Annotated in this window: 217 protein-coding genes and 4 tRNA genes (2 of these 221 cut by a window edge); 104 read left to right on the top strand and 117 right to left on the bottom strand. The window is 68.9% G+C overall.

The features are described from left to right. The 6 genes from EPL03_RS08720 to EPL03_RS08740 form a co-directional block, all read right to left on the bottom strand. A protein-coding gene (locus tag EPL03_RS08720; protein WP_135828954.1) for a DUF7845 domain-containing protein crosses the window boundary here: on the bottom strand, positions 1–1,370 show its 5' portion. The gene continues 301 nt to the left of window position 1, outside the view; the window shows 1,370 of its 1,671 coding nt (coding positions 1–1,370); it begins with the start codon at positions 1,368–1,370; its stop codon lies off the left edge, out of view. Continuing rightward, positions 1,367–1,543 (bottom strand): hypothetical protein, encoded by a 177-nt coding sequence (locus EPL03_RS19925; protein ID WP_168216218.1) that lies wholly within the window; start codon positions 1,541–1,543, stop codon positions 1,367–1,369. The genes EPL03_RS08720 and EPL03_RS19925 overlap by 4 nt, the downstream gene beginning before the upstream one ends. Before the next feature lie 82 nt (positions 1,544–1,625). After that, the gene (locus EPL03_RS08725) at positions 1,626–2,357 is read right to left on the bottom strand and encodes a hypothetical protein (protein ID WP_135828955.1); all 732 of its coding nucleotides are present in this window, start codon (positions 2,355–2,357) and stop codon (positions 1,626–1,628) included. After that, the gene (locus tag EPL03_RS08730) at positions 2,354–2,590 is read right to left on the bottom strand and encodes a DUF7563 family protein (RefSeq protein ID WP_135828956.1); all 237 of its coding nucleotides are present in this window, start codon (positions 2,588–2,590) and stop codon (positions 2,354–2,356) included. The genes EPL03_RS08725 and EPL03_RS08730 overlap by 4 nt, the downstream gene beginning before the upstream one ends. 165 nt (positions 2,591–2,755) lie before the next feature. Continuing rightward, positions 2,756–2,829: transfer RNA gene (locus tag EPL03_RS08735), tRNA-Ile, on the bottom strand. A gap of 100 nt (positions 2,830–2,929) precedes the next feature. After that, on the bottom strand, positions 2,930–3,511 hold the full coding sequence (locus EPL03_RS08740; RefSeq protein ID WP_135828957.1) for an FxsA family protein: 582 nt from the start codon (positions 3,509–3,511) through the stop codon (positions 2,930–2,932). 609 nt (positions 3,512–4,120) lie between these two features. Between EPL03_RS08740 and EPL03_RS08745 the strand changes: the two genes are divergently transcribed. Together EPL03_RS08745 and EPL03_RS08750 are read left to right on the top strand one after the other, a co-directional pair. After that, on the top strand, positions 4,121–5,539 hold the full coding sequence (locus EPL03_RS08745) for an NAD(P)/FAD-dependent oxidoreductase (protein WP_135828958.1): 1,419 nt from the start codon (positions 4,121–4,123) through the stop codon (positions 5,537–5,539). A 129-nt stretch (positions 5,540–5,668) separates the two neighbouring features. Next, positions 5,669–6,355, top strand: coding sequence for a hypothetical protein (locus tag EPL03_RS08750; protein ID WP_135828959.1), 687 nt, complete (start codon positions 5,669–5,671; stop codon positions 6,353–6,355). A gap of 6 nt (positions 6,356–6,361) precedes the next feature. Here EPL03_RS08750 and EPL03_RS08755 read toward each other — a convergent pair whose 3' ends face one another. Beyond that, on the bottom strand, positions 6,362–6,955 hold the full coding sequence (locus EPL03_RS08755) for a DUF6149 family protein (protein WP_135828960.1): 594 nt from the start codon (positions 6,953–6,955) through the stop codon (positions 6,362–6,364). 154 nt (positions 6,956–7,109) lie between these two features. Here EPL03_RS08755 and EPL03_RS08760 point away from each other — a divergent pair, with 154 nt between their 5' ends. From EPL03_RS08760 to EPL03_RS08770, 3 genes are read left to right on the top strand one after another with little or no spacing between them, the layout of a single operon-like run. After that, a complete protein-coding gene (locus EPL03_RS08760) occupies positions 7,110–8,360 on the top strand; it encodes an NAD(P)/FAD-dependent oxidoreductase (RefSeq protein ID WP_135828961.1) in 1,251 nt (416 codons plus the stop codon). 45 nt (positions 8,361–8,405) lie between these two features. Next, complete coding sequence (locus EPL03_RS08765) at positions 8,406–8,834, top strand: DUF5796 family protein (protein ID WP_135828962.1); 429 nt, start codon at positions 8,406–8,408, stop codon at positions 8,832–8,834. 16 nt (positions 8,835–8,850) lie between these two features. Continuing rightward, the gene (locus EPL03_RS08770; RefSeq protein ID WP_135828963.1) at positions 8,851–9,099 is read left to right on the top strand and encodes a DUF7508 domain-containing protein; all 249 of its coding nucleotides are present in this window, start codon (positions 8,851–8,853) and stop codon (positions 9,097–9,099) included. Between the two features lie 360 nt (positions 9,100–9,459). Here the strand turns inward: EPL03_RS08770 and EPL03_RS20635 are convergent, their stop codons facing one another. Beyond that, positions 9,460–9,594: a DUF7128 family protein gene (locus EPL03_RS20635; RefSeq protein ID WP_280178842.1), complete on the bottom strand. Its 135-nt coding sequence runs from the start codon at positions 9,592–9,594 to the stop codon at positions 9,460–9,462. Between the two features lie 506 nt (positions 9,595–10,100). Between EPL03_RS20635 and EPL03_RS08775 the strand changes: the two genes are divergently transcribed. Next, on the top strand, positions 10,101–12,323 hold the full coding sequence (locus tag EPL03_RS08775) for an AAA family ATPase (protein ID WP_135828964.1): 2,223 nt from the start codon (positions 10,101–10,103) through the stop codon (positions 12,321–12,323). Between the two features lie 16 nt (positions 12,324–12,339). Here EPL03_RS08775 and EPL03_RS19930 read toward each other — a convergent pair whose 3' ends face one another. After that, positions 12,340–12,489 (bottom strand): hypothetical protein, encoded by a 150-nt coding sequence (locus EPL03_RS19930; RefSeq protein WP_168216219.1) that lies wholly within the window; start codon positions 12,487–12,489, stop codon positions 12,340–12,342. Between the two features lie 130 nt (positions 12,490–12,619). Here EPL03_RS19930 and EPL03_RS08780 point away from each other — a divergent pair, with 130 nt between their 5' ends. Further along, positions 12,620–13,201, top strand: coding sequence for a hypothetical protein (locus EPL03_RS08780; RefSeq protein WP_135828965.1), 582 nt, complete (start codon positions 12,620–12,622; stop codon positions 13,199–13,201). Positions 13,202–13,315: 114 nt separating this feature from the next. Next, entirely contained in the window at positions 13,316–14,392 is a 1,077-nt protein-coding gene (locus EPL03_RS08785; protein WP_135828966.1) for a phytoene/squalene synthase family protein, read from the top strand. A gap of 19 nt (positions 14,393–14,411) precedes the next feature. On the opposite strand, the gene EPL03_RS08790 is transcribed toward EPL03_RS08785, so the two are convergent. Then, entirely contained in the window at positions 14,412–15,173 is a 762-nt protein-coding gene (locus tag EPL03_RS08790; RefSeq protein WP_135828967.1) for a hypothetical protein, read from the bottom strand. A 111-nt stretch (positions 15,174–15,284) separates the two neighbouring features. Here EPL03_RS08790 and EPL03_RS08795 point away from each other — a divergent pair, with 111 nt between their 5' ends. Beyond that, the gene (locus EPL03_RS08795; RefSeq protein WP_135828968.1) at positions 15,285–15,809 is read left to right on the top strand and encodes a hypothetical protein; all 525 of its coding nucleotides are present in this window, start codon (positions 15,285–15,287) and stop codon (positions 15,807–15,809) included. Positions 15,810–15,831: 22 nt separating this feature from the next. Here the strand turns inward: EPL03_RS08795 and EPL03_RS08800 are convergent, their stop codons facing one another. Next, a complete protein-coding gene (locus EPL03_RS08800) occupies positions 15,832–16,692 on the bottom strand; it encodes a 3-hydroxyacyl-CoA dehydrogenase family protein (protein WP_135828969.1) in 861 nt (286 codons plus the stop codon). Positions 16,693–16,802: 110 nt separating this feature from the next. On the opposite strand from EPL03_RS08800, the gene EPL03_RS08805 reads away from it, so the two are divergent. The 4 genes from EPL03_RS08805 (at position 16,803) to EPL03_RS08820 (ending at position 20,085) form a co-directional block, all read left to right on the top strand. After that, entirely contained in the window at positions 16,803–17,471 is a 669-nt protein-coding gene (locus EPL03_RS08805) for a class I SAM-dependent methyltransferase (protein WP_135828970.1), read from the top strand. A 125-nt stretch (positions 17,472–17,596) separates the two neighbouring features. Beyond that, the gene (locus tag EPL03_RS08810; protein WP_135828971.1) at positions 17,597–18,220 is read left to right on the top strand and encodes a helix-hairpin-helix domain-containing protein; all 624 of its coding nucleotides are present in this window, start codon (positions 17,597–17,599) and stop codon (positions 18,218–18,220) included. Between the two features lie 159 nt (positions 18,221–18,379). Then, the gene (locus EPL03_RS08815; protein WP_135828972.1) at positions 18,380–19,174 is read left to right on the top strand and encodes a class I fructose-bisphosphate aldolase; all 795 of its coding nucleotides are present in this window, start codon (positions 18,380–18,382) and stop codon (positions 19,172–19,174) included. Then, positions 19,171–20,085, top strand: a complete 915-nt coding sequence (locus EPL03_RS08820) for a class 1 fructose-bisphosphatase (protein ID WP_135828973.1) — start codon at positions 19,171–19,173, stop codon at positions 20,083–20,085. The genes EPL03_RS08815 and EPL03_RS08820 overlap by 4 nt, the downstream gene beginning before the upstream one ends. A gap of 57 nt (positions 20,086–20,142) precedes the next feature. Here EPL03_RS08820 and EPL03_RS08825 read toward each other — a convergent pair whose 3' ends face one another. Then, entirely contained in the window at positions 20,143–21,660 is a 1,518-nt protein-coding gene (locus EPL03_RS08825) for a phytoene desaturase family protein (protein WP_368277073.1), read from the bottom strand. A gap of 202 nt (positions 21,661–21,862) precedes the next feature. Here EPL03_RS08825 and EPL03_RS08830 point away from each other — a divergent pair, with 202 nt between their 5' ends. Together EPL03_RS08830 and EPL03_RS08835 are read left to right on the top strand one after the other, a co-directional pair. Beyond that, positions 21,863–22,408, top strand: a complete 546-nt coding sequence (locus tag EPL03_RS08830; protein WP_135828974.1) for an NUDIX domain-containing protein — start codon at positions 21,863–21,865, stop codon at positions 22,406–22,408. A 150-nt stretch (positions 22,409–22,558) separates the two neighbouring features. Further along, positions 22,559–24,331 (top strand): acyl-CoA carboxylase subunit beta, encoded by a 1,773-nt coding sequence (locus EPL03_RS08835; protein ID WP_135828975.1) that lies wholly within the window; start codon positions 22,559–22,561, stop codon positions 24,329–24,331. A 21-nt stretch (positions 24,332–24,352) separates the two neighbouring features. Here EPL03_RS08835 and EPL03_RS08840 read toward each other — a convergent pair whose 3' ends face one another. Further along, positions 24,353–24,634, bottom strand: a complete 282-nt coding sequence (locus tag EPL03_RS08840) for a hypothetical protein (RefSeq protein WP_135828976.1) — start codon at positions 24,632–24,634, stop codon at positions 24,353–24,355. 151 nt (positions 24,635–24,785) lie between these two features. Here EPL03_RS08840 and EPL03_RS08845 point away from each other — a divergent pair, with 151 nt between their 5' ends. Beyond that, positions 24,786–25,157, top strand: a complete 372-nt coding sequence (locus EPL03_RS08845) for a DUF5658 family protein (protein ID WP_244605228.1) — start codon at positions 24,786–24,788, stop codon at positions 25,155–25,157. A 5-nt stretch (positions 25,158–25,162) separates the two neighbouring features. Here the strand turns inward: EPL03_RS08845 and EPL03_RS08850 are convergent, their stop codons facing one another. Continuing rightward, on the bottom strand, positions 25,163–25,636 hold the full coding sequence (locus EPL03_RS08850) for a MaoC family dehydratase (RefSeq protein WP_135828977.1): 474 nt from the start codon (positions 25,634–25,636) through the stop codon (positions 25,163–25,165). 160 nt (positions 25,637–25,796) lie between these two features. On the opposite strand from EPL03_RS08850, the gene EPL03_RS08855 reads away from it, so the two are divergent. The 4 genes from EPL03_RS08855 (at position 25,797) to EPL03_RS08870 (ending at position 29,943) form a co-directional block, all read left to right on the top strand. Next, positions 25,797–26,993: an outer membrane protein assembly factor BamB family protein gene (locus tag EPL03_RS08855; protein ID WP_135828978.1), complete on the top strand. Its 1,197-nt coding sequence runs from the start codon at positions 25,797–25,799 to the stop codon at positions 26,991–26,993. Between the two features lie 73 nt (positions 26,994–27,066). Then, positions 27,067–27,927, top strand: coding sequence for an HpcH/HpaI aldolase/citrate lyase family protein (locus tag EPL03_RS08860; protein WP_135828979.1), 861 nt, complete (start codon positions 27,067–27,069; stop codon positions 27,925–27,927). Between the two features lie 83 nt (positions 27,928–28,010). Beyond that, positions 28,011–29,267, top strand: a complete 1,257-nt coding sequence (locus EPL03_RS08865) for a Glu/Leu/Phe/Val family dehydrogenase (RefSeq protein WP_135828980.1) — start codon at positions 28,011–28,013, stop codon at positions 29,265–29,267. A 94-nt stretch (positions 29,268–29,361) separates the two neighbouring features. Then, on the top strand, positions 29,362–29,943 hold the full coding sequence (locus EPL03_RS08870) for an archaellin/type IV pilin N-terminal domain-containing protein (protein WP_135828981.1): 582 nt from the start codon (positions 29,362–29,364) through the stop codon (positions 29,941–29,943). 96 nt (positions 29,944–30,039) lie between these two features. Here the strand turns inward: EPL03_RS08870 and EPL03_RS08875 are convergent, their stop codons facing one another. Further along, positions 30,040–31,179: an acyl-CoA dehydrogenase family protein gene (locus tag EPL03_RS08875; RefSeq protein WP_135828982.1), complete on the bottom strand. Its 1,140-nt coding sequence runs from the start codon at positions 31,177–31,179 to the stop codon at positions 30,040–30,042. Positions 31,180–31,296: 117 nt separating this feature from the next. Between EPL03_RS08875 and EPL03_RS08880 the strand changes: the two genes are divergently transcribed. The 5 genes from EPL03_RS08880 to EPL03_RS08900 all read left to right on the top strand — a co-directional run bounded on the left by EPL03_RS08880 (position 31,297) and on the right by EPL03_RS08900 (position 36,910). After that, positions 31,297–32,760, top strand: coding sequence for an aryl-sulfate sulfotransferase (locus EPL03_RS08880; RefSeq protein ID WP_210424945.1), 1,464 nt, complete (start codon positions 31,297–31,299; stop codon positions 32,758–32,760). A gap of 71 nt (positions 32,761–32,831) precedes the next feature. Next, positions 32,832–33,629, top strand: a complete 798-nt coding sequence (locus EPL03_RS08885) for an RIO1 family regulatory kinase/ATPase domain-containing protein (RefSeq protein WP_135828983.1) — start codon at positions 32,832–32,834, stop codon at positions 33,627–33,629. A gap of 75 nt (positions 33,630–33,704) precedes the next feature. Beyond that, the gene (locus EPL03_RS08890) at positions 33,705–35,243 is read left to right on the top strand and encodes an aldehyde dehydrogenase family protein (protein ID WP_135828984.1); all 1,539 of its coding nucleotides are present in this window, start codon (positions 33,705–33,707) and stop codon (positions 35,241–35,243) included. 145 nt (positions 35,244–35,388) lie between these two features. Then, complete coding sequence (locus EPL03_RS08895; protein ID WP_135828985.1) at positions 35,389–35,952, top strand: (2Fe-2S)-binding protein; 564 nt, start codon at positions 35,389–35,391, stop codon at positions 35,950–35,952. 1 nt (position 35,953) lies between these two features. Then, positions 35,954–36,910 carry an FAD binding domain-containing protein gene (locus EPL03_RS08900; protein ID WP_135828986.1) on the top strand — a complete coding sequence of 319 codons (957 nt, stop codon included), beginning with the start codon at positions 35,954–35,956 and terminating at the stop codon, positions 36,908–36,910. Between the two features lie 12 nt (positions 36,911–36,922). Here the strand turns inward: EPL03_RS08900 and EPL03_RS08905 are convergent, their stop codons facing one another. Next, positions 36,923–37,600, bottom strand: a complete 678-nt coding sequence (locus tag EPL03_RS08905; protein ID WP_135828987.1) for a hypothetical protein — start codon at positions 37,598–37,600, stop codon at positions 36,923–36,925. Between the two features lie 88 nt (positions 37,601–37,688). On the opposite strand from EPL03_RS08905, the gene EPL03_RS08910 reads away from it, so the two are divergent. Both EPL03_RS08910 and EPL03_RS08915 read left to right on the top strand, forming a co-directional pair. Further along, positions 37,689–39,071 carry a hypothetical protein gene (locus EPL03_RS08910; protein WP_135828988.1) on the top strand — a complete coding sequence of 461 codons (1,383 nt, stop codon included), beginning with the start codon at positions 37,689–37,691 and terminating at the stop codon, positions 39,069–39,071. A 1,268-nt stretch (positions 39,072–40,339) separates the two neighbouring features. Beyond that, positions 40,340–40,738 carry a DUF7344 domain-containing protein gene (locus EPL03_RS08915; protein WP_135828989.1) on the top strand — a complete coding sequence of 133 codons (399 nt, stop codon included), beginning with the start codon at positions 40,340–40,342 and terminating at the stop codon, positions 40,736–40,738. Positions 40,739–40,856: 118 nt separating this feature from the next. Here the strand turns inward: EPL03_RS08915 and EPL03_RS08920 are convergent, their stop codons facing one another. Both EPL03_RS08920 and EPL03_RS08925 read right to left on the bottom strand, forming a co-directional pair. Further along, positions 40,857–41,456, bottom strand: a complete 600-nt coding sequence (locus tag EPL03_RS08920) for a DNA-3-methyladenine glycosylase family protein (RefSeq protein ID WP_135828990.1) — start codon at positions 41,454–41,456, stop codon at positions 40,857–40,859. 549 nt (positions 41,457–42,005) lie between these two features. Further along, a complete protein-coding gene (locus EPL03_RS08925; protein WP_135828991.1) occupies positions 42,006–43,340 on the bottom strand; it encodes an ATP-grasp domain-containing protein in 1,335 nt (444 codons plus the stop codon). A 107-nt stretch (positions 43,341–43,447) separates the two neighbouring features. Here EPL03_RS08925 and EPL03_RS08930 point away from each other — a divergent pair, with 107 nt between their 5' ends. From EPL03_RS08930 to EPL03_RS08950, 5 genes are read left to right on the top strand one after another with little or no spacing between them, the layout of a single operon-like run. Beyond that, positions 43,448–44,518: a succinylglutamate desuccinylase/aspartoacylase family protein gene (locus EPL03_RS08930; RefSeq protein ID WP_135828992.1), complete on the top strand. Its 1,071-nt coding sequence runs from the start codon at positions 43,448–43,450 to the stop codon at positions 44,516–44,518. Between the two features lie 50 nt (positions 44,519–44,568). Continuing rightward, entirely contained in the window at positions 44,569–44,997 is a 429-nt protein-coding gene (gene sdhC / locus EPL03_RS08935; RefSeq protein WP_135828993.1) for a succinate dehydrogenase, cytochrome b556 subunit, read from the top strand. Position 44,998: 1 nt separating this feature from the next. Next, a complete protein-coding gene (locus EPL03_RS08940; protein ID WP_135828994.1) occupies positions 44,999–45,364 on the top strand; it encodes a succinate dehydrogenase hydrophobic membrane anchor subunit in 366 nt (121 codons plus the stop codon). Positions 45,365–45,367: 3 nt separating this feature from the next. Continuing rightward, positions 45,368–46,243 carry a succinate dehydrogenase/fumarate reductase iron-sulfur subunit gene (locus EPL03_RS08945; protein WP_135828995.1) on the top strand — a complete coding sequence of 292 codons (876 nt, stop codon included), beginning with the start codon at positions 45,368–45,370 and terminating at the stop codon, positions 46,241–46,243. Positions 46,244–46,257: 14 nt separating this feature from the next. Next, positions 46,258–48,147 carry an FAD-binding protein gene (locus tag EPL03_RS08950; protein ID WP_135828996.1) on the top strand — a complete coding sequence of 630 codons (1,890 nt, stop codon included), beginning with the start codon at positions 46,258–46,260 and terminating at the stop codon, positions 48,145–48,147. A 53-nt stretch (positions 48,148–48,200) separates the two neighbouring features. Here the strand turns inward: EPL03_RS08950 and EPL03_RS08955 are convergent, their stop codons facing one another. The 3 genes from EPL03_RS08955 to EPL03_RS08965 form a co-directional block, all read right to left on the bottom strand. Next, on the bottom strand, positions 48,201–48,401 hold the full coding sequence (locus tag EPL03_RS08955) for a XapX domain-containing protein (protein WP_135828997.1): 201 nt from the start codon (positions 48,399–48,401) through the stop codon (positions 48,201–48,203). Positions 48,402–48,673: 272 nt separating this feature from the next. Further along, a complete protein-coding gene (locus EPL03_RS08960) occupies positions 48,674–48,871 on the bottom strand; it encodes a DUF7556 family protein (protein ID WP_135828998.1) in 198 nt (65 codons plus the stop codon). A gap of 151 nt (positions 48,872–49,022) precedes the next feature. Beyond that, the gene (locus EPL03_RS08965) at positions 49,023–51,320 is read right to left on the bottom strand and encodes a PKD domain-containing protein (protein WP_135828999.1); all 2,298 of its coding nucleotides are present in this window, start codon (positions 51,318–51,320) and stop codon (positions 49,023–49,025) included. A 404-nt stretch (positions 51,321–51,724) separates the two neighbouring features. Here EPL03_RS08965 and EPL03_RS08970 point away from each other — a divergent pair, with 404 nt between their 5' ends. From EPL03_RS08970 to EPL03_RS08980, 3 genes are all read left to right on the top strand, one after another. Next, a complete protein-coding gene (locus EPL03_RS08970; protein ID WP_210424946.1) occupies positions 51,725–52,789 on the top strand; it encodes a DUF1616 domain-containing protein in 1,065 nt (354 codons plus the stop codon). A gap of 69 nt (positions 52,790–52,858) precedes the next feature. After that, on the top strand, positions 52,859–53,452 hold the full coding sequence (locus EPL03_RS08975; RefSeq protein WP_135829000.1) for a metal-dependent hydrolase: 594 nt from the start codon (positions 52,859–52,861) through the stop codon (positions 53,450–53,452). A gap of 111 nt (positions 53,453–53,563) precedes the next feature. Beyond that, the gene (locus EPL03_RS08980; RefSeq protein ID WP_135829001.1) at positions 53,564–54,973 is read left to right on the top strand and encodes a hypothetical protein; all 1,410 of its coding nucleotides are present in this window, start codon (positions 53,564–53,566) and stop codon (positions 54,971–54,973) included. 592 nt (positions 54,974–55,565) lie between these two features. On the opposite strand, the gene EPL03_RS08985 is transcribed toward EPL03_RS08980, so the two are convergent. Next, the gene (locus tag EPL03_RS08985; RefSeq protein WP_135829002.1) at positions 55,566–56,588 is read right to left on the bottom strand and encodes a lipid II:glycine glycyltransferase FemX; all 1,023 of its coding nucleotides are present in this window, start codon (positions 56,586–56,588) and stop codon (positions 55,566–55,568) included. Between the two features lie 14 nt (positions 56,589–56,602). Then, positions 56,603–58,246, bottom strand: a complete 1,644-nt coding sequence (locus EPL03_RS08990; RefSeq protein ID WP_135829003.1) for an alkaline phosphatase family protein — start codon at positions 58,244–58,246, stop codon at positions 56,603–56,605. Between the two features lie 225 nt (positions 58,247–58,471). Between EPL03_RS08990 and EPL03_RS08995 the strand changes: the two genes are divergently transcribed. The 3 genes from EPL03_RS08995 (at position 58,472) to EPL03_RS09005 (ending at position 59,407) form a co-directional block, all read left to right on the top strand. Next, positions 58,472–58,702: a hypothetical protein gene (locus EPL03_RS08995; protein ID WP_135829004.1), complete on the top strand. Its 231-nt coding sequence runs from the start codon at positions 58,472–58,474 to the stop codon at positions 58,700–58,702. Between the two features lie 281 nt (positions 58,703–58,983). Further along, positions 58,984–59,193: a hypothetical protein gene (locus tag EPL03_RS09000; RefSeq protein WP_135829005.1), complete on the top strand. Its 210-nt coding sequence runs from the start codon at positions 58,984–58,986 to the stop codon at positions 59,191–59,193. After that, the gene (locus tag EPL03_RS09005) at positions 59,180–59,407 is read left to right on the top strand and encodes a hypothetical protein (RefSeq protein WP_135829006.1); all 228 of its coding nucleotides are present in this window, start codon (positions 59,180–59,182) and stop codon (positions 59,405–59,407) included. The genes EPL03_RS09000 and EPL03_RS09005 overlap by 14 nt, the downstream gene beginning before the upstream one ends. 192 nt (positions 59,408–59,599) lie before the next feature. Here the strand turns inward: EPL03_RS09005 and glmM are convergent, their stop codons facing one another. Continuing rightward, positions 59,600–60,910 carry a phosphoglucosamine mutase gene (glmM, locus tag EPL03_RS09010; RefSeq protein ID WP_135829007.1) on the bottom strand — a complete coding sequence of 437 codons (1,311 nt, stop codon included), beginning with the start codon at positions 60,908–60,910 and terminating at the stop codon, positions 59,600–59,602. 34 nt (positions 60,911–60,944) lie between these two features. Continuing rightward, positions 60,945–61,505: a DUF7344 domain-containing protein gene (locus tag EPL03_RS09015; RefSeq protein ID WP_135829008.1), complete on the bottom strand. Its 561-nt coding sequence runs from the start codon at positions 61,503–61,505 to the stop codon at positions 60,945–60,947. A 495-nt stretch (positions 61,506–62,000) separates the two neighbouring features. On the opposite strand from EPL03_RS09015, the gene EPL03_RS09020 reads away from it, so the two are divergent. Genes EPL03_RS09020 through EPL03_RS09045 form a run of 6 tightly spaced genes read left to right on the top strand, consistent with a single transcriptional unit; the run spans position 62,001 to position 68,366 of the window. After that, a complete protein-coding gene (locus tag EPL03_RS09020; RefSeq protein ID WP_135829009.1) occupies positions 62,001–62,639 on the top strand; it encodes an N-acetyltransferase in 639 nt (212 codons plus the stop codon). Positions 62,640–62,673: 34 nt separating this feature from the next. Further along, a complete protein-coding gene (locus EPL03_RS09025) occupies positions 62,674–63,762 on the top strand; it encodes a DegT/DnrJ/EryC1/StrS family aminotransferase (RefSeq protein WP_280178843.1) in 1,089 nt (362 codons plus the stop codon). After that, a complete protein-coding gene (locus tag EPL03_RS09030) occupies positions 63,752–64,822 on the top strand; it encodes a Gfo/Idh/MocA family protein (RefSeq protein WP_135829010.1) in 1,071 nt (356 codons plus the stop codon). The genes EPL03_RS09025 and EPL03_RS09030 overlap by 11 nt, the downstream gene beginning before the upstream one ends. Then, complete coding sequence (locus tag EPL03_RS09035; protein ID WP_135829011.1) at positions 64,819–66,243, top strand: nucleotide sugar dehydrogenase; 1,425 nt, start codon at positions 64,819–64,821, stop codon at positions 66,241–66,243. The genes EPL03_RS09030 and EPL03_RS09035 overlap by 4 nt, the downstream gene beginning before the upstream one ends. A gap of 3 nt (positions 66,244–66,246) precedes the next feature. Then, positions 66,247–67,287, top strand: coding sequence for a polysaccharide deacetylase family protein (locus EPL03_RS09040; RefSeq protein WP_135829012.1), 1,041 nt, complete (start codon positions 66,247–66,249; stop codon positions 67,285–67,287). After that, complete coding sequence (locus EPL03_RS09045) at positions 67,284–68,366, top strand: GNAT family N-acetyltransferase (protein WP_135829013.1); 1,083 nt, start codon at positions 67,284–67,286, stop codon at positions 68,364–68,366. The genes EPL03_RS09040 and EPL03_RS09045 overlap by 4 nt, the downstream gene beginning before the upstream one ends. A gap of 494 nt (positions 68,367–68,860) precedes the next feature. On the opposite strand, the gene EPL03_RS19935 is transcribed toward EPL03_RS09045, so the two are convergent. Further along, entirely contained in the window at positions 68,861–69,028 is a 168-nt protein-coding gene (locus EPL03_RS19935; protein ID WP_168216220.1) for a DUF7331 family protein, read from the bottom strand. Between the two features lie 243 nt (positions 69,029–69,271). Between EPL03_RS19935 and EPL03_RS09050 the strand changes: the two genes are divergently transcribed. From EPL03_RS09050 to EPL03_RS09070, 5 genes are all read left to right on the top strand, one after another. Further along, the gene (locus EPL03_RS09050; RefSeq protein ID WP_135829014.1) at positions 69,272–71,206 is read left to right on the top strand and encodes a hypothetical protein; all 1,935 of its coding nucleotides are present in this window, start codon (positions 69,272–69,274) and stop codon (positions 71,204–71,206) included. Positions 71,207–71,212: 6 nt separating this feature from the next. Beyond that, positions 71,213–72,679, top strand: a complete 1,467-nt coding sequence (locus EPL03_RS09055; RefSeq protein ID WP_135829015.1) for an oligosaccharide flippase family protein — start codon at positions 71,213–71,215, stop codon at positions 72,677–72,679. Between the two features lie 175 nt (positions 72,680–72,854). After that, entirely contained in the window at positions 72,855–74,438 is a 1,584-nt protein-coding gene (locus EPL03_RS09060; protein WP_135829016.1) for an alkaline phosphatase family protein, read from the top strand. A gap of 18 nt (positions 74,439–74,456) precedes the next feature. Further along, complete coding sequence (locus EPL03_RS09065; RefSeq protein WP_135829017.1) at positions 74,457–75,407, top strand: NAD-dependent epimerase/dehydratase family protein; 951 nt, start codon at positions 74,457–74,459, stop codon at positions 75,405–75,407. 257 nt (positions 75,408–75,664) lie between these two features. Then, the gene (locus EPL03_RS09070; RefSeq protein WP_244605229.1) at positions 75,665–77,047 is read left to right on the top strand and encodes a S8 family peptidase; all 1,383 of its coding nucleotides are present in this window, start codon (positions 75,665–75,667) and stop codon (positions 77,045–77,047) included. A gap of 24 nt (positions 77,048–77,071) precedes the next feature. On the opposite strand, the gene EPL03_RS09075 is transcribed toward EPL03_RS09070, so the two are convergent. The 6 genes from EPL03_RS09075 to EPL03_RS09100 form a co-directional block, all read right to left on the bottom strand. Further along, positions 77,072–77,941, bottom strand: a complete 870-nt coding sequence (locus tag EPL03_RS09075) for a CheF family chemotaxis protein (protein WP_135829019.1) — start codon at positions 77,939–77,941, stop codon at positions 77,072–77,074. Positions 77,942–78,094: 153 nt separating this feature from the next. Continuing rightward, the gene (locus tag EPL03_RS09080; RefSeq protein ID WP_135829020.1) at positions 78,095–80,044 is read right to left on the bottom strand and encodes a methyl-accepting chemotaxis protein; all 1,950 of its coding nucleotides are present in this window, start codon (positions 80,042–80,044) and stop codon (positions 78,095–78,097) included. Positions 80,045–80,156: 112 nt separating this feature from the next. Beyond that, positions 80,157–81,377 (bottom strand): HEAT repeat domain-containing protein, encoded by a 1,221-nt coding sequence (locus EPL03_RS09085; protein WP_135829021.1) that lies wholly within the window; start codon positions 81,375–81,377, stop codon positions 80,157–80,159. 149 nt (positions 81,378–81,526) lie between these two features. Further along, complete coding sequence (locus tag EPL03_RS09090; RefSeq protein ID WP_135829022.1) at positions 81,527–82,216, bottom strand: archaellin/type IV pilin N-terminal domain-containing protein; 690 nt, start codon at positions 82,214–82,216, stop codon at positions 81,527–81,529. A 202-nt stretch (positions 82,217–82,418) separates the two neighbouring features. Beyond that, on the bottom strand, positions 82,419–82,700 hold the full coding sequence (locus EPL03_RS09095) for a DUF7521 family protein (RefSeq protein WP_135829023.1): 282 nt from the start codon (positions 82,698–82,700) through the stop codon (positions 82,419–82,421). Positions 82,701–82,745: 45 nt separating this feature from the next. Further along, positions 82,746–83,084 carry a helix-turn-helix domain-containing protein gene (locus tag EPL03_RS09100; RefSeq protein WP_135829024.1) on the bottom strand — a complete coding sequence of 113 codons (339 nt, stop codon included), beginning with the start codon at positions 83,082–83,084 and terminating at the stop codon, positions 82,746–82,748. A 142-nt stretch (positions 83,085–83,226) separates the two neighbouring features. On the opposite strand from EPL03_RS09100, the gene EPL03_RS09105 reads away from it, so the two are divergent. Continuing rightward, positions 83,227–83,643, top strand: a complete 417-nt coding sequence (locus EPL03_RS09105; protein ID WP_135829025.1) for a chemotaxis protein CheW — start codon at positions 83,227–83,229, stop codon at positions 83,641–83,643. Positions 83,644–83,688: 45 nt separating this feature from the next. On the opposite strand, the gene glmU is transcribed toward EPL03_RS09105, so the two are convergent. After that, complete coding sequence (gene glmU, locus EPL03_RS09110; RefSeq protein WP_135829541.1) at positions 83,689–84,870, bottom strand: bifunctional sugar-1-phosphate nucleotidylyltransferase/acetyltransferase; 1,182 nt, start codon at positions 84,868–84,870, stop codon at positions 83,689–83,691. 447 nt (positions 84,871–85,317) lie between these two features. Here glmU and glmS point away from each other — a divergent pair, with 447 nt between their 5' ends. Then, positions 85,318–87,141, top strand: a complete 1,824-nt coding sequence (gene glmS / locus EPL03_RS09115; RefSeq protein ID WP_135829026.1) for a glutamine--fructose-6-phosphate transaminase (isomerizing) — start codon at positions 85,318–85,320, stop codon at positions 87,139–87,141. Positions 87,142–87,219: 78 nt separating this feature from the next. Further along, positions 87,220–88,167 (top strand): polysaccharide deacetylase family protein, encoded by a 948-nt coding sequence (locus EPL03_RS09120; RefSeq protein WP_135829027.1) that lies wholly within the window; start codon positions 87,220–87,222, stop codon positions 88,165–88,167. Positions 88,168–88,901: 734 nt separating this feature from the next. Here the strand turns inward: EPL03_RS09120 and EPL03_RS09125 are convergent. The 16 genes from EPL03_RS09125 to EPL03_RS09200 all read right to left on the bottom strand — a co-directional run bounded on the left by EPL03_RS09125 (position 88,902) and on the right by EPL03_RS09200 (position 106,774). Further along, entirely contained in the window at positions 88,902–91,226 is a 2,325-nt protein-coding gene (locus EPL03_RS09125; protein ID WP_135829028.1) for a PAS domain S-box protein, read from the bottom strand. A 171-nt stretch (positions 91,227–91,397) separates the two neighbouring features. Next, positions 91,398–92,252, bottom strand: coding sequence for a CheF family chemotaxis protein (locus EPL03_RS09130; RefSeq protein ID WP_135829029.1), 855 nt, complete (start codon positions 92,250–92,252; stop codon positions 91,398–91,400). A 90-nt stretch (positions 92,253–92,342) separates the two neighbouring features. Continuing rightward, positions 92,343–94,079 (bottom strand): archaellar assembly protein FlaJ, encoded by a 1,737-nt coding sequence (gene flaJ, locus EPL03_RS09135; protein ID WP_135829030.1) that lies wholly within the window; start codon positions 94,077–94,079, stop codon positions 92,343–92,345. 134 nt (positions 94,080–94,213) lie between these two features. Continuing rightward, on the bottom strand, positions 94,214–96,010 hold the full coding sequence (locus EPL03_RS09140) for a type II/IV secretion system ATPase subunit (protein WP_135829031.1): 1,797 nt from the start codon (positions 96,008–96,010) through the stop codon (positions 94,214–94,216). Positions 96,011–96,024: 14 nt separating this feature from the next. After that, complete coding sequence (locus EPL03_RS09145) at positions 96,025–96,789, bottom strand: archaellum protein ArlH (protein ID WP_135829032.1); 765 nt, start codon at positions 96,787–96,789, stop codon at positions 96,025–96,027. After that, positions 96,786–97,244: an archaellum stator protein ArlG gene (locus tag EPL03_RS09150; protein WP_135829033.1), complete on the bottom strand. Its 459-nt coding sequence runs from the start codon at positions 97,242–97,244 to the stop codon at positions 96,786–96,788. Before EPL03_RS09150 ends, EPL03_RS09145 begins: the two co-directional genes overlap by 4 nt. Continuing rightward, entirely contained in the window at positions 97,245–97,694 is a 450-nt protein-coding gene (locus EPL03_RS09155; protein WP_135829034.1) for an archaellum stator protein ArlF, read from the bottom strand. Beyond that, entirely contained in the window at positions 97,678–99,150 is a 1,473-nt protein-coding gene (locus EPL03_RS09160; protein WP_244605230.1) for a FlaD/FlaE family flagellar protein, read from the bottom strand. Before EPL03_RS09160 ends, EPL03_RS09155 begins: the two co-directional genes overlap by 17 nt. A gap of 118 nt (positions 99,151–99,268) precedes the next feature. Continuing rightward, positions 99,269–100,102 carry a CheR family methyltransferase gene (locus tag EPL03_RS09165; protein ID WP_135829035.1) on the bottom strand — a complete coding sequence of 278 codons (834 nt, stop codon included), beginning with the start codon at positions 100,100–100,102 and terminating at the stop codon, positions 99,269–99,271. Next, entirely contained in the window at positions 100,099–100,626 is a 528-nt protein-coding gene (locus EPL03_RS09170; RefSeq protein ID WP_210424947.1) for a chemotaxis protein CheD, read from the bottom strand. Before EPL03_RS09170 ends, EPL03_RS09165 begins: the two co-directional genes overlap by 4 nt. After that, on the bottom strand, positions 100,623–101,792 hold the full coding sequence (locus EPL03_RS09175) for a chemotaxis protein CheC (RefSeq protein WP_135829036.1): 1,170 nt from the start codon (positions 101,790–101,792) through the stop codon (positions 100,623–100,625). The genes EPL03_RS09170 and EPL03_RS09175 overlap by 4 nt, the downstream gene beginning before the upstream one ends. A 40-nt stretch (positions 101,793–101,832) precedes the next feature. Further along, positions 101,833–102,450, bottom strand: a complete 618-nt coding sequence (locus tag EPL03_RS09180) for a chemotaxis protein CheC (protein WP_135829037.1) — start codon at positions 102,448–102,450, stop codon at positions 101,833–101,835. Between the two features lie 29 nt (positions 102,451–102,479). Further along, on the bottom strand, positions 102,480–104,636 hold the full coding sequence (locus EPL03_RS09185; RefSeq protein WP_135829038.1) for a chemotaxis protein CheA: 2,157 nt from the start codon (positions 104,634–104,636) through the stop codon (positions 102,480–102,482). 3 nt (positions 104,637–104,639) lie between these two features. After that, the gene (gene cheB / locus EPL03_RS09190; RefSeq protein WP_135829039.1) at positions 104,640–105,677 is read right to left on the bottom strand and encodes a chemotaxis-specific protein-glutamate methyltransferase CheB; all 1,038 of its coding nucleotides are present in this window, start codon (positions 105,675–105,677) and stop codon (positions 104,640–104,642) included. Continuing rightward, a complete protein-coding gene (gene cheY / locus EPL03_RS09195; protein WP_135829040.1) occupies positions 105,674–106,036 on the bottom strand; it encodes a chemotaxis protein CheY in 363 nt (120 codons plus the stop codon). Before cheY ends, cheB begins: the two co-directional genes overlap by 4 nt. A 159-nt stretch (positions 106,037–106,195) precedes the next feature. Next, positions 106,196–106,774 carry a chemotaxis protein CheW gene (locus EPL03_RS09200; RefSeq protein ID WP_135829041.1) on the bottom strand — a complete coding sequence of 193 codons (579 nt, stop codon included), beginning with the start codon at positions 106,772–106,774 and terminating at the stop codon, positions 106,196–106,198. 232 nt (positions 106,775–107,006) lie between these two features. Between EPL03_RS09200 and EPL03_RS09205 the strand changes: the two genes are divergently transcribed. Continuing rightward, positions 107,007–107,078: transfer RNA gene (locus EPL03_RS09205), tRNA-Ala, on the top strand. 285 nt (positions 107,079–107,363) lie between these two features. On the opposite strand, the gene EPL03_RS09210 is transcribed toward EPL03_RS09205, so the two are convergent. After that, a complete protein-coding gene (locus tag EPL03_RS09210) occupies positions 107,364–107,771 on the bottom strand; it encodes a hypothetical protein (protein ID WP_168216221.1) in 408 nt (135 codons plus the stop codon). Between the two features lie 89 nt (positions 107,772–107,860). On the opposite strand from EPL03_RS09210, the gene EPL03_RS09215 reads away from it, so the two are divergent. After that, positions 107,861–108,247: a PIN domain-containing protein gene (locus EPL03_RS09215; RefSeq protein WP_244605262.1), complete on the top strand. Its 387-nt coding sequence runs from the start codon at positions 107,861–107,863 to the stop codon at positions 108,245–108,247. A 22-nt stretch (positions 108,248–108,269) separates the two neighbouring features. On the opposite strand, the gene eif1A is transcribed toward EPL03_RS09215, so the two are convergent. Further along, positions 108,270–108,557, bottom strand: a complete 288-nt coding sequence (gene eif1A, locus EPL03_RS09220) for a translation initiation factor eIF-1A (protein WP_135829043.1) — start codon at positions 108,555–108,557, stop codon at positions 108,270–108,272. A 125-nt stretch (positions 108,558–108,682) separates the two neighbouring features. Next, entirely contained in the window at positions 108,683–109,012 is a 330-nt protein-coding gene (locus EPL03_RS09225) for a HalOD1 output domain-containing protein (RefSeq protein ID WP_135829044.1), read from the bottom strand. 494 nt (positions 109,013–109,506) lie between these two features. On the opposite strand from EPL03_RS09225, the gene EPL03_RS09230 reads away from it, so the two are divergent. Continuing rightward, positions 109,507–111,072, top strand: a complete 1,566-nt coding sequence (locus EPL03_RS09230) for a DUF7289 family protein (protein WP_135829045.1) — start codon at positions 109,507–109,509, stop codon at positions 111,070–111,072. Between the two features lie 35 nt (positions 111,073–111,107). On the opposite strand, the gene EPL03_RS09235 is transcribed toward EPL03_RS09230, so the two are convergent. Genes EPL03_RS09235 through EPL03_RS20460 form a run of 7 tightly spaced genes read right to left on the bottom strand, consistent with a single transcriptional unit; the run spans position 111,108 to position 120,152 of the window. Beyond that, complete coding sequence (locus EPL03_RS09235) at positions 111,108–111,839, bottom strand: DUF7289 family protein (RefSeq protein ID WP_135829046.1); 732 nt, start codon at positions 111,837–111,839, stop codon at positions 111,108–111,110. Continuing rightward, positions 111,836–112,321: a DUF7266 family protein gene (locus EPL03_RS09240; RefSeq protein ID WP_135829047.1), complete on the bottom strand. Its 486-nt coding sequence runs from the start codon at positions 112,319–112,321 to the stop codon at positions 111,836–111,838. The genes EPL03_RS09235 and EPL03_RS09240 overlap by 4 nt, the downstream gene beginning before the upstream one ends. After that, a complete protein-coding gene (locus EPL03_RS09245) occupies positions 112,318–113,328 on the bottom strand; it encodes a DUF7261 family protein (RefSeq protein WP_135829048.1) in 1,011 nt (336 codons plus the stop codon). Before EPL03_RS09245 ends, EPL03_RS09240 begins: the two co-directional genes overlap by 4 nt. Then, positions 113,322–113,966: a DUF7288 family protein gene (locus EPL03_RS09250; RefSeq protein ID WP_135829049.1), complete on the bottom strand. Its 645-nt coding sequence runs from the start codon at positions 113,964–113,966 to the stop codon at positions 113,322–113,324. The genes EPL03_RS09245 and EPL03_RS09250 overlap by 7 nt, the downstream gene beginning before the upstream one ends. After that, positions 113,960–114,499: a DUF7287 family protein gene (locus EPL03_RS09255; RefSeq protein WP_244605231.1), complete on the bottom strand. Its 540-nt coding sequence runs from the start codon at positions 114,497–114,499 to the stop codon at positions 113,960–113,962. Before EPL03_RS09255 ends, EPL03_RS09250 begins: the two co-directional genes overlap by 7 nt. Positions 114,500–114,501: 2 nt before the next feature. Continuing rightward, a complete protein-coding gene (locus tag EPL03_RS09260; RefSeq protein ID WP_135829050.1) occupies positions 114,502–116,535 on the bottom strand; it encodes a type II secretion system F family protein in 2,034 nt (677 codons plus the stop codon). Next, positions 116,532–120,152, bottom strand: coding sequence for an ATPase, T2SS/T4P/T4SS family (locus EPL03_RS20460; RefSeq protein WP_244605232.1), 3,621 nt, complete (start codon positions 120,150–120,152; stop codon positions 116,532–116,534). The genes EPL03_RS09260 and EPL03_RS20460 overlap by 4 nt, the downstream gene beginning before the upstream one ends. 148 nt (positions 120,153–120,300) lie before the next feature. Here EPL03_RS20460 and EPL03_RS09275 point away from each other — a divergent pair, with 148 nt between their 5' ends. From EPL03_RS09275 to EPL03_RS09290, 4 genes are read left to right on the top strand one after another with little or no spacing between them, the layout of a single operon-like run. Further along, positions 120,301–120,663 carry a hypothetical protein gene (locus EPL03_RS09275; RefSeq protein ID WP_135829051.1) on the top strand — a complete coding sequence of 121 codons (363 nt, stop codon included), beginning with the start codon at positions 120,301–120,303 and terminating at the stop codon, positions 120,661–120,663. Between the two features lie 39 nt (positions 120,664–120,702). Then, positions 120,703–120,951 (top strand): hypothetical protein, encoded by a 249-nt coding sequence (locus EPL03_RS09280; protein WP_135829052.1) that lies wholly within the window; start codon positions 120,703–120,705, stop codon positions 120,949–120,951. Between the two features lie 3 nt (positions 120,952–120,954). After that, positions 120,955–121,494, top strand: coding sequence for a hypothetical protein (locus tag EPL03_RS09285; protein ID WP_244605233.1), 540 nt, complete (start codon positions 120,955–120,957; stop codon positions 121,492–121,494). Positions 121,495–121,499: 5 nt separating this feature from the next. Then, the gene (locus EPL03_RS09290; protein WP_135829053.1) at positions 121,500–121,712 is read left to right on the top strand and encodes a hypothetical protein; all 213 of its coding nucleotides are present in this window, start codon (positions 121,500–121,502) and stop codon (positions 121,710–121,712) included. A 1-nt stretch (position 121,713) separates the two neighbouring features. Here EPL03_RS09290 and EPL03_RS09295 read toward each other — a convergent pair whose 3' ends face one another. From EPL03_RS09295 to EPL03_RS09345, 11 genes are all read right to left on the bottom strand, one after another. Continuing rightward, positions 121,714–121,968, bottom strand: coding sequence for a hypothetical protein (locus EPL03_RS09295; RefSeq protein ID WP_135829054.1), 255 nt, complete (start codon positions 121,966–121,968; stop codon positions 121,714–121,716). Positions 121,969–122,010: 42 nt separating this feature from the next. Beyond that, entirely contained in the window at positions 122,011–122,463 is a 453-nt protein-coding gene (locus EPL03_RS09300) for a hypothetical protein (protein WP_135829055.1), read from the bottom strand. Next, complete coding sequence (locus EPL03_RS09305) at positions 122,460–122,936, bottom strand: LEA/WHy family protein (RefSeq protein WP_135829056.1); 477 nt, start codon at positions 122,934–122,936, stop codon at positions 122,460–122,462. Before EPL03_RS09305 ends, EPL03_RS09300 begins: the two co-directional genes overlap by 4 nt. A gap of 71 nt (positions 122,937–123,007) precedes the next feature. Further along, positions 123,008–124,369 (bottom strand): ABC transporter ATP-binding protein, encoded by a 1,362-nt coding sequence (locus EPL03_RS09310; RefSeq protein ID WP_135829057.1) that lies wholly within the window; start codon positions 124,367–124,369, stop codon positions 123,008–123,010. Continuing rightward, a complete protein-coding gene (locus EPL03_RS09315; RefSeq protein ID WP_135829058.1) occupies positions 124,345–125,490 on the bottom strand; it encodes an ABC transporter ATP-binding protein in 1,146 nt (381 codons plus the stop codon). Before EPL03_RS09315 ends, EPL03_RS09310 begins: the two co-directional genes overlap by 25 nt. Before the next feature lie 4 nt (positions 125,491–125,494). Beyond that, positions 125,495–126,451, bottom strand: a complete 957-nt coding sequence (locus tag EPL03_RS09320; protein WP_244605234.1) for an ABC transporter permease — start codon at positions 126,449–126,451, stop codon at positions 125,495–125,497. After that, complete coding sequence (locus EPL03_RS09325) at positions 126,452–127,441, bottom strand: ABC transporter permease (RefSeq protein WP_244605235.1); 990 nt, start codon at positions 127,439–127,441, stop codon at positions 126,452–126,454. A gap of 167 nt (positions 127,442–127,608) precedes the next feature. Further along, on the bottom strand, positions 127,609–129,636 hold the full coding sequence (locus EPL03_RS09330; protein WP_168216222.1) for an ABC transporter substrate-binding protein: 2,028 nt from the start codon (positions 129,634–129,636) through the stop codon (positions 127,609–127,611). Positions 129,637–129,765: 129 nt separating this feature from the next. Next, complete coding sequence (locus tag EPL03_RS09335; protein ID WP_135829060.1) at positions 129,766–130,044, bottom strand: hypothetical protein; 279 nt, start codon at positions 130,042–130,044, stop codon at positions 129,766–129,768. 54 nt (positions 130,045–130,098) lie between these two features. Continuing rightward, positions 130,099–130,794 carry a type 1 glutamine amidotransferase domain-containing protein gene (locus tag EPL03_RS09340; protein ID WP_135829061.1) on the bottom strand — a complete coding sequence of 232 codons (696 nt, stop codon included), beginning with the start codon at positions 130,792–130,794 and terminating at the stop codon, positions 130,099–130,101. A gap of 84 nt (positions 130,795–130,878) precedes the next feature. Beyond that, positions 130,879–130,953, bottom strand: a tRNA-Met gene (locus EPL03_RS09345). A gap of 179 nt (positions 130,954–131,132) precedes the next feature. Here EPL03_RS09345 and EPL03_RS09350 point away from each other — a divergent pair. After that, on the top strand, positions 131,133–133,529 hold the full coding sequence (locus EPL03_RS09350; RefSeq protein WP_135829062.1) for a DUF2298 domain-containing protein: 2,397 nt from the start codon (positions 131,133–131,135) through the stop codon (positions 133,527–133,529). A 44-nt stretch (positions 133,530–133,573) separates the two neighbouring features. Here the strand turns inward: EPL03_RS09350 and EPL03_RS19940 are convergent, their stop codons facing one another. The 6 genes from EPL03_RS19940 to EPL03_RS09375 form a co-directional block, all read right to left on the bottom strand. Next, the gene (locus tag EPL03_RS19940; protein WP_168216223.1) at positions 133,574–133,726 is read right to left on the bottom strand and encodes a DUF7576 family protein; all 153 of its coding nucleotides are present in this window, start codon (positions 133,724–133,726) and stop codon (positions 133,574–133,576) included. Positions 133,727–133,816: 90 nt separating this feature from the next. Next, positions 133,817–134,137 carry a HalOD1 output domain-containing protein gene (locus tag EPL03_RS09355; RefSeq protein WP_135829063.1) on the bottom strand — a complete coding sequence of 107 codons (321 nt, stop codon included), beginning with the start codon at positions 134,135–134,137 and terminating at the stop codon, positions 133,817–133,819. 117 nt (positions 134,138–134,254) lie between these two features. Further along, on the bottom strand, positions 134,255–137,059 hold the full coding sequence (locus EPL03_RS09360) for a bacterio-opsin activator domain-containing protein (RefSeq protein WP_135829064.1): 2,805 nt from the start codon (positions 137,057–137,059) through the stop codon (positions 134,255–134,257). 166 nt (positions 137,060–137,225) lie between these two features. Continuing rightward, positions 137,226–137,296 (bottom strand) — tRNA-Gly (locus tag EPL03_RS09365). A gap of 174 nt (positions 137,297–137,470) precedes the next feature. Then, on the bottom strand, positions 137,471–137,842 hold the full coding sequence (locus EPL03_RS09370) for a hypothetical protein (protein ID WP_135829065.1): 372 nt from the start codon (positions 137,840–137,842) through the stop codon (positions 137,471–137,473). Between the two features lie 49 nt (positions 137,843–137,891). Then, on the bottom strand, positions 137,892–138,560 hold the full coding sequence (locus EPL03_RS09375; protein WP_135829066.1) for a class I SAM-dependent methyltransferase: 669 nt from the start codon (positions 138,558–138,560) through the stop codon (positions 137,892–137,894). A gap of 151 nt (positions 138,561–138,711) precedes the next feature. Between EPL03_RS09375 and EPL03_RS09380 the strand changes: the two genes are divergently transcribed. After that, positions 138,712–139,644: a cell division protein CdpA domain-containing protein gene (locus EPL03_RS09380; protein WP_135829067.1), complete on the top strand. Its 933-nt coding sequence runs from the start codon at positions 138,712–138,714 to the stop codon at positions 139,642–139,644. Positions 139,645–139,759: 115 nt separating this feature from the next. Here EPL03_RS09380 and EPL03_RS09385 read toward each other — a convergent pair whose 3' ends face one another. Both EPL03_RS09385 and EPL03_RS09390 read right to left on the bottom strand, forming a co-directional pair. After that, entirely contained in the window at positions 139,760–141,499 is a 1,740-nt protein-coding gene (locus tag EPL03_RS09385; RefSeq protein ID WP_135829068.1) for a helix-hairpin-helix domain-containing protein, read from the bottom strand. 15 nt (positions 141,500–141,514) lie between these two features. Then, on the bottom strand, positions 141,515–141,952 hold the full coding sequence (locus EPL03_RS09390) for a DUF5788 family protein (protein WP_135829069.1): 438 nt from the start codon (positions 141,950–141,952) through the stop codon (positions 141,515–141,517). A gap of 169 nt (positions 141,953–142,121) precedes the next feature. Between EPL03_RS09390 and EPL03_RS09395 the strand changes: the two genes are divergently transcribed. The 4 genes from EPL03_RS09395 to EPL03_RS09410 all read left to right on the top strand — a co-directional run bounded on the left by EPL03_RS09395 (position 142,122) and on the right by EPL03_RS09410 (position 145,255). Further along, positions 142,122–142,811 carry a class I SAM-dependent methyltransferase gene (locus tag EPL03_RS09395; RefSeq protein ID WP_135829070.1) on the top strand — a complete coding sequence of 230 codons (690 nt, stop codon included), beginning with the start codon at positions 142,122–142,124 and terminating at the stop codon, positions 142,809–142,811. A gap of 93 nt (positions 142,812–142,904) precedes the next feature. Further along, positions 142,905–143,822: a rhomboid family intramembrane serine protease gene (locus EPL03_RS09400; RefSeq protein ID WP_135829071.1), complete on the top strand. Its 918-nt coding sequence runs from the start codon at positions 142,905–142,907 to the stop codon at positions 143,820–143,822. Positions 143,823–143,846: 24 nt separating this feature from the next. Then, the gene (locus EPL03_RS09405) at positions 143,847–144,674 is read left to right on the top strand and encodes an endonuclease V (RefSeq protein WP_135829072.1); all 828 of its coding nucleotides are present in this window, start codon (positions 143,847–143,849) and stop codon (positions 144,672–144,674) included. 98 nt (positions 144,675–144,772) lie between these two features. Then, on the top strand, positions 144,773–145,255 hold the full coding sequence (locus tag EPL03_RS09410; RefSeq protein WP_135829073.1) for a metal-dependent hydrolase: 483 nt from the start codon (positions 144,773–144,775) through the stop codon (positions 145,253–145,255). Positions 145,256–145,262: 7 nt separating this feature from the next. Here the strand turns inward: EPL03_RS09410 and EPL03_RS09415 are convergent, their stop codons facing one another. Further along, entirely contained in the window at positions 145,263–146,021 is a 759-nt protein-coding gene (locus tag EPL03_RS09415) for a PHP-associated domain-containing protein (RefSeq protein WP_244605236.1), read from the bottom strand. A 142-nt stretch (positions 146,022–146,163) separates the two neighbouring features. Between EPL03_RS09415 and EPL03_RS09420 the strand changes: the two genes are divergently transcribed. Then, positions 146,164–147,252, top strand: a complete 1,089-nt coding sequence (locus tag EPL03_RS09420) for an aldo/keto reductase (protein WP_135829074.1) — start codon at positions 146,164–146,166, stop codon at positions 147,250–147,252. 87 nt (positions 147,253–147,339) lie between these two features. Further along, positions 147,340–148,536, top strand: coding sequence for an MFS transporter (locus EPL03_RS09425; RefSeq protein WP_244605237.1), 1,197 nt, complete (start codon positions 147,340–147,342; stop codon positions 148,534–148,536). Here the strand turns inward: EPL03_RS09425 and EPL03_RS09430 are convergent. Continuing rightward, positions 148,533–148,904, bottom strand: coding sequence for a hypothetical protein (locus tag EPL03_RS09430; RefSeq protein WP_135829075.1), 372 nt, complete (start codon positions 148,902–148,904; stop codon positions 148,533–148,535). The two genes, EPL03_RS09425 and EPL03_RS09430, sit on opposite strands and share 4 nt — an antisense overlap. 365 nt (positions 148,905–149,269) lie before the next feature. Continuing rightward, a complete protein-coding gene (locus tag EPL03_RS09435; protein ID WP_135829076.1) occupies positions 149,270–149,674 on the bottom strand; it encodes a Fic family protein in 405 nt (134 codons plus the stop codon). Between the two features lie 154 nt (positions 149,675–149,828). Here EPL03_RS09435 and EPL03_RS09440 point away from each other — a divergent pair, with 154 nt between their 5' ends. Both EPL03_RS09440 and EPL03_RS09445 read left to right on the top strand, forming a co-directional pair. After that, a complete protein-coding gene (locus tag EPL03_RS09440) occupies positions 149,829–150,935 on the top strand; it encodes a glycosyltransferase family protein (protein WP_135829077.1) in 1,107 nt (368 codons plus the stop codon). 512 nt (positions 150,936–151,447) lie between these two features. Beyond that, positions 151,448–152,587 (top strand): ArsA family ATPase, encoded by a 1,140-nt coding sequence (locus tag EPL03_RS09445; RefSeq protein ID WP_135829078.1) that lies wholly within the window; start codon positions 151,448–151,450, stop codon positions 152,585–152,587. 114 nt (positions 152,588–152,701) lie between these two features. On the opposite strand, the gene EPL03_RS09450 is transcribed toward EPL03_RS09445, so the two are convergent. The 6 genes from EPL03_RS09450 to EPL03_RS09475 all read right to left on the bottom strand — a co-directional run bounded on the left by EPL03_RS09450 (position 152,702) and on the right by EPL03_RS09475 (position 158,669). After that, entirely contained in the window at positions 152,702–153,571 is an 870-nt protein-coding gene (locus EPL03_RS09450; protein WP_135829079.1) for an SDR family oxidoreductase, read from the bottom strand. 73 nt (positions 153,572–153,644) lie between these two features. Next, the gene (locus EPL03_RS09455) at positions 153,645–154,172 is read right to left on the bottom strand and encodes a CinA family protein (RefSeq protein ID WP_135829080.1); all 528 of its coding nucleotides are present in this window, start codon (positions 154,170–154,172) and stop codon (positions 153,645–153,647) included. A 644-nt stretch (positions 154,173–154,816) separates the two neighbouring features. Next, positions 154,817–155,122, bottom strand: coding sequence for a DUF7565 family protein (locus tag EPL03_RS09460; RefSeq protein WP_135829081.1), 306 nt, complete (start codon positions 155,120–155,122; stop codon positions 154,817–154,819). 280 nt (positions 155,123–155,402) lie between these two features. After that, complete coding sequence (locus EPL03_RS09465; RefSeq protein WP_135829082.1) at positions 155,403–156,053, bottom strand: HAD family hydrolase; 651 nt, start codon at positions 156,051–156,053, stop codon at positions 155,403–155,405. Positions 156,054–156,140: 87 nt separating this feature from the next. After that, complete coding sequence (locus EPL03_RS09470) at positions 156,141–157,295, bottom strand: acyl-CoA dehydrogenase family protein (RefSeq protein ID WP_135829083.1); 1,155 nt, start codon at positions 157,293–157,295, stop codon at positions 156,141–156,143. Between the two features lie 99 nt (positions 157,296–157,394). Beyond that, on the bottom strand, positions 157,395–158,669 hold the full coding sequence (locus EPL03_RS09475) for a M24 family metallopeptidase (RefSeq protein ID WP_135829084.1): 1,275 nt from the start codon (positions 158,667–158,669) through the stop codon (positions 157,395–157,397). 138 nt (positions 158,670–158,807) lie between these two features. Here EPL03_RS09475 and EPL03_RS09480 point away from each other — a divergent pair, with 138 nt between their 5' ends. Further along, entirely contained in the window at positions 158,808–159,857 is a 1,050-nt protein-coding gene (locus EPL03_RS09480; RefSeq protein ID WP_135829085.1) for a M50 family metallopeptidase, read from the top strand. Between the two features lie 340 nt (positions 159,858–160,197). On the opposite strand, the gene EPL03_RS09485 is transcribed toward EPL03_RS09480, so the two are convergent. Continuing rightward, the gene (locus EPL03_RS09485; protein WP_135829086.1) at positions 160,198–161,124 is read right to left on the bottom strand and encodes an ATP-grasp domain-containing protein; all 927 of its coding nucleotides are present in this window, start codon (positions 161,122–161,124) and stop codon (positions 160,198–160,200) included. 85 nt (positions 161,125–161,209) lie between these two features. Further along, positions 161,210–162,163: an ATP-grasp domain-containing protein gene (locus tag EPL03_RS09490; RefSeq protein ID WP_135829087.1), complete on the bottom strand. Its 954-nt coding sequence runs from the start codon at positions 162,161–162,163 to the stop codon at positions 161,210–161,212. A gap of 124 nt (positions 162,164–162,287) precedes the next feature. On the opposite strand from EPL03_RS09490, the gene EPL03_RS09495 reads away from it, so the two are divergent. Both EPL03_RS09495 and EPL03_RS09500 read left to right on the top strand, forming a co-directional pair. Next, complete coding sequence (locus tag EPL03_RS09495; RefSeq protein WP_135829088.1) at positions 162,288–162,890, top strand: HD domain-containing protein; 603 nt, start codon at positions 162,288–162,290, stop codon at positions 162,888–162,890. 125 nt (positions 162,891–163,015) lie between these two features. Then, entirely contained in the window at positions 163,016–163,453 is a 438-nt protein-coding gene (locus EPL03_RS09500; RefSeq protein WP_135829089.1) for a dCTP deaminase/dUTPase family protein, read from the top strand. Positions 163,454–163,571: 118 nt separating this feature from the next. On the opposite strand, the gene EPL03_RS09505 is transcribed toward EPL03_RS09500, so the two are convergent. Genes EPL03_RS09505 through EPL03_RS09515 form a run of 3 tightly spaced genes read right to left on the bottom strand, consistent with a single transcriptional unit; the run spans position 163,572 to position 166,932 of the window. Then, positions 163,572–164,792 carry an ABC transporter permease gene (locus EPL03_RS09505; protein WP_135829090.1) on the bottom strand — a complete coding sequence of 407 codons (1,221 nt, stop codon included), beginning with the start codon at positions 164,790–164,792 and terminating at the stop codon, positions 163,572–163,574. Between the two features lie 58 nt (positions 164,793–164,850). Beyond that, complete coding sequence (locus EPL03_RS09510) at positions 164,851–166,116, bottom strand: FtsX-like permease family protein (RefSeq protein ID WP_135829091.1); 1,266 nt, start codon at positions 166,114–166,116, stop codon at positions 164,851–164,853. Positions 166,117–166,155: 39 nt separating this feature from the next. Then, a complete protein-coding gene (locus EPL03_RS09515; RefSeq protein WP_135829092.1) occupies positions 166,156–166,932 on the bottom strand; it encodes an ABC transporter ATP-binding protein in 777 nt (258 codons plus the stop codon). A gap of 210 nt (positions 166,933–167,142) precedes the next feature. Here EPL03_RS09515 and EPL03_RS09520 point away from each other — a divergent pair, with 210 nt between their 5' ends. Together EPL03_RS09520 and EPL03_RS09525 are read left to right on the top strand one after the other, a co-directional pair. Then, positions 167,143–167,337, top strand: a complete 195-nt coding sequence (locus EPL03_RS09520; RefSeq protein WP_135829093.1) for a hypothetical protein — start codon at positions 167,143–167,145, stop codon at positions 167,335–167,337. An 85-nt stretch (positions 167,338–167,422) separates the two neighbouring features. Beyond that, positions 167,423–169,132: an alpha-amylase family protein gene (locus EPL03_RS09525; RefSeq protein ID WP_135829094.1), complete on the top strand. Its 1,710-nt coding sequence runs from the start codon at positions 167,423–167,425 to the stop codon at positions 169,130–169,132. Between the two features lie 17 nt (positions 169,133–169,149). Here EPL03_RS09525 and EPL03_RS09530 read toward each other — a convergent pair whose 3' ends face one another. Then, positions 169,150–169,533: a DUF4112 domain-containing protein gene (locus EPL03_RS09530; protein WP_135829095.1), complete on the bottom strand. Its 384-nt coding sequence runs from the start codon at positions 169,531–169,533 to the stop codon at positions 169,150–169,152. A 100-nt stretch (positions 169,534–169,633) separates the two neighbouring features. Between EPL03_RS09530 and EPL03_RS09535 the strand changes: the two genes are divergently transcribed. Then, the gene (locus tag EPL03_RS09535; protein ID WP_135829096.1) at positions 169,634–170,455 is read left to right on the top strand and encodes a nucleoside phosphorylase; all 822 of its coding nucleotides are present in this window, start codon (positions 169,634–169,636) and stop codon (positions 170,453–170,455) included. Positions 170,456–170,492: 37 nt separating this feature from the next. Here EPL03_RS09535 and EPL03_RS09540 read toward each other — a convergent pair whose 3' ends face one another. Further along, a complete protein-coding gene (locus tag EPL03_RS09540; RefSeq protein ID WP_135829097.1) occupies positions 170,493–172,106 on the bottom strand; it encodes an outer membrane protein assembly factor BamB family protein in 1,614 nt (537 codons plus the stop codon). Between the two features lie 337 nt (positions 172,107–172,443). On the opposite strand from EPL03_RS09540, the gene EPL03_RS09545 reads away from it, so the two are divergent. Beyond that, positions 172,444–173,040 carry a class I SAM-dependent DNA methyltransferase gene (locus EPL03_RS09545; RefSeq protein WP_135829098.1) on the top strand — a complete coding sequence of 199 codons (597 nt, stop codon included), beginning with the start codon at positions 172,444–172,446 and terminating at the stop codon, positions 173,038–173,040. A 60-nt stretch (positions 173,041–173,100) separates the two neighbouring features. Here the strand turns inward: EPL03_RS09545 and EPL03_RS09550 are convergent, their stop codons facing one another. Genes EPL03_RS09550 through ribH form a run of 3 tightly spaced genes read right to left on the bottom strand, consistent with a single transcriptional unit; the run spans position 173,101 to position 175,139 of the window. Continuing rightward, positions 173,101–173,553, bottom strand: coding sequence for a hypothetical protein (locus tag EPL03_RS09550; RefSeq protein WP_135829099.1), 453 nt, complete (start codon positions 173,551–173,553; stop codon positions 173,101–173,103). Positions 173,554–173,592: 39 nt separating this feature from the next. Next, on the bottom strand, positions 173,593–174,735 hold the full coding sequence (locus tag EPL03_RS09555) for a pyridoxal phosphate-dependent aminotransferase (RefSeq protein ID WP_135829100.1): 1,143 nt from the start codon (positions 174,733–174,735) through the stop codon (positions 173,593–173,595). 2 nt (positions 174,736–174,737) lie between these two features. Further along, positions 174,738–175,139 (bottom strand): 6,7-dimethyl-8-ribityllumazine synthase, encoded by a 402-nt coding sequence (ribH, locus tag EPL03_RS09560; protein ID WP_135829101.1) that lies wholly within the window; start codon positions 175,137–175,139, stop codon positions 174,738–174,740. Positions 175,140–175,219: 80 nt separating this feature from the next. Here ribH and EPL03_RS09565 point away from each other — a divergent pair, with 80 nt between their 5' ends. The 3 genes from EPL03_RS09565 (at position 175,220) to purE (ending at position 178,860) form a co-directional block, all read left to right on the top strand. Next, the gene (locus EPL03_RS09565) at positions 175,220–176,983 is read left to right on the top strand and encodes a flippase activity-associated protein Agl23 (protein ID WP_135829102.1); all 1,764 of its coding nucleotides are present in this window, start codon (positions 175,220–175,222) and stop codon (positions 176,981–176,983) included. Between the two features lie 69 nt (positions 176,984–177,052). Beyond that, the gene (locus EPL03_RS09570) at positions 177,053–178,228 is read left to right on the top strand and encodes a 5-(carboxyamino)imidazole ribonucleotide synthase (RefSeq protein ID WP_135829103.1); all 1,176 of its coding nucleotides are present in this window, start codon (positions 177,053–177,055) and stop codon (positions 178,226–178,228) included. After that, positions 178,225–178,860, top strand: a complete 636-nt coding sequence (gene purE, locus EPL03_RS09575; protein ID WP_135829104.1) for a 5-(carboxyamino)imidazole ribonucleotide mutase — start codon at positions 178,225–178,227, stop codon at positions 178,858–178,860. The genes EPL03_RS09570 and purE overlap by 4 nt, the downstream gene beginning before the upstream one ends. 222 nt (positions 178,861–179,082) lie before the next feature. Here the strand turns inward: purE and EPL03_RS09580 are convergent, their stop codons facing one another. Continuing rightward, a complete protein-coding gene (locus EPL03_RS09580) occupies positions 179,083–180,363 on the bottom strand; it encodes an outer membrane protein assembly factor BamB family protein (protein WP_135829105.1) in 1,281 nt (426 codons plus the stop codon). A 775-nt stretch (positions 180,364–181,138) separates the two neighbouring features. Between EPL03_RS09580 and EPL03_RS09585 the strand changes: the two genes are divergently transcribed. The 13 genes from EPL03_RS09585 (at position 181,139) to EPL03_RS09645 (ending at position 194,062) form a co-directional block, all read left to right on the top strand. Further along, positions 181,139–181,549 (top strand): NADH-quinone oxidoreductase subunit A, encoded by a 411-nt coding sequence (locus EPL03_RS09585; RefSeq protein WP_135829551.1) that lies wholly within the window; start codon positions 181,139–181,141, stop codon positions 181,547–181,549. Then, complete coding sequence (locus EPL03_RS09590) at positions 181,546–182,253, top strand: NADH-quinone oxidoreductase subunit B (RefSeq protein ID WP_135829106.1); 708 nt, start codon at positions 181,546–181,548, stop codon at positions 182,251–182,253. The genes EPL03_RS09585 and EPL03_RS09590 overlap by 4 nt, the downstream gene beginning before the upstream one ends. Next, positions 182,250–183,917: an NADH-quinone oxidoreductase subunit D gene (locus EPL03_RS09595; protein WP_135829107.1), complete on the top strand. Its 1,668-nt coding sequence runs from the start codon at positions 182,250–182,252 to the stop codon at positions 183,915–183,917. Before EPL03_RS09590 ends, EPL03_RS09595 begins: the two co-directional genes overlap by 4 nt. Continuing rightward, positions 183,917–184,999 carry a complex I subunit 1/NuoH family protein gene (locus tag EPL03_RS09600; protein ID WP_135829108.1) on the top strand — a complete coding sequence of 361 codons (1,083 nt, stop codon included), beginning with the start codon at positions 183,917–183,919 and terminating at the stop codon, positions 184,997–184,999. The genes EPL03_RS09595 and EPL03_RS09600 overlap by 1 nt, the downstream gene beginning before the upstream one ends. Next, on the top strand, positions 184,999–185,460 hold the full coding sequence (locus tag EPL03_RS09605) for a NuoI/complex I 23 kDa subunit family protein (protein WP_135829109.1): 462 nt from the start codon (positions 184,999–185,001) through the stop codon (positions 185,458–185,460). Before EPL03_RS09600 ends, EPL03_RS09605 begins: the two co-directional genes overlap by 1 nt. A gap of 52 nt (positions 185,461–185,512) precedes the next feature. Continuing rightward, positions 185,513–185,785, top strand: coding sequence for an NADH-quinone oxidoreductase subunit J (locus EPL03_RS09610; RefSeq protein WP_135829110.1), 273 nt, complete (start codon positions 185,513–185,515; stop codon positions 185,783–185,785). Then, positions 185,782–186,201, top strand: a complete 420-nt coding sequence (locus tag EPL03_RS09615) for an NADH-quinone oxidoreductase subunit J (RefSeq protein ID WP_244605238.1) — start codon at positions 185,782–185,784, stop codon at positions 186,199–186,201. The genes EPL03_RS09610 and EPL03_RS09615 overlap by 4 nt, the downstream gene beginning before the upstream one ends. Continuing rightward, entirely contained in the window at positions 186,201–186,503 is a 303-nt protein-coding gene (nuoK, locus tag EPL03_RS09620) for an NADH-quinone oxidoreductase subunit NuoK (RefSeq protein WP_135829111.1), read from the top strand. Before EPL03_RS09615 ends, nuoK begins: the two co-directional genes overlap by 1 nt. Positions 186,504–186,507: 4 nt before the next feature. Further along, a complete protein-coding gene (gene nuoL, locus EPL03_RS09625; protein ID WP_135829112.1) occupies positions 186,508–188,547 on the top strand; it encodes an NADH-quinone oxidoreductase subunit L in 2,040 nt (679 codons plus the stop codon). Beyond that, complete coding sequence (locus EPL03_RS09630) at positions 188,548–190,080, top strand: complex I subunit 4 family protein (RefSeq protein WP_135829113.1); 1,533 nt, start codon at positions 188,548–188,550, stop codon at positions 190,078–190,080. Continuing rightward, positions 190,081–191,577 (top strand): NADH-quinone oxidoreductase subunit N, encoded by a 1,497-nt coding sequence (locus EPL03_RS09635; protein ID WP_135829114.1) that lies wholly within the window; start codon positions 190,081–190,083, stop codon positions 191,575–191,577. It begins immediately after the preceding gene. Between the two features lie 647 nt (positions 191,578–192,224). Next, positions 192,225–193,709 (top strand): DHH family phosphoesterase, encoded by a 1,485-nt coding sequence (locus EPL03_RS09640; RefSeq protein WP_135829115.1) that lies wholly within the window; start codon positions 192,225–192,227, stop codon positions 193,707–193,709. A gap of 53 nt (positions 193,710–193,762) precedes the next feature. Next, a complete protein-coding gene (locus EPL03_RS09645) occupies positions 193,763–194,062 on the top strand; it encodes a hypothetical protein (RefSeq protein ID WP_135829116.1) in 300 nt (99 codons plus the stop codon). Between the two features lie 29 nt (positions 194,063–194,091). Here EPL03_RS09645 and EPL03_RS09650 read toward each other — a convergent pair whose 3' ends face one another. From EPL03_RS09650 to EPL03_RS09665, 4 genes are all read right to left on the bottom strand, one after another. After that, positions 194,092–194,310, bottom strand: coding sequence for a hypothetical protein (locus EPL03_RS09650; RefSeq protein WP_135829117.1), 219 nt, complete (start codon positions 194,308–194,310; stop codon positions 194,092–194,094). Between the two features lie 70 nt (positions 194,311–194,380). Then, a complete protein-coding gene (locus EPL03_RS09655; protein ID WP_135829118.1) occupies positions 194,381–196,081 on the bottom strand; it encodes an acyl-CoA mutase large subunit family protein in 1,701 nt (566 codons plus the stop codon). A gap of 43 nt (positions 196,082–196,124) precedes the next feature. Then, entirely contained in the window at positions 196,125–196,937 is an 813-nt protein-coding gene (locus EPL03_RS09660; RefSeq protein WP_244605239.1) for an ABC transporter permease, read from the bottom strand. Further along, a complete protein-coding gene (locus EPL03_RS09665) occupies positions 196,934–198,013 on the bottom strand; it encodes an ABC transporter ATP-binding protein (RefSeq protein ID WP_135829119.1) in 1,080 nt (359 codons plus the stop codon). Before EPL03_RS09665 ends, EPL03_RS09660 begins: the two co-directional genes overlap by 4 nt. 103 nt (positions 198,014–198,116) lie before the next feature. On the opposite strand from EPL03_RS09665, the gene EPL03_RS09670 reads away from it, so the two are divergent. After that, on the top strand, positions 198,117–198,974 hold the full coding sequence (locus tag EPL03_RS09670) for an ArsR/SmtB family transcription factor (protein WP_135829120.1): 858 nt from the start codon (positions 198,117–198,119) through the stop codon (positions 198,972–198,974). On the opposite strand, the gene EPL03_RS09675 is transcribed toward EPL03_RS09670, so the two are convergent. Continuing rightward, positions 198,975–199,805, bottom strand: coding sequence for a CBS pair associated ParBc domain-containing protein (locus EPL03_RS09675; protein ID WP_135829121.1), 831 nt, complete (start codon positions 199,803–199,805; stop codon positions 198,975–198,977). 149 nt (positions 199,806–199,954) lie between these two features. Here EPL03_RS09675 and EPL03_RS09680 point away from each other — a divergent pair, with 149 nt between their 5' ends. Next, the gene (locus EPL03_RS09680; protein WP_135829122.1) at positions 199,955–201,571 is read left to right on the top strand and encodes a long-chain-fatty-acid--CoA ligase; all 1,617 of its coding nucleotides are present in this window, start codon (positions 199,955–199,957) and stop codon (positions 201,569–201,571) included. Here EPL03_RS09680 and EPL03_RS09685 read toward each other — a convergent pair whose 3' ends face one another. From EPL03_RS09685 to EPL03_RS09710, 6 genes are all read right to left on the bottom strand, one after another. Continuing rightward, complete coding sequence (locus EPL03_RS09685; protein ID WP_135829123.1) at positions 201,572–201,838, bottom strand: DUF7520 family protein; 267 nt, start codon at positions 201,836–201,838, stop codon at positions 201,572–201,574. 252 nt (positions 201,839–202,090) lie between these two features. Next, the gene (locus EPL03_RS09690; protein WP_135829554.1) at positions 202,091–203,860 is read right to left on the bottom strand and encodes a cytochrome c oxidase subunit I; all 1,770 of its coding nucleotides are present in this window, start codon (positions 203,858–203,860) and stop codon (positions 202,091–202,093) included. A gap of 257 nt (positions 203,861–204,117) precedes the next feature. Continuing rightward, the gene (locus tag EPL03_RS09695; RefSeq protein ID WP_135829124.1) at positions 204,118–204,342 is read right to left on the bottom strand and encodes a DUF6684 family protein; all 225 of its coding nucleotides are present in this window, start codon (positions 204,340–204,342) and stop codon (positions 204,118–204,120) included. Positions 204,343–204,443: 101 nt separating this feature from the next. Next, entirely contained in the window at positions 204,444–204,806 is a 363-nt protein-coding gene (locus EPL03_RS09700; protein WP_135829125.1) for a DUF7541 family protein, read from the bottom strand. Positions 204,807–204,901: 95 nt separating this feature from the next. Then, the gene (locus tag EPL03_RS09705) at positions 204,902–205,273 is read right to left on the bottom strand and encodes a cyclophilin-like fold protein (protein WP_135829126.1); all 372 of its coding nucleotides are present in this window, start codon (positions 205,271–205,273) and stop codon (positions 204,902–204,904) included. A gap of 134 nt (positions 205,274–205,407) precedes the next feature. Continuing rightward, the gene (locus tag EPL03_RS09710) at positions 205,408–205,737 is read right to left on the bottom strand and encodes a BsuPI-related putative proteinase inhibitor (RefSeq protein WP_135829127.1); all 330 of its coding nucleotides are present in this window, start codon (positions 205,735–205,737) and stop codon (positions 205,408–205,410) included. A gap of 117 nt (positions 205,738–205,854) precedes the next feature. Here EPL03_RS09710 and EPL03_RS09715 point away from each other — a divergent pair, with 117 nt between their 5' ends. Beyond that, the gene (locus EPL03_RS09715) at positions 205,855–206,964 is read left to right on the top strand and encodes a M24 family metallopeptidase (RefSeq protein ID WP_244605240.1); all 1,110 of its coding nucleotides are present in this window, start codon (positions 205,855–205,857) and stop codon (positions 206,962–206,964) included. 128 nt (positions 206,965–207,092) lie between these two features. After that, the gene (locus tag EPL03_RS09720; RefSeq protein WP_135829129.1) at positions 207,093–208,259 is read left to right on the top strand and encodes a hypothetical protein; all 1,167 of its coding nucleotides are present in this window, start codon (positions 207,093–207,095) and stop codon (positions 208,257–208,259) included. Positions 208,260–208,286: 27 nt separating this feature from the next. On the opposite strand, the gene EPL03_RS09725 is transcribed toward EPL03_RS09720, so the two are convergent. The 6 genes from EPL03_RS09725 to EPL03_RS09750 form a co-directional block, all read right to left on the bottom strand. Beyond that, positions 208,287–208,865 (bottom strand): DUF7344 domain-containing protein, encoded by a 579-nt coding sequence (locus EPL03_RS09725; protein WP_135829130.1) that lies wholly within the window; start codon positions 208,863–208,865, stop codon positions 208,287–208,289. A 134-nt stretch (positions 208,866–208,999) separates the two neighbouring features. Further along, a complete protein-coding gene (locus EPL03_RS09730; RefSeq protein WP_135829131.1) occupies positions 209,000–209,803 on the bottom strand; it encodes a carbon-nitrogen family hydrolase in 804 nt (267 codons plus the stop codon). Next, positions 209,800–210,222: a CoxG family protein gene (locus EPL03_RS09735; protein WP_135829132.1), complete on the bottom strand. Its 423-nt coding sequence runs from the start codon at positions 210,220–210,222 to the stop codon at positions 209,800–209,802. Before EPL03_RS09735 ends, EPL03_RS09730 begins: the two co-directional genes overlap by 4 nt. Before the next feature lie 129 nt (positions 210,223–210,351). Next, positions 210,352–210,576, bottom strand: coding sequence for a DUF7123 family protein (locus EPL03_RS09740; RefSeq protein WP_135829133.1), 225 nt, complete (start codon positions 210,574–210,576; stop codon positions 210,352–210,354). Between the two features lie 113 nt (positions 210,577–210,689). Next, a complete protein-coding gene (locus EPL03_RS09745; RefSeq protein WP_135829134.1) occupies positions 210,690–210,872 on the bottom strand; it encodes a DUF7525 family protein in 183 nt (60 codons plus the stop codon). Positions 210,873–210,957: 85 nt separating this feature from the next. After that, the gene (locus EPL03_RS09750) at positions 210,958–211,737 is read right to left on the bottom strand and encodes a DUF2797 domain-containing protein (RefSeq protein WP_135829135.1); all 780 of its coding nucleotides are present in this window, start codon (positions 211,735–211,737) and stop codon (positions 210,958–210,960) included. A 751-nt stretch (positions 211,738–212,488) separates the two neighbouring features. On the opposite strand from EPL03_RS09750, the gene EPL03_RS09755 reads away from it, so the two are divergent. From EPL03_RS09755 to EPL03_RS09770, 4 genes are read left to right on the top strand one after another with little or no spacing between them, the layout of a single operon-like run. Beyond that, on the top strand, positions 212,489–212,953 hold the full coding sequence (locus EPL03_RS09755; RefSeq protein WP_135829136.1) for a DUF7283 family protein: 465 nt from the start codon (positions 212,489–212,491) through the stop codon (positions 212,951–212,953). Beyond that, positions 212,934–213,386: a DUF7285 family protein gene (locus EPL03_RS09760; protein WP_135829137.1), complete on the top strand. Its 453-nt coding sequence runs from the start codon at positions 212,934–212,936 to the stop codon at positions 213,384–213,386. Before EPL03_RS09755 ends, EPL03_RS09760 begins: the two co-directional genes overlap by 20 nt. Further along, entirely contained in the window at positions 213,383–213,886 is a 504-nt protein-coding gene (locus EPL03_RS09765; protein ID WP_168216204.1) for a DUF7284 family protein, read from the top strand. Before EPL03_RS09760 ends, EPL03_RS09765 begins: the two co-directional genes overlap by 4 nt. Then, positions 213,883–217,035: a DUF7286 family protein gene (locus EPL03_RS09770; RefSeq protein ID WP_135829139.1), complete on the top strand. Its 3,153-nt coding sequence runs from the start codon at positions 213,883–213,885 to the stop codon at positions 217,033–217,035. Before EPL03_RS09765 ends, EPL03_RS09770 begins: the two co-directional genes overlap by 4 nt. Positions 217,036–217,360: 325 nt before the next feature. Here EPL03_RS09770 and EPL03_RS09775 read toward each other — a convergent pair whose 3' ends face one another. After that, the gene (locus EPL03_RS09775) at positions 217,361–217,828 is read right to left on the bottom strand and encodes a DUF5791 family protein (protein ID WP_135829140.1); all 468 of its coding nucleotides are present in this window, start codon (positions 217,826–217,828) and stop codon (positions 217,361–217,363) included. Between the two features lie 298 nt (positions 217,829–218,126). On the opposite strand from EPL03_RS09775, the gene EPL03_RS09780 reads away from it, so the two are divergent. From EPL03_RS09780 to EPL03_RS09795, 4 genes are all read left to right on the top strand, one after another. Next, positions 218,127–219,026 (top strand): SDR family oxidoreductase, encoded by a 900-nt coding sequence (locus EPL03_RS09780; RefSeq protein WP_135829141.1) that lies wholly within the window; start codon positions 218,127–218,129, stop codon positions 219,024–219,026. 91 nt (positions 219,027–219,117) lie between these two features. Then, on the top strand, positions 219,118–220,317 hold the full coding sequence (locus tag EPL03_RS09785) for a DHH family phosphoesterase (RefSeq protein ID WP_135829142.1): 1,200 nt from the start codon (positions 219,118–219,120) through the stop codon (positions 220,315–220,317). A gap of 205 nt (positions 220,318–220,522) precedes the next feature. After that, the gene (locus tag EPL03_RS09790; protein WP_135829143.1) at positions 220,523–222,451 is read left to right on the top strand and encodes an ATPase, T2SS/T4P/T4SS family; all 1,929 of its coding nucleotides are present in this window, start codon (positions 220,523–220,525) and stop codon (positions 222,449–222,451) included. Beyond that, complete coding sequence (locus EPL03_RS09795) at positions 222,448–224,157, top strand: type II secretion system protein (RefSeq protein ID WP_135829144.1); 1,710 nt, start codon at positions 222,448–222,450, stop codon at positions 224,155–224,157. The genes EPL03_RS09790 and EPL03_RS09795 overlap by 4 nt, the downstream gene beginning before the upstream one ends. Before the next feature lie 18 nt (positions 224,158–224,175). On the opposite strand, the gene EPL03_RS09800 is transcribed toward EPL03_RS09795, so the two are convergent. Continuing rightward, on the bottom strand, positions 224,176–224,338 hold the 3' end of the coding sequence (locus EPL03_RS09800) for a nicotinamide-nucleotide adenylyltransferase (protein WP_135829145.1). Its footprint extends 356 nt past the window's final position; 163 of the gene's 519 nt are visible here — the last part of the coding sequence; its start codon lies beyond the right edge, outside the window; the stop codon is at positions 224,176–224,178.

Here is a 224,338-nt window from a genome sequence, read left to right on the forward strand (position 1 = left end):
GCGTCCTGCACGGCCTCGTAGACGTACTCGGCGATGTGGTCCGACCGTAGCTTAATCTCCCCGTAGTCGTGTTCGATGAGGTCAGGGAGTTGCTTGATGGCTCGCCGGACGCTTCCGGCGTGGCGGTCGTACTGCTCGGCCACGTCGTCGGGCGAGACCGTGCCACCGTCCGTAACCAGCGTCTCTAAGGTCTCCCACGCGACCGGAGAGAGACCGTCGGCGACGTGCTGGATGACGATGCTCTCTTGCTTCTGCTCCAACTCGGTCAGGTCAAGAGAGACGATAGACACCTCTCGGTCGCTCTCCGTCGGCTCGAAGTAGGCGTCCGGAACGAACTGGCGGTCAGGGTCGGGGTCAGCGTCGGGGTCTGCGCCCTCACTTGGTCGGACGTTCAGTCCGGCCTCGGCGAGGACCGACAAGACGGTCTCCTCAAGCTCGCGCGTCAACTGGGCGAGGTCGTCTTTCTCGACCCCGAGTTTCCGGTCCCAACGGTTCGCCTGATACGACGCGCCGAGTTTCGGGTGTGCGAGGGGGTCGCTGTCGGGCTTCTGGTACGCTTCTCTCGCGTAGTAGTGCTTCACCTCTTTCGGGAGAGCGTGGGACGGGAACGCCTCTCGGACGCGCTTCGGCCCAAGGGTGACGGTATGGTAGTATCCCGGCAGGTTGTTCCTGTGGCCGTCGTCGTCGTTCTGCACGACCTTCCGGTAGCCTTCGCGGTCGCTTTCGAGCAGGTGACCGAGTTGGGCTATCGGGCCGTCGCGGGCGTGGACCGGGCCGCTCCGGTCGGTGTGGAGCCGGACGTACCGCTCGGCATCCTGCACGTTGCTGTGGTCGTGGGGGTTCTGGAAATATCGAGAGTTGAGGTCTAAGGCGTCCGCCGCTCGTTGTAGGAGTGTCTCGTAGCGGTCGAACTCGATGTTCGCACCCTTCGCCTTGATGTTCACGCCCTCGCGGATTTGGTCGGGGATTGAGAACTCGGAGACCTCGCCTTCGTTGTTGACGGTCTTCATGCCCTGCCAGCGCGGGGCCATGTGATAGTTGACCTTCTGTTCTTCTACTGGGTCTTCGTCGGGGTGTCGGAAGACGTGGATACGATACTCCCGGCTAATCGTGTCTACCTTGCCGTCTGTGTGGGGATGTAGGCTCCACTCGGTCCCGGTTGTGGTGTAGCCTCCGGGATGAACGATACCCGAGGATTGGTAGTAGAGTTTCGCAACCCACTTTTCTCCGGCGTCTCGGAACTCGGTAGCGTGACTCCCGTCGTGGCGCTTCACGATTGAGTCCGCCGCGAAGTAGGGCGTGAGACCGCCGTGGGTGTAGAGGAAGTTCGCGGCGAACTCGTGGGGCGCAAGGTCGACGTAGACCGTCACGCGTCACCTCCGCTCTCGGCGACGGCGTACGGGTCGGAGGGCGTGAACTGTCGGTTGCGGGGAAACTTCGGCTGGCACTCCGGACAAATCACTTCTCCATCGGCCCCGAGCCGGTCGAGCAGAACCTTCGCGTCGTCGGCGTCGAACTCGCGGCCGCACTTCCTGCACTTCATCGGTTCTCACCTGCCACGTCGGTGTAGTGCCGTCGCTCGCCGGTCTCGACATCGTAGAGTTCGCTCGCCCGAACGAACCCGTTCACGCCTGACCGCCTCCCGGTTGCTCGATGTCCGTGCTGGACTGACCGCCATCCGTTGCTACCTCGGTCAGACCTATCTGCTGACTACTTGTCCCGTCCTCGCGGGCGGCCATCCAGTGGTAGAGTAGTCGCCGAAGGTACGGCGCGGGGACCGCGTGGCGCTTGAGGTCCCGAGCGGGCCAGTCGTGAGCGTATCCTTTCGCTAACCGCCAACCATCGTTTGTACCGACCCACGCTTGCCCTTCTTTGCCCTGTTCGGCGAGCGGTCCCGTTTCAGGGCTCCAACGAGGAGCCGTCTCGGGCCGTGAGGTCTGGAACGACGTTTCGAACGCTCGGGGGTAGTGAATCCCCATCCCGAACATCCCTCCTGTGAGCTTCACGGGGTCACGGAGTGGAGCCTGCTCAACGTTCTCGATGACGTAGTGGTCGGCCAAGCGACGGCACACTTCGCGCGCCTCGTCGATGTAGTCCGGGTGGTCCTCTCTTGCTCCGGTTCCTGCTGTCGCTCTGGAAAACCTCTGACAAGGTGGGTGTGCGACCGCTAAGTCGAACTTCCGCGAGACGGGAGGGTTGCGTGCGTCGCCCTGAACGACCGTACTGAACGGGTTCGGTTCCGGTTCGATGCCGACGCGAGTCACCTCGCCGAACGTGGCGAGAACTTCGTCCTCGATACCAACGTCGGCAAACAGATGGAGGATGGTCCGCTTAGCGTCCGTCGACTTCTCGATCACGCTGGCTCACCTCCGTGACGACCGGGCGAGGTCTCGGGGTCGGGTATCTCGACCTCGCACCCGGCGGCGCTCCCGCGAGAGAGACGCGCGTAGGTGTCGCACTCCGAGCAGCGGTGAGCGCGGTCGTGGTCGTCTCCGAAGACGCGCCGGAACTCGTCGGTGACGAACGCCCCGCAGTGGCGACACTCGCCCTGCTCGGCGGTGAACGCCAAAGCGGTCGTCACGCCGACCACCTCGGCTCGGCTACGAGAATCGACGGACTGCGTAGGGGGCCGGTTGGAAACCTACCGAGATTATCTGAAAGCCGTCGCTTCCAGTTTCGTGAAAACCCTGAAAACGAAACTCTGAGAAGTTGAAGCCCCGAAACTGCGTGGGCTGAAGAACGTCCGCAAAACCAGTGGGCCAACGCGGATTTGAACCGCGAACCTCCCGGTTATCAGCCGAGCGCTCAACCTGATTGAGCTATTGGCCCGCTCGGCGTACTCTGTGGTTGCCCCCTCGAACCTTTAAGCGTTTCCTTTCGGGAGGCGTTCGGAGCGCCCTCGCGTGGTTTCCGCCGGGGGAGCGCCCGACTACCGCTTCTCGTCGCCGTCCTCGAACTCGATGTCGTAGGAGTCGTCGTCGACCCGGTACGTGTCCCCGGACGCGTCCGACGCGTCGGTCCCGGTCGTGTCGGCCCCGCCGGTACGCGGGCCTGCGCCACCACCGCTCGACCCCGCACCGACGTCCTCGGCGTTCGGGAACCCGAACGTATAGACGTTGCCGGTGGCGAACCCGCCGGTCTTCTTCTCGACGTAGGGTTCGACGACCCAGCGCTGGGCCGCCTCGCGGGCGACGATGCGCGTCGGCGGGAACGCCAGCAGGAAGCCCACCGCGTCGGTCACCAGCCCGGGCGTGAGCAGGAACGCGCCCGCCGCGATGAGGAGCGCGCCGTCGGTGAGCTCGTCGGTCGGAATCTCGCCCTCCGCCAGCGTCTTCTGGAGCTTCCGGATGGTGTGGCGGCCCTCGGCCCGGACGAACAGCGTGCCGACCAGCGCGGTCAGCACCACGAGCGCGACCGTCAGCACCGCGCCGAGCCGGGTCGCCACGAAGACGAGAAACAGCGCGTCTAGAAGGGGGATGAGCAACAGTGCGAACAGGGCGCGTTTCAGCATTTTCCTGTGTCTGGGTAGTCGTTCGCACGGTAAAACCCTTTAGGTACGGGGAGTCGGCTCGCTTTAGGTACGGAGAGTCGGCTCGGGTCGCGGAGAGTCGACTGTCTGCGTTGGCGTGTCGAACGCGAACGAGGGCGTGACGTTGTCGAGTAGACGACGATTCGGGGTTGTCGAGTGAACGACAGCGTGAAGCTAGCTACTGCCTCGACCTATGAGAACCGCACCGCCACCGCCCAGCACCGCATCGCGACGGCGAGCCTCACGCCTCCCCAGCCTCGGCGGCCGCATAAAAGCGGCCGCCTCCCTCGCACGAGTTGGCGCGACCACTGACGGGTCGCGCCAGCGCGCGCCGACATGGAAGGAGTCTGCCAACGCGCACCGAGGTCGACGTGTAGTAGCACGCCGTTCCTCGGTTGCTGTCAGTCGTCGACTGTGGCGGGAAACCGAAACCCGCTACTCCGAGCGTTTCGCGGGGCTTGGACTTGGAGCGACTCTCGGCGACCGCGAAGTCGCCGAAGGGGGAAACGGTTGCCGATTCGGGGACGCACATCGACCCGAGGGTCGCGAAGAGTAACAAGGCATTTGCCGATTCCCGGCGAACCGCGAGGCATGATAGGCATCGTCGGCGGGGGAATCGCGGGGCTCGCGACCGCCTACCGGCTCCAGCAGCACGACCACGACGTGCAGGTGTTCGAGGCCAGCGACCAGGTCGGCGGGCTGGCGGCCGTCTACGAGACGGCGGGCGACCCGATCGAGAAGTTCTACCACCATCTCTCGGCCTCCGAGGAGACCATCGTGGAACTGATCGAGCAACTGGGCCTGGGCGAGCGCCTGACCTGGCCCATCGGGAAGAACGCCTACTACTGGGACGGGACGGTCCACCCGATGGACAAGCCGTGGGAGATTCTGGCCTACCCCCACATGAGCGTCTACGACAAGTTCCGGCTCGCGATGCTCACCCAGGAAATCGACGTGCGCGGCGGGATTCCGACGTTCGACACCTACGAGAACCTGGAGGACTTCGAGGACGTGCCCATCGAGGAGTTCCTGCTCGACCACACGTCGCGGGGCGTCTACGAGGGCTTTTTCGAGCCGCTGCTCGACGCGAAGTTCGGCGACCGCAAGGGCGACGTGAGCGCGGCCTGGCTGCTGGGCCGCATCAAGTTCCGGGGCGAGCGCGACCTGCTCCGGGGCGAACCGCTGGGCTACCTCGAAGGCGGGTTCGGCCAGTTGCTCGACGCCCTCGTGGCCGAGGTGGGCGAGGAGAACATCACGACCGGCGCGCGCGTGACCGACCTCGACCTCGCGGACGGCGCGGTGAACGGGATGACGGTCGCGGTCGACGACGACGCGGCTCCGGACTCGACGCAGGCAGCGGCCGAGGCCGACGGCGGCGTCGAGAGCCCCGACCCCGGCGTCACCACCGAGACCCACGACGTCGACGCCGCCGTCGTCGCGGCGATGCCCAACGTCCTCGAAGCGCTCTGTGGCTACGAGTGCGAGATAGATTTCCAGGGGGCGGTCTGCGCACTGGTGACGATGGACGAACCGCTGACCGACACCTACTGGCTCAACGTCGGCCACGACGCGCCGTTCGGCGCACTGATCGAGCACACCAACTACATGCCCCCGGAGAACTACGGCGGCGACCACCTGCTGTACGTCGCCAGTTACGTTCAGGACTACGAGGAGGACCTCTGGGGGATGGACGACGACGACATCGAGGAGCTGTGGCTCGACCACGTCGCGGAGATGTTCCCCGACTGGGACCGCTCGCACGTCGAGGAGTTCCGACTCGCGCGCAACCCCCGCGCCGCGCCCATCTACGAGCGGGGCTACCTCGACACGGTCATCCCGTACGACCTCTCGGAGGCGGTCGCCGACGGGCTCTACTACGCCGGGATGGCGAGTCGGGCCCAGTACCCCGAGCGCAGTCTGAACGGCGGCATCGTCGCGGGCTACGAGTGCGCCGACCGGATCGCCGGGCGCAAGCAGGTCGTTCGACCGGACGCCGCCCGGTCGGAGTGAGTCCGAGCGTCGGCGACCGACGCCGAGCGCGCCCGTCGTCACGCGACCCGACTACTCGGACCCCGCCAGCTCTCGCCGCCCGAACACTTTTCCGCGATTTCGATGTATCGCCCGGCGTGGGGAAACACAATGAGTAGCGTTCTGAGTTCGGAAGGGGGAGAGCAGGGACGGTCGACCGACGCCCGCGAGCGGGCGGCGACGGCGGTGACGACCGCGATGGAGCGGGCCGGGTCGGACGGCGAGCGCAGTCGCGCGTTCCTCGTGATCGACCTCGGCTCGGCGGTCGGCTCGCTGTTCGGGCGCGGGGACGGGTCGTCGGCGGTCGTCGAGGCGGCCGCCGAGCGCGGCCGCCGAGCGGCGACCGACGACCGCGAGCGGACGAGCCAGCGGGGCGGCCGCGGAACGCTCGCGACGCTGTTCGTCCTCGGGGCGGTCGCCGGACTGGGGTACGTGTTGCAGCGTCGGATGGGGTCGGTCGACGAGGTGGTCGACCAGGCGACCGAGCAAGTTCAGACGGTCGCCGACCGGACGGAGATGCGCTCGGGGGAGGCGGCCGAGCAGACCGAGGAGGTCGCCGGAGCGGCCGCCGACCGCATCGAGGAGACCGGGGGAACGGTCGCCGAGCAGGTCGAAAGCGGGAGCGAGGAGGTCGCCGAGCGCGTCCGTGAAGGCGGCGAGGAGGCCGCCGACACCGTCCAGGAGGGCGGCGAACGAGCCGCCGAGCAGATGGAGGAGGCCGGCGAGCGCGCCGAGGAGACGGCCGACGAAAGCGAAGTGACGGCCGACGAGGACGAAGCCGAAGAGAGCGAGGAGTAGCGTCGGTCAGGCCTCGGCGTCCTCGTCGCTCACGCCGGGGGCGCGCGAGACGTCCACGTCGCTGGGTTCGTCCCGTCCGCCGACGTGAACCTCGCCGTCCGGCCCTTCGACGTACACGTCGTCGGCGAAGCCGCCCTCGGCGTAGGGATGGACGGGCTCGTCGAGCTTCTCGGGGGTCGAGGGCGCGTCGGGGAGTCCACCAGAGGGCGCAAACTCCCCGAGCGGGTCGTCGATGCTGATGCCGTGTCGCCGGAAGAACGTCTCGTAGCGGTCGTAGTGGTCGCCCAGTTCCTCGACCGGGAACTCCATCATCTCGGTCCAGCCGTGGTTGTAGAACTCGAAGTTGGCCTGGACGTGGGTTATCTCGCGGGCCTCGGCCTCGGGCGCGCCCTGCTGGAGGGCCGCGAGGTACGTGTCCATCGTGGCGTCGAAGAAGGCGTCGAGTCGGTCGCGACGGGCTTCGCGGTGGTCGGCGTCGGCTCGTTCGAGGAAGACGTCGGTGTGGAGGTCCACCAGCTTCTCGGAGACGAGGTCCGAGACCACCGGAAGCTCCAGCGCTTTCCGGGACGCGAAGTGACGGACGTTCTGGCGTATCTTCATGGACGGTGGTTGGGGCCCGACCCCCAAAAGCGCGTCCGTTCGCCACCCGTCGTCCGACGGTCGGTCGCGAGCGCGTCCGCTCCAGTCGTTCGTGAATCCCTGTCACGATACGCAGATAGCAATCCACTTTAACCCCGAAGATGAACCGTCTCGTATGAGCGATTCGTTCGTGATAATCGGTGACGGTATCGCGGGGAGTTCCGCCGCGGAGACCATCCGCGAGGAGGCTCCGGACGCCGACGTGACCGTCATCACCGACGAGGGCGAAGCCCTCTACAATCGCATCCTCATCAAGGAGTTCGCCAAAGGAAAGCTACCGGAAGCGCCGATCTCCATCCACGAGCCCGAGTGGTACGCCGAGCGCGACATCGACCTCGAACTCGATACGTTCGTGACCGAAGTCGACGTCGACGCCCACGAGGTCCGCACCCACGACAGCGGCACCTTCGGATACGACAAGCTGCTGGTCGCCACGGGCGGGACGCCGGCCAACCTGTCGAGTTTCGGCATCGAGAACGCCGACGCCGAGGGCATCCACCACTTCTGGACGTTTCAGGACGCCCGCAAGATTCAGGAACACGCCAGCGAGGCCGACACCGGCGTCGTGGTCGGCGCGGGCCTGCTCGGCATCGACCTCGCGGCGGTCTGTGCCGCACAGGGCGTCGACGCCAAGTACATCATGCGGGGCAACCGCTGGTGGCGCTACGGCCTGAGCCTCGACGGCGCGGAGATAATCCACGACGCGCTCGAAGAGAAGGGCGTCGAGCCCGTGCTCGAAAGCGGCGTCGAGCGGTTCGAGACCGACGACGACGGCCACGTCGTCTCGACGGTCGACGCCAACGGCGAGGAGTACGACAGCGAGTTCGTCGGCGTCGCCATCGGGCTGGACTTCAACACCGAGTACCTCCAGGGGACCGGCATCGAGGAGGACGACGGCGTCGTCGTCGACCAGTACATGCAGACCAGCGTCGAGGACGTGTACGCCGCCGGCGACATCACCCGCTACTACGACGTCATCCTCGACGAGCACGCTCAGAACGGCTCGTGGGGCTCGGCCAAAGAGCAGGGCCAGATCGCCGCGAAGAACATGGTGACCGACGACGAGACCGAGTCGTTCCGCTGGGTCTCCTCGTACTCCATCACCCACTTCGACTTCCCGTTCCTCTCGTTTGGCTTCCCGACGCTGGGCGACGACGAGTGCGAGCGCAAGTACAGCGACACCGAGTGGCGGCGGCTCGCGTTCAAGGACGGCAAGCTGGTCGGGGGCGTCCTCATCGGCGACATCGCGCCGCAGGGCAAGTACAAGGACCTCATCCGCCGGGAGGTCGAGGTCGCCGACCAGAAGGAGGTCCTGCTGGAGAAGGACTTCGACCCCGAGAAGCTGGCGATTCCCCAGGAGCAGTAGCGCGGAAGCACACTCCTTTTCCCGGCTCCGGCCGAACGAGTCGCCATGAGCGCGCGAAACGACGTCGCCCCGGACACCATCGGCGTCGAACTCACCGCGGACGGCATCGTCGTGGAGTACACCGACGGCCGGGAGGTCTTCTACCACGGCGCGCCCGAGAAGGTCGCGGGCACGCTTCGGGCCCAACCGGGCAAACTGGTCCAGATTCTGGTGACCGACCCGACCGAGACCGAGGGCGTGCTGACCTACGTCAACGACCGCGACACCCACGACGACATCCTCGAAACCTCGGGCGTCGGCCGGGTGATGCTCGACCCCGGCGAGGAAGAAGAGCTGTTCCCCGGCGTCACGGTGCGGCTCGACGGCTACGCCACCGAAATCGAGGCCGACCCCGAGGTGGCTCGCGGCCGCGTGTTCGTCTTCGAGGAGGACGAACTCGGCGAGGCGTCCTACGAACTGGTCAACGAGGAGTGACCCGGAGGAATCGAGCGTGCCACTGCCAAAACGCTGGCGGGACCTGACTCGCGGGGCGGTCGGCTCGGCCCCCGAACGCTACGGCGTCTACGAACTCGGCGACGGGAACGGCGCGGTCGTCGCGGTCGACTGGGGCGTCCTGCGCGACGAACTCAAGGACGCGCTGGCGTACGGGTCGGGCGAGCAGGTGCGGTGGGAGGCGTGTGCGACGAAAGCCGAGGCCGAGGAACTGGCGGCCGAACATCGTGAGCGCACGGGGCTGTGACTTCGATTTCGTTCCTTTTGGCGTCGGCGCGCGCTGGCTTCTATTTTCCACGTCGGCGCGCGCTGGCGCGACCTTCGTGTCGCGCCAACTCGTGCGAGGGCTGAGTAGCGCAGCACCGCGAGCAACGCAAGCGGCTGGGGAGGACGAGGCTCTTGCGGCCGCGGTGCTGTGCGGGTGCGGTGCGGGGCGGGTGCGGTCACTCATTTGTCGAGGCAGAAGCTAGCACCATTCCCGTCCACTCCGAATCCAAGGCTACGCTCGACGGTCAGGGACACACGACAGTCAGGGACACACGACAGTCAGGAACACACGACGGTCAGGGATACACGACGGTCAGGACGCTGCGAACGGAACGACGACTCACTGGATGTACGAGGGGTCTTCCTCGTCGCAGTTCTGTTCGTGTTGCTCGGCGTCGGCCTCGTCGTCGAACATCATCCCGCACCCCTCACACCGGTACCACGTCGCGCCGTCGCGCTCGGTCGTCTCGACCATATTTGTCGGTACGCGTTCGCTCGACTAATCCCTTGCCCCGAGGAACCGGCGGGTGTGATATTCGAGTCGGGGCGAGGGTGGGCTGTGTGGAGTTTCGAGGGGCGGCGAGGATGGGCTATGTCGGGTTTCCAGGGGCGGCGAGGATGGGACGAATCGAGCTAGCTATCGCCTCGACAAATGAGTGACCGCACCCGCACCGCACAGCACCGCCCCGCAACAGCACAGCACAGCACCGCAACCGCCCAGCACCGCAGCCGCGAGAGCCTCGTCCTCCCCAGCCGCTTGCGTTGCTCGCGGTGCTGCGCTACTCAGCCCTCGCACGAGTTGGCGTGACCACGAGGGTCACGCCAGCGCGCGCCGACCGTAGAAAATCGAATCAGCGTGCGCCGACGTGGACCGGCCAGTACTCCCGAGACGAGCGTCCATCGATACGACCGACCCGAAAGTCGACTCGCCGACGCGACGGGAGGGGAACCCTCAAGGCCAAAGCGGACAGAGGAGTTGACATGACGACGAAGGGTTCCGCCGCGGTCGAGTTGACCGTCCAGGGCGCGGAGAAGCGAGACGCGGGCCGGGGAATCGCCCGCGTCCCCGAGTCGGCCCGGTCGACGCTCGGCGTGCTGAGCGGCGACACCGTGGTCGTGGAGGGCGAGCGCGAGACGGTCGTGAAGGTGTGGCCGGCCGGCCCCGACGTGGCAGGCGGGACCGTCCAGATCGACGGCGAGACGCGGGCCAACGCGGGCGTGAGCATCGGCGACGCCGTGACGGTCCGGCCCGTCTCCATCGAGGACGCGAACTCGGTCGCGCTCGCGCCGACCGCGACGTTCGAGGCCGACGACCGCGATACGCTGGTGACGGCGCTCAAGCGCACGCTCCGGGACAGGCCAGTCAAGGAGGGCGAGCGCGTCCGCATCGAGCGCCTCGGCGACTACGGCACCTTCCACGTCGCCGGGACCGACCCCGACGGCGTGGTCCGCGTGACCGACGATACGTCCGTGACGGTCTCGGGCGTCTCGACGCCGTCCTCCGGCTCCGGCACCCGCGCCGGCTCGGGAACCGGCGGCTCCGGGAGCGTCTCCATCCCGGTCGGCGGCGGGCCGGCCGGCGGAGAGGACGCCCCGCCGGACACCACGGGTGCGACCTACGAGGACATCGGCGGGCTCGACGACGAGATCGAGCGCGTCCGCGAGATGGTCGAGTTGCCGCTCTCGAACCCGCAGATATTCCAGCGGGTCGGCATCACGCCCCCGAAGGGCGTGTTGCTGTACGGCCCGCCCGGCACGGGCAAGACCCTCATCGCGAAAGCGGTGGCCAACGAGGTCGACGCCCACTTCATCACCGTCTCCGGCCCGGAGATAATGAGCAAGTACAAGGGCGAGAGCGAGGAGAAGCTCCGCGAGAAGTTCGAGGAGGCCCGCACGAACGCCCCGACCATAATCTTCTTCGACGAGATAGACGCCATCGCGGGCGAGCGCGACGAGGAGTCCGACGTGGAAAATCGCGTGGTGGCCCAACTCCTCTCGCTGCTCGACGGACTGGAGGGCCGCGGACAGGTCATCGTCATCGGCGCGACCAACCGCGTCGACGCCATCGACCCCGCGCTCCGCCGAGGCGGCCGGTTCGACCGCGAAATCGAGATCGGCGTGCCTGGCGAGTCCGGCCGGCGCGAGGTACTGGAGGTCCACACGCGCGGGATGCCCCTGGCCGACGACGTCGACCTGGACCACCTCGCGGCCACGACCCACGGCTTCGTCGGGGCGGACATGCAGGCGCTCTCGACCGAGGCCGCGATGGCCGCGCTCCGGCGAGCCCGGGACGCCGGGGCCGACGAGCGGGCGCTGCTGGACGTCGAGGTCACGCGCGCGGACTTCGAGACCGCGATGGCGTCGGTCGAGCCCTCCGCGATGCGGGAGTTCGTGGCCGAAGCGCCCGGCGTCGGCTTCGAGGACGTGGGCGGACTCGAAGAGGCCAAGCAGACGCTGACCGAGGCGGTCGAGTGGCCGCTGGCGTATCGGAACCTGTTCGCGACGACCAACACCGACCCGCCGTCGGGCATCCTCCTCTTTGGCCCGCCGGGCACGGGCAAGACCCTGCTCGCGCGGGCGCTGGCCGGCGAGACCGACGTCAACTTCATCCACGTCGACGGGCCGGAGCTGCTCGACCGCTACGTCGGCGAGAGCGAGAAGGCCGTCCGGGAGATTTTCGACCGGGCGCGACAGGCCAGCCCCGCAATCGTGTTCCTCGACGAGATCGACGCCGTCGCCGGCGAGCGCGGTGCCGGGATGGGCGGCGGGGCGGGGGTCTCCGAGCGCGTGGTCTCCCAACTCCTCACCGAGATGGACGGCCTCGCCGAGAACCCCAACCTCGTCGTGCTCGCGGCGACCAACCGCCGGGACGCGATCGACCCCGCGCTCCTCCGGCCCGGCCGACTCGAAGAACACGTCGAGGTGCCCGCGCCCGACGCCGAGGGGCGGAAGGCTATCCTCGCGGTCCACGCCGAGGACAAGCCCCTCGGCGACGACGTGGACCTCGACGAACTCGCCGAGGAACTGGAGGGGTACACGGGTGCCGACCTCGAAGCCGTGGTCCGGGACGCCTCGATGCGAGCCATCCGGGAGGCCGCCGACGCGTGGGGCGTCGAGCAGGCCGACGAGAACGCCGACGAGATTCGCGTCCAGGACAAGCACTTCGAGGCCGCCGTCGAGAAGGTCCGCCCGTCGCTGGAGTGAGCGACGGGCGTCGGCCTCAGAGGAAGACGCCGACGGTGCAGAGTGTGGCCCCGACCAAAACGAGCGCCATACTCTCGAAGACGAACCGGCCGAGTAGCGTCAGTTCGATGCCGAGGAGTATCGCCTTCACGCCGAGATTCGAGGGTACGTCGGGTCGTTCTGGCATCGAGTTCTCGTCGGAAGACTAACCGAATCTGTCTTACGGTTCGCCGACCGCTCGCGCTCGAACTGCCAGGGCTCGCCGGTTTCGAGACCGCCCACCCACCTTTAGGTCGCCGCCGCCCGACCGACCAAACATGGACCCGTTCGCTTCGCTCCGGCCCCGCCGAAGCCTCGCGCTCCCGCTCCTCGCATTCGCGGTCCCGACGCTGTACTTCGTCTACCGCGACGCGACCGGCGGCTGTCCCTCCGGTCGGCCGTGTCTCGGTGTCGCCCACGCCGGGTACGCGGTGGCCGCGCTCGCGGGGAGCTACCTCCTCGCGGTCGTCGTCACCTCGCTCGCGGACGTCCCGGCGCTGGCCGCCCGCCACCCGTACGCTCGGCTCGCGCTCCGGCCGACCGACCGGACGTTGACGGTGCTCGCGGTCCTCGTCGTCGCCATCGCGAGCTACGTGCTCGCCACGCTGGTCGCGACGATTCCGCCGTGGCTCGACCGCGCGCTCGCGCCGCTGGGACTGGTCGTCGGCCTCCCGCTCGTCGTCGCCTATGGCGGGCTGACCGTCGTCGGGAGCGCGGTGTCGGTCGAGCCGTCGCTGGCGGTCCAGACGGCCGTGGTCGCGGCGTCGCTGGCCGCCACCGGCGTCTGGCTGCTCGGACTGGCGACCGGCATCGCGGGGCTGCTCGCGTCGGGCGGCGCGCTCGCCGGGGCGTCGCGGTAGTCGCGGTACCCGCACGGTCGCGATTCCGCGTCGGACGGGCCGCCCGACTCGGCGGTAAACCGTAAACCATTTGCCCAAGCTTTTCACTCTCGGGCCCATAGCGTCGCCCAATCAATGGATACGACGCCGCCTACCGAGCGCCGTGTCGATGCCGACCTCGACTGGTGTTTCGAGGCCGTCCAGGGAGTCTCGCGGACGTTCGCCATCACCATCGACGTGCTGGAGGAGCCGATGGCCTCCTACATCTGCGTCGGCTATCTGCTGTGTCGCGTCGCCGATACCGTCGAGGACGCGGGCCACATCCCGCCCGAGGAGCAGGCCAGACTGCTCGAACTGTACGACCGCGCGCTCGACCCCGACGACGAGACGACCGTCGCGGAGTTCCGCGAGGCGGTCGACCCGTGGCTGCCGGCCGAGCGCGACGAGGTCGACGAGGCCGACGCCGAGGACTGGAACGTGGTGGCGCGCGCGCCCCGCGTCGTCGCCACCTTCGAGTCGCTGGGCGAGGACGCCCGCGCGGCCATCTATCCACCGGTGAGCGAACTGGTCGGCGGGATGGCCGAGTTCGTCGACCGCTACGCCGACGAGGGCGGGCTTCGCATCCGGACCATCGACGAACTCGAGGAGTACTGCTGGTACGCGGCCGGCACCGTGGGCGAACTCATCACCAACCTGCTGGCCCAGGACGTCGACGACCGGCGGGCCGAGGTGCTGCGGGCGAACGCCCGCGGGTTCGCGCTCTTGCTGCAACTGGTCAACGTCGCCAAGGACGTCTCCGACGACTTCCGCGAGGAGAACAACGTCTACCTGCCGGCCGCGTGGCTCCGCGAACACGGCGTCAGCCCGTCGAACGTCACCGACCCCGAGAACCACACGGCGGTCGCGGGCGTCATCCGCCGGGTCACCGACCACGCGCGGGGCTACATGGACGACGCCCAGCGCTACCTCGAAGCGTTGCCCGAGTCGCGTGGCAACACCCTCGAAGCGTGGGCGATTCCCTACCTGCTCGCGGTCGGAACCAGCCGCGAACTGCTCGACCGGCCCGAGGACGTGGTCGAGGAGGGCGGCGTGAAGGTCTCGCGCTCGGAGGTGATGGGCCTGATTCAGCTGTTCAAGTCCCAGGACGTCGAGCGCGAGCAGATCGACGAACTCCGGGCGCAACTCGAAGACGAGTCGTTCTCGCCGTCGTAGTCGCTCGGCGCGTTCGTCGTTACTCCGCGCGGTCGTCGAGCAGGTCCGCGAGCCGACTCAGGCACTCGTCGATGCCCTCGATTTCTCCCCGCTCGACCGCGTCACGTAGTCCGGCGGCCGCCTCGACCAGTTCGCCGAACGCGGCCAGCGGGTCGGTCGCGCCCGCGGGCAGATTCAGGGGCAGGCGCGCCACGCTGTCGCCGAGCGCGAGCGGCGGGTCGGAGTTAGCTTCCTGCAACTGCTTGTAGTAGGTGAACTCCTCCCGGAGTTCGCGGAACCGCTCGGACTCGTCGTCGCCGAGCGCGTCGGGGTCGGGCGTGCCCTCGCCCGACCCGAGGTCGCGAATCTCCTCGGCGATGGCTTCGAGTTCGGCCTCTATCTCCCGGTCGGTCTCGCCCGCTCGCTGCGCGTTCGCCTCGGAGACGAGGCGTTCGAGTTCGTCGGCGAGCGCGTCGGTCGCGACGTCCCAACGCTGGTCGGCTCGCGGTCGGTCGTCGGCCGGGTCGAAGAGTACGCCGACCGCGTCCCCCGTGCAGTCGACTACGCTCCCGGCGTCGAGGGACGCCAGCAGGGCCTCGGCCTGCTCGCGCGTGAGCGCGGCTATCGGCTCGGCCGACGAGTCGTCGGCGTCGGCGAGCGCGGCGACCGCGTTGGTCCGTGGCACGGTCGCGGCCGACTCCTCGACCGCGAGCGGGTCGGGGAGACAGGCGTCGAGAATCGCCCGGTAGGCTGCCTGCCAGTCGGCGTCGCTCGACTCGAATCCCTCGAACGAATCGTCCATACTCGGGGGCCGAACGCTCGAAACTTAGTCGTTCCGCGAGCGCTCGCCGACGCGTGGTGGACTGTCACAGTTCCCGCAAAACTGATGGTCGCCACGCGGCCCAGTTCACGCGTGCCCGACGAACGCCGACGAGCCGTCCTCGAAGCGGCCGTTACGAGCCTCGCTTCCGTCCTCCTCGCCGGCTGTACATCGACTGAAACTGAGCAATCCAGCACGGATTACACCAACGAGTCGGAAACCGACTCGACCAACACCGCATCGACCGCGGACACGTCGACACAATCCGCGGTCGACGACTACGGGCCGTGGGGCGTCGTGGTCGTCAACGACCTCGAAGCAGAGCGGACGGTGACAGTGCGCATCCTCACTTTCGACGGTGCTATCCACGACGAAACGGAGGTGACCGTCGCGGGCGGTGACGGGACGGAGGCCCTCTCCGTTTCCGAGCCCGGGACCTACACTCTCGAAGCGAGCACCGCCTCCGATGGTGCCACCATGGAGTTCGACGCGTGCAAGCTCAATTCGGACGCTGTGGTCGAACTCGGAAACGAGGACGAGCGACGAATCAGTCTCCACCAACGACACAGCGACCCTGGGGCCGGGACCACTATCGACGACCCGTACGCGTGCGAGTGAGCCGCCGAAGCCGGCGCGCGCCTCAGTACTCGTAGAAGCCCTGCCCGGTCTTCTTGCCCAAGTCCCCGGCGTCGACCTTGCGCTTGAGCAGGTAGGCGGGCTTGTACCGGTCGCCCAGTTCCTCGTGGAGGGTCTGGCTGGCGTCCAGACAGATGTCCAGCCCGATGTGGTCGGCGAGTTCGAGCGGCCCCATCGGGACGTTCGTGCCGAGTTTCATCCCCTTGTCGACGTCCTCCTTGGAGGCGACGCCCTCGTCGTACGCCCGGATGCCCTCGTTGAGCCACGGCATCAGGATGCGGTTGGTGACGAAGCCGGGCTTGTCGTCGGACTCCCACGTCTCCTTGCCGAGGTCCTCCGCCAGGGCGTGGGCGAACTCGGTCACCTCGCCGTCGGTCTTCTCGCCGACCACGACCTCGACGCCCTTCATCACCGGCACGGGGTTCATGAAGTGGAGGCCCACGACCCGTTCCTCGCGGTCGGTGGCGGCCGCGATGGTCGTAATCGAGAGCGTCGAGGTGTTGGTCGCCAGCACCACGTCCTCGGGCACCGCCTCGTCGAGGTCAGCGAAGATGTCCCGCTTTATCTCCATGTCCTCGACGGCGGCCTCGACGACGACGTCGCAGTCCGCGAGGTCCGCGAGGTCGGTGGTGCCCGCGATGCGGTCGCGGGTCGCCTCGGCCTCGGCCTCGCTCAGTTTCTCCTTGGAGACGAACCGGTCCAAACTCTCCTCGATGGTGTCGAACCCGTCCTCGACGAACGCCTCCTTTATGTCGCGCATCACCACGTCGTACCCCGCCTGGGCCGCGACCTGCGCGATGCCGCTGCCCATCGTTCCCGCGCCGACGACGCCGACCGTCTCGATGCTGTCGAGCGTGCGTACCATGGCCGGGGATTCTTCCGGCCGAGCCGTAAGCTTACCGAAGCGCGATTGGCGGGCGCGCCGGCCGGCCGCCTGCCGACGGGGTTTTCCGACGGGGCCCCCACTGCCTACGAGTGAATTCCGACGACGTCCTCCGGGAGTGGGCCGAGCGGTCGGGTGCGTACTCGCCGGACTACTACGCCTACTACGGCCCGAACGAGACCAGCGAACTGGTTCGCGCCCGCCTCGACTCGTCGGTCGGAACCGACGCCGCCGTCCTCGAACTCGGCTGTAGCGCGGGTCGCCACCTCGCGCACCTCCACGAACGGGGGTACGACGACCTCCACGGCGTCGACCTCAACGACGAGGCGTTCGACGTGATGGCCGATGCCTACCCCGACCTGTTCGACGCGGGGACCTTCTACGCCGAGACCATCGAGGACGCGGCCGAGGCGTTCGCGGACGACCGCTTCGACGCGGTGTACTCGGTCGAGACCCTCCAGCACGTCCATCCGGACCACGAGTGGGTGTTCGACGAACTCGCGCGAATCACCGGCGAACTGCTCGTGACCGTGGAAAACGAAGGCGGCCCGAACGGGACCACCGACCACCCGCCGGGCGAACGCGACGTCGAGGACGGCGGCGGCGGAGACGCCGACGCGCAGGACGTGAACTACGTCGAGGGCGACCTCCCGCTGTACTACCGGAACTGGAAGCGAGTGTTCGCCGAGCGGGGCTTCGAACAGGTCGAGTCGCGGACGACCGACCGCGACGTGTTCCGGGCGTTCCGTCCCGCGCAGTGAGTGCGGCCGGCGCGCACGCGACGGCGTCGTCGGACGCCCGTCGGACGGGCCGCCGGCTCCCGTTCGGCGCAGGCAAAAAATTCAAGCCCCGTCAGTGTGAGTCCGAACTAACCGGTGACCTCCCCGTGAGCCAACACGACGCCCCCGACGACGGAGACTCGAACGAGGTGGAGGAACTGACCGACATCCACTTCGTCGGCCCCGCGACCGCCGAGGTGCTCGCCGAGGCCGACTACGACGGCGCGGGCATCGCCGACAAGTCCGTCTCCTACGAGATGCTCGTCGACGCGGGCGTGAATCCCGGCGTCGCCGCGCGGCTCCGCAAGGAGCACTCGCTGGCGTGGTCGCTCGGGGCCGACGAGGGGTCGCTGGACGAGCGCTCCGAGAAGGTCCGGGGTCTCAAGGACGAAGAGCGGGCGTGGGTCGCCGCCAGCAGCGGCGACTGGGAGTCGCCCGACCCCGAGCCCCCCGGCCCGACCGAGGGCGACTGGACGCCGACCGGGGAGGCGACCACCGACGGAAGCGGGGCCGCCGAGGCCGCCGAGGCGGCGTGGCGCGAGCGCAGCAGGCCCGACCCCGTGACCGACGTGCCGGGCGTCGACGAGTCGGTCGCCGCGGTACTCGCCAACGGCGGCGTCACCTCCGTCCGGAGTCTCGCCACGGCCGACCCCGAACACGTCGCCGACTCGCTGGGACTCGACGCCGAGCGCGTCACCGAGTGGCGCGACCGGGCACGCGACCTCGCCTGAACGACCGACCGGGGGAGAGCTTCGATTTTTACTATTCGAGTAGTAAGTAACTGGCCAGTGGAAACGGCGTCAGTGGCACCCTCGACGCCTCTGAGACGGGTTCACAGTCGCGGGCGTCACCAGTAGACTCTTATGCGATGTTGTCCCAGATTACAACGAATGATTCCACTCGACGAGTCCCCGATAACCCGCGACGGAAACGCGCTCGTGCTCGCGTACGACCACGGACTCGAACACGGCCCCACGGCCGACTTCGGGTCGGTGCCCGAGACGCTCGACCCCGAGCGGATATTCGAGGCCGCGACCCACGACGCGGTCACCTCGCTCGCGGTCCAGAAGGGGGTCGCCGAAACCTACTACCCGTCCTACGACGACCAGGTGAACCTGCTGGCGAAGCTCAACGGCACCAGCAACCTCTGGATGGGCGAGCCCCACTCGCCCCGGAACTGGTCGGTCGAGTACGCCGCCGAACTCGGCGCTGACGCCGTGGGCTACACCGTCTACTCCGGGTCGAACCACGAGACCGAAATGTACGAGGACTTCCGGGAGGTCCAGGAGGAGGCCCACTCCGAGTACGACCTGCCGGTCGTCATGTGGTCGTATCCGCGCGGGCAAGGGCTCAAGAACGACACCAAAGAGAGCGTCATCGCCTACGCCACCCGCATCGCGCTCGAACTCGGCGCGGACATGGCGAAGGTCAAGTACCCCGGCAGCGTCGACTCGATGGAGTGGGCGGTCCGGTCGGGCGCACAGATGCCGGTCGTGATGTCGGGCGGCTCGAAGGTCAGCGACCACGAGTTCCTCTCGTCGGTCGAGGCCGTGATGGACGCGGGCGGCGCGGGGCTGGCGGTCGGCCGGAACGTCTGGCAGCGCGAGGACCCCGAGCGCATCCTCGACGCGCTCGAAGCGGTCATCTTCGAGGGCGCGACCGCCGACGAGGCGCTCGACGGATGACCGACGGCGACCGCGCGGACGCCGACGACTTCGCGGTCGCGGCCGACGACCCGGTCTCGGCCGCCGTCGAGGTCGTGGCGCGGTCGGCCCCCGAGATTCGGGCCGGACTCGCCGGGCGACGCCGGAAGGCCGACGAGCAAAACCCCAGCGGCGAGACCCAGCTGGCGGCCGACGTGTGGGCCGACGAACTCCTCGAACGCCGACTCGCCGCCGTCGACGGCATCCACCAGTTCGCCAGCGAGGAGCGGGAGGGCGTCGTGGACTGCGGCGGCGAGGGCGCGAGCGGCGGCTACGCGGTCACGGTCGACCCGCTCGACGGCTCCTCGAACCTCAAGCCCAACAACACGATGGGCACCATCCTCGGGGTGTACGACGCCGCCCTCCCCGCGAAGGGCGCACAGCTCGTGGCGGCGGCCTACGTCCTCTACGGTCCCATCACCACGATGGTAGTCGCACGCGACGGCGAGGTCACCGAGTACGTGCTGGAGAGCGAGGGCGACGAACTCGCCGAGCGCCGCGCGGTCCGCGAGGACGTGACCCTCCCGGACGACCCCGTCGTCTACGGCTTCGGTGGCCGGGTCCCCAACTGGACCGACCGGTTCGCCGACTACGCCGGCGAGATAGCGGACGAACTCAAGCTCCGGTACGGCGGCGCGATGATAGGCGACGTGAACCAGGTTCTGACCTACGGCGGGGTGTTCGCGTACCCCGAACTCGAATCCCGCCCCGAGGGCAAACTCCGACTCCAGTTCGAGGGCTACCCCATCGGCTACGTCGTGGAGACGGCGGGCGGGGCGTCCTCGGACGGGTCGGGGTCGCTACTCCACGTCGAACCCGACGACCTCCACCAGCGTACGCCGGTGTACGTCGGCAACGAGGCGCTGGTCGACCGGCTGGAAGCGCGGTTCTGAGCGGACGGCCCGCCGGTGCGTTCGGGTCGGGAACGCCCTTCGGGTCCCGGCAAACGCTCACCGCCGGCCCGTAACGTGTTCGGCGGCGATGCGACTTCCCACGAGACACGCGACCGTCCCGAGTCCCGGCCACGTCGTGTCCCCGGCGAGGTAGAACCCGTCGACGCCGACGTCCTGCGGAACGGCTCGCTGATTCGTGTTGGCCGGCGTTTGCCGATATCCGCCGATGGCACCCCGGGGCCGATTCGTGAACTGCTCGTAGGTCACGGGGGTTCCGACCTCGTACACCACCGGATTCGAGCCGAGGTCCGGATACACCGTCCGAGCGCCCGAGACCAGTCGCTCGCCCGCCGCCTCCCGCTTGCGCTCGTACGCTTCGTCGTCGAGGTCCTGCCACGGGTCGACGTCGCAGTGGGTCGACAGTATCACGGCGCGGTGGCCCTCGGGAGCGCTCACGGTGTCCCCCGGTGCCGAGACGGACACGAACATGTTGTTTCCGTTCCCCAGCGGCTCGTCGTAGTCCCGGAGTATCTGGTGGTGGGTGAACTCGCGGCCGGCGACCTCCTCCTCCGGCACGCCGAGGAACGCGACGACCGCGCCGCCTTCGTGTTCCCGCAACGTCTCGACGTGTTCGTCGAGTCGGTCCCCGACGACCGACGGCGCGATTCTCCTCGTCAGGTCGACCGGAAGCGCGCTCACCACCTGCTCGGCCCGGTACCGACCGGAGTCGGTGTCGATTCGGAACGCCCCGCGCCGACCGGTTACCTCCGTGACGGTCGCGCCGGTTTCGAGGGTGCCCCCGATGTCGGCGTAGTGGTCCACGAACGCCGTCCAGAAGCCGTACATGCCGCCTTCGGCCCGCCCGATGCCCGCCTTCCGGATGGAGATGCCGAGTATCGAGTTGAGCAGGGGTGCCTCCTCGAGGGTCGCGTGAACCGTGTCCTCGACCAGCGCGGCGACCGTCTTGCGGAGGGCGACGTCGTCGTACACGCCGAAGTGGTTCAGCGCGTCCGCCATCGTCCACCGGAGATACCGGAGCAGGGAGAGGTTCCCCAGTCCGAGGGTCCTGGCGTTCCGGACCACGTCGCCGACGCTCTGCATCGGCAGCTTCACGTCGCCCCTCGCTATCTCCCAGAGCGCGTCGGAGGTCCGCTCGAGGAACCGGTAGAACGCCCGGTGGGCCGCGTCGTCGCCGAACGTCTCCCGTAGCTCCCGGTTCCACCTCCGGCGGTCGCGGTAGAGCGTCACCGTCCGGTCGGGGAGCCGGACCTCGTAGGCGTCCTGCACGTCGATGTCGGGCGGGTCGAAGCCGATTTCGTCCAGCAGTTGGCCGCCGACGCCGCGCGGCTGGAAGTCGACGAGCGTGGTCGCGCCGACGTCGAACGCGAACCCGTCCCGCCGGTAGTAGCCCGCACACCCGCCGACGTGGTCGTGTCGTTCGAGGACGACCGTCCGGAGGCCCTCGGACTGGAGTCTGGCCGCAGTACTCATTCCGGCGACGCCGCCGCCGACGACGGCGACGTCGAAGTTTCGGTCGGTCAGTGGCGGGATGCGTTCGACACCTCCGGTTCGGATTCCGAGTTCGCCGAGATGGTCGTCTCGGTACGTTCGTCGGCGACGGTTAAAAACGATGAGGGGTCGAGCGACGGCACGACCCGCGCTCGTCCCGCCGCGTGAGGACCGCTCGTTCCGTAGCGTTCGATTCGGCGGGTCAGAGCGAGCGACTCGTGAGCGTCGACCGACAGGTTCGACGCTCCCGGCGCACGTACTGGGGACGATGACCGATGGCTCCGAGCCGTTCGTCGGGAAGATAACGCAGAAGGCCGTCCTGTTCGGTCCGGACGGCGACGTCCTCGTGACGCGAGTCGACGACCACTGGGAGCCGCCGGGCGGAACCTTCGAGTTCGGCGAGACGCTGGTCGGCGGCCTCCGGCGCGAACTCCGCGAGGAACTGGGCCTCGACGCCACGGTCGGCCCGCCGGTCGAGGCGGCGTACGGCGGCTGGCTCGACGGCGAGACGGCGAATCCGATGGTAGCCCTCGTCTACCGCTGTGAAACCGACCAGCGGGCGGTGACTCTCAATTACGAACACGACGACTACGAGTGGGTCGCTCCCGAGACGGCCGCCGACCGCCTGCGGGCGACTTTCGGCGAGCGGGTCGGCCGCGCGGTCGAACGGGCCGTCGCGCTCGACGGCGGTGAGCCGTTCGAGGCAGTGGCCGACCCCTACGCGGACGGCGACGTGACCCGCGAGGAGGTGCTGGCGGAGCTGGCCGCCGCTCGGGCCGCCGACGGCCCCGGAGACCTCGAATCGAACCCGTGAGGGCCCTTCGACGCTCGATTCTCCGACGCTCGACCGCCGGCCCGCTTCCCCGACTCGTAGACGGGTGACACGGTCCGGGGCCGTTCACCCCGAAAATTCCGCCGCGTCGAAAGGGAAAACGGTTTGAAATCGCTGGCCGCATTCCGACCCATGAAAGTCCGCATCAGCGCCGGCGCGACCGAGGAGGAGGCGTCCGCCATCGCGGAGGCGCTCGCCCAGCACGTCCGCGACGAGGTCGAAGTGTTCGTGGGCGAGGCCGACGCGCCGGCCGCCGTCCGGGACCCCGCAGTCGCGGCGACCGCCGGGAATCCGTCGGGTGGGTCGGCCGGGAGCGACGCCGGCGACGACCTCGGGCCGACCGAGCGCGAACAGCAGTTGTGGGCCGAGATAGAGGACATCGAGCTGGGCGGTCCCGAGAAGTACAAGGACCGCCTCGACGACCAGGGGAAGCTGTTCGTGCGCGACCGCCTCGACCTCTGGTTCGGCGACCTGCTGTTCGAGGACGGCAAGTTCGCCAACTTCGACGCGTGGCACGCCGACAGCCCCGAGGTCGAGGACGGGAACGACGACCGACTGCCGGGCGACGGCCTGCTCACGGGCGCGGCCGAGTTCGAGGGCCGGGAGGTCCACTTCATGGCCAACGACTTTACGGTCAAGGCCGGGTCGATGGCCGAGAAGGGCGTCGAGAAGTTCCTCCGGATGCAACAGCGCGCGCTCAAGTCGGGCAAGCCCGTCCTCTACCTGATGGACTCGTCGGGCGGGCGCATCGACCAGCAGACCGGCTTCTTCGCCAACCGCGAGGGCATCGGGAAGTACTACTACAACCACTCGATGCTCTCCGGGCGGGTCCCACAGATTTGCGTCCTCTACGGCCCCTGCATCGCCGGCGCGGCATACACGCCCGTCTTCGCCGATTTCACCGTCATGGTCCGGGACATGTCCGCGATGGCAATCGCCAGCCCCCGGATGGTCGAGATGGTGACCGGCGAGGAAATCGACCTCCAGGACCTCGGCGGTCCCGACGTCCACGCCCAGCACTCGGGCAGCGCCGACCTCGTGGCCGACGACGAGGAACACGCCCGCGAGCTGGTCGCGGACCTGCTATCCTATCTGCCCGACAGCGCCGACGACAAGCCCCCGAAGACCGAGGGGCAATCGCCCGCGAAGTCGCCCGAGGGCATCGACTCCATCGTCCCGAGCGAACCCAACAAGGGCTACGACATGACCGACGTAATCGACCGCGTGGTCGACGAGGGGTCGTACTTCGAACTCAAGCCCGAGTACGGCGAGGAGATTCTGACGGCGTTCGCGCGCATCGACGGCCGGCCGGTCGGCATCGTCGCCAACCAGCCCGCCCAGCGGGCCGGGGCCATCTTCCCCGACGCCGCCGAGAAGGCCGCCGAGTTCATCTGGACCTGCGACGCCTACGACGTGCCGCTGCTCTACCTGTGTGACACGCCGGGCTTCATGGCGGGCTCGCAGGTCGAGAAGGACGCCATCCTCGAGAAGGGCAAGAAGTTCATCTACGCAACCTCCTCGGCCACCGTGCCCAAGCAGACCGTCGTGGTCCGGAAGGCCTACGGCGCGGGCATCTACGCGATGGGCGGCCCGGCCTACGACCCCGAGAGCGTGCTGGGTCTCCCCTCGGGCGAAATCGCCATCATGGGTCCGGAAGCGGCCATCAACGCGGTGTACGCCCGGAAGCTCTCGCAAATCGACGACGAGGCCGAGCGCGCGAACAAAGAGCAGGAACTCCGCGAGGAGTACCGCGAGGACATCGACGTCCACCGGATGGCCAGCGAGGTCGTCATCGACGAGATCGTCCCGCCGAGTACGCTCCGGACCGAGTTGGAGAACCGGTTCGCGTTCTACGAGGGCGTCGAGAAGGACCTGCCGGACAAGAAGCACGGCACCGTGCTGTGAGGCCGGGGCCTCGTCGGCGGCTCAGCACCTCGGTAACACGATGCACGGAGTGCAGGGGACCCCGCCATCCACGCAGTAACAACACTCCTCGTCGGTCGATTCGTCGTCCCACGACAGGTCCTCGACGTCGGGGGTGTCCGACCGCCGGTCGAACTCCCCGATTGGAATCGCCTCCTCGCTGCCGTCCGGGAACTCCCACTTCACGTGGGTCGGCCCGTCGGTGCTGGCCGACGCGAGTCCCGCCCCGCCGGCCGCGAGCACGCTCGCCGTCGCGGTTCGCCGTAGCAAATCTCTCCGACGCATATATTATACCAGTATATTATTCTTAATAAAGTTTTCTCCAAATAAGTAATTATTTGTAATCCCGCGTGTCCCGCGCGAAAGAGCCGTATAACAATGGGCGGTCTCGCCGTTCGTCGGTCCGTGACAGCGGACGCCGCGACGGAGCCCGACCATGAGTTCTGATCGCCGCTACCCCATCGCCCTCGCCCGGACGCGGAATCGGACCGTCGACGCACTCGCGGGCGTCAGTCGCGTCGAGCGCGCGCTCTGGACGCTCGTCGGCGTCGCGCTCGTCGCCGACCTGGCCACGACCTACTACGGCCTCCGGCTCGGCCTCAGGGAGTCGAATCCGGTGGCTCGGACCGCCATGCAGCGGTTCGGGTTCGGGGCGATGGTGGGGCTGAAACTGCTGGCGGTCGGCGTCGGAGTCGGCTGTCGTCGGTTGCTCGCCGGCCGGCCGGGCCTGATCGTGCCCGCTGCGCTGGCCGTCCCGTGGCTCGCGGCCGCACTGGTCAACCTCACGCTGTACGCGATGGCGGCCTGACTCGGCTACTGGTCGGCCCGCTTCAGCGAGAGGACCGTCCGGTCGAACTCGCAGACCAGCAGGTCGTCGCCGGCCTCGCCCTCCCGGTTCACCGCGAACGCCTCGACGTGCATCGTCACGACGCCGCGCTCGCCGTCGCTGGTCTCGCGCTTGTCGGTGACCGTCGACTGGGCCCGGATGGTGTCGCCGTGGAACACGGGGTTGGGATGCTCGACGTCGTCGTAGCTCAGGTTGGCGACGATGGTGCCGTCGGTGGTGTCGGGAATCGACAGCCCCACCGCGAGGCTCATGGTGTAGAGGCCGTTGACCAGCCGGTCGCCGAACTGGGTGCCCTCGGCGAACTCGGCGTCGAGGTGGAGCGGCTGCTGGTTCATCGTCATGTCGCAGAACTGCTGGTTGTCGGACTCGCTGACGGTCCGGCGCTTGTCGTGCTGGTAGGTCGCGCCGACCTCGAACTCCTCGTAGTAGCGTCCCGCCATGGTCGGCCGGTCGGTCCAGCGGGGCAAAAACCCACGCGGTTTCGGCCGGTAAGCACCGTTTACCGGTCGGCAGCGGACCGCCGCTCGGTCGGTAGGGCCCCCATAACAATGGGTACGGCGGGGTTAGGTCGGCGTGCGGTCAGTTACGCCGAGGCACACGATGTCCGAGGACGCAACCCGATTCGAGTGGGCGCGACCGCGAACAGGGGACCGTGACCGCGTCGACCGCGCGCCAGGGCGCGACCCGACGCGACGAACGGCGCGGGACGACCGACCGCCGGCCGGGAAACTGGCTTCAGGGGAGCCACGGACCGCGGACGGTCGTCCCCGCGTTCGAACCGCGACGGTCGACGCCGCGACAGCGAACTCGCCGAGCGAATCGGACGGGTCAGCCGACCCGCGCGTCCAGTTCGCGTACCGGGGCGGCGGCCGGTTCGAGAGCCGTCCCGTGGTGTGCGAGGGGACGGTGTACCTCGGCTGCGCGAACGGCGGTACGCACGCGGTCGACGGCGACCACGGAACCGAACGCTGGTCGGCGTCGGCTCGCGACCGGTCCACTGGGCCCGCCGTGGCCGGAGACGTCGTCTGCACCGCGACCGAACAGGGGACGGTCGCGGCGCGCGACGCCGCGACGGGGCGACGACGGTGGGAGTTCGAGGCGGCCGGGAGGGTACAGACCGCCCCGACGGTCGCCGACGGGAGCGTGCTCGTCGCGACGACCGACGGGCACGTGACCGCACTCCACGCCCGGGACGGCTCCCGACTCGGGACGTTCCGGAACGCCGCCCGGGCGGTGTGCTCGCTCGCGGTGGCCGGCGAACGCGTCGTGCTCGCGAGCCTCGACGGCGGCGCGTACGCCCACGACCGGACCGACGGGCGCGAGCACTGGCGGTTCGACCCGTCGGTCGCGGTCCGAGACGCGCCGGCCGTCGCCGACGGAACGGCGTACCTCACGACCGTCGACGACGGCCGAGCGTGCGCTATCTCGGCGGTCACGGGTCGTCTGCAGTGGCGAGCCGACGTGAGCGAGAGCGCGTGGGCCGCCCCGACGGTCGCCGACGGGAGCGCGTTCGTCGCGACGACCGACGGAACCGTCCGGGCGCTCGACGCCGAGGACGGGGCGAGGAGGTGGCGGGCTCGCGTCGGCGGGCGGCTCTGGGCGTCGCCGACCGTCGCCGGGGAGTCAGTGCTTGTCGGCGACGACGCTGGCACCGTGACCGCGCTGGACCGGGACGACGGGACCACGCTGTGGCGCTACCGGACGGGTGCCCCCGTGGTCGCTCCGGTGACCGTCGCCGAGGGGACCGCCTACGTGGCCGACCGGAGCGGCACCCTCACAGCCCTTTCGCTCCCGTGAGCAGGACGGGCCGGGACTCGGAGCCGTCGTGGCTTCCACTGGGTTGAAGCCGTCCGCCCTCCAATTCGGCGCTATGCCACGCCGAAGCCTGCTGTTCACGCCGGGCGACCGCCCGGAGATGCTGCGGAAAGCGCCCCGGGCGGGGGCCGACGCGCTCGTGTTCGACCTCGAAGACGCGGTGGCTCCCGACCGCAAGGACGAGGCGCGCGCGGCCGTCCGGGACGTACTGGCCGACCCCGAGTTCGACCCCGACGTCGAGGTCTGCGTCCGCGTCAACCCCACCGGCATCGCGGCCGACGACGACCTCCAGGGCCTGCTGGCCGACGAGCGGGCGGCCCAGCGCCTCGACTCGGTGATGCTCCCGAAGGTCGAGGCGGCCGACGACGTCGAGACGCTCGCCGGCCTGCTCGACGAGCGCGGGGCGGCCGTCCCGGTGCTCGCGCTGGTCGAGACCGCCGCCGGGGTCCTCGCGGCCGAGGAGATTGCGGCGGTCCCGGCGGTCGACGCGCTGGCGTTCGGCGCGGAGGACCTCGCGGCCGACCTGGGTGCGACCCGGACCGACGAGGGGACCGAGATACTCCACGCCCGCGAACACGTCGTGCTCGCGGCCAGCGCGGCCGGCGTGGACGCTATCGACACCGTCTACACCGACTTCGAGGACGCCGACGGCCTGCGCGAGGCGACCGAGTTCGCCATCGAACTGGGGTTCGACGGCAAACTCGCCATCCACCCCTCGCAGGTCGACCCAATCAACGAGGCGTTCACGCCCGCCCCCGAGCGCGTCGAGTGGGCCGAGCGCGTGCTGGCGGCCAAGCGAGAGGCCGACGCCGAGGACCGGGGGGTCTTCGAAGTCGACGGGGAGATGGTCGACGCGCCCCTGATAGCGCAGGCCGAGCGCGTGCTGGCGTACGCCGAGGCCGCCGACGATATTTAAACACATCCTTATCTGTTAAAGGAGTCTATTCGATAATAATTTCGTCACGCTTATTCGCGGGTGTGTGGGAGTTGAAGGCGAAGATGTCCGAGCAAGCGAACCCCTTCGAGAGTCTGCAAGAGCAGATCGACGACGCGTCGGCGTACGTCGACGCCGACGCGGACGTGCTCGCCCGACTCAAACACCCCGAGCGCGTGCTGGAGACCAACCTCTCGGTCGAGATGGACGACGGCTCGGTCGAGGTGTTCGAGGCCTACCGGTCGCAGTTCAACGGCGACCGCGGCCCGTACAAGGGCGGCATCCGGTACCATCCGGGGGTCACTCGCGACGAGGTGAAGGCCCTCTCGGGCTGGATGGTGTACAAGTGTGCGGTCGTCGACATTCCGTACGGCGGCGGCAAGGGCGGCATCGTCGTCGACCCCGACGACTACAGCGAGAGCGAACTCGAACGACTCACGCGGTCGTTCGCCGAGGAACTCCGGCCGCTCATCGGCGAGGACAGGGACATCCCCGCGCCCGACGTCAACACCGGCCAGCGCGAGATGAACTGGATAAAGGACACCTACGAGACGCTGGAGAACACCACCGAACCCGGCGTCATCACGGGCAAGTCCCCCGACAGCGGCGGGAGCGCGGGCCGCGTGGCGGCCACTGGGCGGTCGACCATGCTCACCGCCCGCGAGGCGTTCGACTACCTCGACCGGGACATCGCGGGTGCCGACGTCGCCGTACAGGGGTACGGTAACGCCGGCTGGATCGCCGCGAAACTCATCCACGAACTCGACGCCAACGTGGTCGCGGTGTCGGACTCCAGCGGCGCTATCTACCGGGAGGACGGCTTCAATCCGGTCGACGTGAAACACCACAAGAACGAGACCGGAAGCGTGACTGGCTACCACAACGCCGACCAGGAGTTGTCCAACGAGGACCTGCTCACCCTCGACGTGGACCTGCTCGTACCCGCCGCGCTGGAAAACGCCATCGACGGCGACCTCGCCGAGGAGGTCTCGGCCGACGTCGTCGTCGAGGCCGCGAATGGCCCGCTCACGCCCGACGCCGACGACGTGCTCGCCGAGTCGGACGTCTACGTCTTCCCGGACATCCTCGCCAACGCCGGCGGCGTGACCGTCTCGTACTTCGAGTGGGTCCAGAACCGCCAGCGGTTCTACTGGACCGAGGACCGCGTCAACGAGGAGCTCGAACGCGTCATCACCGACGCCTTCGACAATCTGGTCGACACCTACGAGTCGACCGGCGCGCCCAACATGCGGACCGCCGCGTACGTGGTCGCCATCCAGCGCGTGCTCGAAGCCTACGAGGAAGGCGGGAACTGGCCGTAGCGACCGAACCGGACCGACCGCCGACCGGTTCTCAGGCGTGATAACGGCGTCGGGGTTTTATGTCCTCTGTGTGAGAAGGCCGAGCCACGTAACTATGTTCGACACGGAACTGACCGACCGTGGTCAGGTGGGTATCGGCACGCTCATCGTGTTCATCGCGATGGTGCTGGTGGCCGCTATCGCTGCGGGCGTGCTCATCAACACTGCGGGCTTTCTGCAGAACAAGGCCGAACAGACCGGACAGGAGTCGAGCGCGCAGGTGACCGACCGGGTCAGCGTGGTCAACACCATCGGCGACGTGGGCAACGACGAGTCGGTCCACTTCGTGAACATGACCGTGATGAAAGGCTCCGGGGCGGGCGACATCAACCTCTCGACGGCGACCGTCGAGTGGCTCGGTCCCGACGGCGGGACGATTCTCACGCACGGTGAGGAGGCAAACGACACGCGGTTCGCGACCAGTACCATCCAGGACATCGACGACACCGCGCCGGTTATCGTCCATCAGGAGGACCGATTCCGCATCACGCTCGACGCAGTCGAACTGACCGACGGCGACCACGGCCTCAAGGAGGCCGAGGACTTCACCGTCAAGATCATCACCTCCGCCGGTGCAGTGACCTACCACCATCAGGTGCCACCCACGCTGACCGACCAGACGGCGGTCTCCCTCTAGTCGCTCTTCTATCCGCGCGCGAACGTCTCGCAGCCCCCTTCGTCTCTATCACCCCATTCTCGCCGGTTCCGATTCGGGACGTGACCCTCCCGACGTTCAGAGGCCGAGCTCCCGCCCCACGACCAGGTGCTGAATCTCGCTGGTCCCCTCGCCGATCTCCATCAGCTTGGCGTCCCGGAAGAACCGCTGGGGCGCGAAGTCCTCGGTGTAGCCGTAGCCCCCGAGCGTCTGGACCGCGTCCTCGGCCACCTCGCGGGCGGCCTCGCTGGCGTCGAGCTTGGCGAGCGCGCTCTCGCGGGTGACCGACTCGCCCCGGTCGTACTTGCACGCCGCCTTGTGGGTCAACAGGCGGGCGCGCTCGACCTTACGGTCCATCGAGACCACCTTGTTCCGGATGGCGTCGAACTTCGAGATGGGCTTGCCGAACTGCTCGCGCTCGGTGCTGTACTCCCTGGCGGCCTCGTACGCGCCCTGCGCGAGCCCGGTCGACAGCGCCGCGATGGAGATGCGGCCGCCGTCCAGCGTCTTTTTGGTCTGCTCCCAGCCGTCGCCTTCCTCGCCGAGCAGGCGGTCGGCGGGCAGTCGAACGTCGTCGAGTTGTATCTCGCAGGTGGGCGAGGCGTTCAGTCCCATCTTGTCCCAGACGGTCGTGACCTCGAACCCGTCGTCTTCGGGGTCGACGATGAACGTCGAGATGCCGTCGTAGCCCGCCTCGGGGTCGGTGACCGCCTTCACGAGGACGCTCCCGGCCACGTTCGCGTTCGTGATGAACTGCTTGGTGCCGTTGAGCACCCACTCGTCGCCGTCCTTTTGAGCGGTGGTGTTCATGTCGCTGGCGTCCGACCCGCTGTCGGGTTCGGTCAGCGCCCACGAGCCGAGGTACTCGCCCTCGGCGAGCGGTCGGAGCCAGCGCTCTTTCTGCTCGTCGGTGCCGAACAGCTCGATGGGCTTGCTCGCCAGCGAGACGTGCGCGGCGTACGAGAGGCCGACCGACCCCGAGACGCGGCCGAGTTCCTCGGTCACGAGCGCGTACAGCAACTGGTCGCCCCCGAGGCCGCCGTACTCCTCGGCGACGGGGACGCCCATCATGTCGAGGTCCGCGAGCTGGTCGAACAGTTCCTCGGGGAACCGATGCTCGTCCTCGATGTCCTGAGCGACGGGCTCGATCTCCTCCTCGCAGAACTCCCGCACCGTGTCCCGTATCATCCGATGTTCGTCGGGGAGGCTGAAATCCATGCGCAAAAGTTGCGCGAGCCGCGATAAAAAGTCTCCGCACCCGCGTCGGGCTACCCTCCATCCCGCACCGAACGAATGTCGAAACCACTTAATACTGACACTCGAAATCCGCGAAGCGTGACCCGCCGCACGCAGATTCGAGCGGTCCTCGCGGTGGTCGTTCTCGGGATGGTGCTCGCGCTGGCGGCCGGGTTCGTCACCGCCGGCGAGTCGCCCAACGCCCGGTACGACCGAACGGCAGACCTCCACACCGGCGAGCAGCCACAGGTAGTCGAACCCCGGTCGGGCGTCACCGTCGTCGCGGTTCAGAACGGCGACGTCCGAGACGTCTCGGGGGAACTGGTCGCGTTCCGCTCCAACGGGACCGTCCTCTACCAGACCGAGCGGTACAGCACCTACTGGGACGTCGACCCGACGCCGGGGACCGACCGGACGGTCTCGTACGTCGCCACCGAGCGCCTCGACTCGTCGGTGTGCGAGGGCGAGCCCGTCCCGACCTCGGGCGGGGAGTGCCGGCGGAACGTGGTCGAGCGGCTCAACCTCTCGACCGGCGAGCGCACCCGGCTCTACAGCCATCGCTCGGTCGGCGGCCGGTGGCACGACGTGGACGTGATAAACGACACCCACGTTCTCGTGGCCGACATCGCCAACGAGGTGGCGTTCGTCGTCAACGGCTCCTCGGGCATCCGCGAGTGGACGTGGAGCGCCGAGAGCTACCTCTCGCCCGGCAGCGGCGGTCCGTACGACGGCGACTGGGTCCACCTCAACGACGTGGAGTACCTCGACGACGGCCGCATCATGGTCGACCTCCGCAACCAGGACCAGGTGGCGTTCGTCAATCGCTCGACCGGGGTCGTCGACGACTGGACCCTCGGGAGCGACGACGACCACGACGTCCTCCACGAACAGCACAACCCCGACTACATCCCCGAGTCGGCGGGCGGCCCGGCGGTCCTCGTGGCCGACTCGGAGAACGACCGGCTCGTGGAGTACCAGCGCGAGAACGGCTCGTGGAATCGGACGTGGCGCTGGACCGACGCCGACACCCAGTGGCCCCGCGACGCCGACCGCCTGCCAAACGACAACACCATGATAACCGACACCATCGGCGACCGGGTGTTCGAGGTGAACCCCGAGGGCGAAATCGTCTGGAGCCTGCCGGTCGACCGACCCTACGAGGCCGAGCGGCTCGGCTCCGGCGAGGAGAGCGCCGGCGGCACGAGCGCCGCGGCGGCCGACCTCGAATCGAACGCGGCCGCGCCGCCCGAGGGGCCGGCCGAGCGGTTCGAGGAGGCGGTCCGGTCGGTCGTCCCCATCAAGATGCAGAACGCGTTGCTGGGCTACATCTTCCCGTGGTGGATGGGCTTTTACGACGTGCTGACGACCGTCTCGTTGGGCGGGGTCCTCCTGGCGTGGGGCGGCGTCGAGCTGTGGTGGTCGCGGTTCCCCGACCGCGTCCGCGAGCGGACCGGCGTCGAGGTCGAGCCGACGCCCCGCCGGCTGGCCGTGCTGGCCGTGCTCGCGCTGACGGCGGTCGCCAGTCTCGGTTACCTCGGGACGACCGTGATGTCGCTGTTCTGACTCGCGGTCCCGACGAGCGGGGGCGGCGCGGGCAAGTGGGTTTTTATCGGGCGGTCGCCTACCCGGCAGTGATGAGCATCCGGCGGCTGGTCCGGGGGACCATCGAGTGGGAGCGGCTGGAAGCCGTGTTCGAGGAGTTGGCGCGTCGGTACGACGAGCCCGAGCTCCGGGTCGAGTTTCTGGACGCCGACAACTGGCTGTCGACGCCCTGCGTGGTGGACGACCGCTGGTTCGTGAAGCTAGTCACCGACCAGAACTCGCTGGTCCACGCGGTGTTCACCGGCGCGCGCAACCTCGGCGCGTTCTCGTCGGGCACGGAGGGCTTTTTCGAGCACTTCGAGGACCCGCTGGCGATGTGCGACCACGAAATCGACGCCACGCGCCGGATGCGCGACATCGGCGTCAACGCACCGGCACCCATCGAGACGTTCGAGGTCGACGGGATGGGCGTGCTGGTGATGGAGTACCTGCCCGAGTTCCGGACGTTCGAGGACCTGTCCCGGGAGACGGTCGCGGACCTCGCGCCCGAGGTGTTCGGCGCGTTGGCAGCGATGCACGACCACCGGCTCGCGCACGGCGACCTCCGGGGCGAGAACGTGCTCGTGAAGGACGGCGAGGTGTACTTCATCGACGCCACCAGCGTCCGCGAGGCGGGCGTCGACGAGGCCCGGTCGTACGACCTCGCGTGCGCGCTCGCGGCACTCGAACCTCGAATCGGCGCTCGCGCGGCCGTATCGGCCGCCGCCGACCACTACGCGCCCGACGAACTGCTCGCGGCCCGGGAGTTCCTGGACTTCGTGAACATCCGACCCGACCACGACTTCGACGCCGTGGAGGTCAAGGGCGAGATCGAGAAGCGGTGTCACTGACCGCTCGACGGGCGACCGACCACCCGACCGAGTAGCAGTCTTTTTTATGGTGCCCACAACAATTTTTACCTGAACATGAGCCAGCAAGCCAGCGAGCAGATTTACGGCCACTACATCGGCGGCGAGTGGACCGACGGGAGCGGCGACGAGACCTTCGAGAGCGTCGACCCCTCGAATCAGGAGGTACTCGGGGAGTTCCACCGGGCCACCGAGGGCGACGTCGACGAGGCGCTCGCGGCCGCCGAGGCCGCCGAGGAGGAGTGGCGCGACCTCTCGTACATCGACCGCGCGGAGTACCTCTGGGACGTCTACCACGAACTCAAGGACCGGACCGACGAACTCGGCGAGATAGTCACCAAGGAGTGTGGCAAGGAGATATCCGAGGGGAAAGCCGACGTGGTCGAGGCCGCACACATGGTCGAGTGGGCCGCCGGCAACGCCCGCCATCCCCACGGCGACGTGGTCCCCTCCGAGATTCCGAGCAAGGACGCCTACATGCGCCGCAAACCCCGGGGCGTCGTGGGCTGTATCACGCCGTGGAATTTCCCGGTCGCCATCCCGTTCTGGCACATGGCGCTCGCGCTGGTCGAGGGCAACACGGTCGTCTGGAAGCCCGCCGAGCAGACGCCGTGGTGCGGCCAGATAATCGCCGAGATGATGGTCGACGCCGGCATCCCCGACGGCGTGTTCAACATGGTCCAAGGGTTCGGCGACGCCGGCAACGCCATCGTCGAGGACGACCGGGTCGACACCGTGCTGTTCACCGGCTCCTCGGAGGTCGGCCAGCAGATAGCCAGCAAGGTCGGCGGCGAGCCGGGCAAGCTGGCGGCCTGCGAGATGGGCGGCAAGAACGGTATCGTCGTCACGGAGAACGCGGACCTCGACGTGGCGGTCCACTCGGCCGTGATGTCTTCGTTCAAGACCACGGGCCAGCGTTGTGTCTCCAGCGAGCGCCTCATCGTCCACGAGGACGTCTACGACGAGTTCAAGGAGCGCTACGTCGAACTCGCCCAGCAGGTGTCAGTCGGCGACCCCCTCGAAGAGGACACCTTCATGGGCCCGGTCGTCAACGAGCAGCAGGTCGAGAAGTTCCACCAGTACAACGAGCTCGCCCGCGAGGAGGGCGCGAACGTGCTGGTCGACCGCGCGGAACTCGACGACGACGAGATTCCCGACGGCCACGACGAGGGCTTCTGGGTCGGCCCGTTCGTCTACGAGGTCGACTACGACACCGACCTCCGGTGTCTCAAGGAGGAGGTCTTCGGCCCCCACGTCGCGCTCGTCGAGTACAGCGGCGACATGGACCGCGCGATGGAGATTCACAACGACACGCCCTACGGGCTGGCCGGTGCGGTCATCTCCGAGGACTACCGCCAGATAAACCAGTTCCGCGACGAAGCCGAGATCGGGCTGGCGTACGCCAACCTGCCCTGCATCGGCGCGGAGGTCCAGCTCCCGTTCGGCGGCGTCAAGAAGTCGGGCAACGGCTACCCGAGCGCCCGCGAAGCCATCGAGGCCGTCACCGAGCGCACCGCGTGGACGATGAACAACTCGAAGGACATCGAGATGGCCCAGGGGCTGTCGGCCGACATCAAGGTCGAAAGCGACGACTGAGACGCGAGCAGTGCCCGAGACACCGCTGACGGCACCGTCCCGTCCGACCGAGTGGACCGCGAGTCCCTCGGGGCCGAGCGAACTCGGGCCCGTTTCTTCCGCACCCAGCAAAGGTATTAGTGGCTCCCTCCGGGAGTTGGGTGCGATGAGCGAACACGACGTCACCCTGACCGTCGACGGCACCGAGGAGCGCCTCACCGTCGAGGCCCGGACCCTGCTGGTCCACGCGCTCCGGGACGACCTCGGCTACACCGCCCCGAACGTGGGCTGCGAGTCGGGCAAGTGCGGGGCCTGCACGGTCGGCCTCGACGGCGAGGCGGTCAAGTCGTGCATGGTGCTCGCGGTGCAGGCCGACGGCTCCGAGGTCACGACCGCCGGCGGGCTCGCGGACGGCGACGACCTCCACCCGGTCCAGCGAGCGTTCCACGAGGAACACGCCCTCCAGTGTGGCTACTGCACGCCCGGCATGGTGACGACCGCGACCGAACTCCTCGACGAGAATCCCGACCCGGACCGCGAGGAGATACGGACCGCGCTGAAGGGCAACGTCTGCCGATGCACCGGCTACCAGAACGTCGTGGACGCGGTCGAGTCGGCCGCCGCCGCGGTCGGCCCGGAAGCGACGACCGGCGACTGGACGCCCGAGCCCACCGGCGACTCGCCGACGGGCGAGCGCCCCGGCGAGACCCCGCCCGGAGGCGGGGACTGAGATGTTCCCCGAGGAGTTCGACTACCACCGGGCGACCAGCGTCGAGGAGGCGCTGGAGCTGCTGGCGACTCACGCCGACGAGGACGGCGACCCCGAGGGCGGTGACGCCGACGTCGCCGTCCTCGCGGGCGGACAGGGCTTGCTCCCCGCGATGAAGGCCCGCGAGTCGACTCCCGATGTCGTGGTGGACGTGAGCGACCTCGACTCGCTCCGGGGGGTCGAAGCGCCCGAACGCGGCGGGGACGACGACGCGGACGGCTCGCTCGCGGTCGGCGCGCTCGCGACCCACGCGACCCTCGCCGACTCGCCCGCCGCGGGCGAGCGCGCGACCGTGCTGGCCGCGACCGCCGGCGAGGTCGCCGACCGACAGATACGGAATCGCGGGACCGTCGGCGGGAACCTCGTGGAGGCCCATCCGGCCGCCGACCTCCCGGCCGCGACGGTCGCGGCCGACGCCACGCTCGCGCTCGCCGGCCCAGACGGCGAGCGCGCGATACCGGCCGAGGAGTTCTTCGAGGGCGACGGGGAAACCGCCATCGAGAACGGGGAACTGCTGACCGAGATTCGCGTCCCGAGCGCGCGGGCGGCCGGCGGCGCGTACGCCAAGAAGCCCCATCCGGCCTCGGGGTTCGCGCTCGTGGGCGTCGCGGCCTCGGTCGCGGTCCGCGACTGGACGGTGACCGACGCTCGCGTGGTCGCCAGCGGCGCGACCGACGCGCCCGCCCGCCTCCGAGGCGTCGAGGACGCGCTGGTCGGCGGTGGGGCCGACCGCGAGACGATTGCGGACGCGACCGAGCGAGCGGGCGAGGACGTCGACCCTAAGGAGGCGCGGGCCGACGCGACCGCCTCCGGCGAGTTCCGGGTCCACCTGCTGTCGTCGTACGCCGAGCGCGCGGTGACGAGCGCCGTCGAGCGCGCGACCGGTCGCGCCGCGTCGGCGGAGCCCCGCGAGGACTGACGAACGGGACGGTCAAAACGGGGCCTGCGACCCGCGACTCGGCCCGCGTTCGGGCGGGTCGGCGTTCGAGTTCCCGGACGCGGCCGGGTCGCTCGCGCCGCCCGCGCTCCGATTCGGATTCGCCGAGAGGTCGCCGGTTTCGAGGTACGTCGCTTCGAGGTCGGCGAGCTGCCGGTTTATGGTCCCGCTGTCGTGGTGCATCTCGGCGGCCCGGACCCGGACGAGGTCGTAGTCGTGTCGGTCGGCGAGCCCGTTCCACGCCCGGAACGACCCCACCGTGAGGGTGTGGGTCTGCGGGCAGAACGGCGTCGTGGGCGTGAACTCCGCCCGGAGGACGGAGGGGTCGTCGTCCTCGGTGAGGTCGTCGAACCCCGCCGCGAGGTCGCCGGTCGCCTCGGGGTCGTCGCCGTCCGCCTCGGCGTACCGGTAGCCGGCGCGCTCGTGGCGGGTGTCGAGGTTGAGTCGCGCGAGGTTGTAGTCGAAGGTCATGTCGTAGACCCCGCGCTCCTCGAACAGTTCGCGGGTCGTCTCGTGGAAGGCGACGTGGTCCTCACCGTCGAGCACGTCGTGGCCCTGGAGGAACGGCCCGGGAACCGGAAGGTGGTCGGGGACGAACTCGTCGTCGTCGTCGAAGAGCCCGTCGGCCTCGTCCGAATCGTCGTCGCCGAAGTGCGATCGGAAGGGGTTCATGTGCGTTCGTACGCCCCGTCGCGGCGTGTGCGTAGTCCCGAACACGTTCGGAATCAGACCGAGGTGCGCGTCGGTCCAACCCCGAGGCATGGGAGCGATTCCGGGCGACCTCAACACCGACAGCCAGCCCCCGATGACGGTCCCGCTGCGCCACTTCCTCGTGGCGCTGGGGTTTCTCGCCGTCGGGTGCGTCGTCGGACTCCTCGCGGCGCTCGACGCCGGCCCCGCCCGGGCGGGGCTCGCGCACGTCCACCTGCTGCTGGCGGGGTGGGTCTGCGTGACCATCATGGGCGCGATGACCCAGTTCGTGCCGGTGTGGTCGGGGACCGCCATCCACTCGCGTCGGCTCTCGGTCGCCCAGTTGTGGCTCGTGACGCTCGGGTTGGCGGGACTCGCGGGCGCGCTGCTCGCGGGCGCGCTGGCGTGGACGCCGGTCTTCGGCGGCCTCGCGCTCGCGGGGTTCTGGACGTTCGTCTACAACGTCGGGCGGACCCTGCTGGGCGTCCGCCCGTTCGACGTGACCGAGCGCCACTTCGCGCTCGCGCTCGGCTTCTTCCTCGTCGTGACCGCCTTCGGGTGGGTGCTCGCGCTGGGCTACGTCGTCCCGGTGTTCGAGGGCCTCGCGGTCCCGGTCGGCGACGGCTCGATTTCGCGGGGCGAGTTCCGGCTGGCCCACGCCACGCTGGCGGTGTTCGGCGCGATACTGTCGACCGTGCTGGGCGCGCTCTACCAGCTCGCCACGATGTTCACTCAGACCGAACTCCACGGCGTCGACGTCCCGCTCCGGCGATTCGAGGAGGTCGGCTATCCGGCGGGCGTCGTCGCGCTGGCGGCCGGCCGGCTGTTGGGCCTCGCCGACCTCGCGCGGGTCGGCGGCGTCCTCGTCGCGGCCGGTCTGCTCGGGTTCGCGGTCGTGCTGGCCCGCCGGCTGTACGAAACGCGCGTCGAGCGGACGCCGATGCTCTCGCGGTACGCCGTGGTCCCGGTCGCGGTCGGACTCTGGGTCGCGCTCGCGATTCCCGCGTGGCTCGCCGCCCCGCTCGCGCCGGCGGGGCTGTTCGGCGCGCCCGGAACGGCTCACCTGCTCGCGTTCGGCGTCGTCGGGTTCGTCGTCGTCGGCACCGTCTACCACGTCGTCCCGTTCGTCGTCTGGGTCCACCGGTACAGCGACCTGCTCGGGTTCGAGGACGTGCCGATGATAGACGACCTCTACGACGGCCGGCTCGCGGCGGTCGACTTCTGGCTGCTGGCGGCGGGCGTCGCGGGACTGGTGGCCGGCGACCTGCTCGGAACGCCGGGCGCGGTCGCGGTCGGGGGCGTCTGCACGCTGGCCGGGGTCGTCGTCTTCAGCGCGAACGTCCTGCTGGTCGTCCGCAGGCACGGTCCGCACTCGGTTCTCGGAGTGCTGTGGAGTCGGTTCGCGTCCGAGGAGGACACCGAGTCGTCGGAGTCCGTTGGAGGCGTTTCCTGAGCGAGTGACGCGCTGTCACGAGGCCGTGGAAGCGACTACCCCCGTGAAACGAAATTTCGGCGGACGACCGCGTTTCCCACCCGGAACCGAGATACAGTCGAGTTCGTCGACGTATCAACCAGTAATCTCTTGTAATCTAACGACGTTCGTATTGCATATGTTAGGGAAGTCGGCGTTGAAGAAAGTTCGACGGCTAGGCGTTATCGTTGCTGGCCTGAGTCTTCTCCTGACACTGATGATGGGCCATCAACTCTACGTCTTCTATCACTCCCCGCCCGCAATTCTTCGAGCGGAGGCACCACCCGGAACGCTGGACGCGGTGATAATCCTCACAGGTTGCATCACCGTCGTCCCGGGGCTGTACATTACTCGCCAGATATATCGCTGGTCTACGGCGGACCGCGAGTAAACCGAGAACTTACGAAACACCCCACGAGAATCCCTCGAACGACGTGCCAGTAGCGGCCGAAATTCGAAGTTCAACGTATAGACCATTGGCGAAGGCGATCTTCGACCCCGTAGTAACGGATCAGAACGACACAAATAGAGAGAATGACGACGAATGTAGCTATCACACTATTATAAACGATGGGGTCGACATCGCCGCTACTGTACCTAATAAACGCAGGTACGGTATGGAAGAGGACGATTATCCAAATTACTTGAGCTATCCCCGAGAGAGCGGCTTTCAATGACTTCTCCGGATGATGATTTGGAGTCATAATACCCAAAACATATATAAATATAACTGAAAAGATGGCGTCCAATTCCGATACCATTGGAGCAGTATATAATATTACTAGTTTGAAAAATCTATCGTAATTATAGTAGAATATGAACCCTATTCCGAGGTGAAGTCCGGTAGATTCCCCTGCTGGGCGACGTGGCGAAAGCAGACTGGTGGAAGAGACGTCGTCCGGAGTTCGGAGCTGTTCAAACTGGGCGAAGGCCGTAACACGTTAGAGACGTATCTTCGTTGACGGAACGTGTGCGCCCGGAACACTAACCTCCAGCGTCATCCCGTGGCGGCGTGCCGCGTCGGCTGGCAAACCCTCGTGCCGGGCGGACTAATTCGGGGTAGCCGACCCACTGGTCTGTCGCGTACCCGGGTTCTCCGCGCTGTCATCGTTCCCGCGTGGGACTGCTCGGGCGGGGACTTGAGGTACGCACTCGCCACTACGGTCCGGTTCCGATTAAGGGTTTCCGAAGAGGACACCTAATCCTTTAGGTCCCGTGCTTTTCCACCCGGAGCGTCCACGTAAGAGTGCATGATGAACACGGACACCCCGAACGCGGCCGGCGACTACGGCGGAGGGCGGGACGTCTCTCCCGCGCTGGACGCCACGCTCGACCTCCTGTCGAACCGCCGGCGTCGGTTCGTCCTCTACGCTCTTCGGGACCGAGAGGGCGCGATGGGCGTCGAGGAACTCGCCGAGCAGGTGGCGGCGTGGGAGCGCGACGCCGACGAGTCCGTGCCCGCGTCGGGGTCGAGCGACGGCGTCCGGACCCAGCGGGTGCTCGCGGACCTCCATCACTGCCAACTGCCCCGACTGACGGAGGCCGGAGCCGTCAGCTACGACGCCGAGGACGAGTTCGTGTCGCTCGCCGCCGCCGACCCGCTCGCGGAGTACCTCGACCTCGCCGCCCGCGAGGAAGACGTCCGCTGAGCGCCGCGCGTCGGCCCGCTGATTCGGCCCGCCGTCGAGTCCCCTGGCCAGTTCATCTGCCGCCCGTTCCGCTTCGGCCCTCCAGTTTCGCCCCCGAATCCGCGTTACGACCGCCCCGTCACTCCCCGTCCTCGACCCGCCAGAGGTAGCGACTGGCGTAACTCCGATAGGGTGCCCATCGCTGGGCGCGGTCGACCATCTCTGCGCGAGTCAACTCCTCGTCGAAGACCGTCTCCATCCCCTTGCGGATGCCGAGGTCGCCGACCGGGAACACGTCCGGCCGGCCGAGCGAGAACACGAGCTGCATGTTCGCGGTCCACTCGCCGACGCCCGTGATGGACGTCAGTTCGGCCACCACGTCGGCGTCCGGCATGTCGGCGAAGTACGACCGCGAGTAACCCTCCGTGCGGAACGCCTCGGCGACGTTCTTGACGTAGTCGGCCTTGGCCGCCGAGAGGCCGGCGTCCCGCAGCACCTCGGGGTCGGCGTCGAGGATGCCCTCGGGCGTGACCGTCACGGCGTCGAACAGTCGCTCGCGGGTCGCGGCCGCGGAGGCCATCGACACCTGCTGGCGCAGGATGGAGGTGACGAACCGGGCGAAGAAGTCGTCGGCCGGCTCGACGGTTACGGGGCCGTGGGCCTCGACCAGCGGGCCGAGATAGGCGTCCTCGCCGAGTGCGGCGTTCGGGTCCGGGGCGACGTTCGGGTCCTCGGTCATTCGAGCGCAAGTAGGGACGCGGGCGTAATGAGCCCACGGCTTCGGGTCGAGACGCCAACTGGATTCGGTTCGCGGTTCGTTGCTCGGACGTGTCCCCATCGGCGCTCGCTGATTCGGCGTTCACCATCGGTGCGTGCGGGCGCGGCCTCCGTGCCACGCCCAATCGCGCGAGGGATGAGGACCGCAACGAAGTGAGGACCGCAATCGGGTGGGGAGGACGAGGTGCGGTCGCGGTGCGGGGCGGTGCAGTCACTCAGTTGTCGAGGCTGAAGTTCGCTTCTTCGACTTTTCACCACGGAATTACGAGTCGGAGAAGCTAGCTACTGCCGAGGCAAATGAGTGACCGCACCGCCCCGCGACCGCACAGCGGGAGCCTCACCCCGCCCTAGCCTCGGGGCGCACGAGAGCGCCTCTCCCTCGCGCGCTTCGGCGCGGTCACGAGGACCGCGCCAGCGCGCGCCGACGCGAGACGAATCGGGAATAGCGCGTGCCGTGGAAAACCAGCCCGCAAGCGACGACAGAGAGAAACCGAATCGTCCAGCCGAACTCCTACTCCTCGGTCTCTTCCTCGCGGTCGACCCGGCGGCGCACGTCCACCTGGTAGTTCTTCAGGATGTCCCGACCCAGCAACACCGGGTAGTCCATGTGGCCCCGGTCCTCGACGCTGGCGGTCACGGTGTGGCGATTGCCCCCGACGCCGACCACCACGTCCACGACCGGCCGGGACCGACTGGACTTGCTGGAGCCGGACTTGACGCGGGCGATGCTCTTGATGGGTCCCGCGCCGATTTTGGCCGCGAGCTTGGTGTCGATGCTGGTCCGGGTCGCGCCCGTGTCGGACTTGGCGGTGACCGTCTCCGAGCCGGAAGTACCGCTGAGTACGACGTCTTCGGTGTAGCCGACGACCACGGGTTCGGTCGGACCGGTGTCCCTGGGCCGGGGCTTGCACGCGGGCACCGAGTCGTCGAGCGCGGCGGTCAGCTCCTCGACCCGGCGCTCGTCGACCGTGCCACCGCCGCGCTCGATGGCGAGTTGGGCGATGTACGGCGCGGCGCTGCGCTCGGTGGCCTCGAACAGCCCCTTGAACCCGGCGGTGGGGTTGACCTCGAGGACGTGCCAGCCGTCGTGGCCCTCGATGAGGTCGACGCCCGCGTAGTCGAGGCCGACCACGTCGGCGGCCTCGCGGGCGATGTCGGCCACCTCGCGGGGCATCGTGTCGGTGGCGTCCTCGACGGCCCCGCCGAGCGCGACGTTGGTCCGCCAGTCGTTGTCGGGCGCGTAGCGGTTCATCGCGCCCACGATGCGGTCGTCCACGACGTACACCCGGAGGTCGCGGTGCTTGCCCTCGTCGCGCTCGATGAGTTCCTGCAAGAAGGCCTGCCGGTCGCCCACGCGGGGGTTGACCAGTTCGTCCGGGCCGACCTTCCACGTCCCGCCGCCGTGGGTGCCGATGGCGGTCTTGTACACCGCCTCCTCGCCGAAGGTGGACCGACCGTCGTTGAGCCGGTCGTTCGACAGCGCGAGCAGGGCGTCGGGCACCGGGAGGCCAGCGTCGGCCAGCGCGGTCGCGGTCGCGAACTTGTGGATGGCCGTCATCACGGAACTGGGCCCGTTGAGCACCGGCACCAGCGAGTCGTATATCTTGGCGAGCCCGAGCGCCTCCGAGGGCTGTTCGGTGTTCGACAGCAGGAGCCTGTTGGCCACGACGTCGACCTCCGGTTCGAGGCGGGTCTCGTCGTTCTGGATGTCGACCGCCGTGTTCTCCTCGCGGAGCCACAGCGGCGTGTGACCGAGGTCCTCGACCGCGTTCAGGATGGCCTTGGTCTCTTTGCTGTTGTGGAGGCTCAGTACGCCGACCCGCACGTCCGACCCGTCAGTACCCATTTGTGCGTGGACAGTCGCCCGCGAGGCTTAAAAAACGAAGACATCGGCGTCCGACCGGCCGGTTCGACTGCCCCGTCTTTATATAGGGCGGGGTCCGAGTGGGTGATATGACCGGCTCGGACCCGGACCCCGACGCCTTCACGTACAACGGCGGCATCGTCGAACCGGGCGAGACCCAGAACATCCGGTACGGCATCAGCGAGACGTATCTGGGCGACCCGGTTCGCATCCCCGTTACCATCGTGAACGGGGCCGAGTCCGGGCCGACCGTGTTCCTGTCGGCGGCGGCCCACGGCGACGAACTCAACGGGATAGAGGTGGTCCGGGAGGTCGCCCAGGACTGGAACCACGACGACCTCCGGGGCACGCTGGTCTGTCTCCCCGTGCTGAACGTCCCCGGATTCATCGCCCAGGAGCGCTATCTCCCCATCTACGACCGGGACCTCAACCGGTCGTTCCCGGGCCGGGCAGGGTCGACCAGCGCCAAGCGGATGGCCGACCAGATATTCCGGAACTTCGTGGAGCCGTGCGACGTGGGACTGGACTTCCACACCTCCACGCGCGGACGGACGAACATGCTTCACGTCCGAGCGGACATGGCCGACCCCGAGGTGGCCAGACTCGCGAAGGCGTTCGGCTCGAACGTCGTCATCTCCTCGGAGGGGCCCTCCGGGACCCTCCGCCGGGAGGCCTCCGACGCCGACATCCCGACCATCACCATCGAGATGGGCGAGGCCCACCGCTTCCAGCGGGAGTTCATCGACCGGGGGCTGGAGGGCGTCGCCAGCGTCCTCGCGGAGTACGGTCTCGAAAGCACCGCCTCGGTCAAGTGGCCGGGGTGGCGAACCGTCATCGACGACGCCAAGGAGAAGACGTGGCTCCGGGCGGACGCGGGCGGACTGGTCGAGATGCACCACGACCGGGGGTCGCTGGTGTACGAGGGCGACACCATCTGCACCATCACCAACCCGTTCAAGACCGACCGCGAGCCGGTCGACGCGCCGTTCACCGGGCTGCTCGTCGGGATTCTGGAGAACCCCGTGGTCTACCCCGGCAACCCGTTGTGTCATATGGTCGAACTTTCGGCGAAGACCCGGCGAGCGCTCAAGCGCGAGCGCGCCCGGGGCGAGCCAGTCGAGAATCCGTCGCCGCCGCCAGCCGGGTCTGCGAGTCGGTAGCAGGTAGAAACTTCTATTTGCCCACAGTCCAACCTCCCGAACGGACAAGTATGAGTCAATCGTACAATCGAGGCCTCGTCGAGGACTTCGGCCGGTGGCGCGAGTTCACCGCCGGGATGTGGGCCTGGATACTTCACAAGTTCAGCGGGTGGGTTCTCATCGGCTATCTGTTCACCCACATCGCCGTGCTGAGCACCGCTATCCCGGGCGCGAACGGAGCGACCGCGATGCTGAACGGCGAGCAGGTCAACGTCTACACGGCCACGATTCAGGGGCTGGAGATGCTGACCGTCGTTCGCATCATGGAGGTCGGCCTGCTCGCGGTCGCGGTCTTCCACATTCTCAACGGGGTCCGGCTGCTGTTCGTCGACCTCGGCGTGGGACTCGAAGCACAGGACAAGAGCTTCTACGCCTCGCTGGTCGTGACCGGTGCCATCGTGCTGGCGAGCATCCCGACGTTCCTCGAGGGGGCGTTCTGAGATGGCCGAACGCTACTCCTCGTTCCGGAGCGGGAGCCTCCCGTGGCTGCTCCAGCGGGTGACCGCCGCGTTTCTCATCGTCGTGCTCGCGTTCCACTTCTTCCAGCTCCACTTCATCAGCCACGCCTCCGAGGTGACGTTCGGAGGGACGACCGCCCGGATGAGCGAGTGGGGCTACTTCGCCACGATGGTACTGTTCCTCGTGACCGCAACGTTCCACGGCGTCAACGGCGTATACGCCGCGCTGTTGAACCAGGGCCTGACCGGGACCGCCAAGCGCGCGGTCCAGGTCGTGCTCGGCGTTGCGGGGCTCGCGCTGGCCGCACAGGGTACCTACGTCGCGCTCGTCATGTCCGGAGTGATGTAATCCATGAGTACGCAAGTTCCGAAAGAAGACGACCGAACCGAGAGCGTCGAACACGAGGCCGAGGACGCGGCCGAACCGTCCCACGGCGACCGACGCCGACAGGAGCGGGACGCCCGCCGCCAGTCGGTGTCGGGCGCGCCCGCCGAACCCGACGAGGACACCTTCCAGTTGAAGGTGTTCCGGTACGACCCCGAAGTCGAGGCCAAGTCGGAGCCGCGCTTCGACGACTTCCCGGTCCCCCGCGAGAAGGGGATGACGGTGCTGGACGCGCTCATCTACGCCCGCGACACCTACGACACCACGCTGACGTTCCGCCATTCGTGCCGGCAGGCGGTGTGTGGCTCGGACGCGCTGTTCATCAACGGCCGTCAGCGACTCGGCTGTCAGACCCAGATAGCCGACCTCGACCAGCCGGTGCGGGTCGAGCCGCTGCCCCATCAGGACGTGGTCAAAGACCTCGTGGTCGACATGGAGCACTTCTACGACCAGATGCACGCGGTCGAGCCGTTCTTCCAGGGCGACGCGCCCGACGACGGCCTCGAAGAGCAACGCCAGAGTCGGGAGAACCGCGAGAAGATAAAGATGTCCACGCGCTGTATCTGGTGTGGCGCGTGTATGTCCTCGTGTAACATCGCGGCCGGGGACAACCAGTACCTCGGGCCGGCGGCCATCAACAAGGCCTACCGGTTTGCGATGGACGACCGCGAGGGCGAGGAGATGAAAGAACACCGCATGAACGTTCTGGACCAGGAACACGGCGTCTGGCGGTGCCAGACCCAGTTCTCCTGCACGAACGTCTGTCCGAAGGACATCCCGCTGACCGAGCACATCCAGGAACTCAAGCGGGAAGCGGTCAAGCAGAATCTGAAATTCTGGTAACCAGGTGAGACAATATGCACGAACACGACGTTCTGGTAATCGGCGGCGGCGGTGCCGGACTCCGGGCGGCCATCGCGGCCGACGAGGAAGGTGCCGACGTAGCCATCGTGACGAAGCTCCACCCGGTCCGGAGTCACACCGGCGCGGCCGAGGGCGGCATCAACGCGGCGCTCCGCGAGGGCGACGACTGGGAACTCCACGCCTACGACACGATGAAGGGGTCGGACTACCTCGGCGACGCCCCCGCCATCGAGACGCTGGCCCAAGACAGCCCCGAGGAGACCGTCCAGCTCGAACACTGGGGGATGCCCTTCTCCCGCGAGGACGACGGTCGGGTGTCCCAGCGCCCGTTCGGCGGCCTCTCGTTTGCCCGGACGACCTACGCCGGTGCGGAGACCGGCCACCACATGCTCCACACGATGTACGAGCAGGTGGTCAAGCGGGGCATCCAGGTGTACGACGAGTGGTACGTCTCGGACCTGGCGGTCACCGACCACGACGACCCCAGCGACCGGGAGTGTCACGGCGTGGTGGCCTACGACATCAAGACCGGCGAAATCGAGGGCTTCAAGGCTCGGAACGGGGTCGTCCTCGCCACGGGCGGCCTCGGGCAGGTGTACGACCACACCACCAACGCGGTCGCCAACACCGGCGACGGTGCCGCCATGGCCTACCGGGCGGGCGTCCCGCTCGAGGACATGGAGTTCGTCCAGTTCCACCCCACGACCCTGCCCTCGACGGGCGTTCTGATTTCGGAGGGCGTGCGGGGCGAGGGCGGCATCCTCTACAACGCCGAGGGCGAGCGGTTCATGTTCGAGTACGGCTACGCCAACAACGACGGCGAACTCGCCTCTCGGGACGTGGTCTCGCGGGCCGAACTCACCGAGGTCAACGCGGGACGCGGCGTCGAGGACGAGTACGTCTACCTCGACATGCGCCACCTCGGCGAGGAGCGCATCACCGACCGACTGGAGAACATCCTCCACCTCGCGCGGGACTTCGAGGGCGTCGACGGCCTCGAAGAACCGATGCCGGTCAAGCCCGGCCAGCACTACGAGATGGGCGGCATCGAGACCGACGAGAACGGCCACACCCGAATCGACGGCCTCTACGCGGCGGGCGAGTGTGCCTGCGTGTCGGTCCACGGCTCGAATCGCCTGGGCGGCAACGCCCTGCCCGAACTCATCGTGTTCGGCGCGCGCGCGGGCCGTCACGCCGCCGGCGCGGACATGGGCGAGCCCGAAATCACGACCGGGCGGACCGCCGACACCGAACCCGAAGACGACCTCGAAACCCCGGTCGAACCGGGTGCGGTCGAGGCCGGCGACGAGGACGCCGTGGCCGACGGCGGTGAGCCAACCGACGAGTCGCGCTCCTCGTCGGACCCCCGGTCCGACGGCGGGGCCGCCGTGGTCGACCCCGACGAGACGGTCCGGGGCGCGGTCGAGCGCGAGCGCGCTCGCATCGAGCGCCTGCTGGACAAAGACACCGGCGTCCAGCACGCCGAACTCCGGGCCGACCTCCAGGAGTCGATGACCGAGAACGTCAACGTGTTCCGCAACGAGGACGGCCTCGAACAGGCCCTCGAAGACATCCAGGCGGTCCGCGAGCGGTATCAGGACGTGTACGTCGACGACCCCTCGCGGACGTTCAACACCGACCTCATCCACACTATCGAGACCCGCAACCTCGTCGACCTCGCGGAGGCCATCACGCTCGGCGCGCTGGCCCGCGACGAGTTCCGGGGCGCACACTGGCGACAGGAACACCAGGAGCGCAAGGACGACGAGTGGCTCAAGCACACGATGCTGTCGTGGAACGACGGCTCGCCCGAACTCTGGTACAAGCCGGTCATCCTCGACGGCGAGAACAAGACCTACGAGCCGAAAGAGCGCAGTTACTGACTGGTTCGTCGCACCGTCGAATCAATCGGTAACCGATTTCTTCTGCCCGTCCGCTATCCCGCCAGTCCGAGCGTCGAGAGCAGGTCGACGCCGACCTCGAAGTACTCCACGACCCTGTAGCCGAGGTAGATGCCGACGATGCCCACCACGCCGGGCAGTTCGGGCGGCGCGGGCATCGGAATCCCGAGGAAGGTGAACAGCGCGCCCGTGAGGAATCCGGTCAGCAGCGCGAGCAGCGTGAGCGTGAGGTTCATTGCTCGCCGGATAGCCGCCCGACCCGGAAATGCGTTTCTGGTTCGGGCCACGTCCGGACGGACGCGAGCGCTCACGGACCGAGACACGGGTATCGACGGGTCGAGTTCGGTATCGACGGACGACGCCGCGAGCATCGGCGGACGACGCTACGAACGCCGGCTGACGAGCGCGGAACGCGCTGACTACTGTCTCGACCGGTGAGAGACCGCACGCTACGGCGACCGTACGATTGGACGTAGAACGTCGAATCGACCGAGAAGGGGTCGCGTCGCTACCGCCACTGCGAGAGGGTGTGCGACTCGTCGTACGGCATCGCGAGGTACGCCTCGTCGTTGGACACGTCCGCGATGACGGTCGTGCGGTCGTCGCCGCCGTCGTCGACCGCGAACATGACCTCTCCGTCCTCGAACGATTCCTCGACGTCGTCGGTGGGGATGCTCCAACTCAGGGGGATCACCTTGGTTCGCACGAGACCATAGCGTCGAGACCCCCTTTAGTATACGTCATCTTCCCGCTCGTAACGTAGCGTTACGCCCCGCGTACCGCGATGAAACGGTTCGTAACGGGAAGTTACGCCGGGCGCGAGGGCGTCGCTCGCCACCGGCCGCGACGGGGGCGCGTTACCGACGAGCGCGCACGAGGAGCGCGCTCACCAGCAGGGCACCGAGGGCGATCGCGACTCCGAAGCCGGGCATGGCGGTCTCGGCGTCCACGCCGGTCGTCGTCTCGACCGCGTCCGTCGTCTCGTCGGTCTCCGGCTCGCGGACCGCGACCGTCACCTCCTCGGTCGCGGTCGCGCCGTACTCGTCCTCGACGACCACCGTCACGTTCCGCGCGCCGGCCGACCCGAAGCCGTGTTCGACCGACTCGCCGGTCACCGCGCCGTCGCCGAACTGCCACGTCACGGTCGTCTCGCCCACTTCGTCGGCCACGTCGACCGAGAAGTCCCCGGCCGACCCGACCGTCAACTCGTCGGGCGCGTCGAGGTCGACTTCGGGTCGGTCGTTCACCACGACCGTCGCGGTCGCGTCGTCTTCGAGCCCGTTCTCGTCGGTGACGGTCAACTCGACCTCGCGCTCGCCCGGGCTGTCGAACGAGACGCTGGCGGTCGGCCCCGAGGCCGTCCGCTCGCCGACCGCCCACTCGTAGGCGGCCAGCGTGCCGTTCCCGGCGGTCGACCCGGCCGCCGACAGTTCGACCGGCTCGCCGACGGTCACGGCCTCGCTGGCGTCGATGGCGGCGGTCGGCGCGGGGACGACCGTCACCGCCAGCGTCGCGTCGGCCGAGGCGTTCGCCGAGAGCGCCACCGTGCCGTTCTCCTCGGCGACGACCTCGGTCGCCAGCACCGACCAGTTCCCGTCGGTCCGCTCGGCGACCCGCAGGTCCGAGACTTCGCCGTCGACCTCGTCGGTCTCGACCGTCGGCTCGACCGTGGCACCGTCCTCGACCGCGCCGTCGGGGTCGGTCACGGTCACCGCGTAGACGGGGTCGCCGGGCGGCGAGAGCGCCGAGAGGTTCGCCGGCTCGGACACCGCGAGCACGCCCGAGGCGTTCGATGCGTTCGTCGACTCCGACAGCGTGACCGACCGGACCCGCGAGTCCTCGAACGCGACCCGCGTGCCCGACTCGTTGGCGTCGGCGTCCTCGATGGCCGCGACTGCTGGGCCACCGAGCCGGACGACCCAGCCGTCGCGGTCGTCGCCGAAGCTGGTCGACTCGCCGACGGCGAGGTAGCCGCCGCCGTGGCCCTCGATCACCGGCCAGAACTTGTCCCAGTAGCTCTCGCCGCGGGTCGTCTGCCACTGGCCGTGACCCTCGTCGTCGGTCCGCACGACCCAGCCGTCCCCGCCGTCCTCGCCGCGCATGTGCTTGGCCCCCGAGACGACGTAGCCCCCGTCCGGGTCGGCGTGGACGCCGAAGAACGCGTCGTCCATCGACTGGCCGTACGTTCGGTCCCACTGGCGGTCGCCCTCCCCGTCTATCTTCACCAGCCAGCCGTCCTCGCCGCCCGAGCCCTGGCTGGCGGTCCGACCGGCGAGCACGTAGCCGCCGTCGTCGGCCGCCGCGGCGTCGTGGACGCGGTCGTACTTGCCGCCGCCGTATATCTCCCCCCACTGGCGGTCGCCGCCGTCGCCGACCTCGAACGCCCACGCGTCCGAGGGGTCGGCCGTGGTTCCCACGACCGACCCGGTCACGAGGAGGTCGCCGCCGGTCGCGAACACGGAATTGGCGTACTCGTCCGCGCCCGCGTACGACGTCTCGTAGGTCTCGGACCAGACCGGGTCGCCGTCGGCGTCGAGTTCCATCGCCCAGGCTTCGGTAGTCGAGCGGTCCTCCATCCAGCCGCCGACGTACACCTGCTCGCCGTCCCCGTCGAGCGACCAGAACGCGCCGGGGTCGTCGCCATAGGTCCGGTCCCACTGCTGGACGCCGTCCGGACCGATCTTCAGCAGCCAGCCGTTCCACGAGCCGGTGACGCCGTCGGTCGCCATCCCGGCAAGCAGGAAGCCGTCCTCCACCTGCTCGACGTCGTAGAGCCGGTCGGTGCCCGAGCCGCCGTACGTGCGCTCCCATTCGGTTTCGCCGGTCCGGTCGAGTTTGGCGACGTAGCCGTCGTGGGCGTCGCCGTCGGTGGAACTGTTCGACCAGCCCACGACGAGGTAGCCGCCGTCGACGCGAACGCCGGTCGCCAGCTTGTCGTCGTCGCCGCCGCCCACGGTGGTCGACCACCGGTCGGGCGGCGCGGTCTCGTCGTCGGTCGCGTTCCCGTCGGCGACGGAGTCCATCGCCGCGCTCGCGTTCACGGCCACCGGGCGCGCGTCGCCGTCGTCGGCTCCGTCCGCGAGCGCCACGCCGGTCGCGGCCGGAGCCGCGACGGCGAGCAGCGCCAGCAGGACGGCCATCGCAGTTCGTCTCACGCGTCGGTACCCCCGTCGGAAGTCGCGGTGCTGTCGTTCCGGAGCATGGTATCGGTCCGTTGTTCGAGGTTATTCGGCGGTTAGGCCCGTTTCACTCCGACTGCGGACGCCGGAGCGAACGTTACTCTACATGTGTTCGCGTTCGACCCTTTGTTATGTGCGCGCTGACGGCCTCGTAAGCCGGTCCTGACGGCACCGCGTCCGGTTCCGCGAGTCCGGAACGCGGAGTCGGCACGCCGGAGTGCGGGCGGAGCGCCCGCGGGGCCGACCGTCCGACGGGTCCGAGTAATCCCGGATTGAGGACCGACAGCCGGGAGATAACAAAGTACCAATCCCCCGATAGCGAGGGTAATGAGCCGTCCAACCGACCTGTGCGCGGGTCGAGTCGCCCGGGAGGCCGAGCCGTGAGCCTCGAAGCCGCCGACGAGACGCTTCGCGACCGCCTCGGTCGCCCGGGACTCCCGGTCGACCTGCTGGCGGTCACGGGCTACGCCGTGGTCGCGAGCGCGCTCCTGTTCCAGCCCAGCGTGTACGCCACCCCGCTGGCGGTCGCGCTCGGCCTGCCGCTTCTGTTCTTCGCGCCGGGGTACGCGCTCGTCTCGGCGCTGTTTCCCGGCGCGACCCCGGACGACGCCGACGCCCGAGCGTCCGACGCGCTCGCCGCCCCGGCCGGCCGGGGCGGTGTCGCTCCACGGACGCCGACCGCGGTCCACCAGCACGGGCTCTCTGTCGTCGAGCGCGCGGCCCTGGGGTTCGGCGTCAGCCTCGCGCTGCTGCCCGTCCTCGGCGTCGCGCTCGCGCTCTCGCCGTGGTCCATCGACCCGTGGCCGGTCCTGCTCTCGGTGAGCGCCATCGCGGTCGGGTGCTCGGCCGTCGGCGGGGTCCGCCGGCTCCGCCGCCCGCCGGACGGACGGTTCTCGCTCCCGGTCCGGGCGTGGGTGGGTCGACTCCGCCGGAGCCTCCGGCGCGGGTCCGCGCTCGACTCGGCGCTCACGGTGGGGCTGGCGGTCGCCGTCGTCCTCTCGGTCGCGGCGATGGGCTACGCGGTCGCCGCGCCCGCGCCCGGCGAGTCCCACACCGACGTCTCTCTGCTTACCCGCGACGCGACCGGCGAACTGGTCGCGGAGGACTATCCCCGAACGTTCGAGCGCGGGGCGAGCGAACCCCTCGTCGTGGAGGTGACGAACCACGAGGGCGAGCCCACCGACTACTCGGTGGTGGCCGAACTCCAGCGCGTCCGGCAGGCCGACGACGGGAGCCCGAGGGTCGTCGAGGACCAGCGGCTCGCGACGTTCACGCCGACCGTCGACGCTGGCGAGACCTGGCGGACGACCCACGAGGTGACCCCGACCATGACCGGCGAGGGGCTGCGGCTGACCTACCTGGTGTACGAGGGACGAGCGCCCGAGGACCCCGACGCGAGCGAGGCCTACCGACGCGTCCACGTCTGGGTGGACGTGGTGGAGTGACCGTGGAGGGCTCGAACCGATGACCGTCGCGGCGTCCGACCCCGCGACTGCGGAGGGTCGCGGCTGACCATGTGGCCGTGGGAACACCTCGCGGTGGGGTATCTGGGCTACTCGCTCGCGGTCCACCTCCTCGGGCGGCGCGCGCCGGGCGACGCCGCCGTGGTCGCGCTCGCGGTCGGCACCCAGTTTCCCGATCTGGTGGACAAGCCCCTGGCGTGGGGCCCGGGCGTGCTGCCGTCGGGCTACTCGCTCGGCCACTCCGCGTTCGCGGCGGTGCCGCTGACGCTGTTGGCCGTCGCGGTGGCGTACCGGCTCGGACGCGCGCAGGTCGGCGTGGCGTTCGGATTCGGCTACCTGAGCCACCTGCCCGGCGACGTCGTCTACCCGTGGCTGACGGGCGGCGACCTCGCGCCGACCATACTGCTGTGGCCGCTGGTCCCCGCGAGCGACGCCGCGACCGGGACGGGACTGCTCGAGGCGGTCCGGACGCTGGTCGGCCGCTACGGGGCCGAACTGGCCAGCGGCGACCTCGGCGCGTACCTCGCGATCGAGGTCGGCCTGCTGGCGTCGGTGCTGGTCGTGTGGCTGCTCGACGGGACGCCGCCGCTCCGTGCGGTGTGGTCGCGAATCGTCGGGCCCGGGGCCGGCGAGGAGACGTCGTAGCGCCCGAGACGCGTCGCCCTCGCGACGAGCGGGTCGTAGCGTCCGACTGAACGCGAACCGCCGCGACGCAGGCCGTTCATAACAATGTCCGGAAGCCCCCCACACACGCACATGACGAGCGACGACGGGCCGTCGAGCAGGCGCGCGTATCTCCGGGCGGCCGGTGTGGCCGCGGCCGCCGGACTGCTGGCGGGCTGTAACGAGCGCGAGCCCGGAACGAGGACCCGAGCGCCGGCGGGAACGACCGACGAGTCCACCGCGCGGCCGACTGCGGCGTCGACCGACGCCGGGCTCGAGACGACCGTCCCCGTCGACACCGAGGGCTACGACGAGGTCGTGAACGTCGCTGACGTGGGCGCGGACGCGTCGGGCGACGAACCCGTGAACCCCGTCCTCGACGAGCACGCTGGCGACGACACGCTGCTGTACTTCCCGCCGGGACGGTACCTGCTCGACGACTGGCGGCTCGCGGACCGCCGGAACGTCGGCGTGGTCGGAACGGACGCGACGTTCGTCCCGCCCGACGGCCACCGGAGCTACTGGCTCACGTTCGGCGAGCTCGAGGACTTCCGGTTCGAGGGCGTCACCATCGACAACCGCGCGGAGGGGGTCGCGCCCACGGTCCGGCTGGCGGTGTCGGGCGGGACGAACGTCGTCCGCGACGTGGCGGTCCGGGGCCACCGGCGCGCGCCCCGCATCGCGTTCGAGATCGAGGCGCTGACCGAGGACACCGACCTCGAATTCGAGAACGTCAGGCTGCCCGACGGCTCGACGGACGGCCACGCCATCTACGTGTTCCCCGCGAGCGTCGGCCGGTTGACGTTCCGGGACTGCCACGTCGAACACTGGTGGGAGGGGCTGTACGCCGCCTACCACTCCGGGCCGCTCCGGGTCATCGGCGGCTACTACGCCAACAACGGCATCGAGCAGGTCCGGGTCGGCGGGGGCAAGAGCGGCGCGCTGGTGCGGGGCGTGACCGTCCGCGTGGACGAGCCGCGCAACGGCGAGAACAAGCCCAACATGCGCGGCATCTGGGCCGAGGAGGGCGCGGCGGTCCGCATCGAGAACTGCGACGTCGCCATCACCGACCTCACGGGCACCTACAGCTCCGGGGGCATCGTGGTCGGCAAGCAGTTCGGCGCGGTCACGGTCGAGAACACCCGCGTCCGGACCGACGTGACCGCGCCGGCCATCAACGTCCGCGACCCGGTCGACAGCATGGAGGGCCAGACCATCCCGAGCATGGACAGCCTCCCCGAGAACTGGCAGGTCGACTGCCGGGGCCTCAGCATCGAGGGGTCGGCCGGCGACGGCGTCGCGGTGATGGCGACCCGGCGCGACGGCTGCCTGTTCGAGGACCTCTGCATCGACCACCAGGAGGGCTCGCGCGACGGCGTCGCGGTCACGGCGGCCGAGGGCGTGACCATCCGGAACGCCGCCATCGACGTGACCGGCGAGGCCATCACCAGCGAGGACGCGACCGTGGAGACCGAGGACGTGCGCACGGACGAGTCGTGCTGAACGCCGGGTTCGAGTCCACATCGGGCAGCTCCGAGAACTCGACGAATCGTTCCACCTCGGCGACACCTTCAGCGTGGCGCGCGCTGGCGTCTCGTCGAGCGAAGCGAGACGAGGCTCGTGGGAGCTTGTCTCCCACGGCGCGGCGCGCTCGTGCGCCGCGCCAAAGCGCGCGAGGGACGAGTAGCGCAGTGGAGCGAAGCGACCGAGCAACGCAGGCGGCTGGCGAGGTGTGAGGCTCTCGCTGTACGGATGCGGTCGCGGATGCGGATGCGGATGCGGATGCGGTCGCGGATGCGGATGCAGTCGCGGGTGCGGTCGCGGTCGTCTCATAGGTCTCGGCAGAAGCTAGCTTCTCGCTGCATCGTCGTTCGGTGCGGGTACTCCGTCCTGAAAAGTCCGTGGGGGAATCCCTCGCGAGGAGTTCGAGCGAGCTACTGCTTGAGCCGGGGAGAACCGCATCCGCGCTGCAACCGCACCCGCGCTGCACCGCATCCGCGCTGCAACCGATATCGCCGCTCCCGTCGCGACCGACGGTCCCATCGCACTCGCGAACGATTGGGCTGGCGCGAAAATTCCGACGACCGGCGGTGAGCTATCGGAGCCGCTTGTAGACGCTCGACAGCGCGTTCGTGACCCGAGTGCCCTTCTCCAGCGAGTAGTAAGTTTGCAGCTCCGGCCCGAACTTGGCCTTGTAGCCGCAGAGGCGCTCGGTGTTGGCCCCGACGAGGTCGTAGCGCTCGACGCCGCGCGCTTTGGCGTCGGTCATGACCGCCCAGTCCACGAGGTCGTTGACCGGGAGGTCGCGGTCGTGCTTCGCGCCGCCCTGCCAGCGGTAGACCGCGTCGCCGCGTTCCGCGACTATCATGCCGCCCGCGACCTCGCCGTCGATTTCGCAGGCGTAGGGCCGCAACGCCCCCTCGGGCAGTCGCTCGTGGAGGTCGACCACGAACTCGGGGGTCACGCCGTAGCGCTCGTCCTGCTCGTCGTGGCGGGCCCGCACCTGCGCGATGACCGTCTCGATCTCGTCGGGGCCGCCCTCGTACACCCGGTAGTCGCCGTCGGTCCGGACGTTGTTGCGGGCGTCGCTGGAGAACGAGCCCAGCAGGTCGTCCTCGTCGGGCGTCAGGTCGACGCTGTAGGTGTGGCGCACGTCGACGTCGAACTCGCGCCACTCGAACGGCCGGACGTCGCGGAACCGCGGGTCCGACCGGACGTGGACGTACTTGGGGTCGAGTTCGCGGTCGAGCCAGTCGAGACAGCCGTGGACGAACCGCTTGGTCCGGCGCTCGCGCTTGCGGCGCTTGAGTTTCCCGTGGTTGAGCAGCGCCGGCCCGAGGTAGGGGACGCCCAGCCCCGGCGCGGGCGAGAACGCCGTCGCCATCCCGCCGGCCCGCTTCTCGAAGATCGGAAGCAGGCCGACGGGTTCGTGGCCCTTGTAGCCGACCAGCGCGTGATACTCCGCGTCGGCGTGGTCGGCCTGCACCGCCAGCGATTCCCGGTAGTGGAAGGCGTTGGTGCCCGGCGACCGGTCGACGAGGTCGTTCCAGTCGTGGTGGTCGAAGTCGGACGCGCGTCCGACCGTGATGCCGTCGTTGTCCAAGATGGTGACGCTCATGCTGTGGAGGTCCGCTATTCGAGGTAGCCAAGGTCCGCGAGCCGGGCCTCGACGTCGCCGTCGTCGGTCGAGGCCCGTTCGCCCGCGTCGAACGCGGGGTACGATTCAGTGCCGGCCGGCTCGACCGGTGACAGGACCGAGCCGTCCATCCGGTCGCTGGCCGGGCAGCCGAGCGTCGCCAGCACCGTGGGCGCGACGTCGAACAGATGGGCTCCGGCGAGGCCGGCGTCGGGGTCGACGTCCGCGCCCGCAATCGCCACCACGCCGTCGCGCTTGTGGTTGTAGGGTTCGCTTGGCGGGCCGAACGTCCCGCCGCCGACCCGCGCCGAGAGGAACTCGTCGTACTCCCGTGGCACCGTGAGCACGTCCGGCGCGGCCTCGACGTGGGGCCCGGAGAAGACCGCCTCGCGTCTGACCACGCGCTCGAACACCGGCTCTCCGTCGGGCGTCTCGACCGCCGACAGCAGGTCGACGAGTTCGTCGCGGACCGCCTCGTACTCGTCGGGGTCGACGGTGCCCTCGGGCTCGCGGCCCGCGAGGTTCACCCGGACGCCGAGCTCGATGCGGTCGCGGACGTAGGCCCGCGAGGCCGGGAAGTCGACCTGCTCGGCGGCCGCGCGGGCGAGGTCGGCGGGGACGCGTTCGGCGACGAACTCGGCGAGCCCGACCGAGTCGAGCGCGGCCTCGATTCGCTGTGCGGTGAGTCCCACCGACGCCAGCGCGTCGAGCGCTCGCTCGGCCGGCGGGCGGTCGGTCCCGCCCCCGGCCGCGCGCTCGCCGTCCTCGCCCGCCCGAAGCCGGTCGTCGGCGATGGTCGTCCAGGTGGGCATCCCCTCGCCGTCGGTCGTCGTCTCGACCAGCCCGCGCCGCCGGAGGAGCTCGTTCGGGCGGAACTCGTAGCCCGTGTACTCGCCCATCCCGTGGTCGCTGGCGACGACGACGGTGTCGGGGTCGCAGGTCGACAGAATCTCGCCCACCTGCTCGTCGACCGCCTCGTAGACGGCCCGGACCGTGTCGTCGTCGCCCGGGAACTCGTGGAACACGGTGTCGGTCTGCTGGAACTGGACGAAGCCGAAGTCGGGGTCGAACCGCTCGACCAGATACCGGAACGCCTCGCCGCGCATTGCCACCAGCCGGCGGTACCACTCGACCGCTCGCTCCTCGTCGTCGACCTCGCGGGGCGCGTACACCCGGTAGTCGCCGACCGCCTCCCGGACGTCTTCGAGCAGTCCCTCGGGATGACAGGTGGGGTCCTCGGGCGCGGTGTAGCCCGGCACGACCGCGCCGTCGATCTCGGCGGGCGGGCTCGTCACGGGCGCGTTGACCACGACGCTCGACCGGCCGCGACCGTCGAGCAGCTCCCAGAGCGACGGTTCGCGGACGTGGGTCGCGTTCACCACGTCCCAGTCGTAGCCCTCGAACGTCAGGAAGCCGTACACGCCGTGCTTGCCCGGGTTCGTCCCGGTGTACAGCGAGGGCCACGCGCTCGGCGTCCACGGCGGAATCTGGGACTCCAGTCGTCCGACTGCGCCGGCCTCGAACACCGACGCGAGGTTCGGCACCGCGCCCGCCTCGACGAGCGGGTCGAGGACCGACCGGCATCCGGCGTCGATGCCGATCAGCAGCGTCTCCACGTTCGCTTGCGGGGAATCGGCCATCGTATCCCCAAAGCGTGGGTCGACCCTTTGTTATTCGTCGGCTGTCGGACCCCAAACGCGACCTACCCGGGAAACGGGCGATTACGGGGCCGATGTGCGGTGGAAAGGACTCCTTTCGGGGCGTCGTTCCGACCGTTGCGCCGGCGGCCATTACTTTTAAATTGAGGATTTGAATTGAATCCGAGTCGGAACCTTTAAGAATAGATAGTGTGGCATTGAAGTCGCATGGCACGCGACGAGACGGCGCGCGAACCCGACCCCGAACCGCTGCTCGACCGCCGGGCGTACCTCCGGCTGGCCGGCGCGACAGCGGTTGCGGTCGCAGTGGCAGGTGCGAGTGAGTCGGCGGACGCCGCCGACCACGATTCGACTCCCGCTGACGAGACACGGCCCTCACGGAGCAGTCGCGGCGACCGCTCCGAGACCGCCGCGAGCCCCGTCCGGTCCCGACGCTGACGCTGCCCTCCTCGCCCGTGGCCTCGAACGCCACCGGCGCTCGGCTCGCGTCGACCCCTCCACCACAACTATCGGTCCGAGAACCATTTCACACCGTTGCGCGCGAGCCGCCGGGAAGGAACCCGACGACGTCCGTCACCAAATCGTGCGCTTGGAGCCTTGATAGCGAACGGACGCGGTTTCCGCGCGAGAGCGCGACCGAGATTAGTACTTAAATTCTATAATCTACATTGAGTAGGAGTCGGAAGGTTTTTGAACCAGTAATGGACCGTTGAACACGCATGGCACGCGACGAGACGGCACGCGAGAGCGGTTCCGAACAGTCCCTCCTCGAACGTCGGTCGCACCTCCGGCTGGCGGGTGCGGCCGCGGCGACCGCGGCCGGGGCGAGGCCGCCGACTGGCCCGTCCGAGCGCGACCGACGCCGACGCGGAGCCGACGCCGAACTCGGGAACGAGTCGAGCCGGGAGGACGGCGATGGCGACGAATAACGTCGAGGCCGGCCGCGAGCGCTGGCGGGACGTCGCACGCGACCCCGACCCGACGGACCTGGGCTACGACATCGCCGACTGGGAGGTCGTCCGCGCCCGGAAGGACGACCGGGGCCACCTGATGTTCCTGCCCGAGGACGAGCAGCGGCTCCGCGAGGAGGCGTTCATCGTGGCCGAGGCCGACTCGGTCTGCGACGTGGTCGACCGACTCTAGGGGATTCGCGTGGGTCCGAGTCCTTCGTATCGCCTTTCGCGGTCGACGGTAGCTCGGACGGTTTCGAGACGAGCGCGACCGACACCGGGGCGGTAGCTACGTCCGCGCCGGAGTGAACGAACGCCGACGTACGCCAAAGCGACCGGTCGGCGACGCGCGTTCGGACACCGAGGAGCCGAAAGCCGAACCCCGCTACGCCTCGTCCTCGACCAGCCGCCTGGCGTTCTCGAACAGGTCGTCGACCCGGGTCCGGCTCCGGGCCTCCGCCGTGACCCGGACCAGCGGCTGGGTCCCGCTCGCGCGCACGAGGAACCAGCCGTCGTCGGTCTCGGCGCGGACGCCGTCGAGCGCGTCCACCTCGTCGTACGCCGCGCGGACGCGCTCGCGGACGCGGTCCATCACCGCCGCCTTCTCGTCGGTTCGGACGCTCCCGCGCCGGAGCGGGTACGTCTCGATCTCGTCGACGAGTCGGCCCAGCGGCCGCCGGTTGGCGACCAGCGAGGCCAGCCGACACGCCGCCAGCGGGCCGTCGGGACACAGCGTCTCCGCGGGCCATATCCACGCGCCGCTGGGCTCGCCGCCGAACGCCACGCCCGACTCGCCCGCCCGCTCGGCCACGTACACGTCGCCCACGCGAGTTCGCACGACCGAGACGCCCCGGGATTCGAGCGCGTCCGCGACCGCCAGGCTGGTGTCGACCGGCACCGCCACCTCGTCGCCCGGCGTGGCGGCCTCGCGGGCGAACAGCGCGAGCAGCACGTCGCCCGACACGAACTCGCCGTCGGCGGTCACCGCCCGCATCCGGTCGGCGTCGCCGTCGTGCGCGACGCCGAGGTCGGCGTCCGACGCCGCGGTGAACTCGACCAGCCCCGCGCAGTTCTCGGCGGTCGGCTCGCTCGGGCGCGCGGGGAACGCCCCGTCGGGCGTGGCGTTCAGCGTCACCACGTCGTGGCCGAGTCGCCGGAGCGCGGCCGCCGTGACCTGCCCGACGCCGTTGCCCACGTCGACGACTATCGAGCAGTCGCCGTCCGCGGCCGCGTCGGCGAGCGCGTCGACGTGGCGGGCCGGTGCGCCGTCCCACTGGGTTTGCTCGCCCAGCGCGTCCCAGTCGGCGAGCGCGTAGTCGTCGGCGCGCACGCGGGCCGCGACCGCCTCGCGCTGGGCCTCGTCGAAGGCCTGCCCCGAGGGGTTCCACAGCTTCAGTCCGTTGTCGCGGGGCGGGTTGTGGCTCGCGGTCACCACCAGCCCGGCGTCGGCGTCGCGCCAGCCGACGCTCCGGGCCACCGTGGGCGTGGCGGCCTCGCCGAGTCGGAGCGCGTCCGCGCCACACTCCCGGAGGCCCGCCGCCGCCGCGTCCGCGAGCGCGCGGCCGCTCTCGCGGGCGTCCCGGCCCACGACCACGCGGTCGTAGCCCTCGCTGGCGAGCGCCCGCCCGACCGCCAGCGCGAGGTCGCAGGTCACTTCCTCGCCGATGCGTCCCCTGATTCCACTGGTTCCGAACATCAGTTTACCCCTCCAGTACCGCCGATTCCGACCATCAGTTCTCCTGTCCGTTCGCCCGCGCCAGTTCGGGCGGCGTGCCGAGGTCGCCGCCGCGTCGATACGTCAGGAAGTGGACGACCGCCGAGACGCCGAACGCCGCCAGGATGACCGTCGCCAGCACCAGCCCGGGGACGAGCCCGAACACCGGGAGGTCGAGCCACACCGCCGCGACCAGCACCGAGCTGACCCCCACCAGTCCGAGGTAGTACCGGTCCCACGGGAACTCCGAGTTCGAGACGTCGCCGAGATACAGGTCGAGGTCGGCGGCCCGGTCGGCGAGCCGGACCACGCCCTCGTCGCGGTCGTAGGCCACGACGCCGGCCTCGTCGAGCTTCGGCAGGTGGGTCTGGTAGAGCGAGATGTACACGCGCTTGCGCTGCTCGGTGGTCAGCGCGGCGGTCGTGGTCTCGTTCTCCCACGCCGCGACCTGCTCGGTCAGGTCCGACAGCTCGGCCGCCCCGCCCTCGCGCCGGAGGTAGTAGAGCGCGTACCGACGCCGGGGGCTCTTCAGCACCTCGAACACCTCGTCCTGGGAGAGCGAGTCAGCCCGAGACATGGTCCCGTCGTGGACTGCCGGTCGTCCGCAACGGTGCGCGCTCGGGCCACCCCGACCGGGGGGACTTCCGAAGGTGAGACCGCCGCATACACACGGACTCGTCGCATCGGCACTTTGTTACCCAGTTGCTGCGCCCGGGTAATCCGCAGGTACGCCCGGTCGTACCCCGGATACGCGCCGACTGTCGGACCGCGACGGGCGGGGAGCGCGACCGTCTGGCTCGGCCGCCGCAGGGCGACCGGGGGCCCGAATCCGCAGGCTGGCGCGACGATAGGTCGGCTGTACTCCCGGCCAGGCTCCGTATAACAAAGGAGTGACACGGGGACTGGAACCACGACGCCCGGTTCGCCGCCCGGCGGCAGCCCGCGTCGGCCCGCGACCCCCGTTCGCCGGTCGACGGCCCGCCCTCGGGCGGTACGGTCGGGCAGACCGACTCACCATGAACCTGTTATCGATTCCAGCGGCCCGAGTAACTCCCCGCGGAGGTGACCCCGGATGACGAACGTCGACTCCCACCCCGGTCGCGACCGGTCCGACGACGACCGCGGCCGGCTCGACCCCCGGCTCGGCGACGACTGCGACGTCTCGCCCGACGCCACGGTGGGCCTTCGCCACAGCGAGGACGCCTCGCCGCCCGTGCTGGGCGACCGGGCCACCGTTCGGTCCGGAACCGTCGTGTACGCCGACGTGGAGGTCGGCGACGACTTCACAACCGGCCACGACGTCCTCGTGCGCGAGGACACCGTCATCGGTGACGGCGTGGTCGTCGGCACCGACACCGTCGTCGACGGAACGACCACCATCGGCTCGCACGTCAGCCTCCAGACCGGCGTGTACGTCCCGACCAACACCGAAATCGGCGACGAGGTGTTCGTCGGTCCCCACGCGGTGCTGACCAACGACCCCTACCCCGTCCGCGAGGAGGTCGACCTCGTCGGGCCCACGCTCGACGACCACGTCTCCGTCGGCGCGAACGCCACCCTGTTGCCCGACGTGACGGTCGGCGAGGGGTCGTTCGTGGCGGCCGGCGCGGTCGTGACCGAGGACGTGCCACCGGAGACGCTGGCGGTGGGCGCGCCCGCCGAACACCGGGCGCTCCCCGACGAACTCGACGGGGGGAACGACCTCGCATGACGGGCGCGTCCGTCACGACAGAGGTGACCCGCGCGTGACCGAGATACCCATCGCCGACCCCGAACTCGGCGAGCGCGAAATCGAGCGCGTCCGCCGGGTGATGGAGTCGGGCGCGCTCGCGGACGGCCCCGAAGTCAGGCAGTTCGAGGAGGAGTTCGCCGAGTTCTGCGGGACCGACCGCGGGGTCGCGACGTGCAACGGCACGGCCGCGCTCCACGCCGCGCTGGTCGCGCTCGGCGTCGGCCCGGGCGACGAGGTGGTGACCAGTCCCCTCTCGTTCGTGGCCAGCGCCAACGCGGTCCGGCTGGCGGGAGCCGAGCCCGTCTTCGCCGACGTGGACCCCGAGACCTACACGCTCGACCCGGACGCGGTCGAGGCACTCGTCCGCGAGCGCGACGACGTGGCCGCACTCCTCCCGGTCCACCTCTACGGGCTGCCGGCCGAGATGGACCACCTGCTCGACGTGGCCGACGACTACGACCTCGCCGTAATCGAGGACGCGGCCCAGGCCCACGGCGCGACCTACCGGGGCGAGCCGGTCGGCTCGCTCGGCGACGCCGCGTGCTTCTCGTTTTACCCGACCAAGAACATGACCACCGGCGAGGGCGGGATGATAACCACCGACCGCGGGGACGTGGCCGAGCGGGCCGCCAGCTTCGTCAACCACGGCCGGCCGCCCGACGGCGGCTACGACCACGTCCGGGTCGGTCACAACTTCCGGCTGACCTCGCTGGCGGCCGCCATCGGGCGGGTCCAGCTCGACCGACTGCCCGGCTACAACGCGGCCCGGCGGGCGAACGCGGCCTCCCTCACCGACGCCCTCGCGGACGCGCCGGTGGCGACGCCGACCGAACCCGACGACCGCCGGCACGTCTACCACCAGTACACCGTGCGGGCCGACGACCGCGACGGACTGGCGGCCCACCTCGAGGAGGTCGGCGTCGGCACGGGCGTCTACTACCCGACGCCGATCCACGCCCAGCCCTGCTACGAGGGCGCGAGTCCCGACGCGCCGGCCGCCGAGCGGGCGGCCGAGCGCGTCCTCTCGCTGCCGGTCCACCCGAACCTCTCGGAACAGGACCTCCGAACCATCGCCACAGCCATCACCGAGTATGACCACTGACTTCCCCGATTCGACCGACGAGGCGAGCGACCCCGACGAGAGCGATACGACCGCGCGAGCCGACGGCGGCGCGCCGGCCCACCCCGACGCGACCGACGCGGCGGTCGTCGGCGTCGGCAGCATGGGTCGCCACCACGCCAGAGTGTACAGCGAGCTTCCGGACGTGAACCTCGTGGGCGTCGCCGACGCCGACGTCGAGACGGCCCGCGAGGTGGCCGACGCCCACGGCACCGTCCCGATGGACCGCGAGGCCCTGCTCGACCGAGCCGACGTGGCCTCGGTCGCGGTGCCGACCCGGTTCCACGCCGACGTGGCCGCCGAGTGCGTCGACGCGGGCGTGGACGTGCTGGTCGAGAAGCCGTTCGTGGCCGACCCCGCGCGGGGCCGACAGCTAATCGAGCGCGCCGACCGCGAGGACGTGACGATACAGGTCGGCCACGTCGAGCGGTTCAACCCCGCCATCCGGGCGCTGTCGGACGTGGTGGCCGACCTCGACGTCATCGCGGTCGACGCCCGGCGGCTCGGGCCGCCGCCGGAGGGCCGCCAGCTCGACCGAAGCGCGGTGCTGGACCTGATGATACACGACATCGACGTGGTGCTGGCGATGCTGGGCGACGAGCCCGACGACGTCTCCGCGCGGGGCGCGAAGGACAACCAGTACGCCGCCGCGAACCTCTCCTTTCCGGACGGGACGGTCGCCACGCTCACCGCGAGCCGGGTGACCCAACAGCGGGTCCGGCGGCTCGCCATCACCGCAGAGGAGTGTCGGGTCGACGTCGACTACATCGACCGGTCGGTCGAGATACACCGCCACTCGCTGCCCGAGTACATCGAGGACAACGGGGACGTGCGCTACCGCCACGAGAGCATCGTCGAGCGCCCAACGGTCGAGACGGGCGAGCCGCTGAAGAACCAGCTCGAATCGTTCGTGACGGCCGCGACGACCGACGCCGACCCCGTGGTGTCGGCCGAGGACGGGCTCCGGGTGCTCGAAGTCGCCCGGCGCATCGACGAGGCGGCGGCCGACGCCAGGTCCGAACCGGAGGTGAGCGCGCGGTGACCGCGCGCGAGCCGGTTGGGCTCTACGGCGCGGACGATTCCGGCGACCGCTCCCCGGCCGCCCAGCGCGAGGCGCTGCTCTCGGGGCAGGTCCCGGTCGCGGTGTACGGCCTGGGCAAGATGGGCCTCCCGCTGGCCGCCGTCTACGCCGACGTGACCGGCAACGTCGTCGGCGCGGACGTCGACGAGGACGTGGTCGAGGCGGTGAACGCCGGGGAGTGTCACGTCGAACGCGAGCCCGGCCTGCCCGAACTGGTCGCGGCGACCGTCTCTCAGGGAGCCTTCGAGGCGACCGCCGACCCGGCCGAGGCGGCCGCGCGCGCCGCGGTCCACGTCGTCATCGTGCCCACGCCCATCACCGACGAGAAGACCGCCGACCTCTCGGCGCTAGAGTCGGTCGCCCGCGACGTGGGGGCGAATCTCGACCGCGGCGACGCCGTGTTCGTGGAGTGTACCGTGCCGCCCCGGACCTGTACCGACCTGCTCGAACCCCTGCTGGCCGAGCGGGCCGGCCACGACGAGTTCGGACTGGCGTTCTGCCCGGAGCGGACGTCCAGCGGGCGGGCGCTGACCGACGTCCGGGGCGCGTACCCGAAGGTCGTCGGCGGCGTCGACGACGAGAGCGCCCGGGTCGCCGAACTGGTGTACGGCCAACTCACCGACAACGACGTGCTGACGGTCTCGGACGCGACCACGGCCGAGTGCGTGAAGGTGTTCGAGGGGCTGTATCGGGACGTCAACATCGCGCTGGCCAACGAACTCGCCACGTTCGCCGACGAGTTCGGCGCGGACGTCCGCGAGGCCATCGGGGCCGCCAACACCCAGCCGTACTGCGACATCCACGACCCCGGCCCGGGCGTGGGCGGCCACTGCATCCCCTACTACCCGTACTTCGTCGTCAACGAGTTCGACCGCGAGGCCCGACTGCTCGAAACCGCCCGCGAGGTCAACGACTCGATGCCCGCGTTCACGGTGGAGACGCTGACCCGCGAGATGGACGCGGCGGGCCGGGACCTCGCGGACGCGACGGTCGCAATCCTCGGGCTGACCTACCGGCCGGGGGTCGCCGAAACCCGCGCCACGCCCGCCCGTCCGATAGCTGAGCGACTGTCCGACCGGGGCGCGGACGTGGTGGCGGTCGACCCGATGCTCGACGACGCCGAGGGGTTCGCGGCGGAAATGATATCGCAGGATGGGATTTACGACCGCGACCTCGACGCGGTCGTGCTGGTGACGCCCCACGAGGAGTTCGACGGCCTCGACTGGGAGCGGTTCGACCCGCTGGTCGTCGTGGACGGCCGCGACAGCCTCGACCTCGCGGAGACCCGACACCGGGTGTACGCCATCGGGCGCGGCGTGACCGCGACCCCCGAATCGGCGTCGGACCGCGACCCGGTGGAGGTCCCGGAGGCGGGCGAGTGAGGGATGTCCGACGCGACTGACCCCGGATTGTCCGACCCTCGGGTCGCCGGCCGGCCCTCGGCCGTCGCGGACGCCGAGTTCGCCCTGTTGCTGACCCACGACGTGGACCGACCGTACAAGGGCGTCCAGTCGCTCTACCACGCGGTGCGTCACGGCGACCCCCGGCAGTTGAAGGGCCTGCTGCCCGGCGTGAACCCGTGGTGGCAGTTCGACGACATACTCGACCTCGAAGCGTCGCTGGGCGTGCGGTCGGCGTTCTACTTCCTGCGGGAACCCCACCTCCTCGCGCGCGACCCGAGCGACTGGGTCGACCCGTTCTACTGGGTCGAACACGCCGGGCGGTACGACCCCGACGCGCCCGAGATGCGCGACCTGCTCGACCGGCTCCGGGCCGGCGGCTGGGAGGTCGGACTCCACGGCTCGTACGACTCGTACGACGACCCCGACCGGCTCCGGACCGAGAAGGAGACGCTCGAAGCCGCGCTCGGCGAGTCGGTGGTCGGCGGTCGCCAGCACCACCTGAACCGCTGCGCGTCGACGTGGGACCACCACCGCGAGGTCGGCCTGCGCTACGACGCCACGCCGGGGTCGGCGAGCGAGTGGGGCTTTCAGCACGGCTACCGGCCGTTCCGACCCTTCGGCGACGAGTTCGTGGTGTTCCCGCTGACGCTGATGGAGGTCGCGCTTCCGGACCCCGGCGAGGCGTTCGCGGCGGCGTGGCGGGTCTGTGCTGACCTGCTCGCGGAGGCCGCCGACAAGGACGCCGTGATGTCGGTGCTGTGGCATCCCCGGCTGTTCGCCGAGCGCGACTTCCCGGGGTACCGGCGGCTCTATCGCCGGCTGGTCGAGCGCGCTCAGGAGATGGGCGCGTGGGTCGGGCCGCCCGCCGACTACTACGACCTGCTGGCCCATCCCGCGCCCGACTCGGAGTCGAACGACGGGGAGTCGGTCGACGGCGTCGCGCGGCACAGGAACCGCCTACGCGGGCGACAGGTGAACGATAACAAAGTGTCGCCCGGCGCGAACGTAGACCCACCAGAATGAGAGTCGAACGACTCGACCTGTCCGAGTGGGAGTCGGCGCTGCCGAACGAGGGGTTCGAGGTCTTCCACCTGCCGGAGGCCCTCGACGCACTCGACCGCCACACCGACGCGGAGATGCAACTGTTCGGCGGGTTCAAGGGCCAGCAACCCATCGCGCTGTTGCCCGCGTTCGTCCAGCGCAAGTCGGTCGGCACGGCGGTCACCTCGCCGCCGCCGGGCGCGGGCGTCCCGCGCCTCGGGCCGATACTCATGCCGACCAGTCCGAAGCGTCGCAAGCGCGAGAAGGTCAACAACGAGTTCACCGCGTCGGTGCTGGAGCGCGTGGGGACCGACCTCGACCTCGACGAGCGACTCGCGGCGGCGGGCGTCGACTCGCCGGTCGCCGAGTCGGTCCTCGACCGGCTCGACGTCGACTCGCGGCTCACCCTGTTCCGGATGGCGTGCAACGCGGCGTACGGCGACCCCCGGCCGTACGCGTGGGGGAACCTCCGGGTCGAACCGAGCTTCACCTACGTCCTCGACCTGGCCGACCGAAGCGTCGAGGACGTGCGCAACTCCTTCTCCAAGAGCCTCCGGCGCGAGATACGCGACGCCGAGGAACTGGACGTGACCGTCGAGACCGAGGGGCTGTCGGGAGCCCGCGAGGTGTTCGAGGCCACCGAGCGTCGGTACGGCGAGCAAGACGAGTCGTTCGACCTGACCTGGTCGTACGTCCGGGACCTGTTCGAGGCGCTGGGCGAGCGCGCCCGCACCTACGTCGCCCGCAATGCCGCCGGCGAGTACCTCTCGGGCATCACGGCGCTGTACTCGAACGACGCCGCGTACTTCTGGCAGGGCGGCGCGAAGGCCATCTACGAGGGGACGGCGGTCAACAGCCTCATCCACTGGCGACTGATCGAGGACGTCGTGGCGGACCCGCCGGTCGAGTCGGTCACCCAGTACGACCTGATGGGCGCGAACACCGAGCGCCTCTGCCGGTACAAGGCCAAGTTCGGCGCGGACCTCGTGCCCTACTACGTGGTGGAGTCGCGGGGCGCGGCGATGAACGTCGCCAAGCAGGCGTACCAGCTCGTGAAGTAACACCGCGAAGCCCACAGCTCGCGATTTTTCGCTGACTCCCCGCCGAGCGACCGGCGTGTATCGCCGGTCGCTCGGCTGGTCGCGCTCGACTAACCAACCGCCGAAGATGCGCTCGACTGACCAACCGCCAAGGATGCGCTCGACTACACAGCGGCCCTCCTCGGCGGACTGAAAGGGCGAGGCGCGCTCGCGGGCCGCAGGCCCGTGGTCGTCTCAGCGACCTCTATTCGACGCAACTACGTCCGTCGAATATGTCGCTGAGCGACCGTCTCGTGAGCGAAGCGAACGAGACCTCGGAAGTCGCATGCCCGCGCAGCGAAGCGAGCAGGAACGTCTTCCGGTGGCGAGCGCGCCGAGAGCGTTCGGGGAGTCGTTTGCAGTTCCGGTGTTCGAGAGCGCACCGAGGGCGTTCGGGAAGTTGGTTGCAGTTCCAGCGTTTGTGGAGAGCGCGCCGAGGGCGTTCGAGAAGTTGGTCGCGGTCGGAAAAAAGCCGCCTACGCCAGGTCCTCGACCGCGACCGCCGCGTCCGACCGGAGCCACGCGTCGGGGTTCCGGGTGTCGAACACCACGGTCTCGCCGTCGCCGACCTCGTAGTCGACGTACCTGTCCGTCCTCGCGTCCGCCCTGTCGCGGTTGTTCTCGCTGTCGTACGTGTTGGTCATTGGGGGTCGTCCCACTTCGTCGGGTAAGTGGGTTTCTATCGGTAACTTACCGCCCGAGAGTGATAAGGGTTCGCACCCGACGCAGGTTTGCCGGGGTCGGGCCCGCGGGGCGGTCGCGGCGGCTCTCGAACCCCGGCGGTGCCCGTTCTCGGAGCCTACGGGGCGTCAGGCCCACCATAACAAAGCCCGAACGCGGGGTGGTGTCGAGGTAGTACGCGTCCGGTCGGGCGCGGGTATCTCACCATGGATTCGGACACTGTGGATTCGGACACGACTGCGTTCGGGAGACGGGAGAAAGGCGCGCTGCTGGTCGGGTTCGCGGCGTTCGCCGGGGCGGTACTGGTCGCTCACGGGTCGCCGCCCGACGGATACGAACTGTCCATCTACGCCGGGACGCCGACGACGTTCTGGGCCGGCGTCGGGGTCGCGTTGCTGGTGGCAGTCGGCGTCGGACTCGGCGGCACGGGGGCGGCGCGGCGGCTCGCGCTCGTCCTCGGCGGGGCGGCGACCCTCTCGGTCGCCGGCCTGCCCGTGTTCCGGTCGTACTACTTCTTCGGGGCTGGCGACTCGCTGACACACCTGGGATGGGTCAAGGACCTCACCGCCGGCGAGCTGTCGGTGCTGGAGTTCCTCTACCCGGGCACCCACACCGTCGCGGCGTTCCTCGCCGACGTGACCGGGATGGCTCCGAACCGCGCGCTGCTCGTGACCGTGGTGGCGTTCGTCGGCGTGTTCCTGACCTTCCTCCCGCTGGCGACGTGGACCGTCACCCGGGACCGGCTCGCGACCGCGCTGGCGGCGCTGTCGGGGCTGTTACTCTTGCCGGTCAACACCCTCAGCGTGTTCAACATGGCCCATCCGACCTCCCAGGCTATCATGTTCGCGCCGCTGGTGGTGTATCTGACGGCGCGGTACCTCGTCCGGGCCGACCGGGACACGCTGCCCGTCGGGACGCCCACGGGCGCGCTGTTGGCGGTGGCGGCGGTCGCGATAGTGCTGGTCCACCCACAGCAGGCCGGCAACGCGCTCGTGGTGTTCGTCGCGATACTCGGCGTCCAGTTTTTCGCGCGGTGGACCGACGGCTGGTCGGTCGAGCGGCTGTCCGACGCGGTGCCGGCGGCCGACCGCCTCCCCGGCTCGATTCCGGCGGTCGGCCGCCTCCGGGACGCGTTGCCGTCGCTCCGGGAATCCGTCTCGTTCCCCGCGGTCGGCCACCGCACCTTCGCGGTCCCGACGGTCGTGCTCGCGGGCGCGTTCCTCGCGTGGACGCCCCGCCACGAGCAGGCTGCCGGGGCCTCGGCGGCGCTGGTCGGAATGTTGCTGGAGGGACCGGAAGTGGGTGCCGACGTGGCCCAGCGCTCGGGGTCGCTCGCCGCGGTCGGCGGCTCGGTCGAACTCCTGTTCGTCAAGCTGTTGCTAGTGAGTCTGGTGTTCTGCGCGCTCGCCGGCCTGCTGGTCGCCGCGAGCGCCCTGGGCCGGGTCGACGACGCCCCGGACGCGAGCGCGTTCGCCCGGTATCTCGGGCTCGCGCTGGTGCCGCTGGTCGGACTCATGGTCGCGTACTTCGTCGTGAGCTACGAACAGCTCCACTTCCGACAGCTCGGGTTCGTGATGGTGCTGGCGACGATGCTGGGTGCCATCGCGCTCGCCCGCGGGACGGACCGGCTCGCGGCCCGGTTCTCGCCCGGACTCGCTCGGACGGTCGTGGGCGCGGCGGTCGTGGTGATGCTGGCGCTGTCGATACCGGCGCTGTTCCAGTCGCCGTACATGTACCAGAGCTCCAGCCACGTCACGGCCGCGCAGGTCGACGGCTACGAGTCGGCGCTCGACCACCAGGGGTCGGCCCCGATGATCGGCGTCCGGGGCTCGGGCGAGCGGTGGACCGACGCCATCCTGGGCTACGAGGAGAGCCGCGGGCGCTCGCCCACGACCGGGAGCCTCTACGAGAGCGAGAGCTACCCCGCGGTGGGGGAGAACTTCACCGGCGCGTACGTCGCCGACCACTACGACGAGAGCTACCTCACGTTCACCGACCGGCTCCGCCGCCAGGAGGTCGAGGTGTACGAGGGCCTGCGGTTCGACCGGGCCGGGTTCGAGTCGTTCGACGCCACGCCCGGGCTGAACCGAGTCCACGCGACCGGCGGCGCGCAGACCTACCACGTCAACGGGACGAGCTGACCATCCATGGACGTGAAAGAGGTCGCGCGGTCGTTCCGCGCTATGCTGACCGCGCGCGTGCTCCACATGGTCGCCAGCGGACTGCTGACGCTGGTGCTCGCCCGGTTCCTGCTGTCCCAGACCGAGTACGGACTGCTCGGCTCGGCGGTGGCGGTCCTCGGGGTCGTCCAGCTGGTGAGCGACCTCGGCATCGGCAAGGCCGCCGCGCGGTACGTCACCGAATACCGCGAGAACGACCCCTCGCAGGTCCCCCACGTCCTCCGCATCGCCACGACCTACCGCGTCGGGGCCATCGTGGCCGTCTGCGTCCCGTTCGCGCTGCTCGGACCCCGCGTCGCGGCCCTCATCGGCCAGCCCGAAATCGGCCACCTGCTCGCGCTCGGCGCGGGGTACATCGCGGTCCACTCGCTGTTCTCGTACTCGCAGGTGCTGTTCCAGGGGTACAACCGCATCACCTACAGCGCGGCGGTCCGGACGGTCGGGTCTGTCGCGCGGCTCGGGTTCGCGGTCGCGTTCGTCCTCGCGGTCGGGGGCGCGGCCGGTGCGCTCGCGGGCTACGTCGTCGGCTACGGCGTGGGTGGGCTGCTCGGACTCGGCCTGCTGTACGTCAAGTGCTATCGCGGCGTCGAGCGCGCCGACGAACCCGAGGAGGGCCTCGCCGAGCGGGTCGCCCGGTACAGCGTCCCGTTGACCGCCACGCGGGGCGCGAACGTACTCGACAAGCGCGTCGACACCATCCTCGTAGGGTCGCTGATGAACCCGGCCGCCGTCAGCTACTACTACCTCTCGAAGCAAATCGTGGGGTTCGTCCAGTCGCCCGCCGCTTCGCTGGGCTTTACGCTCTCGCCGACGTACGGCGAGCACAAGGCCGACGGGCGGACCGACCGGGCGGCCAGCGTGTACGAGACCACCTTGCAGTACGTCCTGTTGCTGTACGTCCCGGCGGCGGCGGGGATGGTGCTGGTGGCCGAGCCCGCCCTGCGGCTCGTGTTCGGCGCGGAGTACGCGCCGGCCGCCCCCGTGTTGCAGGTGTTCGCGGGCTACGTGGTCCTGCAAGCCATCTCGTTCGTCACGAGCGACGCGCTCGACTACCTCGGCCGGGCGCGCTCGCGGGCCTACGCCAAGGGGGCTGCCTCGATATCCAACTTCCTGCTCAACCTCGCGCTCATCCCGGCGTTCGGCGTCCCGGGCGCGGCGGCCGCGACGGTGGTCACCCACGCCGGCTACACGACCGTCAACGTCGCGGTCATCCACTCGGAGCTGTCGCTTTCGGTGGGTCGGCTCGCGCGCCACCTCGCGGTCGTGGTCGGCGTCACGGCCGCGATGTCGGCGGCGGTCTGGGCCGTGCTGACGACCGCGTCGGGAGCCCTCGCGGTCGTCTCGGCGGTCGCGCTGGGCGTCGCGGTGTGGGCCGGCCTGTCGGTCCTGTCGGGACTGCTCGAACCCAGCAGGGTCGTCACCGCGCTGTCCTGACCGGAGTCGCGGTCCCGCGGACCGGTGGGCGCTTCCGTCGGTCCGCGCCCCGACGGTCGACGCTACGCTCGCGTCGCCGGACACAGCCGCCCTGAAGCCCGACAGGCGGGCCATAACAAAGGCCGCGTCGGCCCTCCGGTCGACACCGACGGGCGAGCAGCCCGCCTTCGCCACTATGTCAACGGAACACTCAGACGCGGACCGGGCGTTCGTGCTCGGTCTCGACGGCGTACCGTGGAACCTCGTCGACCGGTGGGTGGACGCGGGGGAACTGCCCAACTTCCGCCGGCTGGTCGAGGACGGCGCGGCCGGCCCGCTGGAGAGCACGATGCCGCCGACGACCGCGCTGGCGTGGCCCACCATCGCCACCGGGACGTGGGCCGACAAGCACGGGGTGTACTCCTTCCGGGGAGTCGAGTCCGACTACACCCACGCGATGAACACGAGCGACGACGTCGCCCGCCCCGAACTCTGGGACCTCGTCTCGCCGGCGGTCGTGGCCAACGTGCCGATGACCTACCCCGCCGACGAGATAGACGGCAAGCTGGTCACGGGGATGATGACGCCCGAGCAGAACGACGGGTTCGCCCATCCGCCCGAGCTCCGCGAGGAGATAGCGGCCGGGATTCCCGACTACCGCATCGGGCTCCCGTGGGAGGAGTTCCGCGACGACCCCGACGGGTTCCGCGACGAGCTCGACGCGTTCCTCGACGCCCGGAAGCGACTCCTCCGGACGCTGATGGACACCGACGACTGGCGGCTGTTCTTCTTCGTGTTCACCGCGCCCGACCGGCTCCAGCACCTGCGCTGGGACGAGGACGTGCTGCTCGACCACTACCGGGACCTCGACGCGATACTCGGCGAGGTGCTCGACTACGCCGCCGAGCGCGAGGCCAACCTGTTCGTGGTCTCGGACCACGGCTTCGGCCCCATCGAGGGGTTCGTCCACACCAACACCTACCTCGAACGCGAGGGCTACCTCGCGCGCAAGGGCGGGTCGGGGCGCGGGCTGCTCGAATCGGTGGGCCTCACCAAGGACCGGATTCGCTCGGCGCTCGACGCGGCGGGCCTCGACGAGCGGGAGCTCCACGACCGACTGCCCGACCGGCTGGTCGAGTCGGTGGCCGCGCAGGTGCCGGGGAGCCACGAGCTGTTCGACGTCGACTTCTCGGAGACGGCGGCGTTCACCCACGGCGCGGGCCACGTCTACGTCAACGACGTCGAGCGCTTCGACCAGGGCGCGGTCGCGCCCGAGGCGGTCCCCCGGGTCAAGGCCGAGATTCGGGAGACGCTCGAAGCGTTGACCGACCCCGAGACCGGCGAGCAGGTGCTGAACGTCTACGACGGCGACGACCTGTTCGACGACGACGAGGACTCGCCCGACCTCGTGGTCCGGACCGGCGGGACGCACCTCGTCGCCAACGGGCTCTCGGACTCGGTGTTCGCGGAGAGCGACATGGACGCGGCCCACCGACCGGAGGGCGTCTTCTTCGCGCGGGGACCGTCCATCGGGGCGGGCACCGCACCGGATGACGCCACGGTGGCGGACGTCGCGCCCACGCTGCTCCACAGCATCGGCGAGCCGGTACCGGCCGACGCCGACGGGCGAGTCCTCTCGGAGGTGTTCGCGAGCGGTTCGGCGGCCGCGGACCGCCCCGTCAGCGAGCGGGCGTACGCCGAGTCGGGCGACGAGGGCGGGGTCGACGACGAGTTCGGCGACGTGGAAGCCCGGCTCCAAGGACTGGGATATATGGAGTAGCCCGGCGAGGATTGGCTCATGGACGGAACTCCATCGGGAGCGGCCGACGCGGACGTCTCCGGGCGGACGGTGCTGATAACCGGCGGTGCGGGCTTCGTCGGCAGCCACCTCGCGGACGCGCTGGTCGACGACAACGAGGTCCGCGTGTTCGACGACCTCTCGGGCGGGTCCCGCGAGAAGGTGCCCGAGGGCGCTGACCTCCTCGTGGGCGACATCCGCGACGGCGACGCGCTCGCCGAGGCGATGGACGGGGCGGACCTCGTGTTCCACGAGGCCGCGATGGTCAGCGTCGAGGCGTCGGTCGAGAACCCGCCGCGGTGCAACCGCGTCAACGCCGGCGCGACCGTCGACCTCCTGGAGCGGGCCCGCGAGGAGGACGCCCGCGTGGTGCTGGCCTCCTCGTCGGCCATCTACGGCCACCCCGAGTCGGTGCCGGTGTCCGAGGACGACCCGAAATCACCCACCTCGCCGTACGGCATCGACAAGCTCTCGCTCGACCACTACGCCCGGCGCTACCACGACCTCTACGGCCTCGAGACCGTGCCGCTGCGCTACTTCAACGTGTTCGGCCCCGGGCAGAATCCGGAGTACAGCGCGGTCGTGAACGTCTTCTTCCGGCAGGCCGCCTCGGGCGGCCCGCTGACCGTCGAGGGCGACGGCGAGCAGACCCGCGACTTCGTCCACGTCTCGGACGTGGTGCAGGCCAACCTGCTCGCGGCCACCACCGACCGCGTGGGCGAACCGTTCAACGTCGGCACCGGCCGGAGCGTGACCGTCAACGAACTCGCCGAGACGGTGCTGGACGTGACCGACTCGGACGCCGAGATAACCCACGTCGACCCGCGCCCGGGCGACATCCGCCACAGCGAGGCCGACGTCTCGAAGGCCGAGCGCGCGCTGGGGTACGACCCGTCGGTGTCGCTCGAAGCGGGCCTGACCGACCTCGCCGAGCGTCGGGGCCTCAGATAGGTCGTCGCCGGTCGCCCGCCGGGACGCGAGCGGGGCGGCGACTCCATTCGTCTCCCTTTCCTTCCTCCACCGAGCTTTCACGTCCGGGGAGAAGTATCCCCTGAAACTTGTATAAATACTATACTATATTCTTTTTGTTTATATCTATAGAAGCAAAGACCTATATCTCGTACATTGTATAAACGTCGTGTAATGTCAGACATAACAGACGAACGTTTCTCAAAGCGGTCGGGACTGCCGCCGGGAGCGCCGCGTTGGTGAGCGGTTCGGCGAGCGCAGACGACGGCGGCGACGGACGGACGCGGTTTCTGATCGACCTCGACGACGTGTCGCGCGACGAGATTCCGGACTCGGTGGACGTGGTCCACGACATCTCTCAAATCGGCGTCCTCGCCGCGCGGGGCAACCCCGACGCGGTCCCCAGCGCGTCCGCGGTCACGGCCGACGTGACCGCGTATCAGGACGGTCCGGTCGAAGAACACGACGAGGACAGCGAGGGTAGCGGCGGTCCGGCGTGGGACAGCGGCGCGCCGACCCGGACCGAACTCCAGTGGGACAAGCGCGACCAGCGGCTCGGCCACCTGACCGAGCGGCCCGACAACCGGCGGGTGGTCCACGACACGACGACGGGCGAGGCCACTCGCGTCGCGGTCGTCGACTCGGGGGTCTACGACGGCCATCCCGACCTCGCCGACGCGGTCAACGCCGACCTGTCGGCCAACTACACGCTCGACTCGTGGGACTTCCGACCCAACGGCGCGGGCGACCACGGCACCCACGTCGCGGGCATCATCGCCGGCACGAACGCCGACGGCGAGGGCGTCCTCGGCACCGCGCCCGACACCGAAATCGTCGCCCACCGCGTGTTCTCCGCGCTGCCGGGCGGCGGCGCGTCGACGGGTGACATCCTCGCGGCGCTCGCGGACGCGGCCGACAAGGGCTGTGACGTCGCCAACTTCAGCGTGGGCTACACCAACTACGACGTCGAGGAGAACCCGGACCTGCTCGACGTCAAGGCGATGTACGAGGACCTCGCGGAGTACGCCCACGAGCAGGACATGACCATCGTCAACTCGACGGGCAACGACGCGGTCGACATGACCCCCGAGGACACGCTCAGCCTGCCGACCGAGGCGGAGGGCATCTTCGGCGTCTCCGCGACCGGCCCCATCGGCTACCTCTGGGACGACGAGCAGTCGAGCCGCGAGGTCAAGAGCCTCAAGACCCTCGACGAGCCGACCGCCACGCCCGCGAGCTACACCAACTACGGTGCCGGCGTGGACGTGAGTGCGGCCGGGGGCAACTACGACACCGACCTTCCCGAGGGGTATTACTACGACCTGGTGTTCTCGACCATCGTCACCGACGACGGGACCGACGACCCCGTCGCGGGCTACGGCTGGAAGGCCGGCACCTCGATGGCGGCCCCGCAGGTCGCGGGCGCGTACGCCCTCGTCCGGTCGCTGCGGCCCGACGCCAGCGCCGAGGCGGTCGAGTCGTTGATAAAAGAGACCGCCCGGGACGGCCCCGGCGGCGAGACCTACCACGGGGCGGGCCACCTCGACCTGCGTCGACTGGTCAGGGAGGCGTCCAAGGGCCGGAAGGGGAACGGAAACAACGGCAAGGGGAACGGTAAGTGAGACGGCGAGGGTCTCACCGCGCCCTCACTTCTCGTTGATGGACTCGCTTGCGATGTTGCGCCCGCGGGTCTTCAGGCTGACCTCGCGGCGCTTGCGGACCTCCTCGAGGACGTCGAGTTCGATGAGTCGCTCGAATATCTCCTCGACCTCGTCGACCTCCATCCCGAGGAAGTCGGGTATCTCGAACGACGAGACGCCCGAGTACAGCGCCATCAGCACCTCCTTCTCGGTCTCGTCGAGTTCAACGCCGCCCTCGTTCTTGCGCTCGCCCTTCTGGAACAGCGTCTCGAGCAGTGCACATCGCCGGGTCTTGCCCGAGACGTAGGTCTGGACGCTGGTGTCGCCCTGCGTGTGCTCGACCTCCAGCACGGTGCGCTGTTCGCCCTGTACGGTCCGGGTCGCGCGCTCGACCGACCCGATGTCGTCGAGTTCGATGCCGACGAAGGTGCCCGACGCGATGGCGACGTTGACCACACCGTCGCCGATCTTGATCCGGGCTTTCTCCCAGTCGGTGTCCTGAATCACGCCCCCTTCGACCGCCGGGTGCTTGGTCAGGACCATCTTCTGGTTGAGCAACGCGCCGTACACGTCGGTCTCGAAGTCGTCGATGTCCTTGCTCGACGACAGCAGGACGACGTTGTTCGCGAACTCGACGCTCAAGTAGTCCGAGACCGACGCCACGGCCTGATTCACGTCGTAGCGACCACGGAGCCCCTTTATCTTCGAGAGCGGGATGGTCCGCTTGCCCTGATTGCCCGCCAGCACCAGTCGCTTGTTCGACAGCAGGATGCGGCCGCTGGTCCACTCGGGGTCGTTGAGCTTCCGGCCGTTCTTGACCACCTGCAGGAACCGCCCCTTCGTGTCGGTGATCTTGTGCTCGCCTTCCTCGCTCATGCGTCGTGTCCACGATCTCGGCGGGGTCGCTCGCCCGGAACGCGTCGGACGCGAGACGACGGCCGACGGTCGAGCCGGTGGTCGGTGGCTCCGCGACGGTGAGCCCCCGCGCCGGTTCCGGAGATTGATACCCTCATATCGGGACGGCGGCGGTCAGGACTCGCTCCGCATGTCGTTCACGCGGCTGGTCAGTTCCTCGATGGCGTCGGTCTGCTCGCGGGTCGCGTCCACGATGTCGTCGGTCGCGCTCTCGACCTCGCGGGTCCGGTCGCGAACCTCCTCGACCGTCGCCATCACCTGTTCGACGTTGGTGGCCTGCTCGTCGTTGGCCTCCGCGACCTCGGTCACGCCGGTCGCGGCCTCCTCGACCGCGTCGGCGATCTCCTCGAGCGCGACCAGCGCGTCCTCTATCTCCTGGCCGGCGTGCTTTATCTGGTCGTTCGAGGCCTCGACCGCGACCACCGTCTCGTTGGCCTGCGACTGGATGTCGTCGATGCGCGTGGCGATTTCCTCGGTGTGCTCGCGCGTCTCGTTGGCCAGTTGCTTGACCTCGTCGGCGACCACCTCGAATCCGCTCCCGGCCTCGCCCGCGCGGGCGGCCTCGATGTTGGCGTTCAACGCCAGCAGGTTGGTCTGGTCGGCCACCTCGGCGATGACCTCCACGACCTCCTCGATCTCGTTCATCTGGGATTCGAGTTCCGTGACCGTGTCGACGAGGTCGTCGCTCATCTCGATGACCTCGTCGGTCGCCGCCCGGGCCCCCTGACTGGATTCGAGGCCGCTGTCGGCCGAGGCCTTGGCCTGCTCGGCCGCCGAGGCCACCTCGTCGGAGCTGGCGGCGACCTCCTCCATGCTCGCGCTGAAGTTCTCCATCTGCGTGGCGACCTCCGAGAGCTGGTCGGTCTGCTCGTCGACGCGCTCGTCGATGACCCGGGCGGACTCGGTGGCCTGTTCGACCGACGTTTCGAGGTCCTCGGCCTTCCGGCCGACGCGCTCGGTCAGGGTCTCGAACCGACCGGCCATCGCGTTGACTCGGTCGACGACGTCGATGAGCGAGTCGTCGACCACGTCGTGTTCGTCCTCGAAGGAGGCCCGCGCCGAGAGGTCGCCCGCCTCCATCGCGGTCAGGGTGCCGATGAGCTCCTCGACCAGCGAGGTGATACCCTCCCGTCGACGGATGTCCTCGGTGCGGTCGTGGACGGTTTCGACTACCGCGACGAGTTCGCCGTCCTCGTACACCGGCAGGGCCGAGAACTCGACCTCGCGCTCGACGCCGTCGCGCGTGATGACGGTGGCACTGTCATGATACAGCGTCTCCTCGACGTCGACCCTCTCGGCGTCGAACCGCTCGTGGGCCGACTCCGGGGCCTCGGCGACCTTGTCGGCGAGCGTCCTGTCGCGCCGCCCGTCGGCGTAGAACGCCTCGCTGGCGTGTTCGAGGCCGATAGCCTCGTCCGCGTCCATCCCGGTGAGCCCCTCGATAGCTCGGTTCCACGCCGCGACCTCGTCGCGTTGCGTGTCGAGGATGAACACCGGGGTATCGATGCCGTCGAGGAGGTCGTCGTCGTCCAGGTCGAACTCGTCGTCTCCGTGTTCCTCGCCTGCGAGTTCTCCGGCCTCGTAGGCGTCGAGTCCGGCGCGCATGTCCGTCAGCGTCGCGGACAGCGCCGACTGGAGCTCGTCCTCGGCGCGACCGAGCTCCTCGGCGACCGCCTCGTTGCCCGCACCGAGGCGATGTTCGAGCCGCTCGAACGTCTCGTCGACCAGTTGCTCGACGCTCGCCTCGTACGTCGCCGCGAAGCCGCCGGGGGACACGCCGGCCGCGACGTGACGCTGGGCGAGGTCGGCGGCGTCGTCGGCCGCGGACTCGCCCTCGGTTACCACCCGTCCGAGGTGGGTCGCCTGTGCTCGTCGGAGGTCGTCGCCGACCTCGGCGTCCCGATAGGCCGCCTCCAGCTGCGAGCGCGCCACCGACTCGTCGGGCCGCACCGATACCTCGCCAGTCTGGGTCCCCCCGTCGAACGTCACGTTCCGACGGTGATTACCGCGGCGACCGCCGCGGCGCAACCGCCGGAGAATCCTCGCGAGCGTGTCCCTGACCATCTCGGCCGAAAAGAGACACTAGCCGGATATAAAGTTTTACGTGAATTTCAACCGCGATAACTACGTCCCCGCGCCGTCTCCCCGAGAGCGTCGACGACCCAGCGGAACTCGACTACTCACGACCGCCGAGCTTCGACAGCGCCGAGAACGCTCGCTTTCGGACCTCCTCGTCGTCGGTCCGGTCGACGAGGGTGTCGAGCCGGTCGCGGGCGCGCTCGCCCCCGACCTTCCCCAGCGCGAACGCCGCCTTGGCGCGCGCGTCGGCGCTCGCTCCGGGGTCGTCGAGGACGTCGAGCAGTGCCTGTTCGGCCGCCTCGCCGCCGAGGGTGGCGACGCTGGTCGCGGCGAACTGGGCCGTCAGTCCGTCGTCGTCGTCAAGCACGTCCGCGAGCGCCCCGATGGCCTCCTCGCGGTCGTCCTCGCCGGTCACCCGGCCGAGCAGCCACGTCGCGTTCCGGCGCTGGTGGGGCTGGGTTCCCTGTTCGAGGATGTCCACGAGCGAGTCGACGACGCTCCGGTGGTCGGTGGCGCTCAGCTTCTCGACCATCGTCTCCCGGAGCTCGTGGCTCCGCTGGCCCGGCGCGTTCGAGAGTATCTCGATGAGCGAGAACACCGCCGCCCGCCGGACCGCCTCGTTTTCGTCCGACAGCAGGCCGACCAGCGCGTCGAGGGGCTTGGCGCTCTCGAAGTTGCCCAGCGAGTCGGCCGCGATTCGCCGGACCGTCTCGCTGTCGTCGTCCAGCAGGTCCAACAGCGCCGACAGCGCCTCCCCGCCGCCGATGCGTCCGAGCGAGTCGGCCGCCTCTCGGCGGACCTCCACGCTCGCGTCGTCGAGGCGTCCCCGGAGCGCCGTCACCGCACGCGGGTCGCCGATGCGTCCGAGCGCCCGAGCCGCCCGTGCCCGGACCCGGGCGTCGGGGTCTTCGAGTCGTTGGACCAGCGCCTTCGTTCCGGCCTTGTTGCCGATGCGCCCGAGCGCGTTGGCCGACGCCATCCGGAGTTCGGGCCGGTCGGACGAGAGGCTCTCGACCAGCGCCTCCGCGCGCGCCCACTCCGCGCCGTCGGTCGGCACCTCCTCGTCGGTCAGCGCCGTGACGAGTTCCTCGACCGCGTGTCGCTGGTCGAGCGCGTCGATGGCGGCGGCTCGAACCGCGTCGCTGTCGTCCTCGCGCGCGGCGGTCACGAGCTGGTCGACCACCGGCTCGCCGTCGGCGTCGACGCCCCCCAGAATCTCGGCCGCGCGCCGGCGGACCGGCTCGCTGTTGCTGTTCCGCAACAGCGAGGTGAGCTGGGTCACGTCCTCGGTCTTCTCCAGTTCGAACAGCGACGTCACGACTACGCGAACGACTCGCGCCGAGAAAAAACGTGGGGTCCCGAATCGAGGGGACGCGCTCGCGTCGATCTCCGGGGGTGACGTCCGGGTACGCGACTCGCTATCGAGCGGAAACGAGAGGAAAGTCGATTAGTTGGTTGTGTACCGGGCTACACCGTGACTGCGCTCTCCTGGGAGAGCGACTGCGGGATGTTGGCGCGGTACTGAGTCACTGCACCGTACTGGGTGGTGAGCTTGAGCTGGACCTCCTGACCTTCGGCGAGCGCCTGACCGCTGATGGCGCTCGCGTTGAGCGTGATCTTGAAGCGGTCGTCCTGGCTGTTGAGCACGGGAACCGAGCCGTCAGGGTCCTTGATGTGAGACACGTTGAAGTGGTTGCTGTTACCAAGGCGGTCGTCCAGGCTCTTGTCACCGGACCCGTCGGAATCCTCAACTTCTTTCGTGACGGTGCCACCGCTATACTCCGCTGAATCCCAACCATTTGCCTCCGGTAGCGTCGCTTCCGTCAACGTCTTCGCGTCGTTGGGGCCGATCCACTCGATCGTGGCCGCCGAGAGGTTGATGTCGTCGGACCCCGAGCCGCGCATCACCGTCAGGTTGATGTTGTTAACCTGCTCGTTGGCGACGTTGGCGAATCCGCTCACGACCTCCACGCGGTTCGAGACCTGCGCGGTCGAGTCCTGACCGGTCTGTTCGGACTTGGTCTGGAGGAACCCGGCCGTGTTGATGAGCACGCCCGCCGCGATCGCGGCGACCAGCACCATCGCGATGAACACGATGAGCGTACCGATACCGACCTGACCTCTGTCATTTAACCGTTCTTCGATTTTCTCTTTCATGTTTCACGTCCCGTCCGAGCGCCAACGCGAGTTGGCTACGGACTCTATCCGGAACGAAACGTAGACACGTAATAAATCTACGGTCGCGATTATCAGACGTGATATCGGGCTGGGACCGCGTCACGTCGGAGATTCCGGACGGCCGACACGTCCGACGCTACCTCGCCGAGTCATCAGGGAACGGAGATACACCGGCAACGAATCAGTCGGTGCCGGAGATGCCGTAGATGACGAACAGGTATCCGGCTATCGTGATGAGGTAGTTGACCGACAGCAGCGTTTGGGTGTTCTCGAACTCGGTGAGGAACGCGCTGACGGTCGTCGCGATCGCGGCGGCGACGATGAGCGCGAAGCCGACCGAGAGGTGGAACATCACCCGCCGGGAGGTGCGACGGTACGCCCGGACTGCGAAGGCTATCATCGCCAGTCCCGCGATCGCTACGGTGGCGCTGAACACGACGTACAGCAGTTCTATCGTTTGCATGATTTCGGTCCCGAGAGGCCACGTCCCCTGCGTCCGGACGGGGACTCACTCCGCCTTGAGGTCGCGCCACACGTCGGCCAGCGAGTTCTCGACGTCGGGGCGCTCGTCGACGGCCACCTCGATGGACTCGTCGTCGAACGATATCTCCAGTCCGTCGACGTTCCGACGGTAGACCTTGGTGCGTCGTCCCTCGTCGGAGAACTCCCGGCCGGAGAGTTCGAGCAGGTCGGCCTCCTCGAGCTCCTCGATCCGTCGATAGCTGGTCGCTATCGGAATCTCGAGCTCGTCGCTGAGCTCCTGGGCCGACTTTGGTTCGCTCGTGACGCGGAGTATCTCGGCGTTGTACTTGTTGCCGAGCACCCGAAGGAGTTCCACGGCCTCCATCAATTATCGCGTTTGAAAACGGGAGTTAAAAAGATACCGTAGCGGAGCCGTCACAAGAAGAACGGGTCCCGTTCCCGTCCTGTCGTCGCTGGCGAGTGGTCCGCGTCGGAACAGTAAAGTGGCGACGGTTGGACCCACCTACATGGCCGAGAGTCGGACCGAGCGACAGGTCCTCGAATTCCGGTTGGAAGACAGGAACTACTGCATCGACATCGCTCACGTCGACGAGATCGTGGACAAGGAAGAACTCACGCCCCTTCCGAACGCCGACCCCCGAATCGAGGGCGTGATGGACCTCCGAGGAACCACCACGACCATCGTCAACCCGAAGATCGTGCTCGACCTCGACGAGACCGAGACCGGCGAGCGCGTGGTAGTCCTGGAGTCCGCCGACGGCGGGGACGCGAACGTCGGGTGGCTCATCGACGCGGTCGAGCAGGTCGTCAGCGTGGACGAGGAGACGGTCGACGAGAGCGTCGAGAGCGGATCGATTCGCGGCATCGTCCGGCAAGACGATGAGTTCGTCGTCTGGCTCAAGCCCGACGAGATAAACAACTAACTCGGACGGTGTCGGCCTCCTCACGGGTCCTGAGGGCGTCGACCGTCACCGGTCCCGCGTCACGGCTTCGCCGGGCGCGGTGGTCGCGTCCTCCGAGAGGGTGACGCCGGGGTTGAGGCTGGTGTTGATGCCGGTCTTCGCGCGGTCGCCGACCACGACGCCGAACTTCCGGCGGCCCGTCGACACCCGCTCGCCCTTCACGGTCATTTTTACGGGTTCGCCGTCGTGGCGCAAATTGGCGACGTTCGTGCCCGCCCCGAAGTTGACCTCCCGACCCAGCACGCTGTCGCCGACGTAACTCAAATGCGCGACGTGCGAGCCCCGGCCCACCACGCTGTTTTTGAGTTCGACGCTGTGACCGACGTGGGCATTCTCGCAGATGAGCGTGGAACCTCTAATGTACGCGTTCGGGCCGACGCTCGCGCCCGACCGAATCAGGGCCGGGCCTTCGACGACGACGCCCGCGTCCACAGTTGCGCCAGCCTCGACGACGACCTCGCCCCGGAGGTCGGCGTCGGCGTGGACGTCGCCGTCGATGCGTCGGTCGAGTTCCCCGAGTTTCCACTCGTTGGCTTCCAATAGCTCCCACGGGCGGCCCACGTCCAGCCAGTGGTCCAGCTCGGCGTAACTCACGTCGTATTCGTCGACGACGCGCGCGAGGACGTCCGTGATTTCGTGTTCGCCGCGCTCGCTCGCGGGCACGTCCAGCCATTCTCGCGCCTCGCCGGGAAACACGTACGCCCCCGTGTTCGCGAGGTTGGTCGGCGGCTCGGCCGGCTTCTCCACGATGTCCGTCACTATCCCGTCTGCCGTCGAGAGAACACCGTAGTTCGACGGGTCGGCTACGCGATACGCGCCCACGCTCGGCCCGTCCGCGAACAGGTCGGCGACCGCGTCGGCGTCGTAGAGATTGTCGCCGTTCAGCACTGCAAACGGCCCGTCGAGGTGCTCGCGGGCCGCCCGCACCGCGTCCGCCGTCCCCGCCTGCTCGGACTGCACCGCATAGCGCACCGGCACGCCCGCGTACTCCGCCCCGAAGTACTCCCGGACCGCCTCGGCCTCGTACCCCACCACGAATATCAGTTCGCTCGCGCCCGCCCGCACGGCCGCCTCGGCCGCGTGAGCCGCCAGCGGCCGCTCGCCCACCGGCACCATCGGCTTCGGCCGCGACCCCGACACCGGCCGCAACCGCGTCCCTTCCCCAGCCGCGAGGACGACCGCTTGCATCCGTTCTGTCGTCATGCTGGCGACCACTCGGGGGCGAGCCTTTGTTACCACCCGCTTGCGACCTGGTACGTGTGGAGTACCCGACCGGAAGCGGCGTCGTCGGGCGGCGCAGGTCCGGTCGGACCGTCGGGTCCGCGTCGGTACGCGGGGTCGAAGCTGGCGGTCGAAACGGGATAGGACGCCCTTACGCGGCGGTATTCCGCGTCACCGCCGGGTCAGCAAGCGTATAACAAAGGGGACGGCCGGCAACCGAACGAACATCACCCGCTCCCCGTACGTCGGGGCGGTCCGGACGGTCAACGCCTCGTGGACGGCGACGAGCCGACGCCTAGGCGACAGTTACGCGGGCGCTACCGGACTCGACCCCGAGCGAACCGGCGACGACGAGGGTCTCACCATGAACGAACCCACCACGAACCAGACCGACGCGACGGAGGTGTATCGCTGATGTGTGGCATCATCGCGCGCATCGGTGGCGACGACGACGGTGCCGTCGACGAACTGCTCACCGGCCTCGAGAACCTGGAGTATCGGGGGTACGACTCGGCCGGGCTCGCCATCAAGAACGGCGGCGGCCCCGAAGTGTTCAAGCGGGAGGGCAAGATATCCCGGCTCAAGGACGTGCTGGCCGACGAGACGCCCGACGGCGGGCTCGGCATCGGCCACACGCGATGGAGCACGCACGGGCCGCCGACAGACGCCAACGCCCATCCCCACACCGACTGCACCGGCGACGTCGCTGTCGTCCACAACGGCATCGTCGAGAACTACGACGAACTGAAAGCCGAGTTGCGAGCCGACGGCCACGAGTTCGAGAGCGACACCGACACCGAGGTCATCCCACACCTCGTCGAGGAGGAACTGGCCGAGGGCGCGGACCCCGAAACTGCCTTCCGGCGGACCATCGAGAGGCTCTCCGGGAGCTACGCCGTGGCGATGATAACCGACCGCGAGCACGTGGTGTACGCGACCCGCCGCGGGTCGCCGCTGGTGCTGGGCGTCGACGGCGGCGATTACTTCCTCGCCAGCGACGTGCCCGCGTTCCTCGATTTCACCGACGACGTCGTCTACCTCGACGACGGCGACGTGGTGGTGGTCGAGCCCGACGACTACCGCATCACCACCCCCGACGGCGAGGCGGTCGACCGGACGGTCCGGACCGTCGAGTGGGACCCCGAGGACGCCGGCAAGGGCGGCTACGACCACTACATGCTCAAGGAGATTCACGAACAGCCCGCCGCGCTCCGCCAGACGCTCCGGGGCCGGGCCGACCCCGCGACCGGCGACATCCGGCTCGAAGACTTCCCCGCGGGTAGCTTCGCCGACGTCGACCGGGTCCAGTTCGTCGCCTGCGGGACCTCCTACCACGCGGGGCTGGTCGGCGCGCAGTTCCTCTCGGACGGCGGCGTGCCGGCCCGGACGTTCCTGGCCAGCGAGTACGCCACCGCCCAGCCGCCCGTCGACGAGCGAACGCTGGTGGTCGGGGTGACCCAGAGCGGGGAGACCGCAGACACCCTCTCGGCGCTCCGGCGGGCCAACGCCTCCGGGGCGGCCACGCTCGCGGTCACGAACGTCGTAGGGTCGACTGCCGCCCGCGAGTGCGACGACGCGCTGTTCATCCGGGCCGGCCCCGAAATCGGCGTGGCCGCGACCAAGACGTTCTCCTCGCAGGTGGTGTCGCTGGCGCTGCTGGGCGAGCGGGTCGCCCGGGACGTGACCGGGGGCCGGTCCGAAGACGCCCGCGAGCGCCTCGAAGCCCTCTCGGAGCTACCCGGTCACGTCCAGCAGATACTCGACTACACCAGCGCCCGCCGGGTCGCCGAGAAGTACCGCGACGCCGAGGCGTACTTCTTCATCGGCCGGGGCGCGGTCCGTCCGGTCGCGCTGGAGGGCGCGCTCAAGTTCAAGGAGATATCCTACGAGCACGCCGAGGGGTTCGCGGCGGGCGAGCTCAAGCACGGTCCGCTGGCGCTGGTCACGCCCGAGACGCCGGTGTTCGCGGTGTTCACCGGTCGGAACGACGAGAAGACGCTGGGCAACGTCAAGGAGGCCCAGGCGAGGGGCGCGCCCGTGGTCGCGGTCGCCAGCCGCGAACAGGAGGCGGTCGCCCAGTACGCCGACGAGGTGTTGACTATCCCCGACACCCACCCGGACGTCGCCGGCGTGCTCGCGAACGTCCAGCTCCAGTTGCTGTCGTACCACGCCGCCGACCTGCTCGACCGGGCCATCGACAAGCCCCGAAACCTCGCCAAGAGCGTGACCGTCGAGTAGAAACCGACGATTACCGTGCAGAACGCACCTGAACGGTCGACCCGATTTACTCGGGAACCGCCGCAAGGCACAGACACGATGGGGTCAGTCGTACTCTCGATAGACGCCGAACTCGCATGGGGCTTCCACGACTTCGACCGGCTGCCACACGCCCGGGTCGCCGCCGCGCGCGAGTCGTGGCTCGACCTCCTCGACCTCCTCGACGAGTTCGACGTCCCGGCGACGTGGGCGGTCGTGGGCCACCTCCTGCTCGACTCCTGTGACGGGGTCCACGCCGACCACCCGACGCCCGAGGGCTGGTTCGACCGCGACCCCGGCACGGACGAGCGCCGCGACGGCGCGTGGTACGGCGCGAAGCTGGTCGACGCCATCGAGGACGCCGACGCCGACCACGAGGTCGGGAGCCACACCTTCTCGCACGTCGAGATGGGCCACACCTCGCGGGAGGTCGCGGCCGCCGAGATGCGCGAGGCCGTGGCGGTCGCCGAGCAGCGCGGCCTGTCGGTCGACTCGGTGGTGTTCCCGCGCAACTACGTCGGCCACCGCGACGTGCTGGCGGCCTACGGCGTCTCGTGTTACCGGGGGACGCGGCCCCGCCAGTGGTACGACCGGACGCCGCTCGGGGCGGCGGCCAAGCTCTTCGGCTGGCCCACCGAGACCGTCTCGCCCGTGCTGGTCACGCCCGAGACCGACGAGTACGGCCTGATAAACGTCCCGGCGTCGCTGTACCTGTTTTGCTTCGAGGGCCGGCCGCGCTCGGTCGTCGAGCGCGTGACCGAGGACCCGGTCGTCTCGATGGCCAAGCGCGGCGTCGACCGCGCGGCCAGCGAGGGCGGCGTGTTCCACATGTGGCTCCACCCGAACAACCTGACCGACGAGCGAGATTTCGACCGGCTGCGGGCCATCCTCGACCACGCCGCGACGGTCCGGGCGGAGACGGACCTCGAAATCGAGACGATGGGCCAGATCGCGGCCGCGATGACCGACGACGAGCCGCGTCCGCGAGAGCCCATCGGTCCGCGCTGACCGCCCGACCCATGTCGGGGGCGCTGGCCCCCGGACGCGCGCTGACCCGAGTTCCCCACGTCGGCGCGCGCTGGCGCGGCGCGTTCATGCGCCGCGCCTTTGCGTGCGAGGCCCTCGTGAGCGGATGCGAACGAGAGCTCGTCAGCACTCGCCTCCCACGGTGGCGGGGCGCGCTCGTGCGCCCCGAGGCTGGGGTGGCGTGAGGCTCCCACCGTGTGGTCGCGGTCCCGGATGCAGTCGCGGATGCGGTTACTCATTGGCTCAAGAATCGTAGCGGTCGTTGCGGATGCGGATGCGGTTTTCAGTGGCTCAAGCATAGTCGCGGTCGTGGTCGCGGATGCGGATATAGTCACAGTCGCGGGTGCGGTCGCAGTGGCAGTCGCGGATGCGGTTACTCATTGGCTCAAGAATCGTAGCGGTCGTTGCGGATGCGGTTTTCAGTGGCTCAAGCATAGTCGGGGTCGTGGTCTCGGATGCGGATATAGTCACAGTCGCGAATGCGGATGGGGATTGTGGTCGCGGATGCGGTTACTCGTCGACTCAAGCAGTAGCTAGTTTCGACCGGAAGACGCGCCCAGTCGTTCGACCTCGCTCGAAACGGCCTCACAGCGGGAAGCGACCACAGCACGACGCGAACTGTCGCTTGGCCAAGGAAACCGCGACCGCAACCGCCGACCGCGACCGCAACCGCCGACCGCGACCGCGACGCCACCGACGACCACGAAATCCCACCGCTACTCATCCCCGTCGCGGACCGTGACCCGCGAGAACTCGAACCGCGCGCCCCCGTCGTCGCTGTCGGTGATCGCGACCTCCCACCCGTGGGCGTCGGCGATGGTCGAGACGATGGCGAGCCCGAAGCCGGTGCCGTCCTCGTCGGTGGTGTGGCCGTGCTCGAACACGACCTCGCGCTCCTCGGGCGGGATGCCCGGGCCGTCGTCGGCGACGTAGAAGCCGCCCCCGCCCGCGAGCGCGCCGACCTCGACGGTCACGTCGGCGCGCTCGCGGGCGTCGTCGCCCGACCGGCGACTGCTCGTGGAACCGTGTTCCACGGCGTCCTCGTGAGTTCTCGAACGAGGATTCGTCGAGCCGTGCTCGACGGCATTCCGGAACAGGTTCTCCAGCAGTTCCCGAAACCGGGCGGGGTCGGCCTCGATCACCGGGTCGTCCACGAAGCGCAGGGACGCTTCCCTCGTCTCGGCGGTCTCCCAGGCGGCCCGCGCCGCCGCCGACAGCGACACCGGCTCGGTCTCGTCGACGACCTGCCCCTGTCGGGCCAGCGTGAGCAGGTCCTCGACCAGCGCGTCCATCCGGTCGAGCGACCGGCCCATCGGTTCGAGGTGGTCGCTGTCACACTCCCCGGTCAACGCCTCGAATCGGCCCTTCGCGACGTTCAACGGGTTGCGGAGGTCGTGAGAGACCACGCTGGCGAACTCCTCGAGGCGCTCGTTCTGGCGGGCGAGCTGGCGCTCGCGCTCCTTTTGCTCGGTGATGTCGACGTAGATGGCGAACGCCTCGTCGTCGCTGTCGCCGGCGGCCGCGGTGTGGAGCAGGAAGTCCCGGTCGCCGTCGCTGGTCTCGCGGTTGACCTCGGCCCCTTCGATTCGCTGGCCCCGGCCGACCTGTTCGTTGAGCACTTCGCCCTCGCTTTTGCGGTCGTCGGCCAGGATGTAGTCGTCGACCGGCTCGCCCACGATGGCGTCGGCCGGCCAGCCGAACACCTCCTCGAACGCGGGATTGACCGCGTGGGTGACGGCGTCGAGGTCGTCTATCTCGTAGCGAACGACCGGGTTCGGGACGTTCTCGAACAGCGCGGCGAACCGGTCGCGCTCGGTCCGGAGCTTGGTCTCGGTCCGGACTCGGGCCAGCGCCTCGGCGACGTGGGCGGCGAGGAGTTCGGCGAGTTCGCGGTCGTCCTCGTCGAACGCTCCGGGCTCGTTCGACACCGCTTGGAAGATGCCGTACTCGCCGATGGGGACGGTCAGCGCCGCGTGGTAGGCGCTCTCGGCGGGGTCGGCTCCCAGCTCGTGGAGGTCGTCGACGACCGAGGACACGCCCTCACGGTAAACCCGGGCAGCGAGCTTGTCGTCGGCGTCGACGGGCGTCTCCTCGTAGTAGCCGTCCGCCGCGACGACGTTCGAGACCGCTTTCGTGACCAGCCGGTCGTCCTCGACGGCGTCCACGGTACAGAGGTCGAACGCCAGTATCTCCTCGGCCGACTCGATGGCGAGGTCGTATATCTCCTGGCGGGTCTCACACGAGACCGCGCGGGCGGCCACCTCGTGGAGCGCCTCTATCTTCTGCTTGGTGTCCCGGAGCTCCTGCTGGGTGCGCTTGCGCTCGGTGACGTTCCGGAAGTACACCGAGAGCCCGTCCTCGGCGGGGTAGATGCGCAGCTCCAGCCAGTTGTCGGGCCGCAACACCGACTCGGCCTCGACCGTGACCGGTTCCTGGGTCTGGAAGGCCTCGCGGTAGGCGTCGTGAAACCGCTCGTCCATGTCGTCCGCGAACGTCTCGCGGATGTTCTCGCCGAGCAGGTCGTCGGCCTCCCGGTCGAAGAAGTCGGCCGCGCGCTCGTTGACGTACCGGAAACGCCAGTCGTCGTCGAGCCCGAAGAACGCGTCCGTGATGCGCTCGAAGATGCGGCGTCGCTGTTCGTCGGCCCGTTCGGCCTCTCGCTCGGCGCGATACTGGGACACCGCGTTCTCGATCCGGTTGGCCAGTACCTCGTACTGGTCGATGCCGGTGCCCTTCTGGAGGTAGTCGGTCACGCCGGCCGAGATGGCCTCCGACGCGATCTCCTCGCTACCTCTGTCGGTGAACAGCACGAACGGAACGTCCGGGTCGACCTCTCGTACAGCCGAGAGGAACTCCAGCCCGCCCATCTCGGGCGTCTCGTAGTCGCTCACGACGCAGTCGACGTCGTCGGGAACGAGCGCGAGCGCGTCGATGGGAGCGGGTTCGACGACCGGTTCGATACGGTCGCTGGCCCGTCGCAGGTACGTGGCGGTCAGGTCGGCGTCGTCGTCGACCAGCAGGACCCGGATGACGTTCCCCATAGCGTGTTATTTTGTACCAAGACGTCGTATAAAAAACCACATGCATGTTACAGAAATAGCGGCCATGGAATTATATCTTTCACCTCGTCGGCGGTGAAAATCAGTCATCGGGCGTGGACCCCGGTCCCGCTTCCGACTCGCGGAGTCGCTCGAACCAGTTCCGGCTCGGGGCTACGTGTTGACGGACTCGATGCGATCGCTGACGAGGAGTCGCCCGCGAGCGGTCAGCGAGACCCCCTTCTCGCCCTCGTCGACGAGGCTCTTCTCGCGGAGGTCGTTCAACAGCATCGTCACCCGGCTCGAGTCCAGCCCGAGCGTCCCGGCGAGGTCGCCGCTCCGAGCGCCGGAGTAGATGGCGACCAGCGCCTCCATCTCGGTCTCGGAGGTCGTGACGTCCTCGACCTCCTCGGCGAGTTCGGAGTACTCCAGCCTGAGGTACCGCCCGAGCAGATTGAGCCGTCGCTCGGAGCCGATGACGACCTCCGAGGTCACCGCCTGACCCTGCTCGGCGTGGCGGACCAGCACGACCGGCCCGATATCCCGGCGCTGTTTCCGGAAGTAGGTCACGCTCGCGAGTTCGACGACGACGGGGTCGTCACCGGAGAATCGAACCGTTCCGGGCTCGATTCCGAGCTTCGCCGGCCGGAACGACGCGTCGGTGACCCGGCCGCCGACGCGCGCGGGGTGTTTGACCCGGGCCTGGGTCCCGTTGAGCGTGGCCTTGAACAGGACGGTCTTGAACCGCGACACCTCCTCCGAGCCGGCTTCGATGACCGCGACCCGACGGGCCCCGTCGTCGCGGAACGCGAGTGTCATCGTGTCCTGGAAGAACGTCTCGTAATCGCTGGGGACGTGACCGACGTTGACGTCGAACAGCTTCGACAGCGGGACCGTCGTCTTCGACCCCCCGGTCGCCAGTACCAGCCGCTTGGGGCTCAGGACGATCCGTCCCTTGACCGGCTCGGGTGACTCGAACGTGTCGAGGCTGAAGCGCGCGACGAAGTCGGCGATGACCTTTTCGGACATGGTGTGACCGTGGCGTGGGCGGGGCCCACCGCGTTGGGCGGCAGTTGTCGTCGGAGGTAGATATTTTTTCCGTCCCGCGAACCCCGCGACTCAGACGTTCAGGAACGAACCCACGACGGCGCTGGTGAACACGGCGACGACGCTCGACATCCACGTCAACAGCACGAAGTGGAGGTAGGAGTTGACCTTGTGTCCCCCGTCGGCGATGCGGATCATCAGCGACGACAGCACCGAGTTTATCAGGATGATGACTATCAGGAGGTACTCGATGGTGTCGATGTCGTATACCTCCGTGTGGATAATCGAGCCGAAGTCGAACTGGTTGGTGTCGAGTCCGATGTCGAGGCCCGACAGCACCCCCACGACTTCGAGCCCGATGAAGAACGCGAACGTCGACGCGGCCGTGATGCCGTAGAGGACGCCGACGAGCGTGACCGTCGACTGGGCGCGACGTTCCCGGAGCTGGAGCACCTCGTTCATGTTGGCCGAGATGAGTTCGCCGAGCTGCTTGGGGTCGCCGCCCATCTGCCTGCCGATCAGGTACATCTCCGAGAACGTCTGGATGAGGTACGACCGCGAGTCGGCGGTGAAGTGTCGCCACGCCGCACGGGGTTCGATGCGCATGTTGAGCCGCTTGTAGAGGTCGTCGACGTTGTCGGTCAGCGCGCCGAAGTCCTTGCCCCGCAGGCTCTCGAGCACCTTGGTCGTCGTGCTCTGCTTGGCGGTCTCGGTCGCGCCCAGCGACCGGATGAAACTGGTGAACGCGTCGTCGCGGTCCTTGATGCGTTCTTCCTCCCGGCGCGCGACGAATCCGGGTATCAACAGCGGCGTCGTCGGAATCGCGGCGTAGAGGGGCAACGGGATGGCGTTCGGGTCCACGCTCGTCTGGCCGAGCAACACCAGCAGGCAGCCCGCTATCGCGAACAGCGTGAGAACGAACCCGACCGCGACCGAGATGCGGATTCGCCACTCGGCCGTCGTGGTCTGGTCGTCGGGATGGTACCACACCGGGTCGTACGGCGCGGTCGAGCGAATCAACAGCAGGAACCCGGACTGGATGAACGCGAACAGGACCACGACCGCGCTGACCGTCATGGTGGGGTTGGTGCCGGTCAGAATCGGCAGGACGATGGAGAACACCAGCGCGAAGGTCATCGACAGCACCATCGAGAGGTAGAGGTCCTGCATCACGTCGAGGTTCTCCAGCGACCCCTCGTAGATAGTGACGTAGTTCTGGATGACGACGTCCTGCTCGGACAGCAGGAAGTCCTCTATCTCCTGGCCCGCGTTGATGGTGTACGCGAACCGGTCGAGGAAGTCGGCGAACGGCTTGCTCGGGGACTTGTCGGCCCGGATGCGGAGCGCGTCGTCGAGGCTCTGGTTCCACGTGTCGACCAGTTGCGTTATCCGGCGCATCTCCTCGGCCAGCGCGCCGTACTCCTCCTCCTCGCCCAGCGTCCGGAACACCTCGACGCGGTCGATGTTCGCGGTCGACAGGATGGTCATGTGAGTGATGAACAGGTGGAGCCGGTCCTCGATCTCCTTGCGCTTCTGGTCCTGCAGTATCTTGGGGTAGACCAGCGCCACGCCGAGGCCCAACAGCCCGAGGAGCGGAATCGGCAACGCGACCAGCATCGGGAAGTCGGTGACGACGTACACGACCACCGTGAGCAGGAAAAACACCAACGAGGGGGCGACGACCACGCCGAGGTACCGTGAGACCGGCGTCTCCATCTGCCGGTAGGACTCGACGGTCGAGGACGCGAAGTCGGCGATGAGGTCCTTGGCGTCCCTCGGATTGTCGGCGGATTGTTCGTTGGTCGCCATGGTCGTCGGTGAGTTCGCGTTCGCGGGATTTTCGTCCCACCTTCATCCCTTTTTCCCTCGGTATTTGAAACCGATACTGGGAAGTTCAGGATACCCGAGCGAAAGCGGCGGCGACTCGCCGACGGTCGAGCGGGTCAGTCGAACGACCGGTGGATGTCGAACGGCAGCCCGTCCACGCCGTCGCGCTGGAACGCCTCGATGGTCTCGTTGACCTCGTGGTAGCCCAGAATGTTCTCCTCTATCATGCGCTCGAACAGTTCGGCGCGGAAGTCGAGTTCGTCGTAGATGTCGCGGGTGTTCTCGTAGCCCAGCAGGGTCGCGATCTGCTCTTCGAGCACGTAGGAGTTGTTCATCCCCTGGAACACGATTTCGTCCTCCACGGGGTCCCAGTAGAACGACTGACGGGTGACGACCCCACCCATGTCCTGGGAGTAGCCCTCTATCTCCTGGACGCTCGTCACGCGCCGCAACACGTCGTCGCCCTGCTTGACCCGGTTCTGGAACAGCGCCACGTCGGCGTTGTCCATGAACGTCTCGGGCACGTTGATGGGGTCGCCGGTGAACCGCTGAATCATCGAGACGATGTCGCTGGCGTGGAACGTCAGCATCACTGGGTGGCCGGTCTGGGCCGCCTGGAACGCCATCCGACCCTCCTCGCCACGCACCTCGCCGACGATGATGTAGTCGGGGCGCGAGCGGAGCGCGGCCGCCACGAGGTCGAACATGTCCACGTCCGAGGAGCCCTCGCCGCTGCCCTCACGGGTCAGCAGTTGCTGCCACGTGTCGTGGGGCGGCAGCACCTCGGCGGTGTCCTCGGCGGTGTATATCTTCGAGTCCCGGGGGATGAACGACATGATGCAGTTGAGCGTCGTGGTCTTCCCGGACGCGGTCTCCCCGACCACGAACACGGTCTGTTCGTTCTCCAGACACAGCCAGAGGTACGCCGCCAGTTTGGGCGACAGCGTCCCCCACTTGGTAATCTGGGCGACCGACAGCGGGGTGCCCTCGCCCTGACGGATGGTGAGGCTCGGCCCCTTGAGGCTCACGTCGTCGGAGTAGATGATGTTGATACGCGACCCGTCGGGCAGCGTGGAGTCGACGATGGGGTCGCTGTCGCTCACGGGGTCGCCGATGCGCTCGCCCATGTTGCGCAGCCAGTTGTCGAACCGCTGGGGCGAGCCGAAGTCGACGCTGGTGCCCAACATGCCGAACGTACCGTGGTCGACGTACGTCTCGTGGGGGCCGATGACGTGGATGTCCTCGTTGGCCGGGTCGCGCATGATGGGTTCGAGCGGGCCGAACCCCACGATGTCCCGGTTCAGCCGGTACCGGATGTTCTCGTAGGTCTGCTCGGACACCTCGTAGGTGCCGACGCTGGTGAAGTCCTTGACGGCCCGGACGATGTCGTCGGTCGAGAACGACCGGACGCCCCGCTTGAAGTCGTTGTACGAGACGTTTTTCACCCAGTCGAGAATCTGGCTCGCCGAGAGGTGCCGGAGGTCGATGCCGCCCGAGCCGCCACCGGCGTTGCCGCCGGCGTCGTTGACCAACACCGTGTCGTCGAGCAACTCCTCGATGCGGTCGTCGTACTCGCCCTCGTTCTGCGGGGCGGGCTTGTTGACGCTCTTCTCGAGAATCTGGCTCCGTACCTTGCCGAACAGTTCCTGCTCGGTCCCCGAGAGTTCGGGTTCGACCGCGTAGTACTCGGTGTCCTGGCCCACGTCGCCGTAGACGTGACAGTAGATGGGACCGCCGACCGGGTAGATGACGTTGGGCTTGTCGACCTCCCACTCGTCGCTGGGTTCGTCGATGAGCCGGGGAAACTCCCCGGTGAACTGCTTGAACCGCTTGAGGTAGTCCCGGAGGTGGGGACGCCGCATCGCGACTTCCCGGAGGTCGTCCTGTATCTGTGCAGTCCCGTGTTCAGTCATAGTGGGTGTGGTCGTTACGCGACGCTGCGGCTCTCGATGACGATTCCCGCGTCCGCGCGGACCGAGAACCCGATGGTGTCACCGACCTGTTCGCCCATCCCGGCGAACCGCTTGACGGAGATGTTCCGGCGCACGTCGTTACCGACCTCGACCATCTGGAGCTCCATGAACACGTCCGCGATGGCGCGGAAGGGGCCGATGGCCTCCTCGTCGACCGTCGAGGGGTCGACCGTGAGCACGATGACCTGGCCCTGCGAGACGAGGTCGCGGAAAAAGGAGATGATTTCGAGGGCGGCCTGTCGCTCCTCGTTCTGCCGGATGAGCGCCTCGAACTTGGGGTCGTTCCTGAGGATGGCGTCGAACGTGTCGATGACGATGACGTCGGCCTGCCACATCGCTTTGGCGTTCATCAGCCGGTTGAGCAGCTCCTTCCGGTTGCCCTCGTCGTCTTCGGCCGGGGCTGTGAGACGGCCGCCGCCCGTGTCGACGTCCGCGTGGAGGAACAGCATGCGTTCGTCCAGCAGGTGGTCCTCGACGTCGTACGACAGCGAGTGCATCTGGTCGATGAACCCGCTGACGGTGAGTTCGGTCGAGAGCAGGGTGACCGTGTGGCCCGTCTCGCAGAGCCCGTAGCTGAACCGCTGGCTCATCGCGGACTTCCCGGCCCCGTAGTCGCCCTCGACGAGGACGATAGAGCCCCTCGGGATGCCGCCGCCCAGTTCGTGATTCAGTCGGTCGTGGTCCTCCAGTCCGAGCGAGTAGAGATTGTCGCGTGTCATGTTCTGAACCTCAGCACTTCCTCGTCGCCCTCGACGATGACCTTCGCCTGATGGTCACCCTCGGCGAGCGTGGACGACAGGCCGACCTCGACCCTGAGGACGTTGCCCACTCCCCACGACGACCCGTCGACGACGACCGTCGAGACGCTCGTCTGGTACCGCCCGTCCACGAGCACGTCGATCCGGTCGGGCGACGAGTCGAGATCGCGCGAGCCAGTGTTTTTCACCAACAACGTCACCGTGGCCGCCGATTCCGACTCGTCGTACACTGCGCCGCTCGCGGGGTCGCTGATTATCTCGACGTCGGTCCGGACGTCGCTGCTCACGTCGACGCTCCTGTCCCCGAGCGCCGAGGAGAGTCGCTCGACGCCCTGCGTGAAGGTCCCGGCCACGCTGGCGGCGATGAGCAGGCTGGCGATGAACAGGATGAGGTGCGACGAGGAGACGCTCGCCACTCAGACCACCTCCGAGTCGGCGACCCCGGTTTCGGTCACGACCTTCACCTGCGAGGGCTCGGACGCGACCGGGACCTCGACGCGGAGGGTCTCGCCGGGGAGCCAGAGGTCGGTGCGGTCGTTGCCGTCGACCGCCGACGTCGTCATGCTCTCACCCGTGAAATTCGAGTACTGGCCGTCGATGAGAATGTCGGTGTCGTTCACGGAGAGCGCGGTCGTACCGGTGTTGTTGGCCGTCACGGTCAGGACCGGACCGTCGCCCTCGTTGGCGACGCTGACGTCGGCGATGCTGACGCCGGTGTTCTGGCGGGCCAGGTCGGCGTCGGTCTCGTCGTTGAGCGCGTCGTGGACCTGCTCGAACCCGTTGTTCGCCGCGGTGTACGCCATCCCGAAGCTGATGAAGACTCCGAGGAACAGGACCACCGCCGAGCCGCTAACGCTGAAGCCCATCTGACCCACCCCTGATCTGGGCGCAGTGTTCGACGATCTTCCGCTCGACCGCGTCGCCGGTCAGCTGGCTCAGGAAGGTGAGGCTCCGTACGTGGTCGTCTATCTCGAGCGTCGCCGGGCCGGTCTCGTCGGCGTCGACCGACTCGACCTCGGCGAAACCGCTCGCGAACGCCAGCAGTTCGTCCTCGACCGACTCGCTGATCCACCCGATGTCGCCGTAGTACTCGATGGTCCGGACCGCGTCGGCCGGCCCGAACTCGGTCACGAGGAACTCCAGCCACTCCATCACCACGAGGTCCGCGACGTATCCCTTCGGGAGCTCCGCGAGGTAGGGCTTGCCGCCGAGGCCCGACTCGGGGGCGGCGGCCGACTCGGCGTCGGTCCCGACGGTCCCGACCGGTTCGGTCTCCTCGACCGGACCGGCGTCGGCCGGCTCCTCGAACTCGAAGTCGCCGTCGTCGGGCTCTTCGGTCGAGTCGTCGGCGTCGACCTCCGCGGCGGGGTCGTCCTCGGAGGCCTCGGCGTCTTCCTCGGCCCAGTCGGCGTCGCCCGACTCGTACTCCTCCTTGAGTTCCTCGAACGTGGACCCGCCGGCCTGTCCGCCCTCGCCGTCGTCCGCGTCCGTCTCGGCCATCTCGTCGTCCGCCGAGTCGTCGGCCATCGCCTCGTCGGGTGCGTCGAATCCGAGCTCCTCCCCCGCGTCGTCCTCGAAGTCGTCTTCTTCCTCGAACTCGTCCTCTTCCGCGAAGTCGTCGTCGGTCCCGAAGTCGTCTTCGCCCTCGAACTCGTCTTCCTCCTCGAAGTCGTCGTCGAAGAAGCTCTCGGCCTCGGCTTCGGCGACGTCCTCGTCGAGGTCCTCCTCGACCTCCTCGTTCTCCTCGTCGCCCTCGAACAGGCCGAAGCCACCGTCCTCCTCGCCGAACGCGTCGCCCCCGACCGCGCCGCCGGTCTCCTGCACGTCGTCGACGAAGGGGTTGACGCCCCGGGTCACCATCTCGTAGATTTCGAGGAGCTTTCGGACGTTCTCCTCGGTCTCGTCGACCTTCTCGCTTATCTGCTCGTTCTCGCTCCGAACCGTGCCGACCGTCGAGGAGATGTCGGCCACCTCGTTTTCGAGCTCGTCGATGCGGTTTTCGAGCTCCTGAGTCGGACCGGTGCCCCCGCCCATCCCGAAGTCGTCGTCGCCTCCGTCGGCCCAGTCGTCCATCTCCCCGTCCATCCCCATCCCGTCGTCCATTCCCATCCCCTCGTCCATCCCGTCGTCCATTCCCATCCCGCCGAAGTCGTCGTCCATGCCGTCGGCGTCCTCGCCCATACCGTCGCCGAAGAGGTCGTCGTCACTACCGGCGTCGTCGGGCTCACCCTCCTCCTCGTCCATGAAGTCCATGATGCCCATTGCGACCAGCCCCGTCCCGAGGAGCCAGACGAACTGGTCGCTGAAGCCGATAAGTTTCATTACCGATAACAGCGAACTTCCAGCACATTAATCTTCCCCCTGAGTTATCAGCGCTGATATTGGACTGCTGAGCGGGTGAGCGGGGTATCGAGTGACCTCGCGGCGGCTTTTACCGGATTCACTCCTCCATCGATATCACGTCCGTCTTCTTATATATCCGGAGCCGGCGTTCCACCGGCTCGAAGGCGGGCTTGAGCGTCTCCGGGAGGGTCTCGGTCTTGCCGATGACGAGGTAGCCACCCCGCGAGAGCGACTTCGAGACGGTTTCGAGGATGGGGAGTTTGTGCTCGGTGTCGATGTAGATGAAGAGGTTCCGACACGTGACGAGGTCGAAGTCCGACTTCGGCTCGCCGTTGATGAGGTCGTGGCGCTCGAACGACACCAGCTCCTTGACCTCGTCGGTCACCGCGAAGCGGTCGCCCTCGCGCTCGACGTACCGCTCGTAGTCGTCGAGCGGCGCGAGCTGTTCGCCGACGTCGGTCGTGCGCGTGCTCTCGTAGACGCCCTCGCGGGCGGCCGCGAGTATCTCGCGGTCGATGTCGGTCGCGGTGATACCGAAGCGGTCGGCCTCGACTTCGGAGTCGTCGAGCGCGAGCATCGCCAGCGAGTACGGCTCCCGGCCGTCCGAACACGCCGCGCTCCACAGCGACGGCCGGTTGCGTTCGGCCGACAGCGACCGCAGCACGGACCGTATCTCCTCCCACACCTCCGGGTTCCGGAAGAAGCTGGTGACGTTGACCGAGAAGGCGTCGAGGAGCGCGGTCTGCTCGCGCTCGTCCTCCCGGAGCAGGTCGAGGTAGTCCGCGTAGTCGTCGGCTCCGGCACGGCGCATCCGCGAGGACACCCGCCGGTCGAGGTACGAGTCGTCGTAGTAGCTGGTGGCGAACGCCAGTTCGGACTCCACGTACTCGAGGAGCCGGCGGAACGACGCCGGCCGCGAGTCGGAGCTCACAGCACCACCTCCCCGTCGTGGGTGCTCGTCACCGTGAGCGTCCACGACGCGGGGTCGACGACCAGCGACCGGCCGTGACTCCCGCCCACGTCCTCGGCCACGACGGGCACGTCGCCGTCGGAAAGCGCCGCCCGCGTGGCGTCGACGTTCCGCCGGCCGACCGCCTCGCTCACGCCCGTAAAGTCGAACATGCGACTCCCGCCCGCGAGCTTGGCCTCGATAGCCTCGCGGTCGCCGCCGGCGTCCTCGACCGCCGCCAGCAGTCGCTCGACGCCGGTCGTCGCGAACTTGGCGGGGCTGGCAGGGTCGTCGTCGGTCCGGTTCTCGGGCGTCTCCGGCAGCATGACGTGGGCCAGCCCGGCGACGCCCCGACCGGGGTCCGCGAGCGCGACCCCGACGCACGACCCCAACCCACTGGTCGCGAGCAGCGTGTCGCCGGTCGCGACCGCGAACTCCGCGACCCCGACTCTCACGCGGTCGCGAGCGTCGCGGCCCGGCGGAGTGCGGTCGGCGTTCATGCTCATAGCGACCCTGCTTTGGTGGTGCGCTCGGCGGTGTCGTCGACGTCGATGTCGTCGAGTGCGTCCCGGAACTCGGTCTCGTCGGGCAGGACGTAGAGCTCGCAGTCGAACGTCCGGTCGTCGGCCCGGAGCGCGGCGTCGAACAGGACGGCGTTGGCCTGCCGCCGGCCGAGGCGCGCGACCACCGACTCGGCGATGGCCCCGCCCATGTCGTGGACGAACTGGGGCGTCGAGATGTCGATGGTGGCGTCCAGCACGTTGGCCCAGCCGTCGACGAAGCTGCTGGTCATCACGTTGCCCAGTTCGGTCATCGCCGACCGGGCCATCCCGTCGAACGAGTCGGTCGCCTCCTCGCCGGGCACGAGCGCGTCGACGACCTCGCGGGCCGACGCCTCGTCGAACAGGATCATCACGTAGCCGCCGAACGGGCCGTCGAGTTCGAGGACGACCCCGACGTATCGGGCGTCGGAGAGGTTTCCCGGGACGTCCTCGACCGGGACGAAGCTCAGCCGGGTGACGTCGACGCAGGCGTCGATGCCGGTCATCGCCGAGACGCTCTCGGAGGCGGTCCGAGCGCCGGCTCGACCCATCTCCCGGAGGGTGACGAGTTTCTCGACTGCCACCCCATCGTCGGCCCCCAGCACCTCCCGCATCGACTCCGGGTCCGGGAACATGTGGAACTCCACGTCGAGCGCCTCGCCGACCGCGACGACCTCGCTCCGGAACGCCAGCGCCCGGTCGGGGTCGACGCCCGCAGCCTCGAGCAGTTCCGCGCCGGTCCCCTCGACGTACGCGGGCGGCGAGACGTCCACGATCGTCCCGAGGTGGTCGGCCCACCCGTCGACGAAACCGCTCGTGACGACGTTGCCAACCTCCGCGATGGCGCTCTCGGTGGCGTCGGCCCCGGGGACCAGCGCGTCGAGCAGCGCGTCGGCTCCCGACGGCGAGAACGTCAGCAGGCTCGCGCCCTCGATGCCGCCCGAGAGGTCGACCTCGACCCCGACGCGTTCGTCGTCGTGGGCCAGGTCGTCGAAGGAGGCCAGCGTCACCGCGGTCACGTCCACGCGGGCGTCGATGCCGGTCATCCCCGCGAGGTTGTCGGCCGCCCGCTCGGCTCCCTCGCGGGCCGTCCTGCTGACCGACCCCAGCGACTCGACGTCGACGTTCACGCGACTCGCCTCCGGACGTCCGCGCCGGTTTTCGACGCCGTCATGTGATCTCTATCTGTTGCATCAGCGAGACCAGTTCCTCCAGTTCGGGGAACGTGTACACCTTCACCTCCACGTTGGCCTCGCGGGCGTGGACCCGCGAGTCGAACACGAGCGCCATCTCGTCGCGGCGCGAACCGACGAGTTCGTCGACCATCTTCGAGCCCGTGCCGTAGGTGAACTGGGGCGTCGAGATGTCGATGGTGGTGTTCAGGACGTTGGCCCAGCCGTCGATGAACCCGCTGGTCATGATGTTGCCGATCTCCTGGACCGCCGACCGCTCCATGTCGGAGAAGCCACTCTCGGCGGGTTCGCCCCGGTCGCCCAGCATTCCGGCCGCGAGCTTCTTGGCGCTCGGCGCGTCGAACAGGAACAGGATGTGCCCGTATGGCGGTTCGGTGAGTTCGATGAGGGTCCCGACCTGCTTGTCGTGACCCACGTGAGTCTTGATGTCCTCGATGTCCAGAAAGTTGGTCTTGGTGATCTCCATCTCGGTGTGCATCCCGGTCATCTGGTTGAGATGGTCGGCCACCGTGTTCGCGCCCTCCTTGGCCATCTGGTTGAACAGGTTCAGCTTTCGGATGTCGACCTTCAGGTTCCGTGTATCGTCCGTACTCATCGTTATTCTCCTCTTCATGTCTCGTCGTGTCACAGCGTCTCCACGTCGAGGATGGTCACCACGTCGCCCTCGCCGAGGACGGCGGCCCCGGACAGGCCGGGGATGCCGCTGAGGATGCCCTCGAAGGGCTTGACGACGACCTCCTCCTGGCGGCTCACCTCGTCGCAGTGGATGGCGACCTTGCGCTCGGACTCCTTGATTCGGATCAGCATGCCGTCGCCGTTCTTCGTCCGTCCGGGGACGTTCAGTGCCTCGCCCAGCCTGACGAGCGGGTAGACCGTGTCGTCGTGGGTGACGACCTCCTCGCCCTCGACGGTCTGGAGGTCGGCCATCCGGCGTATCTCGTCGACGTTCTTGATCGGGACGCCGTACTCCTCCTCGCCCGACTGGACGAACAGCACCTTGACGATGGCGACCGTCACCGGCAGCGACAGGCTGATGGTCGTCCCTTCGCCGGGCGTGCTGTCGATGGATATCTCGCCGTCGAGCCGCGAGACCGTCTCGTTGACAACGTCCATGCCGACGCCACGGCCGCTCACGTCTGTCACCTCGTCGGTGGTCGAGAAGCCGGCCCGGAAGATGAGCTTCTGGGCCTCCTCCTCGTCGAGTGCGTCGGCCTCCTCGCGGCTCATCATGCCCTTCTCGACCGCGCTGGCCCGGAGCGCGTCCGGGTCGAGGCCGGCCCCGTCGTCCTCGACCTCGATCGTCACGCGGTCGCGCTCCCGGGAGCCCCGAAGCCGGATGGTGCCTTCGCGGGGCTTGCCCGCCGCCTCGCGCTCTTCGGGCGGTTCGACGCCGTGGTCGGCCGCGTTCCGAAGCAGGTGCATCAGCGGGTCGCTGATCTCGTCGAGGATGGTCCGGTCGAGTTCGATGTCGGTGCCCTCCATCGCGAAGTCTATCTCCTTGTCCTGCTCGCGAGCGAGGTCCCGGACCAACCGGGGGAACTTGTCGACCACCTTCTTGAGCGGGACCAGCCGCATGTCCATCACGGTGTCCTGGAGGCTGCCGGTTATCTTGTCGAGCTCGTCGAGGTGGTCCTCGGCGCTGTCGAGTTCGCGCTGCTCGACGGACCGACGGAGCTTGATGCGGCTGGTCACCAGTTGCTCGACCTGCCCGTGGAGGTCGTCGAGCTGGTCGACGTCCACCCGCACGGACTGTATCTCCTCTATCTCCTCGGCCGTCGAACCGCCGGAGCGGGACGACCGGCCCGACGAGCCCCCCGACGAATCCGCCTCGTCCTCGCCCGAGGCGGTCGAGTCGTCGTCCGTCGACCCGTCGTCGGCCGCCGCGTCGCCGTCCGCGCTTCCGGCGTCGGCGGACGCCCCGTCGCCAGCGGCCGACTCCTCCTCGCCCGCACCTGCCGACTCCTCGCCCGCGCTGTCCGAGTCCGACGACGCGTCGCCGTCAGACTCGGCGACCGCGCCGAGGTCGTCGTCGGGGACCTCGGTCACCGTCCCGCCGGCGATTTTGCCGACCGACGCGACGACCGACTCGACCGCGCCCGGGTCGTCGGCCGCGACGAACGCGTCGAAGCCGCCGTCGTACTCGCCGTCGTTGATGGCCTCGACCCCGGGCACGGTTCCGAGCAGGTCGAGGTTCTCCTCCAGTCCGTCGAGCGCGAACATGGCGTCGACGCCCTTCATGTCGGGGTCGCCCATGTCGACCGCGACGTGGAACACGTCGCCGTCGGCGTCCGCCAGCCGCCCCGCGTCGTCGAGGTCGCCGAGCGGAATCGCGGGGTCGTCCTCGCTCGACTCCTCGGACGCGTCGCCGCCGGCATCGCCGTCGTCGCCGTCGCTACCGTCCGTCCCGCCCTGCTCGATGACGCCCCGGATGTCGTCGATGATGTCGTCGGCCTCGACCTCCGACTCGCCCGTCTCCTCGATGTGGTCGAGCGCGCGGTCGATTTCGTCGACGCCCGCGAACACGAGGTCCATCATCTCGGGGGTGACCGCCATCCGACCCTCCCGGACCTCGTCGAGCAGGTCCTCGATGGCGTGGGCGAGGTCGCTGGCGTCCTGGAACCCCATCGCGCCGAAGTTACCCTTCAGCGTGTGGGCCGTCCGGAAGATGGAGTCCATCGCGGCCTCGTCGCCCGGGTCGTCTTCGAGCTCGAGCAGCGAGTTGTTCAGCTCCGTGACGTTCTCTTCGCTCTCGCGTACGAAGTCCTGTAGGTAGTCGTCCATCTGTCATGCCTCCTCTCGGAACGTGTCGAGTATCGCCGTGCCCATCTCGTCGGCCGAGCACACCCGGTCGACGCGGCCGGTCTCGATGGCTCGCGCCGGAATGCCGAACACCGACGACGTCTCCTCGTCCTGGGCGAGCGTCGCGCCGCCGGCGTCCGCGATGGCCTCGATGCCGACCGCGCCGTCGCTTCCCATTCCTGTGAGGACGACGCCCGTCAGCGGGCCGTCGACCATCTCGGCGGCGGTCTCCATGGTCACGTCGATGGCCGGGCGGACGCCGTGTCTGGGCTCGTCCTGCTGGAGTCGGATGCGGAGCCGGCCGCCGCCGTAGCCGGCGACCTCCATGTGGTAGTCCCCCTTGGCGACGACCGCCTCGCCGCCGCCGATGCGCATCCCGTCCTCGGCCTCGCGGACGTCGTACTCGCTCCGGCGGTCGAGGCGGTCGGCGAACCGGGCGGTGAACCCGTCGGGCATGTGCTGGACCACGAGTACGCGGAGGTCGGCCTCGGGCGGGAGGCTCGCGACCACCGACTCGACCACGCGCGGACCGCCGGTCGAGGCACCGATCACCAGCGTTGGGTCGTCGACGAACCCGTGGTCGGTCTCCAGCGTCCCGACCGGGTCGTCGACCTCCTCGACAGACTCGGGGTCGGCCCGGGTCGCCGACCGGACCGTCTCGACCAGCGCGTCGCTGTGGGCCGATATCTCGGTCGATACCTCGCCGCCCGGCTTGGCGAGGAAGTCGACCGCGCCGTTCTCCAGCGCCTCGAACGTCGCGTCCGCGCCCTCGTCGGTGTGGGCCGACAGCATCACGACCGGCGTCGGGTTCGTCGCCATGATCTCCGCGACGGCCTCGATGCCGTTCATCTTGGGCATCTCGACGTCCATGGTCACCACGTCCGGGTCGTGGTCCGCGACCGCCTCGACGCCGGCCTCGCCGTCGCCGGCCTGGGCGACCACCTCGATACCGCCGTCCTCGAGGATGTCGGCGATGACGGTCCGCATGAAGTGCGAATCGTCGACGACGACTGCGTCGGTCATGCTGACACGACGTCCTCGATGGCGTCCATCACGCTGGGTTTCTGGAACGGTTTCGTGATGTAGCCGTCGGCTCCCGCCTTGATGGCGGCTTTCATCTTCTCTTCCTGCCCGATGCTGGTACACATGATGATGTTCGAGTCGGGGTCGGCCTCCTTTATCTCGGAGGTGGCCTCGATGCCGTCCCGGATGGGCATCACGATGTCCATCATCACGAGGTTGGGCCGGTGCTCCTCGTACAGTTCGACCGCCTCGACGCCGTTCTCGGCCTCCCCGACGATCTCGAACTCCTCTTCGAGTATCTCCCGGAGTAGATTCCGCATAAATTCCGAATCGTCCACGATGAGTACGTTCTTCGCCATGCGAGAGTCACCTGTCCGGCGCTTCTGAGCGGGGCGAAATAAATTCTCCCCTGTGATTATCAGTACTGATGTTCGCGCGATGGTCCGCGACGCGACCGCGGGCGTCGCTGGCATCGCCCGGCGAAGCGACGACGCGCTCGGGCGGTCGGGAGTGGCGGGTCATCGTAGCTGTTCGATGATGGCGTCGACGTCGATCCAGACCACGAGGTCGAGCCCGTCGCCGTTCTGTTTGCGGATGATGCCCCGCGAGACCTGCTCGGACACGCCCCGCGTTTCGAGGTCCGAGAGGTCGTCGTCGGTGTCGATCTGGTCGACGGGATAGGTCGAGACCTCCCGTACCTCGTCGACCCGGATGCCGAGCTTCTGCTTGTCGTCGGCCCGGTCGAGCACCAGTACGTTCTGCTCGGCGGCGTCGGGCGCGTCGCCCTCGACGCCGAGGAACGACCGGGGGTCGATGATGGCGGTGGTCTCGCCCCGCAGGTCCATCACGCCGTCGATGGCGTCGGGCGTCCGGGGGATTCGGGTCACCTTCTTTATCTCCACGATGCTGTCGACCGCGTCGATGTCCACGGCGCAGTAGTCCTCGCCGAGCCGGAACTCCACGACCTGCCGGGTCGGGACGTCCCGCGCTTCGGGCGGGTCGTCCGCGTCGCCCCGGTCGGCAGCGGCGGGCGAGTCGCCCGATTCGCCCGCGTCGGCGGGGACGCCGGGACCGGTGTTGGTGTCCTCTACCTCCATGTCGCTCTGTTCGGACCAACGAACGCCAACGTATAAAACCCGGCTTCGGCTCTCGCAGATGATAATCGGAAGCGTGGACTGGAGGGCGTTCTCGCTCCGGAAATGGTCCACCGCGGGTCGCGCTCGACGATGAGCTTCGGCGTCCGGCCCGGTGCCCCGTGAGGCCGTCGTCGGGGCCGTCCCATTCCGAGAAGTTTATCAGTACCCCCGGACAACGTCTGGGTGCGTTCGAGGGCTCGTAGATCAGCGGTAGATCATCCCCCTGGCACGGGGAAGGCCTCGGGTTCAAATCCCGACGAGTCCACTTCCTCTCGCTCACTTCGTTCGCTCCGGTCAGCGGACTCGTCGACCCTCGCAATCGAACCGCAATTGCTCGGTCCCGACGAGTCCACTCTTTCCGCCCTCGCTTCGCTCGGTCGACCAGTGGTGAGTTCGTCGATTCGTGCGAACGAGAGGCGTCGTCTACGCACGGAGAGTGTGCCTCGATTACAAAACGGAGGCTCTGTGAAACACTATTCTTCATATATATTTTTGTCTGAAACAGCCGGTCGGCGAGAACCGCGAATCGGCCGACAGAACACGTCTACAGTCAACACTCGATGTCCGCAGCCTGTGCCAACTGCGGGCGCTCGTCGGCGGGATGTGCATACCAGAAGTGGAACCGAAGGCAGTAGTCCTCGTCGAGTTCGCCAACGCCCAGAATATTGACACTCCCCGCGAAATCCCCGACAGCCCCGTGTAACGCGACTGGAGATACGTCTTCGTCCGGGGTTATCGTCACCTGCTCGTTGACGCTTGCGTCGGTGTGGTGTGATTTCCAGTCTAGCATCCCGGATTCGGTTTCGAGCGCGAGGTGGAACGTCCGTGCTTGTTCGTCTGTATTTCGGAGTTCGACGTTCACTTCTCCGAGTGAGCCGTCAGACCTGAACGGACTCATACAGCCGGCGAGGCCAGACAGCACAGCGGTCGTGCCGAGGAGGGCTTGGCGGCGTCGCACAACTCATGCGATGCTCAGTACCCGTAAGTAAGTTACCTGTATAGACCGCTCAGAGTGACCGGTCGAGATCATGCACGAGACAGGCGATGGTGAGTTCACGGAACTGCTTCCACCAGCGTCGTGACTATCTCGATGGCGACGACGACGCGGAGGCCTTCCTCGACGCACACGCCGACAGACCCTTCTTCGCACCGACGCTGGCGCTGTTCGAGGTCTATCGCGGTGCAGCACGCACCGGCGGCCGCGAACAGGTCGAGCGCGTCGCCGACGGCCTCGACTGGCTCGAACCGCTCCCGCTGACGGACGCGACCGTCCGCGAAGCGGCACTCGTCGAGGCCGAACTCCTCGACGCGGGAGACCGCATCAATCTCGGTGACGTGCTCGTCGCCGGAATCTGTCGCCACGACGGCGCGAACGTCGTCACTCGGGACCACCACTTCGACCGAGTCGAGAATCTCGACGCGCTCGCTTACTGAGCGGACGCCGAATCGAAAAGTATCAGACGTTGATGTGACCTTCGCGCCGGAGCTGGTCCTGCGCGGAGCCGTCGTAGCGCCACTCGATGTCGGCCTTCTCGTCCTGCCAGTCCCAGGGCTCGCAGAGCACGATGTCGTCCTTCCGAATCCAGATGCGCTTGCGCATCCGGCCCGGAATCCGGCCCATGCGCTCGACGCCGTCGTTACAGCGCAGCCGGACCCGGTTCTTGCCGAGCATCTCGGTCACGATGGCAAACTGCTCGTCGTCGTTGGGCATGCGGAGGTTCCGTCGCCCCGATTCTTCACTCACACCCTAACGACGGGCCGGACGTATTTAAGTTATGGCATCGCGTGTGCGAAAAAGTATCACGGCGCGACGGCCGCGACGAAGGTCCTACGTCGCTGTGTGCGGTTCGGGACGTCCCCGGCGGCCCGCTACGTCCGGACGACGACGCGACCGCTGGAGTGGACCGTGACCTCGTAGACGTCGTAGGGGAACGACACCGACACGTCGTCGCGCAGGTCGCCGTACCGTCGCGTCTGGAAGAGCAGTTCGAGGGCGTCGCAGTCCACGACCGAACTCAGCGGCGTCATCTCCGAGGGGCCCGACTCGACGAGTTCCGCGAGCGCGAGCGCGACCCCCGTCGAGACCTCTCCCCCGAGCATGAAATCGCTGACGTCGAAGACGTAGGTCGCCAGCGTGGCGCTCCCGGTGGACTCGTCCCGTATCTCGACGGGTTCGACGTTCGGTCTCGACGTGGGCATCTGATTGCTGTGTTTCTGGGGACGGGCAGTCAAAGGTGTTCCGGTGGTCGAATCGACGGACGCGAGCGGCGACCTCGTCGGCCGATGACGGGGTTCGCGCCGCGGTCGACCGCCCGACGCCGCCGAAAGGAGTTCACCGTCGACGTGCCCGGCTTCGAGACCGACGAGGCCGGGGTCTCGTGACACGAGGGCATCCCGAACGTGACGGCCGGGGGGAGATAACGGCCACCTATCACAACGGCGTCCTCGAAGTCGAACTCCCATCCTCGGGAGTACGACCCGGGCGGGACCATCCCGGTCGAGAGTTGACCTCGCGGTTCGCGCCGGTTCCCAGGTTTCGCCGCGTCGGACGCCGCGCGAGCGATAGCGCCCGAATCCCCGCGCGAAAGGGCCCGAACGTCCACGCGACGGGGCCGGGACTGCGAAGCCGGAACTGGTAAGATAGTACACAGTTGGCAAGACTATTTATGCTACTGTAGTTCATCGCCCGGGACATGCCGGGGTTTCGCGCGGACGCGGCGAGCGGTCGGCGGGGTCAGTCCGAAGTCGTCGGCCTCGGGCTGCTGTTCGGGTTCACGCTGTTCGCGGCGGTCGGCGTCCTCTTCGTCGGCGGGACCGCCATGGACGCCCTGGAGGGGTCGGCGAACGTCCAGAACGCCGAGAACAGCATGCGCGAGGCCGACGCCCGCCTGAGTCAGGTCGCGTTCAGTTCGAACGACGCCCACACGCTCGATTTCAGCGGGCAGGACGGCGACGTCCGCGTGACCGACGACGGGACCGCGACGATCACCACTGTCGGCAACGACTCGGCGACCTGCAGCGCCGACATCGAGTTCGGTTCCATCACCTACGAGGCCGACGACGGCGGCGAGGTGACTTATCAGGCCGGCGGCGTCTGGAAGCGGACCGAGGCCGGGAGCGTGATGCTCTCGCCGCCCGACCTCCAGTACCGCAACGGGAGCTTCAGCTTCCGGATGGTCGACGTCAGCGGCGGCGTGAACGGGTCGGTCGAGAGCCTGCGGGCGACCAAGGACGCCGCGGCGTCGAGAGAGCGCAGCGAGCAACTCAGGGAGGCGTTCGCCGCCGACCGCTGCACCCCGCCGAAGAAAATCGTGGTCTCGGTCGACAGCGAGTACTACCGGGCGTGGGGCGAGTACTTCCGGAGCCACTTCGACACCGGGACGACGGCGGTGTACGACGCCAACCGGACCGCGTCGATGACGGTGACGCTGGCCGGGACCGGGACGGAGAACCGCAACCGGAGTCTGGCGGTCCAGCGCAACGCGACCGCGTCGGTCGAGTTGCTCAGCACGGAGATTTCGGGCACCCAGACGCGACGGGTCGGGTGCGACGAGTGGGCGTTCGGCTTCTGCGTCGAGCCGGTCTACGCCGACTACAAGTACAACGCGCCGGTCACGATGCGGGTCAACGTCGGCGACCGGACGTACGAGCCGTGGACCGACGTGGCGAATCCGGCGTCGGTCGCGGAGAAGGACGTGAACGACCCGACCGACGGGCCCGAGAGCCGGTCGTTCACCACCAACGTCTCCGCGGGCGACAACGTCAGCGTCGAGGCGACGGGCTACGGGGCCGACAGCTACGACTGGAACGACTACGAGGAGGTCTCGCTGAACGGCGAGATGTGGCGCTCGGTCGGGGCCGAGGCGGCCGGCGACGAGACGGTGAACATCACGGTCGACGCCGACGACGGGGGCGACAACGAGGGCAACGTCGTCCTGCTCGCCGACGGGATGGCGGTCCCCAGCTACGGGTCGGCCAGCGACGAGCAGCGCAACATGTCCCAGGTGCTGGGCGGTCGGATGAACGAGACCGGCCACCTCGACCTCGCGCCGAACGCGTTCGTCCTCGTCTACGAACTCTCCTGCGCGGACGCGACGACCGACGACGTCGGCGACTCCGACAAGTGCGGGTCGGGCGACCCCGATTACAACGACGCGGTCGCGCTCGTCACCGTCGAGGAGCGGGGCAGCGTCGACGACCCCGAGAACCTCGCGGTCCACATCTCGATGAATCAGGTCGCCATCGAGGAGGGCTCCTGACGCCCGGTCGCCCGCCCGAGACGGCGACGTGGGTGTCAGGTCCGGATGGCGACGTCGAGTATCGTCCGCCGGACGAACGCCCGGTCGGTCGAACACTCGTAGACGTCGCCGGACCGGCTCCATCCGCTGTCGGTGAGGTAGCGCCCCCACGCGTCCGCGCTGGGCGAGGAGACGACCTCGAACCGGACGGTCGCGTCCTCGTCGCCCTGAGGCGTCGCGGACCGGGGGAACACCGTCGAGGCCTCGGCCCGGCGACCGACCACGACCACCGTGCCGTCCTCGGCGACCGCGCCGGTGTCGCCGGCCCGCCGCAGCGACACGGTCGAGACCAGCGCGCGGTCGGGGGCGCAGTCGAACGCGGGCCGGCGGGCCAGCACGCTCCCGCCGTCCTCGGTTCGGAACACGCCGCCGGCCTCGTAGCGAATCTCGGTGTCGTCGTACTCGTAGACCAGCGCGCCGACGCCCACGCGCTGTTGCACCACGTCGCCGCCCCGCTCGACCGTGACCCGGAACTCGGTCGCCTCCTCGACCGCGAGCCGGCCGCCGCCCAGTCGGACCTCGCCCGCTCGCCCGGGCGCTCGCCCCCGGTCGACCGCCGCGAAGTTCTGGGCGAGCGCCACGACCGCTCGCTCGGCGTTGTCGACCTGCTCGGCGTCCCGGACCCCCTCGAGCGAGCCGACGCCCGAGCCGTAGAGGACCCCGACCGACGCCATCACGACCGCGAACACCAGGACGTACCCGACGACGTGGCTGACCCCGCGGCTCACGCCGCTCCCTCCAGCGCCAGCGTCCCGTTGTCGGGCTCGTAGACCACGACCACGTCGCCGCCGGCCACCCGGGTCGACCGGACGGCGGTCTCGGTGGCGAGCGCGACGGTCACGCTCGCGGCCGGGTCCGACGCGTTCAGCGCGAGACACGGATACCGGTCGCACGGCCCCGGCGCGCTCGCCACCAGCGCCACCGAGTACCTCGTGCCGGCGAGCGCGTCGGGGTGGGTCGTGCGGAGTCGGAGGTCGGCGTTCCCGTCGGCGACCAGCCCGTCGGCCCCTTCGAGTTCCGCCGCGAGCCGCTCGCCAACCACGCCGAGTTCCTGTCGGACCGCCCGCTCGCGCTGGTCGGAGACGGCACCGCCGGCCGCGATGACGAGACCGCTCACGAGAACCGTGGTGATGGCGACCGTCAGGGTGTACGTGACCGTCGTCGAGACGGCGCGTCGGTCGGTCGCGAAGCCGGTTCGTCGCCCGCTCATGGGTCGTGAATCGTGTGGTTGGTGGTCGTTCGATATCGCAGTTCGGGCGTGGCGTACGTGACGGTCACCGCGAGCGCGTCGACCGCGTAGCTCCGGTAGGGCGACTCCCACGGCGCGGCCGTGGCGACGTCGCCCGCCGTCGCGCCCGTCCCGTCGAGGACGAGTCGGTACGTGCCGGTGGCGTTGGTCGCGTTCGCGTAGCCGAGTTCGTACGGTGGGTCGACGCCCGCTGCGAACGCGAAGGTACAGTCGACGCCGGCAGAATCGCCCTCGACGTCGACGGACCCGTCGTCGACGTCGAGTTCCACCGTCCCGTCGTCGGGCGACGCGGTACAGGTCGACTCGGCCCCGCCGGTCCCGACCCGGTCGACGTCGACCGAGCTCCCGTTCCGGTGGACGCGCATCGTCCAGTCGTCCCCGCCGGCCGCGACCGTCACCCGGAACGCGTCGGCGTCGGTCGAGGGGAGCGAGTCGGCGTCGACTCGCAGTCGGTAGCGCTGGACGCTCGCGCCGTCGGCGACGGTCCACTCGGGGTCGCCGGCGCGGTCGGTGAAGTTCCGGCTCGAATTGGCGTCCGCGACCACGAGCGCGACCGAGGGATTCCCCGCGACGGCCACGCCGACCGACGCCGGCCGCCGGTTGGTGACTGCGGTTCCGACCAGCGCGCCGTACCGTGCGAGCGTCCGGTTGACGGCGTCGGCGGCGGCGCTCTCGTTCCCGTAGGTGGCGTTTCGGTTCGTGCGCTCGACCAGCGGGGGCACCTCGCCGTCGACCGCGCGCTCGATTTCGGCGGCGTCGTCGGTCGCGTCGAGCGCCGCGCGGTTCGTGACGTTCTGGGTGTACAGCACCGTGTTGAGTATCACCACGAGGCCGACGATGGCGATAGCCAGCACGACCGCGCCGACGAGGATGAGCTGTCCCCGGTCGTCGCCCGCCCGACGCGGCAGGCGGTCGTCGCTCGCCCGACGCGGGAGGCGGTCGTCGCTCGCCGAGTGGTCGCTCACCATACGACGAGTCGCACCTCCGCGACGGTGAACGCCGGGCCAGGGTCGGCGTCGCCCGCGTAGAAGTGGCGGTCGGGGTCGGCGTCGATCTCCGCGAGCGTCGCCCCGCCGGCGGCCTCGGACGAGGTGAGCCGGTCGTCGTCGTAGAGGACGACCGCGTGGGTCGCGGTGACCGCGTTGTCGGAGGGGACGCCCCGGTAGACGACGCGCTCGGTCTCGGTCCGAAAGGGGGCCGAATCGTTGCGGTAGTCGACGTAGAGGTTGTACTCGTAGCCCTGCGAGGAGAGGGTGTCGTTCAGGAGTTCGCCGACCGACTCGCACGGAGGGTCGGCGTCCGGCGGGCCGGCGGTGCAGGGCGGGTCCGACCCGTACCCCCGGACCCGGTCGTCGGCGTGGGCGAAGGTCCGCGAGGAGTTGTTCCAGTAGAGCGCAAGCGACCGGAGCTGGTCGTCCTCGGCCGCGACCGTCAGCGCGTCGTCGGCCTCGACGCGGAGCTGGGCCTTCACGTCCTGGTCGACCGTCCCGGCGGTCGTCGGCGTCAGCACGACCGCTTCGAGCGCGAACAGCACGGCGGTCAGGACGACGATGCTGCCCACGATGCCCTCCAGCGCGAACGCCTGGCCCCGGTCGTCGCCTACCATAGGTACACCTGCAAGCGATACGGGTCGCCGGCTATCGCGACGATGCGGCTCGCGGCGGCGGTCGGGTGGTCGCCCACGGCCGCGCCGGCCCGGAGTCGTCGGCCGCCGGCCGACGCCACCGCGCCGGTCTCGGCGTCGGTCACGGTGACGTTGACGCGAGTGGTCGCGGGCAGTCCCAACGACGACCGGAGCGCCGACTGGGTCCGGTTGGTCGCGTCGAACCGGTCGGCGGTCCGGTCGGGGTCGAGCGCGTTGCCGCCGGTCGAGAGGTCCGCCAGCAGGGTCGCGGCGGTCCGGTCGGCCCGGGTCGTCAGGTCGTCGTCGACGGGCGCGTTGAACGGCACGAACACCGAGGGGAGCATCGCGAACGCGAACGCGACCGACAGCAGGAAGACGCTGACGCCGAGCGCGAAGTCGATGGTGGTCTGGCCGCGCTCCGGGGTCGGTCGGTCGGTAGACTGCGCGGCGTCGATTGGCGACCCTCGGGCCGGCCGGCCGCGCTCGGTCACCGGGTTGGTTGTCTCTCGTGGCATGGTCAGATGAACGCGAAGGTGAGTAAGGCGACGGTCGGGAGCACGACCGCGAACTTCACGCCGGCCAAAAGCGAGGCGTCCCGGATGTAGCCCGCGATGAACCCCGAGAGGAGCGCCTGCAGGGTGACGGCGTGGAAGAACAGCATGCCCAGCAGCGTGGTGTCGACGCCCTGTCCGAACTGGGCGGGACCGGCACCCGACGCGCTGCCGCCCGACGACGACGCCTGGTCGGCGAGACCGGCCATCACGTCGAGGAACCGCACCTTCAGGATGGCCATCACCGCCAGCAGCGTGAGGTAGGTCATGACGATGATGACCACCTGCATCCGCGACCGGGACTTGCGCTCGCGGGCGATGTCGTCCTGATTCTCGCTGGCCTGTGCGGCGGTCGACAGCACCTCGGTTATCCGGCTGGAGGCCTCCTGGGCCTTCGAGACCAGCGTGACCGTCCGGGCGAGTCGCGGGATGTGATACCGGTTGTTGAACTCCACCAGCGCGGCCCGGAGGCTCATGCCGTACTCGACCTTGGCGTGGACGACGTCGAACTCGCGGGCGAGTTTGCCCGAGGAGGTGTCCGCGACCGTCCGGACGGATTCGAGCAGCGTCAGCCCGGTGTCGTTGGCCGACGAGAGCTTCCGGAGGCCCTCCGAGAGATTGTTGGTGACGGTGCGGCGCGACCGGACGTTCCACTCGTGGAAGACGGCCAGCGGCAGGAGCGTGACGTAGATGGGGACGTAGACGTAGACGAACGTGCCCCAGACCGGATTCGCGACCATCCCGTCGACGGTTCGCGGGGCCGCGCCGGTCCACACCGCCGACCCGACCAGCACCAGCGACGCCGGGACGGTCAGTCCGAGGACGAACAGCGGGTTGTCCCGGAAGAAGACGTGCGGGCGCTTGAGCAGCAAAATCGTCTCGTGGGTGCCCTCGCGGCTCTTGACCCGGTCGAACACCGAGAACTCCCCGACGTAGCGCTCGACCAGCCCGAGGTGGAGCAGGCCCGCGCCGGTGTCGGCCGCGACCCGCTCGTTGCCGTCGTTCGGGTCGAGGTAGCCGTCGCCGGGGTCGTCCTGCTTGACCGTCGAGACCAACACGAGGAATCCCACACCCGTCAGCGGGATGAGGCCGTAGACGGTGGCGTACAGCATGTCCACCTGCGCCTGTCCCAGCATCGACATGATGACGAGGATGATGATGAGCAACAGGGGGAACAGCGAGAGGGTCATGTACATCTCGCCGAACAGTTCGAGGGTCTCGAGGGTCATCTCCTGTTCCTGCTTGGCGGTCCGCATGTGCTTGTCCTTCTTGTCGTCGAGGAAGTCGCTCATGTCCCCGCCCGAGCTCACGATGGAGAGCATGTCGGTCAGAAACTGGCCGAACTCGTCGCTGGGCGTCTCCAGCGACCGCTTGCGGATGGCGGTCCGGTAGTCGGTGTCGAAGTACTCGGTCTCCTGGACGATGGACTGGAACTCCCGGGAGACCTCGCCGTAGGTGTCGTCGGCCTTCGCCATCGCCTCCAGAATCTCGAGTTGGTTCAGCCCGCCGACCGAGAGGGCGTACATGAACGAGATGGCGTCGGGCAGCAGCATGTTTATCTCGCGCTTCCGGCTCGACGCCCGCATGTACGGAATCGCCGCGACGGCCCCGAACCCGCCGGCGAACCCGATTGTGCCCAACACGAGGCCGCTGGCGACGACCAGCGACGGCACCTTGAGCGCCTCGATAAGCCGCAACGTCGCCTCGTTGGGGACCGGCACGCCGATGAGGATGCCCACCTCGACGACGCCAGTCATAAAGAGGACGTAGCCGACCGCGGTTCCCAGCGCCCAGAGCAGTCCCCCGGCGAGGACGCCGACCGCGAGCGCCCGCGAGAGGTAGAGTTCGACGGTGTCGGGCATCCGGGCCTCGGCCAGCTTGGTCTCGACGTCGGCCACGAAGTCGCCGTCCTCGTCGAACAGGTAGGCGAACAGCGGATAGAAGGCGTCGGCCAGCGAGTCGGCCGACCGCCGGGTGCCGGTCGCGCCGCCGTGGCTCATCGCCGGTCCTCCTCGCCGCCGTCGGCGGCCCCCTCACCGCCGGTGGCCTCCTCACCGTCGGCGGCCTCGCGCTCGCTGTCGCCGTCGAACGCGGCCTCGAAGTCGCCGAACGAGTCCTCGGCGGACCCGCCGTCCGGGCCGCCGGACTCGCCGTCCGGTTCGTCGCCCCGGTCGTACGAGTCGGGGAAGCGGCCGAGTTCGCCGCCCTCGCTGGTGTCTCTCACGCTGTCTTCCGGCGTGGCCGATTCGGCGTCCGTGACGCGCTCGGCGTCCGTGGCGGGTTCGGACTCCGCGTCGGGCGGGCGTCGGGCGTCCGGGTCGCGGTCAACCTCGTCGTCCGGGGGCCCGCTCGGAGTCGCCGACGAGTCACGAGGCGTCGACTCGTTGCCCTCCGCGAGCGCGACCGCGAGGCCCTCCACGTCGGCGTCGGCCCCGCGATACTCCTCCAATAGGCCGTCGTCGGCCTCCGCGAGGATGCCCTTGGCGAGCGCGTAGGTCTCCTCGCTGGGGTCCGGTCGGGGCACCATCTCCTCTTTCTTGGGGTCGACGTCGATGTGGACGCTCTCCATCTCCCGGAGGTCTTCGAGGCTCTCCTCGAGTTTTCCGTTGGCTATCAGGGTCAGGATGGTGTCGGGGTCGTTGATGAACGCCTGGACCGTGGCCGCGACCTGCGCGTACTCCTCGAGCCCGTTCCGGATGAGATAGGCGAGGATGACCCGGCGCTTCAGAATCTCGCGTTCGAGCCGGTCGCGGTCCCAGCCCCGGTCGAACATGATGTCCTCCATGGTGTTCGACCCCGACAGCCGCATGAACTCGTCGTCCTCGGCGCGCCACTGGAAGATGTCCTGGACGTTTATCTCGTCGTTCTCGGCGCTGTACTCGTTTATCTCCGTCAGGGACTTGTTCCGGCGCACCTTGCTGCCCTGCACGCGGGTCTGGGTCTGGATGCTCACGAGGTCGAGCGCGGTGAACAGCGTCTTCGAGACGTTGATGGGTTCGGTCGTGAACCGCTTGAGCACCTCGCCCACGGTGTCGGCGTGGAAGGTGGTGTAGGTGGTGTGGCCCGTGGACATCACCTGAAACAGGGTGCGACCCTCCTCGCCGCGAATCTCGCCCATCACGATGTAGTCGGGGCGCTGGCGGAGCGCGGCCTCCAGCAGGTCGAACTCGTCGACGTCGCCCTTGTCGTCGTCAGAGAAGGAGGGCCGGGTGACGCTGGCTATCCAGTTGCGCTGGGGCAACTCCACTTCGCGGGTGTCCTCTATGGAGACGATTTTGGTGTTGCTGGGGATAAACAGCGAGACGGCGTTCAGACTCGTGGTCTTGCCCGACGCCGTGCCCCCGGCGAAGATGAGCGACTTGTGGTTCTCGATGGCGAGCCACAGGAACGCCATCTGTTCGAGCGAGAAGGTGTTCCAGTTCACGAGGTCGATGGGCGTGAACGGCACGTCCTTGAACTGCCGGATGGTGTAGTTGGTGCCGTGGTCGCTGACCTCCCGGCCCAACGTTAGCTGGGCGCGCGACCCGTCGGGCAGCGTGGCGTCGACCTGCGGCTGGCGCTTCGAGATGCCCTTGCCCGACCGCTGGGCCAGCTTGACCACGAAGTCGTCGAGTTCGTCCTCGCCGTGGTAGACGTTGGTGATGACCTGCTCGTAGTCGGTGTGGTAGACGAACACCGGGGAGTTGTAGCCGTCGACGGAGATGTCCTCGACGTTGATGTCGTGCTTGACGCCGTCGATGCGCTCGTAGCCCGTGAAGTCCCGGCGCAGGTAGTACAGCAGCTTCTCGGTCTGGTACTCCGAGAGGGTGTCGTCGTCCTCTTCGAGCAGGACGGGTTCGGGCCGGACCGCGATGCCGTCCAGCCCGCCCGACTCGTCGGGCTCCATCGCCTCGATTCGGGCCTCGATTGCCGCCCGGACCCGTCGGCGGAGCGACTCCGCCGTCTCGACCGACAGGTCGAGGGGGTCGCCGAGCCGACTCGCGGAGTCGGACGGGACCGCCTCCGCGTCTCGGGACTCGTCCGGGTCGCTCTCGCCCCAGTCCTCGGTGGGGGCGTCGACCGACTCCGGCCCGTCCGGCGAGTCGGGCGAAGCCTGGCCCGAGCCACTACCAGCCTCCCCGTCGTCGCCGACCGCGCCGCCGTCCGGGGCGACCTCCTCGTCCGCACTCCCGCCGTCGGTCGGCGAGTCGGAGGCGGCCTCGCGCGTCGAACCGTTCGGGGAGTCGCCGCGTCGCTCGTCGAGCGCCGCCCGGAGGGGTTCGACCGCCTCGTCGGCCTCCTCTCGGGCGCGTGCGAGGTACTCGCCGACCGCGTCGCCGGTCCCGGCGAGGGCGTCTCTGGTCCGGTCGTAGCGGTCGAGCAGGTCCCGGAGCTGTCGGGCGCGCTCGCCGTCGTTCTCGGCGTAGAGGTCGTAGCGGTCGAGCAGTCGGAGCGTCTCGCGCTCGACGACCGCGCCGCGCTCGTCGGCGTCGGCCTCGACCACCACGTCGTCGCTGGCGTAGGTGATGGCCGACCGGAGTTTCCCTTCGAGAAACGCCTTCAGGTCGGTCTCGATGGGCGTGCAGTACGGCTCGACGAGGTAGTACTTGGTCTCGTTCTCCTTGGCGGAGTGAAAGAGGACGACGAACGCGTAGGGCTTGTTGACCCAGTAGCGGTCTATCTCCCTGAAGTGGTCCTTCTTGGGGAGCGCGACCGCCTTTTCGAGGTCGTAGCGGTTGACGACCGTGGTGTGGCCCTCGACCGTCGAGAAGAACGCGTCCTCGTCGAGTTCCGCGGGCACGTCGAGGGTGCGCTCGTCCTCGACCTCGCGGAGCGTCCGGGCCTCGGCCGCGCCCTGCGCGAGCAGGTCCTCTAAGTTCTCCTCGGGAAAGCCGAGCCACTCCGCCTCGTCGAATCGCTCGATTTGGCCGTCCCGGTCGCGGGGGCGCTCGGGCGCGGTGACCTCGGTGTCCTCGTAGTAGTACTCGTACTTGAAGTGCTCCCAGTAGTACTCGCCCTTCGTCACGGGCGTCGTCTCGGGGTCGAGCCACGCCTCGAAGTCGGCGCTCAGGTCGGTGACCGCCGCGCCGGCCTCGAAGACGCCCGCCGACAGGTCGTCGTGGCCCAGCCACTCGCTCCGGTCGAACGGGACCGCGTTCCCGTCCTCGTCGCGGGGCGCGACCGGACGATTCCGTCCGAACTCGTCGGCGTCCCCGTCGCGCTCGTAGTAGTGTTCGTACTTGAAGTGCTCCCAGAGGTACTCGCCGACAGCGACGGACGTCTCCTCGGGGTCGAGATACGTCTCGAAGTAGGTCCGCAGTCCCGCACCCGTCTCGGCGGCCTCCTCGACTCGGTCGCCAGTCTCGTCGGGGTCGTGACCGAGGTACGTCGCCGGGTCGAACGCGCGGGGCTTGCCCCGCCAGTTGGTCGGTGGACTCCCGTCCTCGTAGAAGACCTCCTCCTCGAACGTCGCCCAGTCGTACTCGCCGACGGTCGCCCCCGTCCCGTCGTCAGCGCCGTCGAGCGACTCCGAGTCGCCCGGCTCGTTCGACGCCGCGGCCTCGCTCGAACCGCCGGCGTCCGCGCCCCCGCCGGGGTCGTCGGGATGACCGTTCCCCGCGTCCGATTCGTCGTGCACTGGCTGTTTGCTTCCGCCGATGGTTGAAAAAACCTCTTGCCAGATGTGGACCAGGTTACATCCCGGCGAGCCGCGTTCGGTCGGGAGACCGCGGACGGTGGCGGGCAGAACCGCAACACGTAACTCCCGCGAGTCGGAACCACGGACCGTGATATCGGTCCGGTTCGTGGCGATGGCGAGTACGTTCTTTCTGGTGACCGGCGCGCTGCTGGTCGGCGACGCCCTCCACGGGTCGGTCGTGACCGGTCAGTACCCGATCACCTCCCCCGCGGCGGTGCTCCGGGCGGTGCCGGGCCTCATCTGCATCGCGCTGGGCTACCGCCTCCGGACGCCGCCGTCGGAGTACGCGGCCGTGGCGTCCGACGAGACGGGCGACGAGGCGACCGACTCGGAGACCGACCCGGTCGAGTCGGGGGCGGGCCCGGCCGAGTCGGAGACGGCCGACTTCGACCCCCAGATGTCGCCGCTGTCCGACGACCAGTTCGAGGACCTCGACGCCGACGACGAGTAGTTCCAGAACTTTTAAGCGCGGTGAAAGACACCACAGACCATGGCACTGAAGGACAACGTACCGAAGCCGCTTCGAGGGCCCATCGGGTTCGGCTCGATAGGCGTGATGATTCTCGGCCTCGTAATCGGGTACATATTCTTCTTCGTCGGCCTCACCCTCTACTTCGGGATGGGCGACCCAGCCGAGGCGCTCTCGTCGGTCGAGTCGCTCACCATCTCGGCGTTCGGGCTGGCCTGCGTCGCGATGGGATACCTCGGCTGGAAGGGCTTCAACTACTTCGCGTACTAACCCATGTCTATCGACATCCGGAAACACCCCGACGCGCCTGACCCCGAGTCCCTGCAGGACGTCACCGTGGAACCGGTTCCGCCCGAGGAGATCGCCGACCGGCGCGAGGGCGGTCGCGTCCTCGTCGAGGACAACGTCCGCGAGCGCGACGACCTCGACGTCATCGCCTATCTGAGCCCCGAACCCGACGGCGACGACGCGGTCGACGTCGGCACCGGACTCTATCGGTTGATTCAGCTGTTCGGCACGCCCCAACTGTCGGAGTACCACGCTGGCGAGGACATCAGCTGGCGCACCGACGAGACCTTCAAGTACCTGTTCCGGGCGCGCCGCGAGGCGAGCGAGGACGACGACCTCCCCGAGGAGTGGCTGTTTACCGTCCACGACTCGCACGTCCGGTACGCCGCCAGCGTGGCGGAGTGGCACGAGGACGACGACGGGACGTTCGTCGCCGACGACCAGGTGGCCCTGACCACGTACGCGCTCGCCCAGCAGATGGCCCTCGAACCCGTCATGGCGGTGTACGAGGACACGCCGTACTGAAAGAGATGGACGGGCGGCGTTCGCGGCTCTACGCGGCGCTGCTCGACGAATCGATTCGAACCGTCCTGCTGTTCGGGGTGGCCGCCGCGCTCGGACTCGGGAGCGTCCTCCTGTTCGTCTACTCGCCGGCGGACTCGCCGACGCGGTTGCACCTCGGGCTCATCCTCTGTTCGACCGCGCTGGTCCTCTACCTGTCGCTACAGAGCACGCCCGACTGACTCAGGTGGCGACGTGCATCAGCGCGAACACGACCACCAGCGACGCCACCAGCAGGCCGGCGAAGACGGGGACCACCGCCGAGTAGGCGTACAGCCCCTGCCAGTAGCCGACCATCGCCACGCCGATGAGCCCCGGGACCGAGAGCAGGAAGAACAGCGACGAGAGGTAGCTCTTTAGCGTGGGGTCGTCGCCGTGCTGGGCGTACGTCCCGCGCTCGCGGACGGTGCGTTCGCGCCCGGGCGTGTCCTTCGTCACGGGGAGAGCTACCCGAACGCCGTACAAAAGCGTAGTGGTTCCTCACTCCAGGAACGCGCCGACCGAGACCGCGAGCAGGTAGCCCCCGAGGTAGGTCGGCGAGTAGTTGAGAAACGCCGCCGAGGTGACGTCGCCCATCATCGACGGCAACAGCAAATCGATGGCCGAATCGGGGAACGGCAGCACGAACAGCGGGGCGAGCCACGCCGCCACGAAGACGGCGAGCCCCGCGAAGAATCCGGCGATGCCGAGTCGGACCGACTCCCGGAGCGACGGTGCGAACGCGTGTGCGAACACGCCGGCGGCGAACATCGGGGCGAGCAACAGCCTGGCGTCGACGTCGAACGTCAGAAACTGGGTCGAATTGTAGACGAACGCGCCCATCCCCGCGAGTACCCCGACCGCCCCGGCCTGGAGCAGGACCCGACCGGCTCGGCGGGAGTAGCTCGCGCGCTCGACGTCGGACGACCAGCCCGACGACGTCGAGTTGCTCATTCGCCGCCCTCCGCTCCGTCGAGCGAGACGTACACCGTCTCCGAACCGACCTTCCCCTTGAGTTGGCCCTCGACGGAGACCTGTCCGGCGTCGGCGCTGGCGAGCCGTTCCGCACCGCCCTCCCGGAGGTCGAGCGGGACCGTCACGTTCCGGGTCGCCCCGGAGCCGACGGCGACGCCGTCCAGACGGGTCGTCGTCCCGTCGGAGACCTGCTCGCCGTCCACGTACGCGTTCATCTGGGCCACCGGGACGGCGATGGCCCTCACGGTGGGGTTGTGGACCCGCAGAGTCACGTCGAGGAGGCCGTCGTCGGTGACCTCGTAGTCGACTACCGTCACGTCGGCGTTCGGGGCGTGTATCGCCGCGAGATGGCCCGACGCCGCCTGTGCGAACGCGACCGTGGTAGCGCCGAAGACGAGCACGAACGCGCCGACGAGCACGATTCGTCTCGTCGTGAGTTCGGAAAGCCTCATTCGATGCTGAAACGGAGAGTCCGAAGTCCGGTAAAACTTTTCATCCGAACGGAAGGAACGATCGGCGTCGGTCAGTCCGACGCGCCCGGCGCGACGACGGGGTCGGCCTCCTCGGTCTCGTGGAGGTGACAGGCGGTAATCCTCGTCCCGGCCTCGCGCATGTCCGGATGCTCGCGCTCGCAGATCGAGACGAACTCGTCGTCGAGTTCGGCCCTCGACCCGTCGTGGTCGCCGTCGGCCAGTTTCTCCGCCGCGCTCCGGAGCGTCCGTTCGGCGTCGCTCGGCAGCTCCAGCGCCGACGGGTCCACCGAGTGCGCCCCCGCCTTCTCGCCGGGCAGCGAGTGCTCTTCGGGGAGGTCGAGCGCGAGTCCGCGACCCAGCACCGCGTCGACCGGGTCGCCGGTCGCGTCCGCCAGCGCCTCCTCGACGTCGAGGTCGCCGGTCACGATCCGGCGCTTGAACTGGGACGCGCGGCGGAACGCCTCCTGGCTCCCGGACCAGTCCTCGGGCGGGATGATGTCCGAACACCGGGGATGGAAGCGGCATCCGCTCGGCGGGTTCCGGGGGTTCGGGACCTCGCCCGTGACGTTCGCGCGGTGGCGCTCGGCCTCGGGGTCGATCTCGGGCACCGCGTCGAACAGCGCCTCAGTGTAGGGGTGTTTGGGGTCCTGGACCACGTCGGTTGTCGGTCCCTGCTCGACCACGTCGCCCAGATACATGATGGTGGTCCGGTCGCACATGTACCCGATGAGCGAGAGGTCGTGACTGATGAACAGGTAGGTCAGCCCGTACTCGTCCTGCAGGTCCTTCATCAGGTTCAACACGCCCGCCCGGATGGAGACGTCGAGCATCGACACCGGCTCGTCGCAGACCACGAAGTCCGGGTTGACGACGAGCGCCCGCGCGATGGCGACCCGCTGGCGCTCCCCGCCCGACAGCTCCTTGGGGAACTCGTCGAGGTACGGCTCGGCCGGCGCGAGCCCCACGTCCTCGAGGACCTCCGTGACGCGGTCGCGGCGGTCCTGGTGGGAGTCGCCCATGTCGTTTATCTTCAGCGGTTCCATCACCGACTGGAACACCGTCATCCGGGGGTTGAGGCTCTCGAACGGGTCCTGGAATATCATCTGGACCCGCTGGCGGAACTCGCTCTCTTCGTCCTTCGAGAGGTCGCTGATGTCCTTGCCGTCGAACTTGATGGTGCCGTGAGTCGGCTCGTGGAGCCTGACGAGCAGTTTGCCCAGCGTCGTCTTGCCACAGCCCGACTCGCCGGCGATGCCCATGATGTCGCCCTCGTTGATGGTGAGATCGACGTCGTCGACTGCCCGGACCGGGTTGGGCTCGCGGCCGAGCAATCGGTCGGTCGTGCCCTGCGTCATGCCGAACAGCTTCGAGACGCCCGTTACCTCGATCAGTGGGTCTCCGTCGTTTGCCATGTTTCCTCCTTGATAGCTTCGGTCCGCATCGTTTCGAGTTCGTCCACCCGGTAGCACGCCGAGCGATGGGCCATGGCGTCGTCGGCTTCGACCCGCTGGCCGCCTTCGGCGGCCGAGACGTCGTACATCGGCGGGTGAGACGTCCCACACTCTTCTATCTCGAACGGACACCGGTCGGCGAACCGACAGCCGGGGTCCGGGTCGAGCAGCGTCGGCGGCGACCCGGGGATGGAGACGAGGTCGGTCTGCTCCTCTTTGACCGTCGGGAAGGAGTTCTTGAGCCCGAGCGTGTAGGGGTTCGAGGACCGCTGGAACACCTCGGTCTTCGGGCCGCTCTCCATGAACTTCCCGCCGTACATGACCGCGAGCTGGTCGCAGATTTCGGCCATCACGCTGATGTCGTGACTGACCACGAGGATGGAGACGCCGAACTCCTCCTGGAGGTCTTCGAGCTCGTCGAGGATGCGGTCCTGGATGATGACGTCGAGCGCGGTCGTCGGCTCGTCGGCGATGAGCAGGTCCGGATTGCACGCCATCGCCATGGCGATGACCGCCCGCTGTTTCATGCCGCCCGAGAACTGGTGGGCGTAGTCGTCGGCGCGGTCCGGGTCGATGCCGACCCGTTCGAGCAGGTCCCGGGCGCGCTCGTCGGCCTCCTCGACGGAGGTGTCCGGTTCGTGGCGGCGGATGGCCTCGATAATCTGGTCGCCCACCTTGTAGACGGGATTGAGCGCGTTCATCGCGCTCTGGGGGATGAGCGCGATGTTGCGCCACCGGACGTCCCGGATCTGCTCGTCGTCGAGCCGGGCGAGGTCCGTCTTGCCGTCCTCGCGGACGGGATACTGGTCGTCCTCGATCACCTCCCGGCGGGGCTCGCCCTGCTCGTTCTCCCAGCGGGGGAGCGTGCCGTCGAACCACACCTCCCCGCTGTCGATGCGTCCGTTGGCGTCGAGCAAGTGGACGAGCGACTTGGCGAGCGTCGTCTTGCCACACCCAGATTCGCCGACGAGACCGTACGTCTCGCCGCGGTCCATGCTGAAGGTGACGCCGTCGACCGCGTGTACCGACTGGTCGTCGACGTCGTACCGGATCGAGAGGTCGTTTACTTCGAGTAGCGTCATGTGGTCACTCCTTCTGCGGGTTGGTCACGTCCTCCATCGAGAAGCCGATGAAGTAGAACGCCGCAGCGATAGCGGTGATCGCGAGTCCCGGCGGGATGAGCCACCACGGCGCGTCGTAGATGTACCCCTGCGCCTGAATGTTCTCGAGCATGATGCCCCACGAGTTGGCCGTGAAGTCGGCCAGCCCGAGGTACGCCAGCGACGCCTGCGCGAGGATGGCGGCCGCCGCGTCCTGGGCGAGGAAGACGAACGCCAGCGGCAGGACGTTCGGCATGATGTGGCGGAACACGATCCGGGTGTCGCTCGCGCCCGCGACCTTCGCGGAGTCGACGTAGGCGCGTTCCTTCAACGACAGCGTCTCGCCGCGGATGACGATGCAGTTGTTGAGCCACGAGGTGATGGCGATTCCGAGGATGATGTTGGTCGTGTTCACGCCCCGGATGGCGACGAGGACGACGAGGAACGGCAGGAACGGCAGGCCGTACATCACGTCGACGATGCGCTGGATGGTCTCGTCGATCCACGTGTCGCCGTAGAACCCGCTGATGAGCCCGAGCGGGACGCCGACCAGACTCGACAGCAGTCCGGCCGCCACCCCGATGTAGAGGGCGTTGCTCGCCGAGAAGACGATGAGGGTGAAGATGCCCTCCCCGCTGGCGTTCGTGCCGAGCGGCGCGAAGAACGGATCGCCGAACGCCGGCGGATGGGGCAGCGACTGCAGCTGTTCGCCGGTCATGCGAGTGTTCTCGTAGCCGATGTACGCCTTCCACTCGGGCGTGTGGGGCGCGAAGACGTCGGGGAACAGCCCCCAGAGACTGAACAACACCAGGAGTGCCAACCCCAGCACGCCCATCTTGTGGGTCGTGTACCGGTCCCACCCGCGCTTGATTCGGTCGATTCGCGGCTCCCAGCGCTCTCGCATCGATTCGAACCGGGAACCGCGCTCGGATTTCGTAGCCATCTATTGTTCCTCCCCGAACTTGATTCGTGGGTCGAGGTACGTGTACGCGATGTCGGTCAGTAGACGCATCACGATCACGAGGACCGCCAGTATGAAGAACGCGGCCTGCGTGGCCGGGTAGTCCTGCGCGGCCACGGAGTTCACGATGAGTTGGCCGATGCCCGGCCAACTGAACACCTGTTCGATGATGACGCTGCCGTCGAGCAGGAACGCGAGGCCGACGATGGCTTGCGTGGCCACCGGGATGAGCGCGTTCCGCGCGGCATGCTTTATCATCACCGTGCGCTCGCTGAGCCCCTTCGCCTGTGCGAGGAACACGTAATCGGCGTCGGTGACGTTGTTCATCGACGGTCGCATCACCAGCATCGACCCGACCCAGCCGACGAACGCGAGGCTGAACAGTGGGAGCGTGATGTGGTTGAACACGTCGACTATCGTGGACAGGACCGTCCAGTCGAACTCGGCGAACTTGGTGTACATGTACGTCGACTCGAACCAGCCGAGTTCGTAGTTGAACAGCCAGATGAACAGCCACGCCAGCCAGAACGACGGCATCGAGTACATCACGAGGCTGCTGGCAAAGATGGACTTGTCCTTTCGGGTGCCCCGGAGCCAGCCCAGATACATCCCGACGATTGGGCCGATGATGTAGGCGGCGATGAACGACGCTCCGAACAGGATGAGCGTTCGCGGGAGTCGCCGCACGATGACGTCCCACACCGGCTCCTTGTACGTCGGCGACATGCCGAAGTTGCCGGTCTGGTAGTTTATCATGAAGTCGATGTACTGTTGCCAGAGCGGCTCGTTGAGCCCCCAGACGTTACGCAGTCGTTCGACTTGTTCGGGTTGCATTTGCGGGGTAATCATCGACGAGATGAACGACCCCGGCATGCTCCGCAAGAGTGCGAACAGCAGGGTCATAATCACCAGCAGGGTAATGTACGACACCACGAGTCGCTTGCCGAGATAGCGTGCGCTGATTCGGGTCACCTGCGATCACTCCATGTGTCTTTTTCGGCTCTCATATCAACAAGTTTCGGTTTTCCTAAGTGCATTGTTGAATAGGTTCATTATTAATGTGCTGATTTAGCGCGTCCGTACCCGTGGACACTTTCCGGACTCGCAGCCAAACGTTAAAAATTGGGTACAGTCGATCGCTACTCAGTCTGGTGGATATGTGTCGCCTGCCAGAACCAGTTCGCGTACGCCGGGTCGACGATGTTCTCTATCGCTCCGGTGAAGTCCGCAGTATTCATCGGCATCCGCATCTTCGAGTAGTCATTCACCATGTATGCCATGTCTAGGTAGGTTTTCTCGATTGCCGTCGCCCACTTTTCGTTCCGATTTTCGGGATCCATCTCAGTGTAAGCATCGTCAATGAGGTCGTCGGCACCTGCGTCAACTACGCCGTAGCCCGAGCGATTGTAGTTGTACGAGTCTGCTCCGCTCTCCTCCTTAGCCTGATTGGAGTGGAAGAACAGCTGAAGCGAAGTACCGAATGCGCTGGTCCCACCCCAACCCGCCGTGTAGATGTCGTAGTCAGCATCGTAGGCGACGATGTCAGTCCTCGTGTTGAACCCGGTTGGTTCAAGGGTCACGGGAATGCCGACCTTCCCGAGATTCTCCGCCCAGCGCTCGAACGCCTGGCCCGTCTTGGGATTCTCACCAGGCGGACTTATTAGTATCTCTATGGGCCCATCCATGACCTCCGAGATTGCCTCGCCGTTGACGTACAGCTCGACGTCCGAGAGGTCGTCGAGTTCACTCGACACGGCCTCGTCGAACGTGTAATCGTGTTTTGCTTCCGACTGGCTCGCCTCGACGCCGGACAGCGAACCGGGGTACTCTCGCCCGGCGTACGTCCCCTCAGAGCCGTCGATGACTTCACCGTTCTCCAAGAACGACCGAATCGCCTCAACATCGGGTTCGGCGGTCTCGTCTTGGCCGCGGAATTTGAACGCTTCAGACGCCGGATCTTCGAGGAGTTCCCCGTCGTAGACCGTTTCCGGGCGGACACCAGAGTACCCGGGCGACTGAGCGAAGTCGCCGTCGTACACGTACCCCTGCTGGAGTTCCTCGACCCAGTAATAGTCGTCCCACGCGAACGCAGCCGCCTGTCGGAAGGCGATGTCGTCGAGCGGTTCCCGACGAAAGTTCATGTCGACGTATCCGAACCCGCTGTCGTATCCGTTTATGAGACCGAGACCCTCGGTGTCCTGTGCCTCGGGAATCTCTTCAGTCCGGAGGCTGCCGTAGTGGGTGTCAATTTCGCCGCGCATGAACGCCTCCGTCAGCGCGGAGGTGCTACCGTAAATCGAGAAGTTAACCTGGTCGAGGAAGGGGCCGCCCGTCCGGAGGTTGTCGTGTTCCTCGATCCAGTCCAAGTCCGTGAGGGGATACTCCTCGGCGTCGCGGAACTGGACCTGCATGTCGGTATCGGGGTTGAACTGGGTGATGATGCCGGGGCCAGTGCCGACCGGGCCGTTCTCGCGCTCCTCCATCGGGTCGTAGTTCTGATGGTCGTCAACGTCCGACCAGATGTGCTCGGGGATCATCGGACACGCGCCGAGCGCTGTCGAGTCCCATGTTCCGACTGGTTGAGTCAGCGTCATCCGGCAGTCCCAGTCGCCGTCGTCCTCCGTGACCTCTGCAATGTTGTTCCAGACTGTGGACCACTCACCAACCTCGTTCTCGATTATGTAGTCGTGCGAGAAGATGACGTCGTCGACGGTGAAGTCCTCGCCGTCGTTCCACGTGAGGTCCTCCCGAACGTTGAAGACGATCTCCGGTTGGTCGGCGTCCGCGTTCTGGAGCTCCCAGTCGGTGAACACCCACGGCTGAATTTCGTAAGTGACCGGATCGGTCACAGTACCGAAGTCGTAGACGAGGTTAAGAGCGACCGCCGAGTACACGCTTCCGGCCATCATGTAGTTGGCGGTATCGGGGTTTTCGGACATCCCGTACCTGAGCGTGCCGCCCTGGGGGATATCGCTAGCGTCTTCGGCCACCGTGTCGGGTTCCTCCTCGGTGGTCGTCTCGTCGCTCTCCGTTTCGGTCGTCTCCTGACCGCCACCGCCACCGCTACAGCCAGCGAGTGAGAGGGCGACAGCGCCGGCTCCGCTCGCCTTCAGAAACGTTCGTCGATCTTCGTTCGCATCGTCGGATCGGTTGCGCCGGTGTGGCATACCAATGAGGTATGCAATCATCCATTTAAATCTACTGGTTACAGGGTAAGTCTGCATAATGTATGCTTGACGGTGACAAAATGTAGTCCTCGGTGCGGTATTTACTCATTTCCGTAGATTTTGAGTGCATCACTCCCCCAGACCCACGCCCGACAGACCCAGATAGCCGAAGTAGACCGTCGCCGCCGCCGCCATCGAGGCCATCGTCAGCCAGACCGACGGCGTGAGCGGACTCGGGTTGGACTGCGCCCAGAACACGCTCATGATCGACCAGAGCGTGGCGACCACGAAACCGAGCGTCATGAGCCACGTCCCGAGCAATCGACGCTCGGTCTGGGCGACGACGAACGCGGCGGTCATCAGTAAGCCCGCCATAATCGCCAGCACTCCGCGGGTTCCCAGCGCCATGGTGCTCTCACCTACGGGTGAGGAGACGCGGGTGATAAAAGTGTGCGTTCGACGTCACGCCGACGGGGTGACGCCGAGAAGCTCGGCGAGGGTGGTCGCGGCCTCGCTGGACGACCCGGGACCCCGGGCGGTGACGAGGTCCCCGTCGACGGTGACGCTGCTGTCGGCGTCGAGTTCGGCGTCCCAGTTCGCGCCCGCCGCCGTCACCTCGTCCTCGACCCAGTAGGGGAGTTTGCGACCGTCCGGCAGCAGGTCCTCGTCGTCGACGATTCCCTCCTCCCACTCGTTCGGGAAGCCGGTGACGTCCCGGCCGTCCACCAGAAAGCCACCGTTGCCGTCGCGGGCGAACGCGAGCAGCCCGACCGCGTGACAGACGACCAGCGCCTTCCGGTCGTCGTCGCCCTCGACCAGCTCCCGGAGGAGCGTTCTGGCGTGTCGGTCCTGATTCACGTCCCAGACGGTGCCGTGGCCGCCGGGGAACACGACCGCGTCGTACGCCTCCGGTTCGACCGCGGCCAGCGGCGTCGGGTCCTGGAGCCGCTGGTCGGTCTCGTGGACCTCCCTGACCCGGTCGGCCATCTGCTCGCCCACGTTCTCGGGGTCGACCGAGCGGTCGTCGACGACGGGTTTCGACCCGCTTGGCGTCGCCACGTCGACGCTCGCGTCGGTGTCGGACAGGGTTTCGAGCGGTTCGACGCACTCCTCTCCCCAGTACCCCTCCTCGCTGACGACGAACAGTACGGATGTCATCGTAGATTCGTAGTCGGTGGCGACCAATAAATCCGGGGCCACCCCCGCGAACTGCCGATTCCGAGCGATCGAGTTCGGGAGAAGTAGCGGGAGGTGGATTTGAACCACCGGTCTGCGGGTTATGAGCCCGCCGGAATCTCCTGGCTATCCCATCCCGCTACCAATCCGTAGCGCGGTTCCACAGTTAAGGATTGTGATTCGACCGCCGTATGCGAATTTGTCCCGCCGACGGCCGGCGACCGCTCGACCGCCGGCGCGGTGACTCTCCGGCGCTCGAAGGCCGGAACCGGTGGTGAACCCCAAGAGGTTTATCGCTCGCCCGCCCGCCTACAGTTCGAATGGAGTACGCGCTCGTCCTGCTGTGGTTCGTCGCCTTCCAGGCGCTCGCGGTGGCCGCACTCCCCCTCGCGGCCCGGCTGTTCCCCCGACATCCCGACCGTGGCGCGGCCCTCGCACTTCCGGTCGGACTCGTCGTCGTGACCACCGCGACGTTCTGGGTCGGTCACCTCGGGTTCGGTCGCTGGACCGCCGTCCTCGGCGTCCTCGTCCTCGCGGGCCTGTCAGCACTCGTGCTGTGGCGCGACGCGTCGGTTCGACCGGGCGGGAGCGCCGGCGTCCGTCCGCTCGCGTACGCGGAAACTGCAATCGTGTTTGCGCTGGCGTTCGGCCTCCTGGTCGCGGTCCGGGCGGTCGACCCCGCCATCGTGCCCGGCGGCGGCGAGAAGTTCCTCGACTTCGGCATCCTGAAGTCGCTGGTCCGGGGCGACGCCCTGCCGCCCGCCGACATGTGGTGGGCGGGCGACCACGTCCTCTACTACTACGGCGGCCACCTGATGGCCGCGATACTGGCCCACCTCACCGACACGGCCCCGCGATTCGCGTACAACCTCGCGCTCTCGGGGTTCTACGCCTCGCTCGTGACCGCCGCCTACGGCCTCGGCGGAGCCATGGCCGACGCCCGGGGCGCGTCGGCCCGCGTCGGCGCGACCTTCGCGGCCTTTTTCGTCGGAATCGCCAGCAACCTCGTCGTCGCGGTGACGGGGCTCCTCGGGGTCCTCCCCGACTCGGTAGCCGGGGGCGCGACGGACTGGGTGGCCGACGGATTGCGCGGTACTGACGGGGCCCTCTCCAGCGCGGGCGAACTCGTGGCCGGCGGTCTCGACGCGTTCGGCTACTGGGCACCCAGCCGCGTCATCCCGAACACCATCAACGAGTTCCCGCTGTTTGCCTTCTACAACGGGGACCTCCACGGCCACATGCTCAGCACGCAGTTGCTCGTACTCGTCGCCGCGCTCGGGTTCGCCTACTACCGGACCCTGGCGGAGAACCACCGGCGGCGGCGCGTCCTCGCGTTCGGCGTCCTCCCGCCGGTAATCGCCTTGCTCGGCCTCGTCAACGTCTGGAGCCTCCCCACCGGACTCGGCGTGGCGTGGCTGGCGTTCGTGTTCGCGCCGGCCGACGCCGCGTCGCTGTTGCCCGGCGACGCCACCGGCAGGGAGGGTGCGCCCGCCTCCGACGGCGGCGAGCCAGTCGCCAGCGCCTCCCTCGCGTCGGCGCTCCGGGTCGAGGCCTGGCGGGTCGGCAGGGCGTTCGCGGGCGCGGGCGCGGTCACGGTGCTGACCGTGGCGTGGCTCTCGCCGTTCGTGGTCGGCGTCCTGCTCCAGTCGGCGAGCAACCGGAGCGTCGGCGTCCTGCCGCCCGCGACCACGGCGACGGGACTCGTACTGGTTCACGGGGCGTTCCTAGCGGTGTTCGCGTGCTACCTCTGGCCGCGCGCACGCGGGACGTTCTCCGCCGACCCCGTTCGGTTGGGCCTGCTGGCCGCGCTGGTGGTGCTGGTCGCGTGGGTCGCGGGCTATCCGGTCGTGGCGCTCGTGGTCCCCCTGCTCGTGGTCGGGTGGCTGTTGCTCCGGGCCGAACCCGACACCGACGCGAGCGCGGGAGCCGAGCGCCCGGTGGGCTACGAGACCGTACTGCTGGTCGGCGGGGCGGGGCTGGTGACGCTCGTGGAGTTCGTCTACGTCGAGGACGGGGCCATCTCGGGTCGGTTCAACACCGTCTTCAAGGTGTACATGCAGGTGTGGGTGCTGTGGGCCACCGCCACCGGAGCGATGCTGGCGGCCGCGCTGAGCGACCGGGCGGGACCGAGCGGCTGGTCGGCGTCGCTGGGCGGCCTCGACGCGACCCGGGCCGACCTGATGGCCGTGGTGGCCGCCGCGCTCGTGGTCTCGACGAGCCTCTACGGCGGGTTCACGCTCCGGAACCACTTCGCGCCGAACGACGACCTCGTGAGCCCCGACGAGATGACCCTCGACGGGCTCGACTACCTCGACGCCCGACACCCCGGCGAGGCCGACGCCATCCACTGGCTCGACGACCGCGAGGGCCAGCCCCACGTCGTCACCGCGCCGGGGAGTCCGTACCAGTGGTCGAGCCCGGTGCCCTCGCTGACCGGGCTCCCGGCGGTCGTCGGCTGGGTGTACCAGGAGGGCGCGTACCGGGGGTCCGAAGTGGCCCAGACGCGCGAGACCGACGTCGAGTACGTCTACACCGGCCATCCGGGCGAGCGGGCGGAGCTCCTCGAGGAGTACGACGTGGAGTACCTCTACGTCGGGCCGTTAGAGCGCGAGGCCTACCCGAACGCCGATCTCGACTTCTCGGACGAACCGGGTCTCGAACCCGTCTTCGACGAGGGCGACGTCGTAATCTACCGGGTGAGCGACCGCGATTCGTAGCCCGGCGGGCCGGTAGCCACTCGCGGCCGCGACGCGCCGGACCGTCACTCCTCGCGGCCGCGCTCCCAGGCCGCCCGGCAGTCGGAGCCACAGAAGTCGTGAATCTCGAACTCCCCGTCGCCGTCCCGTACCGTGGCGACGGGATGCCACTCGTCGGACGGGATGGGTCGACCGCAGTGCGAGCAGCGCTGGCTCACGGCTACCGAACCACCTCGCGGCCCGCCGCTCGCTCCGGACGGTCTCGGACTGCCGCCCCCGAAGGAACCACTGTTGTCCCCCTCGACCCCCTACGGGCGGTCGCGATTCGTTCCGGCTCGCGCGCGGTCGTCCTCGACCGCGCCGCCGCCCGCCTCGCGCTCGCTCACCTCGACCGACCCGTCGGCCCGGACGACGACGTCGCAGCCGGCGAAGGTGAACTCGACCTGACCGCCCCTTCGTCCGCTCCCCGGCGTGGGGGCGAACAGGTTGTCGAGCGCCTCCGGGTCCACGACGTGGTACAGCGGCCCCACCTCGGTCGGGTCGCTGTCGGTGGTCTCGGCGACGGCTTCGATGACGCGTTGGCTGGTCGAACGGTCGGCGACGGGAGTCCCGCGCATTGTTTGGCTCATTCTGTACCCGTTCGAAAGGCCACCGACGGGATAGCGGTTGGCGATAGATGGATATCCGCCCGCCGACCCGAGGGGGTATACTTATAAATCGGCCGCGTCAGTCGCCTGAAACGGGACTCAGCCCTCCTCGAACAGCAGACCGAACAGCGCGCGCTCGGCCGCCCGGACGTGGCGGCTCACCGTCGGCTGGGACACCCCGAGCGCGTCGGCGACCTCCTGGGCGGTGCTCTCGCGGGGCCACTCGAAGAACCCACCGAGGTAGGCCGTCCGGACCACCTCCCGCTGGCGGTCGGTGAGCCGGTCGGCGAGTTCGGCCTCGAACGCCCGCCGGGTCATCACCGGCTCGTCGACCGCCCGGCGCGCGACCAGTTCGACGTCGTCGTAGTAGGCCTCGAACAGTTCCACGAACTGCCGGACGTCGCCGTCGGGCGGGATGCGGACGACGAACCTGGCCTCCCCGTCGGCGGCGGTCTCGGACCGGGGCATCCCGCCACGGTCGACCAGCGACCGGAGGAACGACTCGTCGGCCAGCGCCGCCTCGTAGAGGCACTCGTCGTCGCGGTCGGCGACGAGGCGCACGTCCTCGACCCACGACACGTCCTCGACGAACGCCAGCGTCTCCTCGGCCGAGACGCCCCGAACCGTGAAGTACGCGTGGAGCCGCCCGTCCGTGCGCTGGACGGCGTTGTCGAACTCGAACGTCGCCCCGGTCTCGGAGACGAACGCGAGGACCGCCGTCGACGACCCCCGAACGCGGAAGTCGAGTTCTATCGAGCGGTCGCTGACGAGGGCCTGGCGCTGTTCGAGCGCGTTGAGCCCGTAACCCAGCAGTTCGCCCAGCTCGACCAGCACGTTCCGCTCGGTCTCGTCGAACGCGTCGGTCTCGCCCGCGTACAGGTTGAGGACGCCACGGATCGCGTCGCCGTACTCGACGGGGACCGACGCGCTCGACCGGTAGCCGCGCTTGAGCGCCTGCTCGCGCCACGGCTCGAACGGCGGGTCCCCGAGCAAGTCGTTCTGGACCTGAATCTCCGCGGTCCGGACCGCGCGCCCGGTCGGCCCGCGCCCGCGCTCGTCGGTGTCGTCGGCGGTCACGACCACCTCCTCCAGATACCCCTGCTCGACGCCCGCCCACGCCTCCGGCGTCACCTCGTCGGTCGCCCTGTCGCGCGTGCCGAACCACGCGAATCGGTACGGGCCGGCGTCGGTCAGCCGGTCGCAGGCGGCCTGCATCACCTCCTGGGGCGACGACGCCAGCGTGACCGCCCTGGCCAGCTCGCGGACGACGCTGTTTATCCGGTCGACGCGTTCGAGCTCTCGGTTCTTGACCCGGAGTTCGTCGCGGCGCTCGCGCAGGGTCGCCTCGCGCTCGGCCCGGTCGAGCGCCGAGCGGACGTTCGAGCACAGCAGGTCCGCCAGCGAGGCGTCGGTCGCGTCGAACGCCGCGCGGTCGGGCGCGCCCGCGAGCAAGACGCCGTGCTTGCCGAGCGGCACCGCGACGACCGAGCGGACGACCGGGGCGTTGGACCCCGCACGCGACGACCCGCCGGCGGGCGCGAGGTCGTCGACCACCTCGGACTCGCCCGCGACGAACGCCTGCCACGCGACGCCCTCGCTCCGGGCCTCGAGAAGCGCGTCGTCGACGCCGTCACCGGCCCACCGCTGGACCGCGGGCGCGAGACTCCCGGCGTCGTCGTCGTAGCGCGCGACCGCCGCGTTCGGGAACTCGAGCACGTCGACGGCGGCGTCGACCGCCAGCTCGCAGATGGCCGCGGGCGTCTCGGCGTCGGCCAGCGACCCCGCCGTCCCGGTGAGCGCGGTGAGCTTCCGCTCGCGTCGCTGGACCGTGTGCTCGCGCTCGCGGCGGTCGACCGCGGTCGCGAGCAGGCGGGCAACGCTCTGGACGAACTGGACGTCGTGGTCGGCGTACGTCCGCGATTCGGTGTCGTGGACCCCGAGGATGCCCCACGGGTCCTCGGACGGGCCGACGACCGTGCTGACGCCGCTGGTCACCCCGTGGTCGGTGAGCAGTTCGGCCCCCGTGAACCGGGTTTCGGCGTCGAGGTCCGTGACGACGACCGGTTCCGCCGAGAGCAGGGTGTAACCGGGCTGCGAACCGCGCTCGGCCGCGACCGTGGCCGACCCCACGACGCCGTCGCGCCAGCCGACGCCGGCCCGGACCAGCAGGTCGTCCTCCCGGGGTCGGCGTTCGAGGACCGTGGCGTACTCGTGGTCGAGGGCGTCGGCGACGAGTTCGACCGCCTCGTCGAACAGGTCGTCGAGCGGCCGGTCGTCGAGCACCGCCCGCGAGAGCGAGGCGACCGCGCGCTGCTGGCGCACCCGGTGCCTGAGCTCGGCCTCCCGGCGGTTCCGCTCGGCGACGTCCCGGACGACGCCGGCGAAGCGCCGTTGCCCGTCCACGGTGAACTCGCTGAACGAGACCTCGACGGGGACCTCGGTGCCGTCCTCGTGCCGGCCGACGAGGGCCACGGCGTCCCAGTCGAGGGTCCGCTCGCCGGTGTCGAGGTACCGCCGGACGCCGGCCCGATGGCGGTCGGCGACGTCCGGCGACATGAGCGTCGACAGCGACTCGCCGACGAGTTCGTCCGGGCGGTACCCGAACACGTCCTCGACGGCCGGGTTGGCGAACCGGACGACGCTGTCGACGTCGATGACGAGTAGCGCGTCCGACAGCGCCTCCGCGAGCGCCCCGACGTAGTCGCCGTCGACGCCCCCGTCCGCGACGACGCGCGCCCCGTCACAGCCGGGCGCGGGCTCGGCCGGGAACCGTCGAGGCCCCGCGAGCGCGCCGCTCGCGGCGAACGCCGGCGCGAGTTCGTGGGGGTCCACTTCGGACGGCGGCGCGCGGCGTTCGCCCAGGATAGCCGCCGGGACGGGGGAAACGCGGATTGGCTCGCTCATCACACTCTGGGTCGGGGGAGACCGTCTGTCCGGACCGCTCGGGCACGGTCGAAGACGACCGTCGGGTCGCCGTCAGCGGTGAGAGACAGCGATAGGTGAGGCGGTCGAGTTGGAAAAAGCGTTCGGCCGAGCGTGGACGTCGCCGGCCGGTTCGCGTCGGCGAAAGTGCGCCGACCGGGATTTGAACCCGGGCCATGAGCTTGGAAGGCTCAGGTCCTGCCACTAGACCATCGGCGCGCACCATCGGATTCGCCACCCGGCATTAAGGGCCTTACTGTTTCGGCCGCGACCGACCGGACTCGGCGCGGTCGCGAGCAGCCCTCTCGAGCGGATTCGGTCTCGGACGGAGTCGACCAAACGCATGGCGTGGCGGTAAGGCGGTCCGAACAGTGGGGCTCGCGACTCGGAACGTCAGCGCTCCTCGCCCGGCACGGGCCGCAAGACGCCGTACCAGAACCGATAGAGGACCATCCCGACGAGCCCACCGGTGTCGAACCCGTACCGGAACGCCCCGTCGGACGGGAGCCGTCGCCGGACCAGCCCCGAACAGAGTCCGACCGCGAAGCCCCGATACCTGTCGGTCCGAATCCGAGCCACGTCGCGGTCGTGGGCGGCGTGGAAGCCGAACTGGTAGAGGATGCCGGCGACCAGCCCCGTCGGCGAGACCGCCGGCGGCCCGTCGTAGTCGTCGCGTCGGGTCAGGTGCTTCAGGACGTACGCCTGGAGGACCAGTCCGAGGGCGGAAACCAGAAACTCCACGACCGCGCGTCGCCGACGTGTCATACGTCTTTCCAGAACGGTCGGCTAATTATGCGTTTCGGTCGCCCGCACCTCACTCCCCGCCGGCGGTCCCGCGAACCGTGGCGTAGCAGTTCCCGCTCGACACCTCGAACGAGACCGGTTCGAGCCCGCTGGCCTCGACCGCGGCCTCGAAGTCCCCGGGCGCGTAGACGTGGTAGTATCGCCCCACGGTCTCGCCGTCCGGCAAGGTCCAGTCGACCGTCGTGTCGAACGACGCCTCGCGGTCGAAGCGGTCGTGGGTCACGCTCCACGCGCTCAACAGCGCCCGGCCGTCCGGCGCGAGCACCCGCGCGAGTTCGTCGAGGCTGGCGCGCCGAGTCGCCTCGTCGGGCAGGTGGTGGAGCGCCGCCACGTAGGTCGCCAGCCCGACGCTCGAATCCCCGAGCGGGACGCGCGCGGCGTCGGCCTGCACGAGCGCGGCGTCGAACTCCCGGTCGGCGGCGCGGTCGCGTGCGGTCGCGAGCACCGCCCGGCTGACGTCGGCGGCCACCACGCGGTCGGCGCGGTCGGCGAGGAGTTCGGCGTGTCGACCGTTACCACAGCCCAGGTCGAGCGCGACCGGGACCCGCGACCGGCCGTCGAGGAACGCCTCGACCTCGGGCCAGGGGTACTCGCGAGTCTCGGCGAAGTGGTCGGCGATGCGGTCGTACGTGGCCCGGACGCCCCGCCGGTCGGCGGACCCGGCGTCGGTCTCGTCCATGGGTCCGAGTGGACGGCGGGGCGACAAAACGCCTCCGGGTCGCCGGCGTCGCGGTCGCGGCCTCCGCACGGACGGCGAATCCGGGCGCGCCGGCGGGGATGCGACGAACGTCTGACGCAACGTTTACTTGTTCGCGTGCGATGACGCGCACATGACCAGCCTCGCGGAGGCCTACGAGGAGAACGTCGGCGAGGTCGCCAACGTCCGACTGCTCTATCTCGGGGTGGGCCTGTTCGTCGTCGGGGCGCTGCTCGTCGTCGCCGCCATCCTGCTCGCGACGACGGGACTGCGCGAGTCGCTCGACCTCACGACGCTGGAGGCCCGCGAGGGCGCGGGCGTGCTGGCGGGGGTCGGCGTGCCCGCCGTCTTCGTCGGCATCTTCAGCGTCCTCCCGGCCAGCGAGCGGGTCCGGGCCGCGGCGGCCATCGGCGCGGGCGTCTCCGTACTGGGCGTCGCGCTGTTCGTCCACGCCTACCCCGAACACTGGGCCGGGTTCGGCCAACAGCTCACGGCCCCGGTCGTCGCGGTCTACTTCGTCGGCGTGCTCGTCACCTTCGCCTGCCTGTTCGTCGCGGTGGTGAACTTCAAGACGCGCAACGACCCCGGCGGCACGGTCACGCTCGAACTCACCCGCGAGGGGACGGTCGAGACCGTCGAGGTCGACCGGGAGAACCTCGCGGAGGCCGACGACCTCTCGGAGCTGGGCGCGCTCGAATCCACCGACGGCGGCACCGACGCGCCCACGACCGGGCTCGGCGGCGTGGCGTTCGTCGGCAACACGCCCGACGGCGAGACGCCGACCCAGACCAACCAGTCGGGCGGAGGCCCGGGCGCTCGCGCCGCCACCGGGAGCCCGCGACCAACCAGCGACGGCGGCACCGCCACCGACGACATCCGGTCGCCGCTGGACGACGCGCCCGACGCCGGACCGGCTCCCAGCCACGCCACCGACGCCTACTGTGGCAACTGCCGGCACTTCCAGTACGTCCGGACCGAGGAGGGCATGGAGCCCCACTGCGGGTTCTACGGCCGGACGATGGACGACATGGACGCCTGCGAGGAGTGGGAGCCCAACAGCAACTAAGCGGTTCCGGAGCTACCCGAACGCGTGTGCAGATACGTGACTGGAGCCGGGTCCGTGCCCTCGGCGCGCGTATCTGGACGCCGCCTCGTTCGACGGGGTCACGTCCCACCAGCCCTCAGTCGAGGAACGCCCGGACGCCCGCCGCGTCCCGGGCGTTCAGCACGTCGTCGGTCTCGGCCCACCCGCGCCGGGCGGTGTGGACGCCGTACCGGACGTTTCCGTACTCGGGCGGGGCGTGAGCGTCGGTGTCGATTGCGACGGTCGCGCCCGCCTCGACGGCCTGCTTGACCGCGCTACCCCAGAGGTCGAGCCGGTGGGGGTTGCTGTTGACTTCGAGCGCGGTGCCGTGGTCGGCGGCCGCGCGAGCCACCGCCTCGACGTCGAGTTCGAGACCGGCGCGCTGGTTGATGAGCCGCCCGCTCGGGTGGCCCAGCACGTCCACCTCGGGGTGTTCGACCGCCGCGACCAGCCGGTCGGTTCCGTCGCCGTCCAGCCCGCTGTGGGGCGAGGCGACCACGCAGTCGAGGTCCGCCAGCAGGTCGTCGCCGACGCTGACGGTCCCGTCGGCGGCGACGTTGGCCTCCACGCCCGCGAACACCTCGATATCGGCGTCGTCGGCCACCGCGCGAATCTCGGTCAGTTGCTCGCGCAACGCCTCGTCGTCGAGTCCCACGCCGCCGACCATCCCCGGTCCGGTGGCGTGGTCGGCGATGCAGACGAACTCGTGGCCGAACTCGGCGGCCGCCGCGACCATCTCCTCGACCGAGAGCGTGCCGTCCGACCAGTCGGTGTGGACGTGGAGGTCGCCCCGAACCTCGCCCGGCGCGAGCAGGTCGGGGAGGTCGCCCGACGCCGCGGCGTCTATCTCGCCCCGGTCCTCGCGCAACTCCGGTGGAATCGGCGGCAGGTCGAGCGCCTCGTACATCCCGTCCTCGGTCTCGCCAGCGACGCGCTCGCCGACTCGCTGGCCGGAATCGAGGTCCTCAAGCTCGGAGACGTCGAAGATGCCGTACTCGTTGACCTTGTAGCCGCGCTCGATGGCGTAGTTCCGGAACCGGATGTTGTGGGCCTTGCTCCCCGAGAAGTACTGGAGCGCCGACCCGAACTCCTGGGGCGCGACCACGCGGAGGTCGACGCGCTGGCCGTTCGAGCGCACGCTGGCCTTGTCCGACCCGGCCTCGATGACCTCGTCGGCCTCGGCCCAGTCGGTGAATGCGTCGACGACGGCCTCGCGGTCGTCGCTCCCGACCAGCACGTCCACGTCGCCGATGGTGGGCTTCCAGCGGCGGAGCGACCCCGCGAGTTCACACCGACCCGCCTCGGGGATGGCCTCGAAGAACGCGAGCGCGGCCTCGCCGACCGGCCGTGCGTCCCCGAGCAACTGGCGGCCCTGCGACTGGCGGGCGAACTCGACGCCGTCGAGGATGTTCCGCTCGGTCTTCTCGCCGAACCCCGAGACCGCCCGAATCTCGCCCTCGCGGGCGGCGCGTTCGAGGTCGTCGAGGTCCCGCACGTCGAGCGCCCGGTAGAGGTCGCCCACGGTCTTGGGACCGACGCCCTCGACGCTCGTGAGTTCGGCCATCTCGACCGGGAACTCCTCGCGCGAGTCCTCCAGTTGCTCGAAGGTCCCGGTCTCGACGGCCTCGACGACCTTCTTCGAGATGGACTCGCCCACGTCGTCCAGTCGCTGGACGCCCTCCGGCCCCTCGGCGGCGAGGTCGGCGACGTCCTCGGGGGCGTCCCGGATGCTCTCGGCCGCCCGGCGGTAGGTCCGGTGCTTGTAGTCGACGCCCTGGGCTTCGAGGCGGTCGGCGTACGCTTCGAGCAGACTCGCGATTTCGGCGTTTCGTCTCATGGATTCGAATCTCCGTCAGCGTCGCCCGCGCTTGCTCGCGTCCTCGTGGCCGAGCGCCTGCTTGAGGAACGACAGCCAGCGCTTGCGGTCGGCGGCCGCCTTCGCCTCGGCCTCGCGTTCGACGTCGGTCGGCCCCAGGCTTTCGAGCGCGTTGAGCGCCCGGTCGATGCCCACGATGGCCGCCGCGACCTCCTCGCCCTCCTCGAACGATATCTCGCCGTCTTCGAGGCGCTGCTTGCGCTGGAGGCGCTCGCGCCGGAGGTTCTTCTTCGCGCGGTCGACCCGCTCGCGCTCGCCCGCCGGCACGGTGTCGCGGCGCTTTATCTCGAAGACGAACTCCCGGAGGTCGAGTCGCTCGCCCTGCACGTCGATGGTCTCCGGAATCGCCGCGCCGACCGTCGCGCCCTCGCGCTCGACGCGTTCGAGCAGTTGCTTGCGCTCGTACTCCTTCACGTCCCATTCTCGGGACGCCAGCGACAAAAACTCGCCGGGAGGTCGAGAAGCGCGCGACCTGCGTCGCCGACGGCGGCGAATCGGGGCGGGACATGCGCCCGGGAAATACTCGCCCGGCGGCGGTATGACTCCGTGAAAAGCATAGGTGCGTGGGGCGGGTACGAGGTGCATGAAAAAGCCCGGAGAGGTGTTCGCCGACGCCAGCGTCTACGACCCCGGCATCGAGGCCATCGTCCCGCGATACGACGAACTCCACGACGCGCTGCTCAACGCCCCGCCTCACGACCGCGACCGGTCGATTCGCGTCCTCGAACTCGGCGCGGGCACGGGCGAACTCACCGCCAAGCTGTTGACCCGGTTTCCCGAGAGTACGGTGGTGGCTGTCGACCACAGCGAGCAGATGCTCGCGGAGGCCGAGCGCAAGCTGGCGACGTTCGGCGACCGCGCACAACTCGCACGGGGAGCCTTCCCCGACGATTACCCCGACGCGTCGGGCGAATACGACCTCGTGGTGTCGTCGCTAGCGATACACCACCTCGACGAGGCCGACAAGCGCGCGCTGTTCGACGCGGTTCTGGCGTCGCTCGCGCCCGGCGGCTGGTTCCTCAACGCCGACGTGGTTCGGTTCGACGCGCCCCACCTCGAATCGCTGGCCGAGGACATGATAGAAAACTGGGTGCGCGCGAAAGGGTGGGAGGAACGGGACTTCATGGACGAGTGGGAGGCCAGCGACGACTACGACGACCCCTCGACGCTGACCGACCAACTGGTGTGGCTCCGCGAGTCGGGGTTCGAGGCGGTCACGTCGATTTGGCAGTACTACAATTTCGCGGTGTACGGCGGTGCGAAGCCGGCGTGAATCGGCGTCGGGAACCGCCATTCGGCGAACCGTGGCGCGCCGAGCCTCCCAAGACCCAAATCCCTTTCAAGACCCGACCCAAACACCAATCCAATGGCGCAGTGCGACGCGTGTGGCGAAGACGAGAACATGCCGTACAAGTGTCGACGCTGCGGCGGCACCTTCTGCTCGGCCCACCGGCTTCCCGAGAGCCACGACTGTCCCGGCCTGAACGAGTGGAACGACCCCGACGGGGTGTTCGACAGCGGGTTCGACGACGGCGTGAACGACCGGGGCGGGTCGGGCGGCGTCGCCGACCGCCTCGGAATCGACACCGGACCGGGCGGCCCGCTGGGCTACTTCCGGAACAACATGGCGTTCGTGTTCCTCGGGCTGATGTGGGTCACGTTCGGCCTGCAACTGGTGATATCGGAAGTCCTCGGCCTCCGACTGCTCTCGGAGACGCTGTTCGTCCTGCGGTCGGACCACCTCGCGCGGGTCTGGACGTGGTTCACCTCCATCTTCGCCCACAATGGATTCGGCCACATCTTCGTCAACTCCATCGTGCTGTACTTCTTCGGGCCGGTGGTCGAGCGCCGCATCGGGACCAAGCGGTTCACGATGCTGTTCCTCGCGGCCGGCGCGGTCGCCGGCCTCGCGCAGGTCGGCGTGTACGCCCTGCTGAACCCGGTCGCGCCGCCGACGGGCGTCATCGGCGCGAGCGGGGCGGTCGCTGCGGTCCTCGGACTGCTGACCGTGCTGAACCCCAACCTGACCATCTACCTCTACTTCATCCTCCCGATGCCGCTGTGGGTGGCGACCGGGCTGTTCGTCGCCTACTCGGTGTTCGTGAGCGCGGCGGGCGGCATCGGCGCGGGCGGGGTCGCACAGCTCGCCCACCTCATGGGGGTCGCCATCGGCCTCGCGTACGGCGCGAAGCTCAAGCGGGAGGGCGAGCGCGCCCCACAGGAGTTGCAACTCGGCGGCGGGCGCGGACCGGGCGGGCCGGGCGGGCCGGGCGGACGATTCTAACCCCCCGAGCGCCAAGGTCCCGCCATGACGCCAGTCCACCCCGAGTTCGTCCCCGACGCGTCGCTCGCCCGCGAGGAGATGGAACGCCTCCAGCGCGAGGTGGCCGAACGGGCGACGTTCGCCGACGACTTCGCGTTCGACCCCGGCGCGGTCGGGGGCGCTCGGTCCGACCCCGACCAGTCGACGCTCGGCGATTCCGCGCCGAACGGGGTCGCCCCCGAGTCGTCGGAGCCGCCGGTCGTCGCCGGCGTCGACCAAGCGTTCAGTTCCGACGGCGAGCGGGCCGTCAGCGCAGTCGTCGCGACCCGCGGCGGCGAGGTAATCGAGCGGACCCACGCGGTCGAGCCGGCCGACGTGCCGTACATCCCCGGGCTGCTGTCGTTCCGCGAGGGCGGGGCCATCCTCTCGGCGCTCGCGGACCTGTCGGTCGACCCCGACCTCGCGGTCCTCGACGGCAGCGGTCGCATCCACTTCCGGCAGGCGGGCATCGCGACCCACGTCGGCGTCACCCTCGACGTGCCCGCAGTCGGGGTCGCCAAGAGCCTGCTCTGTGGTCGGCCCCGCGAGTCGCTCGACGCCCACTTGCCGGCCGGCGCGCGCGTCGCCGTCGAGGCCGACGGGAGCGTCGACGCGCCGGACGGGACGGTCCTCGGCCACGCCTACCAGTCGCGCCAGTACGACAATCCCGAGACGCGACACGTGAATCCGCTGTACGTCAGTCCCGGCCACCGGGTGAGCGCCGAGACCGCGACCGACCTCGTCGCGGCTCTCTGTGCGGGCTACAAGCTCCCGGAGCCGACCCGGCTGGCCGACAGGTACGCCGACGATCGCAAGCGCGAACTCGCCGACTGAGCCGGTGGACTGCCCGGCCGGGCCACACCGCGTGGGTCGAGGCGGAGGGAAAGGCTTGAGTCCTCCCCGTGGAACGACTCGGACGTGACGAGATTCGCATGAACAAACAGGGACACGTCCTGAACGCGGTTCTGTTGAGCATCGGACTCGGATACGTCTTCTATCCGGCGGGCGACGTGCCGACGTTCCGGGCCATCGCCGAGATGTCGGTGCCCATCGTGCTGGGCGCGCTGTTGCCCGACGTCGACACCGCCTTCGGGAAGCACCGCAAGACGCTCCACAACCTGCCCTTGCTCGCGGTCGTCTACGCCTATCCCGTCTACTTCGGCAACCTCCACTACGTCTGGATGGGCGTGGCGACCCACTACGTCCTCGACCTGCTCGGGAGCAAGCGTGGCATCGCGCTGTTTTACCCCTACTCGAAGGAGTACAACCTCCCCGTGGGCGTCGCGGTGTCGAGCAAGTGGGCCACGGGCATCACGGTCGCCGTGACGGCGGTCGAACTCGCGCTGGTCGCCGTGGTCGTCCACTTCGAGTTGCCCGTGCAGGACCTCACCGGCACGGTCCCGGGGATACTGTAATCGGGCGTCAGTACACGCCCTCGAACCGGTCGTCGTAGGCCACGTGGTCGGGGTGGGTCGGCTCCGTCCCCGAGAGGAGGACGCGGTCGAGCTTCTCGTAGGAGTTCTCCCAGCCGAGGTGGGCGAACTCCGCCGCGCAGCGCAGCCGGTGGGTCCATCCCGAACGGTGGACGACCCGGCGGTCGACGCCGCGCGTGAGTGCCGCCACCAGGTCCGCCCGCGAGTCCAACGACGTCGCGAACTCGGTCCACGCCTCGCCGACGGTCCGTCGCCGGTGGGCGTACGACGAGGTGAACGCCGGCAGGTCGAGGTCGGCGGCGACCGCGCTCGCCCGGCGGTCGTGGTGGGGCCAGTGCTTGGGGTTGTACGTCTCGACCGCGTCGACGGTGTCGCGGTAGGTCGCCACGTCGTCGGCGTCGAGGGACACCGTGAGAAACTCCGGATGGGGAACGAGGACCGCCGCGTTCTGGCGGTCGAACTCGGCCATCGCGGCCTCCAGCGGCACGAAGTCGGGGACGGGGTCGTCGAGTCCGACCGCGAGGACGTGCTTGCGATTCCGCCAGCTTCCGGTGAACACCTCGCGGCCGGGCACCACGAGCAGGTCGTCGTCCGAGAACCGGTCGGCCCGCTCGCGCACGTCCGGCAGGCGGGTGAAGTGGGGCGCGTACACCAGCGCGTCGAGCCCCCGGGCCTTGGCGCGCTCGACCACGCGTTCGTCGAGCACCTTGACGTGCATGTCCACCCGGAACGACTCGCCACCTGTCACGTCCGAGAGTTACCCCACTCGCCAGATAACGATTCTGATTCCGGAAGTTCGCCCGCCGAGTCGGCCGCCCCTCGGCCACTTCCGGGCGCGCGGCGACGGCTCGACCCGCGGCCTTTTGCCGACGCCGGGACTACCCTCGCGCATGGCCACCGACGAGGGCACCTACGAGTACAAGCTCCAGCACGGCGACGAGTTCGGCCGGACCTACTTCCGGCGGTTCGACGGCCTCGCGGTGTCGTCGCTGGGCGTCGGCACCTACCTCGGGGAGCCGACCGACGCGGTCGACGCCCGGTACCGAGACGCCGTCGCGACCGCGCTGGAAGGCGGGGTCAACGTCGTCGACACGGCCGTCAACTACCGCCACCAGCGCAGCGAGCGCGCGGTCGGCGACGCCATCGAGCACGCCGACGTCGACCGCGACGCCGTGTTCGTCTCGACCAAGGGCGGGTTCGTCCCCTTCGACGGCGAGCGCCCCGACGACCCCGGCGCGTACGTCAAACGCGAGTTCGTGGACGCGGGCCTCGTGGACCGCGAGGACCTCGCGCGCGGCCAGCACGCGCTCGCGCCCGACTTCCTCGACGCCTCGCTCGACCGCTCGCTGGACAACCTCGGACTCGACTCGGTCGACCTCTACTACGTCCACAACCCCGAGACCCAGCTCCACGCCCGGTCGCGCGAGGACGTGTACGACCGACTCGAAGCCGCCTTCGCGCGACTGGAGGAGCGTGCGGCCGCCGGCGACGTCGGCGCGTACGGCGTGGCGACGTGGGACGCGTTCCGCGTGCCGGCCGACCACGACCAGTACCTCGCGCTCCCGGAGGTCGTCTCGCGGGCGCGCTCGGCCGCCAAGACCGCCGGCAACACCGCGACCCACCTCCGGGCGATTCAGCTCCCGTTCAACGTCTTCATGGCCGACGCGTTCACCGTCGAGTCCCACGAGGGGCCCGAGGGGCCACAGAGCGCGCTCCGGTTCGCCCACGAGGCGGGGCTGAACGTGTTCACCAGCGCGTCCATCGGGCAGGGCGAACTCGTCGAGGGCATGCCAGAGGACGTGGCCGAACGACTCGCGGGCGAGTCCACGACCCAGCGCGCCATCAACTTCGCCCGGAGCGCCCCCGGCGTCACCAGTTCGCTGGTCGGGACCAGCGACCCCGAACACGTCGCGGAGAACCTCGCGGCGTGTCGGTTCGACCCGATGGGGGCCGACGCCTTCGACCAGGTGTTCGAGTGACGGCGACGGGGACGCTCGCTCACGTTCCGACGAGTCCGTTTCACCGCTTCCGGAAGGTTTGACTGTGGGGTCGGAGTAGCTCCCGAGGTGTCCCGTAGTCGCGTCTTCGCGTCGATGTGCTCGGTGGTCTTCCTGGTCAACTTCGGCCGGGTGGTGTTCGCGCCGCTGCTCGACCCCCTGGCGGGGGCGTTCGAGCTCACCGAGTCGACCGCCGGATTGATCGCCACGCTGGCGTGGCTCGGGAGCGCCCTGCCCCGGATTCCGACCGGCTACCTCCTCACGCGGGTCGAGCGCCACCGGGTCGTGCTGGGGACCGGCGCGGTGCTGTCGGCGGCCGCCGGACTCACCGCCTTCGCCGACTCGGTCCTCACGCTGGGTGCCGGCGCGTTCCTCATGGGCGTTGCCAGCGGGGCGTACTTCATCGCCGCGAACCCGCTGGTCACCGAGTTGTATCCCCAGCGGGTCGGGCGGGTCATCGGCGTCCACGGCACCGCGAGCCAGCTCGCGGCGGTCGTCGCGCCCCTGTTCGTCGGCGCGGTGTTGCTGACCGCGACGTGGCGCGAGGTGTTCGCGTCGGTTTCGCTCGTCGCGGCGCTCGTGACGGTGGGCTTCTATCTGGCCGCGCGCCGGGCCGACCTGCCCGACGTGGGGAACGCCGACAGGGACCTGCTCGCGGCCGCCCGCCGCCAGTGGCCCATCATCGCCAGCGGCGTCGCCATCCTCGGCGCGGCCGGGTTCGTCTGGCAGGGGCTGTTCAACTTCTACGTCACCTACGTCACCGCGACCAAGAGCGTCGACGCCGGGACCGCGCGCAACCTGCTCACGGTCATCTTCGCGGCCGGCGTGCCCGCGTTCTGGGTCACCGGGCGACTCGCCGACCGCTTCTCGCACGTCCCGCTGATGCTCGCCATCTTCGCGGGCTTCGTCGCGTCGCTGCTCGCGCTCACCGTCGCGGAGGGGCTACTCGCGCTCACCGCCGCGACCGTGGCGATGGGCTACGTCGCCCACAGCTTCTTCCCGGCGCTGGACACCTACCTGCTCGACTCGCTGCCCGACGAAAACCGGGCCAGCGCCTACTCGGTGTACAGCGGCGTGATGATGATAGCCCAAGCCATCGGGAGCTTCGTCCTCGGGTCGCTGGTCGAGTCCGGACTGGGGTACGACAGGGTGTTCCGGACGTTCGCTGGCGCGCTCACCGTGGTACTGGCGGTGTTGGTCGTCCTCTGGCTGGCCGACGTGTTACCGGAAGGCGGTCGGGACCCGAGCGTGGCCCACGGGGATTAGAGCTCGCGCCGGCAGACCGAGACCGCCGGCGGGACGAGTTCCGGGTCGCGGTCGAGCCCCACGAAGACCGCGGTCTCGCGGGTCCAGCCCACCAGATTGATTCCCTTTCCGTATATCCGCACGGTGTACTCCAGTCCGCCCAGCGGCGGGAACAGGTCCTCCTTCCGGGCTTCCGCGATGTGTTCGAAGACGACCTCTTCGAGGATGTCCTCGCGCATCTCCCCGGTGTACATCTCGTCGATGTCGGCTCGCATGTGCGCCAGCTCGTACTCCTGGTCGGGAACGTCGACGAGGGCGACGGTCCGCAACCCGTCACCGACGGCGTCGTGGAGCGCGTCGGTGAGCGCGTTCGACAGCGTTGAACTCATGGCTGATTCCACAGAACAGGGACATATCATCGTGTCGCTACGAGTAGCTTCGGAGACAGTTTCGAGCGGTCTCGGGGCTCGCACGCCACTCCGGACGACGCCCCCGCGAGATTCCGGTCCGGGTGCCGTTCCGTGCCGCTTCCGGGTCCGTTTCTACCCCGCGCTCCCGACCCGAGTCGACGGAGTAAACGGCACCCAGCCAAAAGAGACGCTAGGCCAACTCGTCTAACAGTTCCCGATCGTCGTCGATGAGTTCTCGGACGCGCTCGCGGTGTTCCTCGATTCCGTCTCGCTCCGAACCTTGCTGGCTCATAGTAGTCGTTGGTTATTGTTGGTCACCTTCGGTCTTCAATCTTCCTCCCGCATTACGGTCCTAATCTGGACTCGTCGATTTCACCTGCTTCTAGCCACTCTGCGATTTCGGCAACGTCGTACCGCCGGATGCGACGCAGGACTCGTCCGGCGTTCGAGTCGCGCCTAGCGGGCGTTTCGCCGTTGTCCGCGAGGTACTTTCGAACGGTTACCCATGCAGTTCGCTTGTTTCCGTCCTCGAAGAGGTGTGCCGTGACGAGTTTCCGAAGCAGATACGCCGCCCGGTGATACAGGTCGTCGTAGTCGTCTGCCCCCCGGACGATACGCTCGAGTTTCAATTTCGGTGCGGCAACTCGTACTCCCGTGTATTTCATGTCGTACGCGCGTTCGATTTCCTCGTGAGTCGCTAGAATCTCTTTTGGCGTGGGGAGCGTATCACTGGCGTCGTCTCTCGTCATGCCTCGTCTCTAATCCGCCGAATAGTCGATATCGACGTTATTTAAATCCAGTACTTTCGAAGCGTGCAAAAGACGAACGCCGTTCCGGGAGACCACTGCTCGTCGCCTTCCGCTTCCGGGTCCTTTTCTACCCCGCGCTCCCAACCCCGAGTCGATGGAGTACGGACAGGAGCGAATCGCCACACTCCACGACCTGACGGGCCACGTCCCGGACGCGCCGACCGAGCGGGCGGCCGTGGTGGTCCCGATGACCGACCGGGAGTACGCCGGGCTGGCGGCCGAGCGCGTCCTCTCGGAGCTGGAGTCGGTCGCGCCCGCCGAGGTGGTCGTCCCGCTGCGCGCGCCGGCCGACACGGTGCCGGAGTTCGCGGCGTGGCTCTCGGAGTTCGACCTCCCGCTGACGGTCCTGTGGTGCAACGGGCCCGAAGTTCGGGACCTGCTCGCGCGCCACGGGCTGAACGGCGAGGCCGGGAAGGGCCGGGACGCCTGGCTCGCGCTCGGGGTCGCGGCCGCGAACCGCGAGTACGTGGTGGTCCACGACGCGGACGCCGAGACCTACGAGGCCGCCGACGTGTCGCGGCTGCTCGCGCCGCTCGCGACCGGCTACCAGTTCACGAAGGGCTACTACGCCCGGGTCGAGAGCGGGCGGCTCTACGGTCGGCTGTGTCGGCTCTTTTACGCCCCGCTGGTGCGGGCGCTCGCCGACGCCCATCCCGACGCGGCGGTGCTGGACTACCTCGGAGCCTTCCGGTACGCGCTGGCGGGCGAGTTCGGCCTGACCGCCGACCTCGCGCGCTCGCTGCGAGTCGAGCGCCACTGGGGACTGGAAGTGGGCCAGCTCGGCGAGACGTTCGCCCACGCGGGGTTCGACGGCACCGCGCAGGTCGACCTCGGCCGGTACGAACACGACCACCGCGCGGTGTCGGGCCCGACCGGCCTCTCGGACATGAGCCGCCACGTCGGTCGGGCGCTGCTGCGTGCGGTCGAGGAGGGCGGCGTCGCTCCCGACTACGAGAGCTTACCCGAGCGCTACCGCGAGTCCGCTCGCGGGTTCGTCGAGCAGTACGCCGCCGACGCCGCGTTCAACGGGCTCGACTACGACCGAGCCGCCGAGCGCGAGCAGGTCGACACCTACGCGGAGGCGATTCGCCCGCCTGGCGAGGACCGCCGGCTCCCCCCGTGGCGAGAGGTGGACCTGACGGCCGACGAGGTGCTGGCGGCCTCGCGGGCGGACGTGGCCGACGTGCGGACGGGAGACTGAGTGGGACCGGAGTCGGCCTCCGAGTCAGACTGTAACGTGACTAGTTACCCGGCGCGCGCTGGCGCGACCCGCAAGTGGTCGCGCCGAAGCGCGCGAGGGAGGGGCGCGTTCATGCGCCCCGAGGCTGGGGAGGCGTGAGGACTGCCGTCGCGGTGCGGTTGCTGTGCGATTGCAGTGCGATTGCAGTGCGGTTGCAGTGCGATTGCAGTGCGGTTGCTGTGCGATTGCAATGCCGTTGCTCTGCGGGGCGGTCGCGGTTCTCATAGGTCGAGGCAGAAGCTAACCTTGCGGTATCGTGCGTCTCCGGGATGCAGTCCGACATCACGGTGTCGTGTCGAGGCAGAAACTGGCCTTCCGGTATCGTCCATTACCGTTTCGAGTGAGACCGAGCTAGCTACTGCCGTCACCTGTGAGTAACCGCGACCGCACCCGCCTCCGCGACCGCACCTCGTACCGAACCCGAATCTCGAAGACCGACGGGTACACAAGTCCCGACTCCGTACCCGTCACCAATGAGCGAACTCGACGTGGAGCCGGTCGAGCGCATCGACGAGGGCGACCTGCCGGTGGGCGTGGATGCGCCCGAATACGTCCTCTACGGGGGCAAGGGCGGCGTCGGCAAGACCACGATGGCGGCCGCGACCGGGCTGGCCAGCGCCCGTGGCGGCACGGCGACGCTGGTGGTCTCGACCGACCCGGCCCACTCGCTGTCGGACACCTTCGAGACCGAGATTCCCGCGACGCCCGAGCGCATCCGCGAGGACGTGCCCCTCTACGCGGCCGAGATCGACCCCGACGCCGCGCTCGAAGCCGGCAACGCGGTGTTCGGCGGCGCGAGTGCCGGCGGCGAATCAGCGGCCGACGACGGAGCCGGGTTCGGCGCGGAGCCGGGAGCTTCGACCGGCGACGACCCGGGGGCGATGGGCGACGACGGGCCGATGGGCGGGCTCGGCGGCCTGCTGGGCGGCGACGACCCGATGGACGCGCTGCTCGGCGGACCGATGCCCGGCGCGGACGAGGCCGCCGCGATGCAGAAGCTGCTGGAGTTCATGGACGACGAGCGGTTCGACCGCGTGGTCGTCGACACCGCGCCGACCGGTCACACGCTCCGGCTGCTCGAACTGCCCGAACTGCTGGACACGATGGTCGGCCGGATTCTCAAGCTGAAACAGCAGTTCGGGCAGATGATGGAGGGCGTGAAGGGGATGTTCGGCGGCGACGACGTCGACCCCGAGGAGGGGCTCGACGACCTCGAAGCGCTCGGCGACCGCGTCGAGCGCCTGCGGGCGACCCTCCGTGACCCGAGCAAGACCGACTTCCGGGTGGTGATGGTGCCCGAGGAGCTGAGCGTCTTCGAGTCCCAGCGGCTGCTGGGTCAGCTCCGTGAGTTCGAGATTCCGGCCGGGACCGTGGTGGTCAACCGCGTGATGGAGGACCTGACGGCCGTCTCGGACGCCGGGGACGCCGACGCGTTCGTCTCGCCCGACCTCGAAGACTGTGAGTTCTGCCAGCGCCGGTGGCAGGTCCAGCAGGAGGCGCTCGCCCAGGCCCAGGACGTCTTCCGGGGCCACGACGTCAAGCGCGTCCCCCTGCTGGCCGACGAGGTCCGGGGCGAGCGCGCGCTGACCCTCGTCGCGAGCTGTCTCGACTGAACTCGTAGGGAGTATCGTCGCGCTTCGGGGATTCACCGACCAACGGACGGATACTGTCGCCCGAGTATGCCGAGAAGGGTCCGACGGCTCTACGACTTGCTACGACAATCCCGCTCAGTCCCCGAGCGGGTTCTTCGACACGAGCGAGGTTGCGAGGCCGTACAGCCGGTCGCGTAGCCTCGCGGGGACGAGCCGAGCCAGCCCGCCGACTTTTGCGACCCGGCCGACCGGGTAGCGCGGCGCGGGGTCGGTGAGGTTCGCGGCGTCGAGGACGGCCTCGGCCACCCGGCGGGGCGGTATCGAGCCGGGACCGCCGCCGCCGATGGCCTCGGTGTCGTCCAGAATCGAGTAGAGGCCCTCGTAGGCGTCCGAGCGTTCGACGCCCTCGATTTCGCTGGCCGCGCGCTTGGTGAACGCGGTGTCGACCGGGCCGGGTTCGACCAGCACCACGTCGATACCGTACTCGTCGACCTCGGGCCGGAGCGCGTCGGTGAGTCCTTCCATGGCGAACTTCGAGCCGTTGTAGACGCCCATACCGGGCGTGGCGATGCGCCCCGACACGCTGGAGACGTTGACGACGGTTCCCGCCCGGCGCTCGCGCATGTGGGGCAGGACCGCGCGGACGAGCCGGTGGGGACCGAACACGTTCACCGCGAACTGGTCCTCGACGCGCTCGACCGGTACGTCCTCGACCGGGCCGAGCTGGGCGTAGCCCGCGTTGTTGACCAGACAGTCGATGCGGCCGTGTTCGTCGACGATGCGGTCGACGACGCGCTCGACGTCGTCCTGCTCGGTCACGTCGAGCGTGGCGATGTTCGCGCCCGCCTCGCCCAGCGTCTGGACGTCGGCGGGGTTGCGGGCGGTGGCGTACACTTCCCACCCGTCGTCGAGGAACGCGCGTGCCGTCTCGCGGCCGATGCCCGACGAGCAACCGGTGATGAGGACAGTTTCGGTCACGCCTCGACTGTCACGGCCCGGACGCATAAATTTCGTCGCTTCGGAACTCAGTACCCGAGCGGTCAGCGGTCGTCGCTCGGCCGGGGCGACATTGCCCGCCTCACTCCCCGTTCCGCTTGGTCGTCACCTCGGCCAGCAGGTCCCGGAGCGCTCGCCGGGCGATCTGTTCTTTCACCGCCAATCGGTCGCCGTCGAACTCGTAGCGCGAGACGGTCGCGTCCGACGACTGGGTGCCCCACTCGCCAGCGTAGGCGACGCCGACGAAGACGGTGCCGACCGGCTTCTCGTCGGTGCCGCCCGAGGGCCCGGCGATGCCCGTGGTGGCGACGCCCCACGTCGTCCCCGCCACGTCCCGGACCCCGCGGGCCATCTCGCGGGCGACCGGTTCGCTGACCGCGCCGCGGTCGTCGAGCGTCTCGCGGGCGACCCCGAGGTGCTGGAGTTTGGCGTCGTACGAGTAGGTGACCAGCCCCCGGTCGAAGTAGTCGCTCGACCCCGGCACGTCGGTCAGCAGCGACCCGACGAGGCCGCCGGTGCAGGACTCGGCGACCGCGACCGTCTCCTCGCGCTCGCGCAGGGGGTCCCCGATTCGCTCCTCGACTGGAGGGTCTGCGGCGTGTTCGCGCATGCGAGGAGCCACGCGCTCGGGGCGAATGAAGGTGTGGGATGGAACTCGGAGTAGTTTAGAGCCCCAGTTCGAACTCGGTCACGGGACCACACTGTTGGTTCTCGTTCCACGGTCGGCGCGGGCTGGCGTCACCGCGCTCGTGGCGCGATTGCTCGGCAGACGCGGGTGTCTGCCGGCGTTTGCGCAAGCGACGCGCGCGCAGGCTCGACGGACGCGGATTGTCCGTCGGCGTCTCGCGGAACGACGTGAGGTAGGCTCGTGGGAGCGTGCCCCCCACGGCGCGGCCTCATGCCGCGCCCATCCGCGCGAGGGAGGCGAGCCCGTCGTCGGGAGCGAAGCGACCGACTGCTCGTCGGACCGCCGGTCCGACGGCGCGGAGAGCGCGGACATCCCGCTCAGCGACCGTCTCGTGGGCGGTGCCGGGCGCATCGCGCCGCGTTGGGCGAGCGACACTGCCGCGAGCCAGCGAACGAGAACTCGGCAGTCACAGCCCGCGTGGTTCGAAAATCGAAGAGTTTCGTCATCACGGGGGCGACGCGCTCGGACGACAGCCGCAGGCGAGCAGGACCGTCTGACAGCGGCGAGCGCGCCGAGGGCGTTCGAGGCTGTAGCTGTGATTCCAGCGGTGGAGAGTGAGACGCCGCTCAGAGGCCGCCGGTCACTTCGTCGAGTCGGTCGACCACCTGCTGGAGGTCCGCGTCGTCCTCGACGGCGTCGCGCACGCGCTCGCGCCGCCGGACCTCGGCCGCGCTCGCGCCGTACGCCCGGACGTACTCGGCGCGCGAGTGCTCGTCGAACGCGTGCCGGATGGCGAAGTAGCCGTCGGGGACGACCGACCCACAGACCTTGCACTCCCGGCGCTTGTGGTCGGTCGTCTGGTGGACGATGGCCGCCTCCACGTCGTCGAACGTCTCGCTGCACTCGTCTATCCCGCACTCCCAGTCGCTCATGAACGAGGGGTCGCAGGCCGAGAACAACAAGGTTTCGCCACGACCTTCTGCTGCGCTCCGGGCCGCGCGAAGCGCGGCCCTCCGCTGGCAAAAGCTCGACCAAAACCCGTCGTCACCCCCTCCGGAGCGCCGGAGGCGCTCTGTCGAGGGTTCCTCGGGCCGCTCGCGCACTCGCGCCGACGCTCGTTCGCTCGCGAGACAGTTGCTAGCTCGTTCGTGGACTGGTCGGCCAGTCGCTTCGTGGCGTCGTCGGCCGGTCGGTTCACGGAACAGTCCGGCCTCAGTCGAAAAGCGTCGGCACCTCGGCGAGCGATTCGACGGTCGCGTCCACGCGGTCGCCGGTTCGCTCGGCGTCGTCCGCCGCGAGATAGACGCCGGTAAAGCCCGCGTCCTGTGCGGGCACCACGTCGCGCTCTACGTCGTCGGCGACGAAGACGTACTCGTCGGCCGGAATCGCGTCTTTCGCGGCGGCGAAGATTTCGGGGTCGGGCTTGCCGGCTCCGACCTCGCCCGAGACCACCACCGCGGCGAAATACGAGTCGAGGTCGTGGTGAGCCAGCTTTCGGCGCTGGACGGCGGCCGCGCCGTTGGTCAGCACGCCGAGCGCACAGTCCGGACGGTCGAGCGCGGCGAGCGCGTCCCGGACGCCGGGCCGTGGCTCGGTCGCGGAGACCTCGCGGTCGACGTACGCCTCCGCGAGCGTCTCGAAGTCGGCCACGAGGCCGAACTCCGCGCGGAGGTCGGCCATCGCGGCCCGATAGGGTTCGGGATGGCAGTCGTCGAGATGCTCGAACAGGTCCTCCCGGTAGCGCTCGTAGTAGTCGGGCCCGGAATCGACGCCGGCGTCCGACAGCGCCGCCTCGAAGAGGGCCTCGAAGTCCTCGGGGAGTTCGAGCAACGTCCCGTCGAGGTCGAAGAACACGGCTCGCATGGACCGTCGTTCACACCCCGGCGGGAAAAGAGTCCGGTCGCCCGGCAGTTCCGGCGCGACGGCCGGGGACACGGACCACCGGCCCCCTCACCACTGCCGATAGACGAGGTTGCGCTGAATCTCGTTCGCGCCCTCGTAGACCACCGGAACGCGGACGTCCCGGTACACCCGGGCGATGCGGCGGTCGGTCAGAATCGAGCGCCCGCCGTGGAACTGCATCCCCTGCTCGGCGCAGTCGGTGGCGGTCTCGGTTGCCTTCGTCTTGGCCATCGCGGCCCACAGGCCGGCGTCGTCGCCGTCACGGACCTTCTCGGCGGCCCGGTAGGTCAGCGCGCGGGCGGCCTCGAACTCCAGTCGCATGTCGGCGAGGCCGTGCTGGACCGCCTGAAAGTCGGCGACGGTCCGGCCGAACTCCTCGCGGCCGTGGACGAACTCCCACGCCTCCTCGATGGCGGCCGCCGCGAGGCCGAGGCCGTGGCCCGCGACGACCACGCGGCCGAAGTTGAAGAACTCCGCGAGCAGCATGAACCCCGCGCCCTCGTAGCCCACGAGGTTCTCGGCGGGAATCCGGCAGTCGTCGAAGACGACGTGGGCCTGCTTGCTCGCGCGCATCCCCATCTTCTCGGGGATGTGTTCGGCCTCGTACCCCTCGGCGTCGGTCGGGACGATGAACAGCGAGTGGTTGCCGTAGCGGTTGTCCGGGTCGTCGCCGGTCCGGGCGTAGACGGTGAGCCAGTCGCCCTCGACGCCGTTTCCGATCCAGTACTTCTCGCCGTTCAGCACCCACTCGTCGGCCTCGTCGTCCTTCTCGGCGGTGGTCTCCATCCCGGTCAGGTCGCTCCCGGTGTCCGGTTCCGAGACCGCGAGGCCGGTGACGGCGTCGCCCTCGGCGACCGGGCGGAGGTACTCCTCGCGCTGTTCGTCGGTGCCGTACTCCTCGACTAGCTCCGCGCCGAAGCTGGCCAACTGGAGCGTGAGGGCGATGCCGGCGTCCGCGCGGAACCACTCCTCGGCCACCGCGAGCATCTGGACGACGTCGAACCCCTTGCCGCCCCACTCCTCGCCGATGTCCTGAGCGACGAGGCCGGCGTCCTGTCCGGCCTCCAGTATCTCCCACGGGTACTCGCCCGCGCGGAAGCACTCCTCGGCGTTGGGCGCGATGTGTTCGTCGGCGAACGCTCGGGCCTCGCGTTTGACCTCGCGGGCGTACTCGGGGACGAGGTCGTCTGCAAGCAGTTCCATACTGCCGACGAGGGGCTACAGGAGGATATAATCCGGGGGCACGGTCCGAGAGCCCGGCGGCTTTTCCGGGCGGCCCGCCGGACCGATTCGACGACCGCGTCAGTGGTCGATGGTCGTTATCTCCTCGACCGGCCACTGGCTCAGAATCTCGACGCCGTTCTCGCGGACGACCACCATCTCCTCGACCCGAACGCCCTGCCGGTCGGCGGGCCGCATGGTCTCGACCGCCATCGTCATCCCCTCCTCGATTTCGATGGGATGGTCGGGCGAGATGCCCCGCCAGATGAGCGGCACCTCGTAGAGTTGCAGGCCCAGCCCGTGGGCCCAGTGGTTGGTGGTCATCTCCCAGAACTCGTCGGCGTCGTACCAGTCCATGTGCTCGCCCTCCTCGTCGGGGAAGCCCCGACAGATTTCGTCGGTGGTCGCGCCCGGCTCGATTCGTTCGAGCACGTCGTAGAGGTCGTCGCGGGCCTTCTCGTAGGCCTCCTTCTGGGCCTGCGTCGGCTCGCCCACGCTGAAGGTGCGGTAGTAACACGACCGGTAGCCCATGAAGCCGATGTTGTAGAAGTCGGCGTACACCAGGTCGCCCGGCCGAATCACGCGGTCGGTGGTGTTGGCCTGATGCTTGGGCCACGTGTTGGGCCCCGAGGTGACGTAGCCGCCCTGGACCATCGCGCCGAGCCGCCAGAGTTCCTTGGTGGCCTCGCCCCACACCTCCGACTCGCGCATGCCGGGCTTTGCGGTCTCGGTGATGCGCTGGAAGCCGGCCTCACACAGCGCCGCGACCATCCGCAGACACTCTATCTCGTCGCGGGTCTTTATCTTCCGAGCGTCCTCCATCGCCTGGGCGCACTCGCCGGCCCGGACGTCGACGCCCCGCTCCTCGAACTTCGAGACGAGGGCCTGATTGCCCACGTCGATGCCCATCGGTTCCTTGTCCACGCCGTACTCGTCCATCGCGGAGACGACCAAATCGGCCATCTTGCCCTTGAGCCAGTCGCGCGCGGAGTCCCGGCCCGACGCTCGCGGGACGTTGCCGAGGCCGGGCGCGGCGTACCGGACGTCGTCGAGCCACGGGCAGTTGAACCGCTGGTTGCTCGCGTGGTCGGCGGTGTCCCAGTGGACCACGTCGCCGTCCTCGGTGACCAGCGTGTAGTGGTCGGCCCCGCTCCCGCCGGTCATGGCGAGGCCGGTGACGTACCTGACGTTGGGGTCGTTGATGAGGAGCATGCTTCCGAGCCCCTGCTCGCGCATCTGCTCGACCGCCCGCTCCTTGCGCTCGCGGCGCATCCGCTGGAAGTCGATTCGCTCCTCCCAATCGACGCCCATCGTTCCGCGCGTTCCTTCCATGAAGTCGCGCCGATAGAAACTCATGTGCAACGCTTCTCCGAGCGCGATAATGAAAGTAGGTGACTCGCCGCGACGGGACTGTGGCCGGTTTCGCTCCGGACGAGCCAACCCAAGATATTAAACGTATTGCGAGGATATTGAATTAAGAACGGTATCTGGATTATGCTCTCGGTCACGGAACGAACGCCGCTCGAAACGGAGGTGGAGGAGGCCGACACCCGGTTCGGGTTCACGTGGGTCTGCGTCGACGGGAAGTACCGGATTCGCTCGCCCGACGACCAGTTCAAGGAGGTCCCGAAAGTGGTGGTCGACACCCTGAGACAGCAGGCGTCCGAGACGCCGATCCAACAACTCATCGACGAGACGTCCGAGCGAGACGCCGACGCGGCGGACGTCCTCCGGGAGATGTACGAGGGCGACTTCATCCGGGAGGGCGCGCCGGTCGAGCGAGTGGCGTCGCCCGAGGACATCCGGCTCTGGCACCGGGTGCTGGCCGTCGGGATGCTGTTGTGCGTCAACGCCGTGTTGTGGGTCACCACCCTGTCGAGCCTCGCCCAACCGTTTCTCGACCGGCCGTTCGGCTACCTCTTCGACGCCGTGCCGCTCCTGATTCCGTTGATACCGCTCTCGGTGGTGGTACACGAACTGGGCCACTACCACACCGCCCGGAAACAGGGGTTGGACCCGTCGTTCGGTGCCTCGGTCATCAACGGCGTCGTCCCGGCGGTCGTGACGAAGACCCACGGCGGGTGGTCGCTCCCGCGAAATCGCCGGATGTGGAACACGTTGGCCGGGCCGGCGTACGGTCTCGTCTGGACGCTCGTCGTGTTCGGCGTCTACTACGCGCTCTTCCCGCATCCGGGCGTCGCGGTCGCGGGCATCCTCTGTTTCAACCTCCAGTTCATGGCTCTCAACCCGCTCTTCCACGGCGACGGCTACCTGCTACTGACCGACTTTCTGGACGAGCAGAACGTCCGAACGCGCGGGATACGCCACCTCAAGCAGCGCCGTCCCACGTGGCTGGCGGCGTACGCCGCCGCCTCGTACGGGTTCGTCGTCGTCGGACTGCTCGTGGACCTCGTCCTCGGGTATCTGGTCGGCAAGTGGGCGGGGTCGGCGCTCGTACTGGCCGCGTCCGGCGCTATCTACGCCGATTCGCGCTACGACGTCGTCGACCGACTGCGGGCGACCGTCTCGCCGTTCGGCGGCTGAACGGACCGACAACCCCGTTCGCTCGCCGACGCCATACGGGAAAGTTTTCTAGGAATAAACAAAACTTTTAATACTATATAGTCGTAATTAATGGGCGTAGCATGAACGAAACGTTCATCGAAGCTCTGAACGAGGAAGAGACGCTCGAAGACCGCGAACAGACCCAGCACACCAGCGCGCCCCACGACGACAAGTAACCGCGCGGTTCCGGGCGCGACGGCGGGGTCGTCGACGGGCCCCGTACGTCGTGCCGACTTTTTGCGAGACTGCTTGGCGACGTGAGTTACGTCCATCAGCCGATAGCTCGCTCGCGTCCGGATGAGTACGTCGACCCGGCCACTCAGTCCACGAGCGCGTCGGCCAGAACGCCCGCGACGTCCGTGGCCCCGTGGAGGTCGTGGAACGCGAACCGGGGACCGGGGTTGGCTTCGAGGAGCGCGTGGTCGTCGTCCGCGACCCGGAGGTCCGCGGCCCCGAACCGAATCGGCGCGGCGTCCGCAGCGCGTTCGACGTCGCGCCGAACCTCGTCCCGGAGGTCGACCGACTCGGCGTCGTCGGTTCGGACGTCGGTCTTGTACGTCCACTCGTCGACGACGTAGCGACTCGCCCCGACGACCTCGCCGTCGAGGAAGAACGCCCGCACGTCGTCGCCCGGCACGTACTCCTGAAACTGGACCGGGGCGTTCGACAGCCGGTCGAACGGCGCGTCTTCGACGTCGCTTTCGGACAGCCGACCGGGCCTTTCGCCCTCGGTGAGGGCCTTGTAGACGACCTCGCCGTGGTCGGCGACGAACTCCCGAGCGCGGTCCGGGTCGGTGGTGAACAGGGTGTCCGGGACCGAGACTCCCGCCTCCGCGAACTGCTCCAGTTGGAGCGGCATGTAGGTGTCGTAGTACTGGGTTCCCGGCGGGTAGAACACCGTCGCCCCGTGGCGCTCGAACAGTCCGAGCAGCGAACGGAAGACGCCACGCCACTGGTCGACTTTCGTGAACAGGTTCGCCGCCCCTTCGGTCTCGAAGTCGTCCGCGAACCGGGTCAGTACGGGGTGGAAGATTTGATGGACCCACGGGAAGACGGCGGTTACGTCCTCGACGTCGAACTCCCGGTCGACGATGACAGTTTCCGCGCCCACGTCGTAAGTCACCGGACTATCGCTCGGCCAGTCGGTCATGTCCCACGCGACGGGGTCGCCGCCACGGTCCTCGATGGCGTCCGAGAGCAGTTCGAACTCCTCGTAGTCGGTCTGTCCGACGAGTACGATGGTCATCGGTTCGTTCGACGCGACCCTCGGGTAAAAAACGTTCACACGGAGAGTGGAGTAAACGGGAGCGCCGTCCGGCGGACGACTCCGATTACGCGGACGACTCGACCAGATACTCGGCGATTCGGCCGGCCACGTCGGTCGACCCCGCGAGGTCGTGGGCCGCGAACCGGCCGGGCGTGTTGCTCTCCAGCACGGTGAACTCCCCGTCGTCGGTGAGTCGCACGTCGACCGCCGCGTACTCGGAGGGCGCGAGTTCGCCCGCGCGGACGACGGTATCGCGGAGGTCGGGGTCGGGCGAGAGCGCGACCGACTCGACGTCGCTGTAGTCGACCGACGGCTGCTGGAACGAGAAGGCGTCGCCCTCGTAGTCGTACCGGACCATCCCGGCGAACTCGCCGTCGACGACGAACCCGCGCGTGTCGTCGCCGGGCACGTACTCCTGTAGTTTTATCGGCGCGCCGGCCAACTTCCGCAAGCGGTCCGGGGTGAGGTCCGAGGGGCGTATCAGTTCCAGCCCCCGACCGCCGTTGACCGGCTGGACGACCGCTTTCGAGTGGTTCTCGACGAACGCCTCGACGCGGTCGGGATCGTTTGTGAACGTCGAGTCGGGGACTGGAACGCCCTCGTCGTCGTACCGTTCGAGCATCAACGGTCGGTGAAACGTCCAGTAGTGGTCCCTCGGCGGGGTCGGCGTCTTCGCACCGTGTTCCTCGAACGTGGCCATCAGCGACCAGAACAGCTGCTTCCACTCCCGACGTTGGGTGTAGGCGGCCCGTTCGGATTTCTCGTCGAACCAGTCGTAGTGGGTGTCGAGCGGCGAGAAGACCGTCTGCACCATCGAGAACACGCCGGTCACGTCGTCGAACCGAATGGGCTCGCCGAACACGCAGTTCCCGCTCCCAACGGCGTGTTCGACGGGTGTGTCACCCGGCCACTCGGTAACGTCGACGCTGACCGTCTCCACGCCCCGCTCCTCGACCGCTCGCCGCACGAGCTGGTGTTCTTTGTACGTCTCGATGTCGCCGATAATAACGACAGTCATTGCTCGGTAATTGCACACTACGCACAAATATTTTGCTCGAATTCGACGAAACGATTCCGGCGCGCCGGGACTCCTCGCGCCCGAGACACGAACGCTTACGTGCCGTGCCGAAGACCCCCGAATCATGGTTGGCGATGGCCCCGACTACGACGCACAGGTCCGCGAGGCGTTCCCCGAGATCGCCGACATCGAGGACGACGCCCTCCGCGAGCAGGTGGTCGAGGCGTGGACGCTCGCGCTCGACCGGGGCGGCTGGCGGGACGTGTCCGACGTGCCCTACGCGTGGAACATCCACGAGAAGACCAACGTCGAGCACGTGCGCGGGGTCACCCGCATCGCGGTGCGGTCGGCCGAGGAACAGCGCGAGTTCCACGGCGCGGACCCCGACCTCGACGTGGTCCGGGCGGCCTGCCTGCTCCACGACGTCGGCAAGTGCTACGAGTACGTCGACCACGTCGACGACGAGACCCTGCTCGACCCCGACCCGACCTACGCCACAGAGGAGATTCCCCACTCGCTGTCGGGCTACGCGCTGGCCCACGAGGTCGGCTGTCCGCTGGCGGTCCAGCGCGCCATCCCCCACTTCCTCGGGGAAGTCCCCGACCGCACGCTCGAAGCCGAACTGGTCAAGAGCGCCAACTCCGCGAGTTCCAACGCCATCACCCAGTCGGCGATGGGCATCACCCTCCAGGAGTGGGTCGAAAAGTACAGCCAGACCACGGACTGAATCAGCGTAGCCCGACCGTCGACCGCGAGCCCGCCGAGGGCGTTCGAGGCGCTATCGCCTCGAACTGGCGTCTCCGACCGACACCGACGCCCCCACTTTTGGTCGTGGCGGTCGTGGGTCGGGCCGTGCGACCGAGCCAACTCACCGCGCTGGTCGACGGCCTGCTCCACGAGGAGACCCAAGTCACCGAGCGCGGCCTCGACCTGACCGCGAGCGAAGTGCTGGAGATAGCGACGCCCGGCCGGGTCGACTTCGGCGGCGACGAACTCGACCGCGCCAACGTCTCGGCCCACGAGAAGGTGTGGCGCGACGACGAGGACGACTACCAGTGGTGGCACCTCGACGGCGGCCAGTACCTCGTGGAGTACAACGAGCGGTTGACCGCCGACCGACCGCTCCGGGTCCAGACCCGCGACGCGGTCCGGGTTCGCGGTGCGTTCCACCCCACGGTCGAACTCGCCGCCCTCGACCGGATGCCCCTCTCGGTGGCCCCAGGCGGCATCCGGCTCAAGGAGAACGCCCGAATCTCGACGCTGCTGCCGCCCGAGGAGGGGACCGAGTAGCGCGCTGGACCGAGGAGAGCGGTACTGCTCACCGAGGGCGGTAGTTGATGCACCGAGCGCACGTGGCCAGTGGTCGCCCGTATCCGGCCACCGAAGGCGTCGACGCCGACTCGGCCACTCAGGTCGAGAGCTGGTCGACGCTGACGGTCCGGACGGTCCGCCAGCCCGCGACGGCGGCGGCGGCCGTGCCCATCACCAGCGCGATGGCCGCGCCGACCACCAGCACCGACCCCGGCGTCTGGACCAGCCCCTCGAAGCCGACGAGTTCGGCCGCGACGAAGTCGAGCGCGAGCGCGGAGGGCGGCGTGGCCGCGACTCCGACCAGCCCGCCGAGCGCGCCGAGCAGGACGCCCTGGGCGGCCACCATCCCGACCAGCGTCCGGGTCGACATGCCCAGCGCGGTCAGGGCCGCCAGCTCCTCGCGCTGCTGGAAAACCACGGTCGAGAGCACGTTCACCGTGAGCGCGAACCCCGCGACCACCGCGAGCACGACCAGCGCCGCCCCGACCGCCAGCACCACCGCGTTCTGCCGGAGGACCGACTGCATCTGCTCGTCGTTGGTCCGGACCTCGTACTCGGGGTAGGCCCGCTGGAGCTGCTGGGCCGTCGCGGTCGCGTTCGTCCCGTCGGTCAGGTCGACCGCGACGAACGTCGCTCGGTCGGTGCCGGTCGTTCCGGTGACCGCCTGCAGCTCGCTCAGGTAGGTCGTGACGGTGGGCGCGCCCAGGAAGCTGGAGAACGTCGAGGAGATGCCCACCACGGTAAACGAGTTGTTCCGCGCGCTCTCGACCGACGAGCCGACGTACAGCGTGTCGTTGACTCCCACGTCGAACAGTTCGGCCGTCCGCGGGTCGACCACGACCTCGTCGAATCGCGGCCCGTCGTAGCTCCCGTTGGCGTAGTGGTCGTCGCCGTGGGGCAGTTCGCCCTCCTCGTAGTCGATGAAGGGGCCGCCGCCCGAGACGCCGACGCCGACCACCGTCTGCATCTCGCCCGAGTCGTTGCCGACGTACACGCCCTGGAACGCCATCGGGATGGCCGACTGGACCTCCGCTCGGGCCTCGACGTCGCGGGCGACCTCGTGGGAGTTCAGCAGCGACGCGCCGAACCCGCCCGACCCGCCTGGACTCCCCGAGATGCTCCCGCCGGTTATCCAGAGGTCCCGACCCGAGGCGTCGAACTGCTCGCGGCCGGTCTCGACCACGCCGTAGCCCACGCCCGCCAGCAGCGTGGTCGCCAGCACCGCCACCGCGACGCCGACGACCGCGAGCGCGGTCCGGGTGCGCTCGTGGCGCAACTGGGCGGCCGCGACCGCGAGCGCGGTCCGGAGCCGACTCATCGGTCCGCCCCCGTGCCCGTCCGCCGTTCGCTCGCCCCGACGGCTCGACGGTTCGGTCTCACCGGATTACCTCCGTGACGCTCTCGGTCCGGCGCTCCATCGCGAGCAGGTACGGCGCGACCAGCAGCCCGATGAGCGCCGAGACGCCCAGCCCGTAGGCCACCAGCGCGGGGTGGAAGCTCGCGACCGGGACGGGCGCGATGGCCCGGACGGCCGCCCAGTTGAGCCCCGCCGTGGCGGCGTACGCCAGCGCGACGCCGAGCGCGCCGCCCGCGAGCGTGAGCGCGAGCGCCTGCACCGCGAGCAGGGTCGCCCGCGCCCGGCGCGAGACGCCGATGGCCGCGAGTGTCGCCAACTGCTCGCCGTCGGCCTCGACCTGCAGTCCCTGCGTGGTGGCGACGAACAGCGCGCCCACCACCACTGCGACCAGCAACGCGGCCACGCCCATCGCCAGCGGGAGCTCGGAGTCCATGGACTGCTGGGCGGTGAACCCGGCGCGGGTGACTGCGGTCGCGCCCTCGAACTCGGCTTCGAGGTCCGACTCCAGCCCGCCGGCGGTCGACTGGACGAGTATCTGGTCGGCCTGGTCGGCCCCGGCCGCCCCGGTAATCGTCTGTAGCTCGCTCAGGTGGACGACCATCACGGGCGCGCCCGACAGCCCGGACTCGACGGCCGCCGACTCGACGGCCGTGACTCGCAGGTCCCGAGCGCCCCCGCCGGACGTGGCTCCCGCGACCGAGAGGCTGGCGTTCTCGGCGGCGCACGCCGACGAGTCGTTGCCACACAAATCGAGGTTCCGCGCCGCGCTGGTCGAGACGACCGACTCGCCGGTCCACTCGCCGCCGTAGCTCCCGTTCGCGAAGTGCGGGTCGCCGGGCGAGAGCGGCGCGGTCGGCAGGCCCGCGACCCGGCCGAGGTCGGGCGCTGGCACCACGCCCACGCCGAGGACGTACTCGCTCTCGTCGCCCGCGCTCACCTCCAGCACCGAGACCAGTACCGGCGTGGCGTGCTCGATTCGGTCGTCGTCGGCCAGCGCGGCGGTCTTGGCGTGGACGTCGCCGAGCTGGGTCGAGGAGGCCGACACCACCATCGTCGAGACGCCCCCGCCCTCGGGCACGACCCAGTAGTCGACCGCGTCGCCCCGGACCGTGGTGCCCTCGACGAGTCCGAGCCCGGTCGCGGTCACGACCAGCATGAGCGCCACAGCGATGGCGACACCGAGGACGCTCGCGGCGGTCTGGCGCGGCGCGGTCCGGGTCGCCTTGGCCGCGGTCCGGCGGAGCGCGACCCCGACCAGTCCGAGCCATCGAGTCAGCGACGACATTCGCTCACCCCCGAGCGTCGTCGCGGCCGCCTCGGCCCCCTACGCATCCTGCACCCGCCCGTCGAGCAGTCGGATGACGCGGTCGGTCCGGTCGAGCGCCTGCTCGTCGTGGGAGGCCAGCACGACCGCCCGGTCGCTGGCGACCTCCGCCAGCAGGTCGAGGACGGCCGCGCCCGCGTCGGTGTCGAGTTCCCCGGTCGGCTCGTCGGCCAGCACCACCAGCGGGTCGCCCGCGAGCGCCCGCGCGACCGCGACCCGCTGTTGCTCGCCGCCCGAGAGCTCGCCCGGCCGATGGGTCAAGCGGTCGCCCAGTCCCACCCGGTCGAGCAGGTCGGCCGCGCGCTCGCGGCGCTCGGCCTTGCCCACTCCGCGCTCGACCAGCGGGAGCGCGACGTTCGCGCGCGCGGACAGCGACGGCAACAGGTGAAAGCGCTGGAACACGATGCCGACGCGTTCGAGCCGCAGGCGGGTCAGCGCCGACTTCGAGAGCGTCGACACGTCCTCGCCCGCGAGCGTGACGGTGCCCTCGGTCGGCGTGTCGAGGCCGGCCAGCAGGTGGACCAGCGTGGACTTGCCGCTCCCGCTGGGCCCCGACAGGCCGACGAACTCGCCGCGCTCGACGCGGACCGACACGTCCGACAGCGCCGTGACCGTGGGTCTCTCGTCCCGGTCGTTCCGGCCGAACGAGAACCAGCCCCCGCGGCCGCCCCGCCCGTAGCGCCGCGTGACGTTCGCGCAGGTCACCACCGCGTCGCCCCCGTCGACCGATTCGCTCGCGTCCGATTCCCCGGTCGCTGTTCGCGTACTCGCATCCATCAGTCCCCCACCAGAACGACTGTGTGGAACACGCGGACGCACTTAGCGTTTCAGACCGTTCCCGGCGACCCGGGGTTAATTAAACGGCACGCGCCGGATTCGGGTGGCTCCCGGGCGTCCGGTCGCGTGGCACTCGCGGGACCGGGGCCGAGCGGGACGACCGAATCGTCGTCCGGAAGAATTTTTATCGCGCCGGGGCTCGTCCGGAACGTGGCCGAGAGCATCGTCGACCTCGTCGAGGAGTGGCAGACCGGGTTCTTCTTCCTCGTGGGGATGGGAATCGTCGGCCTGCTCACCGGCGCGGTCGTCGGTTTGGTCGCCGGAGCTGTCGGGCGATTTGTCGGCCTCCTCGCGGGGATGGTGCTTGGATTCCTGCTGGGTTCGTACGTGCTGTACGGGCGCTGATCGTCCGGTCGGGTTTCGAGTCCGCTCGCCCGCCCGCACCAGTTTTCCGGCTGGCGGTCGACGAACGCCGAAGGGAGGTTTCCGGATGCAGACCACCGACCGCTGGTACGAGAACGCGACCATCTACGCCGTCGACGTGGAGGCGTTCGCCGACGGGGACGGCGACGGCGTCGGCGACTTCGCCGGACTGACCGACCGCCTCGACTACCTCGAAGGGCTGGGCGTCGACTGCCTGTGGTTGTTGCCGTTCTACCCGTCGCCCAACCGGGACAACGGCTACGACGTGGCCGACTACTACGGTGTCGACGCCCAGTACGGCACGCTCGGGGACTTCGTGGCGTTGGTCCACGCCGCGCGCGACCGGGGCATCAGGGTCATCGTCGACCTCGTGGTCAACCACACGTCCGACCAGCACCCGTGGTTTCAGCGCGCCCGGGAGGACCCCGACTCGCCGTATCGGGACTACTACGTCTGGCGCGCGGACCCACCCGACGACCCCGACCCCGAGCGCGGCCCGGTGTTCCCCGGCGAGGAGGAGTCGGTGTGGAGCTACGACGAGGCCGCCGAGGCCTTTTACTACCACCGGTTCTACCACTTCCAGCCCGACCTCAACCTCGCCAACGAGGCGGTGCGCGAGGAGATACGCAAGGTACTGGAGTTCTGGCTCCAGTTGGGCGTCTCGGGGTTCCGCGTCGACGCCGCGACGCTCATGATAGACAACAAGGGCGGCCTCGAATCGACGCGGCTCGACGACCCCCACGGCGTCTTGCGGGAGCTGCGCCGGTTCGTCGAGCGCCGGGGCGACGACGCCATCCTGCTCGCGGAGGCCGACGACGACCCCGACCACCTCGCGGACTACTTCGGCGACGGCGACGAGATGAACGTGTTGCTCAACTTCCTGCTGGACGCCTACCTCGTGGCGGCGCTCGCCGAGGAGTCGGCCACGCCGATTCGCACGGTACTGGACCTGCTGCCCGAGATTCCCGCGGGCGGCCAGTGGGCCAACTTCCTCCGGAACTACGACGAACTCAACGTCGGCCGACTGCCGCCCGAGGCTCGCCGAACCGTGTTCGACGCGTTCGCGCCCGACGAGGGGATGCGCATCTACGGCCGGGGCATCCGGCGGCGACTCGCGCCCATGCTGGACGGCGACCGCGACCGCATCGAACTCGCCTACAGCCTGCTGTACTCGCTGCCGGGGACACCGCTGGTGGTGTACGGCGACGAGATAGGCATGGGCGAGGACCTCTCGCTGCCCGGCCGGAACGCGGTCCGGACCCCGATGCAGTGGGCCGACGAACCCAACGCCGGCTTCTCGGCGGCCGACCCCGACGACCTCGTCCGGCCCGTGATCTCGGGCGGGGAGTTCGGCTACGAGTCGGTCAACGTGGCCGACCAGCGGGGCGACCCCGACTCGCTGCTCCAGTGGTTCTCGCGGCTCAACCGCCTGCGGTCGGAGTGCCCCGAGGTGGGTCGCGGCGACTGCGAGGTGCTTTCGGTCGAGGACCCGGCCGTCTTCGCCCACCGGATGACCAGCGACCGCGGCCGGGTCACGGCGGTCCACAACCTCGGCGCGGACCCGACCCGCGCGACGCTCGCGCTCGGTAGCGGGCCCGACCACTCGACGCCGACTCGACTGTTCGGCGACGCCGAGTTCGCGCGCGTCGGCGGCAGTGGAAACGGAACGAGCGACGCTAGCGAGGCAGGCGCTGGCGACGAGGCGGGCGCTGGCGAGTGGCGATTCGACCTCGGCCGGTACGGCTACTGCTGGGTTCGGGACGGGGAGGCGGTGTGACCCGCCAGTGCGATTCGTTACGCTCCGCCCCCGAACTCGGCCTCCAGCAGCGCGACGTTGCGCTCGTTGGCCTTCCACACCGCATCCACGAGCGTCCCGAGGACCGGAATCGACCCCACGACCGCGTCGACGAGGACGTTGAGGACCATCTTGACGAGGGTGTCCTGCGAGGCACCCATGCGCGCGCCCTCGGCGACGATGTACAGCGACATGGCCGCCGCCACCGCGTCGCCGCCCACGGGCAGGATGCCCAGAATCGGGTCGAGGCCGACCCTGTAGTTGAGTACGGGAATCTCGAGCGCTTCGTCGAGCAGTCGACTGAGCGCGCGGACCCGCTCCATTCCCGGCGGTTCGTCCTCCACCCGGACGTCTATCGGCTCGCCGGCGGATTCGGATGCCATACCCGGACGTAGGGCGGCGCGCGATGAAAGGGTTGCTGGCCCGCCCGTCCCGCACTTGCTGACGAACCCTTTATGTCCGGCCGCCGAGTAGTCGCTGGGCATGACCGGCGACAGCGAAGACCCCAACGACGAGGTGCAGTACCACGTCGACGTCGGCGAGGGCGACGTGGCGAACGCCGTGCTCCTGCCGGGCAACCCCGAGCGCGTCGAGAAGATAACCCGGTTCTGGGACGAGAGCAAGGAGGTGGCTCACCACCGCGAGTACCGGACGGTCACGGGCGAGTACGACGGAACGCCCATCAGCGTCACCTCCACGGGCATTGGGAGCCCGTCGGCGGCCATCGCGGTCGAGGAACTCGCTCGCGTGGGCGCGGACACCTTCGTCCGGGTCGGCTCCTGCGGGGCCATCCAGCCCCAGATGGACGTGGGTGACCTCGTCATCACGACCGGCGGCGTCCGGCAGGAAGGCACCAGCGACGAGTACGTGCGCGAGGACTACCCCGCGGTCGCGAACCACGAGGTCGTCTCGGCGCTGGTCGCGGCCGCCGAGCGACTCGACTACGACTACCACACCGGCATCACGATGAGCGCCGACAGCTTCTACGCCGGGCAGGGCCGGCCGGGGTTCGAGGGGTTCGAGGCGGCCGGAAGCGACGAACTGGTCGAGAACCTCACGGCCGCGAACGTCAAGAACATCGAGATGGAGGCCAGCGCCATCCTGACGCTGGCGAACGTCTACGGCCTCCGGGCGGGCGCGGTCTGCTCGGTGTTCGCCAACCGCGAGACCGGCGAGTTCATGACCGAGGGCGAGAACCGGGCGGCCGAGACGGCGAGTCTGGCTGTCAAGCTACTGGCGAAGATGGACGCCACGAAGGCCGAGGCCGGCGTCGAGACGTGGCACCCGGGGCTGAGTCTGGAGTAGCCGGCTCGGGACGTGTCCGAATACGCGTCGCTCCTCGTCAGTCGTCCGCGGCGAGAGCGTGGATTTCGGTCCCGCCCACGAAGACCGCGCCGTCGGCGACGACGGGGCCGGTGAACGAACCGGGTGCAGTAACGCGACGTTCGGCGACCCGCTCGCCGGAGTCGAGGCGGTGAGCGAGGACCGTGGTCCCTGCAGTCGTGTAGATGCGGCCGTCCGCGATAGCGGGAGCGATGGCGGCCGTTTCGTCGAGTTCGGTCCGCCACTGCTCGCTGCCGGAGACGGCCTCGACCGCCCACATGACGGGTGCGTCGCCGCTCCGGGCGTAGCCGACGACGGTGCCGTCGGCGACGCCGACGCTCCCGACGCCCTGGTCTCCGGCGTCGTACGTCCACTGGACCTGACCGGTCGACCGCGAGAGCGCGTACGCGGTACCCGACTGGTCGAGGACGACGACCGCGTCGTCGACGACCGTCGGGCTTATGGGGGCGTCCTCGGCGTCGAACGTCCACAGCGCGTCGCCCGACGCGACGTCCAGCGCGGCGACCGTCGACGTCCGGTCGCGGTCACCGAACACCTGAACGGCGGCGTACACCGCGTCCTCGTCGACGGCGAGCGGCCAGAACACGACCGACTCGAACTCGTAGGTCCACCGCTGGTCGCCGCTCGAGGGGTCCAGACACCTGACGGTCCCGGTCTGGCTGTCGCCGTCGTTGGTTGCGACGACGAGTGCGTCGGCGGTGACGGCCGGCCCGGACAGGACGGCGTTCTCGAACGTGGCCTGCCACCGGCGGGTGCCCGACGAAAGCCGATGTGCGCTCAGGCCCGAGGCCCGTGGCACGTACACCGTATCGTCGGAGACCGCGAGTCCGCCGAACGCGTCGCCGCCGTCGTACCCCGTCACCCAGTCGATTCCGCCGGTGGCGGCGTCGAGCGCGAGCAACTGACTCTCGGTGGTCGAGACGAGCCGACCGTCCGCGACGACGGGCGGGTAACTGGCCCCACGGGCCGGTTCTCGGCCCGTGGCCTGCTCGCCCGACAGCTGGTGACGCCACGCCGGCAGGAGCGTCTCCGGTCCCGTCGTCGACGAGGACGCCGAGTTCGCGGCGTCGAACGCGAACTGCGGCCACGCGTCCGCGACTCCCTCGACGGAGGTCTCGGTCGCGTACTGCTCGCCGACGCCGTCGGGATTGTCCGTGACGACGACGGTCCCGACGGCACCGGTTCGGGCGTGCGGTTGGCACTCGTACTCGTAGGTGCCGTAGACGTCGAACGTGTGGACGTACTCGTGGCCCGACTCCTGGAGTTCTTCGACGCCGGACCAGTCGGCGTCGGACGGCTGGCTCGTCACGTGAAGGTTGTGGCCCGCGTCCCCGTTCCACGTCCATCTGACGGCTTCCCCCGGTTCGAGCGCGACCTCCGAGGGCTCGAATCCGAGTTCGTCGTCCGGCTCGATCTGGACGGTCGCCCCGACAGGTCCGGACGATGCCGAGTCCGACGTCCCCGTGGTCTCGGTCCGTTCGGTTTCGGTCGAGGTCGGCGACTCCTGTGACGTGGTGGTGTCCTCGGTGAGGCGCAGACAACCTGCGGTCGCGGACGCACCGAGCAGGCCGAGGAGCCCGCGTCGAGTGTGATTCCGACCCTCTTGGCTCATGCGTAGGACAATACTGAACGAACACTTACCGATTGTGACTTCTCGAACGGTAGTCTGTTTGGCGTATCGTTTCGGCGAGCCGTCCGCCGGGTCGCACCCCCGACGCTTCCCGCCGGGGGACGCCAGATTTTAAATACGATGGCGAGACCAGTTCGGCCCGGACGCCTCGTGCGGTCGCGGGCAGGCCGCCGGCACCTCGTCCGGCCCAGCCGACCGGTGGCACGGCCACCAACATCTCTCCGGTGGCACGGCCACCCACACCTCTCGACCGCCAGTCCGACTAACCTGAAAGAAGGCTGCGCCAGATTGAACAGCGACCGCTCCGAATCCCCGGCGAATGACCGACCGCGACACCGTCGCCACCTACCAGTCGGTCGCCGAACAGTACCGCCAGCGCCACGCCGACCGCTCCGGGATTCGAGAACTGGTCGAGCAGTTCCTCGACGCGCTCGACGACGCCACCGGCGGCGAGCCCGGCTCCGTCGTCGACGTGGGCTGCGGTCCCGGCTGGGAGTCGGCCATCTTCGCCGAGCGCGGCCACGAGGTCGTCGGCGTCGACCTCACGCCCGCGTTCCTCCGGCTCGCGCGCGAGGAGGCACCGGCGGCCTCGTTCGCTCGGATGGACATGCGGAGCCTCGGGCTCGCCACCGACGCGGTCGACGGGCTCTGGGCGTGCGCGTCGTTCCTCCACGTTCCCCGCGGGGACGCGCCGGCGACCCTCCGGGAATTCCGGCGCGCGCTCCGGCCGGGCGGCGTCGTCTGCCTGTCGGTGAAGCGCGGCCACGGCGAGCGCGAGGGCGACACCTACGACGAGGACGGTCGACAGTTCACGCTCTACCGGGCCGAAGAGCTCCGCGAACTGGTCGCAGACGCCGGGTTCGAGGTCGAATCGGCGTCGGGCGGCAAGTGGATTCGACTCCTCGCGCGGGCCTGAGCCGCGCCGCGACTGCGGCGTGACCGGCCGCGCGAACGCGGCCGGTCACGCCCCAGCGCATCACTCCCCGACGCGACGAGCGACGGCCTCGGCGGTTCGCCATCCGAGCGCGCCGAGGTACGCCAGCACCGCGAGCGCCAGCGTCCCCAGGCACGCGAGTACGACGGCTCCGGGTCCGAGTCCGGTCGCACTCGCCACGGACCACGCGAACAGCGGGACGAGGAGGCTGGCGAGTCCGCCGACCCCCGCCGCCACGAACAGCCGCCGCTGCCACCGGCCGAACCGGACGCCGTAGCCCTCGCCCGGCGGGATGGCGAACCCGAGCGAAGACACCACGAACCCGCCGAGCGCGAGCAACCCGAAGAAGAGGGTTGCCAGCCCTTTCGCGAACCCGTCGCTTTCCGGCGGTGGCTCGGGGATGGTCTGTAACTGTGCGAGCGACACTGCGACCACGAGCAGGCCGAGGCCGGCGACCGGAAGCTGGAGGGAGCCGAGCGCGGACCGGAGGTTCATATCCGATGGCAGATGTATCGCGAGGATAAGCCTTGTGCCCTACAGCAGGTCGGCGTCGACGAGACGGTCGACCGCCTCGCCGATGCGCTCGGTGCTGTTGGCGTACGAGATGCGGGCGTATCCCGGCGCACCGAAGGCGCTGCCCGGAACGGTGGCGACGTGGGCCGATTCGAGAGCCGCCTCGCACCACTGCTGGTCGTCCTCGGTTACGGGCATCATCAGGTAGAAGGCACCGTCCGGCTCGGGCGCGTCGACGCCCTCCTCGCCGAGCCGGTCGAGCAGGAACTCGCGGCGCTCGCCGAACGCCTCGACCATCTCGTCGACGGCGGCCTCGGTGTGTTCGAGCGCTTCGACGCCCGCGCGCTGGACGAAGTTGGTCGCACACGACACCGAGTGGGAGTGAAGCTTTCCGGCCTCGGCGATCAGGTCTTCCGGGCCGGCGAGGTAGCCGAGCCGCCAGCCGGTCATCGAGTAGGCCTTCGAGAAGCCGTTTATCGTGACCGTGCGCTCGGCCATCCCGTCGAAGGTCCCGAGGCTCGTCGGCTCGCGGCCGTAGGTGATGCGCTGGTATATCTCGTCGCTGACGACCGTCACGTCGTGGTCGACCGCGAGGTCCCGGACGCCCTCGAGCGCGGCGTCGGAGTAGACCGCGCCCGTGGGGTTGCTCGGGGAGTTGACGACCAGCAGGTCGGTCTCGTCCGACACCGCGGCTGCGAGGTCGTCGAGTCCGGGTTCGAGCTGGAAGTCGTGGGGCGCGAGGTCGACCCGGTTCAGCTCGCCGCCCGCCAGCTTCGCCATCGCCTCGTAGGACACCCACGCGGGGTCGAGCAGGACCACCTCGTCGCCGTCGTCGACGAGCGTCTGGAACGTCTCGTACAGCGCCTGCTTCGCGCCGGGCGTGACGATCACCTCGTCGGCCCCGTAGTCGAGGCCGTCCCCTCGGAGCTTCTCGGCGATGGCCTCCCGGAGCTCTCGAATCCCGTTCGAGGACGTGTAGCCGGTGTGGCCAGCGTCCATGGCCTGCTGTCCGGCCTCGACCACGTTCTCGGGCGTGGGGAAGTCCGGTTCGCCCACGCTGAGGTCCACCACGTCCGCGCCGTCGGCTTCGAGTTCGGCGGCGAGGTTGCTGATGGCCAGCGTGGCGCTCGGTTCGACGCGTCGGATGCGTTCGGAAAAGTCCATGGTCAGAGTTCCTCCACCAGGTCGACGGCGGCTTCGACTGCTTCGGCTCCCTTGTCCTCGCGCTCGCGGGCTTCGGCTCCGGACATCCCCGGGCCGCTGACGCCGAACGTTACGGGCGTGTCCCGGTCGAGGCTCACGTCGGTCAGCCCCTGTGCGGTCGCGTCGGCGATGACCCTGTCGTGGTCGGTGTCGCCGGTGACGATGGTGCCGACGACGGCCACCGCATCGATGCTGTCGCGGCGCGCGAGTCGGTCGGCGGCCAGCGGCGCGTCGTACGCGCCGGGCACCCGCAGGGTCTCGACCACGTCGGCGTCGCGATCGCCGGCGGCTTCGCGGGCGCGGTCCTCCATCTGCTCGGTCACCCCGCGGTTGAACCGCGAGACGACGAGGCCGAGGGAAACCATGTCGGGGTCGATGGCGGGCCGAGTAAAAGAACTACCGTTCTCCGGAAAACTTGTGTAACCGGGGATACACTCCCGAGACGATGACTGCTGACGAGAGCCGCACGAACGCCCGACGCCGGGCGCGTGAGTCCGTGACCGGGCTCGGTCGCTCGGTGGGCACGCGGACCGCCGCCGCCCTACTCGCGGTGACGGTGCTGGCGCTGTCGCTCCGGCTGTTCGCGCTGGGTACTCGGGTGTTCCACTGGGACGAGGCCCGCGTGGGCTACTGGATACTCCGCTACGGCGAGACCGGCGTCTGGGAGTACCACGCCGTCATCCACGGCCCGTTCTTCTACCACGTCAACAACTACCTGTTCGGCCTGTTCGGCGCGAGCGACTTCCTCGCGCGCGTTCCCGTCGCGGTCGTGTCGGGGCTGCTCCCGCTGACCGCGTGGCTGTTCCGCGAGCGCCTCCGCCGGGTCGAGATGGTGGTTCTGGGACTGCTACTCGCGGCCAACCCGGTCGTGCTCTACTACTCGCGGTTCATGCGCAACGACGTGTTGCTCGCGGCGTTCATGCTGTTCGCGCTCGGCTTCTACGTCCGGTTGTTCGACACTCGCAAGCCCCGGTACCTCTACGCGGGGACGATCGCGCTCGCGCTGGCGTTCACCACCAAGGAGAACGTGCTGGTGTACGTGGTGACGTGGCTCGGCGCGGTCGTCCTGCTGGCCGACCACCGCCTCCAGTTGCTCGCCGGGGGCGACGACCGCCGCGCGCTCGTTCGGGAGTGGGTCGGGGACGCGTGGCGCTCGCTGTGGGACGACCGGTGGGCGCTCCACCTCCTACTCGGGGTCGTCACCTTCTTCGCGGTCATCGTGTTCTTCTACGCGCCGCGCGCGCAAGGGGTCCCCGGACCCGGCCTCTGGAAGGCGTTCTCGGACCCCGGTCTGTTCCCGGCCGTCATCGAGGACGCCACGATAGGGTCGTGGGAGGAAGCGATGGGCAAGTGGGGCGAGGGCAATCAGGGGTCGTACGTCGAGTCGTTCCTGCAACTCGGGTCGTTCCTGTGGGCGGGGGCGGCGGCGGTCGTCGTCCTCGCGCCCGTCGGCTTCCTCGCGGACAGATACGCCGACCGTCGCCCCCGCGACGTGGTGTCGTTCACCTTCTACTGGGGGTTCGTGACGGTGCTTGGCTACCCCGCCATCGTGGAGAACGACTTCCCGTGGGAGGTCGTCCACGCGGTGGTGCCGCTGGCAGTGCCCGCCGCAGTCGGGGTGGCGCTGCTCGTTCGGTGGGGCGCGGCGGCCGTGACCGATGGCGACGGCGTGAGCGCCGCGCTCGCGGCCCTGCTCGTGTTGCTGGTCGCCGGCCAGGTCGCGGCCACGGCGGTCAGCACGACCTACGCCCACCCGCAAGACCAGTACCTCGACGACGCCGGCCAGGAGGAGAACCTGCTCGTCCAGTACGGCCAACCCGCCGAGGGCATCCGGCCGACGCTCGAAACCGTCCAAGCCGCCAGCGAGGCCAACGACGGCATCGACGTGCTGTACTACGGGTCGGACTTCTACGTCGCCGACGAGAGCGACGCCGACGACTGGTCGGCCCCCGGCGGCTGGTACGACCGGCTCCCCATCCCGTGGTACACCGAACTCGCGGGCGCGGAGGTCGACAGCACCACCGACCTCGGCGTGGTCGGGTCCGACTCGCCGCCGGTCGTCGTCGCGCGCGCCGAGGACGCCGAGGCGGTCGGCCAGCGACTCGGCGATTATCGAGCGTTCGAGGAGGAACTCACCATCTACGGGAGCGAGACCGTGTTCTTCGTCGACGAGGAGTACGTCGACCGCGAGGCTGTCGCCGACGAGTAGGCATGGACGTGTACATCGATAGTCCGGGTTGAGAAATTTTATGCAGTCCTGTCCACAACGTCGGGGTAGATGAGCGACACACCAACGCTGGGCGTCGTCGGCGGCGGCCAGCTCGGCCGGATGCTGGCGGAGGCGGCCGCGCCGCTGGGCGTCGAACTGGTCGTCCTCGACCCGACGCCGGACTGTCCGGCCGCGCCGGTCGCCCGCGACCAAATCGTCGGCGACTTCGACGACGAGGCGGCGGTCCGCGACCTCGCCGAGCGCGCGGACTACCTCACGTTCGAAATCGAGCTGGCCGACCCCGACGTGCTGGCCCGCGTCGGCGAGCAGTTCGGCGTCCCGGTCCACCCCGACCCCGAGACGCTCCGGACCATCCAGGACAAACTGGTCCAGAAGCGCGCGCTCGCCGAGGCAGGCGTCCCCGTCCCCGAGTTTCGCGCCGTGGACGACCGCGCGGACCTGCTGGACGCCATCGAGTCTTTCGGCTTCCCCGTGATGTTGAAGGCCCGCGAGGGCGGTTACGACGGCCGGGGCAACGTCCCGGTTCGCGACGAGACCGACGTCGACGACGCGCTGGCCGAGATTTCGGCCGCGACCGACGGCGACGACGTCGGCGCGATGGCCGAGCAGTTCGTCGAGTTCGAGCGCGAGGTGTCGATAATCGGCGCGAAGGGCGAGGACGGGACCGCGACCTTCCCGCTCGGCGAGAACGTCCACCGCGAGGAGATACTGCGCGAGACGGTGGTGCCGGCCCGGACCGACGAGGCCACCGCCGAGCGCGCCCGCGAAGTGGCCCAAGACGTGCTCGACCTGCTCGACGGCCGGGGCGTGTACGGCATCGAGCTGTTCGAATCGCCCGATGGCGATATTCTGGTCAACGAGATCGCCCCTCGACCGCACAACTCCGGCCACTACACCATCGAGGGCGCGCTGACTTCCCAGTTCGAACAGCACGTCCGCGCGGTAACCGGGCGACCGCTCGGCGCGACCGACCTCCGGAGTCCGGTGGTCTCGGCCAACTTGCTCGGCGACGTCGAGGAGCGCCAGTCGGTCGAGATTTCGGGCGTCGAGGCGGTGCTGGGTCACGCCGGCGCGAGCTACCACTGGTACGGCAAGCGCGAGGTGTATCCCCTGCGGAAGATGGGCCACCTGACCGTGGTCGGCGACTGCGAGAGCGACGCCGAATCGACCGGGGACCTGCTTCGAGACGCACGCGACCTGCGCGACGAGGTGACCTTCCGATGAGCGAACTCCAGCGACTGATAGACGACCTGCGAGCCGAGGCGCAACGCGACAGGAGTCCGGAGGAGACGCCCGAGATCGGGCTCATCATGGGCAGCGACTCGGACCTCGACGTGATGGCGGGGTCCGAGGACGGCCGACCCGGCGCGTACGACGCGCTGACCGAACTCGGGTTCGCGGAGGTGACCGACTACGACGACCCGCCCGAGGCCCGGTACACCTTCGAGACGTACGTGGTGTCGGCCCACCGCACGCCCGACCTGATGTACGCCTACGCCGAAACCGCCGAGGCGCGCGGGCTGGACGTGATAATCGCGGGTGCCGGCGGCAAGTCCGCCGACCTGCCCAACATGACCGCCTCGCTGGCCTATCCGCTCCCGGTCGTCGGCGTGCCGGTCCAGGAGAAGTCGCTGCCCTCGGTCGTAGGGATGCCGACCGGCGCGCCACTCGTCGCGGTCGACGCGGCCAAGTCGTTCAACGCGGCCCTCTCGGCGGTCCAGATGCTCGCACGCGAACACGACGAGCTGCGCGACCGGCTGGTCGAGTACCACGACGACTTGCAGGAAGGCGTCGCCGACGTCTCCCGGCGGCTCCACGAGGAGGGGACGCCGGGATTCCGCGCCGACCGCGAGTAGCCGTTCGTCGCTGCGGACGGGGTTTCGTGGGGATGCAGTCGCGGTGCGCGGTGCTGTTGCGGTCGCGGTGCGCGGTGCTGTTGCGGTCGCGGTGCGGTAACTCATAGGCCTCGGCAGCCAGAAGTCGAGACCAGCCGTCTCAATGCATACTCGAACCCATGCGCCGAGAGCGTTCGTTCCCGGTTCAAACGCCCCGACCCCTCAGACGGCGTATCTCAGACCTTAGAACAGCCCCGAATCCTCCGCTGGCGGCACGTCCCCGAGCACACCGACGCTATCGATAGTGTTAGCTGCAAAGTAGACAGCCCCGTCGATGAGCACCGGGGGCGTCGTAAACAACACGTCGAACCCGTCGATGTGATAATACCAGCGCACATCACCGGTCTCACGGTCGAATGCAGCGATTGTGGGCCACGCGGTCTCCAGATCGAACGCCTCGGACTTGACCGGAGCGACGACGGTGTCCCGTCCGACACAGAGCCCCTCCTGGCATCCCTCGGCGTCGAGACGCCACTCCACAGTCCCGTCTTCGACGGAGAGCGCTGCGAGGCTCTCGCCGGTCAGCCAATACGCGGTTCCGTCCGCGAGTGCTACGCCGTGAGCCGCGCGGTCGTAGCCGTCGAGCCTCCGGAGACGCTCTCCGGTGTCGGCATCGTGGACGGTAAGTTCACCGTTGGCAGCAACGACGAGTCCTCTCGCCGTCGCTCTCGGACCGAGTGCGACGGCCTCGACACTCTGGCTCCACACTTGGCTTCCGTCCGCGATATCGAGGCGATACAGCTCCGATTCTGAGGCGACGTAAACGCCGTCTCCTTGGACCGCTGGAGCGTCAATTGGGTGCCCCGCCAGCGGAGTGGACCACTGCTGTTCTCCCGTCGTGGCGTCGAGCGCTGTGAGGGCAGTCTCCCGTCCGGACTCTTCAGGAATCAGCACGAGCGTCTCCGAAGAGACGGCAGTGATATCGGTGCGGGAAACGGTGCCGGATAGCGTCGCGGTCCATTCTCGGTCACCTGACTCACGGTCGAGAGCAACTACTTGGTCTCCATACGCGGCGACTAGTACCTCCCCGACGACGGCAGATGTATAGTGGCTTGCCTCCTCGATACTGACGCTCCAGCGCTCGGAGCCATTCGTCGCGTCGAGCCCGACGATTTTCGGGTCCGGGTTCGGATCGACGTTTCCGATGTAGACTTCACCGTCGGCCGCAACCGGTAGCCAACGCGTGAATGCGTCCGATGTCCAGGCGAGATTTCCGCGCGACGGAGCAGTTGCCCTTGTCGCCCCTGTGTTCCCGTCGTCGCGCATATACTGCGGCCACGACCCGGATGGGGTCGACGGGAGGGACCGACCACGGCTACCGAGACAACCGCTAAGACCAACACCGACACCAGCGATGCCCGCCGCCAGAAACGTTCTCCGTTTCACGCCTGCCGTGTCTTGTGCTGTCTCACCCTTTCGGGATGGGTCGCCGAACACGGTCTCGTCGTTCTTGGAGGGATTCACGTAGACGTTTTATCAAAAAACGATTGTAAGTGTGTCGGACATCCATTTCGGGATGTAGTATGTACGTATCGGTTGAACGGATTCTTGGGGCGTCGTTGCCAGTATTTCGTAGTGACTATGGGTCGTGAGCCTCGCCGAAATTCGCGCATATAGTAGACAACTCAATAAGATCGGCCGTTTCGAGCGCGAACTGAGTCAGTTCCTGTTCGCTGAATCGTCCGATACTACGCGTCGCAGGCCCGTTGAACTCACTATAGTCTCAACTCCCGCGGCGCAGATAGCGTCACGGAACCCTTCTCGTCTGAAAGGCGCTTAGGTAGTTGCCGCTCGAGTTACGGAGAAACCGTGACCGAACTCCAATGACGACCGCACTGCAACCGCGACCGCATCGCGACAGCAACCGCGACCGCATCGCGACAGCAAACGCGACCGTCCCTATCCCTGAGCCAGTGAAAGCCCCAATCGCGACCGCGACAACACTCGCCACGGCACCGAGGCCGGCGACCGCTGCGGTGGTTCGCGTCCCTCTCCATGAGCACGCGGCTGGCGGTTTCTCGCGGTTTGGTCGGGTTAACGTCAGCGAGCGAGAATTCCGAGGGCGTGGTTTCCCCGTCGCTACCCCCACCAGCCTCGATTTCGACTCGAAACAGTCCGTTTCTCGACGGGACCCGGCAGGGCGTCCAACGACGCGCGAGACGCCCGGATTCGTCCGAATCGCAAGAATCAACGCTTATAGGGGTGCGCTCACAATCGTCCGATGGTAGGAGACTACGGCATGAATCCATGGATAGCGATTGGCGCGCTGGCGCTGATGGGGCTGTTGATACCGCTCGGGATGATGACGGTATCCAGCCTCATTCGGCCGAGCGTGCCCGAGAAAGGGAAAACCGCCACCTACGAGAGCGGCGAGGTTCCGACCGGCGGGACCCGCATCCGATTCAACATCCAGTACTACATGGTCGCGCTGCTGTTCGTCGTCTTCGACATCGAGACCGTCCTCATCTTCCCCTGGACGGTCATCTACCGGGACGCGGTCTCGATGGAGGGCGTCGGGCTGGTCGGCGCACTGTTGCCGATGCTGGTGTTCGTCGCCATCCTCGTCGTCGGTCTCGGCTGGGCGTGGCGGCAGGGCGCTGTACAGTGGGTCCGTAACACTTCGAGGGCCGAACGGAGCGTGGAAAGATAATGAGCAACGAACCACGGGACGCGATTCACGGGAGCACAGACCCACAGACCAAGACCCGCGAGGCGCGGATGGGGAGTGGCGTGGACAATCGGTTCAACTCCAAGCTTCGGGAGGCGCTGGGGTCGACGCCGTTCATCCTCACGAAGTTCGACAAGTTCCTGAACTGGGCGCGCGGGTCGTCGATGTTCATGCTGCAGTTCGGTATCGCCTGCTGCAGCATCGAGATGATGCACACCTACGCGGTCAAGCACGACCTCGACCGATTCGGGTCGGGCGTCCCCCGCGCCTCGCCCCGGCAGGCCGACGTGATGATCGTGCCGGGCACCATCGTCTCGAAGTTCGCGCCCCGGATGAAGCGCGTGTACGACCAGATGCCCGAGCCGAAGTTCGTCGTGGGGATGGGCTCGTGTACCATCTCGGGCGGGCCGTTCCAGGAGGGGTACAACGTCATCAAGGGAGCCGAGGAGGTCATCCCGGTCGACATCCACGTCCCCGGCTGTCCGCCCCGCCCCGAGGCGCTGGTGTACGGCGTCGTCAAGCTCCAGGAGCGGGTCTCGAACGGCGAGACCTCCCCGGTGACTGTCAAGCCGTACGAACTCGAACAGTTCGGCGACCTCGACCGCGACGAGTTGGTGCAGAAGCTCGCGGACGAAATCGACGAGGACGACCTCGTCATGCGATACAACTGGGCTGATTCGCCATGAGTCTGGAAGAACGGACGACCGCCGTCGGGGTCACCGAGGAAGGCGTCGACTACGACGCCCTCGAGGAACTGCTCGGCGACCGCGTCATCGGGCGGGAGAGCCACCTCAACGCCGAAGGGTTCGTCGTTCGCCCCGACGAGGTGGCAGGCGCGCTCGAGCTCCTCCGCGAGGAGGCCGGGTTCGACCACCTCTCGCTGGTAACCGCACAGGACTACGCGGACCGCTACGAGAGCATCTACCACCTGACCAAGTACGACGACCGGACCCAGGAGGTCAGCGTGGTCGTCCCGACCGACGTCGAGAACCCGACCAGCGAGTCGGCCGCGTCGGTGTACAAGACGGCCGAGTGGCACGAGCGCGAGGCCTACGACCTCGTCGGCGTCGACTACGAGACCCATCCGGACCTCCGGCGCATCCTGCTGCCCGAGACGTGGCAGGGCCACCCGCTGAGTTCGGACTACAACCAGGACAAGCCCCAGATAGTCACGCTGAAAGAGCACGCCAACCCGCTTCAGGAGGACCACCACGACGCCGAGTCGGACACGATGTTCCTCAACATCGGGCCCCACCACCCGGCGACCCACGGCGTGCTCCACGTCAAGGCGGTCCTCGACGGCGAGGAGGTGGCCGACGTCGAACCCGACATCGGCTACCTCCACCGGTGCGAGGAGCAGATGTGCCAGCAGGGCACGTACCGCCACCAGATAATGCCGTACCCCGACCGGTGGGACTACGCGTCCGCCGGGATACTCAACGAGTGGGCGTACGCCCGCGTGGCCGAGGACCTCAACGACATCGAGGTGCCCGAGTACGCCCAGGTCATCCGGACGATGAGCGCGGAACTCTGTCGGATCGCCGCGCACATGCTGGCGCTGGGAACGTTCTGTCTGGACATCTACGGCGACTTCACCGCCATCTTCATGTACGCCATGCGCGACCGCGAGAAGGTCCAGAACATCCTCGAGGACCTGACGGGCCAGCGCATGATGTTCAACTACTTCCGGCTCGGCGGGGTCGTCTGGGACCTGCCCGAGCCCCGCGAGGAGTTCTTCGAGCAGATTCGGGACTTCATCGACGACCTGCCCGAGACGCTCGAGGAGTACCACGACCTCATCACGGGCAACGAGATATTCCAGACCCGCACCATCGACACCGGCGTCATCGATCCCGAGACGGCCAAGCAGTACGGCTGTACCGGCCCGGTCGCCCGCGCGTCGGGCGTCGACTACGACCTCCGGCGCGACGACCCGTACGGCTACTACGACGAGCTCGACTGGGACGTCGTCACCGAGGACGGGTGCGACAACTACGCGCGGCTGCTCGTCCGGATGCAGGAGGTCGAGGAGTCGGCGAAGATAATCGAGCAGTGCGTCGACCTGCTCGAGGATTGGCCCGAAGACGAGCGCACCATCCAGAGCAACGTGCCCCGGACGCTCAAGCCCGACCCCGACACGGAGGTCTACCGCGCCGTCGAGGGCGCGAAGGGGGAACTCGGCATCTACGTCCGGTCGGACGGGACGGACACGCCGGCCCGGTTCAAGATACGGAGCCCGTGTTTCAACAATCTCCACTCGCTGGAGGCGATGGCCGAGGGCGAATACGTCCCCGACCTCGTCGCCGCGCTGGGTAGCCTCGACGTCATCCTCGGGGAGGTGGACCGGTGATGTTCGCGCCGCTACAGGCCGAGCCGACCCTGCTCCCCGAGACCATCGGGCGAGTGCTGTTCGGTTCCGAGCTGGCGGTCTGGCAGGAGGTCGTGGCGGGGCTCATCGGCGCGTTCGTCGTCGCCAACATCATGCTTGCCAACGCCGGCGTGGCCGGACCGTGGGCCAAGCGGAAGATAACGGCGGCGTTCACCGACCGCATCGCCATCAACCGTCACGGACCTGCGGGACTGCTCATCATCCCCGCCGCCGCGATTCAGCTGATGGCGAAAGAGCTCATCATCCCGGACGGTGCCGACCGGCCGGCGTACGACATCGCGCCGATACTGCTCGCGTTCTCGGCGCTTCTGGGCTTTGCCGTCATCCCGATGGGGTCGATATTCGGCATCAACGTCCAGATGGCCGACCCCGAGACGGGCGTGGCGTTCGTCTTCGCAGCCGCGTCGATCGCCACCCTCGCGCTGACTATGGGCGGGTACGCGTCGAACAACAAGTACTCGATGATGGGCGGGCTGCGCGCCATCGCGCAGAACATCGCCTACGAGATTCCGCTCATCGTGACCGGGGCGTCGGTCGTGCTCTTCACGGGGACGCTCCAGACCAGCGAGGTCGTCGCCCAGCAGGCCGAACCGCTGCTGACGGTCGCGGGCGTGACGATTCCGTCGTGGTTCGCGTTCGTGAACCCCTTCGCGTTCGTGCTGTTCATGGTCGCGAACCTCGCGGAGGTCGGCCGCAACCCGTTCGACATTCCGGAAGCGCCGACGGAGATCGTCGCGGGGTACATGACCGAGTACTCCAGCATCTACTTCGTCCTGTTCTACATGGGCGAGTTCATCCACATCTTCCTCGGCGGGGCCATCGTCACGACGCTGTTCCTCGGGGGCCCGGCCGGACCGGTCCTGCCCGGGTTCGTCTGGTTCATCGTCAAGATATGGGCCGTGTTCCTGTTCACCCAGTGGGCCCGGTCGGCGATTCCCCGCCTTCGCATCGACCAGCTCATCGAGATCGGATGGAAGGGCATGCTCGTCCTTTCGTTCGTCAATCTCGTCCTGACGGCAGTCATCGTCGGGGTGACGTTCTAATGATCGGACTCCTCAAGTCAATGGCGACTACGATGAAACACGCACTGGACGGGTCCACGTTCACGGTTCAGTATCCCGACGTGGCACCCGAAGTGAGCCCGCGATTCCGGGGCGTACACAAGTTCAGCCAGGAGCGATGCATCTGGTGTCGCCAGTGCGAGAACGTCTGTCCGAACGACACGATACAGATCGTGCAGGACGACCAGCGCAACGGCGAGCAGTACAACCTCCACATCGGCCAGTGCATCTACTGCCGGCTGTGCGAGGAGGTCTGTCCCGTGGACGCCATCCTGCTGACCGAGAACTTCGAGTTCACGGCCGACACGAAGGACGAATTCGTATTCAACAAGGAACAGCTCAAGAACGTCCCGTGGTACAAGGACATGGACCCCCTCGAATCCCGCGAGCCCGACCGGGGCGCGTGGATCGGCGAGGGCGAAGGCGAGGTGGACTACCAGTAACTCCGTCTCGAAAGGTTGAAAGGACGATTACCAGAACTTCAAGGTGACTCAAATGGTGTACGAGATGATCGCGTTCGGGCTGTTCGCCGTCGTCACGATAGCGAGCAGTCTGGGCGTCGTCCTGGTGCAGGACGTGTGGCACTCCGCGTTGCTGCTGGGTGTCGCGTTGCTCTCCGTCGCGGTCCACTACGTGATGTTACAGGCGGAGTTCCTCGCGGCGATGCAGATACTCGTCTACGTCGGCGGGGTGCTCGTCCTCATCACGTTCGCCGTGATGCTCACGCGCCAGGCACAGACAGACGAAGAGGAGGTGAGTAGTGCATGAGTGGCGACGAGGAGGAACGGCCTCCGTCGAGTGACGTCGACGCCCGCGCCCGCAAGTGGCCCGGCATCGCAGCCGTCGCGCTGTTCGTCGTGCTCGCAGCGGTGTTCGTCGGCGCGCCGTTCGGCGACCCCGCACCCGGCTTCGAGGGCGACGCCGGAATCATGGCGAGCATCGGTTACTCGATGTTCAACATCGACGCGCCCAACGCCGTTCCCAGCGAGGGCTTTCTCGTGACGTTCATCCTCATCGCGGTGGTGCTCGACGCCGCGCTCGACGGCGCGGTGATGCTGGCCAGCCGCGAAGACGAGGGCGAACTCACGACGGCCCTGCGCTCGGAGGGCGAGCGGGTGCCGGCGACCGACGGCGGCCGGCCCGCGGAACCGACCCCGACTGACGACGAGGAGGTGGACGACTGATGGTTCCCATCGAGTACTACCTCCTGCTGTCGGCCGCCGTGTTCTGCATCGGCGTGTTCGGCATCCTGACCCGGCGCAACGCGTTGTTGTTCCTGATGAGCGTGGAACTGCTGTTGAACTCGGCGGCGGTCAATCTCGTCGCGTTCTCGCGGTTCCACGGCAACCTCACCGGGCAGACGTTCAGCCTGTTCGTGCTGGGGCTGGCGGCGGCCGAGGTCGCCATCGGAATCGGCATCGTGCTGGTGCTGTATCGCAACTTCGCGGACGTGGACGTGACCCGAGCGACAACGATGAGGTGGTAAAACGATGGCAGCACTCCCCTTCGAGTTGGCACCGGTCATCGCGGCCCTGCCGTTCGTATCGTTCCTGATCGCCCTGCTCGTCGGTGCGTTCGCCCCGCGACTGCTCCCGAAGGGCGGCGCGGTCCCGGGCATCCTCGCCACAGCGGGCTCGCTCGCGCTGTCGGTGTGGGCGTTCGTGGCCGTCCGCGGGTCGTCCGAGGGCCTCTACCACGACTCGATAACGTGGGTCGCCGGCTACGGCGACGCCGCGTTCGACCTGCACTTCGGCGTCTTGCTCGACCCGCTGTCGACGATGATGCTCATCATCGTCTCGCTGGTCGCGCTCCTGGTCCACGTGTTCAGCCTCGGCTACATGAACGACGAGGACGAGACCGGCCTGCCCCGCTACTACGCCGGTCTCGGGCTGTTCACCGCGAGCATGCTGTCGTTCGTCTTCGCGGACAACCTGCTGATGGCGTTCATGTTCTTCGAGCTGGTGGGCCTGTGTTCGTGGCTGCTCATCGGCTTCTGGTTCCGCGAGGAGGGCCCGCCGAGCGCGGCCAAGAAGGCGTTCCTCGTCACGCGGTTCGGGGACTACTTCTTCCTCGTCGGCGTGGTCGGCGTGTTCGCCACGTTCGGCACGTCGATGTTCGTCGGCAGCGAGTCGTTCCCCGTCCTGGCCGAGGAAGTGCTCGCGGGCGGGGCCGGAGCCGAGGTGACGACCTACCTCGGGCTCGACCCGCAGGCGTGGTTCGCGGTGCTCGGCCTGCTGATTCTGGGCGGCGCGGTCGGCAAGTCCGCCCAGTTCCCCCTGCACACGTGGCTGCCCGACGCCATGGAGGGTCCGACCCCCGTGTCGGCGCTCATCCACGCGGCGACGATGGTCGCGGCGGGCGTCTACCTCGTCGCGCGCATCTACGGGTTCTACGCCCTGCTGCCCCAGGTGCTGGCGCTCATCGCGTTCATCGGCGGCTTCACCGCGCTGTTTGCCGCCACCATGGGCGTCGTCAAGAAGGAGATAAAGCAGGTGCTGGCGTACTCGACCATCTCCCAGTACGGGTACATGATGCTCGGGCTGGGCGCTGGCGGCTACGTCGCGGCGACCTTCCACCTGATGACCCACGCGTTCTTCAAGGCACTACTCTTCCTCGGTGCCGGGTCGGTCATCATCGCGATGCACCACAACGAGAACATGTGGGACATGGGCGGGCTCAAGGACAAGATGCCCGTCACCTACTACGCGTTCCTCTCGGGGTCGCTCGCGCTGGCGGGCATCGTCCCGTTCTCGGGCTTCTGGTCGAAAGACGAGGTGCTGTACGAGGCGCTCGTCCACGGTCTCAACAGCCCGCTGTTGCTCGGCGCGTACGCGATGGGTCTGCTGGCGGTGTTCTTCACCGGGTTCTACACCTTCCGGATGGTGCTTCTGACCTTCCACGGCGAGCCCCGGAGCGACACCGCCCGCGACCCCCACGGCGTCAGGTGGAACGTCAAGCTCCCGCTGGCGGTGCTCGGAATCCTGGCGGCCGTCGCCGGCCTCGTCAACATGGTGCCGGTCCAGGAGCTCACGGGCGTCCACCTGGAGTTCCTCCACGACTGGCTCGACGCCGGGCCGGAGGCGCTGAGCGCCCACCACTACGGCGACCTGCTCCACGACTTCGCGGGCTACACCGCCGCCGAACTGAGCTCGCTCGCGGCGGGCGCGGTGTCGCTGGCGCTGGCGCTCATGGGCTCGGGCGTGGCGTGGATACTGTACACCGACCCCGAGCCCCAGGAGCACACCGACCGGCTCGGTGCGGTCAAGACGCTGTGGTTCAACAACTACTACCAGGACGAGTACCAGGTCTGGCTCGCCGAGGGCGTCACCCTGCCGCTGGCGCGGGCTGCCGACAAGTTCGACCAGGGCGTCATCGACGGGGTCGTTGACGGCGTCTCCAGCGTGAGCCTGTTCGGCGGGAGCCGGCTCAAGCGGATTCAGACGGGCGTGGTGTCGAACTACGCCTTCCTGCTGACGACCGGGCTGGTCGTGTTGCTCGTCGCGTTCGGCCTCATGGGAGGTTGGTTCTGAATGCTGATCGAAGCACTCATCGCGGCGACGTTGGTGAGCGCGTTCGCCGTCTTCCTCGCTCCCGACAAGGTGGCGGGCAAGCTCGCGTTCGCGCTCAGCCTGCTCCCGCTCGGCGGGAGCCTCTGGATGTACAGCACGTACGAGGCCAGCGGAAACGCGCTCCTGTCGGGGAGCGAACTGGCCTTCGAGGAGAGCTTCCAGTGGGTCGCGGCCGGCGACTACGCGCTGCAGTGGCACGTCGGCCTCGACGGCATCAGCATGCCGCTGGTGGCGCTGACCACGGTGCTCACGTCGCTGGCGCTGCTGGCGTCGTGGACGCCCATCGACGAGCGGGAGAGCCAGTTCTACGGGCTGATGCTGTTCCTCGAAGCGGGGCTGCTCGGCGTCTTCTCGGCGCTGGACTTCTTCCTGTGGTTCGTGTTCTGGGAGATGGTGCTCGTCCCGATGTACGTCCTCATCGGCGTCTGGGGCGGACCGCGCCGGAAGTACGCCGCCATCAAGATGTTCGTCTACACCAACGTCGCGAGCCTCGTGATGTTCCTCGGGTTCGTGGCGCTGGTGTTCGCGCTCGGCGACGTGAACACGTTCGACCTGCCGACGGTCGCCCAGGCGCTCCGGGCGGGCGAACTCGGTTCGCTCGGCCCGGTCGGCCCCGAATCGGTGAAGGTGGCGGCGTTCGCCGCCATGTTCCTCGGCTTCGCGGTGAAGGTGCCGGTGGTGCCGTTCCACACGTGGCTGCCCGACGCCCACGTCGAGGCCCCGACGCCGGTGTCGATCATGCTGGCGGGCGTCCTGCTGAAGATGGGGACGTACGCCCTGCTCCGGTTCAACTTCACGATGCTGCCGGGCGTCGCGGCCGACTACGCCACGCTCATCGCCGCCTTCGCGGTCGTGAGCGTCATCTACGGCGCGATGCTCGCGCTGGCCCAGTCGGACCTCAAACGCATCGTGGCGTACTCCTCGGTGTCGTCGATGGGGTACGTCATCCTCGGGCTGGTCGCGTACTCGCTGTACGGCCTCGGCGGCGCGACGTTCCAGATGGTCGCCCACGGCCTCATCTCGGGGCTGATGTTCATGGCGGTCGGCGTCATCTACAACACGACCCACACCCGGATGGTGTCGGACATGTCCGGGTTGGCCAGCAGGATGCCGTTCACCGTGACCGTGTTCGTCGCGGGCGCGTTCGGCTACATGGGCCTGCCGCTGATGGCCGGGTTCGCCGCCGAGCTGTTCATCTTCATCGGCGCGTTCGAGTCGACCGTGCTCGCGAGCGCGCCGCTGTTCACGGCGGCCGCGATGTTCGGCATCGTCATCGTGGCGGGCTACCTGCTGTTTGCGATGCAGCGCACGCTGTTCGGCCCGTTCGAGGTCGAGACCGACTACGACGTCGGCCCGGCGGCGTTCCACGACGTGGCACCTCTCGTAGTGTTGATACTGCTCGTGGTGCTGCTCGGCGTCGACCCGAACATCTTCTACGACATGATACAGGACGCAGTCCATCCGCTGGTCGAGTCCGCGGGAGGTGGTGTGTAGATGGCAGCAGTCGACCTTCCGCCGTGGATGGGGCTCGCGCCCGCGTTCGCGCTCGCGCTCGCGGCGCTCGTGCTGTTCCTCATCGATAGCGTCGACCCCGACTCCGACGACCCCGCGCTGCTGGCGGGCACGTCGGTCGTGGGCGCGCTGGCGGCCGCCGGCTTCGCGGCGTGGTACCTCGTGGCCGGCACCGGCGAGGAGCCCATCACGCTGTTCGGCGACGCGCTGGTCGTCGACACGATGAGCCTGTTCTTCGCGTTCCTGTTCGCCAGCGTGACCGCGCTGGTGAGCGTCGCCAGCTACGACTACATGGGCGACCACGACTACGTCGCCGAGTACTACGCGCTGGTGTTGCTGGCCGCGACGGGCATGACGGTGATGGCCGCCGCCAACAGCCTCGCGGTGGTGTTCGTCAGCCTCGAACTCGCCAGCCTGCCGTCGTACGCGCTGGTGGCCATCCTCAAGAAGAACCGGGGCAGCGTCGAGGCCGGGCTGAAGTACCTGCTGATCGGCGCGCTGTCGTCGGCCATCCTGGTGTACGGCATCAGTCTCGTCTACGGGGTCACCGGCTCGCTGCTGTTGCCCGACGTGGCGGCCGGCGTCGCCGACACCGAGCTGACCGGCGTGCTGGGCGTCGGCGTGCTGATGATACTGGGCGGGTTCGCGTTCAAGACCGCGAGCGTCCCGTTCCACTTCTGGGCACCCGAGGCCTACGAGGGCGCGCCCGCGCCCATCTCGGCGTTCCTCTCGTCGGCCTCGAAGGCCGCCGGGTTCGCCGTCGCCTTCCGAGTGTTGACGGTCGCGTTCCCGGTCGACTCGCTCGTGAGCGGCGCGGCGACGAGCGTCGACTGGGTGCTGGCGGCCCAGATACTCGCGGTCCTCACGATGACGGTCGGGAACTTCGCGGCCGCGACCCAGGACACGGTCAAGCGGATGCTCGCGTACTCCTCGATCGGTCACGCCGGCTACGCCCTCATCGGGCTGGCCGCGCTGACCGGCGGGAACGACCAGCTCGTGCTGGGCGCGAGCATGGCCCACCTGCTGGTGTACGGCTTCATGAACACCGGAGCCTTCCTGTTCGTCGCGCTGGCCGAACACTGGTCGGTCGGCCGCCGGTTCGAGGACTACAACGGGCTCGCGACCCGCGCGCCGTTCGCGTGCGCCGCGATGACCGTCTTCCTGTTCAGCCTCGCGGGCGTCCCGGTCGGCGGCGGCGCGCTCTCGAAGTGGTTCCTGTTCGCCGGAGCCGTGAGCGCGGGCGTCTGGTGGCTCGCGCTCGTCGGCGTGGTCAACAGCGCGCTGTCGCTGTACTACTACTCGCGGGTCGTCAAGGCGATGTGGATAGAAGAGCCCGACGGCGAGTTCGACATCGACTCCCGGCCGGTCGGCCTCTACGCCGCGCTCGCGACGGCCGCCATCGTGACGGTGTTGCTCATTCCGGGCTTCGGCCCGGTCTGGGAGTACGCCACCGGCGCGGCGGCCGCGCTCGTTGCCTGACCGCGAGAACTCGACTTTTCGCGGCGTCGCGGGTGGCTCGATTCGGAAACGTCGGCGTTACCGACGGTCGGTTCTGCGTCTCGATTCGACCGACCGCTCCACCCGGCGCGAGAACGACTTCTCCACGTCAGCGCGATAATGACTTCTCCACGTCGGCGCGCGCTGCGCGGTCCTCGTGACCGCGCCAACTCGTGCGAGGGATGAGGACCGCAGCAGAGCGAGGACCGCAATCGGCTGGGGAGGCGTGAGGCTCCTGCTGTGCGGTCGCGGTGCGGTGCAGTCGTGGATGCTGTGCGGTTGCGGGGCTGTGCGGTCACTCATCGGTTGAGGCAGAAGCTAGCTTCTCGTTACGACAAGTTGCGACGTGAGAGTGCCAAGGAAGCTAGCTACTGCCGAGGCGAGTGAGAACCGCACCGCAATCGAACGCCACAGCACCGCACGCCATAGCACTGCACGCCGAAGCACCGCACGCCACGACACGGCCCAGCACCCCGACCGTCCTCGAAGTGCGAGTCCGAGTGCCGAGGCAGACCGACGAACTCGCGCCCGGCTCCGGACGACCCACGGACCCCGAAATCGCCACCGAGAACCGGTTTCGAGCCATAGACGGTAGACTTTAGGCCGCGCAACCGGAAGCGCGGGATAGAATGGTTTCCCGGCTCGTACTGGGATGTGGAACCGTCGGCCAGAACCTCGTGGAGGCGATAGCCGACGGTCCCGAGGACCTGCTCGTCGTCGACGACGCCGAGAGCCGCATCGAGGCGCTCCGGGACGAGAAGGTGTCGGCGACCTGCGACGACCCGACCGACTCGGAGGTCGTGGCCGAGAGCGCCGAGAACCCCGACCTCGTCGTGGTCGCGGACGCCGATTCCGAGGTCAACCGAGCGGCTTCCGAACTCGCGGCCGAGCAGTTCCCCGAGGCGTACCTCGTCGCCTACGCCGGCGAGGAGCCGACCGCCGACCAGCGGTTCGCGCTCTCGGCGACCGCCGACCGGGTCGTCGACTCGACCGAGGCGGTCGCCCAGCAGGTGCTGACGGTCGCGCTCGGCGAGCACGCGGTCCGGACCGCGAACCTCCGGCGCACGCTCCGGGGCGTGGACGGGACGCTGGCGGTGTTCATGCACGACAACCCCGACCCGGACGCCATCGCCAGCGCCGTCGCGCTGTGTCGCGTCGCCGCGGAGACTGGCGTGGACGCCGAGGCGTGCTACTTCGGCGAGATATCCCATCAGGAGAATCGGGCGTTCGTCAACCTGCTCGATCTCGACCTCCGAAACTTCGAGTCGGCGTCGGAGTTCGACCTTTCGGAGTTCGGCGGTGTCGCACTGGTCGACCACTCTCGGCCGGGCGTCAACGACCAGCTCCCCGACGACACCCCGATAGACGTGGTGGTCGACCACCACCCGCCCAAGGAGCCGGTCGACGCCCGGTTCGTCGACCTCCGCAGCGACGTGGGCGCGACCTCGACCCTGCTGGCCGAGCACGTCCAGCGGCTCGGCATCGACCTCTCGGAGGCGGTGGCGACCGGCCTGTTGTACGGCGTCCGGGTCGACACCAAAGACTTCGCCCGCGAGGTCTCGACCGCCGACTTCGAGGCCGCCGCCTACCTGCTGCCCCGCGCCGACACCGCCGTCCTCGACCGGGTCGAGAGCCCGTCGGTCAGCGCCGACACCTTCGAGACGATGGCGCGGGCCATCCGAAACCGACGGCTCGACGGGACCGTGCTGGCCTCCTGCGTCGGCAAGCTCGCCGACCGGGACGCGCTGGCGCAGGCCGCCGACCAACTGCTCGCGATGGACGACGTCACCACGACCCTGGTGTACGGGTTCAAGGACGGGACGGTGTTCGTCTCGGCCCGGGCGCGCGCGACCGACGTCGACCTCGGCGAGACGATGCGGGCGGCGTTCGGCCAGATCGGGAGCGCGGGCGGCCACGCCGACATGGCGGGCGCACAGATTCCGCTCGGCCTGCTCGGCGAGGTCGAGGCCGAGGAGGAGGCGTCGCTGACCACGGTCGTCAGCGAGGTCATCACGGACCGCTTTTTCGAGACCATCCAGTCGACGCCCGACGCCGACTACGCCCCCGGCGGCGAGGCGAGCTTCGACGCGACGGTGCTCGAGCCCGAGAACTGATTCGGGGGAACGACGCCCGTCAGCTATTCCCGCGACGACGCCGTTGACGCCCCATGGGCGTCGAACAGTCGATGCGTACCGTCGACCGCGCGGTCGAGGAGAGTATCGGCAAGCGCCAGCAGTACAGGAACGACGACTCCGGCCGGTCCCAGCGACGGACCTACGAGAAGTCCCTCGAAGCCGTCGACGACCTCGCGGGCGAGGCTGCGGCCCAGCGACTCGCCTCGTGGATTGCCGAGACGATTCGGGAGAAAGAGAAGCTCCCGCCGAGCAGGCGAGTCCGGAAGAAAGGCGCGGAGATATGCCGGGACGCCGGGTATTCGGTGTCGACCAACGACTGGCTCGGGTCGTAGGCCGGATTTTCCGTCCTCGCTGACCCGTCTCAGTTCAGCGCGTCGACCTCGTCGGCGAGGTCCTCCGGAGCGTCGACCGGCCCGTTGACGAACAGGCCGTGCCCGATGACCGCGACCGCGACCAGCCCCGAAGCCGTGACCGCGGTCGGGAGCCCGACCGACGTGAGCAGGCCGACGCCAGCGCCGAGACTCATGGTGACGAGGATTGCGCCGAGGACGAGGTCGTAGTACTGGACCGTGTACTCCACGCCGGGAGGACGGCCCGCCGCGACAAGAGTCTTGGGAGCGTTCGGGCGGCCGTCCGCTCGACGTGCCGGCTCAGGCGACGTTGACGGTCTCCTGATACGACCCGTACTCGGCCTCGAACACCTGCATTATCTCGCCCATCGTGGCGTAGACTTTCACCGCGTCGACGATGGCGGGCATCACGTTCCCGTCGCTCTCGATGGCGTCACGGAGGTCGTCGAGCGCGTCTTCGACTGCCGCGTCGTCGCGCTCGTCTTTGACCGATTGGAGCCGGTCGAGCTGGCGCTGTTGGACCTCCTCGTCGACCGTGAGGATGTCGGGCTGGGTGTCCTCCTCGATTTCGTACTCGTTGACGCCCACGACGGTCTCCTCGCCGCGCTCGACTCGCTCCTGGTACTCGTAGGAGGCGTCCTGAATCTCGCGGTGGAAGTAGCCCTGTTCGATGCCCGCCAGCACGCCGTCCCGGACCGAGCCGTCGCCCATCTCCTTTATCTCCTCGATGTAGGCCATCGCCTTCTCCTCGACCTCGTCGGTCAGACTCTCGACCGCGAACGAGCCCCCGAGCGGGTCCGCGATGTCGGCCGCGCCCGACTCCTCGGCGATTATCTGCTGGGTCCGGAGCGCGACCCGCACCGCCTCCTCGCTCGGGAGCGCGAGCGCCTCGTCGAAGCTGTTGGTGTGGAGGCTCTGGGTGCCGCCCAGCACGCCCGCGAGCGCCTGAATCGTGACCCGGACCACGTTGTTGAGCGGCTGTTGGGCGGTCAGACTCTGGCCGGCGGTCTGGGTGTGGAACTTGAGTTGCTTGCTCGCCTCGGCCTCGGCGTCGTACCACTCGTCCATCACGGTCGCGTAGATGCGCCGGGCCGCGCGGAACTTCGCGACCTCCTCGAAGATGGCGTTGTGGGAGTTGAAGAAAAAGGAGAGCTGTGGCGCGAACTCGTCGATTTCCATGCCGCTGTCCAGACAGTCCTCGACGTACGCGAAGCCGTCGGCCAGCGTGAAGGCCAGCTCCTGGACCGCGGTCGAGCCGGCCTCCCGGATGTGATAGCCCGAGATGGAGACGGGCTTTATCTTGGGGGTCTCGTCGACCGCGAACTCGATGGTGTCGGTCACGATGTCGAGGCTGGGCTCCGGGGGCACCACCCACTCCTTCTGGGCGATGAACTCCTTGAGCATGTCGTTTTGCATGGTGCCCCGGAGCTGTTCGCGGGGGACGCCCTGCTGGTCGGCCAGCGCGACGTACATCGCGTAGATGACCGGCGCGGAGGGGTTGATGGTAAAGGAGGTCGAGACCTCGCCGAGGTCGATGCCGTCGAACAGTATCTCCATGTCCCGGAGGGTGTCGACCGCCACGCCCTCCTTGCCCACCTCGCCGTCCGAGAGCGGGTCGTCGGAGTCTTTGCCCATCAGGCTGGGCATGTCGAACGCGGTCGAGAGGCCGGTCTGGCCGTTCTCGATGAGGTAGTGGAACCGCTCGTTGGTCTCCTCGGCGGTGCCGAAGCCGGCGAACTGGCGCATGGTCCACGTCCGGCCGCGGTACATCGTGGGGTAGACGCCCCGAGTGTACGGCTCCTCGCCGGGGAACCCCAGGTCTTCCTCGTAATCGATGTCGGCGACATCCTCGGGCGTGTACAGCCGGTCGACTTCGAGGTTCGAGACCGTGGCGAACCGGTCCTGTCGTTCGCCGTAGGCGTCGAGTACGGGACCGAGGGTCTCGTCCTCCCACTCGTCTTTGCCCTCGCGTATCTCCGCGAGGTCGTCCTCGTCGTACATGGTCGTACATTCGCCGGACAGTCCATTAAGGATTCGGTGGCGTTCAGTAGTGGCCCATGACGCCCTCGCGGCGCGCCCACCGCTGGCAGTAGCCGAAGACCACGTAGCCCAGCGCGAGGTAGCCCACCCCGGTCACCACCAGCACGCCGAGTTCGTCAGTCGGCAACGCCCACAGCCGGACGCCGTCCCGCATCGCGGTCTGGAGCAACTGGCTGCCCTGCGCGAGCGGGAGCCACTTCAACAGCGGGTACTGGCCCACGGGCGCGGCGATGAGCCCGACGAACGCGAACTGCATGACCTGAAAGACGTTCTCGATGCGCTTGAACCGGATGGCGAGACCGCCGAGCGCGAACCCGACGCCGAGGGCCGGCGCGAGCGCGAGCACGCTGAGCGGGAGGACCGTCAGCGGGTCGAGCGCCAGCCACCGCCCCGACACCGCCATCATGAACGCGAGCGTGATAGCTCCCCAGAGGAAGGAAACGAGCACGTTCACGACGGTCTTGGCGAACATGACCCGCCCGAACCCGTACGGCGACATGAACAGCTGTTCGAGCGTTCCCCACTGAGACTCGCGGGTGACGTTCCACGACAGCCCCGAGAATCCCGAGAGCGCGAGCGTCCACAGCAGGAAGCCCACGATGATGCCCTCGATGGTGTCGGAGATGGCCGCGGGGGCGATTGCGCGCCCGCCGTAGAACACCGCGAGGAACAACAGCAGGAACTGCGCGATGTCCGTCAGGAAGTTCACGGGGTACCGGACCATCAGCAACACGCGCTTGCGCAGCGACGCGAGGAAGAACTTGAGGTACCCCACGGGGCCGGCCTCGACTCCCGTCGACCGCGTCGGCGCGCTCACGCGCCGTCACCTCCCGGACCGGTACCGGTGACGTCGAGGAAGACGTCTTCGAGGTCGGGTTCGAGCCCGTCCACGTCGAGCAGTCGATGGTCGGCCTCCCGGAGGACGTCGAGGACGCCGTACAGGGTGTCGTCCTCGCCGAGCGTGACGTCGAAGCGCGTGCGGTCCTCCAGCGACTCCCAGTTCTCGACGCGGAATCGACCGTCGAGGCGGTCCCGGACCTCGCTCGTCACGTCGCCCGCCACGACGAGTTGGTAGGCCTGCGTCTCGAAGACGCCGACGAGGTCCTCGACGGCGTCGTCGGCGATGACCCGTCCGTCCGAGAGGATGACGACGCGGTCACAGATTTCTTCGAGGACCTCCATGTCGTGGCTCGAGAGGACGACCGTGATCTCTTCCTCGTCGGCGAGCCGGGCGAGTTCGCGCCGGAGTTCCAGCGAGGCCTCGACGTCGAGGCCGAGCGTGGGCTCGTCGAGGAACACGACGTCGGTGCCGCGCGCGAGCGTCGCGGCCAGCGAGACCTTCTGTTTCTGTCCGCGCGAGAGCTCGTTGACGGGGTCGTCGGCCTTGTCCGCGAGCCCGAACTGTTCGAGCAGGCGGTCGTGGCGGTCCCGCGTCGACTCGGCGTGTTGCCCGCCCAGCGCCGCGAAAAACTCCAGGTTCTCCCGGACGGTGAGCCGCCAGTAGACGTTGCGCGCGCCCTCCAGCATCGCCCCGACGTGCTGGTAGGCTCGGCCCGGGTCGGCGTGCACGTCGACGCCGGCGACTCGGACGCTCCCGCTCGACGGGACGACCAGCCCGAGTATCGACTTGATGGTGGTGGTCTTGCCCGCGCCGTTGGGGCCGAGCAGCCCCACCACCGACCCGCGCTCGACCTCGAAGCTGACGCCGTCGACCGCCCGAACCGCGTCGTCGCCGCTCCCGTACGTCTTTCGGAGGTCTCGGACGCTCAGAACGGGGTCGTCCGGGCCCGTGGCGGTGTCCTCGCCCGAGCGATTAGCGTCGGTCGGCTTCCGTGCGGAGTCGTCTTCGGGTGCGGACGAGGCGTCGACGGCCTCGCCCTCCGTCGCATTCATGAGAGTATCCAGACAGGTGGGAGACAAAAGTGTTCCCAGAACGCCAGTTCAGCAATCGAGCTGACAATAAAGCGTTTTCAACCGGGCGGGTCTCTCGGGCACTATGGACGACGACGGCGAACTCCACCCCGCCGAGGCGTTCGGGATTCTCGGCGACGAGACGCGGGTCGCCATCCTCGAAACGCTCGCGGCGGCCGACCAGGGCGAGGAGGAGGGCCTCGCGTTCTCGGAGCTGCGCGAGCGCGTCGGTGTCCGGGACGCCGGGCAGTTCAACTACCACCTCGACAAGCTCCGCGACCAGTTCGTCGTCAAGCGCGACGGCCGCTACCACCCGCGGTTCGCCGCGCTCCGTGCGGTCGGTGCGATACGGTCCGGCACGTACACGGGCGCGTCGACGAGCGAGACGGCCGACTTCGACGCGACCTGCCCCGAGTGTGAGTCGTCGCTCTCGGCCGCGTACGACCACGGCCGCACTCGGATGGAGTGTCCCGAACACGGCGAGATATTCGGCACCGGGATACCCCCGCGAGCCGCCGCCGACCGGTCGGTCGCGGAGATCGTCAAGCTCGCCGACGCACAAGCCCAGCGCGAGGTCGAGCGGGCGGTCGACGGGACGTGTTTCGTCTGCTGGGGTCGAGTCACGCCGGAGGTCCCGGTCCAAAACGACGCCGACGGGAGAACGTACGCGAGGCTGAACTGCCGGAGCTGCTGGCTCTCGATGCTGCTCCCGGTGGGTGCCACGGCGCTGCGCCACCCCGCGATGGTGTCGTTCTACCACGACCACGGGGTCGACGTTCGCCGGCGGTCGTACCTCTGGTTCGATTTCGTGCGCGACCCCGAGCGGACTGTCGTCGTCTCCCGCGAGCCGGTCCGGATACGCGTGCGGACCGAGTTCGACGGGGACGCGCTTTCGCTGACGCTCGACGGCGACCTCGACGTCGCTTCGGTCGAGGAGCCGTGACTACTGCAATCGCTTGGTGGTCTCGACCAGCGGGTGGCGGGCGTAGTCGACCACGTCGATGTCGTCGAGCGTTTCGAGCCCCTCCTTCTCGGCGGTTTCGGCCATCCCGAGGTCGACGTCTTCGTCGACGAGGATGACGTAGGCGTCCATCCGGTCGAGGTCGACCCGGTCGGCCGCCATCACGCGGTGGTGGCCGTCGGCCAGCAGGAGGTCCTCGTCCCCGCCGTTGGGCGCGCAGTCGATGACCACGAGCGGTTCCGCCAGCCCGCGTTCGAGTTCGTAGGTCCGGCCTTCGAGTTCGTCTGCGTACACCTTCCCCTGGGTCGGCGTGAGCGCGTCCAGGGGCACCTCGCGGCGGGTCTGCTCGACTTCGGTGTCGTGGATGGACTCGAGCGTCCGCATGAGTTTGCCCACCTTCTCGGGGGTCGCGCGCTCTATCTGCGAGCGGATGACGTCCGTGTTCGAGATGATGCCCACGAGGTTGCCCGCGTCGTCGACGACCGGGAGCTTCTGGATGCCCGACCGCAGGATGACCCGCGCGGCCTCGTCGACCTTCATGTCGGGGTGGGCCACGATGAGGTCCTGGGACATCACCTTGAAGATGGGTTCGTCGGGGTCTTCGAGCAGGATGTCGCGGGCGGTGACGAATCCTTCGACCCGCCGCCCGTCACACACCGGGTAGCCGTTGTGGTCGTCGCTCTCGGAGATGCGACGCGCCACGGTCTCGACCGTTGCGTCGGGCGAGACCGTCGCCACGTCCCGCGTCATGTAGTCGCTGACCTTGGCCGTTCCGCTGGCCACGCCGCCGCCGTCCGGTGCCGCAACGTCCATGCACGCACGGACGCACGCCGCCGGCAAAAGGTTTCCCGCTCGCCCGTCGAGCCAGTCGCCCACGGCCGTTCGGACGCCGACCCGGTCGGCGCGGGCGAATATTTACCCGCTCCGCAACGTACTTCCTTAAAGTTCGTGAATGACAGCACATGGAGAAACCGCTACTGGTGACGGATTTCCTGGACCGAGCCCGCAACCACTACGGCGACCAGGAGGCCGTCGTGGCGACGACCGGCGACCGATTCACCTACGAGGAGTTCGGCGAGCGGGTCGACCGGCTCTCGGCGGCGCTGGCCGACCGCGGCATCGAGAAGGGCGACCGAGTGGCGGTGCTGGACCCGAACACCCACTACCACCTCGAATCCGCCCACGGAATCATGCAACTCGGGGCGATACACACCCCGCTGAACTACCGGTTGACCGCCGACGACTACGAGTACATCCTGAACGACGCGGGCGTCGACGCCGTCGTCGCCGACTACGCCTACGCCGACAAAATCGAACCCGTCCGCGACGACGTCCCCACCGATATCTTCGTCACAACCGACGCCGACCGCACCGACGGCGACTGGGAGGACTTCGACGAGGTCCTCGCGGACGCGGACCCCGAATCGTACGAGCGCCCGGAGATGGCCGAAGACGAGGTCATCACCATCAATTACACCTCCGGCACCACCGGCGACCCCAAGGGCGTGATGCGGACCCACCGGACCGAGACCCTCCACGCGTATATCCTCTCGGTCCATCACGAACTGTACGACGACGACGTCTACCTCTGGACGCTGCCGATGTTCCACGTCAACGGCTGGGGTCACATCTACGCGGTGACCGGGATGGGCGCGAAACACGTCTGCACCAGGGGCGTCGACGCCGCGGGCGTCGTCGAGACCATCCGGACCGAGGACGTGTCGTTCCTGTGTGGCGCGCCGACCGTCCTCAACATGCTCGCCGACTACTACGAGGACAACGACCAGCCCGCGATGAGCGGCGACAACGACGTGCGGGTCACGACCGCCGGGGCGGCCCCGCCCGAGGCCACCATCCGCACCGTCGAAGACGAGTTCGGCTGGTACCTCAAGCACCTCTACGGGCTGACCGAGACCGGGCCGCTCGTCACCATCTCGGACGCCCGCCGCCTGATGGGCGAAGACGACGGCCGGTTCAAGGTGAAAAAGCGCCAGGGGATGGGCGTCCTCGGCACGCAGGTCGACGTCGTCGACGAGGACGGCGAGTCGGTCCCCCGCGACGACGCGACCGTCGGCGAGATCGTGGTCCGGGGCAATCAGGTGATGGACGGCTACTGGAACAGGCCCGAGGCGACGGAGACGGCGTTCAACGAGAAGCGCGAGGGGTGGTTCCACACCGGCGACCTGGCGATCGTCGACGAGCACGGTATGGTGTCGATACAGGACCGCAAGAAAGACATCATCATCTCGGGCGGCGAGAACATCTCCAGCATCGAGCTCGAAGACACCCTCTTCGAGCACGACCAGGTCGACGAGGTCGCGGTCATCCCCGCGCCCAGCGAGCAGTGGGGCGAGACGCCAAAGGCGTTCGTGGTCCCGGCGTCGAGCGACCCCGACGAGCCCGGCGTGACCGAACGGGAGATACGGGAGTTCACCGAGGAACGGGTCGCCTCCTACAAGGCGGTCCACCGGGTCGAGTTCGTCTCGGAACTCCCCCAGACCGCCACGGGGAAGATACAGAAGTACGAACTCCGCGAGCGCGAGTGGGGCGACGAAGACCGGATGGTCGGTGAAGGGTAGTCAGCCGTCCTCGACCGCGGCGTCGTCGAGCCGCGAGGCGTACGCCACCAGCACGAGCGGGACGCCCAGCGCGAGGCCGACCGTGACGACGCCGTACGCCGCGAGTCCGAGCGGCGTCGGCCGGAGTTCGACCACGCCCAGCAGTGCGACCGACGTGAGGTCGTCGGGACCGAACGCGCCCAGCACTGCACCGAGGACGCCCGTGATTGCGACCACGACGCCGTAGAGGACGAACACGAACGACCGACCGCGGAACGTCCGGGACACGGTCGGGAGTCGGGTCGGCGGAACGATTAGCCTTTTCATCCACGGCCCCTACGGCCGTGCATGTCGGACAAGGAACTCCTCGCGCTGGTTCTGGGCGGCATCGTCGTGTTGATGTTCGCGATGGGCATCGTCCTCGTGGTGACCTGACCGCGGCCGCCGACGCGACGCCGCCGTCGGGGAGTCGTGTCGCTGTGGCCGCGAGCCGCGGCCGGTTCGTACCGCCCGGCAGAAGAATCGAAGACCCGGTCCGCGTTACTCGTCGGCGTCCCGACCGTCGGCCGCGACGCCTCCGTCCTCGTCGATGGTCTCGCCGCCGTCGGTTGCGACCTCCTCGTCGCCGCCGTCGGTGAGGGCGGTCTCGCGCTTGCGCTCGAACCACGCCCACTCGTTGGTCTTGAGCCCGTCGTCTTCGAGGTTCCACGGGTCGCCGCTCTCGACGCGCCGGCCCTCCAGCCACGAGGTGACGAGGTTGTACACGAAGATGAGCTGACCGAAGCCCATGATGAACGCGCCGGCGGTCGCGACCAGATGCATGTCGGCGAACTGCGGGAGGTAGGTGGCGTACCGCCGGGGCATCCCACCGTAGCCCAGCACCAGCATCGCGAGGAAGGTCACGTTCGACCCGATCATGCTGAGCCAGAAGTGCCACTTGGCCAGCGTCCGCTGGTACATCCGGCCGGTGTACAGCGGGAACCAGTAGTAGATGCCCGCGAACCCTGCCATGGCGATGGCTCCCATCACGACGAAGTGGAAGTGCCCGACCACGTAGTAGGTGTCGTGGAGCACGAGGTCGATGGGAATCGAGGCGAGGAAGATGCCGGTGACGCCGCCGATGATGAAGTTCTGGACGAAGCCGATGCAACACAGCATCGGCGCGGTCATCCGGAGCCGACCGTTCCACATGGTGGTAATCCAGTTGAACGTCTTGACCGCCGAGGGCACCGCGATGGCCAGTGACACCGCCATGAACGACGCCCGGATGCGCGGGTCCATGCCGGTCGTGAACATGTGGTGGGCCCAGACGCCGAAGCTCAGCACGCCGATGGCCAGCGTCGAGTAGACGACGAACTTGAACCCGAACAGCTTCCGGCCCGCGAACCGGGGCAAAATCAGGCTCACCAGCCCCATCGGCGGGAGAACGAGGATGTACACTTCGGGGTGGCCGAAGAACCAGAACAGGTGCTGCCAGAGCATCGCGCCGCCGCCCTCGACCGCGAAGAACGTCGTGGCGAAGTTGCGGTCGAGCAACAGCATGACGAGCGCGCTCCCCAGCAGCGGGAACGAGAACAGGATGAGCCCCGACTGGGTGACCATGGTCCACGAGAAGATGTCGAGGTTCGCCCAGTCGACGTCCTCGCCGCGCTCGGTGAAGATGGTCGCGATGAAGTTGATCGCGCCCATCGTCGCGGAGATGCCCGAGAGGTGGAGTCCGAGCAACATCAGGTCGACGCCCGGATTGAGCTGTTCGACCGACAGCGGCGGGTACATCGTCCACGCGGTCTGTGCCGGCTCGACGCTCCCGCCCGTAATCGTCGCCAGCGGGAAGCCCGCCCAGATGAGGAGCGCGGCGGGCGGGAGCAGCCAGAACGCGATGGCGTTGATGCGCGGGAACGCCATGTCGTCGGCCCCGATGAGCAGCGGGACGAGGTAGTTCCCGAACGCCGCGATGATGGGCGTCCCGAACAAAAACAGCATCGTGATGCCGTGGGTCGTCAGCAGCGAGTTGTAGAAGTTCGCGCCGATGACGGTCGATTCGGGGACGGCCAGTTCCGCGCGCATCAGCAACACCGCGATACCGCCGAACGCGAACGCGACGATACCGTAGAGCCCGTACAACAGGCCGATGTCCTTGTGGTCGACCGTCGTCAACCAGCGCACGATGCCGCCCGGTTTCTCGTCGTGGACGGCACGGTCGGCCCCTTCGCCGGCGTATCCGCTCGCGCCGCCGGCGACGGGACTGTACGACCGCCAGTCCTCGAAACGTGAGAGGAACGTTGCGACCGCGACCAGCAACACCCCCATCACGATTGTAAGTACTATCTGCCCGGCTTCTACCATACGCCGTGGTCAGGACTACAGGGTAAAGAAAGGTTAGGTTACGCCCCGCGTCGTCCAGCGGTTCTCCTGCGGGGGAGTCACACGCGACCCCGCTACCGGTCGGACCCCCGTAGCTCGACCGATTCGGGCGCGAGCGCGGCGATGGCACCCGCGTACGGACCGATTACGGGGATTCCCGCGGGTCGAGAAGCGTCGCATCGACCGCTCCGGCGTCGGACGGCTCACTCCTCGCCGGACTCGATGGCGCGCGCGGAGATGTAGGTCAGGTACGCAAGCAGGACGAACGGGACGACCAGCAGCGCGAACCCGATGACCGATTCGAGGCCCGAGATGCCCCACGGCGAGACGACTGCGAACAGCGCCACGAAGAAGCCGATGATGGTCAGCGGGACGATGTTGACCGTGAGGTCCAGCCACGTGTCCTTGTCGAAGATGGGGGTCGCCATGACCCACGGTTGCCCCGCCGGTGCCAAATAGGTTGCCGATTCGCGTTCGCCGCCGACGCGGGTTCCGGCGGGAGCGTCGCGGTCGCGCGGGTCGTGGGCCGCTACTGGACCTGCGAGGGGGACCACAACGAGCCGAATACCCCGCCCACCAGCACCACGACGCCGCCGGCGAGGATGGCGAGGCCGCGCAGCCGGACCGACCCGCCGGTGGTCAGCGTCACGGCACCGCCGACGGCCAGACAGAGCGCCGACGCCGCCACCAGCCCCTTCCACGGGTCGGCGACGTAGCCCGACTCCCGGAGGATGCCCACGACGCTGCCGACGAACAGCAGCAGGCCGCCGACCGCGACCGGAAAGAGGGGCCAGACGATGCCGACCTCGAAGATGGCGAGGCCGAAGGCCACGAACAGGGGCCACGGGCTCGCCTTGCGGTATTCGTCGCTCAGCCCGGGTTGCTCTTCCATGCCCGCCACTCGGGGTGGCGGCGACTAAAGGCCACCGCTCCGCGTCTTCGCCGCGGGACCGATGGCCGCAGTCGCCGGGATGGCGGTCGCCCGGCTCACTCCCCGGCAACCCGAACGTGCGCGCCCGCCGTCACGCCAGCGAGCGGGGACACGTCCTCGATTTCGGCCACGACCGCGACGCCCGAGGCGGCTCGGGGCTCGTCGCCCACGCTGGCGGGCGTCGGCCCCCAGAACAGACAAAGCGCGTTTCCGGGCGGCCAGTAGGCTATCGCCCCGACCGGCACCGCCTCGCGCGTGTTCTCGGGTGACGCGTCCACCGGGACGTCGAAGTAGAGTTCGTCGCCCCACTTCGCGGCCTCGCCCGCGACGGGGAGCGCGTCCGCGAGTGCGGCCCGCGTCTCGGGGTTCTCCTCGACCCACGAGGCAGTCAGTTCCCGGCCCGCGACCGTGACGGCGAGGTCGCTCACGTCGCCTCCCGGTCGGCGGCGTCGGTTCGATTCGAACTGCGCGCGCTTGGTTCGAGCGTCACATCATCGCGTTCCTGAACCGGCGACAAAAGCGTTGGTGACGTGGCAAGCTGGCGCGAATCGTCGCTTCCCCCTTACACCGAGAAGTCGGCCCGCGCCTCGGCGTCGATGCCGGCGTTCAGCGTAGCGACCACCGCGTACTCGCCCGGTTCGGGGTCGTCCCACGACTCCGAGAAGGTCCGGCTGTCGCCGGCGTCGACGGTCTCGGTCCGGAGCGCCTGGGTGAACAGCTGGCCATCGCTGGCCCGCCATCTCTCGTCGTCGCCGTCCACCACCGCGAAGTCGGCCGACAGGCCGCTCCGGAAGGTTATCTCCTCGGGGGCGTCGCCCACGTTCTCGACGGTGTACTCGAAGACCACCCGGTCGTCGTCCGGCGCGGCCGTGACGGAGCTTTCGAGCGTCATGGTTCGTATTCCGGCACACCGCGTTGAAAACTTTTCCACGGCGGCGAACCGACCTCGTGTCGCCGGTCGGTCGCGACGGCTGCTAACTTTATGTCGCGTCGCGCGCAACCTCCGGGCGTGACCGTCTTCGAGGACCGAACCCGCCGGTGTCAGAGTCGACTCGCCGACGCGGGTGCCGACGCGGCCGTCCTGTTCCCGAGTACCAACCTGTTCTACGCCTCGGGGTTCCGCGAGGAACCGGGCGAGCGCCACCTGTTCCTGTTCGTCCCGAGCGACGGCGACCCCGTGTTCGTCGCCCCCCAGATGTACGACGAACAGATAGGAGACGCCTCGTGGGTCGCGGACCGTCGGCTGTGGGACGACGGCGAGGACCCCATGGCCCTCGTCGGCGCGGTCGCCGACGAACTGGACCTGCGCGGGGGCCGCCTGCTCGTCGACGACCGGATGTGGGCGCTGTTCACTCAAGACCTCCGCGAGACGCTCCCGGACGCGACCTTCGGACTCGCCAGCGAGGTGTTCGACGACCTCCGGGTCCGGAAGGACGAGGCCGAACTCGCCGCGCTCCGGGCGGCCGGCGCGGTCGCCGACGAGGCCAGCGTCGCGGTTCGGGAGTTGGGCGAGGACGCGATCGGGATGACCGAGACGGAACTCGCCGGCGAGATAGAGCGCCTGCTCGCCGAACGCGGGGGCGGCGACCTCTCGTTCGGCACGGTGGTCGGCTCGGGCCCCAACGGCGCGAAGCCCCACTACCGCCACGGGGACCGGGAAATCGAGCGCGGCGACCCCGTGGTGTTGGACTTCGGCGCGTACGTCGACGACTATCCGGGCGACCAGACTCGGACGGTCGTGTTCGCGGGCGACCCCCCCGAAGAGTTCGAGCGGGTCCACGAGGTCGTCCGCGAGGCCCAGCAGGCCGGCGTCGAGGCGGCCGAACCCGGCGTCCCGGCCGAGGCGGTCGACCGCGCCGCCCGCGAGGTCATCGAGGAGGCGGGCTACGGCGACCGGTTCACCCACCGCACCGGCCACGGGGTCGGCCTCGACGTCCACGAGGAACCGTACGTCGTCGCGGGCAACGAGACCGAACTCGAACCCGGCATGGTGTTCAGCGTCGAACCCGGCGTCTACCTGCCCGGCGAGTTCGGCGTCCGCATCGAGGACCTCGTGGCCGTGACCGAGGACGGCTGCGAGCGCCTGAACGACTCGCCCCGGACGTGGAAGCCGCTGTGAGGCGGCGACCAACGGTCGGCCTCCCCGACCCGAATCCGCCCCGTCGGGGGCGCGGCCCCGCCCGGACGACACCGCTCGGACGGGCAAGCAGTTTGAAGTGACCCTCCGGCGTACAGGTGTGCGGAGAGATGGGGGACGACGGGGACACGTTTCGGACCGGTGCCGTCCACGACGAGCCGGTCGGGCGGATGGGACGGCGGCGGTTCGTCGAGACGCTCGCGGGTCTGGGGTTCGGCGCGCTCTCGACGGCGCTTCTCACGCCAGGGGACGTGCGAGCGGCCAGTAGCGACGAGGTCCCGGTGGTGTACGGACTGGCGCGCGGCGACGATGAGGGGGACGCGGACGCCGACCTGCGACCGCGACGCCGGACGGTGCCGGCCGACTGGTACGACGACTTCCGGTCGGCGGTGGCGGCCCACCGCAACTTCGACGCGGTCGGCCGCGACGACGTGGCGAGTTCGGCGGTCGCGCCCGGCGAGTACGGCGGTCGGAACGCGGCCATCCGGGTGGAGGTAACGGCCGAGCGCGCGCTCGGCGACCTGCCCGAGCGCGTCGAAGACACGCCGGTCGAGGTCCGCGCGGTCGAGGCGGTCGACGAACGTGGAGACGACGACGCCGACCGCCCGGACGAGGCGCTGTCGAGCGACGACCCGGTGTCATCGGACGGCGGCGTCCCGGGCAGCGTCGCGGTCGCCAGCGACGAGATGTACGGAACGCTCGCGCCCGCGATGACCGACCCCTCGGACGGGTCGCGGCTGTTCGCCACCGCCAACCACATCTACGACGGGAGCGCCGACGGGGGCGCGCCGATGTTCTTGGCCGGCAGCGAGCGCGAGCGAATCGGGTCGGTCGAGGCCGGGTTCCCCGAGTCGGACGTGGTCGCGGCCCGGCCGACCTCGGAGTTCCGACCCCTCCACCGCATCCACGGGGGCGAGCCCGGGCGCGTCGTCGGCCAGTTCACCAAGGAGGGGCTGGCCGACCTCAAAGCGCGGGACGAGCCGCTGGAGAAGATCGGCGTCAAGACCGGGCGAACCTCGGGGCAGATTCAGGCGGTCGACGGCCTCACCTGCGCCTACGGGGCCATCTGCAAGCGCGGCCAGCTCAAGTGGGGCAACGAGTCGGGCTTCTCCGACGGCGACAGCGGGTCGGTCAACTTCCACCCGGACCCCGAAAATCCCGACGCGGGCGTGCTGGTCGGCGGGTTCAACAACGCCCGGACGTGGTGGCCCGGCGAGAACTACGTCTGGGGCACGGCGGCCTACCACGTCACCGAGCGCCACGGCTACACGTTCTGAGCGGGTTCGGTCGATTCGAGCAGTGTCTCAGTCGAACACCTGAACCAGCTTCGGTCCCTCGACCGCCATCGCGAACGAGACGCTGAGCATCATGAACGTCACCGTGAGCAGGCCGTAGAGGTCCTCGGTGCCCAGGTGAGTGGCGGGTGCGGTGCCGAGCCAGTTGCCCGCGATGGCCGCGCTACCGACCACGGCGGTCCAGAAGAAGTAGCGGCTCCAGCGGTGGGAGAACGTCCGGCGGGGCGCGTCGTCGAGTTCGAGGAACCGCCGGATTCGGTCGCGGTCGCCGGTCAGCCTGACGGTCCGGTCGTCGGCGTCGTACTCGACCAGCCCGTGCTCGCTGAGTCGCGGGACGTGGGTCTGGTAGAGCGACGAGTACACCTGCTTGCGCTGGCGCGAGGAGAGGTCGTCGGTCGGGACCCCGTTCTCCCACGCGGCGATTCGCGCGCTGAGTTTCGTGAGAGTCATCGTCGGCTCGTCGAGGAGGTACCGCAGCGCGCGGCGACGACGCGAGTTCCCGAGGAGGTCGAACATCACCGCACGTGACGGCCGCTGACCGTCCGTCTGCCCGTCCGCCGAGCGGGAACTCGTGGTCGTCTGGGGCATTCGGTTTCAAAATCCCGTTCGAACCCTGCCGTAATTAATGTTGGGGTTTTCAACCTTTTGGCCGAGTGATGATTCCGTCCGGTTCGACCTCGAAGGTCGGCCCCGTCGCTCGCGGCCCCGGGCGCGCGACCGAGTTAGCTCCGCCGGTCGCGCCAGGCCGGGAACTCCTCGCGGACCGCCGCAACGCGGTCGGTCTCGACGTCGGCCATCACGAGGTCGGGGTCGTCGCCGGTGCTCGCCAGCGTGGTTCCCCACGGGTCGTAGACGGTCGAGCGCCCGAGCAGTTCGGCGTCGTCGAACGCGCCCGCGCCGTTTACTGTGGCGACGAACAACTGGTTCTCGACCGCGCGCGCCCGGCCCAACAGCTTCCAGTGCTCGACCCGGGGGTACGGCCAGGCGCTCGGGACCACCACGAGTTCGGCCCCCTGCTCGGCCACCTCGCGGTAGAGTTCCGGGAATCGGAGGTCGTAGCAGGTGGTGGTTCCGACGGTCACGCCGTCGAACGCGGCGGTCTCGACGCGCTCGCCCGGGACCAGCATCCGCGCCTCGGCCGACTCGTAGCCGAACAGGTGGTGTTTGCGGTAGACCGCGAGGCGCTCCCCGTCGCGGTCGAACAGCGCGGCGGTGTTGGCCAGCCCCTCCTCGGCGGGGACCGGCGCGGTCTCGGTCGCCGCGAGGTCCTCGACTATCGTGCCGGCGAGCACGCCGACGCCGTGTTCGCGGGCCGCGTCGGCCATGCGGGTCAGCGTCGGACCCGCCAGCGGCTCGGCCGCGCGTCGGTAGGCGTCGAACGCGAAGTAACCGACGTTGAATATCTCGGGCAGGACCACGAGGTCCGCGCCCCGTGTGGCCGCCTCGGCGATGGCGGCTTCGGCGCGCTCGCGGTTGGCCTCGACCGCCCCGGCCTCGATTTCGAGTTGGGCGAGCGCGAGCCTCACGCCGGAGCCTCCTCCCGGAGCGCGGCTTCGAGGTTGTCGAGTTCCTGGTCGAAGTGCTTCTTGAAGTAGCGCTCGACGCCGGGCACCCGGCCCTCGACGGTGAACCGATTGACCAGTCGCGTCCCGCCGTCGGTCGGCGAGAGCTCGTGTTCGCCGGTCACGCGGAGCGCCGACGACCGGCCCACGAACTTCACGTAGTCGGGCGGGTCGCGTTCGACGTCCCGCGTCTGGACGGGCACGGTGGTATCGAAGAAGGGAATCGGGAGCCGGACGTGCCAGGTCGCCGAGTTCTCCCCGGTCTGCTCGAAGTCGTCCACGACGCTGATGACGCTCGCACGTCGCTCCGGGTCGGCGATGAACGCCCACACCTGCGCCGGCTCCAGATCGAGGTCGAAGGTCCGCTCCACCCGGACGGTCATACCGGTGGTTCGTGGCGCGCTCTCAAAAACCCGCCGGACCGGCGCTGGCCGTCGACCGGACGGGCGGCCCGTGGCGGACGGGCAGCCCGCCGTGTTCGGTTGCGTCCGTCGCGGTCGCGGACGGGACGGTCACCCCGGCGTGACCTTCCACGTCGTCGATTTGGCGCGCCCCCACTTTTCGATGTCCACCTCCTCGGACTTCTCGGCGAGTTCCGGGAGCCTGACACCGACCTGCTTCGAGGAGAGTTCGAGGTGCTCGGCGATGTTCTTCGAGCGGAAGTACCGCTCGCCCTTCGAGACGCTCTCCCGGAGGTACGCGAGGATTCGCCGTTCCTCGTCGGTGTAATCAGTCATTCCCGTCGTCAAGTACGGCGTTGTGACCCTTAACGATTTCTTCCGTTCGATTCGCGTCCCGGGTCGCGGGTCAGTTCGGTCGGGAACCGGACGGTCGGCCCGAAGTCGGACGGTCAGTCCCAGTAGAGGTGGACCGCAGCGACCGCGAGCACGCCCGCGGTGACGGCGGCGGCAAAACCCCACGCCGCGAGTTCGGTGCCCGGTGAGACGACCATCGCGCCGGTGGCGACGACCGCCAGCAGCGTGAACAGCGTGGCGAGTCCGATGCCCATGTCGGTGGAACCCGTTTCGGCCATACGTGGCCGTTTCGAGGGCCGCAACTTAATTCGTTCTACTCGGCGACGACTCAGGGCAGCTCGGAACGTCCGGCGACGACCCCGGTCAGAACGCGCGGAGGCTCGACTGCAACTCGCGGTCGGTCTCCTCGGCCCGTATCTCGTGGCCGACGAGTTCGCGCAGGTCCACCGCGTAGGTCGTGGCCCCGCGCTCTAACACCGCCACGCGGCCCTGAACGCCGACTACCTCGCCGGTCGCCACCGTTTCGGGCACCGGCGCGGCGTCGAGGTCGAGTCCGTAGTCGAACGCGAACGTCTCCACCGGGTCGAACCCGTCGAGCGCGGCCGACCACGCCGACTCGTCCACGTCGCGGTGGAGGCCCGGAACCTTCGCGGGGACGCGCACGCGGTCGGTGAACTCCTCGGCCAGTCGGGCCTCGATCTGCCGGGCGACGCGGCCGTTCTCGACCGTCCGGAGGTGGGCCGCCCGGTCGGCTCCCTGCTCGCGCAGGCGGGTTCCGAGCCGCCACTCGCGGGTGACGCCGACCTTGAACGTCGCGGGCGCGAACGCCGCAAGGTAAATGGCGTGGTCCTCGTAGCAGTCCATCTCGTCTTTGAGACAGTCGCCGGTACACCGGGCACAGACCCACGTGCTCGCGTGGCGGTCGCAGTAGGGCGCGGCCTCGTTCGCACACGCGCGGTGGGTCCGGCCGTCGAGCGCGCCCGCACACCGGCGGTCGCCCAGCGCGTACGCGAGGCTCCGTCCGGGGGGCAGCGGTTCGCGCCGAACCCGGCCGTCCTCAGCCACCAGCAGCGCCGGCCCGACGTCGTCCGAATCGCCGTCCTCGCCGCCGACGCGCTCGGTCTCGTACCCGACGATCTGCACGACCGAGCGTACGCACTGGGGGCCAAAAGGCGTGCGGTTCGCGTACGCTCTCTGGTGATGCTCTCACAGCAGGCACCGCAGTCGTAGCCTCGAACGCTCTCGGCGCGTACGGTGACGACGCTTGAGCCGCAAACGTATCCTCGAAAGCCCTCGGCGCGCACGGTGACGACGCTTGAGCCGCAAACGTACCCTCGAAAGCCCTCGGCGCGCACGGTGACGACGCTTGAGCCGCAAACGTACCCTCGAAAGCCCTCGGCGCGCTCGCGGTCGCTGCGGAACATATCCGACGGACGTAGTTGCGACGGATAGGGGTCCCGCAGCGACTGAACTGCACGCGAGCGCCGGAAGACAGTCCTGCTCGCTTCGCTGCGCGGGCTGTGACTTCCGAGGTCACACTCGCTTCGCTCGCGTGACCGCACCTCGCCCTTTCAGTCCACCAAGGCCAACCGTACAGCCCCGCACCCGCACCGCACTGCCCCGCCCCGCACCGCGACGGCGGGCCTCACCCCTCCCCAGCCTCGGCGAGCGCCTGAACGCGCTCGCCTCCCTCGCGCGCTTCGGTGCGGTCACGAGGACCGCACCAGCGCGCGCCGACATGGAAGCGAGAGAGCCAGCGCGCGCCGACGTGGAACATGAGGTCAGCACGCCGACGTCGTCCAAATTCGTGTGACCGAGTTCTCACCGCGTCGCCGAACCGCGTCGACGCTCCCCACCTGAACTTTTAAATCCGAGGGCGGGACGAAACCGGGCCATGTTCGACGCACCTGTCGAGACGTGGTACCTCTGGGTCGGGCTCGCGGTGGCGAGTACCGCCGCGCTCGGCGTCGCCACCAATCTGCCCCGGTCTCCCCCGCCCGACGCCGCGAGCGCCGCCGACACGGTCGATTCCGTCGCCGCCAGCGAACACGCCGCGACCGGCGTCCACCCCGTGTCGGTCGACGCGGTCCGGGTCGGGCCCTACCGGCTCGGACTCCGGACGGACGGCGCGAGGGCCCACGCGACGTTCGCTTACGGTCCGGTGACGCCCGTCGGGTCGGGAACCGCGCTCCGGGACGTCCTCCGGGGTGCGCCGCCCGAGACCGCGTTCGGTTCTCCGGCGGACTTCCGTCGCTCGGCGGCTGCCGCGCGCAATCGGACGCCCGAGTGGCGGTCGCGCGAGGAACTGACCGTCCGGCGCGTCTCGTGGGAGGGCGTGGATGTCACGCTGGTCGGGTGAGGCGGTCGTTCGCCGGCTCCCGTTGTACACGTCGGCCGGAGCGAGTGGCGGGTCGGCCGGGTCGAGGGCACAGGTCGAACCCCTCGCCGCGCTGGTCGCGGTGTTCGCCGTCGGGGTCGCGCTCGCGGCCTACGCGGGCGTCCTCGACGGGACGCTCTCGACGCCCGACCGGAATCTCGCGGACCCGACCGTCGAGCGGGCCGAACACGCGATCGCCGGGACGGGCGTCGCAGACCCCGACGCGCTCCCGGCGGGCCTGCGGGCCGCTCCGGACGGTCACCGGGTGAACCTCACGCTCGAGGCCGCCGGGCGGACCTGGCGCGCGGGACCGTCGCCGCCAGCGCGGGCCGACGCCGCCGACCTCGCGGTGAGCGTCCGGGTCGCTCCCGGCCGAATCCGGCCGGGCGAACTCCGCGCGGAGGTGTGGACGTGAGGGGCGTCAGCACGGTCGTCGACGCCTCGCTGTGTCTACTGCTGGTCTCGGCGAGCGCGCTGGTGCTCTCGGGTCCGCCCACGGCGGACGGGACGCCGCGCCAGCACGGCGTCGCTCCGGCGTCGGCCGACGAGACGGCCGAACTGCTGGCGACGGCCACGGCGCGGGTGAACTACTCGGTCGACGGTCGGACCCGCACGGCCCACGACACGCTGGCCGGACTGCTCGCCAGCGCGGTCGACGCGGACGTCCGCACGGCCGCGCCGGGGGCGTCCTCGACCTTCGCGGAAGCTGTCATCGGCAAGGTGAACCGGCAACTCGGACGCCTCGGCGTCGGCGTGCGAGTGGTCGCGCGAGCGCCACCGGGTCGGGTCGGCCCCGACGAGTCGCCCGCCGGTCGTCTCGCAGTGGGTCCGGCCTCACCTCCCGACGCCGACGTCCACGCCGCCGAGTTCGTCGTTCGCGAGGTGCGACTCGCCGTCAGGACGTGGTCGGCGTGACGGACCGCCACGGCGGGCCGGAGCGGTGGTCGGTACGACTCGCCGAAGACCGCCGCGCCCGGGTCCCGTTCGCGCTTGTCGGCGTCGTCCTGCTCGTGGGGAGCGCGGGGCTCAGCGCCACGCTCGCCGGCGGGCCGGCCCCGGCGACCGACGAGTCGGTCGGCGTGGCGATGGACCGGACGACCGCCGCCGCGACCACCGCGCTCCGGGAGGCAGTGACCAGCGCCGGGCGCGAGGCCGCCCGTGCGCCGGTCACCGACGCCGGCAACACCACGGCGGGGCGAGTCCTGAACGACTCGGATCCGTACCGCGACTACCTCCGAATCCGAATCTACTTCGCGGCCCGCTCGGCACTCGACGGGGTCGACGTCCGAGTCGGCGACGTCGACGGGTCGGCGTCGTTGCCCGCCACGTCCAACGCCACCGCGTTGCGGGCGGCCAAGCGACGGGTCGACCTCGAATCCGCCGGGAGCGCCGAGAACGCAGGCGTTCGCGTCCGAATCGAGAACGTCACGGTCGTCGCGACCCGGGAGCGGGCGGGGACCGGCGACCGTCGCGTCGTCGCGCGCGAGGACCTGTCCCCGAGGCTGACCGTGGCGACGCCCGCGCTGGCGCTCCACGAGCGAGTCGAGCGGTTCGAGTCGCGGCTGAACCGGGGACCGCTCGCACCCGGGTTGGGCCGGCGGCTCACGGGTCGGCTGTACGCTGCGGCGTGGGCGCGTGGCTACGCCCAGTACGGGCGCGCACCGATCGAGAACGTGGTGGCCAACCGCCACGTCGAACTGGCGACCAACGGCGCGCTCCTGCGCGAACAGCGGACCGCCTTCGGAACGAGCGACCCCCGCGGTCGGCGCGCGGTCGGCTGGGCGACCGCGCGCGTCGGAGCGAGAGACCTGCTCTCGGCCGCAGACGTCCACTACGGGTCGGAGTGGTCCGGACAGCTCCTCGACGCGGTCGACCGGTACCGGCGGGACAACCCGATGCCCGGCGGCGTGACCGCTGGGGGGTCGCCGGACGAGGACTCCTCGCCCGACGCCCCTTCGCCGAACCGGACCGTCCGCGTCGGCGTCAATCGGACCGCCGACCGGGCCTTCGCGGACGTGGTCGGCGGCGAGAACGGCACGGGACTGGCCGACGTCCTGCGGTCGGGCTACGCGGTCGACGCCCGCCTCGTCGCGACGGTTCGGCAGGTCAACGCCGAGCCGAGACCGTCGCCGCTCCGGCCGGCCGGCAACTGGAGCCTGCGCGGGACCGACGTCCGGACGACGAGCCGGGTCGACGGGATTTCGGGTCCGCCACCCGGTACCCCGTCCGGGTGGCACCGCCTCGACTCCGACGCCCGGCGCGTCGTCCGGACCCATTCGCTGGTCGCCGACTGGGTCCGCGAGAACGAGACCGGCGGCGTCGAGACTCGCCGGACAGTCCGGCAGTGGTCCGAGACTCACGAGGTCCGGCTCGCGGTCGTCGGCGACCACGACCCGAACGGAGCGGTCGCGGCCGCGCCGTCCCGGCGGGTCGCCGGCGTCCACGAGTCCGGCGGCGCGCTCGGCGGTCCGAATCTCCGGGACGTAGACCGGGCGGCGACCGCGGAGCTGGTCGACCAGCGCGGCGGGTTCGACGCCCTCGCCCGGCGCGCGGTCGCCGGCACGCTCGACACCCGCGCTCGGCGCGTCTCGACCGAGCGCCCGGACGACCTCCGACGGTGGGTGTACGCCGACCTCGCGTCGCTCCGCGAGCGCATCCGAAACGTCACCGTGGCGGTCACGGCGGACGAGACGCTCGGGGGCGCAGCGGCCGCCGAGGGACTGGCTGGGGAACTCCGGGCGAACAGGTCGGTGCTGCTCGACGCGCCCGCCCGGTACGACGGCGTCGCCGACCGGACGCGAGTCGCGGCCCGGGCCGCGTATCTCGACCGGGTGCTCGCGCGACTCGACGCGCGCGCCGAGCGGACCGAGTCGACCCGGTCGGGAATCGACGAGGCGCTCGGCGAGGTCGGCGCGTCGCTCGACGGCGCGCGTCGGGTTCTGCGGAAGCGGACGACTCCAGCGACGCCGACGCCTCGACCGATGCCGGCCGACGGGCCCGGGTCGGCGGTGGACCTGGACGTGTCCGGCGCGCCGCCGTACCTCACGCTGGCCGAACTCGACCACGAGCAGGTCGCGGCGATTCCGGCGGACGAGCAGCGCCACCCGCTCGCGGCCCGGAACGTCAACGTGTTCACCGCACCCTACGACGACGCGGCCGACGCAGTGGCCTCGGCGGTCGTGGGCGACGGCGCGTCCGAGCGAGCCGACCTTCGGACGGCGGCGCTGGCACTCCGGGCCGCCAACCGGACGCTCGCCGAGCGCGAGAACGCGAGCCTCGAACGCAGGCGAGCCGACCTTCGGGAGACGCTGTCGGACTCGCTGGGCCGCGGCCGCCGGCACCTCGTCGCGGAGCTGGCGGGCTCGAGATTCGACCTGACCCGTGCGGAGCGACGCGAGGCCGTTCGGGCGGGACTCGCGCGCTGGGACGCCATCCACTCGCGGGCGCTCGCGGTGGCGAACGGCTCCGCCAGACGGGCCATCGTCGAGGCCGTGGTCCGCGAGCGTCCGGCGCTCGACCGGCCGGACCGCCGCGACTGGCTCGCCGTGCGGGTCGACCTGGCGCTCGAATCGACCCGGCGCGAGGTCGCCGGACCGTCCCGGTCGCTCGTCGACCGGACCGCGGCGACCACCCGGTCGCTCGCGCGGGAGGCGCTGGCCGACGCCGTCTCGGACTCGCTGGCGAACGCGACCGAAGTCGCTGGCGACCGATGGTTCGGCGAGGCGCTCGGCGCGGTGCCGGCCGGCCTCCCGGTCGCGCCGGTGCCGGGCTACTGGTACGCGACGGTCAACATCTGGACGGTCGACGTGCGGGGCGAGTACGCCCGGTTCGCGGTGCGCGCGCCCCACGGCCCGCCCGACGAGTCGACGACCTACGTCCGGGCGGACGACGTGGTCCGACTCGACTGGGACGGGGACGGCGACGCCGAGGTCGTGGGCGAAACCGCGCCGGTCGGGTTCGAGACCGAGACGGTCGTGGCGGTGGTCGTGCCGCCCGGCCCGCCCGGCGTCGGCGACCGGGACGGGGTGCGCGAGGAGGAGTCTGCGGGGTGGTCCTCGGAGTAAGGGGACGGATTCGTCGAGTCGCGACCGGAATCGCCCGTTCCACGTCGGCGCGGGCGGGCGCGGTCACGAGGACCGCGCCGAAGCGCGCGAGGGAGGCGAGCGCGTTCTGGCGCTCGCCGAGGCTGGGGAGGCGTGAGGCTCCCGCTGAGCGGTCGCGGTACGGGGCTGTGCCGCGGTACTCACTGGCTCAAGCAGAAGCTAGCTGTCGCTCCGATATGCCCGACTTGTCGCTCCGATACGCCCGATTTAGCACTCTGATATGCCCGACTTATCGATTCGCTCGACGCGAGACGCTGACCGGACAGCCACCCGAAACGCTCCCTGCTCACCGCTGTCGACTCGCGATGAAGTGCTGGAGGCGCGCGTACTCGTCGAGGGTCATCGGCGTCCGGCCCTCGACCTTCTGGTGGACCTGCTTGGCGTCGAGGTCGGCGTCGATCTCGGCGGCGAGGGTGTCCACGTCGAGGACGGCGGTCGTCATCCCCATCAGGAGGTGGTCGCGGACCTCCAGCAGGATGTCCTCGCCGGCGGGCGCGTCGGGGTCGGTCGCCAGAATCGCCGCCGCGTCCGAGAGCTGTATCGTCCCCGGGTCGGCGTCGGCCTCCGTGCCAGCGTCGCCGCCGACGTCGGCGTCCGCCACGAGCGCGGCCACCGTCTCGTGGTCGACGCCGCTCTCGTCGGCCACCGCGTCGACGCCCCGCGAGTCGACGACCGCTCGCAGTTCCGCCACGTACTCCCCGCGGAGCCGGGCGGGCGACGTGTCCCCGGGCTCCTCGACGTCGTCGTAGAGCATACTAAACCAGTGGTCGCCGCGATTGATAGAGGTTTCACTTCGGTACTCGATTGCCGTATCGGTCGGACGACCCGTGGCCGAGGACGGAACTGCGAAGCTAGCTACTGTCTCGCCCGATGGCAGACCGCACAGCACCGCCGCCGCGAACCTCACACCGCCCCAGCCGATTGCGGTCCTCGCTACGCTGCGGTCCGCATCCCTCGCGCGCTTGGGCGCGCGCCGACCGCAGGGCTGTCCGGCAAATCGCCGCAGCCGTTTCGCCGCCGGAGTTATCCACGCGCCGCCCCAACCACCGACCATGGACGTCGCGATACTCGGGTGCGGGTACGTCGGGCTCGAACTCGGCCGGCAGTTGACCGACCGGGGCCACCGCGCGGTCGGCGTCCGCCGTTCGGAGGACGGGCTCGAGGCCATCGCCGACGCCGGGTTCGAGGCCGTTCGCGCGGACGTGACCGACGCCGACTCGCTCGCGGCCGTCCCCGACGTCGATGCGCTGGTGTTCGCCGCGAGTTCCGGGGGCCGGGACGCCGACGCCGCGCGCGAGACGTACGTGGAGGGACTTCGGACTGCAGTCGACCACTTCGGGGCGCGCGCCGACTCGCCCGACCGGCTGGTGTACACCTCCAGCACGGGCGTCTACGGCGACCACGGCGGCGACTGGGTCGACGAGGAGACGCCGCTTTCCCCCGCCGGCGAGCGGGGGTCGGTGCTGGTCGAGGCCGAGCGCGTGGCGCTCGACGAGGCGGCCGACCGAGGAATCGACGGCACGGTCGCGCGCTTGGCCGGGCTGTACGGCCCCGACCGATTCCGCCTGGAGCGATACCTCTCGGGCCCGGTCACGGAGGGGTACCTGAACCTGGTCCACCGCGACGACGCCGCCGGCGCGGTCCGATTCCTGCTGACCGAGGACCTCGCTCGCGGCGATGTCGTACTGGTCGCCGACGACGAACCCGTCGAGAAACCCGACCTGGCCGTTTGGCTGGCCGACCAGTGTGGCGTCGAGTCGCCCGCCGTGCGGACGGCGGCCAAGCGAATCGACTCGGGGACCCTCTCGGAATCGGCCGAGCGCCGGATACGGGCGAGCAAGCGGTGCTCGAACGGGAAACTCCGGGCGTTGGGCTACGACTTCACGTATCCGACCTTCCGGGAGGGGTATCGGCCCGCGGTCGCGGCCCGCGGGACCGGGACCCGGTCGTAGCCCGTCCCGTCCCCCGATTCGACGCGGTCGAGAAACCCCAACGTCGACGTTTCGGGAAAATTTCTTGTTCGTCCGGGTCGTGGGTGGTTCCATGCAAATCCCGGTCGTCCCGGACCTGCGGCTCCGGGACCTGCTCCGGACGGCCGAGGCCTACGGTCTGGACTCGCCCGAGCTCGCGGGCGCGGTCGCGCTCGGCGCGGTCGCGCTGGTGGCGTCGCTGTGGCTCCTCGTCCGCTGGATTCGACGGCCGATGGGCGTGCGCTTCAAGCGCGCGCTCGCCAAGCGCGACGAGATAACCGTCCTGATGCACCCCAATCCCGACCCCGACGCGATGGCGTGCGCCATCGGCGTCGCCCACCTCGCGAGCGAGGTCGACACCGACGCCGCCCTCCAGTTCCCCGGCCAGATTCGCCATCAGGAGAACCGGGCGTTCCGCGCAGTACTCGACCTCGACCTCGACAAGATAGAGCACGTCGACGACCTCGCGGCCGAGGAGGTCGTGCTGGTCGACCACAACACGCCGCGCGGATTCGAGGGCGCGGAGCGTCTCGAACCCTACGCCGTCGTCGACCACCACCCCGGGAACGGCACCGGCGAGCGGTTCACCGACCAGCGCACCGACTACGGTTCGTGTGCTACCATCGTCGCCGAGTACCTCGACGACGTGGGCGCGACGCCCGTCGCGCCCGACGACGAGGAGGAGGCCGAAGCGGCGGTCGACGGACTGGTCGTCCCCCCGGACGTCGCTACCGGGTTGCTGTTCGGCGTCCAGTCGGACACCAAACACCTCACGAACGGCTGTACCGAGGCCGAGTTCGAGGCGGCCGCGTACCTCTACGGGGGCGTCGACGAGGACCTGCTCGACCGCATCGCCAACCCGCAGGTCAGCGCCGAGGTGCTGGAGGTCAAGTCGAGAGCCATCTCCGGTCGGGACGTTCGGGGGTCGTTCGCGGTCAGCGACGTGGGCCGCATCGACAACGTCGACACGGTCCCGCAGGCCGCCGACGAACTCCTCCGACTGGAGGGCGTGACCGCCGTGGTCATCTACGGTCGCCGCGAGGACACGGTCCACCTGTCGGGGCGGTCCCGGGACGACCGCGTCCACATGGGCAAGGCGCTCGAAACGGTCGCCGACGACGTTCCCGGCGCGAGCGCGGGCGGCCACGCCCGGATGGGCGGCGGCCAGATTCCGGTCGACGGCGCGGCATACGCCAACGGCGGCGACGTGGCGATGTGGTCCCAAGCCGACCTCGCGGACGACGTGTTCGACGCGCTCACCGGCAACGTGTGAACTCGTTCGTCTGTGATGTCGGTCTGAGACTTGGCCGATGCTGATACGGAATCCTCGAACGCCCTCGGCGCGCTCGCCCGTTCAGTCCACCAGGGGGACGTGGATTGGGTCACCGAGCGCGACTCGTCGACGGTCGCGTTACTCTGAACAGTGTCCTGCGTTACCACCCTGAATTTTAAATCCGAGGACGGGACGAAACCGGGCCATGCGTGACCTGTTCGCGCGGTTCGGCGACGACGACCCCGCGTGCGCCTGCGACCCGACCTTCGAGGACGACCGCCTCGTCCTCGACGCGGCCGACTGTCCCGGCGCGGGCGACCTCGCGGCCGAGCCGGCCTGCCGCGCGACCGCCGTGGGTGCGCTGGCCGACCGCGAGGCCGACGCCGTGGTGGCCCGGACCGACCGCCTCGAACGAGCCTACGAGGACGGGGCCGCCGCCCTGCTGGTCGCGGCCGGCCGGTTCGCCGAGCGCGTGACGTTCCACGACGAGCGACTCGCCGAGCGCGCCCGCCGCGACCCGCTCGGGGCCGCCGACGCCGCGCTCGGGCGGGCGGGACCGCCGGGCGAGTTGGTCGCCGAGACCGGTCTCGCGGCGTGCGCTGGTCGGGTCGACGGCTACGACGACGCGCTCCGGGCGTTCGTCGGCCCCGCGATAGCCAAGGCGCGAGTGGCCACGCGCCCGCCACCGGACGCCGCGCTGGTCGAGACCCGCGACCTTCCCACGGGCGCGACCGTCCGACTCTACGCCGACGAGCGCGCGCTCCGGACCTACCATCTCGAACCCGTCGAACACACCTTCGACGAGGGCGAGCTGGGAACGCTCGCCGAAGCGTACGGCCTGCTCGCCGACTTCGCCGTCGGCGAGCAGGCCCACGCGCCCGAGCGCGGAGCCGACGGGCACGCGCCCGAGCGAGGAGCAAGCGAGCGAGCGCCCGGCCGGGCGGTCCGTCGGGTCGCCGACGACGGCGACCCGGTCGCGGCGCTCGCGGCCGCGCTCCGCAAGCACACCCGAGGCTACGGCGTCCTCGCCGACCTCTTCGCCGACCCCGCGGTCTCGGACGTGTTCGCCACCGCGCCCGCCGACCGGAACCCGCTCCGGGCGAGCGTCGACGGCGAGCGAATGCGGACCAACGTTCGATTGACCGAGTCGGGCGCGGCCGCGCTGGCCTCCCGATTCCGGCGCGAGAGCGGGCGGGCGTTCTCCCGGGCGGCCCCGACCCTCGACGCCACCGCCGAGACCGCCGGCGGGCGGGTCCGGGTCGCGGGGGTCACCGACCCAGCCAGCGACGGGCCGGGATTCGCCTTCCGCGCGCACGACGCGACGCCGTGGACCCTGCCCGCGCTGGTCGCCAACGACACCCTGACCGCCGAGGCGGGCGCGTTCCTCTCGCTGTCGGTCGAGCGCGCGGCCGCCGGTCTGGTCGCCGGGCCGCGCGGCGCGGGCAAGACCACCCTGCTCGGGGCACTGTGCTGGGAACTCCCGGCCGCGACCCGAACCGTCGTCATCGAGGACACGCCCGAACTCCCGATTTCGGCGCTCCAGCGCCGGGGCCGGGACGTCCAGCCGCTCCGGACCGCGACCGACGACGGGCCGGGACTCGAACCGCCCGAGGCGCTCCGAACCGCACTCCGACTCGGCGAGGGCGCGCTGGTCGTCGGCGAGGTGCGCGGCGAGGAGGCCGCAGTCCTCTACGAGGCGATGCGGGTCGGCGCGAGCGGCGACGCGGTGCTGGGCACCATCCACGGCGACGGCGGCGAGGCCGTCCGCGAGCGCGTGGTCTCGGACCTGAACGTCCCGGCGTCGTCGTTCGCCACCACCGACCTCGTGGTCACGCTCGAAGCGACCCGGACCGACGCGGGCACGCGCCGCCGGGTCGAATCGGTCGAGGAGGTGGTCGCGGCCGACCGGTTCGAGTCGCTGTTCCGGGTTCGGGACGACGAACTCCGGGCGACCGGTCGAATCGACCGCGGCAACAGCACGCTCGTCGCCTCCCTCGCGCGCTCGAACGAGACCTACGCCGACGTGCGCGCGGCGCTGGCCGACCGCGAGGCGCTGCTCGCCGAACTAGCGCGTGAGGACCGGACCGACCCCGAGGAGGTGGTGGCCGTCTACGCCGACCGGAGGGAGCCGTGACCCGCGACTCGCTCGCGGGTCGGGCGCGCTGGCTCGCGGCCCGCTGTCCGCTGTCGGTCCACCCCGGCGACGACCTCCGGCGAGCCCTGTCGTATCTCGACGCCGGAGTGGACGCCGAGACGTTCCTCCGGGCCGGCTACGTCCTGGGCTGTGGCCTCGCCGCGCTCGCGCTCCCGACGCTCGCGCTCGCGGCACTTTGGGGTTCGGCGCTCGGGTTCTCGGCCGGCGCAGTCGTCGTCGCGCTCGCCGCCGGGTCAGTCGCGCTGGCGCGCCGGGGACCGGTCTGGCTGGCGACCGCTCGCCGGACCGCCGCGCTCGGGACCGCGCCCGCGCTCGTCGCTCGGGCGGTTCTGCGAACGCGCGTCGAACCCGCGAGCGAGCGCGCCGCCGCCTTCGCGGCCCAGGGCGAGGGACCGCTGGCCGACAGTCTCGCGGCCCACGTCCGACGCGCCGCCGGCACGCCGCGCTCGGGGCTGGCGGCGTTCGGCGCGGCGTGGGCCGACTGGAACCCGCCGCTCCGCCGAGCCGCGCTGCTCGTCGACGCCGCCGCCGACGCGCCCGCCGGCGAGCGTGACCGGAGCCTCGACCGGGCGATGGACGCGATGCTCGACGGTACCCGCGACCGGATGGCGGCGTTCGCCGAGGGGGTCCGGGGACCGACCACCGCGCTGTACGCCTTCGGCGTCCTGCTCCCGCTCGCGCTGGTCGCGGTGCTGCCGGCGGCTCGCGTCGCCGGACTGCCGCTCTCGATTCCGGTTCTGGTCGCGGTCTACGACCTGCTCCTGCCGGCCGGTCTCCTCGTCGCCGGCGGGTGGTTGCTGGTCCGGCGACCCGCGGCGTTCCCGCCGCCAGCGGTTTCTCGCTCCCACCCCGACGTGCCGGCCCGGCGCTGGCCGTCGCTCGCCATCGGGACGGCTGCCGGAGTGGCCGCCGGAATCGCGACCCTCCCGCTCCCGGCGTGGACGCGCTGGCCCGTCGTCGCCGGGAGCGCGCTCGGCGCGACGCTGGTCTGGTGGTTCCGGCCGGTCAAGCGAGTTCGAGACGACGCTCGCGCGGCCGAGGAGAACCTGGCCGACGCGCTGTATCTGGTCGGCCGTCGGGTGAGCGACGGGGCGTCGGTCGAGGCCGCAGTCGCCGACGCCGCGCCGGAGGTGGCCGGCCGGACCGGCGAGGTGCTGTCCGAGGCCGCCGGAGTCCAGCGACGGCTCCGGGTCGGCGTTCGCGAGGCGTTTCTGGGCGAGTACGGCGCGCTCGCGGACGTCCCGAGCCAGCAGTCCCGGACCGTGGCGTCGCTGCTGGCGCTCGCGTCGCGGGAGGGCCGCCCCGCCGGCCGCGCGGTCGTCTCGATGGCCGACCACGTCGACGACCTCCGGCGAGTCGAGCGCGAGGCTCGCCGGGAACTCGCCAGCGTGACCGGGACGCTGCGGAACACGGCGGCGGTGTTCGGCCCGCTGGTCGGCGGGGCGACGGTCGCGCTCGCCGACGGGATGGCAGCCGGATCGCTGGGCGAACCGCTGCCGACCGGTCCGCTCGGGCTGGCCGTCGCCACGTACGTCCTGTTGCTGGCGGCCATCCTCGCGACCATCGCGACCGGGCTAGAGCGGGGGTTCGACCGGGCGCTCGTGGGCTATCGGGTCGGACTGGCGCTGCTCGCGGCGGTCGGGTCGTTCCTCGCAGGATTCGTCGGCGCGGGGTTCGCGGCGTGACGCGGGTGTCCGGCTCGCTTACTCGCCGTTGCTGTCCGAGTCGCTCACGCGCTGGATGCGCTCGATGCCGTCGATCTCCGAGACGACCTCGACCACGGCGTCGGGGACCAGCCGCTCCCAGTCGTCGCCCTCTATCATGCGCTCGCGGACCTCGGTGCCCTCCAGCACCTCCCGGTTGTAC

Origin of the sequence: Halorussus halobius (genome assembly GCF_004765805.1) — an archaeon.
Classification (GTDB): domain Archaea; phylum Halobacteriota; class Halobacteria; order Halobacteriales; family Haladaptataceae; genus Halorussus; species Halorussus halobius.

Excerpts from the sequence above, each read along its gene's own strand:
- EPL03_RS09385 (WP_135829068.1), bottom strand. The coding sequence starts at position 141,499 with ATGAGACGAAACGCCGAAATCGCGAGTCTGCTCGAAGCGTACGCCGAC.
- EPL03_RS09515 (WP_135829092.1), bottom strand. The coding sequence starts at position 166,932 with ATGGATGCGAGTACGCGAACAGCGACCGGGGAATCGGACGCGAGCGAA.
- EPL03_RS09710 (WP_135829127.1), bottom strand. The coding sequence starts at position 205,737 with ATGACGCTCGAAAGCTCCGTCACGGCCGCGCCGGACGACGACCGGGTG.
- EPL03_RS09200 (WP_135829041.1), bottom strand. The coding sequence starts at position 106,774 with ATGGAGGTAGAGGACACCAACACCGGTCCCGGCGTCCCCGCCGACGCG.
- EPL03_RS09485 (WP_135829086.1), bottom strand. The coding sequence starts at position 161,124 with ATGACCATCGTACTCGTCGGACAGACCGACTACGAGGAGTTCGAACTG.
- EPL03_RS08885 (WP_135828983.1), top strand. The coding sequence starts at position 32,832 with ATGAGCATCCGGCGGCTGGTCCGGGGGACCATCGAGTGGGAGCGGCTG.
- EPL03_RS09015 (WP_135829008.1), bottom strand. The coding sequence starts at position 61,505 with ATGTCTCGGGCTGACTCGCTCTCCCAGGACGAGGTGTTCGAGGTGCTG.
- EPL03_RS09440 (WP_135829077.1), top strand. The coding sequence starts at position 149,829 with ATGGAGTACGGACAGGAGCGAATCGCCACACTCCACGACCTGACGGGC.
- EPL03_RS09375 (WP_135829066.1), bottom strand. The coding sequence starts at position 138,560 with ATGGACGAGACCGACGCCGGGTCCGCCGACCGGCGGGGCGTCCGGGCC.
- EPL03_RS09510 (WP_135829091.1), bottom strand. The coding sequence starts at position 166,116 with ATGTCGTCGCTGACTCGATGGCTCGGACTGGTCGGGGTCGCGCTCCGC.
- EPL03_RS08740 (WP_135828957.1), bottom strand. The coding sequence starts at position 3,511 with ATGCTGAAACGCGCCCTGTTCGCACTGTTGCTCATCCCCCTTCTAGAC.
- EPL03_RS09700 (WP_135829125.1), bottom strand. The coding sequence starts at position 204,806 with ATGGAAGAGCAACCCGGGCTGAGCGACGAATACCGCAAGGCGAGCCCG.
- EPL03_RS08870 (WP_135828981.1), top strand. The coding sequence starts at position 29,362 with ATGTTCGACACGGAACTGACCGACCGTGGTCAGGTGGGTATCGGCACG.
- EPL03_RS09505 (WP_135829090.1), bottom strand. The coding sequence starts at position 164,792 with ATGAGTCGGCTCCGGACCGCGCTCGCGGTCGCGGCCGCCCAGTTGCGC.
- EPL03_RS09630 (WP_135829113.1), top strand. The coding sequence starts at position 188,548 with ATGCTGATCGAAGCACTCATCGCGGCGACGTTGGTGAGCGCGTTCGCC.
- EPL03_RS09335 (WP_135829060.1), bottom strand. The coding sequence starts at position 130,044 with ATGGCGCTGGGAACCCGCGGAGTGCTGGCGATTATGGCGGGCTTACTG.
- EPL03_RS09540 (WP_135829097.1), bottom strand. The coding sequence starts at position 172,106 with ATGAGCCAAGAGGGTCGGAATCACACTCGACGCGGGCTCCTCGGCCTG.
- sdhC (WP_135828993.1), top strand. The coding sequence starts at position 44,569 with ATGAGTCAATCGTACAATCGAGGCCTCGTCGAGGACTTCGGCCGGTGG.
- EPL03_RS09635 (WP_135829114.1), top strand. The coding sequence starts at position 190,081 with ATGGCAGCAGTCGACCTTCCGCCGTGGATGGGGCTCGCGCCCGCGTTC.
- EPL03_RS09615 (WP_244605238.1), top strand. The coding sequence starts at position 185,782 with ATGAGTGGCGACGAGGAGGAACGGCCTCCGTCGAGTGACGTCGACGCC.
- EPL03_RS08910 (WP_135828988.1), top strand. The coding sequence starts at position 37,689 with ATGGGAGCGATTCCGGGCGACCTCAACACCGACAGCCAGCCCCCGATG.
- EPL03_RS08780 (WP_135828965.1), top strand. The coding sequence starts at position 12,620 with ATGGACCCGTTCGCTTCGCTCCGGCCCCGCCGAAGCCTCGCGCTCCCG.
- EPL03_RS09555 (WP_135829100.1), bottom strand. The coding sequence starts at position 174,735 with ATGGACTTTTCCGAACGCATCCGACGCGTCGAACCGAGCGCCACGCTG.
- EPL03_RS08755 (WP_135828960.1), bottom strand. The coding sequence starts at position 6,955 with ATGAAGATACGCCAGAACGTCCGTCACTTCGCGTCCCGGAAAGCGCTG.
- EPL03_RS09530 (WP_135829095.1), bottom strand. The coding sequence starts at position 169,533 with ATGGCATCCGAATCCGCCGGCGAGCCGATAGACGTCCGGGTGGAGGAC.
- EPL03_RS08860 (WP_135828979.1), top strand. The coding sequence starts at position 27,067 with ATGCCACGCCGAAGCCTGCTGTTCACGCCGGGCGACCGCCCGGAGATG.
- EPL03_RS08750 (WP_135828959.1), top strand. The coding sequence starts at position 5,669 with ATGAGTAGCGTTCTGAGTTCGGAAGGGGGAGAGCAGGGACGGTCGACC.
- EPL03_RS09125 (WP_135829028.1), bottom strand. The coding sequence starts at position 91,226 with ATGGGGAACGTCATCCGGGTCCTGCTGGTCGACGACGACGCCGACCTG.
- EPL03_RS09315 (WP_135829058.1), bottom strand. The coding sequence starts at position 125,490 with ATGACGCTACTCGAAGTAAACGACCTCTCGATCCGGTACGACGTCGAC.
- EPL03_RS09675 (WP_135829121.1), bottom strand. The coding sequence starts at position 199,805 with ATGGACGTTGCGGCACCGGACGGCGGCGGCGTGGCCAGCGGAACGGCC.
- EPL03_RS09595 (WP_135829107.1), top strand. The coding sequence starts at position 182,250 with ATGAGTCTGGAAGAACGGACGACCGCCGTCGGGGTCACCGAGGAAGGC.
- EPL03_RS08765 (WP_135828962.1), top strand. The coding sequence starts at position 8,406 with ATGAGCGCGCGAAACGACGTCGCCCCGGACACCATCGGCGTCGAACTC.
- EPL03_RS09240 (WP_135829047.1), bottom strand. The coding sequence starts at position 112,321 with ATGAGCGGGCGACGAACCGGCTTCGCGACCGACCGACGCGCCGTCTCG.
- EPL03_RS08850 (WP_135828977.1), bottom strand. The coding sequence starts at position 25,636 with ATGGCGGGACGCTACTACGAGGAGTTCGAGGTCGGCGCGACCTACCAG.
- EPL03_RS09090 (WP_135829022.1), bottom strand. The coding sequence starts at position 82,216 with ATGAAAGAGAAAATCGAAGAACGGTTAAATGACAGAGGTCAGGTCGGT.
- EPL03_RS08785 (WP_135828966.1), top strand. The coding sequence starts at position 13,316 with ATGGATACGACGCCGCCTACCGAGCGCCGTGTCGATGCCGACCTCGAC.
- EPL03_RS09570 (WP_135829103.1), top strand. The coding sequence starts at position 177,053 with ATGAGCGACACACCAACGCTGGGCGTCGTCGGCGGCGGCCAGCTCGGC.
- EPL03_RS09310 (WP_135829057.1), bottom strand. The coding sequence starts at position 124,369 with ATGGCAAACGACGGAGACCCACTGATCGAGGTAACGGGCGTCTCGAAG.
- EPL03_RS09280 (WP_135829052.1), top strand. The coding sequence starts at position 120,703 with ATGGCACTGAAGGACAACGTACCGAAGCCGCTTCGAGGGCCCATCGGG.
- EPL03_RS09055 (WP_135829015.1), top strand. The coding sequence starts at position 71,213 with ATGGACGTGAAAGAGGTCGCGCGGTCGTTCCGCGCTATGCTGACCGCG.
- EPL03_RS09760 (WP_135829137.1), top strand. The coding sequence starts at position 212,934 with ATGTCACGCTGGTCGGGTGAGGCGGTCGTTCGCCGGCTCCCGTTGTAC.
- EPL03_RS08930 (WP_135828992.1), top strand. The coding sequence starts at position 43,448 with ATGACCGGCTCGGACCCGGACCCCGACGCCTTCACGTACAACGGCGGC.
- EPL03_RS08920 (WP_135828990.1), bottom strand. The coding sequence starts at position 41,456 with ATGACCGAGGACCCGAACGTCGCCCCGGACCCGAACGCCGCACTCGGC.
- EPL03_RS08845 (WP_244605228.1), top strand. The coding sequence starts at position 24,786 with ATGAGTTCTGATCGCCGCTACCCCATCGCCCTCGCCCGGACGCGGAAT.
- EPL03_RS09245 (WP_135829048.1), bottom strand. The coding sequence starts at position 113,328 with ATGGTGAGCGACCACTCGGCGAGCGACGACCGCCTCCCGCGTCGGGCG.
- EPL03_RS09160 (WP_244605230.1), bottom strand. The coding sequence starts at position 99,150 with ATGAAACTTATCGGCTTCAGCGACCAGTTCGTCTGGCTCCTCGGGACG.
- EPL03_RS09775 (WP_135829140.1), bottom strand. The coding sequence starts at position 217,828 with ATGCTCTACGACGACGTCGAGGAGCCCGGGGACACGTCGCCCGCCCGG.
- EPL03_RS08820 (WP_135828973.1), top strand. The coding sequence starts at position 19,171 with ATGACCGACGGCGACCGCGCGGACGCCGACGACTTCGCGGTCGCGGCC.
- EPL03_RS09380 (WP_135829067.1), top strand. The coding sequence starts at position 138,712 with ATGACCAGCCTCGCGGAGGCCTACGAGGAGAACGTCGGCGAGGTCGCC.
- EPL03_RS08925 (WP_135828991.1), bottom strand. The coding sequence starts at position 43,340 with ATGGGTACTGACGGGTCGGACGTGCGGGTCGGCGTACTGAGCCTCCAC.
- EPL03_RS09735 (WP_135829132.1), bottom strand. The coding sequence starts at position 210,222 with ATGACCGTCCGGGTGGAGCGGACCTTCGACCTCGATCTGGAGCCGGCG.
- EPL03_RS09470 (WP_135829083.1), bottom strand. The coding sequence starts at position 157,295 with ATGGAACTGCTTGCAGACGACCTCGTCCCCGAGTACGCCCGCGAGGTC.
- EPL03_RS08895 (WP_135828985.1), top strand. The coding sequence starts at position 35,389 with ATGAGCGAACACGACGTCACCCTGACCGTCGACGGCACCGAGGAGCGC.
- EPL03_RS08800 (WP_135828969.1), bottom strand. The coding sequence starts at position 16,692 with ATGGTACGCACGCTCGACAGCATCGAGACGGTCGGCGTCGTCGGCGCG.
- EPL03_RS09545 (WP_135829098.1), top strand. The coding sequence starts at position 172,444 with ATGACCGACCGCGACACCGTCGCCACCTACCAGTCGGTCGCCGAACAG.
- EPL03_RS09140 (WP_135829031.1), bottom strand. The coding sequence starts at position 96,010 with ATGACTGAACACGGGACTGCACAGATACAGGACGACCTCCGGGAAGTC.
- EPL03_RS08915 (WP_135828989.1), top strand. The coding sequence starts at position 40,340 with ATGATGAACACGGACACCCCGAACGCGGCCGGCGACTACGGCGGAGGG.
- EPL03_RS09060 (WP_135829016.1), top strand. The coding sequence starts at position 72,855 with ATGTCAACGGAACACTCAGACGCGGACCGGGCGTTCGTGCTCGGTCTC.
- EPL03_RS08790 (WP_135828967.1), bottom strand. The coding sequence starts at position 15,173 with ATGGACGATTCGTTCGAGGGATTCGAGTCGAGCGACGCCGACTGGCAG.
- EPL03_RS08745 (WP_135828958.1), top strand. The coding sequence starts at position 4,121 with ATGATAGGCATCGTCGGCGGGGGAATCGCGGGGCTCGCGACCGCCTAC.
- EPL03_RS09455 (WP_135829080.1), bottom strand. The coding sequence starts at position 154,172 with ATGCGCGAACACGCCGCAGACCCTCCAGTCGAGGAGCGAATCGGGGAC.
- EPL03_RS08975 (WP_135829000.1), top strand. The coding sequence starts at position 52,859 with ATGTGGCCGTGGGAACACCTCGCGGTGGGGTATCTGGGCTACTCGCTC.
- EPL03_RS09400 (WP_135829071.1), top strand. The coding sequence starts at position 142,905 with ATGGCGCAGTGCGACGCGTGTGGCGAAGACGAGAACATGCCGTACAAG.
- EPL03_RS08980 (WP_135829001.1), top strand. The coding sequence starts at position 53,564 with ATGACGAGCGACGACGGGCCGTCGAGCAGGCGCGCGTATCTCCGGGCG.
- EPL03_RS09720 (WP_135829129.1), top strand. The coding sequence starts at position 207,093 with ATGGGGGACGACGGGGACACGTTTCGGACCGGTGCCGTCCACGACGAG.
- EPL03_RS09600 (WP_135829108.1), top strand. The coding sequence starts at position 183,917 with ATGTTCGCGCCGCTACAGGCCGAGCCGACCCTGCTCCCCGAGACCATC.
- EPL03_RS08990 (WP_135829003.1), bottom strand. The coding sequence starts at position 58,246 with ATGGCCGATTCCCCGCAAGCGAACGTGGAGACGCTGCTGATCGGCATC.
- EPL03_RS09405 (WP_135829072.1), top strand. The coding sequence starts at position 143,847 with ATGACGCCAGTCCACCCCGAGTTCGTCCCCGACGCGTCGCTCGCCCGC.
- EPL03_RS20635 (WP_280178842.1), bottom strand. The coding sequence starts at position 9,594 with ATGGTCGAGACGACCGAGCGCGACGGCGCGACGTGGTACCGGTGTGAG.
- EPL03_RS09410 (WP_135829073.1), top strand. The coding sequence starts at position 144,773 with ATGAACAAACAGGGACACGTCCTGAACGCGGTTCTGTTGAGCATCGGA.
- EPL03_RS09755 (WP_135829136.1), top strand. The coding sequence starts at position 212,489 with ATGTTCGACGCACCTGTCGAGACGTGGTACCTCTGGGTCGGGCTCGCG.
- EPL03_RS09445 (WP_135829078.1), top strand. The coding sequence starts at position 151,448 with ATGAGCGAACTCGACGTGGAGCCGGTCGAGCGCATCGACGAGGGCGAC.
- EPL03_RS09000 (WP_135829005.1), top strand. The coding sequence starts at position 58,984 with ATGGCACGCGACGAGACGGCACGCGAGAGCGGTTCCGAACAGTCCCTC.
- EPL03_RS08855 (WP_135828978.1), top strand. The coding sequence starts at position 25,797 with ATGTCCGAGGACGCAACCCGATTCGAGTGGGCGCGACCGCGAACAGGG.
- EPL03_RS09475 (WP_135829084.1), bottom strand. The coding sequence starts at position 158,669 with ATGAGTTTCTATCGGCGCGACTTCATGGAAGGAACGCGCGGAACGATG.
- EPL03_RS09550 (WP_135829099.1), bottom strand. The coding sequence starts at position 173,553 with ATGAACCTCCGGTCCGCGCTCGGCTCCCTCCAGCTTCCGGTCGCCGGC.
- EPL03_RS09535 (WP_135829096.1), top strand. The coding sequence starts at position 169,634 with ATGACCGGCGACAGCGAAGACCCCAACGACGAGGTGCAGTACCACGTC.
- EPL03_RS08775 (WP_135828964.1), top strand. The coding sequence starts at position 10,101 with ATGACGACGAAGGGTTCCGCCGCGGTCGAGTTGACCGTCCAGGGCGCG.
- cheB (WP_135829039.1), bottom strand. The coding sequence starts at position 105,677 with ATGACCGACGCAGTCGTCGTCGACGATTCGCACTTCATGCGGACCGTC.
- EPL03_RS09690 (WP_135829554.1), bottom strand. The coding sequence starts at position 203,860 with ATGGGGGTGTTGCTGGTCGCGGTCGCAACGTTCCTCTCACGTTTCGAG.
- EPL03_RS09740 (WP_135829133.1), bottom strand. The coding sequence starts at position 210,576 with ATGACTGATTACACCGACGAGGAACGGCGAATCCTCGCGTACCTCCGG.
- EPL03_RS09100 (WP_135829024.1), bottom strand. The coding sequence starts at position 83,084 with ATGGAGGCCGTGGAACTCCTTCGGGTGCTCGGCAACAAGTACAACGCC.
- EPL03_RS08815 (WP_135828972.1), top strand. The coding sequence starts at position 18,380 with ATGATTCCACTCGACGAGTCCCCGATAACCCGCGACGGAAACGCGCTC.
- EPL03_RS09305 (WP_135829056.1), bottom strand. The coding sequence starts at position 122,936 with ATGAGGCTTTCCGAACTCACGACGAGACGAATCGTGCTCGTCGGCGCG.
- EPL03_RS08865 (WP_135828980.1), top strand. The coding sequence starts at position 28,011 with ATGTCCGAGCAAGCGAACCCCTTCGAGAGTCTGCAAGAGCAGATCGAC.
- nuoL (WP_135829112.1), top strand. The coding sequence starts at position 186,508 with ATGGCAGCACTCCCCTTCGAGTTGGCACCGGTCATCGCGGCCCTGCCG.
- EPL03_RS09185 (WP_135829038.1), bottom strand. The coding sequence starts at position 104,636 with ATGGACGACTACCTACAGGACTTCGTACGCGAGAGCGAAGAGAACGTC.
- EPL03_RS08835 (WP_135828975.1), top strand. The coding sequence starts at position 22,559 with ATGAAAGTCCGCATCAGCGCCGGCGCGACCGAGGAGGAGGCGTCCGCC.
- EPL03_RS08945 (WP_135828995.1), top strand. The coding sequence starts at position 45,368 with ATGAGTACGCAAGTTCCGAAAGAAGACGACCGAACCGAGAGCGTCGAA.
- EPL03_RS09130 (WP_135829029.1), bottom strand. The coding sequence starts at position 92,252 with ATGTCCGAAAAGGTCATCGCCGACTTCGTCGCGCGCTTCAGCCTCGAC.
- EPL03_RS09040 (WP_135829012.1), top strand. The coding sequence starts at position 66,247 with ATGTCCGACGCGACTGACCCCGGATTGTCCGACCCTCGGGTCGCCGGC.
- EPL03_RS09230 (WP_135829045.1), top strand. The coding sequence starts at position 109,507 with ATGCCGGGGTTTCGCGCGGACGCGGCGAGCGGTCGGCGGGGTCAGTCC.
- EPL03_RS09780 (WP_135829141.1), top strand. The coding sequence starts at position 218,127 with ATGGACGTCGCGATACTCGGGTGCGGGTACGTCGGGCTCGAACTCGGC.
- EPL03_RS09145 (WP_135829032.1), bottom strand. The coding sequence starts at position 96,789 with ATGACACGCGACAATCTCTACTCGCTCGGACTGGAGGACCACGACCGA.
- EPL03_RS09790 (WP_135829143.1), top strand. The coding sequence starts at position 220,523 with ATGCGTGACCTGTTCGCGCGGTTCGGCGACGACGACCCCGCGTGCGCC.
- EPL03_RS19935 (WP_168216220.1), bottom strand. The coding sequence starts at position 69,028 with ATGACCAACACGTACGACAGCGAGAACAACCGCGACAGGGCGGACGCG.
- EPL03_RS09080 (WP_135829020.1), bottom strand. The coding sequence starts at position 80,044 with ATGGTCAGGGACACGCTCGCGAGGATTCTCCGGCGGTTGCGCCGCGGC.
- glmS (WP_135829026.1), top strand. The coding sequence starts at position 85,318 with ATGTGTGGCATCATCGCGCGCATCGGTGGCGACGACGACGGTGCCGTC.
- EPL03_RS09655 (WP_135829118.1), bottom strand. The coding sequence starts at position 196,081 with ATGTACGACGAGGACGACCTCGCGGAGATACGCGAGGGCAAAGACGAG.
- EPL03_RS09155 (WP_135829034.1), bottom strand. The coding sequence starts at position 97,694 with ATGGGCTTCAGCGTTAGCGGCTCGGCGGTGGTCCTGTTCCTCGGAGTC.
- EPL03_RS09605 (WP_135829109.1), top strand. The coding sequence starts at position 184,999 with ATGATCGGACTCCTCAAGTCAATGGCGACTACGATGAAACACGCACTG.
- EPL03_RS09030 (WP_135829010.1), top strand. The coding sequence starts at position 63,752 with ATGACCACTGACTTCCCCGATTCGACCGACGAGGCGAGCGACCCCGAC.
- cheY (WP_135829040.1), bottom strand. The coding sequence starts at position 106,036 with ATGGCGAAGAACGTACTCATCGTGGACGATTCGGAATTTATGCGGAAT.
- EPL03_RS09745 (WP_135829134.1), bottom strand. The coding sequence starts at position 210,872 with ATGGCCGAAACGGGTTCCACCGACATGGGCATCGGACTCGCCACGCTG.
- flaJ (WP_135829030.1), bottom strand. The coding sequence starts at position 94,079 with ATGGCGACCAACGAACAATCCGCCGACAATCCGAGGGACGCCAAGGAC.
- EPL03_RS09170 (WP_210424947.1), bottom strand. The coding sequence starts at position 100,626 with ATGAGCATGAACGCCGACCGCACTCCGCCGGGCCGCGACGCTCGCGAC.
- EPL03_RS08995 (WP_135829004.1), top strand. The coding sequence starts at position 58,472 with ATGGCACGCGACGAGACGGCGCGCGAACCCGACCCCGAACCGCTGCTC.
- EPL03_RS09495 (WP_135829088.1), top strand. The coding sequence starts at position 162,288 with ATGGTTGGCGATGGCCCCGACTACGACGCACAGGTCCGCGAGGCGTTC.
- EPL03_RS09005 (WP_135829006.1), top strand. The coding sequence starts at position 59,180 with ATGGCGACGAATAACGTCGAGGCCGGCCGCGAGCGCTGGCGGGACGTC.
- EPL03_RS09610 (WP_135829110.1), top strand. The coding sequence starts at position 185,513 with ATGGTGTACGAGATGATCGCGTTCGGGCTGTTCGCCGTCGTCACGATA.
- EPL03_RS08900 (WP_135828986.1), top strand. The coding sequence starts at position 35,954 with ATGTTCCCCGAGGAGTTCGACTACCACCGGGCGACCAGCGTCGAGGAG.
- EPL03_RS09725 (WP_135829130.1), bottom strand. The coding sequence starts at position 208,865 with ATGCCCCAGACGACCACGAGTTCCCGCTCGGCGGACGGGCAGACGGAC.
- EPL03_RS08950 (WP_135828996.1), top strand. The coding sequence starts at position 46,258 with ATGCACGAACACGACGTTCTGGTAATCGGCGGCGGCGGTGCCGGACTC.
- EPL03_RS19930 (WP_168216219.1), bottom strand. The coding sequence starts at position 12,489 with ATGCCAGAACGACCCGACGTACCCTCGAATCTCGGCGTGAAGGCGATA.
- EPL03_RS09645 (WP_135829116.1), top strand. The coding sequence starts at position 193,763 with ATGGGCGTCGAACAGTCGATGCGTACCGTCGACCGCGCGGTCGAGGAG.
- EPL03_RS09420 (WP_135829074.1), top strand. The coding sequence starts at position 146,164 with ATGGCCACCGACGAGGGCACCTACGAGTACAAGCTCCAGCACGGCGAC.
- EPL03_RS09665 (WP_135829119.1), bottom strand. The coding sequence starts at position 198,013 with ATGAATGCGACGGAGGGCGAGGCCGTCGACGCCTCGTCCGCACCCGAA.
- EPL03_RS09120 (WP_135829027.1), top strand. The coding sequence starts at position 87,220 with ATGGGGTCAGTCGTACTCTCGATAGACGCCGAACTCGCATGGGGCTTC.
- EPL03_RS09095 (WP_135829023.1), bottom strand. The coding sequence starts at position 82,700 with ATGCAAACGATAGAACTGCTGTACGTCGTGTTCAGCGCCACCGTAGCG.
- EPL03_RS08905 (WP_135828987.1), bottom strand. The coding sequence starts at position 37,600 with ATGAACCCCTTCCGATCGCACTTCGGCGACGACGATTCGGACGAGGCC.
- EPL03_RS08940 (WP_135828994.1), top strand. The coding sequence starts at position 44,999 with ATGGCCGAACGCTACTCCTCGTTCCGGAGCGGGAGCCTCCCGTGGCTG.
- EPL03_RS09340 (WP_135829061.1), bottom strand. The coding sequence starts at position 130,794 with ATGACATCCGTACTGTTCGTCGTCAGCGAGGAGGGGTACTGGGGAGAG.
- EPL03_RS09050 (WP_135829014.1), top strand. The coding sequence starts at position 69,272 with ATGGATTCGGACACTGTGGATTCGGACACGACTGCGTTCGGGAGACGG.
- EPL03_RS09065 (WP_135829017.1), top strand. The coding sequence starts at position 74,457 with ATGGACGGAACTCCATCGGGAGCGGCCGACGCGGACGTCTCCGGGCGG.
- EPL03_RS09490 (WP_135829087.1), bottom strand. The coding sequence starts at position 162,163 with ATGACTGTCGTTATTATCGGCGACATCGAGACGTACAAAGAACACCAG.
- EPL03_RS09180 (WP_135829037.1), bottom strand. The coding sequence starts at position 102,450 with ATGAGTACGGACGATACACGGAACCTGAAGGTCGACATCCGAAAGCTG.
- EPL03_RS08760 (WP_135828961.1), top strand. The coding sequence starts at position 7,110 with ATGAGCGATTCGTTCGTGATAATCGGTGACGGTATCGCGGGGAGTTCC.
- EPL03_RS09285 (WP_244605233.1), top strand. The coding sequence starts at position 120,955 with ATGTCTATCGACATCCGGAAACACCCCGACGCGCCTGACCCCGAGTCC.
- EPL03_RS09480 (WP_135829085.1), top strand. The coding sequence starts at position 158,808 with ATGCTCTCGGTCACGGAACGAACGCCGCTCGAAACGGAGGTGGAGGAG.
- EPL03_RS09020 (WP_135829009.1), top strand. The coding sequence starts at position 62,001 with ATGACGAACGTCGACTCCCACCCCGGTCGCGACCGGTCCGACGACGAC.
- EPL03_RS09670 (WP_135829120.1), top strand. The coding sequence starts at position 198,117 with ATGGACGACGACGGCGAACTCCACCCCGCCGAGGCGTTCGGGATTCTC.
- EPL03_RS08955 (WP_135828997.1), bottom strand. The coding sequence starts at position 48,401 with ATGAACCTCACGCTCACGCTGCTCGCGCTGCTGACCGGATTCCTCACG.
- EPL03_RS09450 (WP_135829079.1), bottom strand. The coding sequence starts at position 153,571 with ATGCGTCCGGGCCGTGACAGTCGAGGCGTGACCGAAACTGTCCTCATC.
- EPL03_RS09465 (WP_135829082.1), bottom strand. The coding sequence starts at position 156,053 with ATGCGAGCCGTGTTCTTCGACCTCGACGGGACGTTGCTCGAACTCCCC.
- EPL03_RS09350 (WP_135829062.1), top strand. The coding sequence starts at position 131,133 with ATGGAGTACGCGCTCGTCCTGCTGTGGTTCGTCGCCTTCCAGGCGCTC.
- ribH (WP_135829101.1), bottom strand. The coding sequence starts at position 175,139 with ATGGTTTCCCTCGGCCTCGTCGTCTCGCGGTTCAACCGCGGGGTGACC.
- EPL03_RS09320 (WP_244605234.1), bottom strand. The coding sequence starts at position 126,451 with ATGGCTACGAAATCCGAGCGCGGTTCCCGGTTCGAATCGATGCGAGAG.
- EPL03_RS09565 (WP_135829102.1), top strand. The coding sequence starts at position 175,220 with ATGACTGCTGACGAGAGCCGCACGAACGCCCGACGCCGGGCGCGTGAG.
- EPL03_RS08985 (WP_135829002.1), bottom strand. The coding sequence starts at position 56,588 with ATGAGCGTCACCATCTTGGACAACGACGGCATCACGGTCGGACGCGCG.
- EPL03_RS09435 (WP_135829076.1), bottom strand. The coding sequence starts at position 149,674 with ATGACGAGAGACGACGCCAGTGATACGCTCCCCACGCCAAAAGAGATT.
- EPL03_RS09045 (WP_135829013.1), top strand. The coding sequence starts at position 67,284 with ATGAGAGTCGAACGACTCGACCTGTCCGAGTGGGAGTCGGCGCTGCCG.
- EPL03_RS09355 (WP_135829063.1), bottom strand. The coding sequence starts at position 134,137 with ATGAGCCAAACAATGCGCGGGACTCCCGTCGCCGACCGTTCGACCAGC.
- EPL03_RS09250 (WP_135829049.1), bottom strand. The coding sequence starts at position 113,966 with ATGGTAGGCGACGACCGGGGCCAGGCGTTCGCGCTGGAGGGCATCGTG.
- EPL03_RS09525 (WP_135829094.1), top strand. The coding sequence starts at position 167,423 with ATGCAGACCACCGACCGCTGGTACGAGAACGCGACCATCTACGCCGTC.
- EPL03_RS08890 (WP_135828984.1), top strand. The coding sequence starts at position 33,705 with ATGAGCCAGCAAGCCAGCGAGCAGATTTACGGCCACTACATCGGCGGC.
- EPL03_RS08840 (WP_135828976.1), bottom strand. The coding sequence starts at position 24,634 with ATGCGTCGGAGAGATTTGCTACGGCGAACCGCGACGGCGAGCGTGCTC.
- EPL03_RS09695 (WP_135829124.1), bottom strand. The coding sequence starts at position 204,342 with ATGGCGACCCCCATCTTCGACAAGGACACGTGGCTGGACCTCACGGTC.
- EPL03_RS09255 (WP_244605231.1), bottom strand. The coding sequence starts at position 114,499 with ATGCCACGAGAGACAACCAACCCGGTGACCGAGCGCGGCCGGCCGGCC.
- glmM (WP_135829007.1), bottom strand. The coding sequence starts at position 60,910 with ATGTTCGGAACCAGTGGAATCAGGGGACGCATCGGCGAGGAAGTGACC.
- EPL03_RS19925 (WP_168216218.1), bottom strand. The coding sequence starts at position 1,543 with ATGAAGTGCAGGAAGTGCGGCCGCGAGTTCGACGCCGACGACGCGAAG.
- EPL03_RS09585 (WP_135829551.1), top strand. The coding sequence starts at position 181,139 with ATGAATCCATGGATAGCGATTGGCGCGCTGGCGCTGATGGGGCTGTTG.
- EPL03_RS09290 (WP_135829053.1), top strand. The coding sequence starts at position 121,500 with ATGGACGGGCGGCGTTCGCGGCTCTACGCGGCGCTGCTCGACGAATCG.
- EPL03_RS09430 (WP_135829075.1), bottom strand. The coding sequence starts at position 148,904 with ATGAGTTCAACGCTGTCGAACGCGCTCACCGACGCGCTCCACGACGCC.
- EPL03_RS09260 (WP_135829050.1), bottom strand. The coding sequence starts at position 116,535 with ATGAGCCACGGCGGCGCGACCGGCACCCGGCGGTCGGCCGACTCGCTG.
- EPL03_RS09225 (WP_135829044.1), bottom strand. The coding sequence starts at position 109,012 with ATGCCCACGTCGAGACCGAACGTCGAACCCGTCGAGATACGGGACGAG.
- EPL03_RS09075 (WP_135829019.1), bottom strand. The coding sequence starts at position 77,941 with ATGAGCGAGGAAGGCGAGCACAAGATCACCGACACGAAGGGGCGGTTC.
- EPL03_RS09395 (WP_135829070.1), top strand. The coding sequence starts at position 142,122 with ATGAAAAAGCCCGGAGAGGTGTTCGCCGACGCCAGCGTCTACGACCCC.
- EPL03_RS09300 (WP_135829055.1), bottom strand. The coding sequence starts at position 122,463 with ATGAGCAACTCGACGTCGTCGGGCTGGTCGTCCGACGTCGAGCGCGCG.
- EPL03_RS08875 (WP_135828982.1), bottom strand. The coding sequence starts at position 31,179 with ATGGATTTCAGCCTCCCCGACGAACATCGGATGATACGGGACACGGTG.
- purE (WP_135829104.1), top strand. The coding sequence starts at position 178,225 with ATGAGCGAACTCCAGCGACTGATAGACGACCTGCGAGCCGAGGCGCAA.
- EPL03_RS09330 (WP_168216222.1), bottom strand. The coding sequence starts at position 129,636 with ATGCCACACCGGCGCAACCGATCCGACGATGCGAACGAAGATCGACGA.
- EPL03_RS09680 (WP_135829122.1), top strand. The coding sequence starts at position 199,955 with ATGGAGAAACCGCTACTGGTGACGGATTTCCTGGACCGAGCCCGCAAC.
- EPL03_RS09370 (WP_135829065.1), bottom strand. The coding sequence starts at position 137,842 with ATGACACGTCGGCGACGCGCGGTCGTGGAGTTTCTGGTTTCCGCCCTC.
- EPL03_RS09785 (WP_135829142.1), top strand. The coding sequence starts at position 219,118 with ATGCAAATCCCGGTCGTCCCGGACCTGCGGCTCCGGGACCTGCTCCGG.
- glmU (WP_135829541.1), bottom strand. The coding sequence starts at position 84,870 with ATGCAAGCGGTCGTCCTCGCGGCTGGGGAAGGGACGCGGTTGCGGCCG.
- EPL03_RS09360 (WP_135829064.1), bottom strand. The coding sequence starts at position 137,059 with ATGAGCGAGCCAATCCGCGTTTCCCCCGTCCCGGCGGCTATCCTGGGC.
- EPL03_RS09460 (WP_135829081.1), bottom strand. The coding sequence starts at position 155,122 with ATGAGCGACTGGGAGTGCGGGATAGACGAGTGCAGCGAGACGTTCGAC.
- nuoK (WP_135829111.1), top strand. The coding sequence starts at position 186,201 with ATGGTTCCCATCGAGTACTACCTCCTGCTGTCGGCCGCCGTGTTCTGC.
- EPL03_RS09640 (WP_135829115.1), top strand. The coding sequence starts at position 192,225 with ATGGTTTCCCGGCTCGTACTGGGATGTGGAACCGTCGGCCAGAACCTC.
- EPL03_RS08830 (WP_135828974.1), top strand. The coding sequence starts at position 21,863 with ATGACCGATGGCTCCGAGCCGTTCGTCGGGAAGATAACGCAGAAGGCC.
- EPL03_RS09105 (WP_135829025.1), top strand. The coding sequence starts at position 83,227 with ATGGCCGAGAGTCGGACCGAGCGACAGGTCCTCGAATTCCGGTTGGAA.